213 protein-coding genes, 1 tRNA gene, 1 other RNA gene and 6 pseudogenes (2 of these 221 running past the window's edge) are annotated in these 227,121 nt (G+C 67.5%); 120 read left to right on the top strand and 101 right to left on the bottom strand.

Going from position 1 to position 227,121, the window contains the following annotated elements; all coding sequences use genetic code 11:
- The 3 genes in view from benC to benA are tightly spaced (at most 11 nt apart) and all read right to left on the bottom strand, a layout consistent with a single transcriptional unit that may run on beyond the window.
- Positions 1–1,704: the 5' portion of a benzoate 1,2-dioxygenase electron transfer component BenC gene (gene benC, locus G6N49_RS16230; RefSeq protein WP_083044670.1), read on the bottom strand. Its footprint begins 942 nt before the window's first position; the window shows 1,704 of its 2,646 coding nt (coding positions 1–1,704); it begins with the start codon at positions 1,702–1,704; its stop codon lies off the left edge, out of view.
- A gap of 11 nt (positions 1,705–1,715) precedes the next feature.
- Positions 1,716–2,237, bottom strand: a complete 522-nt coding sequence (gene benB, locus G6N49_RS16225; protein WP_011855046.1) for a benzoate 1,2-dioxygenase small subunit — start codon at positions 2,235–2,237, stop codon at positions 1,716–1,718.
- Between the two features lie 2 nt (positions 2,238–2,239).
- Positions 2,240–3,628 (bottom strand): benzoate 1,2-dioxygenase large subunit, encoded by a 1,389-nt coding sequence (gene benA / locus G6N49_RS16220; protein WP_011855047.1) that lies wholly within the window; start codon positions 3,626–3,628, stop codon positions 2,240–2,242.
- 203 nt (positions 3,629–3,831) lie between these two features.
- Between benA and G6N49_RS16215 the strand changes: the two genes are divergently transcribed.
- From G6N49_RS16215 to catC, 4 genes are read left to right on the top strand one after another with little or no spacing between them, the layout of a single operon-like run.
- Entirely contained in the window at positions 3,832–4,752 is a 921-nt protein-coding gene (locus G6N49_RS16215; RefSeq protein ID WP_011768125.1) for a LysR substrate-binding domain-containing protein, read from the top strand.
- The gene (locus G6N49_RS16210; RefSeq protein WP_011855049.1) at positions 4,749–5,852 is read left to right on the top strand and encodes a mandelate racemase/muconate lactonizing enzyme family protein; all 1,104 of its coding nucleotides are present in this window, start codon (positions 4,749–4,751) and stop codon (positions 5,850–5,852) included. Before G6N49_RS16215 ends, G6N49_RS16210 begins: the two co-directional genes overlap by 4 nt.
- A gap of 30 nt (positions 5,853–5,882) precedes the next feature.
- The gene (catA, locus tag G6N49_RS16205; protein WP_011855050.1) at positions 5,883–6,746 is read left to right on the top strand and encodes a catechol 1,2-dioxygenase; all 864 of its coding nucleotides are present in this window, start codon (positions 5,883–5,885) and stop codon (positions 6,744–6,746) included.
- Entirely contained in the window at positions 6,746–7,024 is a 279-nt protein-coding gene (catC, locus tag G6N49_RS16200; protein WP_011855051.1) for a muconolactone Delta-isomerase, read from the top strand. The genes catA and catC overlap by 1 nt, the downstream gene beginning before the upstream one ends.
- Here the strand turns inward: catC and G6N49_RS16195 are convergent.
- Positions 7,017–7,535 (bottom strand): aminoacyl-tRNA deacylase, encoded by a 519-nt coding sequence (locus G6N49_RS16195; RefSeq protein WP_011855052.1) that lies wholly within the window; start codon positions 7,533–7,535, stop codon positions 7,017–7,019. The two genes, catC and G6N49_RS16195, sit on opposite strands and share 8 nt — an antisense overlap.
- A gap of 176 nt (positions 7,536–7,711) precedes the next feature.
- Between G6N49_RS16195 and G6N49_RS16190 the strand changes: the two genes are divergently transcribed.
- Positions 7,712–8,341 (top strand): sigma-70 family RNA polymerase sigma factor, encoded by a 630-nt coding sequence (locus G6N49_RS16190; protein WP_167535197.1) that lies wholly within the window; start codon positions 7,712–7,714, stop codon positions 8,339–8,341.
- The gene (rsrA, locus tag G6N49_RS16185; RefSeq protein ID WP_011855053.1) at positions 8,338–8,631 is read left to right on the top strand and encodes a mycothiol system anti-sigma-R factor; all 294 of its coding nucleotides are present in this window, start codon (positions 8,338–8,340) and stop codon (positions 8,629–8,631) included. Before G6N49_RS16190 ends, rsrA begins: the two co-directional genes overlap by 4 nt.
- 91 nt (positions 8,632–8,722) lie before the next feature.
- On the opposite strand, the gene G6N49_RS29865 is transcribed toward rsrA, so the two are convergent.
- Entirely contained in the window at positions 8,723–8,815 is a 93-nt protein-coding gene (locus tag G6N49_RS29865; protein ID WP_003882799.1) for a 50S ribosomal protein bL37, read from the bottom strand.
- A gap of 156 nt (positions 8,816–8,971) precedes the next feature.
- Between G6N49_RS29865 and G6N49_RS16180 the strand changes: the two genes are divergently transcribed.
- Complete coding sequence (locus G6N49_RS16180; protein WP_011558792.1) at positions 8,972–9,187, top strand: biotin/lipoyl-binding carrier protein; 216 nt, start codon at positions 8,972–8,974, stop codon at positions 9,185–9,187.
- A 28-nt stretch (positions 9,188–9,215) separates the two neighbouring features.
- The gene (locus G6N49_RS16175) at positions 9,216–10,706 is read left to right on the top strand and encodes a two-component system sensor histidine kinase PdtaS (protein WP_011855054.1); all 1,491 of its coding nucleotides are present in this window, start codon (positions 9,216–9,218) and stop codon (positions 10,704–10,706) included.
- 176 nt (positions 10,707–10,882) lie between these two features.
- Here the strand turns inward: G6N49_RS16175 and whiB1 are convergent, their stop codons facing one another.
- A complete protein-coding gene (whiB1, locus tag G6N49_RS16170; protein ID WP_011558794.1) occupies positions 10,883–11,137 on the bottom strand; it encodes a transcriptional regulator WhiB1 in 255 nt (84 codons plus the stop codon).
- A gap of 245 nt (positions 11,138–11,382) precedes the next feature.
- Positions 11,383–12,330, bottom strand: coding sequence for a diacylglycerol/lipid kinase family protein (locus G6N49_RS16165; protein WP_011855055.1), 948 nt, complete (start codon positions 12,328–12,330; stop codon positions 11,383–11,385).
- Between the two features lie 39 nt (positions 12,331–12,369).
- Here G6N49_RS16165 and G6N49_RS16160 point away from each other — a divergent pair, with 39 nt between their 5' ends.
- On the top strand, positions 12,370–12,792 hold the full coding sequence (locus G6N49_RS16160; protein WP_011855056.1) for a hypothetical protein: 423 nt from the start codon (positions 12,370–12,372) through the stop codon (positions 12,790–12,792).
- Here the strand turns inward: G6N49_RS16160 and G6N49_RS16155 are convergent.
- The 3 genes from G6N49_RS16155 to G6N49_RS16145 are packed head-to-tail and all read right to left on the bottom strand — an operon-like array spanning position 12,747 to position 14,928.
- A complete protein-coding gene (locus G6N49_RS16155; RefSeq protein WP_011855057.1) occupies positions 12,747–13,226 on the bottom strand; it encodes a GNAT family N-acetyltransferase in 480 nt (159 codons plus the stop codon). The genes G6N49_RS16160 and G6N49_RS16155 overlap by 46 nt on opposite strands.
- Positions 13,223–14,320 carry an isochorismate synthase gene (locus G6N49_RS16150; protein ID WP_011855058.1) on the bottom strand — a complete coding sequence of 366 codons (1,098 nt, stop codon included), beginning with the start codon at positions 14,318–14,320 and terminating at the stop codon, positions 13,223–13,225. The genes G6N49_RS16155 and G6N49_RS16150 overlap by 4 nt, the downstream gene beginning before the upstream one ends.
- The gene (locus G6N49_RS16145) at positions 14,317–14,928 is read right to left on the bottom strand and encodes an acid phosphatase (protein WP_011855059.1); all 612 of its coding nucleotides are present in this window, start codon (positions 14,926–14,928) and stop codon (positions 14,317–14,319) included. Before G6N49_RS16145 ends, G6N49_RS16150 begins: the two co-directional genes overlap by 4 nt.
- Positions 14,929–14,979: 51 nt before the next feature.
- On the opposite strand from G6N49_RS16145, the gene G6N49_RS16140 reads away from it, so the two are divergent.
- Positions 14,980–15,783 (top strand): ParA family protein, encoded by an 804-nt coding sequence (locus G6N49_RS16140; protein ID WP_179967764.1) that lies wholly within the window; start codon positions 14,980–14,982, stop codon positions 15,781–15,783.
- Here the strand turns inward: G6N49_RS16140 and G6N49_RS16135 are convergent.
- Together G6N49_RS16135 and G6N49_RS16130 are read right to left on the bottom strand one after the other, a co-directional pair.
- Positions 15,780–16,991 carry an Rv3212 family protein gene (locus G6N49_RS16135; protein WP_011855082.1) on the bottom strand — a complete coding sequence of 404 codons (1,212 nt, stop codon included), beginning with the start codon at positions 16,989–16,991 and terminating at the stop codon, positions 15,780–15,782. The two genes, G6N49_RS16140 and G6N49_RS16135, sit on opposite strands and share 4 nt — an antisense overlap.
- Before the next feature lie 20 nt (positions 16,992–17,011).
- Positions 17,012–18,535 carry a DEAD/DEAH box helicase gene (locus G6N49_RS16130; RefSeq protein WP_011855083.1) on the bottom strand — a complete coding sequence of 508 codons (1,524 nt, stop codon included), beginning with the start codon at positions 18,533–18,535 and terminating at the stop codon, positions 17,012–17,014.
- A gap of 268 nt (positions 18,536–18,803) precedes the next feature.
- Between G6N49_RS16130 and G6N49_RS16125 the strand changes: the two genes are divergently transcribed.
- The gene (locus tag G6N49_RS16125) at positions 18,804–19,508 is read left to right on the top strand and encodes a ferritin-like fold-containing protein (protein WP_011558805.1); all 705 of its coding nucleotides are present in this window, start codon (positions 18,804–18,806) and stop codon (positions 19,506–19,508) included.
- Positions 19,509–19,512: 4 nt separating this feature from the next.
- Here the strand turns inward: G6N49_RS16125 and G6N49_RS16120 are convergent, their stop codons facing one another.
- The gene (locus tag G6N49_RS16120) at positions 19,513–20,361 is read right to left on the bottom strand and encodes a hypothetical protein (RefSeq protein WP_011855084.1); all 849 of its coding nucleotides are present in this window, start codon (positions 20,359–20,361) and stop codon (positions 19,513–19,515) included.
- 265 nt (positions 20,362–20,626) lie between these two features.
- Between G6N49_RS16120 and G6N49_RS16115 the strand changes: the two genes are divergently transcribed.
- On the top strand, positions 20,627–20,881 hold the full coding sequence (locus tag G6N49_RS16115) for a DUF3107 domain-containing protein (protein WP_011558807.1): 255 nt from the start codon (positions 20,627–20,629) through the stop codon (positions 20,879–20,881).
- Here the strand turns inward: G6N49_RS16115 and G6N49_RS16110 are convergent.
- Positions 20,868–21,542: an HTH-type transcriptional activator FasR gene (locus G6N49_RS16110; protein WP_011855085.1), complete on the bottom strand. Its 675-nt coding sequence runs from the start codon at positions 21,540–21,542 to the stop codon at positions 20,868–20,870. The genes G6N49_RS16115 and G6N49_RS16110 overlap by 14 nt on opposite strands.
- Before the next feature lie 199 nt (positions 21,543–21,741).
- On the opposite strand from G6N49_RS16110, the gene G6N49_RS16105 reads away from it, so the two are divergent.
- From G6N49_RS16105 to G6N49_RS16095, 3 genes are all read left to right on the top strand, one after another.
- Entirely contained in the window at positions 21,742–22,791 is a 1,050-nt protein-coding gene (locus G6N49_RS16105; RefSeq protein ID WP_011855086.1) for a DUF3152 domain-containing protein, read from the top strand.
- Between the two features lie 139 nt (positions 22,792–22,930).
- Positions 22,931–24,097, top strand: coding sequence for an adenylyltransferase/sulfurtransferase MoeZ (moeZ, locus tag G6N49_RS16100; RefSeq protein WP_179967847.1), 1,167 nt, complete (start codon positions 22,931–22,933; stop codon positions 24,095–24,097).
- A gap of 88 nt (positions 24,098–24,185) precedes the next feature.
- Positions 24,186–25,040: a TIGR02569 family protein gene (locus G6N49_RS16095; RefSeq protein WP_011558811.1), complete on the top strand. Its 855-nt coding sequence runs from the start codon at positions 24,186–24,188 to the stop codon at positions 25,038–25,040.
- Here the strand turns inward: G6N49_RS16095 and G6N49_RS16090 are convergent.
- Positions 25,037–25,336: an MGMT family protein gene (locus tag G6N49_RS16090; RefSeq protein ID WP_011855088.1), complete on the bottom strand. Its 300-nt coding sequence runs from the start codon at positions 25,334–25,336 to the stop codon at positions 25,037–25,039. The genes G6N49_RS16095 and G6N49_RS16090 overlap by 4 nt on opposite strands.
- Before the next feature lie 2 nt (positions 25,337–25,338).
- The gene (locus G6N49_RS16085) at positions 25,339–26,178 is read right to left on the bottom strand and encodes an alpha/beta fold hydrolase (protein ID WP_083044669.1); all 840 of its coding nucleotides are present in this window, start codon (positions 26,176–26,178) and stop codon (positions 25,339–25,341) included.
- A 6-nt stretch (positions 26,179–26,184) separates the two neighbouring features.
- Here G6N49_RS16085 and G6N49_RS16080 point away from each other — a divergent pair, with 6 nt between their 5' ends.
- Positions 26,185–29,340, top strand: coding sequence for an ATP-dependent helicase (locus G6N49_RS16080; protein ID WP_083044668.1), 3,156 nt, complete (start codon positions 26,185–26,187; stop codon positions 29,338–29,340).
- On the top strand, positions 29,337–32,612 hold the full coding sequence (locus G6N49_RS16075) for an ATP-dependent helicase (protein WP_011855091.1): 3,276 nt from the start codon (positions 29,337–29,339) through the stop codon (positions 32,610–32,612). The genes G6N49_RS16080 and G6N49_RS16075 overlap by 4 nt, the downstream gene beginning before the upstream one ends.
- On the opposite strand, the gene G6N49_RS16070 is transcribed toward G6N49_RS16075, so the two are convergent.
- Complete coding sequence (locus tag G6N49_RS16070) at positions 32,597–32,992, bottom strand: DoxX family protein (RefSeq protein ID WP_011855092.1); 396 nt, start codon at positions 32,990–32,992, stop codon at positions 32,597–32,599. The genes G6N49_RS16075 and G6N49_RS16070 overlap by 16 nt on opposite strands.
- A gap of 46 nt (positions 32,993–33,038) precedes the next feature.
- Here G6N49_RS16070 and G6N49_RS16065 point away from each other — a divergent pair, with 46 nt between their 5' ends.
- The gene (locus G6N49_RS16065) at positions 33,039–34,118 is read left to right on the top strand and encodes a potassium channel family protein (protein ID WP_011855093.1); all 1,080 of its coding nucleotides are present in this window, start codon (positions 33,039–33,041) and stop codon (positions 34,116–34,118) included.
- Entirely contained in the window at positions 34,115–35,050 is a 936-nt protein-coding gene (gene nudC / locus G6N49_RS16060; RefSeq protein ID WP_011558818.1) for an NAD(+) diphosphatase, read from the top strand. The genes G6N49_RS16065 and nudC overlap by 4 nt, the downstream gene beginning before the upstream one ends.
- Positions 35,051–35,060: 10 nt before the next feature.
- On the opposite strand, the gene G6N49_RS16055 is transcribed toward nudC, so the two are convergent.
- On the bottom strand, positions 35,061–35,309 hold the full coding sequence (locus G6N49_RS16055; protein ID WP_011558819.1) for a mycoredoxin: 249 nt from the start codon (positions 35,307–35,309) through the stop codon (positions 35,061–35,063).
- Positions 35,310–35,382: 73 nt separating this feature from the next.
- On the opposite strand from G6N49_RS16055, the gene G6N49_RS16050 reads away from it, so the two are divergent.
- Positions 35,383–37,506, top strand: a complete 2,124-nt coding sequence (locus G6N49_RS16050; RefSeq protein WP_011855094.1) for an ATP-dependent DNA helicase UvrD2 — start codon at positions 35,383–35,385, stop codon at positions 37,504–37,506.
- A gap of 501 nt (positions 37,507–38,007) precedes the next feature.
- Entirely contained in the window at positions 38,008–38,286 is a 279-nt protein-coding gene (locus G6N49_RS16045) for a WhiB family transcriptional regulator (protein ID WP_011558821.1), read from the top strand.
- Between the two features lie 12 nt (positions 38,287–38,298).
- On the opposite strand, the gene G6N49_RS16040 is transcribed toward G6N49_RS16045, so the two are convergent.
- The 3 genes from G6N49_RS16040 to G6N49_RS16030 form a co-directional block, all read right to left on the bottom strand.
- Complete coding sequence (locus G6N49_RS16040; protein WP_011855095.1) at positions 38,299–39,636, bottom strand: macrolide-binding ATPase MABP-1; 1,338 nt, start codon at positions 39,634–39,636, stop codon at positions 38,299–38,301.
- Positions 39,637–39,680: 44 nt separating this feature from the next.
- Positions 39,681–40,523: a bacteriocin biosynthesis cyclodehydratase domain-containing protein gene (locus G6N49_RS16035; RefSeq protein ID WP_011855096.1), complete on the bottom strand. Its 843-nt coding sequence runs from the start codon at positions 40,521–40,523 to the stop codon at positions 39,681–39,683.
- Positions 40,524–40,584: 61 nt separating this feature from the next.
- Positions 40,585–41,976 carry a zinc-dependent metalloprotease gene (locus G6N49_RS16030; protein ID WP_011855097.1) on the bottom strand — a complete coding sequence of 464 codons (1,392 nt, stop codon included), beginning with the start codon at positions 41,974–41,976 and terminating at the stop codon, positions 40,585–40,587.
- A 91-nt stretch (positions 41,977–42,067) separates the two neighbouring features.
- On the opposite strand from G6N49_RS16030, the gene G6N49_RS16025 reads away from it, so the two are divergent.
- From G6N49_RS16025 to G6N49_RS16005, 5 genes are all read left to right on the top strand, one after another.
- Positions 42,068–43,096: a YlbL family protein gene (locus G6N49_RS16025; RefSeq protein ID WP_011768129.1), complete on the top strand. Its 1,029-nt coding sequence runs from the start codon at positions 42,068–42,070 to the stop codon at positions 43,094–43,096.
- 84 nt (positions 43,097–43,180) lie between these two features.
- Positions 43,181–46,192, top strand: a complete 3,012-nt coding sequence (locus G6N49_RS16020) for a UPF0182 family protein (RefSeq protein ID WP_041924997.1) — start codon at positions 43,181–43,183, stop codon at positions 46,190–46,192.
- Between the two features lie 31 nt (positions 46,193–46,223).
- Complete coding sequence (locus G6N49_RS16015; RefSeq protein WP_456320105.1) at positions 46,224–49,661, top strand: ATP-binding protein; 3,438 nt, start codon at positions 46,224–46,226, stop codon at positions 49,659–49,661.
- A gap of 102 nt (positions 49,662–49,763) precedes the next feature.
- Positions 49,764–51,152, top strand: coding sequence for an FAD-binding oxidoreductase (locus G6N49_RS16010; protein ID WP_011855100.1), 1,389 nt, complete (start codon positions 49,764–49,766; stop codon positions 51,150–51,152).
- 125 nt (positions 51,153–51,277) lie between these two features.
- Positions 51,278–51,354, top strand: a tRNA-Met gene (locus G6N49_RS16005).
- A gap of 44 nt (positions 51,355–51,398) precedes the next feature.
- Here the strand turns inward: G6N49_RS16005 and G6N49_RS16000 are convergent.
- Positions 51,399–52,307 carry a LysR family transcriptional regulator gene (locus tag G6N49_RS16000; RefSeq protein WP_011558882.1) on the bottom strand — a complete coding sequence of 303 codons (909 nt, stop codon included), beginning with the start codon at positions 52,305–52,307 and terminating at the stop codon, positions 51,399–51,401.
- Between the two features lie 190 nt (positions 52,308–52,497).
- Between G6N49_RS16000 and G6N49_RS15995 the strand changes: the two genes are divergently transcribed.
- The 4 genes and pseudogenes from G6N49_RS15995 to G6N49_RS15980 all read left to right on the top strand — a co-directional run bounded on the left by G6N49_RS15995 (position 52,498) and on the right by G6N49_RS15980 (position 56,176).
- The gene (locus G6N49_RS15995) at positions 52,498–53,247 is read left to right on the top strand and encodes an SDR family NAD(P)-dependent oxidoreductase (protein ID WP_011855101.1); all 750 of its coding nucleotides are present in this window, start codon (positions 52,498–52,500) and stop codon (positions 53,245–53,247) included.
- 606 nt (positions 53,248–53,853) lie between these two features.
- Positions 53,854–54,372 carry a DUF732 domain-containing protein gene (locus G6N49_RS15990; RefSeq protein WP_011558884.1) on the top strand — a complete coding sequence of 173 codons (519 nt, stop codon included), beginning with the start codon at positions 53,854–53,856 and terminating at the stop codon, positions 54,370–54,372.
- Between the two features lie 330 nt (positions 54,373–54,702).
- Positions 54,703–55,482: a maleylpyruvate isomerase family mycothiol-dependent enzyme gene (locus G6N49_RS15985; protein WP_120314232.1), complete on the top strand. Its 780-nt coding sequence runs from the start codon at positions 54,703–54,705 to the stop codon at positions 55,480–55,482.
- Positions 55,479–56,176, top strand: a pseudogene (locus tag G6N49_RS15980) (mycothiol-dependent nitroreductase Rv2466c family protein). The gene G6N49_RS15985 and the pseudogene G6N49_RS15980 overlap by 4 nt, the downstream one beginning before the upstream one ends.
- 180 nt (positions 56,177–56,356) lie before the next feature.
- Here the strand turns inward: G6N49_RS15980 and G6N49_RS15975 are convergent.
- Positions 56,357–57,073, bottom strand: coding sequence for a TetR/AcrR family transcriptional regulator (locus G6N49_RS15975; RefSeq protein ID WP_234786793.1), 717 nt, complete (start codon positions 57,071–57,073; stop codon positions 56,357–56,359).
- Positions 57,074–57,212: 139 nt separating this feature from the next.
- Between G6N49_RS15975 and G6N49_RS15970 the strand changes: the two genes are divergently transcribed.
- Positions 57,213–58,091, top strand: coding sequence for a lysophospholipid acyltransferase family protein (locus G6N49_RS15970; protein WP_083044667.1), 879 nt, complete (start codon positions 57,213–57,215; stop codon positions 58,089–58,091).
- Positions 58,092–58,127: 36 nt separating this feature from the next.
- Here G6N49_RS15970 and G6N49_RS15965 read toward each other — a convergent pair whose 3' ends face one another.
- The 3 genes from G6N49_RS15965 to G6N49_RS29205 all read right to left on the bottom strand — a co-directional run bounded on the left by G6N49_RS15965 (position 58,128) and on the right by G6N49_RS29205 (position 61,967).
- Positions 58,128–59,150, bottom strand: coding sequence for a zinc-dependent alcohol dehydrogenase (locus G6N49_RS15965; protein WP_083044666.1), 1,023 nt, complete (start codon positions 59,148–59,150; stop codon positions 58,128–58,130).
- A gap of 75 nt (positions 59,151–59,225) precedes the next feature.
- Entirely contained in the window at positions 59,226–61,721 is a 2,496-nt protein-coding gene (ponA2, locus tag G6N49_RS15960) for a transglycosylase/D,D-transpeptidase PonA2 (protein WP_083044665.1), read from the bottom strand.
- 87 nt (positions 61,722–61,808) lie between these two features.
- Positions 61,809–61,967, bottom strand: coding sequence for a hypothetical protein (locus G6N49_RS29205; RefSeq protein ID WP_165607520.1), 159 nt, complete (start codon positions 61,965–61,967; stop codon positions 61,809–61,811).
- 502 nt (positions 61,968–62,469) lie between these two features.
- On the opposite strand from G6N49_RS29205, the gene G6N49_RS15955 reads away from it, so the two are divergent.
- The 3 genes from G6N49_RS15955 to G6N49_RS15945 all read left to right on the top strand — a co-directional run bounded on the left by G6N49_RS15955 (position 62,470) and on the right by G6N49_RS15945 (position 65,462).
- Entirely contained in the window at positions 62,470–63,360 is an 891-nt protein-coding gene (locus G6N49_RS15955) for an SPFH domain-containing protein (protein WP_083044664.1), read from the top strand.
- 238 nt (positions 63,361–63,598) lie between these two features.
- On the top strand, positions 63,599–64,852 hold the full coding sequence (locus G6N49_RS15950) for a cytochrome P450 (RefSeq protein WP_083044663.1): 1,254 nt from the start codon (positions 63,599–63,601) through the stop codon (positions 64,850–64,852).
- Entirely contained in the window at positions 64,845–65,462 is a 618-nt protein-coding gene (locus G6N49_RS15945) for a TetR/AcrR family transcriptional regulator (protein ID WP_064917477.1), read from the top strand. The genes G6N49_RS15950 and G6N49_RS15945 overlap by 8 nt, the downstream gene beginning before the upstream one ends.
- Before the next feature lie 93 nt (positions 65,463–65,555).
- Here G6N49_RS15945 and G6N49_RS15940 read toward each other — a convergent pair whose 3' ends face one another.
- From G6N49_RS15940 to G6N49_RS15930, 3 genes are all read right to left on the bottom strand, one after another.
- Positions 65,556–65,921: a SpoIIAA family protein gene (locus G6N49_RS15940; protein ID WP_064917476.1), complete on the bottom strand. Its 366-nt coding sequence runs from the start codon at positions 65,919–65,921 to the stop codon at positions 65,556–65,558.
- A gap of 95 nt (positions 65,922–66,016) precedes the next feature.
- A complete protein-coding gene (locus G6N49_RS15935) occupies positions 66,017–66,622 on the bottom strand; it encodes a TetR/AcrR family transcriptional regulator (protein ID WP_083044662.1) in 606 nt (201 codons plus the stop codon).
- A complete protein-coding gene (locus G6N49_RS15930; RefSeq protein ID WP_083044661.1) occupies positions 66,619–68,118 on the bottom strand; it encodes an FAD-dependent oxidoreductase in 1,500 nt (499 codons plus the stop codon). Before G6N49_RS15930 ends, G6N49_RS15935 begins: the two co-directional genes overlap by 4 nt.
- A gap of 90 nt (positions 68,119–68,208) precedes the next feature.
- On the opposite strand from G6N49_RS15930, the gene G6N49_RS15925 reads away from it, so the two are divergent.
- Together G6N49_RS15925 and G6N49_RS15920 are read left to right on the top strand one after the other, a co-directional pair.
- Positions 68,209–68,625, top strand: coding sequence for an ArsR/SmtB family transcription factor (locus G6N49_RS15925; protein ID WP_064872435.1), 417 nt, complete (start codon positions 68,209–68,211; stop codon positions 68,623–68,625).
- Positions 68,622–69,644, top strand: a complete 1,023-nt coding sequence (locus G6N49_RS15920; protein WP_011768138.1) for a cation diffusion facilitator family transporter — start codon at positions 68,622–68,624, stop codon at positions 69,642–69,644. Before G6N49_RS15925 ends, G6N49_RS15920 begins: the two co-directional genes overlap by 4 nt.
- Here the strand turns inward: G6N49_RS15920 and G6N49_RS15915 are convergent.
- Positions 69,641–70,273, bottom strand: coding sequence for a TetR/AcrR family transcriptional regulator (locus G6N49_RS15915; protein ID WP_011558897.1), 633 nt, complete (start codon positions 70,271–70,273; stop codon positions 69,641–69,643). The genes G6N49_RS15920 and G6N49_RS15915 overlap by 4 nt on opposite strands.
- A 159-nt stretch (positions 70,274–70,432) precedes the next feature.
- On the opposite strand from G6N49_RS15915, the gene G6N49_RS15910 reads away from it, so the two are divergent.
- Both G6N49_RS15910 and G6N49_RS15905 read left to right on the top strand, forming a co-directional pair.
- Positions 70,433–71,350, top strand: a complete 918-nt coding sequence (locus G6N49_RS15910) for an AurF N-oxygenase family protein (RefSeq protein ID WP_011558898.1) — start codon at positions 70,433–70,435, stop codon at positions 71,348–71,350.
- A complete protein-coding gene (locus G6N49_RS15905; RefSeq protein ID WP_234786792.1) occupies positions 71,347–71,634 on the top strand; it encodes a DUF4873 domain-containing protein in 288 nt (95 codons plus the stop codon). Before G6N49_RS15910 ends, G6N49_RS15905 begins: the two co-directional genes overlap by 4 nt.
- Positions 71,635–71,649: 15 nt before the next feature.
- Here G6N49_RS15905 and G6N49_RS15900 read toward each other — a convergent pair whose 3' ends face one another.
- Complete coding sequence (locus tag G6N49_RS15900) at positions 71,650–72,183, bottom strand: DoxX family protein (protein ID WP_011558900.1); 534 nt, start codon at positions 72,181–72,183, stop codon at positions 71,650–71,652.
- A 167-nt stretch (positions 72,184–72,350) separates the two neighbouring features.
- Between G6N49_RS15900 and G6N49_RS15895 the strand changes: the two genes are divergently transcribed.
- Positions 72,351–73,988, top strand: coding sequence for a peptide chain release factor 3 (locus G6N49_RS15895; RefSeq protein ID WP_083044660.1), 1,638 nt, complete (start codon positions 72,351–72,353; stop codon positions 73,986–73,988).
- A gap of 2 nt (positions 73,989–73,990) precedes the next feature.
- On the opposite strand, the gene G6N49_RS15890 is transcribed toward G6N49_RS15895, so the two are convergent.
- From G6N49_RS15890 to G6N49_RS15875, 4 genes are all read right to left on the bottom strand, one after another.
- The gene (locus G6N49_RS15890; protein WP_064872432.1) at positions 73,991–74,428 is read right to left on the bottom strand and encodes a hypothetical protein; all 438 of its coding nucleotides are present in this window, start codon (positions 74,426–74,428) and stop codon (positions 73,991–73,993) included.
- Positions 74,425–74,856: a hypothetical protein gene (locus G6N49_RS15885; RefSeq protein ID WP_011558903.1), complete on the bottom strand. Its 432-nt coding sequence runs from the start codon at positions 74,854–74,856 to the stop codon at positions 74,425–74,427. Before G6N49_RS15885 ends, G6N49_RS15890 begins: the two co-directional genes overlap by 4 nt.
- A gap of 96 nt (positions 74,857–74,952) precedes the next feature.
- Positions 74,953–75,132 (bottom strand): DUF6131 family protein, encoded by a 180-nt coding sequence (locus G6N49_RS15880; RefSeq protein WP_011768139.1) that lies wholly within the window; start codon positions 75,130–75,132, stop codon positions 74,953–74,955.
- Positions 75,133–75,194: 62 nt separating this feature from the next.
- Positions 75,195–75,623: a hypothetical protein gene (locus tag G6N49_RS15875; RefSeq protein WP_083044659.1), complete on the bottom strand. Its 429-nt coding sequence runs from the start codon at positions 75,621–75,623 to the stop codon at positions 75,195–75,197.
- A 126-nt stretch (positions 75,624–75,749) separates the two neighbouring features.
- On the opposite strand from G6N49_RS15875, the gene G6N49_RS15870 reads away from it, so the two are divergent.
- The 9 genes from G6N49_RS15870 (at position 75,750) to G6N49_RS15830 (ending at position 84,277) form a co-directional block, all read left to right on the top strand.
- Positions 75,750–76,484, top strand: a complete 735-nt coding sequence (locus tag G6N49_RS15870) for a TetR/AcrR family transcriptional regulator C-terminal domain-containing protein (RefSeq protein WP_011558905.1) — start codon at positions 75,750–75,752, stop codon at positions 76,482–76,484.
- Positions 76,485–76,597: 113 nt separating this feature from the next.
- Positions 76,598–77,425 carry an SDR family NAD(P)-dependent oxidoreductase gene (locus G6N49_RS15865; RefSeq protein ID WP_011558906.1) on the top strand — a complete coding sequence of 276 codons (828 nt, stop codon included), beginning with the start codon at positions 76,598–76,600 and terminating at the stop codon, positions 77,423–77,425.
- A 6-nt stretch (positions 77,426–77,431) separates the two neighbouring features.
- Positions 77,432–78,289, top strand: a complete 858-nt coding sequence (locus G6N49_RS15860) for a crotonase/enoyl-CoA hydratase family protein (RefSeq protein WP_011558907.1) — start codon at positions 77,432–77,434, stop codon at positions 78,287–78,289.
- Between the two features lie 24 nt (positions 78,290–78,313).
- Positions 78,314–79,303 (top strand): DUF7064 domain-containing protein, encoded by a 990-nt coding sequence (locus G6N49_RS15855; protein WP_083044658.1) that lies wholly within the window; start codon positions 78,314–78,316, stop codon positions 79,301–79,303.
- Positions 79,304–79,314: 11 nt separating this feature from the next.
- A complete protein-coding gene (locus G6N49_RS15850; protein WP_011558909.1) occupies positions 79,315–80,862 on the top strand; it encodes an AMP-binding protein in 1,548 nt (515 codons plus the stop codon).
- On the top strand, positions 80,855–81,994 hold the full coding sequence (locus G6N49_RS15845; protein ID WP_011558910.1) for an acyl-CoA dehydrogenase family protein: 1,140 nt from the start codon (positions 80,855–80,857) through the stop codon (positions 81,992–81,994). Before G6N49_RS15850 ends, G6N49_RS15845 begins: the two co-directional genes overlap by 8 nt.
- On the top strand, positions 81,994–82,770 hold the full coding sequence (locus G6N49_RS15840) for an SDR family NAD(P)-dependent oxidoreductase (RefSeq protein ID WP_083044657.1): 777 nt from the start codon (positions 81,994–81,996) through the stop codon (positions 82,768–82,770). Before G6N49_RS15845 ends, G6N49_RS15840 begins: the two co-directional genes overlap by 1 nt.
- Positions 82,771–82,799: 29 nt before the next feature.
- Positions 82,800–83,876, top strand: coding sequence for a phosphotransferase family protein (locus tag G6N49_RS15835; protein WP_083044656.1), 1,077 nt, complete (start codon positions 82,800–82,802; stop codon positions 83,874–83,876).
- On the top strand, positions 83,876–84,277 hold the full coding sequence (locus G6N49_RS15830) for a hypothetical protein (RefSeq protein ID WP_064917593.1): 402 nt from the start codon (positions 83,876–83,878) through the stop codon (positions 84,275–84,277). The genes G6N49_RS15835 and G6N49_RS15830 overlap by 1 nt, the downstream gene beginning before the upstream one ends.
- Here the strand turns inward: G6N49_RS15830 and G6N49_RS15825 are convergent, their stop codons facing one another.
- Positions 84,278–85,516 (bottom strand): TetR/AcrR family transcriptional regulator, encoded by a 1,239-nt coding sequence (locus G6N49_RS15825; RefSeq protein ID WP_064917471.1) that lies wholly within the window; start codon positions 85,514–85,516, stop codon positions 84,278–84,280.
- Positions 85,517–85,746: 230 nt separating this feature from the next.
- Here G6N49_RS15825 and G6N49_RS15820 point away from each other — a divergent pair, with 230 nt between their 5' ends.
- Entirely contained in the window at positions 85,747–87,594 is a 1,848-nt protein-coding gene (locus G6N49_RS15820) for an acyl-CoA dehydrogenase (RefSeq protein WP_083044655.1), read from the top strand.
- A 96-nt stretch (positions 87,595–87,690) separates the two neighbouring features.
- Here G6N49_RS15820 and G6N49_RS15815 read toward each other — a convergent pair whose 3' ends face one another.
- On the bottom strand, positions 87,691–89,802 hold the full coding sequence (locus tag G6N49_RS15815; protein WP_083044654.1) for an acetate--CoA ligase family protein: 2,112 nt from the start codon (positions 89,800–89,802) through the stop codon (positions 87,691–87,693).
- 131 nt (positions 89,803–89,933) lie between these two features.
- Here G6N49_RS15815 and G6N49_RS15810 point away from each other — a divergent pair, with 131 nt between their 5' ends.
- Entirely contained in the window at positions 89,934–90,830 is an 897-nt protein-coding gene (locus G6N49_RS15810; RefSeq protein WP_064872173.1) for an alpha/beta hydrolase, read from the top strand.
- A gap of 213 nt (positions 90,831–91,043) precedes the next feature.
- On the opposite strand, the gene G6N49_RS15805 is transcribed toward G6N49_RS15810, so the two are convergent.
- Positions 91,044–92,243: an acyl-CoA dehydrogenase family protein gene (locus tag G6N49_RS15805; RefSeq protein WP_083044653.1), complete on the bottom strand. Its 1,200-nt coding sequence runs from the start codon at positions 92,241–92,243 to the stop codon at positions 91,044–91,046.
- Positions 92,244–92,408: 165 nt separating this feature from the next.
- On the opposite strand from G6N49_RS15805, the gene G6N49_RS15800 reads away from it, so the two are divergent.
- Positions 92,409–93,956 carry an acyl-CoA synthetase gene (locus G6N49_RS15800; RefSeq protein WP_083044652.1) on the top strand — a complete coding sequence of 516 codons (1,548 nt, stop codon included), beginning with the start codon at positions 92,409–92,411 and terminating at the stop codon, positions 93,954–93,956.
- Positions 93,957–94,011: 55 nt separating this feature from the next.
- Here G6N49_RS15800 and G6N49_RS15795 read toward each other — a convergent pair whose 3' ends face one another.
- The 6 genes from G6N49_RS15795 to G6N49_RS15770 form a co-directional block, all read right to left on the bottom strand.
- Complete coding sequence (locus tag G6N49_RS15795) at positions 94,012–96,162, bottom strand: 3-hydroxyacyl-CoA dehydrogenase NAD-binding domain-containing protein (RefSeq protein ID WP_083044651.1); 2,151 nt, start codon at positions 96,160–96,162, stop codon at positions 94,012–94,014.
- Between the two features lie 12 nt (positions 96,163–96,174).
- Positions 96,175–97,386 carry an acetyl-CoA C-acetyltransferase gene (locus G6N49_RS15790; protein WP_011558924.1) on the bottom strand — a complete coding sequence of 404 codons (1,212 nt, stop codon included), beginning with the start codon at positions 97,384–97,386 and terminating at the stop codon, positions 96,175–96,177.
- The gene (locus G6N49_RS15785) at positions 97,379–99,307 is read right to left on the bottom strand and encodes a flavin-containing monooxygenase (RefSeq protein WP_083044650.1); all 1,929 of its coding nucleotides are present in this window, start codon (positions 99,305–99,307) and stop codon (positions 97,379–97,381) included. Before G6N49_RS15785 ends, G6N49_RS15790 begins: the two co-directional genes overlap by 8 nt.
- Positions 99,307–100,356 (bottom strand): LLM class F420-dependent oxidoreductase, encoded by a 1,050-nt coding sequence (locus G6N49_RS15780; RefSeq protein ID WP_083044649.1) that lies wholly within the window; start codon positions 100,354–100,356, stop codon positions 99,307–99,309. Before G6N49_RS15780 ends, G6N49_RS15785 begins: the two co-directional genes overlap by 1 nt.
- Positions 100,357–100,580: 224 nt before the next feature.
- The gene (locus tag G6N49_RS15775) at positions 100,581–101,582 is read right to left on the bottom strand and encodes a PDR/VanB family oxidoreductase (RefSeq protein ID WP_064876364.1); all 1,002 of its coding nucleotides are present in this window, start codon (positions 101,580–101,582) and stop codon (positions 100,581–100,583) included.
- A gap of 5 nt (positions 101,583–101,587) precedes the next feature.
- Positions 101,588–102,811: a cytochrome P450 gene (locus G6N49_RS15770; RefSeq protein WP_064876366.1), complete on the bottom strand. Its 1,224-nt coding sequence runs from the start codon at positions 102,809–102,811 to the stop codon at positions 101,588–101,590.
- Positions 102,812–103,686: 875 nt separating this feature from the next.
- On the opposite strand from G6N49_RS15770, the pseudogene G6N49_RS15765 reads away from it, so the two are divergent.
- From G6N49_RS15765 to G6N49_RS15710, 12 genes and pseudogenes are all read left to right on the top strand, one after another.
- Positions 103,687–104,450, top strand: a pseudogene (locus G6N49_RS15765) (MlaE family ABC transporter permease).
- Complete coding sequence (locus G6N49_RS15760) at positions 104,447–105,301, top strand: ABC transporter permease (RefSeq protein ID WP_083044648.1); 855 nt, start codon at positions 104,447–104,449, stop codon at positions 105,299–105,301. The pseudogene G6N49_RS15765 and the gene G6N49_RS15760 overlap by 4 nt, the downstream one beginning before the upstream one ends.
- Before the next feature lie 4 nt (positions 105,302–105,305).
- A complete protein-coding gene (locus G6N49_RS15755) occupies positions 105,306–106,733 on the top strand; it encodes an MCE family protein (protein ID WP_083044647.1) in 1,428 nt (475 codons plus the stop codon).
- Between the two features lie 15 nt (positions 106,734–106,748).
- Positions 106,749–107,777 (top strand): MCE family protein, encoded by a 1,029-nt coding sequence (locus G6N49_RS15750; RefSeq protein ID WP_064876372.1) that lies wholly within the window; start codon positions 106,749–106,751, stop codon positions 107,775–107,777.
- A complete protein-coding gene (locus G6N49_RS15745; RefSeq protein WP_064915886.1) occupies positions 107,774–109,090 on the top strand; it encodes an MCE family protein in 1,317 nt (438 codons plus the stop codon). The genes G6N49_RS15750 and G6N49_RS15745 overlap by 4 nt, the downstream gene beginning before the upstream one ends.
- Positions 109,090–110,364, top strand: coding sequence for an MCE family protein (locus G6N49_RS15740; RefSeq protein WP_064876463.1), 1,275 nt, complete (start codon positions 109,090–109,092; stop codon positions 110,362–110,364). Before G6N49_RS15745 ends, G6N49_RS15740 begins: the two co-directional genes overlap by 1 nt.
- Positions 110,361–111,509: an MCE family protein gene (locus G6N49_RS15735; protein WP_083044646.1), complete on the top strand. Its 1,149-nt coding sequence runs from the start codon at positions 110,361–110,363 to the stop codon at positions 111,507–111,509. Before G6N49_RS15740 ends, G6N49_RS15735 begins: the two co-directional genes overlap by 4 nt.
- Before the next feature lies 1 nt (position 111,510).
- Entirely contained in the window at positions 111,511–112,950 is a 1,440-nt protein-coding gene (locus G6N49_RS15730; protein ID WP_083044645.1) for an MCE family protein, read from the top strand.
- A complete protein-coding gene (locus tag G6N49_RS15725) occupies positions 112,914–113,462 on the top strand; it encodes an Rv1363c family protein (protein WP_179967763.1) in 549 nt (182 codons plus the stop codon). Before G6N49_RS15730 ends, G6N49_RS15725 begins: the two co-directional genes overlap by 37 nt.
- A complete protein-coding gene (locus G6N49_RS15720; protein ID WP_083044643.1) occupies positions 113,459–114,076 on the top strand; it encodes an Rv1363c family protein in 618 nt (205 codons plus the stop codon). Before G6N49_RS15725 ends, G6N49_RS15720 begins: the two co-directional genes overlap by 4 nt.
- Positions 114,073–114,417, top strand: a complete 345-nt coding sequence (locus G6N49_RS15715) for a DUF732 domain-containing protein (protein ID WP_064915896.1) — start codon at positions 114,073–114,075, stop codon at positions 114,415–114,417. Before G6N49_RS15720 ends, G6N49_RS15715 begins: the two co-directional genes overlap by 4 nt.
- A gap of 19 nt (positions 114,418–114,436) precedes the next feature.
- Complete coding sequence (locus G6N49_RS15710; RefSeq protein WP_064876381.1) at positions 114,437–114,925, top strand: CAP domain-containing protein; 489 nt, start codon at positions 114,437–114,439, stop codon at positions 114,923–114,925.
- A gap of 66 nt (positions 114,926–114,991) precedes the next feature.
- Here the strand turns inward: G6N49_RS15710 and G6N49_RS15705 are convergent, their stop codons facing one another.
- Positions 114,992–115,819 carry an SDR family NAD(P)-dependent oxidoreductase gene (locus G6N49_RS15705; RefSeq protein ID WP_064876383.1) on the bottom strand — a complete coding sequence of 276 codons (828 nt, stop codon included), beginning with the start codon at positions 115,817–115,819 and terminating at the stop codon, positions 114,992–114,994.
- Positions 115,820–115,999: 180 nt separating this feature from the next.
- On the opposite strand from G6N49_RS15705, the gene G6N49_RS15700 reads away from it, so the two are divergent.
- From G6N49_RS15700 to G6N49_RS15690, 3 genes are read left to right on the top strand one after another with little or no spacing between them, the layout of a single operon-like run.
- On the top strand, positions 116,000–116,941 hold the full coding sequence (locus tag G6N49_RS15700; RefSeq protein WP_225892013.1) for an alpha/beta hydrolase: 942 nt from the start codon (positions 116,000–116,002) through the stop codon (positions 116,939–116,941).
- A gap of 1 nt (position 116,942) precedes the next feature.
- Positions 116,943–117,434, top strand: a complete 492-nt coding sequence (locus tag G6N49_RS15695) for a flavin reductase family protein (protein ID WP_064915881.1) — start codon at positions 116,943–116,945, stop codon at positions 117,432–117,434.
- Between the two features lie 11 nt (positions 117,435–117,445).
- Positions 117,446–118,036, top strand: coding sequence for a 3,4-dihydroxy-2-butanone-4-phosphate synthase (locus tag G6N49_RS15690; protein ID WP_064876389.1), 591 nt, complete (start codon positions 117,446–117,448; stop codon positions 118,034–118,036).
- On the opposite strand, the gene G6N49_RS15685 is transcribed toward G6N49_RS15690, so the two are convergent.
- From G6N49_RS15685 to G6N49_RS15650, 8 genes are all read right to left on the bottom strand, one after another.
- The gene (locus G6N49_RS15685) at positions 118,033–119,217 is read right to left on the bottom strand and encodes a TetR/AcrR family transcriptional regulator (RefSeq protein WP_064876391.1); all 1,185 of its coding nucleotides are present in this window, start codon (positions 119,215–119,217) and stop codon (positions 118,033–118,035) included. The two genes, G6N49_RS15690 and G6N49_RS15685, sit on opposite strands and share 4 nt — an antisense overlap.
- A 120-nt stretch (positions 119,218–119,337) precedes the next feature.
- Entirely contained in the window at positions 119,338–119,754 is a 417-nt protein-coding gene (locus tag G6N49_RS15680) for a MaoC/PaaZ C-terminal domain-containing protein (protein WP_011558946.1), read from the bottom strand.
- On the bottom strand, positions 119,751–120,203 hold the full coding sequence (locus G6N49_RS15675) for a MaoC family dehydratase N-terminal domain-containing protein (RefSeq protein ID WP_064876393.1): 453 nt from the start codon (positions 120,201–120,203) through the stop codon (positions 119,751–119,753). The genes G6N49_RS15680 and G6N49_RS15675 overlap by 4 nt, the downstream gene beginning before the upstream one ends.
- Positions 120,200–121,387 carry a lipid-transfer protein gene (locus tag G6N49_RS15670; protein ID WP_083044701.1) on the bottom strand — a complete coding sequence of 396 codons (1,188 nt, stop codon included), beginning with the start codon at positions 121,385–121,387 and terminating at the stop codon, positions 120,200–120,202. The genes G6N49_RS15675 and G6N49_RS15670 overlap by 4 nt, the downstream gene beginning before the upstream one ends.
- Before the next feature lie 218 nt (positions 121,388–121,605).
- A complete protein-coding gene (locus G6N49_RS15665; protein WP_083044642.1) occupies positions 121,606–122,376 on the bottom strand; it encodes an SDR family NAD(P)-dependent oxidoreductase in 771 nt (256 codons plus the stop codon).
- Between the two features lie 147 nt (positions 122,377–122,523).
- Entirely contained in the window at positions 122,524–123,363 is an 840-nt protein-coding gene (locus tag G6N49_RS15660) for an adenylate/guanylate cyclase domain-containing protein (RefSeq protein ID WP_083044641.1), read from the bottom strand.
- An 18-nt stretch (positions 123,364–123,381) separates the two neighbouring features.
- Positions 123,382–124,818 carry an FAD-dependent oxidoreductase gene (locus G6N49_RS15655; RefSeq protein WP_011558951.1) on the bottom strand — a complete coding sequence of 479 codons (1,437 nt, stop codon included), beginning with the start codon at positions 124,816–124,818 and terminating at the stop codon, positions 123,382–123,384.
- Positions 124,815–125,219: a hypothetical protein gene (locus tag G6N49_RS15650; RefSeq protein WP_011558952.1), complete on the bottom strand. Its 405-nt coding sequence runs from the start codon at positions 125,217–125,219 to the stop codon at positions 124,815–124,817. The genes G6N49_RS15655 and G6N49_RS15650 overlap by 4 nt, the downstream gene beginning before the upstream one ends.
- Positions 125,220–125,390: 171 nt before the next feature.
- Between G6N49_RS15650 and G6N49_RS15645 the strand changes: the two genes are divergently transcribed.
- Positions 125,391–126,374, top strand: a complete 984-nt coding sequence (locus G6N49_RS15645; RefSeq protein WP_011558953.1) for a methylenetetrahydrofolate reductase C-terminal domain-containing protein — start codon at positions 125,391–125,393, stop codon at positions 126,372–126,374.
- Positions 126,371–127,126, top strand: coding sequence for a class I SAM-dependent methyltransferase (locus tag G6N49_RS15640; RefSeq protein ID WP_011558954.1), 756 nt, complete (start codon positions 126,371–126,373; stop codon positions 127,124–127,126). The genes G6N49_RS15645 and G6N49_RS15640 overlap by 4 nt, the downstream gene beginning before the upstream one ends.
- A gap of 3 nt (positions 127,127–127,129) precedes the next feature.
- On the opposite strand, the gene G6N49_RS15635 is transcribed toward G6N49_RS15640, so the two are convergent.
- Both G6N49_RS15635 and G6N49_RS15630 read right to left on the bottom strand, forming a co-directional pair.
- Positions 127,130–128,707 carry a GTPase gene (locus tag G6N49_RS15635; protein ID WP_011558955.1) on the bottom strand — a complete coding sequence of 526 codons (1,578 nt, stop codon included), beginning with the start codon at positions 128,705–128,707 and terminating at the stop codon, positions 127,130–127,132.
- A complete protein-coding gene (locus G6N49_RS15630) occupies positions 128,704–130,371 on the bottom strand; it encodes a GTPase family protein (RefSeq protein ID WP_234789174.1) in 1,668 nt (555 codons plus the stop codon). Before G6N49_RS15630 ends, G6N49_RS15635 begins: the two co-directional genes overlap by 4 nt.
- Here G6N49_RS15630 and G6N49_RS15625 point away from each other — a divergent pair.
- Positions 130,312–131,106 (top strand): DUF4396 domain-containing protein, encoded by a 795-nt coding sequence (locus G6N49_RS15625; protein ID WP_235679526.1) that lies wholly within the window; start codon positions 130,312–130,314, stop codon positions 131,104–131,106. The two genes, G6N49_RS15630 and G6N49_RS15625, sit on opposite strands and share 60 nt — an antisense overlap.
- Here the strand turns inward: G6N49_RS15625 and G6N49_RS15620 are convergent.
- Complete coding sequence (locus G6N49_RS15620) at positions 131,081–131,617, bottom strand: TetR/AcrR family transcriptional regulator (RefSeq protein WP_083044639.1); 537 nt, start codon at positions 131,615–131,617, stop codon at positions 131,081–131,083. The two genes, G6N49_RS15625 and G6N49_RS15620, sit on opposite strands and share 26 nt — an antisense overlap.
- Positions 131,618–131,709: 92 nt before the next feature.
- Here G6N49_RS15620 and G6N49_RS15615 point away from each other — a divergent pair, with 92 nt between their 5' ends.
- Together G6N49_RS15615 and G6N49_RS15610 are read left to right on the top strand one after the other, a co-directional pair.
- Positions 131,710–132,450, top strand: a complete 741-nt coding sequence (locus tag G6N49_RS15615) for an SDR family oxidoreductase (protein ID WP_064876410.1) — start codon at positions 131,710–131,712, stop codon at positions 132,448–132,450.
- A 140-nt stretch (positions 132,451–132,590) separates the two neighbouring features.
- Positions 132,591–133,058 (top strand): hypothetical protein, encoded by a 468-nt coding sequence (locus G6N49_RS15610; protein ID WP_011558960.1) that lies wholly within the window; start codon positions 132,591–132,593, stop codon positions 133,056–133,058.
- A gap of 4 nt (positions 133,059–133,062) precedes the next feature.
- On the opposite strand, the gene G6N49_RS15605 is transcribed toward G6N49_RS15610, so the two are convergent.
- Complete coding sequence (locus tag G6N49_RS15605) at positions 133,063–134,034, bottom strand: NADPH:quinone oxidoreductase family protein (RefSeq protein ID WP_064876471.1); 972 nt, start codon at positions 134,032–134,034, stop codon at positions 133,063–133,065.
- A 315-nt stretch (positions 134,035–134,349) separates the two neighbouring features.
- Between G6N49_RS15605 and G6N49_RS15600 the strand changes: the two genes are divergently transcribed.
- Positions 134,350–135,318, top strand: coding sequence for an alpha/beta fold hydrolase (locus G6N49_RS15600; protein WP_221222519.1), 969 nt, complete (start codon positions 134,350–134,352; stop codon positions 135,316–135,318).
- Between the two features lie 10 nt (positions 135,319–135,328).
- On the opposite strand, the gene G6N49_RS15595 is transcribed toward G6N49_RS15600, so the two are convergent.
- Positions 135,329–136,681 (bottom strand): flavin monoamine oxidase family protein, encoded by a 1,353-nt coding sequence (locus G6N49_RS15595; protein ID WP_083044638.1) that lies wholly within the window; start codon positions 136,679–136,681, stop codon positions 135,329–135,331.
- Positions 136,682–136,709: 28 nt separating this feature from the next.
- On the opposite strand from G6N49_RS15595, the gene G6N49_RS15590 reads away from it, so the two are divergent.
- On the top strand, positions 136,710–137,693 hold the full coding sequence (locus tag G6N49_RS15590; protein ID WP_064915893.1) for a TIGR03617 family F420-dependent LLM class oxidoreductase: 984 nt from the start codon (positions 136,710–136,712) through the stop codon (positions 137,691–137,693).
- Positions 137,694–137,738: 45 nt separating this feature from the next.
- Complete coding sequence (locus G6N49_RS15585) at positions 137,739–139,223, top strand: flavin-containing monooxygenase (protein WP_011558965.1); 1,485 nt, start codon at positions 137,739–137,741, stop codon at positions 139,221–139,223.
- Positions 139,224–139,266: 43 nt separating this feature from the next.
- Here the strand turns inward: G6N49_RS15585 and G6N49_RS15580 are convergent, their stop codons facing one another.
- Together G6N49_RS15580 and G6N49_RS15575 are read right to left on the bottom strand one after the other, a co-directional pair.
- Entirely contained in the window at positions 139,267–140,406 is a 1,140-nt protein-coding gene (locus G6N49_RS15580) for an Rv3169 family protein (protein ID WP_011558966.1), read from the bottom strand.
- The gene (locus tag G6N49_RS15575; protein ID WP_083044637.1) at positions 140,406–141,527 is read right to left on the bottom strand and encodes a phosphotransferase family protein; all 1,122 of its coding nucleotides are present in this window, start codon (positions 141,525–141,527) and stop codon (positions 140,406–140,408) included. Before G6N49_RS15575 ends, G6N49_RS15580 begins: the two co-directional genes overlap by 1 nt.
- A gap of 44 nt (positions 141,528–141,571) precedes the next feature.
- Here G6N49_RS15575 and G6N49_RS15570 point away from each other — a divergent pair, with 44 nt between their 5' ends.
- Both G6N49_RS15570 and G6N49_RS15565 read left to right on the top strand, forming a co-directional pair.
- Positions 141,572–142,174, top strand: coding sequence for a TetR/AcrR family transcriptional regulator (locus G6N49_RS15570; protein WP_011558968.1), 603 nt, complete (start codon positions 141,572–141,574; stop codon positions 142,172–142,174).
- Between the two features lie 60 nt (positions 142,175–142,234).
- Positions 142,235–143,014, top strand: coding sequence for an ABC transporter ATP-binding protein (locus G6N49_RS15565; RefSeq protein WP_083044636.1), 780 nt, complete (start codon positions 142,235–142,237; stop codon positions 143,012–143,014).
- A gap of 80 nt (positions 143,015–143,094) precedes the next feature.
- On the opposite strand, the gene G6N49_RS15560 is transcribed toward G6N49_RS15565, so the two are convergent.
- From G6N49_RS15560 to G6N49_RS15465, 20 genes are all read right to left on the bottom strand, one after another.
- Positions 143,095–143,868 carry an enoyl-CoA hydratase gene (locus G6N49_RS15560; protein ID WP_011558970.1) on the bottom strand — a complete coding sequence of 258 codons (774 nt, stop codon included), beginning with the start codon at positions 143,866–143,868 and terminating at the stop codon, positions 143,095–143,097.
- A gap of 9 nt (positions 143,869–143,877) precedes the next feature.
- Positions 143,878–145,452, bottom strand: a complete 1,575-nt coding sequence (nuoN, locus tag G6N49_RS15555) for an NADH-quinone oxidoreductase subunit NuoN (RefSeq protein ID WP_083044635.1) — start codon at positions 145,450–145,452, stop codon at positions 143,878–143,880.
- Positions 145,449–147,005: an NADH-quinone oxidoreductase subunit M gene (locus tag G6N49_RS15550; RefSeq protein WP_011768144.1), complete on the bottom strand. Its 1,557-nt coding sequence runs from the start codon at positions 147,003–147,005 to the stop codon at positions 145,449–145,451. Before G6N49_RS15550 ends, nuoN begins: the two co-directional genes overlap by 4 nt.
- The gene (nuoL, locus tag G6N49_RS15545; RefSeq protein WP_064915872.1) at positions 146,999–148,927 is read right to left on the bottom strand and encodes an NADH-quinone oxidoreductase subunit L; all 1,929 of its coding nucleotides are present in this window, start codon (positions 148,925–148,927) and stop codon (positions 146,999–147,001) included. The genes G6N49_RS15550 and nuoL overlap by 7 nt, the downstream gene beginning before the upstream one ends.
- Complete coding sequence (locus G6N49_RS15540) at positions 148,924–149,679, bottom strand: slipin family protein (RefSeq protein ID WP_011558974.1); 756 nt, start codon at positions 149,677–149,679, stop codon at positions 148,924–148,926. Before G6N49_RS15540 ends, nuoL begins: the two co-directional genes overlap by 4 nt.
- Complete coding sequence (locus G6N49_RS15535; protein ID WP_064876424.1) at positions 149,676–150,305, bottom strand: hypothetical protein; 630 nt, start codon at positions 150,303–150,305, stop codon at positions 149,676–149,678. The genes G6N49_RS15540 and G6N49_RS15535 overlap by 4 nt, the downstream gene beginning before the upstream one ends.
- Positions 150,302–152,653: a nitric-oxide reductase large subunit gene (locus G6N49_RS15530; protein ID WP_083044700.1), complete on the bottom strand. Its 2,352-nt coding sequence runs from the start codon at positions 152,651–152,653 to the stop codon at positions 150,302–150,304. The genes G6N49_RS15535 and G6N49_RS15530 overlap by 4 nt, the downstream gene beginning before the upstream one ends.
- A gap of 34 nt (positions 152,654–152,687) precedes the next feature.
- Positions 152,688–152,987 (bottom strand): NADH-quinone oxidoreductase subunit NuoK, encoded by a 300-nt coding sequence (nuoK, locus tag G6N49_RS15525; protein ID WP_011855160.1) that lies wholly within the window; start codon positions 152,985–152,987, stop codon positions 152,688–152,690.
- Complete coding sequence (locus G6N49_RS15520; protein ID WP_011558978.1) at positions 152,984–153,733, bottom strand: NADH-quinone oxidoreductase subunit J; 750 nt, start codon at positions 153,731–153,733, stop codon at positions 152,984–152,986. The genes nuoK and G6N49_RS15520 overlap by 4 nt, the downstream gene beginning before the upstream one ends.
- 11 nt (positions 153,734–153,744) lie before the next feature.
- Complete coding sequence (gene nuoI / locus G6N49_RS15515; RefSeq protein ID WP_011558979.1) at positions 153,745–154,269, bottom strand: NADH-quinone oxidoreductase subunit NuoI; 525 nt, start codon at positions 154,267–154,269, stop codon at positions 153,745–153,747.
- Positions 154,262–155,512, bottom strand: coding sequence for an NADH-quinone oxidoreductase subunit NuoH (gene nuoH / locus G6N49_RS15510; RefSeq protein WP_011558980.1), 1,251 nt, complete (start codon positions 155,510–155,512; stop codon positions 154,262–154,264). The genes nuoI and nuoH overlap by 8 nt, the downstream gene beginning before the upstream one ends.
- Positions 155,509–157,914, bottom strand: coding sequence for an NADH-quinone oxidoreductase subunit G (locus tag G6N49_RS15505; RefSeq protein ID WP_064876427.1), 2,406 nt, complete (start codon positions 157,912–157,914; stop codon positions 155,509–155,511). Before G6N49_RS15505 ends, nuoH begins: the two co-directional genes overlap by 4 nt.
- 106 nt (positions 157,915–158,020) lie before the next feature.
- The gene (gene nuoF, locus G6N49_RS15500; RefSeq protein ID WP_064876429.1) at positions 158,021–159,337 is read right to left on the bottom strand and encodes an NADH-quinone oxidoreductase subunit NuoF; all 1,317 of its coding nucleotides are present in this window, start codon (positions 159,335–159,337) and stop codon (positions 158,021–158,023) included.
- The gene (gene nuoE / locus G6N49_RS15495; protein WP_235679525.1) at positions 159,334–160,197 is read right to left on the bottom strand and encodes an NADH-quinone oxidoreductase subunit NuoE; all 864 of its coding nucleotides are present in this window, start codon (positions 160,195–160,197) and stop codon (positions 159,334–159,336) included. Before nuoE ends, nuoF begins: the two co-directional genes overlap by 4 nt.
- Before the next feature lie 28 nt (positions 160,198–160,225).
- The gene (gene nuoD / locus G6N49_RS15490; RefSeq protein ID WP_064915870.1) at positions 160,226–161,566 is read right to left on the bottom strand and encodes an NADH dehydrogenase (quinone) subunit D; all 1,341 of its coding nucleotides are present in this window, start codon (positions 161,564–161,566) and stop codon (positions 160,226–160,228) included.
- The gene (locus tag G6N49_RS15485; protein WP_083044633.1) at positions 161,566–162,261 is read right to left on the bottom strand and encodes an NADH-quinone oxidoreductase subunit C; all 696 of its coding nucleotides are present in this window, start codon (positions 162,259–162,261) and stop codon (positions 161,566–161,568) included. The genes nuoD and G6N49_RS15485 overlap by 1 nt, the downstream gene beginning before the upstream one ends.
- Positions 162,258–162,812 carry a NuoB/complex I 20 kDa subunit family protein gene (locus G6N49_RS15480; RefSeq protein WP_011558986.1) on the bottom strand — a complete coding sequence of 185 codons (555 nt, stop codon included), beginning with the start codon at positions 162,810–162,812 and terminating at the stop codon, positions 162,258–162,260. The genes G6N49_RS15485 and G6N49_RS15480 overlap by 4 nt, the downstream gene beginning before the upstream one ends.
- Positions 162,803–163,186, bottom strand: a complete 384-nt coding sequence (locus G6N49_RS15475; protein WP_011558987.1) for an NADH-quinone oxidoreductase subunit A — start codon at positions 163,184–163,186, stop codon at positions 162,803–162,805. The genes G6N49_RS15480 and G6N49_RS15475 overlap by 10 nt, the downstream gene beginning before the upstream one ends.
- 167 nt (positions 163,187–163,353) lie before the next feature.
- Positions 163,354–163,758, bottom strand: coding sequence for an Rv3143 family two-component system response regulator (locus tag G6N49_RS15470; protein ID WP_083044632.1), 405 nt, complete (start codon positions 163,756–163,758; stop codon positions 163,354–163,356).
- 66 nt (positions 163,759–163,824) lie between these two features.
- A complete protein-coding gene (locus G6N49_RS15465; protein ID WP_083044631.1) occupies positions 163,825–164,226 on the bottom strand; it encodes a nuclear transport factor 2 family protein in 402 nt (133 codons plus the stop codon).
- Between the two features lie 52 nt (positions 164,227–164,278).
- On the opposite strand from G6N49_RS15465, the gene G6N49_RS15460 reads away from it, so the two are divergent.
- Positions 164,279–164,911, top strand: a complete 633-nt coding sequence (locus tag G6N49_RS15460) for a class I SAM-dependent methyltransferase (protein WP_011768145.1) — start codon at positions 164,279–164,281, stop codon at positions 164,909–164,911.
- Positions 164,912–164,918: 7 nt separating this feature from the next.
- On the opposite strand, the gene G6N49_RS15455 is transcribed toward G6N49_RS15460, so the two are convergent.
- From G6N49_RS15455 to G6N49_RS15420, 8 genes are all read right to left on the bottom strand, one after another.
- The gene (locus G6N49_RS15455; protein WP_179967762.1) at positions 164,919–165,308 is read right to left on the bottom strand and encodes a DUF6285 domain-containing protein; all 390 of its coding nucleotides are present in this window, start codon (positions 165,306–165,308) and stop codon (positions 164,919–164,921) included.
- Positions 165,266–166,225: a phosphotransferase family protein gene (locus G6N49_RS15450; RefSeq protein ID WP_064915868.1), complete on the bottom strand. Its 960-nt coding sequence runs from the start codon at positions 166,223–166,225 to the stop codon at positions 165,266–165,268. The genes G6N49_RS15455 and G6N49_RS15450 overlap by 43 nt, the downstream gene beginning before the upstream one ends.
- Positions 166,222–167,460: an acyl-CoA dehydrogenase family protein gene (locus G6N49_RS15445; protein WP_064915867.1), complete on the bottom strand. Its 1,239-nt coding sequence runs from the start codon at positions 167,458–167,460 to the stop codon at positions 166,222–166,224. The genes G6N49_RS15450 and G6N49_RS15445 overlap by 4 nt, the downstream gene beginning before the upstream one ends.
- Before the next feature lie 88 nt (positions 167,461–167,548).
- Positions 167,549–168,166, bottom strand: coding sequence for a TetR/AcrR family transcriptional regulator (locus tag G6N49_RS15440; RefSeq protein ID WP_011558994.1), 618 nt, complete (start codon positions 168,164–168,166; stop codon positions 167,549–167,551).
- A gap of 8 nt (positions 168,167–168,174) precedes the next feature.
- Positions 168,175–169,080 carry a hydroxymethylglutaryl-CoA lyase gene (locus G6N49_RS15435; RefSeq protein ID WP_064915866.1) on the bottom strand — a complete coding sequence of 302 codons (906 nt, stop codon included), beginning with the start codon at positions 169,078–169,080 and terminating at the stop codon, positions 168,175–168,177.
- Positions 169,077–170,276: a CaiB/BaiF CoA transferase family protein gene (locus G6N49_RS15430; protein WP_064915865.1), complete on the bottom strand. Its 1,200-nt coding sequence runs from the start codon at positions 170,274–170,276 to the stop codon at positions 169,077–169,079. The genes G6N49_RS15435 and G6N49_RS15430 overlap by 4 nt, the downstream gene beginning before the upstream one ends.
- On the bottom strand, positions 170,276–171,466 hold the full coding sequence (locus tag G6N49_RS15425; protein ID WP_064915864.1) for an alpha/beta hydrolase family protein: 1,191 nt from the start codon (positions 171,464–171,466) through the stop codon (positions 170,276–170,278). Before G6N49_RS15425 ends, G6N49_RS15430 begins: the two co-directional genes overlap by 1 nt.
- Complete coding sequence (locus G6N49_RS15420) at positions 171,463–172,569, bottom strand: homogentisate 1,2-dioxygenase (RefSeq protein ID WP_064915863.1); 1,107 nt, start codon at positions 172,567–172,569, stop codon at positions 171,463–171,465. Before G6N49_RS15420 ends, G6N49_RS15425 begins: the two co-directional genes overlap by 4 nt.
- Positions 172,570–172,750: 181 nt before the next feature.
- On the opposite strand from G6N49_RS15420, the gene G6N49_RS15415 reads away from it, so the two are divergent.
- The gene (locus tag G6N49_RS15415; RefSeq protein ID WP_011855171.1) at positions 172,751–173,245 is read left to right on the top strand and encodes an SRPBCC family protein; all 495 of its coding nucleotides are present in this window, start codon (positions 172,751–172,753) and stop codon (positions 173,243–173,245) included.
- Here the strand turns inward: G6N49_RS15415 and G6N49_RS15410 are convergent.
- The 3 genes and pseudogenes from G6N49_RS15410 to G6N49_RS15400 form a co-directional block, all read right to left on the bottom strand.
- A complete protein-coding gene (locus G6N49_RS15410; RefSeq protein WP_083044629.1) occupies positions 173,217–173,603 on the bottom strand; it encodes a nitroreductase/quinone reductase family protein in 387 nt (128 codons plus the stop codon). The two genes, G6N49_RS15415 and G6N49_RS15410, sit on opposite strands and share 29 nt — an antisense overlap.
- A gap of 6 nt (positions 173,604–173,609) precedes the next feature.
- Positions 173,610–174,771 (bottom strand): annotated as a pseudogene (locus tag G6N49_RS15405) (acyl-CoA dehydrogenase).
- 40 nt (positions 174,772–174,811) lie between these two features.
- Complete coding sequence (locus tag G6N49_RS15400; protein ID WP_049771536.1) at positions 174,812–175,390, bottom strand: TetR/AcrR family transcriptional regulator; 579 nt, start codon at positions 175,388–175,390, stop codon at positions 174,812–174,814.
- Between the two features lie 292 nt (positions 175,391–175,682).
- Between G6N49_RS15400 and G6N49_RS15395 the strand changes: the two genes are divergently transcribed.
- Complete coding sequence (locus G6N49_RS15395) at positions 175,683–176,657, top strand: esterase family protein (protein WP_041309526.1); 975 nt, start codon at positions 175,683–175,685, stop codon at positions 176,655–176,657.
- A gap of 19 nt (positions 176,658–176,676) precedes the next feature.
- Here G6N49_RS15395 and G6N49_RS15390 read toward each other — a convergent pair whose 3' ends face one another.
- Entirely contained in the window at positions 176,677–177,675 is a 999-nt protein-coding gene (locus G6N49_RS15390; protein WP_083044628.1) for an acrylyl-CoA reductase family protein, read from the bottom strand.
- 73 nt (positions 177,676–177,748) lie between these two features.
- Between G6N49_RS15390 and G6N49_RS15385 the strand changes: the two genes are divergently transcribed.
- The 6 genes from G6N49_RS15385 (at position 177,749) to G6N49_RS15360 (ending at position 182,362) form a co-directional block, all read left to right on the top strand.
- Entirely contained in the window at positions 177,749–177,976 is a 228-nt protein-coding gene (locus tag G6N49_RS15385; RefSeq protein ID WP_131811353.1) for a hypothetical protein, read from the top strand.
- Positions 177,977–178,048: 72 nt separating this feature from the next.
- Positions 178,049–178,615, top strand: coding sequence for a dihydrofolate reductase family protein (locus G6N49_RS15380; RefSeq protein ID WP_011855176.1), 567 nt, complete (start codon positions 178,049–178,051; stop codon positions 178,613–178,615).
- 39 nt (positions 178,616–178,654) lie between these two features.
- Positions 178,655–179,188 (top strand): hypothetical protein, encoded by a 534-nt coding sequence (locus G6N49_RS15375; RefSeq protein WP_234789172.1) that lies wholly within the window; start codon positions 178,655–178,657, stop codon positions 179,186–179,188.
- A gap of 123 nt (positions 179,189–179,311) precedes the next feature.
- Complete coding sequence (locus tag G6N49_RS15370) at positions 179,312–180,706, top strand: PepSY-associated TM helix domain-containing protein (protein WP_011855178.1); 1,395 nt, start codon at positions 179,312–179,314, stop codon at positions 180,704–180,706.
- Complete coding sequence (locus G6N49_RS15365; protein WP_011855179.1) at positions 180,703–181,185, top strand: copper chaperone PCu(A)C; 483 nt, start codon at positions 180,703–180,705, stop codon at positions 181,183–181,185. Before G6N49_RS15370 ends, G6N49_RS15365 begins: the two co-directional genes overlap by 4 nt.
- The gene (locus G6N49_RS15360; protein WP_083044699.1) at positions 181,178–182,362 is read left to right on the top strand and encodes a Dyp-type peroxidase; all 1,185 of its coding nucleotides are present in this window, start codon (positions 181,178–181,180) and stop codon (positions 182,360–182,362) included. Before G6N49_RS15365 ends, G6N49_RS15360 begins: the two co-directional genes overlap by 8 nt.
- 4 nt (positions 182,363–182,366) lie before the next feature.
- Here the strand turns inward: G6N49_RS15360 and G6N49_RS15355 are convergent, their stop codons facing one another.
- The 3 genes from G6N49_RS15355 to hisN all read right to left on the bottom strand — a co-directional run bounded on the left by G6N49_RS15355 (position 182,367) and on the right by hisN (position 185,960).
- Positions 182,367–183,581 carry an acyl-CoA dehydrogenase family protein gene (locus G6N49_RS15355; RefSeq protein ID WP_011559010.1) on the bottom strand — a complete coding sequence of 405 codons (1,215 nt, stop codon included), beginning with the start codon at positions 183,579–183,581 and terminating at the stop codon, positions 182,367–182,369.
- Between the two features lie 19 nt (positions 183,582–183,600).
- Positions 183,601–185,016, bottom strand: a complete 1,416-nt coding sequence (locus G6N49_RS15350; protein WP_064876454.1) for an acyl-CoA dehydrogenase family protein — start codon at positions 185,014–185,016, stop codon at positions 183,601–183,603.
- Between the two features lie 146 nt (positions 185,017–185,162).
- Positions 185,163–185,960 (bottom strand): histidinol-phosphatase, encoded by a 798-nt coding sequence (hisN, locus tag G6N49_RS15345; protein WP_083044627.1) that lies wholly within the window; start codon positions 185,958–185,960, stop codon positions 185,163–185,165.
- Between the two features lie 24 nt (positions 185,961–185,984).
- Between hisN and G6N49_RS15340 the strand changes: the two genes are divergently transcribed.
- Together G6N49_RS15340 and G6N49_RS15335 are read left to right on the top strand one after the other, a co-directional pair.
- Positions 185,985–186,341 carry a hypothetical protein gene (locus tag G6N49_RS15340; protein WP_041925007.1) on the top strand — a complete coding sequence of 119 codons (357 nt, stop codon included), beginning with the start codon at positions 185,985–185,987 and terminating at the stop codon, positions 186,339–186,341.
- A gap of 27 nt (positions 186,342–186,368) precedes the next feature.
- Positions 186,369–186,563: a hypothetical protein gene (locus tag G6N49_RS15335; RefSeq protein ID WP_011855184.1), complete on the top strand. Its 195-nt coding sequence runs from the start codon at positions 186,369–186,371 to the stop codon at positions 186,561–186,563.
- Between the two features lie 6 nt (positions 186,564–186,569).
- Here G6N49_RS15335 and G6N49_RS15330 read toward each other — a convergent pair whose 3' ends face one another.
- The gene (locus tag G6N49_RS15330) at positions 186,570–187,946 is read right to left on the bottom strand and encodes an FAD-dependent oxidoreductase (protein WP_083044626.1); all 1,377 of its coding nucleotides are present in this window, start codon (positions 187,944–187,946) and stop codon (positions 186,570–186,572) included.
- Between the two features lie 183 nt (positions 187,947–188,129).
- Between G6N49_RS15330 and prfB the strand changes: the two genes are divergently transcribed.
- The 11 genes from prfB (at position 188,130) to G6N49_RS29860 (ending at position 198,830) form a co-directional block, all read left to right on the top strand.
- A complete protein-coding gene (gene prfB, locus G6N49_RS15325) occupies positions 188,130–189,245 on the top strand; it encodes a peptide chain release factor 2 (protein ID WP_011559015.1) in 1,116 nt (371 codons plus the stop codon).
- Positions 189,235–190,194, top strand: a complete 960-nt coding sequence (locus G6N49_RS15320; RefSeq protein ID WP_011559016.1) for a mechanosensitive ion channel family protein — start codon at positions 189,235–189,237, stop codon at positions 190,192–190,194. The genes prfB and G6N49_RS15320 overlap by 11 nt, the downstream gene beginning before the upstream one ends.
- Complete coding sequence (locus tag G6N49_RS15315) at positions 190,191–190,676, top strand: Rv3103c family proline-rich protein (RefSeq protein WP_011559017.1); 486 nt, start codon at positions 190,191–190,193, stop codon at positions 190,674–190,676. The genes G6N49_RS15320 and G6N49_RS15315 overlap by 4 nt, the downstream gene beginning before the upstream one ends.
- Before the next feature lie 40 nt (positions 190,677–190,716).
- Positions 190,717–191,406, top strand: coding sequence for a cell division ATP-binding protein FtsE (ftsE, locus tag G6N49_RS15310; RefSeq protein ID WP_011559018.1), 690 nt, complete (start codon positions 190,717–190,719; stop codon positions 191,404–191,406).
- On the top strand, positions 191,407–192,300 hold the full coding sequence (ftsX, locus tag G6N49_RS15305) for a permease-like cell division protein FtsX (RefSeq protein ID WP_011559019.1): 894 nt from the start codon (positions 191,407–191,409) through the stop codon (positions 192,298–192,300). It abuts the gene before it with no gap.
- Positions 192,301–192,303: 3 nt separating this feature from the next.
- Positions 192,304–192,810 (top strand): SsrA-binding protein SmpB, encoded by a 507-nt coding sequence (gene smpB / locus G6N49_RS15300; RefSeq protein ID WP_011559020.1) that lies wholly within the window; start codon positions 192,304–192,306, stop codon positions 192,808–192,810.
- Positions 192,807–193,652: a DMT family transporter gene (locus G6N49_RS15295; RefSeq protein WP_083044625.1), complete on the top strand. Its 846-nt coding sequence runs from the start codon at positions 192,807–192,809 to the stop codon at positions 193,650–193,652. The genes smpB and G6N49_RS15295 overlap by 4 nt, the downstream gene beginning before the upstream one ends.
- 57 nt (positions 193,653–193,709) lie before the next feature.
- Positions 193,710–196,055 (top strand): putative bifunctional diguanylate cyclase/phosphodiesterase, encoded by a 2,346-nt coding sequence (locus G6N49_RS15290; protein WP_011559022.1) that lies wholly within the window; start codon positions 193,710–193,712, stop codon positions 196,053–196,055.
- Between the two features lie 80 nt (positions 196,056–196,135).
- Positions 196,136–196,503: a transfer-messenger RNA gene (gene ssrA / locus G6N49_RS15285) on the top strand.
- Between the two features lie 103 nt (positions 196,504–196,606).
- Positions 196,607–197,557 carry a tyrosine-type recombinase/integrase gene (locus G6N49_RS15280; RefSeq protein WP_011559023.1) on the top strand — a complete coding sequence of 317 codons (951 nt, stop codon included), beginning with the start codon at positions 196,607–196,609 and terminating at the stop codon, positions 197,555–197,557.
- Between the two features lie 430 nt (positions 197,558–197,987).
- Positions 197,988–198,830 carry a PAS domain-containing protein gene (locus G6N49_RS29860; protein WP_407665040.1) on the top strand — a complete coding sequence of 281 codons (843 nt, stop codon included), beginning with the start codon at positions 197,988–197,990 and terminating at the stop codon, positions 198,828–198,830.
- On the opposite strand, the gene G6N49_RS15265 is transcribed toward G6N49_RS29860, so the two are convergent.
- A protein-coding gene (locus G6N49_RS15265; protein WP_085975375.1) for an IS3 family transposase occupies positions 198,792–199,930 on the bottom strand; the annotation gives its coding sequence in 2 pieces (ribosomal slippage) (positions 198,792–199,660 and positions 199,660–199,930; 1,140 coding nt in all). The genes G6N49_RS29860 and G6N49_RS15265 overlap by 39 nt on opposite strands.
- Before the next feature lie 215 nt (positions 199,931–200,145).
- Here G6N49_RS15265 and G6N49_RS15255 point away from each other — a divergent pair.
- Positions 200,146–200,757, top strand: coding sequence for a response regulator (locus G6N49_RS15255; protein ID WP_041309529.1), 612 nt, complete (start codon positions 200,146–200,148; stop codon positions 200,755–200,757).
- A gap of 955 nt (positions 200,758–201,712) precedes the next feature.
- On the opposite strand, the gene G6N49_RS15250 is transcribed toward G6N49_RS15255, so the two are convergent.
- Together G6N49_RS15250 and G6N49_RS15245 are read right to left on the bottom strand one after the other, a co-directional pair.
- On the bottom strand, positions 201,713–202,216 hold the full coding sequence (locus G6N49_RS15250; protein ID WP_011559027.1) for a hypothetical protein: 504 nt from the start codon (positions 202,214–202,216) through the stop codon (positions 201,713–201,715).
- On the bottom strand, positions 202,213–203,016 hold the full coding sequence (locus G6N49_RS15245; protein WP_041309531.1) for an IclR family transcriptional regulator: 804 nt from the start codon (positions 203,014–203,016) through the stop codon (positions 202,213–202,215). Before G6N49_RS15245 ends, G6N49_RS15250 begins: the two co-directional genes overlap by 4 nt.
- Before the next feature lie 557 nt (positions 203,017–203,573).
- Between G6N49_RS15245 and G6N49_RS15240 the strand changes: the two genes are divergently transcribed.
- From G6N49_RS15240 to G6N49_RS15185, 11 genes are all read left to right on the top strand, one after another.
- A complete protein-coding gene (locus G6N49_RS15240; protein ID WP_011855191.1) occupies positions 203,574–205,025 on the top strand; it encodes an aromatic ring-hydroxylating dioxygenase subunit alpha in 1,452 nt (483 codons plus the stop codon).
- Positions 205,022–205,621, top strand: coding sequence for a 3-phenylpropionate/cinnamic acid dioxygenase subunit beta (locus G6N49_RS15235; protein ID WP_011855192.1), 600 nt, complete (start codon positions 205,022–205,024; stop codon positions 205,619–205,621). Before G6N49_RS15240 ends, G6N49_RS15235 begins: the two co-directional genes overlap by 4 nt.
- Entirely contained in the window at positions 205,618–205,923 is a 306-nt protein-coding gene (locus G6N49_RS15230; protein ID WP_011855193.1) for a hypothetical protein, read from the top strand. The genes G6N49_RS15235 and G6N49_RS15230 overlap by 4 nt, the downstream gene beginning before the upstream one ends.
- Positions 205,920–206,723 (top strand): 3-(cis-5,6-dihydroxycyclohexa-1,3-dien-1-yl)propanoate dehydrogenase, encoded by an 804-nt coding sequence (gene hcaB, locus G6N49_RS15225; RefSeq protein WP_011855194.1) that lies wholly within the window; start codon positions 205,920–205,922, stop codon positions 206,721–206,723. Before G6N49_RS15230 ends, hcaB begins: the two co-directional genes overlap by 4 nt.
- A gap of 28 nt (positions 206,724–206,751) precedes the next feature.
- Positions 206,752–206,952 carry a ferredoxin gene (locus G6N49_RS15220; protein WP_041925008.1) on the top strand — a complete coding sequence of 67 codons (201 nt, stop codon included), beginning with the start codon at positions 206,752–206,754 and terminating at the stop codon, positions 206,950–206,952.
- Entirely contained in the window at positions 206,949–208,190 is a 1,242-nt protein-coding gene (locus G6N49_RS15215) for an NAD(P)/FAD-dependent oxidoreductase (RefSeq protein WP_041925009.1), read from the top strand. Before G6N49_RS15220 ends, G6N49_RS15215 begins: the two co-directional genes overlap by 4 nt.
- Positions 208,191–208,767: 577 nt before the next feature.
- Positions 208,768–209,853, top strand: a complete 1,086-nt coding sequence (locus G6N49_RS15205; RefSeq protein ID WP_083045647.1) for a cupin domain-containing protein — start codon at positions 208,768–208,770, stop codon at positions 209,851–209,853.
- Positions 209,854–209,877: 24 nt separating this feature from the next.
- Positions 209,878–210,876: a dihydrodipicolinate synthase family protein gene (locus G6N49_RS15200; protein ID WP_011559036.1), complete on the top strand. Its 999-nt coding sequence runs from the start codon at positions 209,878–209,880 to the stop codon at positions 210,874–210,876.
- 18 nt (positions 210,877–210,894) lie between these two features.
- The gene (locus G6N49_RS15195) at positions 210,895–211,785 is read left to right on the top strand and encodes a VOC family protein (RefSeq protein WP_011559037.1); all 891 of its coding nucleotides are present in this window, start codon (positions 210,895–210,897) and stop codon (positions 211,783–211,785) included.
- A gap of 45 nt (positions 211,786–211,830) precedes the next feature.
- Complete coding sequence (locus G6N49_RS15190; RefSeq protein ID WP_011559038.1) at positions 211,831–212,217, top strand: SCP2 sterol-binding domain-containing protein; 387 nt, start codon at positions 211,831–211,833, stop codon at positions 212,215–212,217.
- Positions 212,218–212,385: 168 nt separating this feature from the next.
- A complete protein-coding gene (locus G6N49_RS15185; protein WP_041309534.1) occupies positions 212,386–213,411 on the top strand; it encodes a dihydrodipicolinate synthase family protein in 1,026 nt (341 codons plus the stop codon).
- An 800-nt stretch (positions 213,412–214,211) separates the two neighbouring features.
- Here the strand turns inward: G6N49_RS15185 and G6N49_RS15180 are convergent.
- A pseudogene (locus G6N49_RS15180) lies at positions 214,212–215,538 on the bottom strand (IS256 family transposase).
- Positions 215,539–215,840: 302 nt separating this feature from the next.
- Between G6N49_RS15180 and G6N49_RS15175 the strand changes: the two are divergent.
- The 5 genes and pseudogenes from G6N49_RS15175 to G6N49_RS15155 form a co-directional block, all read left to right on the top strand.
- Entirely contained in the window at positions 215,841–216,350 is a 510-nt protein-coding gene (locus G6N49_RS15175; protein ID WP_011777800.1) for an aromatic-ring-hydroxylating dioxygenase subunit beta, read from the top strand.
- A gap of 122 nt (positions 216,351–216,472) precedes the next feature.
- Positions 216,473–218,245 (top strand): FAD-binding protein, encoded by a 1,773-nt coding sequence (locus tag G6N49_RS15170; protein ID WP_011559041.1) that lies wholly within the window; start codon positions 216,473–216,475, stop codon positions 218,243–218,245.
- Positions 218,242–218,532, top strand: coding sequence for a 4Fe-4S dicluster domain-containing protein (locus G6N49_RS15165; RefSeq protein ID WP_011559042.1), 291 nt, complete (start codon positions 218,242–218,244; stop codon positions 218,530–218,532). The genes G6N49_RS15170 and G6N49_RS15165 overlap by 4 nt, the downstream gene beginning before the upstream one ends.
- Before the next feature lie 195 nt (positions 218,533–218,727).
- Positions 218,728–220,188 carry an aldehyde dehydrogenase family protein gene (locus G6N49_RS15160; RefSeq protein ID WP_011559043.1) on the top strand — a complete coding sequence of 487 codons (1,461 nt, stop codon included), beginning with the start codon at positions 218,728–218,730 and terminating at the stop codon, positions 220,186–220,188.
- Between the two features lie 270 nt (positions 220,189–220,458).
- Positions 220,459–220,803: pseudogene (locus tag G6N49_RS15155) on the top strand (transposase); the annotation flags it as partial.
- 39 nt (positions 220,804–220,842) lie between these two features.
- Here G6N49_RS15155 and G6N49_RS15150 read toward each other — a convergent pair.
- Positions 220,843–222,123, bottom strand: a pseudogene (locus tag G6N49_RS15150) (IS3 family transposase).
- 192 nt (positions 222,124–222,315) lie between these two features.
- Between G6N49_RS15150 and G6N49_RS15145 the strand changes: the two are divergent.
- The 5 genes in view from G6N49_RS15145 to G6N49_RS15125 are tightly spaced (at most 60 nt apart) and all read left to right on the top strand, a layout consistent with a single transcriptional unit that may run on beyond the window.
- Complete coding sequence (locus tag G6N49_RS15145; protein ID WP_011559047.1) at positions 222,316–222,825, top strand: aromatic-ring-hydroxylating dioxygenase subunit beta; 510 nt, start codon at positions 222,316–222,318, stop codon at positions 222,823–222,825.
- Positions 222,826–222,885: 60 nt separating this feature from the next.
- Complete coding sequence (locus tag G6N49_RS15140) at positions 222,886–224,253, top strand: aromatic ring-hydroxylating dioxygenase subunit alpha (protein ID WP_011559048.1); 1,368 nt, start codon at positions 222,886–222,888, stop codon at positions 224,251–224,253.
- Between the two features lie 19 nt (positions 224,254–224,272).
- A complete protein-coding gene (locus G6N49_RS15135) occupies positions 224,273–225,100 on the top strand; it encodes an SDR family NAD(P)-dependent oxidoreductase (protein ID WP_011767831.1) in 828 nt (275 codons plus the stop codon).
- 57 nt (positions 225,101–225,157) lie between these two features.
- On the top strand, positions 225,158–226,183 hold the full coding sequence (locus tag G6N49_RS15130; RefSeq protein WP_011559050.1) for a 2,3-butanediol dehydrogenase: 1,026 nt from the start codon (positions 225,158–225,160) through the stop codon (positions 226,181–226,183).
- Between the two features lie 14 nt (positions 226,184–226,197).
- Positions 226,198–227,121 carry the 5' portion of a beta propeller repeat protein gene (locus G6N49_RS15125; RefSeq protein ID WP_011855460.1) on the top strand. It continues 162 nt past the right edge of the window, so only the first 924 of its 1,086 coding nucleotides appear in the window; it begins with the start codon at positions 226,198–226,200; its stop codon lies beyond the right edge, outside the window.

The raw sequence follows: 227,121 nt of genomic DNA, 5'->3' as shown, positions 1-227,121 counted from the left end.
GTGACACCAGGTGGCGTTGCGTAGCACATCGCTCATCCGGGCCTTCACACCCAACGCCTGGTAGGCCTGCAGGAGGTGGTCGTTGCCGGTGAGGGTGAACAGGTGGTCGTGGAACGCGGCATTGGTCTCGGTGTACTGGGCCGCGTCGACGAATCGGTCGCCGTCGACGTAGGCCAGCGTGGATTCGGCGAGCAGCCGGTACCCGGTCAGCTGCGACGGGCTCAATCGACCGATCGTCAGCTCGAGGGCACCCAGTTCCAGTGCCTCGCGGGCCTGGAAGATCGCGTCGGATTCGTGGAGTTCGGGATGCTCCTCCCCGATCTGGTAGCCGTCCGGGGCGACCTCGGGCGGTGCGGGTGCGGTCTGGGCGGGAAAGAGGTGCTGGCCGGCCACGGCCCGGTCCGCACCGTCGATCAGGGCGGTGTCGTCGTCGAGCGGTGTCGCCGGTGCGGTTCCGCCGCCGGAGACGCCGATCAGCTGGCCGGCGATCCGACGGGCGGTGTCCCCGTCATCGGCTGCGGTGACGTTTCCGGGCGCCGGTCCGATCGAGGTGTCGCGGAACACGGTTCGGCCCGCGACCGAACGAGCGTCCGGGGCGAACCTCAACGCCTCCCGCGGTGCGGGGGCGACCGACGCGGGCGCAGCGGCCGCCGACGTTTCCGCAGCGGGTGCGGCCAGCGCGAACTTCTCGTAGTAGAAGCCGAACGGTTCGATCCCTTCGGCGGCGACGTGCTTGCGCACCGATTCGACCATCGGCGGCGGTCCGCACAGGTAGACGGCCACGTCGCCGTCGTAGAGGTGTTCGGGCCGGATCAGGCTGGTGACGTAGGCCCGCTCAGGGCCCTTGTTCGCGGCGGTGCTCGCGGGGTCGGCCACACAGTGGTCCCAGGTGAAGCCGGGCAGGTCCGCGGCCACCGCACGCAGGGTGTCGAGTTCGACGAGGTCGGCGTCCGAGCTCACCCCGTAGACGAGGTGCGCCTTTCGCGGGCTGCGCGCCGCGCGCAGCGTGCGCAGCATCGACAGGACGGGCGCGAGACCGGTGCCACCGGCCAGCAGCAGGACCGGTCGCTCGGTCTCGCGCAGGAAGAAGGAGCCGTGAGGGCCGGTGAAGGTGATCGCGTCACCGACCGCGGCCCGCTCGGCGAGATAGGTGGACATGGCGCCCCCCGGGGTCAGCTTCACCAGGAAGGTGAGCCGCTGCTCGTGCGGGGCGTTGCTGAACGAGTACGACCGCGCCACGTCCGTCCCGGGCACCGCGACGTTGACGTACTGGCCGGGCAGGAAGGCGAGGTCCTCGCGGTTGGGGATCTCGACACCGAAGGCCACGGTCGTCGGCGACAGCCGATGCAGTTCGACGAGCGTGCCCTCGAACGTGGCGGCCGCCGTTTTCGCCACCTTTGAGCTGCTGGCGATCTGCAGCACCAGATCCGACCGGGGACGCATGCTGCAGGGCAGCACGTAGCCGGCGGCCGCCTCGTCGGCGGGCAGGGCGTCGTCGATGTAGGTGCCGCCGTCGTATGTGCCGGATTCGCAGAGCGCCTTGCAGGTTCCGCAGGCGCCGTCACGGCAGTCCAGCGGGATGTTGATGCGCTGACGGTAGGACGCGTCGGCGACGGTCTGGTCGTCGCGGCAGCTGATGAACCGGGTGACGCCGTCCTCGAAGGACAGGGCGACCTGGTGGGTGCGGGACTCGGTGGATGTCATGGCGTGGCCTTCTAGAAGTGGTAGATGTCCACGACGTGGTGGATGTAGTCGTTCTTGAGCACCACGGTCTTTCGACGGATCAGCGGATGATCACCGGAGAAGTCGATGGTGTAGAAGGAGGTGCCGTAATACGGGTCGACCGTCTTGTACCGGAAATACATGGTGTGCCAGTTGAACCGGACGTCCACCAGGTCGCCGCGGCGTTCGATGACCTCGACGTTGCTGATGTTGTGGCTGGTGCGTGGTTCGGGAAGTGACGTGGCCGAGGAGCGTTCGGTGCGGATTCGGAAGACGCGGTCTTCGAGGCCACCCTTGTTCGCGTAGTAGACCAGCGAGATGTCCCGCTGCGGATCCTCCACCAGCGTGTCGTCGTCGGCCCACGACGGCATCCAGTAGACGACGTCGTCGGCGTAGCAGCCCAGCCACTTCTCGAACTCGCGGTCGTCGAGGTAGCGCGCCTCGCGGTAGAGGAACTGCTCGATCATGTTCTGGCTGATGAGTGTGGCTGGTGCTGAGGTGGTTTGGCTGGCCATGGTCACTTCTCCGATCCGGTCTCGTTGTGGGCCAGCGCCGCACGCATGGTCTGCAGCCAGTAGCCGTGCTGGACGGGGTAGAGGCCCTCGTCCTCGTTGCGCACGCCCGCGGAGATGACGCCGTGCATCCCCAGTGATTCGGCGACCTCGTCGGGTCCGGACAGCCAGTGCTGCGCACCGCGGCTCATGTCGTTCCACGGGGCGGCGGTGGCCTGGTAGGTCAGCTGGCAGGAGCGGAACTCCTCGAGGTCGTCCGGGGTGGCCATGCCCGAGGCGTTGAAGAAATCCTCGTACTGGCGGATGCGCCTGGCGCGGGCATCGGCGTTCTCACCCTTGGGGGCGATGCAGTAGATGGTGACCTCGGTCTTGTCCGGCGCGATCGGCCGGAAGTGGCGGATCTGCGTCGAGAATTGGTCCATCAGATACACATTCGGGTACAGGCACAGGTTGCGTGAACCCTTCACCATGAACTCGCCCTTGGCCGCGCCGTGGACGCTCTTGAGGTCGTCGAGCCGGTCCCACAGCGGGCGGTCCTCGGGGTTGGCCGCCCATGTCCACAGGCAGAGGTGGCCGTTCGGGTAGGACCAGTAGCCGCCGCCGGACTTCCCCCAGCTGCCGGCGTCGAGCGCCTTGGTGTCGTTGGCGGACTCGCCCGTGTTGCGCCGTGAGGTGGTCGCGGCGTAGTTCCAGTGCGTCGCGGTGACGTGATAACCGTCGGCGCCGTTCTCCGCCTGTACTTTCCAGTTGCCGTCGTAGGTGTAGGTCGACGATCCGCGCAACACTTCCAGGCCGTCGGGGGACTGGTCGACGAGCATGTCAATGACCTTGGTGGTGTCACCGAGGTGCTCGAGGAGCGGGACGACGTCCGGGTTGAGGCTGCCGAACAGGAATCCGCGGTAGCTGTCGAACCGGGCCACCTTGGTCATGTTGTGCGAGCCGTCGACGTCGAACGTCGCCGGGTAGCCGGCCCCCTCGGGATCCTTGACCTTGAGCAAGGTCCCGTCGTTGCGGAAGGTCCACCCGTGAAAGGGACAGGTGAGCGTCATCCGGTTGTCGGTCTTGCGTCGGCACACCATTGCCCCGCGGTGTGCGCAGGCATTGACCAGGCAGTTGAGGCCCCCATTCTTGTCGCGGGTGATGACGACGGGCTGGCGGCCCATGTACGTGGTGAAGTAGTCGACCGGTTCGGCGACCTGACTTTCGTGGGCGAGGTAGATCCAGTTGCCCTCGAAGATGTGCTTCATCTCGAGTTCGAAGATGTCCTCGTCGGTGAAGATCCGCCGGTTGGTGCGGTAGATCCCGGCCGCGTGGTCGTCGATCACCGCATCGGCCAGGACGGTCTCGAGGTGACTGCGGGGTTCGGCTGTCGGTGCGCTCATCGGTGCCTCCATGTGACGTGTTCCCTGCACACTGGCACTACGTGTCTGTCGTCACACCAGGGTGATGCCTAGTCCTGTCCCAGGGCTTGATTGATCGACTCGATGGATCAATAGGCCGAAAACAAGTCCTTGTCCGGTATGGATCGCGGCCATACTCTGGGCCGTGGCGCCGGTCACATCCGCCCGGAGCTGTGACTTTCAGAATCGAGACACTCATGGAGCTGCGTCATCTGCGGTATTTCGCCGCCGTCGCCGACACGTGCCACTTCGGCCGGGCCGCGGATCAGCTGCATGTGGCTCAGCCGGCGCTGTCGTACGCGATCCGGCAACTCGAGGACGAGCTGGGCGTCACCCTTTTCAACAGGACCACGCGGCAGGTGTCGCTGACCGCGGCGGGGGAGTTCCTGCAGGGTGAGGCGGCCCGAATACTGACCGGGGTCGACGATGCCGTTCGAGGGGTACGACGCATCGCGGCCGGACGCAGCGGGTTGGTCCGGTTGGGGGTCACCGGCACCGCGGCCTTCTCGCATCTGCCGCGCATCGCGCGGGTGGTCAGGCGTGAGTTGCCCGATGTCGCCCTCCAGATCCGGGCGGATCTTCTCACGCCCGATCAGTGCGACGGGTTACGCAGTGGTGCAATAGATCTCGGCGTGCTTCGCCCGCCGGCGGTGGGGCAGGGCATCGAGTTGCGCACCATCGACGTCGAACCGCTCGTGCTCGCCGTCTCGGTGGACCACCGGCTCGCCGTCGAACCGGTCGTCTCACTGGCGGACCTGCGCAGCGAGCCGTTCATCGCCTACGCCAGCCGCCACTCGGCGGTCAACGACGCCGTCGTCCGCAGCTGCCGGCAGGCCGGTTTCGTTCCGCACCGCGAGCACGAGGCGCCCGGTACCGCGGTCCTGCTCTCGCTCGTCGCCGCGGGTCTCGGAGTGGCCGTCGTCCCGGGGTCGGTTCGGGCACTTCCCCTGGAGGGGCTCGTGTTCCGCGACCTGCTGGACGCCCAGACCATCGAGTTGGCGCTGGCCTGGCGCAGCGGTGAGGACGACCCTCTGGTCGAGGCCGTGGTCGGCGTGCTCGCCGCCGCCTTCTCCGTCCACGCGATCGCCGATTCGATGCCAACCGGAAGGCCGCTGTGAAGATCACCCGGGTGGACGCGATCCCGTTCGCCATTCCCTACACCAAACCCCTGAAGTTCGCCTCGGGCGAGGTCACCGACGCCGAACACGTTCTGGTGCGGGTGCACACCGACGACGGGGTCGTCGGCGTCGCCGAGGCCCCACCGCGGCCGTTCACCTACGGCGAGACCCAGGCGGGCATCGTCGCGGTCATCGAGCGGATCTTCGCTCCGCAGGTGGTCGGTCTCACCCTGACCGAACGCGAGGTCGTCGGCGCGCGCCTGAGCCGCACCGTCGGCAACCCCACCGCCAAATCCGCAGTGGACATGGCGATCTGGGATGCCCTGGGCCGCACCCTCGGGCTGCCGGTCAGCGATCTGCTCGGCGGGTTCACCGACCGTATGCGCGTGAGCCACATGCTCGGATTCGACAGCCCGGCAGCGATGGTGGCCGAGGCCGAGCGCATGCGCGACACATTCGGCATCCGCACCTTCAAGGTCAAGGTCGGCCGCCGTCCGGTCTCGCTCGACACCGCCGTCGTGCGGGCGCTGCGTGAGCATTTCGGCGACGGCGTCGAACTCTACGTCGACGGTAACCGCGGCTGGAGCGCGTCGGAGTCCCTACGGGCGATGAAGCAGATGGCCGACCTCGACCTGCTGTTCGCCGAGGAGTTGTGTCCCGCCGACGACGTCCTCGGCCGGCGGCGCCTCGTCGGACAGATCGACATACCGTTCATCGCCGACGAATCCGTGCCGACCCCCGCCGACGTGACCCGCGAACTGCTCGGCGGGTCGGCCACGGCGATCAGCATCAAGACCGCGCGTACCGGCTTCACCCAGTCCCAGCGGGTGCACCACCTCGCCGAGGGACTCGGCGTCGAGATGGTGATCGGCAACCAGATCGACGGCCAGATCGGCACGGCCTGCGCGGTCGCCTTCGGCTCCGCGTTCGCCGCCACCGCCCGCCACGCCGGTGAGCTGTCGAACTTCCTCGACATGAGCGACGACCTGCTCACCGAGGGACTGCACATCCGCGACGGCGTCCTGCGGCGTCCCGCGGGCAACGGCCTGGGCATCGAGGTCGACCCGGACAAACTCGCCCGCTACCGCACCGACCACTGACATCAGCAACCACCACCAAGGAGTACGACGATGACCACCTTCGACACCCCGGTTCCCACCGCCACCGCCGCGGCGTCCGGCGCCTCGGCCACCGACCGCTTCCGCGCCGACAAGTCGCCCTACGACGCGGTCCGCGACACCCCGCGTGAGCGGGTCGACCTGCTGGCCCGTGAAGTGCTTACGGCCGTGCACGAGACGGTCCGCAGGCACAAGGTCACCTACGACGAGTACAACGCGCTCAAGGCGTGGCTGATCGGCGTCGGTGAGGACGGCGAATGGCCGCTGTTCCTCGACGCCTGGGTCGAGCATGCGGTCGAGGACGTGGCCACCTCCCACCGCAGCGGCAACCGCGGCAGCATCGAGGGCCCCTACTACGTGCCGAACTCGCCCGATCTCGGCGCGGACGGTGAGATGCCGATGCGCCCCGACGAGCAGGGCACCCCGCTGGTGTGGAACGGCACGATCACCTCCACCGACGGCACACCACTGAACGGCAAGGTCGAGCTGTGGCACGCCGATGCGGACGGCTTCTATTCGCAGTTCGCCCCTGGCCTTCCGCAATGGAACCTGCGGGGCAGCTTCACGACCGGACCCGACGGCGCTTTCCGCATCCGCACCATCCGTCCTGCGCCGTACCAGATCCCGACCGACGGTTCGTGCGGCAAGCTGATCGCCGCCGCGGGATGGCATGCCTGGCGACCGGCCCATCTGCACGTCAAGGTGTCCGCGCCCGGACACGAATTGCTCACCGCCCAGTTGTACTTCCCCGGGGATCCGCACAACGACGACGACATCGCCACCGCCGTCAAACCGGAACTCGTGTTGGCGCCGGTGCCACAGCCCGACGGCAGCGAGGCAGTCGTCTACGACTTCGTCCTCGATCCGGTGCGCTGATGCTGTTCCACGTACGAATGGATGTGCGGATCCCGCACGACCTCGATCCGCAGGCGCGCATCGACCTGGTCTCCCGCGAGAAGGCCTATTCCCAGGAGTTGCAGCGAGCCGGGAAGTGGCCGCAGATCTGGCGTATCGCCGGTGAGTACTCGAACTTCTCGGTCTTCGACGTCGAGTCGAACGATGAACTGCACGAGCTGATCTCGGCCCTGCCGTTGTTCCCCTACATGGACATCCACGTCACGCCGCTGGCCCGGCACCCCTCCGACGTCAAATGACGGCGATGTCCGCGGTCACCGCGTCGGTCAGCCGGACGAGATCGTTTGGCGCCACGGCGATTTCGAGTCCCCGCTTACCGGCGCTGCACAACACCCGGTCCCACTGGAGCGCCGACGAATCGATCACCGTCGGCAGCCGTTTACGCTGACCGAGCGGGGAGATGCCGCCGAGGACGTAACCCGTCGACCGTTCCGCGGCGGCCCGCTCGGCCATCGCCGCCTTCGGCACACCGAGCGCCGCGGCCGCCGCCTTGAGCGAGAGCTTGGCGGGCACCGGCAGCACCGCCACCGCCAGGCCCTTCGGGACCGCGATCACCAGTGTCTTGAACACCTGCTGGGCGTCGATGCCCGTTTCGGCGAGTTCCGCGACGGCCTCGTCCCCGTACGAGCCGGCGCGCGGGTCGTGCCGGTACTGCAGGACCTCATGCGGCGCTCCGTCGGAGACCAGAGCGGCGATCGCCGGTGTAGCTGCGCGCACGCCGGTCAGCTTAGAGGTGGCTGGGAACAACATCGCGCGGTCCTGCTGTTGTTGGGAAAGACTTCGGGTGCGCACGCAGCCGAGAACGTGTCGGTCACAACCTCTAGGATCAAGGGAGGACTCTGGTGCCAACGGCCTGCCTGGATCGTCCGGTGGATCTGCCGGGCCTGTTCGACGGCGCCGCGACAGAAGGGACGGTGTCGACCACGATGACCGACATCGACGGTGCGGCGGCCGAACGACAGGAAACCGACGCCGAACTGACGGCGCGTTTCGAGCGCGATGCGATACCGCTGCTCGACCAGCTCTACGGCGGCGCGCTGCGCATGACGCGCAATCCCGCCGACGCCGAGGATCTGCTGCAGGAGACGATGGTCAAGGCCTATGCCGGGTTCCGGTCGTTTCGTGAGGGCACCAACCTCAAGGCGTGGCTGTACCGCATCCTGACCAACACCTACATCAACAGCTACCGCAAGAAGCAGCGCCAGCCGTCGGAGTACCCCACCGAGGAGATCACGGACTGGCAGCTCGCCGCGAACGCCGAGCATTCGTCGACGGGGCTGCGGTCTGCCGAGGTCGAGGCGCTCGAATCGCTGCCCGACACGGAGATCAAGGCGGCGTTGCAGGCGCTACCGGAGGATTTCCGGATGGCGGTCTACTACGCCGACGTCGAAGGATTCCCGTACAAGGAGATCGCGGAGATCATGGATACGCCCATCGGGACCGTGATGTCCCGGTTGCATCGTGGCCGCAAGCAGCTTCGTGAGCTGCTCGCCGATGTCGCCCGAGACCGCGGGTTCCTCCGCGGTGCGCAAGCGCCCGAGGAGGTGTCGTCGTGAGTGACGAAGAGCGGTGGACCCCGCCGGTCGGCCCGGTCGACCCGGAGCATCCCGAATGCGCCGCCGTCATCGCGGAGGTGTGGACGCTGCTCGACGGCGAGTGCACCCCGGAGACGCGTGACAAGCTCAAGCACCATCTCGAGGAATGCCCGGCGTGCCTGCGTCATTACGGCGTGGAGGAACGGGTCAAGCGCCTCATCGCCGTCAAGTGCGGTGGGGAGAAGGCGCCGGACCGGTTACGTGAGCGGCTGCGCATCGAGATCAGCCGCACCACGATCTACCGCAGCTGAACCCAGGTACGACGAAACTACGGTTGTTGACGGATTTCTCTCGAGATCCGTCAACAACCGTAGTTTCGTACTACCCGCAGTGCGGTGAGGGTCAGCGCACCGACTTCGAACCGGCGTTGGGTCGCTTGCCGTGGTTCGCCTTCGAGTGCTTGCGGTCGCGCTTCTTGCGGCCTCGCTTGGCCATGGGGGTCCTCCATGTGGTCTCGGAAATGGTCGGGATATCTCCGACCCGCGGCACGCGGGCGGTTGCATGTCATTGTCTCACGGCCCCGTGGATGCTCCGACGACGCGGGGTTGTGGTTCGATAGAGCGGCAACAGCAGCAGATGAGTGGGGTGAAGATGGCCGAGGATGTTCGCGCGGAGATCGTGGCCAGTGTGCTCGAGGTCGTGGTCCACGAAGGCGATCAGATCGGCGAGGGTGACACCGTCGTGCTGCTCGAATCCATGAAGATGGAGATTCCGGTGCTCGCCGAGGTGGCCGGCACGGTGACGAAGGTCAACGTGTCCGAGGGTGACGTCATCCAGGCCGGACACCTCATCGCGGTGATCAGCTAGCGCATTCAGCGCCCCCCGGTAGAGCGACATGTCCACCCTCGGTGACCTGCTCGCCGAGCACACCGTGCTGCCCGGCAACGCCGTCGACCATCTGCATGCGGTGGTCGGGGAGTGGCAACTGCTGGCCGACCTGTCCTTCGCCGATTACCTGATGTGGGTGCGCCGCGACGACGGGGTGCTGGTCTGTGTGGCGCAGGTCAGGCCCAACACCGCCGCCACCGTCCTGTTGGCCGACGCGGTGGGGACCACTGCGATCCCCGAGACCATGCCGTTGGTCACGGCCACCTTCGAGTCGGGCATCATCGGCCGGGAAGGTCCTGCCGCGCAGAACGACGCGCCCGGCCTGAACGTCGAGGCAGTGCCGGTGCGCTACCGCGAAGACGTCGTCGCGGTGCTGACCCATCAGACCGCCCTGGCGGCTCGGCGGACCGCGAGTCCGCTGGAGGTCGCCTATCTGGACTGCGCCGGCGATCTGCTGATCATGCTCTCCGAGGGGACCTTCCCCAACGTCGGTGACCTGGCCATGTCACGTTCAAGTCCGCGGGTGGGGGACGGCTTCATCCGGTTGGACGGCGCGGGCAACGTGGTGTTCGCCAGCCCCAACGCGATCTCGGCGTATCACCGGATGGGGCTGACCGCCGACCTCGAGGGCCACAACCTGGTGGCGGTCACGCGTCCGCTCATCTCCGACCCGTTCGAGGCGCAGGAACTGGCCAACCATGTGCGGGATTCGCTCGCCGGCGGTTCCAGCATGCGGATGGAGGTCGATGCCGGCGGTGCGGCGGTGCTGCTGCGCACGATGCCGCTCGTGGTGCACGGCGCGGCGGTGGGCGCGGCCGTGCTGATCCGCGACGTGACCGAGGTGAAGCGGCGCGACCGTGCGCTGCTGTCGAAGGACGCGACGATCCGTGAGATCCACCACCGGGTCAAGAACAATCTGCAGACGGTGGCCGCACTGCTGCGTCTGCAGGCCCGTCGCACGAACAACGCCGAGGGGCGCGAGGCGTTGATGGAGTCCGTGCGGCGGGTTTCGTCGATCGCCCAGGTGCACGACGCGCTGTCGATGTCGGTGGACGAGGAGGTCAACCTCGACGAGGTCGTCGACCGCATCCTGCCGATCATGAACGATGTCGCCAGCGTCGGCCCGCCGATCCGGATCAAGCGCGAAGGTGACCTCGGCGTGCTCGACGCCGATCGGGCGACGGCGCTGATCATGGTGATCACAGAGGTGGTGCAGAACGCCATCGAGCACGCCTTCGATGCCAGCACCGCGCAGGGCAGCGTCACGATCCGCGCCGAGCGCTCGGCGCGGTGGCTCGACGTGGTGGTGCACGACGACGGGCGCGGTCTCCCGGCCGGCTTCAGCCTGGAGAAGTCCGACCGGCTGGGGTTGCAGATCGTGCGGACGCTGGTGTCGGCGGAGTTGGACGGATCGCTCGGGATGCATGACGTGCCGAGTGGGGGGACGGATGTGGTGCTGCGGGTCCCGATCGGTCGCCGCGGCCGAGCCGCGCAGTAGGTGGGGCGGCCGAGCCGCGCAGTAGGTGGGGCGGCCGAGCCGCGCAGTAGGCGGGGGCGGCCGAGCCGCGCAGTAATCCGGATTCACAGAAATGGCTGCGCGGGAATTGAATTGTGGTTCCGGACACAGTGAAGGCCCCGACTTTCGCCGGGGCCTTCACTGATGCTGCGGAGCGGTCAGACTCCGCTGCGGGCCTTGGTGCGGGCATTGCGACGCTTGAGGGCGCGACGCTCGTCCTCGCTCATGCCACCCCACACACCGGCGTCCTGACCGGACTCCAATGCCCAGCTCAGGCACTCGGTGGTGACGGGGCAACGGTTGCATACGAGCTTCGCGTCGGCGATCTGGGCGAGCGCGGGCCCGCTGTTCCCCACCGGGAAGAACAGCTCCGGATCCTCGTCGCGACAGACGGCCTTGTGACGCCAATCCATTGTTTAACTCCTCACTATGTGCGCAGCAGGGCGCACGAGCTTTTCTTCGGCTGTTAACGCGTGCACACGAATTGTTTCTGCACTGTTGCATCCGATGTTTTCACAGGCTCGACGGATGTCAAGAGATGCGCGTTAACACGTGGGCAATGTCACTGGGGAGCCGCGTTAGAGGTCCACTTACCCGTTCGTACTACACTCAACACACTTACGCCCTAAATTTTTGCCGTGAGTCCACCACGCGCAGCTCAGGGCGTTTTTGCCGCCGGCGCGACCACGCCGAGAGCGTCGGGTACCGAGGTGAACGTCATCGTTTCGCGCGGGCCGATGTAATCCCCGTCGATCTGGCAGGCCACCGGCACATCCGAGGTGATCCGGATCCACGCGACGTCGTCGTCGCGGATGAGGTGACGCGCCACCGGGTCGGGTACGCGGGCGAACATCTGCCTGGCCAGCCGCAGATTCGCCCAGGCGTTCATGCTGGTGGTGGCGAACACCCCCAACCCCGTCTCGAAGGTCGTACCCGGGTTGGTCCAGATCGGCCTCGCGTTGGCGTAGGTCCATGGGCTCGAGTTCGACACGAACGCGAAGTGCACACCGCCGACCGGTTCGTGGTCGGGCATGTGCAGCGTCAGCGTCGGCTCCTTGCGCACGCTGGCCAGCACTTCGCGCACTGCGACGCGGATGTAGCGCGACGCCGACACCTTGCGGCCCTTGGCCCGCTGCGCCTCGACCGCGGCCACCACGTCGCCGTCGACCCCCATGCCCGCGGTGAACACCGCCCAGCGCTCCCCGCAGTCCATCAGCCCGATGCGCCGCCACACCCCGGTGCGCCGGTACTCGCCGAGCAGGTCGACGAGCTGGTTGGTCGCCTCGATCGGGTCGGGGCTGATACCGAGCGCGCGGGCGAAGACGTTGGCCGATCCGCCGGGGACGACACCGACGGCCGGTGCGCCTGCTTCGCGGCCGCGTTTGACACCGTTGACGACCTCGTTCACCGTGCCGTCCCCGCCGTGCACGATGAGCACGTCGACCCCGTCGGCGGCCGCATCCTGGGCGATCTCGATGGCGTGGCCGCGGTGGTCGGTGTGGACGACCGAGAGCTCGGTGCGGCTTTCCAGCGCGTGGGCGAGCAGGTCGCGCCCTGCCGCGGTGGTCGACGTCGCGTTCGGGTTGACGATCAGCACGGCACGCACGAGGCATGAGCCTAACCGCGAACATCTAGGCTCGACGTCGTGCCTGTTCCCGCCCCGTCAACCGTGCGTCAGGCCGCCGTGCTGGTGGCCCTCGAGGGTGCCACCGGTGTGGTGGCCGCCCTGGTCTATCTCATCAGCGGCTTCTCCCGCGCCGAGGAGGCCGGACTCAACAAGTTCGGCACGGCGGCGTGGTTCGCGATCGTCGGCAGTGGCGTGCTGGCCGCCGGGTGGGCGCTGTGGACCGGGCGGCGGTGGGGTCGCGGGATCGCGGTGTTCGCCCAGCTGCTGCTGCTGCCGGTGACGTGGTACGTCGCGGTGGGGTCGCACCAGTGGTTCTATGGAATCCCGGTCGCCGTGGTCGCGCTGACCGCGCTGCTGCTGTTGTTCAGTCCGTCGGCGCTGCAGTGGCTGGGCGCTCAGGATCCCGCGAGCGCCGACAATTCGGGACCCGACACCCGGTAGGTGATCCACTCGGTCTGCGGTTTGCCTCCGACGGCGTCGTAGAGCGCGATCGCGTTCTCGTTCCAGTCGAGCACCGCCCAGGTCAGCCGGCTGTAGCCCTTGGTGACGCATTCGCGCGCGAGCGTCGACAGCAGGGTGCGGGCCAGTCCCCGGCGGCGGTACTGCGGCCGGACGAAGAGGTCCTCGAGGTAGATGCCGGCCACGCCGTCCCAGGTCGAGAAGTTGTAGAACCACAGGGCGCCGGCGGCGGCCTCACCGTCAACCTCGACGAGGTGACCGTAGACACGCGGCTCGACCCCGAAAAGCGCGTCGTACATCTGCTTTTCGGTCACGGTGCACTCGTCGGACGCGCGTTCGAACGCGGCCAGCTCGTGCACCATCGCGGTGAGCGCCACCTCGTCACCGGGTTCGACCCGGCGGACGGACACGGTCATTGCGTTACCCCCAGTGCGGACAGGATGGTCGTGAATTTCGTTGTGGTCTCTGCGACTTCGTCGTCCGGATCGGATTCGGCGACGATGCCGCCCCCGGAGTGGGCGGTGGCGGCGAGCCGATCGGCGGCCAGTTGGGCGCACCGGATGGACACCACCCAGCGGCCGTCACCCGTCGCGTCGCACCAGCCGACGGCGCCGGCGTAGAAGCCGCGGTCGCCCTCGAGGCGTTTGATCAACTCCGCGGCCAGGTCGGTCGGAACGCCGCCGACGGCCGGGGTCGGGTGCAGTGCGACCGCGAGATCCAGTGCGGTAGTGGTTGTTTCGCGTAACCGTCCGGTGATCTGAGTGCTCAGGTGCCAGACGGCGGCCGTCGCGCTGAGGTGCGGTGTCGGCGCGATTTGCAGATCCACGCACAGCGGGTCGAGAGCCTTGCGCACCTCGTCGATCACGATGGCGTGTTCGTGCCGGTTCTTGGCGGAGTCGGCGAGGGCGGCGCCGCTGGCCCGGTCCGCCGCGGGGTCGGCGAACCGCGGCGCCGAACCGGCGAAGGGTTGGCACGTCACCACCTCACCGCGCCGGGCCACCAGCAGTTCCGGGCTGGCGCCGATCAGGGCCGCACCGCGGTAGTGGGCTCCGGCTGCGGTGAGATCGGCCAGATACGCGTTGGCGCTCGCATCGTCGGCGAGCAGGCGCCGCAGCACGGTTCGCGCGTCTAGTGGTCCGTCGGCGGTCAGGTGCAGCGCCCGCGCGAGGACGACTTTGTGCAGTCCGGTGGCGGGGTCGTTCAGCGCGCGCACCGCCGACGCGACGCGTGCGCGGTGCTCCTGGGGTGCGGGCCGGAACTCGGCGATCCGTACACGTGGCAGGTCGACGGCCGACCAGTCCGGCAGCGCATCGAGGAAGCGTACGTGCTGCGGGCGGAACAGTGCCGTCGGCGCGGTCAGGTCGAAAGGCAAGGCGCCCAGGATCATTGGGGCATCGCCTGCGCCCAGCGCGGTGCGCGCGTCGCCCAGCGCGGGGTACGGCGTGTGGACGCCGTCGGCCAGGACGACACCGTCGTCGCCGGTGAGGACGAAGCTCGGCTCGACGGTCACGTCGGCAGGCACGGATGCGGATAACCGGTCAGCGCCAACGCGCTGATCTGGCGCACCCCGTGCTCCCAACCACACACCGCGATCGACGCCGCGACCATCGCGAACCGGATGCCGTCGGCCAGCGGCAACTCCGCCCACCGGGTGATCACCGCCCGGGAGAAGTGACCGTGCCCGACGAAGATGACGTCACGCGACTCGAGGTGGCCCAGCGCGACCTCCACCGCACGGTCGGCGCGCTCATTGACCGCCTCGACGCTCTCCCCGCCCGGGCAGCCGTGGGTCCACACCAGCCACTCGGGATCGGATTCACGGATCTCGGCGGTCGTGCGGCCTTCGTAGTCGCCGTAATCCCATTCCACGAGGAGGTCGGACACCTCGTCCACGGCCAGCCCGGCCAGTTTCGCCGTGTCGAGTGCCCGCAGCCGCGGGCTGCTGATCACCAGCGGGTTGTCCAGCGTGAGCCGGTCGAGCGCCGCGGCGGTCTGAGTCGCCTGGTCACGGCCCGTTTCGGTGAGCCCGAGGTCGGTGCGGCTGGTGTGCCGTCCCGAACGCGACCACTCCGTCTCGCCGTGGCGGATGAGCAGAAGTCGATGGTCGGTCAGGCCCACACCGGTCGATTCTGCCGCACGTCCGTGTGTCAGGGCCGTGCGCGTGTCAGGATGGCACGCGTGACGCGGGTACTTGCGGTCGCCAATCAAAAGGGTGGGGTCGCCAAAACAACGACGGTTGCATCGTTGGGCGCAGCGATGGCGGAAAGTGGCAAGCGGGTGTTGCTCGTCGACCTGGACCCCCAGGGGTCGTTGACGTTCTCGCTGGGCCACGACCCCGACAAGTTGCCGGTCTCGGTGCATGAGGTGCTGCTGGGGGAGGTGGAACCGGATGCGGCGCTGGTGGACACACCGGAAGGGATGACGTTGCTACCGGCGAATATCGACCTCGCCGGAGCGGAGGCGATGCTGCTCATGCGCGCCGGTCGTGAGCATGCGCTCAAACGTGCGATGGCCAAGCTGACCGGCACGTATGACGTGGTGCTGATCGACTGTCCGCCGTCTCTGGGCGTGCTCACGCTCAACGGGTTGACCGCCGCCCACGAGGTGATCGTGCCCCTGCAGTGCGAAACGCTGGCGCACCGCGGGGTCGGCCAGTTCCTGCGGACGGTGTCCGACGTCCAGGCGATCACCAACCCGGATCTGAAGATGCTCGGGGCGCTCCCGACGCTGTACGACTCCAGGACCACCCACAGTCGCGACGTGCTGTTCGACGTCGTCGACCGCTACGAGTTGCCGGTGCTGGCGCCGCCGATCCCGCGCACGGTGCGGTTCGCCGAGGCCAGCGCGTCGGGATCGTCGGTGATCGCGGGCCGCAAGAACAAGGGGTCGGTGGCCTACCGGGCACTGGCGGCGGCGCTGCTCAAGCACTGGAAGAACGGTAAGGACATGCCGACCTACACCCCCGAGGTCTAACCCAGCCCGACCAGTTCGCCGCCGCGCAGTTCGACCACGCGGTCACCGACCACCGCCGGGATGACCGCACCGTCGACGGGGGGACGCGCGAGCGGGATGTGCCGTTCGCCGGTGCCCGAACCGGGCTCGAACACGTCGTAACCGTCGGTGACGGGCACCAGCAACCGATCGGCCATTTCGGCGGCCGGCCCGAGCGGCAGGCTCGGTCCCGACGGCGTGACCGTGTACTTGTACCGGAGCCCGGAGCCGTCGAAGACCATCACAGAGTCACCGGTCCACCACGTGATCAGGTCGCCTGCCCGCGACGCGACGGCGTCCGGGGATGCGGGTGAGGTCATCAAGGTGCTGGCGACCGTCGTCCCGGTTTCGTCGATGACGTTGACGGTGGGCTGCGGCGTCGGCAGGTAGACGGCCGTCGTGGTCTCGGACACGGCGATGACACGGGCGTCGGAATCAGCGAGTACGTCGGCCAGCTCGACGTACTTGATGTCCGGCACGTCCTCTTCGTCCGAGGGCCGCAGAAGCGTCAACCGCAGATCGGGTTCTTTCGGGCAGGCTTCCAGAACCGAGACCGCCGAGGAACTGGCCGCCGCGGACGTCAGGCGGCACAGTGGCGCCGCGGGTACGTCGGGTTTGACCCGCGCATCGAGCGCGCCGTAGCTGAGCATGCGGACCATGTCCGAACGCCACAGCTCGAGTCGGCTCTCACCGGCCGACAGCACGGTGGTGCCGTCGGTGCTCAACGTCACTGCGGGGTCGGCGAATCCGGTGCGCGCGTTGCCGCGCTTACCCGTTCTGCCGTTGATCGTGGTGACCTGGCCGCAGCCCCGCGAGTCCGGGTACACGGCCACCGCGTAGTGGTAGACCGACGTGACACCGCACAGGTCGACGTCACGGGAGTAGCTCCACACCGTGTCCCCGGTGGCGGGGTCACGGCCCGCGACCGTCGAACCGTCGCCGGTCACGACGCTGCCCCCGACGACGACCGGCAGCCGCGTCTTCGGGCTGGCCGCGCTCCAGAGTTCCCGCAGGGCCGACGGGACGTCGGCTGCGGGCTCGGGATCGGGTACCGCCTGCTCGGCGGGCTGACTGATGGTGGCTCTGGCGTCGCTGGTCCACCAGACCAGGGCCGCGGTCACCGCGATCACCGCTGCGATCGCGACGGCGGCCATCACGTCACCGCGGGTGCGGCGCTCGGGTTTGACCACTGAAGGAGCTGACCGTCGGGTCAGCTGGTCGCGGGCGCGGCCTTGCGCGGACGCCGACGGCGGCGCCGACGTCCGGCCTGGCCGGACTCGCCACCGGCCTCGGTGTCCCCGTCACCGTTGCCGTCGGCGGCCTCGACCACCGGCTGCTCGGCCGACCCCTCGACGTGACCGGTGACGGGCTTGCCCGCGCGGGTGCGCCGACGGTTGCGCGACCGGCTGCGGGCGGGCTTGTCGTCCCCGTCGCGATCGCCGTCCCGCTCACCGCGGGCGGGGCGCTCGGAACGCTTCGCGGCCGCGCGGGCCTTGGGCTCACCCACCGAACCGCCTGCCTCGGTCGGAATGCCCAGCTCTTCGTAGAGGTGGGGTGAGCTGGAGTAGGTCTCGGCGGGGTCGGGCGTGTTCAGACCCAGCGCCTTGTCGATCATCGACCACCGGGGGAGTTCGTCCCAGTCGACCAGCGTGACCGCGACACCGGTCTTGCCCGCACGCCCGGTGCGGCCGATGCGGTGCACGTAGGCCTGCTCGTCCTCGGGGATCTGGAAGTTGATGACGTGGGTGATGTCGTCGATGTCGATGCCGCGCGCGGCGACGTCGGTGGCGACCAGCACGTCGACCTCACCGGTGCGGAAGCTCTTGAGCGCCTTCTCGCGTGCGCCCTGCCCCAGGTCACCGTGCACGGCGCCGACCTTGAACCCGCGCTCGGCGAGTTCGTCGGCGACTTTCTGCGCGGTGCGCTTGGTGCGGGTGAAGATCATCGTCGCGCCACGGCCATCGGCCTGCAGGATCCGGCTGACCATCTCGACCTTGTCCAGCGCGTGGGCGCGGTAGGCGAACTGCGCGGTGGTGTCGTGGGTGGCCGACGACTGCGGCGACTCGGCGCGAATGTGGGTGGGCTGGTTCATGAACGTGCGGGCCAGCGTGATGATCGGATCCGGCATCGTGGCGGAGAACAGCATCGCCTGGCGGGTGTCGGGGGTCTGCCGCAGGATGCGCTCGATATCGGGCAGGAAGCCCAGGTCGAGCATCTCGTCGGCCTCGTCGAGCACCAGCACCGACAGGCCGCCCAGCTGCAGGTGACCCTGCTGGGCGAGGTCGAGCAGCCGGCCGGGGGTGCCGACCACGACGTCGGCGCCCTTGCGCAGCGACTCGATCTGCGGCTCGTAGGGGCGGCCACCGTAGATCGACACGACGGAGAGCTTGCGGTCGCCGGCGGTCAGGTACTTGGCGGCCAGCGACAGGTCGCTGTGGACCTGCAGGCACAGCTCGCGGGTGGGCACGACGATCAGGGCGCGGGGGATCCCGCTCAGTTCCTTCTCGGTGTCGGTGGTGACGCGCTGCAGCAGCGGCACACCGAAGGCATAGGTCTTGCCCATCCCGGTGCGCGCCTGACCGATCAGGTCATCGCCGGCCAACGCCATGGGCAGCGTCAGTTCCTGGATGGCGAAGGGTTGGTGGATACCCTCCTCGGCGAGTGCGCGGCAGATCTCGTCGCGCACGCCAAGGCTGGCGAATGTCATGTCAACAGGTGTTGTCAAAGGAGTCATGCTTGGTGAACGTGGCCTTTCATAGTCGACCCTCGTGGCCGGCTTCGTGGTTTTCCACGCGCACACGAGTTTGACGATGAAGCGGCCTCGTCGCCCCGTCACGGGCGGTGCCGATCCGCTGAGCCCTGCACTTTCGGAAGCGGGCCAACGCGTGTACGCACATTTCTTCGGGAGCGGCTCGTCTCGAATGAGTCGCTGCCTGCGGACATCATACCCCGGATGGCTTTGCCGGGATGGATCGGCGCTCGCCGGCGATTACAGTTGGGCCATGAATTCGACGCAACCTGCAGCATCGGGAGAGCAGACGGTCACCCCGGCAACGGCAGGTGTGTCGGCCGACCATCCCGGCGTCGACGAACTGTTCGCGCTGCTCGCCTACGGTGAGGTGGCGGCGTTCTACCGGTTGACCGAGGAAGCGCGCATGGCGCCCAACCTGCGCGGACGCATCAACATGGCGAGTATGGCGGCCGCCGAGATGAACCACTACGAGTTGCTGCGCGACGCCATGGAGCGCCGCGGCGTCGACGTGGTCCCGGCGATGACGAAGTACGCCTCGGCGCTGGAGAACTACCACCGGTTGACGACGCCGAGCACGTGGCTCGAGGCACTGGTCAAGACCTATGTCGGTGATGCCCTGGCCGCCGATTTCTACAACGAGATCGCCGGTGCCCTGCCCGATCAGGTGGCCGCGGTGGTGCGCGGTGTGCTCTCCGAGACCGGACACTCTCAGTTCGTGGTCGCCGAGGTTCGTGCCGCGGTCACCGCCAGCGATCGGCAGAGGCACCGGTTGGCGCTGTGGTCGCGGCGACTGCTCGGTGAGGCGATCACCCAGGCGCAGTACGTCCTGGCCGACCACGACGAACTGGTCGACCTCGTGATGTCCGGCGGGGAAGGACTGCCCCAGATGGCGGAGTTCTTCGACCGGTTGCAGCAGACACACCACGCCCGGATGCAGGAACTCGGCCTGGCCTGAACCGCTACTGCGTGCAGGTGGCGATCATCGAATTGTTGTTCTGGGTCACCAGCGCCGCGCCTGCGGCGTCGGTGATCGCGCAGTTGAGTTGACCTCCGACGCTGGTCGCGGTGACCGATTTGAGCTCCACGCCCGGGTCGAGCACGACGGTCTTCGACCACGGCAGCGACACGTTGACCTCGGTCTGCAGCGCGCCCTGCTGGTCGGTGTAGATGACGGTCACGAAGTCGATGAGCTGGCGGTTGCCGGTGACCGTGTAGGTGATCGCGCGCGGGGTGGCCGCGGCGGGGGGCGGCGGAGCGACGGCACTCGGCGCCGGATCGGGGGTGGCGCTCGCCGACGGCGACGGGGGTGCGGTCGGGGTCACGGTCGTGATGGTCTCGGGGGCGAGTGACGCGGTCGGAGGCGGTAGCGCCGCCGACGTGTCGTGCGGTGCGGTCGCGGTGGCCGGTGGACGGCTCTGTGCCGACGTGCCGACCGTCGCCGACACCGATCCGCTGTCGCCGCCGCCGAGGATCACCAGCGTGCAGATCACCGCGACCAGGAGGACGGCGCCCGCGACGCCGGCGATCCACTTCCAGCGGCTGTCGATGGTAGCGGCGTACGCGTCGTAGTCCTCGTAGTCCTCGTAGTCGGGATCCTCGACGTCCGTGGCGGCGTACCGCCCGGAGTCCCAGCTCTGTCCGTAGTCGGAGTGGCCGTCGGCGTAGTGCCGGTATCCCGGGTGGTCGGCGCCGGAGTAGGGCGCGTAGCTCGGACGGTCGTCGTAGCCCGGCTGGTCGGCCCGCGGACGGTCCAAGCGTTCGGTTCGCGCGGACGTGTACGGCGAATGCGGCGAATAATGCCTGGTCATGATGGCTTTCCGGTAGCTTTCAGCGGCTCTGCGTCCGATGCTAGCGGGGCGAAAGTGACAGATGAGGTCGTGCAGCACCCGATTCGGTCACGGTCCGGCGTCGGTTCGGTCGCCGGTCGAGACCCTCGCCCGCGAAACGCCGACGCTCGGCCGCGACGGCTTCGCGCAGCGCGTAATCACCAGGGCGGCGCCGGGTCGGCGGCGTCCACTAGCCTTTCCGATTAGCGACAGGGAGTCAGCGACGGCACGACGAAAGGGTTCAAGCGTGGAGGTCAAGATCGGTGTTTCGGACAGCCCACGCGAGCTCGTCCTCAACAGCGCGCAGACGCCCAGTGAGGTCGAGAAGCTGGTGACCGACGCGCTCGCCGAGGGTGCGGGCGGCGTTCTCGCGCTGTCGGACGAGAAGGGGCGCCGCTACCTGGTGCAGACGAGCCGAATCGCCTATGTGGAGATCGGTGCCGCCGACGTGCGGCGCGTGGGCTTCGGTGTGGTCGGCGCGGAGGCCATCAAGAACGGGTGAGCGGCACGTGGGACAACCCGCCCCAGGCGAAGTGCACCGTGCCGTCGACCGCATCGTCCTTCGAGATCGGCCGCTCGGCATCGAGCCAGTAGCGGGCGCAGTCCACGCTGATGGCCACGAGGCCCACCGCGATCATCCTGGCCCGGTGGGCCTCCAGGCCGGAATCCCGGCTGATCAGGTCGAACACCGCATCGGTGCAGGCTTCGGTCGCCACCTTCACCTGCGCGGCCACCTGCGGTTCGCTGGTGTAGTCGTTCTCGAAGATCAGCCGGTAGCCCTGGCTGTCGTGTTCGATGAAGTCGAAGAACGCCTGAACGGCAGCGCGCAGCCGTTGCCGGTTGTCGGTGGTGGTGCGCAGCGCCTGACGCACTCCGGAGACCATGTTGTCGACGTGGCGTTGCAGCACCGCGAGATACAGCTCGAGCTTCGACGAGAAGTGTTGGTAGAGAACCGGTTTGCTGACACCGGCGCGGTCGGCGATCTCGTCCATGCCGGCGGCGTGATAACCGCGGTCGACGAAAACCTCACTGGCGGCGATCAGTAACTGCCCGCGACGCTCGTCGCGGGGAAGTCGATTACCGCGCCGGTTGTTCTTCGGCAGCCCGGTGCTGTTGGCAGGCTTGTCGCCACTCCTCTCAGCGGTGTTGGCGAGATCGCTCATGAAGTCCTCAATCTGGATTCGGCTGGCGCGCTCGGCGGTGCTGGGCCAAGGCGCTCATCGCTCCGACACTACTACCGGTGGGGTGTCACACGCGTCGCGACACCTGCCGCGGCGGGCGGTGGCGCGCCGGAAACCCAAGTCCACAGGTCTGTGCCATCCTGTTTTGGTGACCTACGACTCCCGCACGCGTGGAGGACACATGGGTCCAGAGCGTCGCGGGGACGGTCGGGTCCCGGCCGTTCGCAGCGAGTGGCAGGAGCCGCTGCGCGCCCACCGCGATCCGCTTCGTGCGCAGCGGGACCCGTTGGCGGCCGACAGCGGACGTGCCCGGTCCAATCGAGATGACCGGCGGCAGTGGCGCAAACAGACCTGGCTCGGCCGCTTCGTGTCGACCTACGGCTGGCGCGCGTATGCGCTGCCGATACTCGCCGTGCTCACCGTCGTCGTCATTTACCAGACCGTGACCGGCACCAGCGCGCCCGAACAGGTTGCCGACGAAGAAGGACCGGTCCAGGGCCCGCCCACGATCGGCGTCGCCAGCACCCAGATCGTCGGCGCACCGCCCAAGGGGCTCACCCAGTTCGACGCCAACCTGCCGACCGGCATCCTGCCCGCGGGCGGACCCTTCACCGAGGCCGGCGCGAGGACCTGGCACGTCGTTCCCGGCACCACACCGCAGGTCGGCCAGGGGACGACCAAGAACTTCACCTATACCGTGGAGGTCGAGGACGGGCTCGACACCACCGGCTTCGGCGGCGACGAGGGCTTCGCCCGCATGGTCGACGAGACGCTGGCCAACCCGAAGAGCTGGACCCACAATCCGCAGTTCGCGTTCACCCGTATCGACCCCGGCGCCGGCGTCCCCGACTTCCGGGTGTCGCTGACCTCACCGCTGACCATTCGCGACGGCTGCGGCTACGACATCCAGCTCGAGGCGTCCTGTTACAACCCGGCCTATCTCGGTGACCAGCCGCGGGTGTTCATCAACGAGGCGCGCTGGGTGCGCGGCGCCGTGCCGTTCCAGGGCGACATCGGGTCCTACCGGCAGTACGTCGTCAACCACGAGGTGGGCCACGCGATCGGTTATCAACGTCACGAATCCTGCATCGAGAACGGGGCGCTCGCGCCGATCATGATGCAGCAGACGTTCTCCACCTCGAACGACGACGCCTCTCGGTTCGACCCCGAGACCGTGCGGTCCGACGGGCTGACGTGCCGCTTCAATCCCTGGCCGTATCCGATCGCCTGACGGGGAAGCCTGCGGGGCTCTGCACTGTTGTGTCAGGTGCCTATTGTGAAGGTGACTCGACCGCCCATCGCGGTCGACGCACCGCAGACTTGAGGAGATACCGGTGTCCGGGAATGTGGGAACGCTCCCTCAACAATCATTGCCTCCGCTGGTGGAGCCGGTCGGCGAACTGACCCGCGAAGAGGTCGCCCGCTACAGCCGCCACCTGATCATCCCCGACCTCGGACTCGACGGTCAGAAGCGGCTCAAGAACGCCAAGGTGCTGGTCATCGGCGCCGGCGGTCTGGGCTCGCCGACCCTGCTGTATCTCGCCGCGGCCGGAGTCGGCACCATCGGGATCGTCGAGTTCGACGTGGTCGACGAGTCCAATCTGCAGCGGCAGGTCATCCACGGCCAGTCCGACATCGGCAGGCCCAAAGCGCAGAGCGCACGTGATTCGATCCTCGAGATCAACCCGCTGGTGACCGTGCGCCTGCACGAGGAGCGCCTCGAGCCGGAGAACGCCGTCGGACGGTTCGAGCAGTACGACCTGATCCTCGACGGCACCGACAACTTCGCCACCCGCTATCTGGTCAACGACGCCGCGGTGCTCGCGCACAAGCCGTACGTGTGGGGTTCGATCTACCGCTTCGAGGGTCAGGTGTCGGTGTTCTGGGAGGACGCCCCCAACGGGCTCGGCCTCAACTATCGCGACCTCTACCCCGAACCGCCGCCCCCGGGCATGGTCCCGTCCTGCGCCGAGGGCGGGGTGCTGGGCATCCTGTGCGCGTCGATCGCGTCGGTGATGGGCACCGAGGCGATCAAGCTGATCACCGGTATCGGCGAGCCCCTGCTCGGCCGGCTGATGGTCTACGACGCACTCGACATGACCTACCGCACGATCAAGATCCGCAAGGATCCGGCGACGCCGAAGATCACCGAACTCATCGACTACGAGGCGTTCTGCGGTGTGGTCTCCGACGCCGCCGCCGACGCCGCCGCGGACTCCACGGTCACGCCACGGGAGCTGCGCGAGCTGATCGACGCGGGTAAGCCGGTGGCCCTGATCGACGTACGTGAACAGGTCGAATGGGATATCAACCGCATCGAAGGCGCCGAGCTCATCCCGAAATCGGCGATCGAGGCGGGCGACGGGCTGGCCAAGCTGCCGCACGACCGGATCCCGGTGCTGTACTGCAAGACCGGCGTTCGCTCGGCGGAGGCGCTCGCGGCGGTCAAGAAGGCCGGCTTCTCCGACGCGCTGCACCTGCAGGGCGGCATCGTGGCATGGGCGAAGCAACTCGAGCCCGACATGGTGATGTACTGACCGACCTTTGGTCTCAGCCCGGCAACGGCTCGGCGACACAGCAGGTCAGCGCGTCAATTGTCGGCACTGTCACCGGTAGCCTGACCCTGTGAGCACCGAGCGACCGCCCGATCATGTCCTGGCGGCGTTCGGGCTGGTCGGCGTACGTCCGGTCCCGCTCGGATCGAGTTGGGAGGGCGGCTGGCGCTGCGGCGAGGTCGTGCTGTCGATGGTTGCCGACCACGCCCGCGCGGCGTGGTCGGCGAAGGTCCGGGAGACGTTGTTCGTCGACGGGGTGCGGTTGGCGCGGCCCGTCCGGTCCACCGACGGGCGCTACGTCGTCGCCGGCTGGCGGGCCGACACGTTCGTTGCGGGCACCCCCGAACCCCGGCACGACGAGGTGGTGTCGGCGGCGGTCCGCCTGCACGAGGCCACCTCCAAGCTCGAGCGGCCGCGCTTCCTCACCCAGCCGCCGGTCGCACCGTGGGCCGACGTCGACGTGTTCATCGCCGCTGACCGCGCCGCCTGGGAGGAACGTCCGCTGCACTCCCTGCCGCCGGGTGCGCGCGTCGCGCCCGGTTCGGCCGACGGACAACGCTCGATCGAGTTGATCAACCAGCTCGCCACCCTGCGTCGGGCCACCAAGAGTCCGAGTCAGCTGGTACACGGCGACCTGTACGGCACCGTGCTCTTCGCGGGCGCCGCCGCCCCCGGGATCACCGACATCACGCCGTACTGGCGTCCGGCCTCGTGGGCGGCCGGGGTGGTGGTCGTCGATGCACTGTCATGGGGTGAGGCCGACGACGGGCTGATCGAACGCTGGGCGTCGTTACCGGAGTGGCCGCAGATGTTGTTGCGCGCGTTGATGTTCCGGCTCGCCGTGCACGCGCTGCATCCACGGTCGACAGCGGCGGCCTTCCCGGGGTTGGCCCGTACCGCCGCGTTGGTGCGGTTGGTGCTCTAACCGAAGGTGTGCCGGACATCCCGCAGGGGCACCCGGCCGTCGACGGCCAGAACGCCCTCTGCGCGCAGCAGTTCGAGCTGCCGGGTGGCCAGATGCGGTGCGGGCCTGCCGGATGCGCCGATCACGCGGTGCCACGGTAGATCCGACGAGTCGGTGCGCATGATCCAGCCGACGATCCGGGGGCTGGACAACCCTGCCGCATCGGCGATGTCACCATAGGTGGCGACCCGGGCCGGGGGAATCTGCGCCACCAGTGCGCGCACGGCCTCCACCTGCTCGTCGGTGATGGCCGCCACTGTCAGCTCCGTTCGAGGTGTTCGCGGATGACCGCAGCCGTCTCCGCCGGCTTCGCCTGACCCACCATGTGGTCGCAATCCCACTGCAGCACAGTCAGATCCGACCCGAGGGCGGCGTCGAGCGTCGCGAGCAGCTCGTCGGTGGCGTACGGCGGGTCGGTGCGCGACGCCCGCACCAGGGTGGTCGGCGTACCGTCTCGGGGGACCGTCACCGGCCGGGCCAGCTCACTCCAGTACGACATCATCGCCGGAATGCTGATCCGCCACCCGCTGCGGCCGTTCGGCAGGGTGACCAGATGCTCGTCGAGTTCGCGGTCCAGTTCGGCGGAATCCACCTCCCCCCATGACCCCGACACCTTCTCGGCCCGCGCCTCGGCCCGGTCGGTGTAGTCGGGGGAGGCGAACATGTCGTCGGCGATCTCGCGCATCCACTCACCGTCGAGGTCGACCGCCGGGTCGAGCAGCACCAGCCCGGACACGAGATCCGGCCGCGCCGCCGCCAGGGCCAGCGCGACCGCACCACCGAAGGAGTGTCCCACCACCACGACCGGACCGCCCCCGTCGGCGTCGAGCAGGCTGGCGAGCGCGTCGGTGTTGGCGTCCAACGTCCACGGGGCCGCCCACGAGGATCTGCCGTGACCGATCAAGTCCGGTGCGGCGACGGAGAACTCGGGCAGATACCGGGTTGCCAGCGTCTGCCAGCGCTGACCGTGGCCGGTCAACCCGTGCACAGCCAGCAGCTGGGCGGGTTCCGGCGGACCGTAGCGATGCACGTGCAGGCTCACGTCCACGATGGTGCCAGCCCGCACCGACGGCGGCTTGTCGGACCCCCGTGATCTCATGCCCTCATGACCGCACCGGACGTCGAAGCGACCACCGCCGCGCACACCGAGCCGCGCTCGCTGCTCGAGCCGGGGCGGCGCGGTGTGGTGCGTCTGTTCGGCGGTCCCGGCACCGGGAAGTCGACGCTGCTCGTCGACACCGCGGCCGCGCACATCGCCGCCGGCGTCGATCCGGAATCGGTTCTGCTCCTGACCGGTTCGGCGTCGCTCCGGTCGGCGGCCCGCGCGGCGGTCACCCGCAGACTGCTCGACGGCGGCGCCCGCCAGGTGGTGCGCGCACCACTGGTCCGCACGGTCCACTCCTATGCGTTCGCGGTGCTGCGGCTGGCCGCCCAGCGCAACGGCGACGCGCCGCCGCGGCTGATCACCAGCGCCGAACAGGACGGGATCATCCGCGAACTGCTCGCAGGCGACCTCGAGGACGGTGACCGTTCGGCCGTCGCCTGGCCGGCCGCACTGCGCCCGGCACTCACCACCGCCGGATTCGCCACCGAACTGCGCGACCTGATGGCCCGGTGCACCGAACGCGGTGTCGATCCTGTTGCGCTGCAACGCCTCGGCCGGTTGTCCCGCCGCCCGGAATGGGCCGCCGCCGGCCGGTTCGCGCAGGCCTACGAGCAGATCATGCTGCTGCGCTCGGCGGTCGGCATGGCCGCTCCCCAGGCGACGACGCCCGCACTCGGGGCGGCCGAACTCGTCGGCGCCGCACTCGAGGCGTTCGCCATGGACGCCGATCTGCTGGCGGCCGAACGCAACCGCATCGGACTACTCCTGGTCGACGACGCCCAGCACCTCGACCCGCAGGCCGCCCGGCTGGTGCGGGTACTGGCCGCCGGTGCCGATCTGACCGTATTCGCCGGTGACCCCGACCAATCGGTGTTCGGCTACCGCGGCGCGGACCCGGCACTGCTGCGCACGGAGGAGGGCAGCGCGATCGTCCTGACCCGCTCACACCGTTGCGCACCCGCGGTGGCGCGTGCGATGAGCGGAATCGCGCGGCGCCTGCCCGGGCCGCGCCCTGAATTCGTCGGCAACGAGGACGGCCGCGGTGACGGCTCGGTCGCGGTACGGGTCGCCGCGACGGCCCATGCCGAATCGGCGCTCATCGCCGATGCGCTTCGCCGCGCGCACCTCGTCGACGGGGTGCCGTGGTCCGAGATGGCCGTCATCGTGCGCTCACTGCCGCGTGCCGGGGCGCCGCTGGCCCGTGCGCTGACCGCCGCCGGGGTTCCCGTCGACCTGCCCGCGGCCGCACCGCTGGTCGAGGAGCCGGCCGCGCGCGCCCTGCTGACGGTGCTCGAGGCCACCGCCGACGGTTTGACCGGAGCCCAGGCCGAGGCGCTGCTCTCCGGCCCGGTCGGCCGGGTCGATCCGGTCACAATGCGCCAGGTGCGCCGGGCGCTGCGCCGCGCCGACGGTAGCCAGCCCCCACGTGAGTTCACCGACCTGCTCGTCGACGCGCTCACCGGCCCCTTGCCGGCGGCGTCGGACGTGTCGGCCGAACTGCAGCGGCCGCTGCGCCGCGTCCGGTCCGTGCTCGCGGCCGCGCGCCGCAGCGTCGACGACGGACTCGACCCCCGGCACACCCTCTGGCAGGCCTGGCACCGCAGCGGGCTGCAGCGGCGGTGGCTCGCGGCCAGTGAACGCGGCGGAGCCGCGGGCGCCCAGGCGGATCGCGACCTCGACGCCGTCACCGCCCTGTTCGACGTCGCCGACCAGTACGTGACCCGCACCGCGGGGGCGTCGGTGCGCGGTCTCCTCGACCATGTCGCCGCGCTCGGCCTGCCGCCCGGCCGCCGCGGTGAGCGGCGCGACCCGGAGGCCGTCGCGGTGCTCAGCGCCCATGCCGCGTTGGCGGGCGAATGGGACCTCGTCGTGGTCGCCGGGCTGCAGGAAGGCCTGTGGCCGAACACGATCCCGCGCGGCGGGGTCCTGGGCACCCAACGCCTGGTCGACGTGCTCGACGGCGTGACCGATTCCGCGTCCGACGCGGTGTCGACGCGCGCACCGCTGCTCGCCGAGGAACGCCGGCTGCTGATCGCCGCGCTCGGCCGCGCCCGGCGCCGGGTCCTGGTGACCGCCGTCGACAGCGACTCGGGCGCCGAAGCGATGTTGCCGTCGCCGTTCTGCCAGGAACTGACCGCACTGGCCACCGATCCGGGTGACGGTCCGCCCGCCCCCGTGCGGGCGCCGCGCGTGCTGGCGCCGTCGGCGCTGGTCGGCCGGCTGCGGGCGGTGGTGTGCGCCCCCGACGGCGCCGTCGACGACGCGGCCCGCGAGTGCGCGGCCGCCCAGCTGGCGCGACTGGCCGCGGCGGGCGTCCCCGGCGCCGACCCCGGTCAGTGGCACGCCATGACGGCGCTGTCCACCGACGAGCCGTTGTGGAACGACGAGCAGCAGGTGGTCACGCTGTCGCCATCGACGCTGCAGGCCCTGACCGACTGCCCGCTGCGCTGGCTGCTCGAACGCCACGGTGGGCGTGATGGTCGTGACGTTCGTTCGGCGGTCGGATCGCTGCTGCACGCGCTGGTCTCCGAACCGGGCAGGACCGAGAGCCAGCTGCTCAACGACCTCGAGCGGGTGTGGGCGGACCTGCCGTACGAGGCGCAGTGGCACGCCGACAACGAACTCACCCGCCATCAGGCCATGCTGTCGGCGTTCGAGCAGTGGCGCGCCCAGACCCGCCGCGAGCTGACCGAGGTCGGCACCGAGATCGACGTCGACGGTGTCGTCTGCGACGCCGACGACGGCAGGCCCGCGGTCCGGGTGCGCGGCCGCCTCGACCGGCTGGAGCGCGACAGCGCCGGCCGGCTCGTCGTCGTGGACATCAAGACCGGTAAGAGCCCGGTCACCAAGGACGACGCCCAGCGGCACGCCCAGCTGGCGATGTACCAACTGGCCGTCGCGGCGGGCCTGCTCGCCGAGGGTGACGTGCCCGGCGGCGGCAAACTGGTCTACCTGGGCAAGAGCGGTGCGGCCGGGCCGACGGAACGCGAACAGGACGCGCTGACCCCCGACACCGTCGCGCAGTGGCGGCAGGACGTCGGCGAGGCCGCCGCCGCCACCCAGGGACCGGGGTTCGTCGCACGGGTCAACGACAGCTGCGCGCACTGTCCGGTGCGCAGCAGCTGCCCCGCCCAGTCCGCGGGGGAGCGCGCATGACCGCGCGGTACAGTCCCGCCGAATTGGCCTCGGCGCTGGGCCTTTTCGCCCCCACCGACGAACAGGCGGCGGTCATCGCCGCGCCGCCGGGCCCGGTCGTCGTGATCGCCGGGGCGGGTGCGGGCAAAACCGAGACCATGGCCGCTCGGGTGGTGTGGCTGGTCGCCAACGGCTATGCCACACCGGGGCAGGTGCTCGGGCTGACCTTCACCCGTAAGGCGGCCGGTCAGTTGTTGCGCCGGGTACGCACCCGGCTGGCGCGGTTGTCCGGTGCCGGGTTGGTGCCCGGCATCGGCCCGGGACTCGGAGCCACCGACGACCCGCCGACGGTCAGCACCTACCACGCGTTCGCCGGCATGCTGCTGCGCGACCACGGTCTGCTGCTGCCGATCGAGCCGGAGACCCGGTTGCTCGGTGAGACCGAACTGTGGCAGTTGGCCCATCGCGTGGTGTGCGAACATCCCGGCCCGCTCGAGATCGACAAGACGCCGGCGGCGGTCACCGACATGGTGCTGCGCCTCGCCGGCCAACTCGCCGAGCATCTGGTCGACACCGACGAGTTGCGCGACACCCACGTCGAGCTCGAGCGGCTGGTGCACACCCTGCCCGCCGGGCCCTATCAGCGTGACCGCGGGCCGAGCCAGTGGCTGCTGCGGATGCTGGCGACACAGACCGAGCGCACCGAGCTCATCCCGTTGGTCGACGCCCTGCACCGGCGGATGCAGTCCGAGAAGGTGATGGACTTCGGGATGCAGATGGCCGCCGCCGCCCGGCTCGCCGCCGCCCACCCGCAGGTCGGCGCCGAGCTGCGGGCCCGCTACCGCGTGGTGTTGCTCGACGAGTACCAGGACACCGGACACGCCCAGCGGGTGGCGCTGTCGGCGCTGTTCGGGGGCGGTGTGGACGACGGTCTGGCGTTGACCGCGGTCGGCGACCCGATCCAGTCGATCTACGGCTGGCGCGGTGCGTCGGCGACCAACCTGCCCCGCTTCGCCACCGACTTCCCCCTCTCCGACTGCACTCCCGCCCGCGTCCTGGAGCTGCGCACCAGTTGGCGCAATCCGCCGAGCACACTGCATCTGGCCAACGCGGTGTCCGCTGAAGCGCGGCAGCGTTCGGTGGCGGTGCGGTCGCTGCGGCCGCGGCCGGGCGCGGAGCCCGGCACCATCCGGCTCGCACTGCTCGACAACGTTGCCGCAGAACGTGACTGGTTGGCCGACGAGGTGGCCCGTCGCTACGACGCCGCCCGTGCCGAGGACGAGGCCCCGCCCACGGCGGCGGTGCTGCTGCGCCGCAACGCGGACGCGGCACCGATGGCCGAGGCGCTCACAGCGCGGGGTGTGCCCGTGGAGGTGGTGGGTTTGGCCGGTCTGCTCGGGGTCGCCGAGGTCGCCGACGTGGTGGCGATGTTGCGTCTGGTGGCCGATCCCACCGCGGGTGCGGCGGCGATGCGCACCGTGACCGGTCCGCGGTGGCGACTCGGCGGACGCGACATCGCGGCGCTGTGGCGGCGGGCTGTCGAACTCGACGACGGTGGACCGGGTCCGGAGGCGACGGCGGCAGAGATCGTCGCCCGGGCCGCACCGGACGCCGATGCGGCCTGTCTGGCCGACGCGATCTGTGATCCGGGTCCCGCCGAGCGGTACTCACCGGAGGGCTACCGCCGCATCGTCGCGCTCGGACGCGAATTGACCTCGCTGCGTGGGCACCTCGGCATCGCGCTACCCGACCTCGTCACCGAGGTGCGCCGGGTGCTCGGCGTCGACGTCGAGGCCCGCGCAGCCATGCCGGTGCCTGCGGGTTGGTCGGGGACCGAACACCTCGACGCCTTCGTCGACGTCGTCGCCGACTACGCGGGCCGGCCCGGCGCCACGATCAGCGGGCTGCTCGCCTATCTCGACGCGGCGATGGAGCGCGAGAACGGTCTGGCGCCCGCGGATCTCGCCGTCTCCACCGAGCGGGTGCAGATCCTGACGGTGCACGCCGCCAAGGGGTTGGAATGGCAGGTGGTGGCGGTGCCGCATCTGAGCGGACGGATCTTCCCGTCGACCGCGCAGGCCCGCACGTGGCTGACCGATCCGGCGGATCTGCCCCCGCTGCTGCGCGGCGACCGGGCGACCACCACCGACCATGGCGTGCCGGTGCTCGACACCTCCGACGTCAACGATCGAAAGATCCTGTCGGACAGGATCAACGACCACAAACGCCACCTCGAGCAGCGTCGCGTCGACGAGGAGCGGCGGCTGCTGTACGTCGCGCTCACCCGCGCCGAGGACACACTGCTGCTCTCCGGACACCACTGGGGTGCGACGGAGGCGAAACCGCGGGGCCCGTCGGAGTTCCTGGAGGAGCTCAAGGACATCATCGACCGCGCTGAGCAGGCCGGGCAGCCCTGCGGAGTGGTCGACCAGTGGGCGCCGGCGCCGGCCGAGGGTGAGAAGAACCCGTTGCGCGACAACGTCAAAGAGGTGCTCTGGCCCGCCGACCCGGCCGGCGGCCGACGCGCCGCGGTCGACCGCGGCGCGCAGTTGGTGGCCCGGGCTATGGCCGGTGCGGTGGAGACGGTTCAGGATGTCGACGGCTGGGCGGCCGACGTGGACGCGCTGCTCGCCGAACGTGAACGGGCCGCGCAGAAGCCACCGCTGACACTGCCGGCCGAGGTCTCGGTGAGCACGCTGGTGAACCTCAGCAACGACCCGGACGCGGTGCTGTCCCGACTCAACCGCCGGGTGCCCACCCGACCCGACCCGAATGCCTCGCTGGGCACGGCTTTTCACGACTGGGTGCAGCGCTACTTCGGGGCCGAGCGGTTGTTCGACCTCGACGATCTGCCCGGGGCCGTCGACAGCGACTTCAGGCGCACCGAAGCCGAACAGCTCACCGAACTGCAGACGTCGTTCATGTTGTCCCCGTGGGCCGCCCGCACACCGATCGACGTCGAGGTGCCGTTCGACATGGTTATCGGGGAGACGATGGTGCGGGGCCGCATCGACGCGGTGTTCGCCGATGACGACGGCGGCGCCACCATCGTCGACTGGAAGACCGGGGCGGCGCCGGACACACCCTCGGCCGCTGAGCACGCCGCGATCCAGCTCGCCGTCTACCGGCTGGCGTGGGCGCAACTGAGCGGATGCCCGGTGGAGCGGGTGCGGGCGGCGTTCCACTACGTCCGCCCGAACCAGACGCTTCGCCCGGCCGGCCTACCGGATGTGGAGGATCTCGCGGCGCTGCTGGCGGCGGCGCGGGAACCGGCGGGTCAGGAGGTGCGGTAGATCTTGAGCGCCTGGGTGATCATCGGGATCTGCAGCGGCAACCGGGCGATCGCGGCGATGCGCATCGGCCACGGCTTGTCCCACCACAGCCGCACCATGTTGACGTTGCCGGGAAAGACCGCCACGTACAGCGCGACCGCGGCGAGGGCACCCGCCTTGCGGGTCTGCGGCGCCGCCAACGCGGCGGCGACTCCGAGTTCGGCCACCCCCGAGGCATAGGTGTAAAACCGCGGGCTCCCGGGCAACTCCGCCGGGATGATGCCGTCGAACGGCTTCGGGGCGACGAAGTGCAGGATGCCGATACCGGCCAGCATCGCCGCCATCCGGTTGGCCAGTTTGGACCCGGCGTTGCGCTGCAAGACGGCTGAGGGAGAGGTCATGATTACATTGTGCTGGTGCGACAGTCCCACTCGATGACGGACCCTCGTGGCTAAAGGCCGTCTCCGGCGTCGGCTCGGACGAATCAACCAGTCGCTGGCCGACCAGCCCGTCCACTCGCTCGTCGACCGGGTCACGATCCCGCAGGACGTGCCCAGCCCGTGGGTGCGGATCACCAAGCGAATCGTCATCGCGTTCGCGGTGCTCTGCGCGGTCGTGCTCATCGTCTACATCGACCGTGACGGGTACCGGGACACCCAGACCGACGGGCTGTCTCTGCTCGATTGCTTCTACTACGCGACCGTCTCGCTGTCGACGACGGGCTACGGCGACATCACCCCGGTCACCGAGGGCGCCCGCTTCGTCAACATCGTCGTGATCACACCCCTGCGGGTGGCGTTCCTGATCGTGCTGATCGGCACCACGGTCGAGACCCTGACGACCGAGTCGCGTCAGGCGTTCAAAATTCAGCAGTGGAGGAACAAGGTGCGCAACCACACTGTCGTCATCGGATACGGCACCAAAGGCCGGACGGCGGTGGCCGCCATGATCGGTGACGAGGTCGCACCGGCCGACATCGTCGTGGTCGACGAGAACCCGGCGGCCCTCGAACGCGCCCGGAACGCCGGTCTGGTGACGGTACGCGGCAGCGCCACCGATTCCGAGGTCCTCCGGCTGGCCAGCGCGCAGCACGCCAAGTCGATCATCGTCGCCACCAACCGCGACGACACCGCGGTCCTGGTCACCCTCACCGCGCGGGAACTGGCACCGAAGGCGAAGATCATCGCCGCGGTCCGGGAGGCGGAGAATCAGCACCTCCTGGAGCAGTCCGGTGCGGATTCGACAGTGGTGACCTCCGAGACCGCCGGTCGCCTGCTCGGCATCGCCACGCAGACCCCGAGCGTGGTGGAGATGATGGAGGATCTGCTCACCCCCGACGCGGGCTTCGCGATCGCCGAACGCGAGGTCACCCCGAAGGAGGCGGGCGGGTCGCCGCGCCACCTGCACGACATCGTCCTCGGTGTCGTGCGCGACGGGGCACTGGTACGCGTCGACGCCCCCGAGGTCGACGCGCTGGAACTGGGTGACCGGCTGCTCTACATCCGCAGCGCGGACGCCGAACGGTGAGCGCCTTCCAGTCCCTGCGTAACACCCCGCTGCTCTCCCGCGTCGGCGCCGACCGCGCCGACGCGTTGCGCACCGACATCGACGCGGCCACCGCGGGCTGGGCCGACGCGCTGCTGTTGCGGGTGGACCGGCGCAACCAGGTGCTGATCGCGGGCGGACAGGCGGTGCTGGGGCGGGCGAGCGCACTGGCCGACGCACCTCCCGAACACGCCGTCTTCCTCGGACGGCTGCGCGACGGCCGCCACGTCTGGGGCGTGCGGGCCGCGTTGGAGGCGCCCGAGGACGGCACCGACGCCGAGGTGCTCGACCTGCGGCGGGCCGGCCAGATCTTCGACGACACCAGCGCCCAGCTCGTGGCCACCGCCACCGCGCTGCTCAACTGGCACGACCACGCCCGGTTCAGCCCGGTCGACGGCGCACCCACCAAACCGGTCAAGGCCGGCTGGTCGAGGGTGAACCCGGTCAACGGGCACGAGGAGTTCCCGCGCATCGACCCCGCGGTGATCTGCCTGGTGCACGACGGACACGACCGCGCGGTGCTGGCCCGCCAGACGCTGTGGCCGGAGCGGTTGTTCTCGATCCTCGCCGGCTTCGTGGAGGCCGGTGAGTCGTTCGAATCGTGCGTGGTGCGCGAGATCGCCGAGGAGGTCGGGCTGACGGTGACCGACGTGCGCTACCTGGGCAGCCAGCCGTGGCCGTTCCCGCGCTCGCTGATGGTCGGATTCCACGCCGTCGCTGATCCCGAGCAGCCGTTCGCGTTCAACGACGGTGAGATCGCCGAGGCTGGGTGGTTCACCCGCGCCGAGGTGCGCGCCGCGCTGGCCGAGGGGGACTGGAACGCCGCGGCCGGCGGATCACCGTCGCGGCTGCTGCTGCCCGGTTCGATCTCGATCGCCCGGGAGATCATCGAATCCTGGGCCGCACTGGACTGATCCGCTGGGGTCAGCGACCCAGCTTGGCCTTGACGTCCTTGATGCTCGGGTTGGTCAGCGCCGAACCGTCCGGGAACTTCACCGTCGGCACGGTCTGGTTGCCCCCGTTGACCGACATGACGAACTCCGCGGCGGCCGGGTCGCGTTCGATGTCGACCTCGGTCCACGCGATGCCCTCGACCTGCAAAGCCTTCTTGAGCCGGACGCAGTAGCCGCACCACGTGGTGGTGTACATCGTCAGGGTGTCAGCAGCACTCATAAGGCATGCAACGTTACCGACCGCCCCGACATGCCCGACACGGGCCGGGCGGTTGTCGGTCCGCCCTGCCAAGATGGGTCGCATGCCAGTCGAGGTCCCCACCTCGTCGCGGGAGCGGCTGCTTGCCGACCTCGACGAGGAACAGCGTGAGGCCGTCCTGGCGCCTCGGGGGCCGGTCTGCGTGCTGGCCGGCGCCGGCACCGGCAAGACCCGCACCATCACCCGCCGGATCGCCCACCTCGTCGCGGCGGGCCACGTCGCACCCGGGCAGGTGCTGGCCGTGACGTTCACCTCCCGCGCCGCGGGGGAGATGCGGGCCCGGCTGCGGGCGCTCGACCAGGAGGCCGGCGGCGTCGGCACCGGGTCCGTACAGGCGATGACGTTCCACGCCGCCGCCCGCCGCCAGCTGCGGTACTTCTGGCCCCGCGTAGTCGGCGACACCTCCTGGCAGCTGCTCGACAGCAAGTTCTCCGTCGTGGCGCAGGCCGCCAACCGGGCCCGCGTGCAGGCCGCCACCGACGACGTCCGCGACCTGGCCGGTGAGATCGAGTGGGCGAAGGCGTCGCTGATCAGCCCGGAGGCCTATCCCGGCGCCGTCGCGCAGGCCGGCCGCGACATCCCGATGGACGCCGCGAAGGTGGCCGCCGTCTACGCCGGTTACGAGGCGCTGAAGGCCCGCCACGACGGCACCGCGCTGCTCGACTTCGACGATCTGCTGCTGCACACCGCGGCGGCGATCGAGAACGACGCGGCGGTGGCCGCGGAGTTCCGTGACCGCTACCGCTGTTTCGTCGTCGATGAGTACCAGGACGTGACACCCCTGCAGCAGCGCGTGCTCGACGCGTGGCTCGGCCCCCGTGACGACCTGACCGTCGTCGGGGACGCCAACCAGACCATCTACTCGTTCACCGGGGCCACGCCGCGCTACCTGCTGGACTTCTCCCGCCGGTTCCCCGACGCCGCGGTGATCCGGCTCGAACGTGACTACCGCTCCACCCCGCAGGTGGTGTCGCTGGCCAACCGGGTGATCGCCGCCGCGCGCGGCCGCATGGCCGGCAGCAAGCTGCACCTGGTCGGCCAGCGCCCGCCGGGGCCCACACCGGCGTTCGCCGAGCACCCCGACGAGGTGGCCGAGGCCGCCGCCGTCGCCAAGGACATCCGCAGGCTGCTCGACGCCGGCACCCCGGCGGCGGAGATCGCGGTGCTGTACCGCATCAACGCGCAGTCGGAGGTCTACGAGGAGGCGCTCACCGAGGCCGGCATCGCGTTCCAGGTGCGCGGCGGTGAGGGCTTCTTCAGCCGTCAGGAGATCCGCCAGGCGCTCGTGGCCCTGCAGCGGGCCGCCGAACGCGACGTCGACGGTGAGGTGGCCGACGTCGTGCGGGCCGTGCTCGAACCGCTCGGGCTCACCGCGGAGCCGCCGGCGGGCACCCGCGCCAGGGAACGCTGGGAGGCGCTCAGCGCGCTCGCCGAACTCGTCGACGAAGAGGTCGTGCTGCGCCCGGGTCTTGACCTGCGCGGTCTGGTCACCGAACTGCGCCAACGCGCCGACGCCCGGCACCCACCCGTGGTCCAGGGCGTCACGCTCGCGTCGCTGCATGCTGCGAAGGGGTTGGAGTGGGATGCGGTCTATCTCGTCGGGCTCGCCGACGGCACCCTGCCGATCTCGCACGCGCTGACTCACGGCCCCGACAGTGAGCCGGTCGAGGAGGAGCGCCGGTTGCTCTATGTCGGAATTACAAGGGCGCGAGTGCATCTCACATTGAGTTGGGCGCTGGCCCGGGCACCGGGGGGCCGCCAGGGCCGACGGCCGTCGCGGTTCCTCAACGGTGTGGCGCCGCACTCGGCACCCGAGGCGTCGGTGAACAAACCGCGTCGCGCGCGGGGCGCGACGCCGCGCTGCCGGGTCTGCAACCAGGTGTTGACCACCCCCGCGGCAATCATGTTGCGCCGCTGCGAGACCTGCTCGTCCGACATCGACGAACAACTGCTCGCCGCGCTCAAGGAGTGGCGGCTGCGGACCTCCAAGGAGCTCGGCGTCCCGGCCTTCGTGGTGTTCACCGACAACACGCTGATCGCGATCGCCGAATCGCTGCCCACCGACGAGGCGGCGCTGGTCGCCATCCCCGGAATCGGCGCCCGCAAGCTCGAGCAGTACGGCGCCGACGTCCTCGCCTTGGTCAACGCACGCGGCTGAGGACTGCCAACCACCGCAAAGATCGCGCCAAAACCGCTGCTAGAAAATGGGTTGTGCGGTTCCGCTGCTAGGCTCTAGCCTCAAGATCACACGTTGGGCGGAGAGACGAAAGGAGGGTGCCCGGATCATGGACAGCAATTTCGTGTTCACCGGCGTAGCCGTTGCCGGCATCGCGCGCACCCTTCGGACGGTCGCTCCGATCTCCGTTGCAGCACCGCATCCCGCCTGCGCGGCACCGGCCGGCATTCCGGCCCGTGTTGCGGCCATGCACGCTGCCGTTCCCGTGCAGCGCAAGCGCCGTACCGCTACCGCCGCGACCCGCAGTCCGTGGAATGGGGCTCCACCCAGGTAAGCCCCCCACCAAGCCGAATGGCCACGGACCCGCAGTCGCCGGATCCGTGGCCACAGTCTTTTTCAGGGGAAGCCCTCCACGAAGACCTGGTCCCGGATCCAGCCAAAGACAGATGGCCGAGGAAACAACGACCAGGAAGCAGGAAGTTCATGTCTGTGGAGACATGCCTCGAGAGGGTGTTACCGGAATTGCCGTGCCACGTCGGCGATCCCGACCTGTGGTTCGCCGAGAGTCCCGGGGACCTCGAACGCGCCAAGACGCTGTGTGCGGAGTGCCCGGTGCGCCGGGAGTGCCTCGCCGCGGCACTGGAGCGTCAGGAGCCGTGGGGTGTGTGGGGCGGCGAGATCTTCGAACGAGGCACCATCGTCGCGCGTAAGCGTCCGCGGGGACGCCCGCGCAAGACCGAGCGGGACCCGGCGGCTGCCTAGCCGCCGGGCCGCTCAGGCCGCGTCCTCCCGGAAGCCCGGAATCAGTTCGGTCGCAATGGCTTTCACCGGGACGTGGGCGTCGAGCTGGCACGAGATCGCCACCACCGAGGCGATGACCCGCATCGGGATCGCCAGCTTCGGCGGGATGTCCATCTGGCGGGCGGTCTTGATCTGGGCCACCGAACGGTCCATGTTCACCGCGGTCATCCGCTGCAGCCACTTGCGGGTGTAGTGGAACACCTCGACCTCGATGGGCTCGACGTACTGGCGCAGCATCTCGTCGATCTCCTCGGCCGGAACCTGTTCGCCGCGCTGGATGAAGCCGACCCGCGCCATGGTGGCCAGCAGGTTGTCGTAGTCCTTGGCGGCTGCGTAGCGCAACGTCTGGCCCAACTCGACCGGAAGCCCGCCGGGCAGCGGCGCCACCGCACCGAAGTCGATGACACCCATCCGCCCGTCGGGCAGCAGCATGAAATTGCCGGGGTGCGCATCGCCGTGCATCATCTCCAGCCGCGCCGGGGCGTCGTGGGTGAGCTCGAAGAGCCGGGTGCCCATCAGGTCGCGCTGCTCGGTGGTGCCCTCGCGGATGATCACCGACATCGGGATGCCGGAGATCCACTCCGCGATCACGACCTTCGGGGCGCTGGCGACGACGGCGGGAACGGCGAAGTGCGGATGGTCGCGGTAGGCCTTCGCGAACGCCCGCTGGTTGTCGGCTTCCAGCCGGTAGTCGAGCTCCATCTCGGTGCGCTCGATGAGCTCGCCGACCACGCCCTCGACATCGGCGCCCGGGGAGAGCTGCTTGAGCACGCCGACCATGCGCTGCATGGTCTTCAGGTCGGCGCGCAGGGCTTCGTCGGCGCCGGGGTACTGGATCTTGACCGCGACGTCGCGGCCGTCGGCCCACACCGCCTTGTGCACCTGCCCGATGCTGGCCGAGGCGATCGGTTTGTCGTCGAAGGAGGTGAAGCGCTCCCGCCACTTGGTGCCCAGCTGGGCATCGAGCACCCGGTGCACCTTGGCGGCGGGCAGCGGTGGGGCGTCTTTCTGCAGTTTGGTCAGCGCCTCGCGGTACGGCTTGCCGTACTGCTCGGGGATGGCGGCCTCCATCACCGACAGGGCCTGCCCGACCTTCATCGCGCCGCCCTTGAGTTCACCGAGCACGGTGAACAGTTGCTGAGCCGCCTTGTCCATCAATTCGGCGTTGACCTCGTCGCGGGATTTTCCGGTCAGCCGTTTGCCGAATCCCAACGCCGCGCGCCCGGCCATACCGACCGGCAGGCTCGCCAGCTTCGCGTTGCGGGCGGCACGCCCGCGTCTGATGTCATCAGCCACCAGACCATCATCCATGACGCCGCACCTCGGGCCGACAACGAACGTCGCGCGACGGGCGCTCAGCAGGTGCAGCGCGGGTGCCGGGACCAACGCCGCACGACGGTGGTGCGGGTGCCGACGTCGAACTCCCACGTGGTGTCCGTGGCGGCCGGGTCGGCGGCGGCCGCGGGGTCCCCGGTGTCGCGGACTGCGCGCAGCACCCGGTGGATGCGGTCGAGTGCGACGGCCGCGGTGGCCAGGACGGTCGGCCGGTCGGCACTGCCCACGGTCCCGCGTAGCTGGGCGGCCAGGGTCGGCCACGCCGCGTCGCGATCGCTGCGGTGCAGATCGGCGCAGGACAGGCAGCTCGTGCGGCCCGGGAACACCAGCGGCCCGATCAGCCCGCAGCCGTCGCGCACCCGGACCGGTAGGTGGGCGACGTGCGCGTCGTGCAGATCGCGCACCACGCGCGGTTCGGCCACCAGGTAGTCGGCCAAGACCACCAGGTCGGTGGCCTCCGGCGGGGCGGGCGGTTTGGGGGAGCGGGTGTGTCCGACGCGGGCGCCCGAACACCGCAGGCCCGCGACGAGCAGATCGGACAGAGGTCCGCGGCCGTGGATGCGGACGCTCGGGGTGCGGCCGTGGCGAGCCGGGTCGACGGTCAGCACGCCGGCACCGGCGAGGGCGGACACGATCTCGGTGAGCTCGGCCGGGTCGGCGGTGCCGCGCTCGCGCGCCGCGGCGTACAGGTCGGCCGTCGTCATCCCCGACTGGAGGGTGCGCAGCAGATCTGCCAGCGCCGATGCGGTCAGCCCGGCCGGTGGGCGAACCAGCATCGCGCGGCGCGGATCCCACCCGATCTGGACCGCGCCGTCCGGGCGCAGCAGCACGGGCAGCGTCTCCCTGAGCCGGTAGGCGGACATGGAAGGACTCTGCCACGCAACGACGGCGTCACCCCGCACTCATCCACAGGCCTGTGGACAACTAGCGCTGATCATCCTCGGGGCGGTCGTCCGAGCCCTTTTCGAGGTCGGTGAACGCCTCCTCGATGGCGCTGTCCATCCCGCTGGTGTCGCCGCCGACCATCCGGTCGATGAACGCGGCGGGTTCGTCGAGGTCCTCCGACGACGGCAGCAGATCCGGGTGCTGCCACACACCGTCGCGGGCGTCGGCGCCGACCGCCTCGGTGAGCCGCTCCCACAGTGCCGCGGCCTCGCGCATCTTGCGCGGCCGCAGTTCGAGCCCGACCAGGGTGGCGAACGTCTGCTCGGCCGGCCCGCCGGTGGCCCGGCGCCGCCGCAGCGTCTCCGACAGGGCGCCGGTGCCGGGGATGCGGTCGCCGAGCGCGGCGGTGACCACGGTCTGGACCCAACCCTCGATGAGCGCGAGCAGGGTCTCGAGCCGTTCGAGTGCCGCGACCTGCTCCGGGGTGGCCTTGGGCTCGAAGATGCCCTGGTTGAGCAGCTGCTCCATCTGCGACGGGTCGGTCAGCGCGGCCGGGTTGATGCCCTGGGCCAGATCCTCGATACCGCTCATGTCGACCTTCATGCCGCGTGCGAACGCCTCGACCGCGGACATCAACTGGCTCGACAGCCACGGCACATGGCTGAACAGCCGATGGTGCGCCGCTTCCCGCGCGGCGAGGAACGTCAGCACCTCGCTGCGCGGCTGCTCGAGACCCTCCGAGAACGTCTCGACCGCCTCGGGCAGCAGCGCGGCGACACCCTTTGGGCCCAGCGGCAGGCCGATGTCGGTGGAGGTCAACACCTCCTTGGACAGCTTGCCCAGCGCCTGGCCGAGTTGGGAACCGAACGCCATGCCGCCCATCTGCGACATCATCGCCATCAGCGGACCGGCCATCGCGCGGGCCTCCTCCGGCAGCGCCGAGGCCCACACCGTCGAGATCTGCTCGGCGACCGGATCGCACAGCCGCTTCCAGGTGTCCAGCGTGTGGTCGATCCATTCGCTCGGCGTCCAGGCGACCGCGCGGGTGGTGCCCGCCGGCAGCGGGGTGACACCGTCGAGCCAGGTTTCGGCGAGGTGCACCGCGTCGGCGATCGCCGACTTGGTCTGGTCGGGCACCGGTGCGACGAACCCGATCGCGCTCGACGCCAGCTGCCGGGCAAGGTCGTAGTTGACCGGTCCGGACTGGGCTCCGCCGGCGGCCATATTGCCTGCGCCGCTGAACATCTCACCGAGTTTGGTGAAGATCTGGCCGAGGTCGGACATGTCGAAGCCGGCGCCGCCCTGCCCGAACATCGAGCCGAACGGATCCGACGGCGAACCGCCCGGACCGGACCCCCCGTCGGGATCCTTCTTGCTCTTGTCTCGCTCCGGGTCGTCACCCGAGGAGAAGCCGAAAGGCAGGTCAGCCATGCCGTCAACGGTACTCACCGGCGCCGGGTGGTGCGGTGTGCCCGGTCACGCTGTCAGTGAACGGGCGCGGTGCTCCCTTACTGTGGGCGGCGTGAACAGGCGGATTCTGACGCTGCTGATCGCGCTCGTCCCGGTCGTGGCGTTCGGCGTGCTGCTCTCTGCGGTGACGGTCCCGTTCGTGTCGCTGGGCCCCGGACCCACGTTCGACACGCTCGGCGAGGTGGACGGCAAAGAGGTCGTCGACATCACCGGCACCGAGGTGAAGCCGACGTCGGGGCACCTGAACATGACGACGGTGTCGCAGCGCGACGGGCTGACCCTGGCCCAGGCCCTGACCCTGTGGATGTCGGGCCGCGAGCAGTTGGTGCCCCGCGAACTGGTCTACCCGCCCGATAAGAGCAAGGACGAGATCGACGAGGCCAACACCGCCGATTTCCGCAACTCGGAGGCCAACGCCGAGTACGCCGCGCTGTCGTACCTGAAATATCCGCGCGCGGTCACCGTCGAGAGCGTGACCGATCCCGGTCCGTCGGCGGGCAAGCTCAAGGAGGGCGACGCGATCGACGCGGTCAACGGCAAGCCGGTGGCCACCGTCGACGAGTTCCAGGCTTTGTTGAAGACCACCAAACCCGGTGACGAACTGGTCCTCGACTTCCGGCGCAAGGACGAGAACGATCCGCTCGGGACCACCACCGTCGAACTCGGCACGAACCCCGACCGCGACTACGGGTACCTCGGCATCGGCGTCATCGACGCACCCTGGGCGTCGTTCAAGATCGACTTCAACCTGGCCAACATCGGCGGGCCGTCGGCGGGCCTGATGTTCAGCCTCGCGGTGGTCGACAAACTCACCTCGGGTGACCTCAACGACGGCAAGTTCGTCGCGGGCACCGGCACCATCACCGGCGACGGGGAGGTCGGGTCGATCGGCGGCATCACGCACAAGATGGTCGGCGCGCGCGACGCCGGGGCCACCGTGTTCCTCGTGCCCGCCGACAACTGCGCCGAGGCCAAGTCCGATCCGCAGGACGGGCTGGAACTGGTCAAGGTCGGCACACTGACCGAAGCCGTCGACGCGCTCAACGCGATTTCCGCTGGTGGCGAACCGCCACGGTGCTGACCGAGGCGTGGGCGGTCAATGCGTAGAGTTGGGGCACGTCGGACACGACGTCCCCTTTCCCGTGAGTGAAACTGGAGACACCAAGTGGGTATGCGGCCCCCCGCGAGGATGCCGAAGCTGACGCGACGAAGCCGGGTGCTGATCGGTGTCGCCCTCGCCGCGGTGGTGCTGCTGTTGATCGGGCCACGGTTCATCGACACCTACGTGAACTGGCTGTGGTTCGGTGAACTCGGTTACCGGTCGGTGTTCACCACGGTGCTGTTCACCCGCGTCGTCGTGTTCCTGGTCGTCTCCCTGCTGATCGGCGCGATCGTCTTCGCCGGCCTTGCGTTGGCCTACCGGACGCGGCCGGTGTTCGTCCCGACCGCCGGCCCCAACGATCCGATCGCCCGCTACCGCACGACGGTGATGGCGCGGCTGCGCCTGTTCGGCTTCGGCGTCCCGGCGTTCATCGGCATCCTGTCCGGCATCGTCGCGCAGAGCTACTGGGTGCGCATCCAGCTGTACCTGCACGGTGGCGAATTCGGCGTCACCGACCCGCAATTCGGCCTCGACCTCGGGTTCTACGCCTTCGACCTGCCGTTCTACCGGCTGGTGCTGAGCTATCTGTTCGTCGCGACGTTCCTCGCCTTCATCGCGAACCTGTTGGGCCACTACCTGTTCGGCGGGATCCGGCTGACCGGGCGCAACGGGGCGCTGACCCGCTCGGCGCGGATCCAGCTCGTCACCCTGGTCGGCATCCTGATCCTGCTCAAGGCGTTCGCCTACTGGCTCGACCGCTACGAGCTGCTCAGCCACACCCGCGGCGGCAAGCCGTTCACCGGCGCCGGCTACACCGACATCAACGCCGTGCTGCCCGCCAAGCTGATCCTGCTGGCGATCGCGGTGATCTGCGCGGTGGCGGTGTTCTCCGCGATCGTGCTGCGCGACCTGCGCATCCCCGCCATCGGTGTGGTGCTGCTGCTGCTCTCGTCGCTGGTCGTCGGCGCCGGCTGGCCGCTGGTGGTCGAGCAGTTCAGCGTCAAGCCCAACGCCGCGCAGAAGGAAAGCGAATACATCTCGCGCAGCATCGCCGCGACCAGGCAGGCCTACGGTCTGACCGACGAGGTGGTCACCTACCGCGACTACCCGGGCAACGCGCCGGCCACCGCCCAGCAGGTGGCCGCCGACCGGTCCACCACGTCGAACATCCGCGTGCTCGACCCGAACATCGTCAGCCCGGCGTTCACCCAGTTCCAGCAGGGCAAGAACTTCTACTTCTTCCCCGAACAGCTGGCGATGGACCGCTACCGCGACGCCGACGGCAACCTGCGCGACTACGTGGTCGCCGCCCGCGAGCTCAACCCGGACCGGTTGATCGACAACCAGCGCGACTGGATCAACCGGCACACCGTCTACACCCACGGCAACGGGTTCATCGCCTCACCGGCGAACACGGTCCGGGGGATCGCCAACGACCCCAACCAGAACGGCGGCTACCCGGAGTTCCTCGCCAGCGTGGTGGGGGCCAACGGCAACGTCGTCTCGCCGGGGCCGGCGCCGCTGGATCAGCCGCGCATCTACTTCGGCCCGGTCATCGCCAACACCGCGTCGGATTACGCGATCGTCGGGGAGAACGGCACCCCGCGCGAATACGACTACGAGAACAACGTCGAGACCCGCAACTACACCTACACCGGCTCCGGCGGTGTGCCGATCGGCAACTGGCTGACGCGAAGCTTGTTCGCGGCGAAGTTCGCCGAGCGCAACTTCCTGTTCTCCAACGTCATCGGTGAGAACAGCAAGATCCTGTTCAACCGTGACCCCGCCGACCGGGTCGAGGCCGTCGCGCCGTGGCTGACCACCGACACCACGGTGTACCCGGCGATCGTCAACAAGAAGATCGTGTGGATCGTCGACGGCTATACGACGCTCGACAACTACCCCTATTCGGAGTTGACGTCGCTTTCGTCGGCGACCGCGGACTCCAACGAGGTGGCCGTCAACCGGTTGGCGCTCAACAAGCAGGTGTCCTACATCCGCAACTCGGTGAAGGCCACCGTCGACGCCTACGACGGCACGGTGACGTTGTACGCCCAGGACGAGACCGACCCGGTGCTGCAGGCGTGGATGAAGGTGTTCCCCGACACCATCAAGCCGAAGAGCGAGATCAGCCCCGAGTTGCAGCAGCACCTGCGCTATCCCGAGGACCTGTTCAAGGTGCAGCGCGCTCTGCTGGCCAAGTATCACGTCGACGACCCGGTGACGTTCTTCTCGACGTCGGACTTCTGGGACGTCCCGCTGGACCCGAACCCCACCGCCAGCAGCTTCCAGCCGCCGTACTACATCGTGGCCAAGGACCTCGCGGAGAACAACAACTCGGCGGCGTTCCAGCTGACCAGCGCGATGAACCGGTTCCGTCGTGACTTCCTCGCCGCGTACATGAGCGCGAGTTCGGATCCGGAGACCTACGGAAAGATCACGGTGCTGACCATCCCGGGTCAGGTCAACGGGCCCAAGCTGGCGTTCAACGCGATCAGCACCGACACCGCGGTCAGCCAGGATCTCGGCGTCATCGGCCGCGACAATCAGAACCGGATCCGGTGGGGCAACCTGTTGACCCTGCCGGTGGGCCCGGGCGGCCTGCTGTACGTGGCGCCGGTGTACGCCTCACCGGGTACCAGCGATGCGGCATCGACCTACCCGCGCCTGATCCGTGTGGCGATGTTCTACAACGATCAGGTCGGATACGGCCCGACGGTGCGCGACGCGCTGACCGACCTGTTCGGTGCGGGTGCCGACGCCACCGCCACCGGACCCGCGCCGGCCAACCTGCCCGACGGTCAGCCGGCGGCCCAGCCGCCGAACGGTCAGCAGCCCGCCGCGCAGACCCCCGGCAACCAGGCGGGTCGGGCGTCGACGCCCCCTCCGGCCGCCATCCCGTCGGGGCCGTCGGGTCCCCAGCAGTTGTCCGAGGCGAAAGCCGCGGCGCTGCAGGAGGTCCAGGAGGCGATGAGCGGTCTGCAGGACGCGCAGCGCAGCGGCAACTTCGCCGAATACGGTGAGGCGCTGCAGCGTCTGGACGACGCGATGAACAGGTACTCCGAGGCGCGCTGAGCCGACGCGGAACTGCCCTTAAGCTCTTCGGGTGCAGTTTCGTTTGCTGGGACCGCTGCAGGTGACGCATGCGGACTGCCCGGTCGACATCGGGCCGCCGAAGCAGCGCGCGGTGCTCGCCGTGCTCCTGCTCGCCGCGGGCCGGGTCGTATCGGTGGACCGGCTGATCGACGCGGTCTGGGGTGACGATGCCCCGGGCAGCGCGACGGCCAGCCTGCAGGCCTACATCTCCAATCTGCGCCGGGCCCTGCGCGACGCGGGTCAGTCGCAGGTCGCCTCGCCGATCGTGCGGCAACCGCCGGGGTATTTCCTCAACGTCGAACCCGGCCAGGTCGATCTGGCGGTGTTCGCCTCCGGCTGCGCCAGGGCGGTGGCCGCCGTGGACAGCGGGGACTGGGACGCGGCGCTGGCCGCCGCCGACGAGGCCCTGGCGTGGTGGCGTGGGCCGCTGCTGGCCGACCTGTCCGACGAACCGTGGGTGGCCGACGAGGCGGCCCGCGCCGAGCACCTGCGCGCCGATTGTCTGGATGCGCGGATCACCGCGCTGCTGGGGCTGGGCCGGGTGCCGCAGGCGCTGGCGGCGGCGGCCGAGTTGCGCTCCGCCACACCGCTGGCCGACCGCGGCTGCTGGCTGCACATGCTCGCGCTGTACCGGGCGGGCCGGGTGACCGACGCGCTGGACGTCTACACCCGCCACGCTCGGCTGCTCGACGACGAACTCGGCGTGCAGCCGGGACGCGAGGTCCGCGAGCTGCAGACCGCGATGCTGCGGCAGGCACCCGAGTTGGCGGCGTGGCCGCGGTCCCCGGAGTGGACGGGCGCCGGTGCGGTGGCCACCCCGGCCGCGCCCACGGTCGAGCCGTCGGTGGTCCCGGCGGGCCCGAGCCGTGGCGCGCTGATCGGCCGCAGCCGCGAACTGTCCACCGCCGCCGGCGTGCTCTCCGACGTCGCGGCGGGTGCGGCGCGGTGGCTGGTGCTGTCGGGTCCGGCGGGAATCGGCAAGACCCGGCTGGCGGAGGAGGTCGCGGCCCGGGTGGTCGCCGACGGTGGGGACATGGTGTGGGTGAGCTGTCCCGACGAGCGGACGACTCCACCGTGGTGGCCGATGCGCCAGTTGGTGCGGGCGCTGGGCGCCGATCCCGACGAGGTGCTCGAGGTGCCGCCGGACGCCGATCCGGACACCGCGAGATTCCGTGTCTACGAACGCATCCAGACCCTGCTGGAGTCGGCGCCGCGCACGCTTGCGGTGGTCATCGACGACGTGCAGTGGGCGGACACCACGTCGGCGGCGTGCCTGGCGTACATCGCCGGGGCGCTGCGCGACCACCCGGTGGCGTTGATCCTGACAGCGCGCGACGGCGAACACAGCGCCGAGGTGGCCAGGCTGGTGACGACCGTGGCCCGTGGCGACCGCAACCGCCATGTGGCGGTCCCGGCGTTGTCCACCGAAGATGTTGCGGCGCTGGCGAATCAGGTGGCCGACGATCCGGTGACGGATGCGGAGGCGGCGCTGCTGGCCGACCGCACGGGCGGCAACCCGTTCTTCGTGTCCGAGTACGCCCGGCTGCCCCGCGCCGACCGGGTCGGCAGCGAGATCCCGGTCGCGGTGAAATCGGTGCTGGACCGCCGCCTGGCCGGGCTCGACCCGGCCGCCGTGCAGGTGCTCCGGACGGCCGCGATCATCGGCGACGCGCTCGATTCGGACGCCGTGCCGGTGCTGGCGCAGGCCACCGGGATGGACGTCGACACGCTGGCCGACCATCTCGACGATGCGGCCGACGAGCGCATCGTGGTCGCCGCGCACACCGGTGACGGGTACGCGTTCGCGCACGGACTCCTGCGTGACCACCTCATCGCCGGAATGCCCCCGCTGCGCCGCCAACGCCTGCACGCCACCATCGCCGACGTGCTCGACGGCAGCACCGCCGAGGGTGCGCTGACGCGCCGCGCCCAGCACCTCATCGCCGCGCAACCCCTGGTGGACGCCGGCGCGGTGGTGCAGGCGTGCCGACTGGCCGCCGAGGATGCCACGGCGCGGTGGAGTTCGGACATCGCGGCGGTGTGGTGGCAGGCCGCGCTGGACGCCTACGACCGGCTCCCGGCGGCGTCGCGCTCGGAAGAGGAGCGCGACGGGCTGACCGTGGCGATGCTCGAGGCGCATTCGCGCGCCGGGCGCGGCCGGCTGGTCCTCGACACCGTCGCCGCACAACTCGGCGATGCCGTGCGCACCGGTCGGGCCGCGACGGCAGGCCGGCTGGCCAGCGCGCTGCTGCGGGCCAGCGGCGGGTGGCCGTGGCTGGCCCCCGGCCATGATCCCGGTGGGGTGCTCGCGCTGCTGGAGGGGGCCGCGGTGCTGGCCGAGAGTGACCCCGCCGCGGGGGCGCGGGTGCTGGCCGCCCTCGCGGTCGGGCACTGCTACCACCCCGACGCCGCGGTGTCGGCCGGGCATCTCGAACGGGCCGCGCGGTTGGCCGAGGCCACCGGGGACCGCGACGTCATCGCCGACGTGTTGATGGGCCGGTTGATCACCTACTCCGGGGTGGCCGCCTACAGCCATCAGACTTTGGAGTGGGTCGCGGAACTGAACGCGCTCGGGCACAGCAGGTCCCGGGAGGACACCGTGATCGCGCACTCGGTGGCCACGATGGCGGCGGTGAACCTGACCGAGATCGACCTGGCGAAACTGCATCTGCAGGAGGGCATCTCGGGCAGTGAGGAACTGCGGCTGCCGGTGCTGCGGGCACAGCTGCGTTGGATGGAGGCCGTGCTGGCGGTGTGGCGGGGGGACTTCGCCGAAGCCGAACGCCACCATCGGATCGCGGCGGAGGTCCACGAGCAGACCGAATTGTACGAAGCCGGAAGCGGTTTGATCGCAACGGTGATTCTGATCCGTGAGAGGGGCGGCCCCGTCGAGCCGGGTTGGCCGGGCTCGCGTGCCGACACCGAGAGCGGGGGACAGGGCATGGTCGGCCTGGTGCACACCGCTCTGCTCACCGTGGACAGCGGCGACGAGGCGCGGGCGCAGGCGCTGATGCGACTGCGGGAGTGGGACGCCCAACCGCACCGGGCACATGTTTGGACGACGCTCGGGCACGCGACGCTGCTGGCCCATCTGGCGTGCGACCACGGATACGCCGAGTTCGCCCCCGCGCTGCTGGAGAGGCTGCTGCCGTTCGTCGACCGCATCGCGGAGATCGGTCAGGTCGGCGTGGTGGGGCCGGTCGCCCTGGCGACCGCGCGTCTGCGGGCGCTGATGGGCGACACCGACCGCGCGCTGGCCGACCTGGCCGACGCCGAGGACATCGCCGCGCGCACCGGGGGTGTTCCCGTCCTACTGCGGTGCCGGCTGCTGCGTGCGGAACTGACCCCGCCGGGTGAGCAGCGGAAGGCGGCGGCGCGGGCGCTCGCCACTGATGCCGATGCGCTGGGCATGCGCGGCGTGGCCGATTTGGCACGTCGGCTCGCGTGAGCAGGGCTTGGAGCCGCCTTGGCGTGGCCGTCCAAGCCGACGCCAAGAGCGGTGACGCACGCTGTGGGCCGAAATCGAGCACAGCGCAGTGAAAGGACTTCGATGACTCTGACCGATACCGCCCGCGACGGCATCGCCGACCAGGTGGCCGCGATCCGGGAGCACGTCTCGGCACCGGTGGCCATGCCGGGGGAGGCGGGTTACGAGCGGTGCACACCGTGGAACGTCGCCGCCGACGTGCGCCCCGCCGCGGTGGTGCTGGCCACGTCAACGCCCGATGTCGCCGACACCGTCCGGTTCGCCGCGGCCCGTGGTCTGCGGGTGACGGTGCAGGCCACCGGGCACGGCGCGACCGGGGTGGGTGCGGACACGATCCTGATCGTCACGTCGGGGATGTCCACGTGTGCCGTCGACGCGATGAACCGCATCGCGCGCGTCGGCGCGGGCGTGCGGTGGCAGCAGGTGCTCGACGCAGCGTGCCCGTACGGGCTGGCGCCGGTGGTCGGCTCGGCGCCGGGGGTGGGTGTCGTGGGCTTTCTGACCGGTGGGGGCATCGGACCGCTGGTGCGCACCCTCGGCGCATCATCGGATTACGTTCGTGCTTTCGAATTGGTCACCGGAACGGGGGAAGTGCTGCGGGTGACACCCGATGACCATGCCGACCTGTTCTGGGGTCTGCGGGGCGGTAAGGCGACGCTGGGCATCGTCACCTCGGTGGAGTTCGATCTGCTCCCGATCCCCGAATTCTACGGTGGCGCTGTCTACTTCGACGGTGCCGATGCGCCCGCGGTGGTGCGCGCGTGGGCGGACTGGTGTGGTGGCCTGCCGGAGACGGTGAACACCTCGATTGCGCTGCAACAGCTTCCGCCGCTGCCGGGCGTTCCTGAACCGCTTGCCGGTCGGTTGACGGTCGCGGTGCGCTTCGCCGCCGTCGGTGACTTCGCCGAAGCCGAACGCATCCTCGCGCCGATGCGGGCAGTGGCGGCGTCGCTGATGGACACGGTTGGGGTGCTGCCGTACGCGGCCATCGGTGCGGTGCACGCCGATCCGGTCGACCCGATGCCGGTGTACGAGGATCACACGCTGCTACACAGTTTCGACCCCGCGGCCGCCGAGGCGCTGCTGGGCGTGGCGGGGCCGGGTTCGGAGTCGGTGCAGGTGATCGTGGAGGTGCGCCATCTTGGCGGGGCGCTGGCGCGTGAGCCGCAGCACCGCAGCGCGCTGTGCCACCGCGATGCGGCGTTCGCGCTGACCACCATCGGGGCGCTGGTGCCGCCGATCGCCGAGGTGGTGCCGGTGCACGCCGCGGCGGTGATGAGCGCGCTGGGGCGCTGGTCGACCGGTGGGCAGCTGCCGAACTTCGCACCGTCGATGGATGCCGGCCGCGCCGCCCGGGTTTACACCGAGGACGCCAGGCACTGGCTGGCAGCGCTGGCCGAGCGCTATGACCCGGCCGGGGTCTTCCGGACGGGCCAGGTCGTCCGCAGCTGAGGCCTTTCGCGAGCGGCGAGTCAAGTTCGGGACGTGCTGCTCGCGGCCGGGCTTGGGAGACAAAGCGCTGGTAGACGCCCGATTTGGAATACCAAGCCGTGCTTGGGTAACCTCATGTTCACCAACGCGGGGTGGAGCAGCTCGGTAGCTCGCTGGGCTCATAACCCAGAGGTCGCAGGTTCGAATCCTGTCCCCGCTACCAGGTAAAACGGCTCCCGGAGATCACGCCGGGGGCCGTTTTCATGCTCAAGCGGTTGCGGGCTGACAGAGGAGGCCTGTGCCGCACCAGTTCTGCTGGTTGAGATGGTCGAGCATGGCCGTCTCTGCCGAGCCCGGATTGCGTCGCATCCCGACGAGGACGGGCTCGGTCAGAGCGGGCACCAGAGGGCAGGCGAGTTCTTCGAACCCCTCGGGGATGGCCGAGGCCGGGACCACGGTGACGCCCAACCCCTGAGACACGAGCCGCACCGCGGTGGAGATCTGTGACGCTCGGGCTACCGTCTGCGGGCTGAGGCCGGCGTCCGCGAGCGTGCGGGCGAGGTAGTCGTCGAGCAGGCTGGCGCGCCGGAATCGGATCCACCCCTCTGACGCCAGGTCTTCCAGGCGCAGGGCCGCGCCGTCCGAGAGGCGCGGGTGCCCTTTCGGCAGGACAGCGACATAGGCTTCCTCGCCCAGCCGGTGGGTGTCGAAGGTGCACCCGGCGGGGATGCGGTGGACGAGGACCATGTCGAGGGTGCCCTGGCGGGCCAGTCGTTCCATGTCCGCGGGATCGGGCTCCTCGTGGAGTGTGACCTGGAGCTTCGGGTGGCGGTTGCGCAGCTGCCCCAGCGCCTGGGGCAGCTGGCGCGCTCCCAAGCCCATGTGGACGGCGATGATGAGCTCGCCGGCCAGTTCCCCGTCGGCGGCGCGGGCCGCCGCGATGGCACGCCGGGATGCGGTCGTCGCGATCTTCGCCTCCGCGAGGAAGGCCCGCCCGGCCATTGTCACCGTCACCCCGCTCGGAGTGCGGGTGAACAGCTGCACCCCGAGGTGCTTCTCCAGAGCGCCGATCTGCTGCGACAGAGACGGTTGAGTGATTCGCAGACGTTCTGCTGCCGCCGTCATGGAGCCCTCCTCGGCGACGGCCAGGGCGTATTCGTACTGGCGCAGGTTCACACGGATTCACCTTCGTGCCGGGGTATAGAGAAGATCAATGCAAAGCATACTTTGGCACTATTTGCTTCTATGTCGGAGTAAGTCCTACCGTGGTGCCCACAGCCAGCACCAGACCCTGCGATGCCAGCTAAAAGCCCGTCAAGGCAAGGCAATTGGGTCCGTCAGCCGCACATCGACTCAAGGAGAAAGCATGCGTCTCGCGAACAAGGTAACCCTCGTCACCGGCGGGAGCGCGGGCCTTGGCCTGGCGATTGCCCAGAGATTCGGCAGTGAAGGCGCCCACGTCTATATCACGGGGCGACGGCGGGAGGCGCTCGAAGCCGCGAGGGCTTCCATCGAGGGACGTGTCACGGCGCTCACCGCGGACGCTACGGTCCCCGGTGATCTCGACCTTCTGATCGAGACGATCCGCCGGGAGAGCGGGCACCTCGACGTCGTCGTCGCCAACGCCGGGAGCATCGAGCGGATGAACTTCGGGGACGTGACCGAGGAACATTTCGACCGCACCTTCGACCTCAACGCCCGCGGCACACTGTTCACCGTCCAGAAGGCGCTGCCGCTTCTACGAACAGGCGGCTCGATAGTCCTGCTGGGCTCGGTCACTGCGCTCCAGGGGCACCCCGGGGCGGGGACTTACAGCGCGGCGAAGGCTGCCGTACGCTCCTACGCGCGCACGTGGTCAGCAGAGTTCGGCGACAAGGGCCTCCGGGTCAACGTGCTGAGCCCGGGGCCGATCGACACGCCCATCATCGACGGCCAGGCCGACTACTTCGGTCAAGACCCAGTAGCTCTCCGAGCCCAGATGAGCACCCTTGTCCCGATGGGCCGCCTCGGACGTCCCGAGGAGATCGCTAATGGTGCACTGTTTCTCGCCTCGGACGAGAGCAGTTTCATGACGGGGGCAGAACTTTGCATCGACGGCGGTATGGCTCGGGTATAGCCCGCTTCGGCCCGATCGCATCCTGCGGGCTGGCTCGCTCAGCAGTAAAGCGGCGACCTCAGCACTGGATGTCTGTTCATGATGGTCCGTCAACCGGGAGCAATACCGAGAATCCGGCCGCACGGCTTGCCGGAGCGACAACGGCATGATCTTCCCACACGCGCCACGGTCCGATCGGAGATCGCCCGGCCCGCTCAGCAACGAAGGTGGCCGGTGCTGACACGAAACCACCGCAACCGCAGATTGGCGGTTGGGAGGATTGCAAACCGTGCCTATGTGTGTACCGAGTGTAAGAAGTCCGCAAAGGCGGTGACCGGTGCCGGGTCAAATCCGGGTGATCCGCCTTCGATTGCGGCGACGTGTCTTGCGCCGGATGGTAGCCTCCCTCTCCGCTGTCACCGTTGAAACTGCGCTGTGTGCAGGTGGTTTGGGGCATCCTTACCGGATAGATCGACTGGGCAGTTCTTTGGGCTGTTTACCGTGCCGCGCCGCGGGCGCGATCTTTATGTGGACTGGTTCGTAGCTAGCCGATGCTGGAGTAACGCCGCCGCAGCCGATCGCGACACATAGTGTGCAAAGCACGACGGGGAACTCTCTGGGGGAAACATGAAGTTGCGGGGGATGCTCGCGGTTAAGCGAGCAGCGATTACTACAGGGGCTGCAGTTGCACTGTGCTGCGCCACTGGAGGGGTGGTGGCGCCGGTTGCCTCGGCTTCACCGACTGACGACGCTTACTTGGCGGCGATCGAAGCCAACGGCGTTCCAATACTTGGCCGGGACTATGTCATAGCCCTCGGTCACGCGATATGCGAAACGGCACGGCAGTATCCGTCGATGCCACTCGTTGACTTGGTGCTGAACGACGTGGGCAATGAGAACAAGCCGAGCCCATACAGTTTCGATCAGGGCAAGGTGATCGCCACCTCCGCGCTGGCCAACTACTGTCCTAGTGGGGCTGCTGGCAGTGAGCCGGTTGCGCCTGTCAGTGCGCCGCCGCCAGCTTCTACGCCGTACACCCCCGCGCCGAATGCCCCTAGTGTGAACGCACCCAACATCGGGTGTACATGGGTCAACGGTTATACCAAGAAGAACGGCACTCGCGTCAGAGGTCACTACAGATGCTGAGGCTCATCTATCTGATAGGGGTCACGCTGACGGCCGCCGCGTCGCAGACGGCGGTCGTCGACCTCTAAGCGCAGTCCATCGCTCGGCCGGCATCGACGAACCTGTCGAGCCGGTCGAGACGCGCGGGCGCGATCCGCGGGTCGGTGTCTGCGGCGCCGTTGGCGAAGTAGGCCGCTCGTCGTGCGCATCTCGACCAGCGACTCCACGCTGCCGGCGGACCACCGTGAGCCCGCGGCGAAGCGTGTGTGGGTCGGGATACGGCGATGTGAGTGCGGGGCCACCGTCGCCGAAAGACCAGTGCCGAGCCGCCTGCGGAGAGATGATGCGAGCGTGAAAACTCGAAGCCTCGACGAGATCCGCGGTGCGCTGGAGCACTGCTACGACGCATTCGAAGTGCTGTGCACGGACCTCAGCGATGACGAGTGGCAGGGCCAGTCACTCTGCCCGGACTGGAACGTGCGCGGCGTCGTCGACCACGTCACCAGCATCGAAGCCGTCATGGCCGGGTGGTTGCCCGACGACGACAAGACCCCACCGCCGTTCGAGCGGGCTGGGGAGTTCTTCGCCGACGAGACGCCGTACGTCGACAAGGTGCGCGGCGTCTACGACCGGCGGCGTCGTGATCTGGCCTCCCTCACCGACCAAGATCTGGCCCGCCCGTCCTGGATGCCCGTCGGCCCCGGCACGTACGGTCGCTTCCTGGCGATCCGGGTCTTCGATTTCTGGGTGCACGAGCGTGACATCACCACGCCGCTCGGCCGTGAGACCGACGACGGCGGCGTCGCGGCGGAGCTCGCGCTGGAACAGGTGGAGAACTCGATCGGCTACATCGTCGGCAAAAAGGTGGGCTTGCCCGACGGCAAGAGCCTCACGTTCGACCTCACCGGACCACTCGCCCGTCGCCTCCACGTCGCCGTCGACGGACGGGCTGCGCGGGTCGATCACGTGGATCACCCGGACGTCACAGTGACTACCGACTCCACGACGTTCATCCAGCTCGCGTGTGGACGCATCGACCCGCAGGAGCAGATCGACTCCGGCGCGATCAGCTGGACGGGCGACGACGAGCTCGGCGACCGCGCCGCCCGCAACCTGAGGTTCACGATGTGACCAATCACCCTGTCTCCGTTGACTTCCACTTCGACGTCATGTGCCCGTTCGCGTACCAGACGTCGCGCTGGATCCGCTCCGTACGCGACCAGACCGGTCTCGAGGTGAACTGGCGCTTCTTCAGTCTCGAGGAGATCAACCGGCAGGAGGGCAAGAAACACCCGTGGGAGCGGGAGTGGTCCTACGGCTGGTCGATGATGCGAATCGGCGCGTTGCTGCGCCGGCAGTCGATGGCCGACGTCGACGCCTGGTACGAACGGGCGGCACGGGCGCTGCACGTCGAGGGGCACAAGCCGCACGAGAAGACCGTCGCCCGACACCTTCTGGAGGAGTTGGGCTTCGACCCGGATTGGTCGATCAGGCGATTGCGGATCAGACGACGAGCGACGAGGTGATGGCCGACCACAAACGCGTCGTCGACGCGGGCGGCTACGGAGTCCCCACGCTGTTCTTTCCGGACGGTCAGTGCCTGTTCGGGCCGGTGCTGATCGATCCGCCGGTCGGCGAGGGCGCGTTGCGGCTGTGGGATGCGGTCGTGGCGTGGACGGAGTTCCCGCACCTGTATGAGCTGCAGCGTCCGAAAACCTCGGCCGACCAGCAGGCGATCGCTGACACGCTCCGTCCGTACCTAGAGGCCAGAGACTGGGTATCGATCAACCGCGGCAAGGTCATCAGTTTCGACGACTTTCGTTGAGAGACGAGTTGGTCATCCCAGGCGCGAGATGGTGGTCGTAACCGACTGCGCGGCAGGCTGTTTGAACAGCGGGTCGTAGATCGCCGCTTCCACGGCGGCGAAATCGAGCACCGCGGCGAAGGCGAAGGTCACTCGCACTGCGCAGCGTGTCGGTTGCCAAGAGCTACCGGGCGAACCGTCTCATCCCGGCTGCTCGATGAGTTGGAGCGCGGCGGACTGACCGTTGCGCAGGAAGCCGATGATTCCGGCCGCGGTGTTGCGAATCTGCTTCTGGCCGGCTCGCTCTGGACCGAGGAGAGCTGTGACCGCAGTGCCCAACACTCGCAAGCGATCGTCGACAGCGGTCGGCTCGGCCGACGGCCCGGCGAGCGACAATGCGACGCCGCTGATGAGGGCGTGCAGAGCGAAATTCTGGTCGGCGATGTCCCAGTCCGTCCGAGCCAGTCCGTTGCGACGCCAGAGGGGAATCATCGCTTCCAGAACGGCTCCGGGCCCCAGTGCGGTGTTGAGGGCGACGGAGCGAGGATGCTCGGCGAGCATGCCGAGCAGGTCGTCATCGTGGCGCTGCAGCGCCGCGACGAGCGGTTCACTGACGGCGATGTGAAGCATTCTCGGGCAGAAGCGCGACGGCCGGGCGAGCGCGGGGTCGTCGCCGAGTTGTTGCACCAAATCATCGAGCACATGGAGGAACCCGCGGCCGATCAGACCGATGAGGAGATCCTCCTTGGTCGGCCAGTAGAGGTAGACCGTGCCCTTCGCGACATGAGCTCGCGCAGCCACGTCGGCGACGGTGAAGCCTTTCGCGCCGCGGCCGAGCAGCAGGTCGTTGGCAGCAGTGAGAAGCCGCGCCGCTGTCGGTGAGTGGTGCTCAGGCAGGTCACCGCGCAAGGTGCTCACCGGTGGACTATATCGGCGCCCGGGGCGCACAGAGATCGACTACGCTATGTACACACTGACCAAATCGGTCATTTGGTCACCCGCCGCGCTACTATGGTGGCGAGATCTCTCAACGGTGGCGGCCGAAGGAGACGGTGAAATGCCCACGAAAGCGGACGGTCCGAGCGGCGCGGACATCGACCGTCTGGTCAACGAGCCGAATCGCGTACGGGCGATGAGGAAGGCGATCTTCGCTATCGCCGATGGTTTGGGCCCGGTCATCGATCTGTGCCGGATCTATGTGGACGGCGTCGAGAACCTTCCCCGCGACGGGCGGTTCCTGCTCGTCGGCAACCACACGATCTCCGGTTCGGCCGAGATCGTGTTGATCCCGTACTTCGTGCATCGTGAACTGGGCGTGCGTGTGCGCGGCCTCGCCAGTAGTCAGATCGCGGATGCGAACGGTGTCGTCCGTGACGTGATGGAGGCGGCCGGCGCGGTGCTCGGGCACCCCGACACCTGTGCGGAACTGATGAGAAAGGGCGAGACCCTGCTCGTCTTTCCCGGCGGTGGTCGGGACATGCTCAAGTTCAAAGGCGAGAACTATCAGTTGCAGTGGGAACGCCGAAGCGGCTTCGCTCGTCTGGCCATCGCCAACGATTATCCGATCGTGCCGGTCGGGTTGGTTGGCGGTGACGATGTCTATCTCAGTCTGATCGAACGTGACAGCGCCTGGGAGCGCGGAAGTCGTGCCATCGGCGAACGCGTGCACGGTCTTCCGGGAGTGGGCATCCCGCTCGTGCGCGGTGTGGGGCCCACCCTGATCCCTCGGCCTCAGCGCATGTACCTTCGCTTCGCTCCTCCGATCGACACCGCGAGGCCCGCCCGAGTCGACTTCGACACCTGGGTCACGACCGTCAAGGACAGAGCGCAAGGTGCGCTCGAGACCGCTCTCGCGGAGTTGCAAGAGCTGCGCGAAACCGACCCGTTCCGGAACCTGAACCCGCTTGCGTGGAGGCGAGCTGTCCGCGGAGGCTAGCTTTACCGATCACCGGCCGGACGGCTGAGAAGCCCCTCATCTGGTCACGACGATCTTCAGACCTGGATCCAGCCAGTGCTCGGCCGCGTCGTCCCAGCCGATCACCGTCGTGGGCACCGCGAGGGGATCGATCCCGCCCGCGGCCACCATCGCGAGCACATCGGGTAGGTAGCGCCGGGAGTCGGCCCGCGACGTATGCACCGTGATCCCGCGGGTGTACATCTCCAACAACGGCAGCGGCGTCTGGGCGGCGAAGTGGATCGTCACCACCGTCAGGCGTCCGTACGCCTCTGTCGAACGGATGGCGCAGTGCAAGCCCTCCACACTCAACGAGGCGCCGACGACGATCGGCGACCGCGGCAGCCGGCGCGGGAACTGTGCGCCCACATCGATCGTCTCGGCGCCCAAATCGGAGGCCACGTGGAGGCGCAGCGGATCGTTGTCGGCGTAGCGCACGGCGCCGGCTCCCAGTGCCCGCGCGCAGAGGACCGCGTACAGGCTGATCGAGGGGGCGTCCCCTCCAACGATCAGGACGTCGGCGCCGGGACGCTCGCGCAGGCCGTCGACGACCGTGCGGTACGCATCGACGACGTTGTCGGGAATCGTGGCCAGCGCGACGTCGCTGATGGCATCCGGTGCCGCCAGCAGCATGTGGTCCGCGTCGGGCACTACGAGTAGGTCAGCGATGCCGCCGCCGTGGCCTCCGCCGGCCGGACCGAAACCGAAGGCGGCGCCGGCGCGCGCGTAGCGGGGTTCACATGCGGCGTAGCGACCTCGGTCGCAGAACGCGCAGTGGCCGCATGACACCTGGAACGGTACGGCGACGCGTTGGCCAGGCCGGACGCTCTCGACACCGTCACCCACATCGGCAACTTCTCCGGCGATCTCATGGCCGACGGGGTAGGGGCCGGGGAAGATGCCGAATCCCGCCATCGCGGAGTCGAGGTCGCACCTGGCGACGGCGAGGGGATGGATGACGGCCTGCCCGGGTCCGGGTTCCGGGTCGGGCACGTCCTGCCACTCGAGCCGTCCCGGCTCGACGAAGACCAGCTGGCGCATGGTTCAGCTTGGCAGCCACGCCGGTTTCATGTTCCGGAAATGACGGCCATCGTCACCGTCTCAACGGCGCGGGCGTCACGCCGGCGGTGGTGGCGGAGGCGGAGGTGCCGGTGGTGGAGGTGGCGGTGGCGCCGGCCACGGCAGCATTATCGGCGGCAGCCCGGGGATTTCGAAGACGTTGGGTGGCGGGGGCGGCGGAGGCGGTGCCTCCACAGGAGGTGGCGCGCTCGGAGCCGATGGCGCGCTCAGGGGAGGTGGCTGGTACACCGGCGCCGGGACGTACCCGGTGCTGGTGTTGATGGTGATGATCGAACCGGGGATGGTCTTACCCCGCGGAGTCGTTCCGACGACGGTGCCCTTCGCCGACGAGCTGTTCACCGCAGTCGGCTCGGCTGCGACCTGAAAGCCGGCGTCCGCCAGCTTCTTTCGCGCCGCATCGAGCTTCAGCCCGGTCACGCTGGGTACCTCGCTACCGGGTCCGCCGTCGACGTAGCGCGGATCGGTGGGCGGCATGGCGACCGGGCCGAAGTAGTTGGCGATCGGCTTCATCGCCATGTACCAGGTCCGGGCCGGTTCCGTTCCGCCGTAGAGGTCACCGTCGCTGCATTGGCGCAGCGGGTACGAGCACAGACCTGACGGGGTGGGGGAGTCGTTGAAGATGTAGTTCGCGGCGGCGTACTGATTGGTGAAGCCGAGGAAGCCCGACGACCGGTGCGACTCGGTGGTACCGGTCTTGCCCGACATCGGAAGATCCCATCCGACCGAACCCGCAGCGCCCGTGGCGGTTCCTCCGGTGTGGTCCTTGCCCAACGCATTGGCCATCGTGTTGGCGAGCCCCTCGGGGACGACCTGCTCGCAGGGCGCCGCCGCGAGGGCCACCTCATCGCCGTTGCGGTCCAGGACCTTGTCGATCGGGCTGGGCGGGCACCACATTCCTCCGGAAGCCAATGTTGCGGCGACGTTGGACAATTCGAGCGCGTTGAGCTCCAGCGGGCCGAGTGTGAACGATCCGAGGTTCTGCCGCTTGACCCAATCGGCGATGCTCTCGTTGGACTCGGGATCGTACGCGCGGGCGGTTCCCGGCTCGGCGTAGGACCGCAGCCCGAGCCGGACCGCCATGTCCATCGCGCGCGGAACACCGATCTGGGAGATCAGCTTGGCGAACGCGGTGTTGGGCGACTTCGCGAGTGCATCGGTTACGTTCAACTGGCCGGCGAACCCGGAGACGTTTCTCACGCACCAGGTCTTCGGCGGGCACCCCGGCTCGGTGCTGTCGCCAAGTCCGGTGCCCCGAAACGTCTGGGGCACATCGAGTGTGGCGTTGATACCCATCCCCATCTCCAGCGCCGCGGCTGTGGTGAAGATCTTGAAGATCGAGCCGGCGCCGTCGCCGACGAGGGAGAAGGGCTGGGGCTGCACAGTCTGGCCGGCGTTGACGTCCAGCCCGTAGGTGCGGCTGTCGGCCATCGCGACGATGCGGTGGGCGTCCTTGCCGGGCCTGATCACGCTCATCACGCTGGCGACGCCGACGGCGGTGGGGTCGGCGACTTCGTCGATGGCGTTCTTCACGCTGTCCTGGACCTTGGGGTCGAGGGTGGTGCGGATCAGATAGCCGTTGCGGGCCACGTCCTCCTTGCTCAGACCTGCGCGGGCCAGGTACTCCATCGCGTATGCACAGAAGAACGCGCGATCGCGGGCGGCGATGCAGCCCTGCGGCAGCGGATCGGGCCGCGGCAGCACGCCCAGCGGCCGGTCCTTGGCGGCGCGGAGTTCGTCGGCCTTGTCGGGCAGGTTTTCGATGATGGTGTTGAGCACCACGTTGCGCCGTTCCAGCGTGGCATCGGGGTGGGTGTACGGGTCCAGCGAGCTGGGGGAGCGCACCATTCCGGCCAGCATTGCCGCCTGCTGCCAGTTGAGCTCGCTCGCATTGATGCCGAAGTAGGTCTTCGCGGCGTCCTGAACGCCGAACGCGCCGTTGCCGAACGACACCAGGTTCAAGTAGCGGGCCAGGATCTCCGCCTTGGGCAGCGCCGCGTCCATGGCCAGGGCCGCCCGGATCTCGCGGAGCTTGCGTGCCGGGGTGTTCTCCACCGCGGCGCGCCGGTCCGCATCGGTCTGCGCCTTCACCAGGAGGTTGAAGTTCTTGACGTACTGCTGCTCGAGCGTCGACCCGCCCCGGGTTCTTTCGGCGCCCTGCAGATAACCTGCCAGGCCGGTCAGGGTGCCCTGCCAATCGACGCCGTTGTGCTCACTGAAACGCTTGTCCTCGATCGAGATGATCGCCAGCTTCATCGTGTTGGCGATCCGGTTGCTGGGTACCTCCCAGCGGCGCTGCTCGTACAGCCATGCGATGGGGTTCCCTTCGGTGTCGACCATGGTGGACACGATCGGTACCTCACCCTCGATCAGTTGCGTGGATTCTTCAGTGGCCGAGTCGGATACGCGCATGATCGCCGACCCGGCGCCCCCGACGAACGGGAACATCAACGCCGCAGCGAGCAGCCCGGCGACGAGGCAGCAGCCCGCCAGTCTGGCGAGCGCTTGCCACTTTGCCCGACGCTTGTCGCGCATCCCGTCAGCTTAGGACGGTTCGCGGGACCTGACAGCGGATTGCGCGGGACTCGCGAAACGCCGCGGCTTCTCGCTGAGTGGGCCTCGCTATTGAGCGCCCATGCGGCGTTTGGCGTCTTTGTCGACCGCGGTGGCGATGTCGTGGACGAGCCTGGAATGCCACTGCTTGTGCGCCGCCAGGTCTGCCGTGAGCGCGTGACAGTCGGGACACTCCTGATGGGCCGGGCTCTGCTGGGTCTGCGCCATTCCAGCACCTCCTCGAACAATGCGGTTGAGTCCACGGTGGCACGAAGCAGACCTCCCGTCCAGCACGCCGGCAACGGGGTGACCTCCGTCGTGACGGGACGGCGTTGTCCGTAACGGCGGACAGGGCCGTCCGTCGAACGGCTGGCCACCTGCGCGCCATCGGCCGGGGCCGAGCCGGGGCATGACTCCGGCTGCGTAGCAACAACTCCGGGCGCTGATCGACGAGCTCGATCACGCCGTCCGCTGTGTCGGGCAGCGGGTCGCTTGGTGACGTTGAGCGCGGCACCCGCTGGTGCCACAATCGAGGTATGGACTCGGGCCCGCTGGGCCGGAGATCGGTCGGACTCCGCTCGGACTTCGACACGCTGACAGCGACGTGCCGCGTACTCGGATGGCTTCCGTCGCCCGATGAGCGACCAATCCTGACAACGAACCCGTCGTGGGGAGCTCGCGGTCGCCGATGCCATGGCGCCGAGGCGGCGTCGGGCGGAATGGAGTCATCATGATCACCCTCTACGCGGTGGCCGGCGTGGTCGCGCTGACCCTGCTCTGTCTCGTATCCAACGTGCGTGTGATCCAACAGTTCGAACGCGGCGTGGTGTACCGGTTCGGGCAGGTGCAATCCCGGGTGCGCGAGCCCGGGCTGACATTGCTGGTCCCGGTCGCTGACCGCCTGCAGAAGGTGAACATGCAGATCATCACGATGCCGGTACCCGCCCAGGACGGCATCACCCGCGACAACGTGACCGTCCGCGTGGATGCGGTCATCTACTTCAAGGTGGCCGATCCGGTGCGGGCGGCCGTCGACGTCCAGGACTACATGTCGGCCATCGGGCAGGTCGCGCAGACGTCGTTGAGGTCGATCATCGGCAAGAGCAACCTCGATGATCTGCTGTCCAACCGGGAGCACCTGAACCAGGGCCTGGAGTTGATGATCGACAGCCCGGCGCTGGGCTGGGGAATTCACATCGACCGCGTCGAGATCAAGGACGTGGTCCTGCCAGACTCCATGAAGCGGTCGATCGCCCGCCAGGCCGAGGCCGAGCGGGAGCGACGGGCCAGGGTCATCACCGCCGACGGCGAACTGCAGGCCTCGCAGAAGCTGGCCGCCGCGGCCGGCGTGATGTCCGAGCGACCCGCGGCACTGCAACTGCGGCTGTTGCAGACCGTCGTGGAGGTGGCGGCGGAGAAGAACTCGACCCTGGTGCTGCCCTTCCCCGTCGAACTGCTTCGCTTCCTGGAACGGTCGACGCCGCGGGCGCAGGGCGAGAGCGCGGCCGAGGATGACGTGTCGTGCTCGGACGCCGACGTTCAGTCCGCGCTGGCGGCGTCGCTTTCGGGCATATCGTCTGCACTGACGCAGTCTCAACGTGAGGTCAAACTGGCGACCTGACGGATCAGGCGCAAGTCCTGATGGCGCAATGGCGACCGCGCTGACTCTCGGCCAGGATGAGTCGTTCCGCGAGAGTGCCGAGTGCAAGAGACGTTATGGGCTCAAGCGTATGACCAACTGGTTGGCCAGGCGGCCTAACTCGCCTTCACTATTGACGAGCGGAATCAGTGGTCATACGCTCGGTGTCAATGTGTCCGTAGATCCACCGGTCTGAACGCCGGCGAAGGGTGAGACATCGATGACCATGACCAGCGCCGCTCCCAACGTTCTCGATGCTGACCTCCCCACTTTCAGTTACGGCCTCACCGCCACCCCGGACGACATCATCGATGATGTCCGGGCGGCGCAATCGTGCTCGCCCATCGCCATCGGTCCCCTCGGCCCGGAAATCCTGTCTTACGATCTGGCTCGTAAAATGCTGCGCGACAACAGATTCCGGCTACCGCCCGGCATCACCCTGGCGGCGCAGGGCATCACCTCGGGTCCATTGTTCGACAAGATCACGAGCAGCCTTCTGGGCCTGAACGGCGAACCCCACAGTCGCCTACGAAAACTGGTCTCCAAGGCGTTCACGCCCCGCGCGACAGCACGTCTTCAAGACACGATCCACGAGGTGGTGAATGGGCTGATCGATCGGGTGCTGGACGACGGACGGTGCGACGTCGTGACCGACATAGCGCGTCCCTACCCCACCCCGATCATCTGCGCGCTGCTCGGTGCGCCTCGCGAGGATTGGCACCTGTTCGCGGATTGGACTGAAGAAGTCTTCAAAGCCTTCAACTTCCAAACAGAACTCACCTTCGATGAGTCCGAGATCATGCGCGCGTGGGGCGAACTCGACGCCTACGTCGACGACATGGTCGCCGCCCGACGAGACAATCTGACCGATGATCTGCTCTCCGAGCTCATTCGCGCCGAGAGCGACGGCGACCGGCTCAACCTCGACGAACTCCGCATGCTGGTGGCCGGCTTCTTGATGGCGGGCACGGACACCACGCGCAACCAACTGGCCGCGTCGGTGCAGGTGCTCTGCGAGCATCCGGACCAATGGGCGAAACTGGGCGACCAACCGGAGCTTGCCATGCAGGCGGTCGAGGAAAGCATGCGCCACTCACCGGCGGCCTGTATCGTCCCGCGGGTCGCCACCGAGGACGCCGAATTCGGCGGGTACACCTTTCCGGAGGGCACCTTCGTACTCGTCAACACGTTCGCCGCCAACCGCGACCCCGCGATCTACGGCGATGCTGACCGCTTCGACATCGCGCGCGCGGACGTCCCGGCAATTCTGACCTTCGGCGGCGGCGCCCATTACTGCCTCGGGGCGAACCTCGCACGCCGAGAGTTGGCGGAAGCGCTCACAGTTCTCACCAGACGTCTCCCTGCACCGCGTCGCGTCGGTCCGGCCCCATGGAAATCCGTGCTGGGAATGACCGGTCCGACAACACTTCCGATCGAGTTCACGAGCGGAAGGGTTGTGACCGCGGATGCGTAGTCGCGGCTGGGCGGGTGTCACACCCACCTCGGACGAAGAGGCCATTGGTCGGATCCTGGATGCGGTTGACGAAGTGGTCGCCGAACACGGATCAGCGATACGTCTTGCCGACGTCGCCCGCAGGCTCGGAGTGACCCGCCAGACTGTCTACCGCTACTTCCCCAATGCCGACGCGCTGCTCATGGCCAGCGCAATGCGTGCGGTCGACGGATTCATCGACCAGGTCGTGGACTACGTCAAGGGAGTCAACGACCCGGTGACCGCGATCGTCGAAAGCGTGTCGTTCGGCATTGAAATCCTCGCTGGTGATCCGCAGTTGGAGAATCTGCTGACCCGGCGCCAAGATGGCGAAGCCCTCACCTCGTTGACCTCCGACACGGCCATCACATTCTGTTTGTCCGTCTTTCGCCGCTTCGATGTGGATTGGCGGCTTCACGGTTTCGACGACGCCGCGCTCCGTGAACTTGTGGAAATGACGCTCCGCAGCGTGCAATCGCTCCTGATCGACCATGGGCAGCCCCAGCGGAAAGGAAGCGAACTACGCCGCTTCCTTGCTCGGTGGCTCGGTCCAGCCATCCTCTACCCGCGCTTATCGTCGCTGCCGACCTAGCAACAATGCCGACGCCGCTGGACCCGGCGCGAAAGGCAAAGTGGGGGAGCGTGTTGCGCTGCCGCGTAGGCTGACCGGCGAGGCGGCTGCGGCTCAGCTCGCCGCCCACTGTTTGGCGGCGTCCAACTGGTCGAGACCGAACAGCTCCACCTCGCCGGGGATCATCCAGGCCAGCGCGTGCAGGGTGTGGGCGATCCATTCCTTGTCGGTGACCACCGCGGTGCGTTTGAACGCCCGAAGGTGCTTGACGGAGCTGAAGCCCTGCTTGACATCAGCGAGCAGACCGCCGGGGCCGAAACCCTCGTAATCAGGCCCGATGACCTCGACAAAGCGGATTTCGTCGGCGTCCAGCATCTGGTCCAGGGTGGGTGTGAACTGGTGGAAATCGTCGGCGGTGACACGACCTGACACCCGGATACCGGCTACGCCGGCGGGCATGTCCTGCAGTACCTCGATCATTGGGAACCTCCAATACCCCCGGGTCGACGTTAGGCCGAAATGGTCGTGGTGGCCAGGGCCGCGTTGGTGCGGGCCTTGACGGGCGCAGCAGCCGATCAACCAGGCAGCCGGCCGATCTGGCGGTACACCTCAGTCAGGTAGCGACGCATCTGTGCGGTATCGGGCGGATCAGGTTGCAGGACACGGTAGGTCACCGCGCCCACCATCATGTCGATGGCCACCTCGGCATCGGCGTCGGCGGCCACCGTGCCGTACTCGCGGGCCCGGTCGAGCAACCGGGCAGCCAGCTGCCGGCGCGGTTTGATGTAGCGCTCCCAATAGACCGCCATGAGCTGCGGATGGCTGACCGCAGAGCCGAACACCCTGGCCGCCAGCGCCCGATACTGCGGGGTGGTGACCGCGGCGGCGGCACTGTCGATGGCCGCTTGAACCAGCTCATAGGGGGGCTGCGTGTCGATGGCGTCCCGGTCGGCCCAGACGACTTCTTCGGCGACCAGTGTCTCCATCGCCGCGGCGATCAGTTCCTCTTTGTTCGGCCACCGCCGGTAGACGGCCGGCTTGCCCACCCCGGCTCGCTTGGCGATCTGCTCCATGCTGGTGCCCTCGACACCGCGTTCGATGAACAACTCCAGACCGGCACGCAGGATGGCCGCATCGGTGCCCGCATCCCGCGGCCGTCCCCGATTCGCAGTCTGTGTCATCGAGCGCGGCCGGTGTCCAAAGCCGCAGTGAGCCAACGGTTCAGCCCTGCGATGTCGCGGCGTCGGCCACGCCACGCCAGATGGCCATCCGGGCGGATCAGCATCACCTGCTGCCCGTCGTAGGCCAGCACGTGGACGAATTCGCCCAGCCGCCGCACCGCGCCGGCCACCTCCGAGGGTGTCTCGGCGGGAATGAGCAGCGCCCACTGTCCGCCCAGTTCGCGGTACAGACGCGAAGCCGTGCCGTCAGGTTGGCTACACGCCATGTCGTCGATTCGGTCGCCGGCGCGGGGTTTGGGCCCGCGTCCGCCGAGCGGGCCCTTGCGATAACTCACCCACAGTTGGGACGCGGAATAGGTCGTCCAGCGCTGCACCGCGCCCAGGCTGAAGATTCGTGGCGCGACGCGATCGCGCAGGAACCGGCCGATCGGATTGCTGGCGACGTTCACCCGGGTCACCGCACTGGTACCGCGCAACACCTCGGTGGCCAGCGGCCGCCGTTCGGCTTCATAGGTGTCGATGAGCGAATCCCTGGCCACGCCCCGCACCACCAGGGCGAGTTTGAACGCCAAGTTCTCGGCATCGCCGATGCCCGTCAACATGCCCTGCCCGCCGAACGGTGCATGGGCGTGGGCAGCGTCGCCGGCGAGCAGCACGCGACCGCGTCGATATGTGTCGGCGAGCCGGCGGTGCACGGTGAACAGCGACAGCCATTCCGCCTCACCGATACCGACGTCACGGCCGGTGCGCTCCGGGATGAGGCGGCGAAACCTGTCCAAAATGGCTTCGTCGTCCGGCTTTTCGCGAAACTCGGGGTCGTAGGCGAACACCCGCCACAGATCGTTTCGTCCCTCGTCATCCGGCATCGGCATCGCACCGACCACCCCACTCGGATGCACCCATCCGGTGGTGCCGCTCCGGTCGAGGTCCCAGTCAAGGCGCAGGTCGGCCAGGAGGAAACGCTCCGTGAGCTTGACTCCGGGAAACCCGATACCCACCTCGGTTCGGGTCGTGCTCGACGTGCCATCACACCCCACCAGCCACCGACTCCGAACCTCGCTTCCGTCATCGAGTTCGGCCGCGACAGCGTCGGCATCCTGATGCAATCCGGCCAGTCCGGTGCGCCACTCCGGGGTTACGCCCAGCTGGTTCAGCCGAGCGCGCAGCGCGGCCTCCACCTTCGCCTGTGAGACCACCATCGGCGGCGCAGCGGTGCGCAGTCCCGGGTCGCCGAACTCCAGCGTCATCACCGGTCGCCCACCCAAGTGGTTGGTGATCCGCATGGCGCGCAACGATTCGTCGGGTAGGGACCCCAGCGCCCCCAACCGGTCCAACACCTCCGATCCGCGGGCGTGCAGGAAGTTCGCCCGCGATGTGGTGGCCGGACCGTCGGCGCGGTCGATCACCCGCACGGACACGCCGTGCAACCGCAGGCCGCAGGCCAGCGCCAGTCCCGTGGGGCCCGCACCGACCACAACCACATCGGCGTCCAGCATGCGGTAAACCGTAACGGTACCGTTACGTATTGTAAATAGTGTCCCAGCTGTACTGATGGGTCTCGGACAGCGTCGGTCTACTATCTGCGTATGAATGCAGATAGTGCGCGATGCGGTCGGCGCCTGCCGGACGACGAGGCGAACCTCGTGGCCGAGGTCTTCCGGATGCTGGCCGACGCCACCCGGGTGCAGATCCTCTGGGCGTTGGTGAGTCACGAGAAGTCCGTCAACGACCTCGCCACCCACGTGGGGAAGCCGGCCCCGTCGGTGTCGCAGCACCTGGCGAAACTGCGCATGGCGCGCCTGGTCCGCACCCGCCGGGAGGGCACCACCATCTACTACAGCCTGGACAACAACCACGTCGCACAGTTGGTCACCGACGCGGTCTTCAACGCCGAACATGCCGGCCCGGGTGTCCCCGGTCATCACCGTGACGCGTCCGACCTCGCCGCCCTGCACGCGGACGTTCCCGCCGCCAGCCCATCGAAGAACGGACGACGCGCATGACCCACGAACCCAAGCGCGCGCACCACAGCCACGATCACCACCGCGAGCACTCTCACGAGCATCACGGGGGCAAGTTGAGTGCCGCGATTCGCGAGGTGTTCGCCCCGCACAGCCACGACGCCTCCGACAGCATCGACGATGCGCTGGAGTCCAGCGCCGCAGGGGTTCGGGCGGTGAAGATCAGCCTGCTCGCGCTCGGTGCGACAGCGGTGGCGCAGTTGGTGATCGTGCTGGTCTCCGGGTCGGTCGCGTTGCTCGCCGACACCATCCACAACTTCTCCGACGCCCTCACGGCCATCCCGCTGTGGGTCGCGTTCGTGGTCGGCACCAAGGCGGCCACCCGGCGCTACACCTACGGATTCGGTCGGGCCGAGGACATCGCCGGGCTGTTCGTCGTCGCGATGATCGCGCTGTCGGCGATCGTTGCGGGCGTGGAATCGATCCGCCGCCTCATCAACCCGGTGCCGATCGAGAACGTCGGGTGGGTGGCCGTCGCCGGTCTGGTCGGGTTCGTCGGCAACGAACTCGTTGCGCTCTACCGCATCCGGGTCGGGCGCCGCATCGGCTCGGTCGCCCTGGTCGCCGACGGACTGCATGCCCGCACTGACGGATTCACCTCGCTGGCAGTGCTTTTCGGCGCCGGCGGCGTCGCGCTGGGCTTCCCGCTCGCCGATCCCATCATCGGCCTGGTCATCACCGTTGCCATCCTCGCCGTGCTGCGCACCGCGGTACGTGACGTCTTCCGCCGCCTCATGGACGGTGTGGAACCGGAGCTGGTCGACAAAGCCGAAGCCGCACTCGCCGCCGAACCCGGCGTCACCGACGTGCGCGCCGTGCGGATGCGGTGGATCGGCCACCGGCTACACGCCGACGCCGAGCTCGACATCGACCCCGCCACCAGCCTCGCCGACGCCCACCGCATCGCCCACGAGGCGGAGCACACCCTGACCCACGCCGTTCCGAAACTGTCGTCCGCGCTGGTGCACGCCTACCCGGCGGAGCCGTCCCGGCGTCGCTAGCGGGTCAACCCCAGCAGCGGCGGGACAAGGTAGCGGCGCGCGAACGAGCGGGCGGCGTCGTCGTCACCGAGGGCGACGTTCTGTGACGGCGTCAGCACGAACGACACGATGATGCGGACGGTGACCTCGGCGACCTCGAGCAGTTCGATCTGCGTGCGGCTGTCGTCGGGTAGCGCCACCGCGAGTTGATGGGCCAGGAATGACGACGCCGTCCGCACGACGCTGTCGCCCTCGACGGTCAGGAACGGCAGCACGGTCTCGGGCTCGGTGGCGAGCAGCCGTTGCAACAGCGCATGGTCGCGCAGCGTGGTCAGGGTGAACACGAAACCCTCGACCAGCTTGTCTTCCGCCTCCGCGTAGCCGCCGGCCTCGGCGGCGAGGTCGGAGAGGAACCGCTCGAGTTCGCGCAACAGCACCGCCTCGACGATGGCGTCCTTGTTCGCGAAGTTGCGGTACAGCGTGACGCGCGCCAGCCCGGACCGGCGGGTGATGTCCTCCACGGTCGATCGGCGGATGCCCAGCAGTTCGAACTGCTTCAACGCCGCGTCGAGGATGCGCTCGGCGTTGCCTTCGGCCGTCGGTGACCCGAAGCGCTGCACCGCCTTGGCGAGCAGGCCGCTGTATTTCATCGGTGTCTCCTCGACATGGGCCCGGCAGGGGGACGATGGTGCTACGTCGCAGTGTAAAGCCCGAGCTGGACCCTATTGATACAAACGAACTAGGAATGTATCTTCTGTTCAGATGGCACTTGGTGCCTCGGGCAACCACGATCCAGCAGGAGGCGTCACATGGCCGGCACCATCGAACGGGCTTCTTCGACGGCAACCTCTCCCAGCCGCGACGAGTTCTCCGAGCGTTTGCTGAGGGGGTCGGCCAAGAAGTCGTACGCGCCAGTGGTCGACGTCGACTGGGAGACACCGGTCGTGCCCGACAAGTTCTTCCTCCCGCCCCGGGTGGTCTCGCTGTACGGCACCCGGATGTGGACGGAGATGACCCGCGAACAACAGATCGAGTTGTCGCGGCAGGAGTTCATCAACCTGCTCTCGGCCGGGGTCTGGTTCGAGAACATCCTCAATCAGGCGCTGTTGCGCGGGCTCATGCACGCCGACTGCACGTCCGCGGCGACCCACTACTCGCTGACCGAACTGGGCGACGAGACGCGACACATGGTCATGTTCGGCCGCACCATTGAGGCTGTCGGAGGTAAACCGTTCCAGCCGAAACGTTTTCAACGGATGATCATCAACGCGCTGCCGTTGTTCTTCCAGAAGTCGGTGCTGTGGATCGCCGCGCTCGTCGGTGAGGAGATCTTCGACGCGTTGCAGCGGCAGATCCTCGACGACCCGGACCTGCAACCGATCGTGCGTCGCATCATGCGCATCCACGTCACCGAGGAGGCGCGCCACATCCAGTTCGCCCGCGACGGCGCCCGGCGGGCCGTCCCCGCGATGCGGCCGGTCAACCGGTACCTGCTGGCCACGATCCACGGGGCCGGTGGGCCGTTCTACCGCTACCTGTTCACCAACCCGGCCGTGTACCGGCGCGCCGGACTCGACCCCCGGGAGGCGCGCCGGCAGGCCCGCGGCAACCCGCATTTCCACGAGGCGATGCGGACCGGATTCGCACCACTGGCCGCCTTCCTCGAGGAGGTCGGTCTGATGAGCGCGATCGGCCGGCGGATGTGGAGGCGGTGCGGCTTCCTGTGACCGACGATGTGAGCGGCGTATTCGACGGTGACGCCGAACTCGACGTGGCGGGGGTGCGGTGTCCGGTCCGGGTCCGCCTCACCGGTCACCTGAGCCCGATCGACGGTCGGTACCACTGGCAGGGCCTGGCCTACGGCGCGCCCGACGATGTCCAGGCGGGTAAGCAGGCGCAGTTGCGGATCGGAAACCGCAGCGCCGCAGTCCGACTCGTGGAGAAGATCCCGTCCGGGCAACTCATGGTCAGTGGCGTGGGGGAGCCGCCGTACGACCTCTGGCTGGTCTGAGGGTCACGTGGCCCGTCACACCACCGCTTTGAGCAGCAAGACGGCCGCTGCTGCCGCGATACCCGTCGCGATGCTCGCCGCGGCCCACCTGGCGCCCGCGCGCTGCCAAGGGCGGCCATGGTCGATGGCCATCACGCCGGCGCCGGTGCACGCGATTACCGCACCGGCGGTGGCATACAGCAGCGCCATTTGATAGCCGCCTTGGCCGAACAGCCCGCCCGACCACGTCGCGCTGGCGGCGTTGATCATCACGCCGACAACGATGGAGCAGGCCAACGGCGTGAACAATCCCAGCATCAGCAGAATCCCGCCCACAGTCTCGAGCGAACCCGCAACCGCGGCGAAGAAAACACCTGGGCTGTAACCGATCTGCTCGAACACCGTCCCGGTGTCCGTCAGCCCCGGCCCGCCGAACCAGCCGAAGAGTTTCTGGAGGCCGGCGGCAGCCAGAAGCCCGCCGAAGACCACGCGCAAGAGGAGGAGCCCCACGTCCGCTGCCCGTATGCGGCTGGGGATGTCAGTAGCGGCTTCCGAGTATGTGGTGTCCATGACCCGAGACGGTAAGACCTCAACCAAAGTTCAGGTCAAGAGCCTGGCGCACCTTGCTCCGGCCGTCTTCGACTGCTGGTGGGGAGCGCGCCGCGGTGACGGCGAATCCGGCCGACGACGGTACCGATTATCGTTTCGACTCCGTGGCCAATAGAATTGGCGGCGCAATGACCGATACCGCCTCAGGTGTGTCGACGGCCACCGAGTCGCGGCCAGACCGAGTTTCCGCCGAAGCGCAACGTCGCAGGACGTTCGCTGTGATCAGCCACCCCGACGCCGGCAAGTCCACCTTGACCGAGGCGCTGGTGCTGCACGCCAAGGCGATCACCGAGGCCGGCGCCATCCACGGTAAGGCGGGCCGCCGCGCCACGGTGTCTGACTGGATGGAGATGGAGAAGGCCCGCGGCATCTCCATCACCTCGACGGCGCTGCAGTTCCCTTACCGCACCCAGGCGGGCGACACCTGCATCATCAACCTGCTCGACACCCCGGGGCACGCCGACTTCTCCGAAGACACCTACCGGGTGCTGACCGCCGTCGATTGCGCCGTGATGCTCATCGACGCCGCGAAAGGTCTCGAACCGCAGACGCTGAAGCTCTTCCAGGTCTGCCGCCACCGCGGGATCCCCATCATCACGGTGGTCAACAAGTGGGACCGGCCGGGCCGTCACGCCCTGGAATTGATGGATGAGATCCACGACCGCATTCAACTGCAGACGACGCCGCTGACCTGGCCGGTCGGCATCGCCGGCGACTTCAAAGGAGTCCTCGACCGGCGCAGCGGCACCTTCATCCGGTTCACCCGCACCGCGGGCGGCGCCACCGCCGCACCGGAGGAGCACATCGATGCCTCCCAGGCCCACGAGGCCGCGGGTACCGACTGGGACACCGCGGTGGAAGAGTCCGAACTGCTGAGTGCCGACGGCGCCGACTTCGACCGCGACTCGTTCCTCAGGTGCACCTCGACACCGGTCCTGTTCACGTCGGCGGTGCTCAACTTCGGTGTCAACCAATTGCTCGACGTGTTGGCCCAACTCGCACCGCCGCCACGCGGTCAGCTCGACATCGACGGCAGTCGACGCGAAACCACCGCGCCGTTCAGTGCGTTCGTGTTCAAGGTCCAGGCGGGCATGGACTCCGCTCACCGGGACCGCATCGCCTACGCCCGGGTCGTTTCAGGCACCTTCGAACGCGGAGACGTCCTCACCCACGCCACCACCGGCAAGCCGTTCGTCACCAAGTACGCGCAATCGGTCTTCGGCCAGCAGCGGTCCACCCTGGACACCGCCTGGCCGGGGGATGTCATCGGACTCGCCAACGCCGCCGCGCTGCGACCGGGTGACACCCTGTACCGGGATGTCCCGGTGCAGTACCCGCCGATTCCGAGCTTCTCGCCCGAGCATTTCGCCGTCGCGCGGGGCACCGACCCCAGCAAGCACAAGCAGTTCCGTAAAGGGATCGAGCAGCTGGACCAGGAGGGCGTCATCCAGGTGCTGCGTTCGGACCGGCGAGGTGATCAGGCGCCGGTGTTCGCCGCGGTGGGTCCGATGCAGTTCGAGGTCGCCACTCATCGGATGGCCCGCGAGTTCAACGCGCCGATCGCGCTCGAGCCGCTTCCGTACACGGTGGCCCGCGTCGCCGACCCCGATGACGTCGAGATCCTGCAGAAGCAGGCCTCGGTCGAGGTCTTCACCCGCACCGACGGAGTCGTCATCGCGGTGTTCTCGAACAAATGGCGCCTCGAGAACGTCGAGCGGGAACTTCCCGACGTACGGCTGCGGTCACTGGTGGCAGCAGCAGACTAGGTCTAACGCATACCGACCGCCGCGTCATGGACGTGTGAACAGGGGCCGAGGCTGGCGTTGGCATCGGTGACCAGGGCCTGGCGACGTGATTCCTCCACCGTGAGGGCATCGCGCGCCTCGGTGGCGGAGTCCTGCGCAGCGTGGCCGTCTGCCGCTGCCGCGCAGAGCAACTCGTGGAACTCGGGAAGTCGGTTGCGCACCTCTTCGATGGTGGTGTGGGTGGCGATCAAGCGTGCCGGGTCGTCGGGTGAAACGTCGAGGCCGATCGATCGGTGCACGATGAGTGCGTCGATCTCGAATGCGGTCAACGGCCGGCAGAGCTGCATCATCACGTCGTAACGGATGCTGTCTTGTTGTGGCAGTTCGAGTTCGACGATCTTGAGGTGCCGGTCGTGCTGTTCTACGCGGGGCGCATGGGTGCTCGGGCGCGACGGGTTCATCGCGTGCCGGCTGTGGGTCGTTGCTGGTCGTTGTCCGCGTTGCGACCGCTGTTGCCGGTGTTGCGACCGTTGGGTGTCCGGGTGGCGGGATCGAGAGCGTCGGCGCGCTCGAATTGTTCGTTGAGCTCGTCGCGAGAGTTGGTGGCCTCGTGGCGATGGCCTGCGGCCTCCTGCTGCAGTCCTTTGGCCTGGGCGGTCTTGACGTCGGCTTCGGCCTGAACGGCACGGGCCTTGGCGGCGGTCTCCTCGGCGCGAGCTTCACGCTGCGCGACGCGTCGGTTCTCGTCTCTGGCTTCGCTGCGGATGGTTTCCGCTTCGTCGTGGCGACTCTGGTTGCGCTTGTTGCGGGCCGCCCAGACAAGTGCGGCCACCAGCACTAGCGCTGCCAGCGCGACGACGATGATCAGAACGATGGTGTTCGTGGACATGGTGTTTCCCTTGAATCGGTGGTGCGATGGTTCACGCGTGGTGCGTGAGAACTGGTGCCGTGCAGCATCATTCGATGCTCATCGGCCGCTGCTGACTCAGTAATAGTGGCGCCGGCCCCCGACGGCGTGCCCCATCCGTCCGGCCACCATCAGTATCAATCCGACGGCAAGAAGGATGATTCCGAGGACCAGGAGGACCTGGGCGAAGGCGAAGCCGGGGACCAAGCTGGGGAGCAGGAGACCGAGCACGATGAGGACGATTCCGAGAACGATCATGATGTTGACCTTGTTTCTGTTGTTTCCGTTGGGGTGGTGCGGTCGCCCCTGAACGGCGATCGCTACCAGCCGTGGTCGACGCGGTCCCGCGTCGCTTTGCGGTGTCGCCACCGGCCGAGTACGCCGCCTTGTGGCTGGGCGGTCACGCCGGATGTGCTTGTCGTATGGGGATTCCGATACTCGAGCACGTCGACAGGGTCGCGGTTGATGAACGCATTCTCGCGCCGCGACAGTGCGAGTTGGCGGCGGGCGTCGCGACCACGCTCGGCGGTGCGCCGGGCGCCGGCGAGCAGGACCGCCAGACCCAGCGCCGCCGCCGCTCCCACGGCGATGCCGACCAGGAACAGCGTGCCGGTGGAACCGGTGACGTGATAGCCGAAGACCGAGAAGGGCTCGGCCATCTGGTGCGTCGGGCCGGCGTTGCCCAGCAGGCCCACGGCGCCGACGATCACGGCGAGCACCAAGATGACCAAACCAACGGTGACGATCATGTGGTGCCTCAGGTTCCTTTAGACCTTCAGTAGACACCCCGCCAGACCGGGTGTCAACACTGTTGGACATCGGTGTTGGTCTATGGTGTTGTGAGACCACGACCGAGCCGGAAGGTGTAGAAACTCATGGCCAAACGGGCGGCTCGAACCGCTGACGGACAGGGCGGCGCGGAAGCCGGCCCCGACCTCGGCGACGCTCCGATCACCCGCGCCCTGATCCTTCGGACCGCGTTGGCGATCTTGGACCGCGACGGCGAGAGCGGACTGTCGATGCGTCGCCTCAGCGAGGCGCTGAAGCGGGACCCGACGGTGCTCTACCGGCATGTCCCCAACAAAGCCGCTGTGCTCGACGGTGTCGTCGAGGTCGTTCTGAGCCAGCTCGTCGTGGACAGCGCCGATCCCGACTGGGCCGACCAGCTGCGTCTGGTCGCCCACGATTTCCGCAGGCTCGCGCTGGCCCACCCGAACGTGGTCCCGCTGCTGGTGACCCGCCCGCTGGCGACGTCGCTGGGGCAGCGGCCCCCGGGGACGCTGCGGCCCCTCGAAGCGGTCCTGACGCTGCTGACGTCAGCGGGATTCGCCGGTGTGGACGCCCTGCACATCTACCGCGTCCTCTTCGCATATCTGCACGGCCACATCCTCGATGAGCTGCAGGAGATCGTGGAACGCCCCGAGGAATCCGACCATGTACTGCGACTGGGCCTACACCGGTTACCGATCACCGAGTTTCCCCGATTGCGCGAGTTGGCACCCGTACTCGCGTCCTACGACGGCGCCGCCGAACTCGACCGCGGCCTGGACCTCATCCTCAGCGGCTTGATCGCCACCTTCGGACGCCAGAGCTCTTCGATCAACTCATAGTCCCTATTTACGTTAGATCTAAAACGCCACGTCAATTGGTAGTTGACCCAGCGAAGCGCCGAAGTTAAGGTTCACAACAACACGTTGGAATGCACTTTGGAGAGGACGCTGTCGTGGCTGCTGGACATCTCGATGGAAAGGTCGCACTGGTCTCGGGATCGGGGCGTGGGATCGGCCGCGCGGTCGCCGAGAAGCTTGCCGCGGAGGGTGCCCGGGTCGTCATCAACGACCTCGACGCCGAGCCGGCCAAGGAGGTCGTCGCCGCGATCGAAGCCGCCGGGGGACAGGCCACCGCGTGCGTCGGCAGCGTGACCGATCCCGAATTCGCCGACCGCTTCGTCTCGACCGCCGTCGACAACTACGGCGGGCTGGACATCATCGTCAACAACGCCGGGTACACCTGGGACAGCGTGATCCAGAAGATGACCGATCAGCAGTGGAACGACATCATCGACGTGCACCTGACCGCACCGTTCCGGATCCTGCGCGCCGCCCAGCCGGTCATCTCGGGTCTGGCCAAGAAGGAGAAGGCCGAGAACGGCGTCGCCTCACGCCGCGCAATCGTCAACACGTCGTCGACCTCGGGGCTGCAGGGCAACCCCGGGCAGGTCAACTACTCCACCGCCAAGGCCGGCCTGATCGGTATGACCAAGACCCTGGCCAAGGAGTGGGGCCGCTACAACGTCACCGTCAATGCCATCGCCTATGGCGTGATCAACACCCGGCTCACCACGATCACCACCGAGGCGAAGACCATCGACGTCGCCGGCCGCGAGATCAAGGTCGGCGTGAACCCGGAGGTGTACGAGGCCGTGACCACCCAGATCGCACTGGGCCGTGGCGGCAGCGTCGAGGAGGCCGCGGGCGCCGTGTACCTGCTGTGCGCCCCGGAGTCCAGCTACATCACCGCGCAGACGCTGGTGTGCAGCGGCGGGGCCTGAGAGCCCATGAGCGCTCAGCAGCCGGCCCAGCCGACGTACGAAGAAGTCGACTATCGCTTCGACGACGGTGTCGCGATCATCGCGCTCAACGCCCCGCAACGCCGAAATGCGTTGCGTAACCAGATGTTGCGCGACCTGTGGGAGGCGCTCGACACCGCCGACCGGGATCCGCACGTGCGTGCCGTCGTGCTCACCGGTGCCGGAAAGCATTTCTGTGTCGGGGCGGAGCTCACCGGGCCGGACACGCTGATCGAAGCCCTCGAAGAGGATCGGGCGGGGCACACCCCGACCGGGTACCGCGAGCCGGGCGGCCGAGTCAGTGAGCGGCTCTTCGACATGCGCACCCCCGTCGTCGCGGCTGTCAACGGAGACGCCGTCGGCGGCGGGGCCTCCATCATGGCGGCCACCGACGTCCGGATCTCCGGTGAGGCATCGCGTTTCGGGTTCGTGTTCACCCGACGCGGGGTGGTTCCGGAGAGCGCGTCGTCCTGGTTCCTGCCGCGGCTGGTGGGACTGACCAGAGCTACCGACTGGGTGCTCAGCGGCCGCGTGTTCGATGCCGCGGAGGCCTACGACGCCGGTCTGCTCACGAAAGTCGTCGCACCGGATGCCGTACTCGACGAGGCCCTGGCGTACGCACGGGTGTTCGTCACCGAGACCTCACCGACGTCAGTGGCGTTGGCGCGCCGGCTGCTCGGCCGCAGCTGGGGCCACCCGACCCCGAGGTCGGCAGCCGAGGACGAATCCAGGGTGTACGCCGGACGGCTCCGGTCGGCCGACGTCCACGAAGGCGTGATGTCGTTCCTGGAGCGGCGGCCTGCGGTGTTCCCCCCGCTGGACGACCACCCAGCCGATCACTTCTGACCCCAACACATCCCGGAGGATCACGTGGACACGTCAGCCCCCTTCACCGCATGCCAGTACGGACCGGACGCCGAATTCACCCATGAGTTCGCCGGAATCGAGAAGTTCAACGAGAGCGTGTACGTCAACTTCGTCGACCCGGTGAGCGAGGTCAGCGCGTTGATGCGCATCGGCAACCGGCCCACCCTCGGGTACTCGGAGGCGACGGTGCAGCTGACACTGCCCGGCGGCAAGATCGCGCTGCGCGCCGGACGGCAGCCGAACGAGACCAACGACAAGTGGTCCACGCAGGGTCTCGAAATCGCGCCCAAGGATGCGACCCGGACGTGGGAAGTCAACTACCGCAACACTGTCGCGCTCATCAGTACGCCGTCGCTGCTGGCCGATCGCGGTCGGCAGGCGCTGAAGAACTCACCGTCGCTGGAGTGCGAGATCTCGCTGACGTTCGAGGCGTCGGTACCGATGTTCACCATCGAAGAAGGGGGCGACTGCACACCGGGCAGTTCGCAGATCGCCACCGACCACTACGAGCAGTTCGGCCACGTGAGTGGATCGGTGCGCGTCGGATCGACGACGTGGACGGTCGACCGGGCCACCTCGTTCCGCGACCATTCGTGGGGTCCGCGCGAATGGGCGTCCTACAACGGGGAATGGTTGGCCGCCTGGCTCGCCGACGGCACCGCGATCACGGCCTACGGTGAGTTCGAACCGAACGGGGAACGGGTTTCCGGTGGTGTGGTGATCACCCCGGACGGGGTGTTCCACCCGATTCGGGATTACACCGTCTACACCGACTATGCCGGTGAGGCGACGTATGACGGCCGCAACACGGCGGTCATCGCGGCCGACGGGCTGCCAACGATGGTGCTCGACGGCACGATCAACCACTTCGTCCCGGTCACGCAGCGTACCGCCGACCGCGCCGCCCGCATGGGCCAGATGTCCGTGCGTTACGCCAACGGACACGGCGGCTGGGGCATCGGAGAGTTCCTGCGTCCCATCAGCGCTCGATAGAACCCGCGACGATGTACCCCGGACGCCACGTCGACGAGCACCCCGACCGTCCCGCGCTGATCATGGCGGGCAGCCGGAAATCGTTGACCTACCGCGAGTTCGACGAGCGCGCAAACCGGGTCGCCAACTATTTCCGCGACCTCGGGCTGCGCCGCACCGACCACATCGCGATCCTCGCCGAGAACCACCTCGAGATGATCGTGACGATGTCGGCCGCCGAACGGTGCGGCCTGTACTACACCCCGGTCAACTCGTTCCTCTCCGTCGACGAGGCCGCCTACATCGTCGACGACTGCGGCGCCCGCCTGCTGGTCACCACCGCCGCCAAATACGAAGTGGCCTCGGCGCTTCCGCAGCACTGCCCCAAGGTCGAGCACTGGCTCGTCATCGACAAGGACGACGCACAGGCACCGTTCCAGGATTTCGCCCCCGTCATCGAGCAGTACCCGCCGACGCCCGGGCGGGACGAACGGCTGGGCACCCCGATGTTCTACTCGTCGGGAACCACCGGACGGCCCAAGGCGGTCAAGCGCCAGTTGCCCGATGTCGGCCCACAGGAACAACTCGGCATCGAGGAGATGGGCAAGCGCCTGTTCCGGATGCGCGAGGGCATGACGTTCCTGTCGACGGCGCCGCTGTATCACTCCGGCCCGCAGTCCAGTGTCTCCATCGGACTCCGGCTGGGCGCCACCCACATCGTGATGGAGCGCTTCGACGCCGAACAGTTCCTCGCGCTCATCGACGAGTTCGGCGTCACCCACACCATGGTGGTGCCCACCATGTTCTCGCGAATCCTCAAACTGCCGAACGAGATCCGCGACAAGTACGACCACTCCACGCTCGAGGCCGTCGTCCACGGCGCCGCGCCCTGCCCGCAACAGGTCAAGCAGCAGATGCTCGACTGGTGGGGCCCGGTGATCTACGAGTACTACGGCGGCACCGAGGCCAACGGCACCTGCGGCTGCACGCCACAAGAGTGGCTCGCGAATCCCGGCACGGTGGGCAAGGCGTTCTTCGGTGAGATCGTGATCCGCGACGACGACGGCACCGAACTCCCGCCGGGCGTGCCCGGGACGATCTGGTTCCGCGGTGGCAACAGTTCCTTCGAGTATCTCAACGATCCGGACAAGACGGCCGAAGCGCAGGATCCAAGCGGCACCATGTCGAAGATCGGCGACATCGGATACGTCAACGAGGAAGGCTATCTGTTCCTCACCGACCGGCAGGCGTTCGTGATCATCTCCGGCGGGGTCAACATCTACCCGCAGGAGATCGAGAACCTCCTGATCACCCACCCCGAGGTCATGGACGCCGCCGTATTCGGCGTTCCCGACGAGGATTTCGGCGAGGCGGTCAAGGCGGTGATCCAGCCGGTCGACCCAGGCGGCGGCACCCCGGACCTCGCACAGCGCCTCCGAGAGTTCTGCCTCGCCCATCTGGCGCGGTTCAAATGCCCGAAGTCGTTCGACTTCATCGACGAGATGCCCCGGCTGCCCACCGGCAAGCTGTACAAGCGCAAGCTGCGGGATCCGTACTGGAAGGAAGTACAGAGTGCGTAGGACGCTCTACACCGAGGAGCACGAGGCGTTCCGAAAGGCGTTCCGGGCCTTCATCGACCACGATGCCGTGCCCCACGTCGAGGCGTGGGAGAACAGCGGGACGGTGGACCGGGCATTCATCCGCGCCGCCGGTGAGAACGGATTCCTCGGATTCGAGTTCGGTTCCGAGTACGGCGGGCTGGGCATCGAGGACTTCCGCTACAACGCGGTGATGACCGAGGAGGTCGTCGCTTCGGGTATGGCGGGAGACCTGTTCTCGATGCAGAACGACATCATCGTGCCGTACTTGCGCGACCTCACCACCGCCGAGCAGCGTGACCGGTGGTTGCCCGCCTTCACCCGCGGCGAATGTGTGACCGCGCTCGGCCTGACCGAGCCCGGCGCCGGTTCAGACCTGGCCGCCATCAAGACGAGCGCCCGTCGCGACGGCGACCATCTGGTGCTCAACGGTCAGAAGACGTTCATCACCAGCGGCGCCACCTGCGATCTGGCCATCGTCCTGGTCCGCACCGGCGAGCGCGACGGCCGCGGCACCACGTTCGTCGCGGTCGAGAACGGCACCCCCGGCTTCGAGCGGGGCCGGCCGATGCACAAGATCGGCCGGCGGGCGCAGGACACCGCGGAGCTGTTCTTCGACGACTGCCGGGTCCCGGTGTCGAACATCATCGGGGAGCCGGGTCGCGGATTCGGTTGCGCGATAGCGAATCTCCCGCGCGAGCGGCTGTCGATCGCGGTGGCCGCGGTGGCCTCGGCCCGGCACGCTCTCGAACTGGGACTCGAGCACGCGCGTCAGCGCAGCGCGTTCGGCGCGCCGCTGGCACAGTTGCAGTCGGTGCGCATGCAGATCGCGGGGATGCACACCGACATCGTCGTGCTGCAGGAGTACGTCGACCGCTGCGTGGTGGCGCTCAACGACGGAGAGCTGACCGCGGCCGAGGCGGCAGGGGCGAAATACAAGGCGACAGAACTGCAGTGGGAGGTCCTCGACCGCGTGCTGCAGTTGTTCGGTGGATACGGCTACATGGAGGAGTATCCGATCGCCCGGATGTGGCGCGACGCTCGCATCCAGCGGATCTATGGCGGAGCGAACGAGGTCATGAAGGACCTCGTCGGACGAGCGGTGGTGGGTTGATGTCTGCACTCAAGGGCCGGGTGGCTCTGGTGACCGGGAGCTCCCGAGGGGTGGGCCGCGGCATCGCGCTGCGCCTGGCCGCCGACGGCGCCGCAGTGGCGGTGAACTACCGGCGCGACGCCGAGGCCGCCGACGCGGTTGTCGCCGAGATCGTTTCGGCCGGCGGCGAAGCCAAGGCGTATTCGGCGTCGATCGACGACACCGCGGCCGTCGACGCGATGGTCGACGCGGTGCGCACCGACCTGGGTCCCATCGACCTCGTGGTGAGCAATGCCGGCACGGCGAGCAAGGGACAACCGGTGGGCGACACGCCCGGCGCCGACTTCCAGTCGCTGCTCAACGTGCATGCGCTGGGACCGATCCACCTCATCCAACGGGTACTGCCGGACATGCGGGCGGCCGGGCGCGGTGACGTGATCATGATCTCGAGCAGCACAGTCGCCGAGGCCCCGGCGTTGTCCGCGCCGTACACGATGGCCAAGGCTGCCATGGAGATGTGCATCCGGACCCTCGCGCAGGAGGAGCGGGTCCACGGCATCCACGCCAACATCGTCGCCCCCGGCCTGGTGGAGACCGAGATGGGGCGTCGGCTGGTGCGGGCGGCCACCGGCGGCGGGACCATGGAGGACATCGCCGAGTCCTATCCGTTCGGTCGCATCTGTACGCCCGCCGACATCGCCGGTGCGGTCGCCTACCTGGTCTCCGCCGACGCGGATTACGTCACCGGGCAGCGGATCACCGTCGACGGCGGCGGCCGGTCGGTCAGCGTCGTCTAGTCGCCTCTGAAGGCGCGGAGAGGAATTGCATGATGACGGTGGTGGCAGAGGAGGAGACGTCGATGAGCGACAGCACATCGGAGTTCCTCACCGAACTCGCCGAGGTCCTCGGCGGACGGGTCGCCGGCGGTCGCCCGGTGGAACTCGTCGACGTGGATCAACGCAGCGAGGGCAACTCCTGGGAGACCTATCTCGTCACCGCGGCATGGGATTCCGGGAAGCACTCGGCGTCCTACGCGGTCAAGCGGCAACCGCTGAGCGGAATCGTCGGCAGCTACGACGTCGGCCGCGAAGTCGCGCTGCTGCGTGCCGCGCAGAGTATCGGCCTTCCGGTGCCCGGCGTGGTGGCACACCGCGTCGGTGAACCCGGAAATCGGGGCTTCTTCGTCATGGAACGGCTCGAGGGCGTCGTCCCGATGCCGCACAACGTGTCGCGGATGATCGCCGACGCCGACGACCGCGCCGCGCTCGGGCGGCGGGTGGCCCGGGAGATGGCCACCCTGCACGCCGCGGCGCCGGAAGCGTTGGCGCTGCCGGAACTCGATGCGCCGCCGGCGCCGGGCGACACGAGCCGTGTCGAGAACGACCAGTGGCGGCGCACCTACGACGAGGTCGCCACCGTGCGGATCCCGGTGCTCGACCTGGCGTTGGCCTGGTTGGATCACCGGTCCGACCACGTTTCCGGACGGGTATCGCTGGTGCACAACGATTTCCGAGTCGGCAACCTCGTCGTGAACCCTGGCGACGGGGGACTGGTCGGGATCCTCGACTGGGAGACCGCGCACTTCAGCGACCCGGTGGCCGATCTGGCGTGGTTCTTCCAGCGGACCTCGCGGGGGCGTTCGCCGCTGGCCTGCAAACTGCTCGGGGTGGAGGATTTCCTCGACGAGTACGCACAAGCCGCGGGGTGGCGGCCCGATGAGCGCACACTGACCTGGTGGGCGGTGCAGTCGCTGACCAAGACGGCCATCGGCTGCCTGCAGGCGGTGGCGATCTTCCAACGCGGCGATCGTCGCGACCTGCGTTACGCCAACATGGCGCACAGCGTCTACTACAGCCTCGGCTGGCTCAATCAGATGCTGCGCGACGGAGAGTGGGGATCCTGATGACCGTTTACGCACTCGATCTCGCGGCGGTGCACGCCACCATCCGCGACACACTGGTCACCCGGGTTCTGCCGGGCGTCGAATCCGGCAACGCCCGCGCCGAGTTGATGTCGGTGGTGGAGATGCTCGACAGTCTCGAGTCGCGGCTGGCCTGGGAGCCGACATCGCTGGCGGCCGCCGTGGAGCGCACGAAAGCACTGAGCGCGGTACTCGGACAGGAATCCGATGATTCCGACGACGTCGAAACCCTGCGGGCGCGGCGGCAGTCGATCGGCGAGGCGTTGGCGACGGCCTACACCGGCGGAGCCGATCCGGCAGTGGTGAAGGCGGTGGCCCGGTTCACCGCCGATGACATCGTCGCCGAGATCTCGCCGGGTCTGCGACCGGGACTGCCGGCCTGATCAGGCGGTCGTCGGGCCGGACGGCACCACGATCGCGCGCATCAGGGCAGCCAGTTCGTCGGCGATACCGGGCCGCTGGCGCAGCCGGGGGTGTTGCGAGATGTCGGTGACCACACCGATGGCGGCCTGCGCGAGCGCCCGCGCATCGGCGGACGAAAGGTCGTCGGACAACGCCTCGATGGCCTCGACCCACTCGGCCACGTACTCGCGCTGGGCGTTGCGCAGGGCGGACTGTTCCTCCTCGGGCAGATACAACAGATCCGTGGCGAGGATGTGCATGATCCGGCCGTACACGCCCAGCGCCTGGCGGACATAGGTGGTGATGAGCGCGTCGAGCGCCTGCTCCGCGGTGAACGCGTAGGCCAGGGCGTCGGAGGTCACGTAGAGCAGCCCCTCGGCGCCCCGTTCCAAGACGGCCCGCAGCACCTCGGATTTGCTGCTCACGTGCTGGTAGAGCGTCGCGGTCGACATCTCCGACGCCTTGGCGATGTCGTCGATGTGCACGTCGTAGAAACCCCGCTCGGTGAACAGTCGGGCGGCGGCGTCGATGATCCGCTCCCGCCGGCCCGCCGGTTGCCGTTGCCCGAGTTCGGGTATCGGCCCGGCGTCCTCGGCCGGAGCGGGCAAGTCGCAGTCGATGATCGCCCAGGCCGCGGCCGACTGAATCTCCTGGAGTCGTTCGGCGGACAGGTTGCCGCGGAAGTTGGGGGTGTTGGAGTACATGGCCAGCACGGCGAACCCGAGCAGCTCGGCCTTGTGCTCGCCGACTTCTGGTCTGACGGCGAGGAGCTTGGCGGTGATCCGTTCCTGATTCTCGTCGAAGTGCCGACGGAACACCTCACGCTCGGCATCCTCGAGGTGGCGCTGCTCGCGACGCCACAGGGTGGCTTCGTTCCCGTTCGCGGTGATGTCGCCCAGGCCGGCGAGCAGCAGTTGCAACTGTTCGAGGGCCGTGGTGCCCTGCTCGGCGGTGACCGTGTGAAGTTCCTCGACGAGGTGGACCTGAGTCATCAGGGCGTGCACCAGGATGTCGTGCTTGCCCTTGAAGTGCCGGTACACCGCGGGCCCGGTCAGACCGACGGCCGCGCCGATCCGATCGATGCTCACGTTCTGGTAGCCGTAGTCCTGGAACAGGTGGGCGGCGGCGCGCGCGACCTGCTCGGTGCGGTGGCGGCCACGCGCAGAGGACCGGAGAGTCGCCTTCACCGTCTCGGCGCGCGCCGCGGTCGCTCGTGGCATCTCACTCTTTCCCCGCGTCATGGATCAAGTTTCGCATCCGCATCGTGCGAACTTGATGACCATATTTTGTATTAACTATCCTCCTCAGTGTACCTGTACAGAGCATTGTTGACGTCTTCAAGCGGCGGAGTTATGGTTCACTGACTGCACTGGCGTGGGTCCTGGGGACCGTCCAGGCATCGTTTCCGGCCGCTTAAGACAGGTCGAACACACCGTGAGGGGCAGCCACCATGGGCCATTACCGAAGCAACCTGCGTGACGTCGAGTTCAACCTGTTCGAGCTACTCGAACGCGACCGCCTCTTCGGCGCGCAACCGTACGGGGACATCGACCTCGACACCGCGAAGTTCATCCTCCGTGAGGTGGACCGGCTCGCGCGCGAGGATCTCGCGGAATCGTTCGAAGAAGCTGATCGTCACCCTCCGGTCTACGATCCGTCGACCCGATCCGTCACGGTCACGCCCGAGTTCGCCGGCGCATACAAGACATGGATGGACGCCGAGTGGTGGCGCCTGCGAGTACTCCCCGAACTGGGCGGTACCGACGCCCCCAATTCGCTCAACTGGGCACTGGCGGAGTTCGTTCTCGGGGCGAATCCCGCGTTGTGGACATATGTCGGCATGCCTACCGCCGCGCGGGTGGTCTGGCACCACGGCACCGAGCGGGACCGCAAGATCGCCCAGATCGGCGTCGAGAAGCGCTGGGGCGCAACCATGGTGCTGACCGAGCCGGACGCCGGTTCTGATGTCGGAGCGGGTCGCACCCGCGCCGTCCCCAACGACGACGGCACCTGGAACATCCACGGCGTCAAGCGGTTCATCACCGCAGGAGAGCACGACCTGGCGGACAACATCCTCCACCTCGTCCTGGCCAGGCCCGTCGGTGTCGACAGCGTCGGCGGTCCCGGTACCAAGGGGCTCAGCCTCTTCCTCGTCCCGAAGTTCCACTTCGATCCGGACACCGGCGAACTCACCGGTGAGCGAAACGGCGTGTACGCCACCAACGTCGAGAAGAAGATGGGCATGAACGTGTCCACGACGTGCGAGTTGACGCTCGGCGACGACGCTCCGGCGCGAGGGTGGCTGCTGGGTGAGGTGCACGACGGGATCGCGCAGATGTTCGAGGTCATCGAGGACGCGCGGATGATGGTCGGTTGCAAGGCGATCGCCACCTTGTCGAGCGGCTACCTCAACGCCCTGGACTACGCCAAGCAGCGCGTGCAGGGGGCGGATCTCGCGCAGATGTCGGACAAGTCGGCGCCCCGCGTCACCATCACCCGCCACCCGGATGTCAGGCGTTCACTGCTCACGCAGAAGGCTTTCGCCGAGGGCATGCGGTCGTTGGTCCTCTACACCGCGTCGTGGCAGGACGAGATCGCGGTGAAGACGGCCGCGGGCGAGGACGCCGCGTTGGCCGAAGCCGTCAACGATCTGCTCCTGCCGATCGTGAAGGGTTACGGGTCGGAACGGTCGTGGGTGGTCCTGGGCACCGAATCGCTGCAGACCTTCGGCGGATCGGGCTATCTGCGCGAGTATCCCATCGAGCAGTACGTTCGTGATGCCAAGATCGACACGGTGTATGAGGGGACGACCGCGATCCAGGCCCAGGACCTGTTCTTCCGCAAGATCGTTCGCAACAGGAGCGTGGCACTGACGCACCTGTTGGACGAGGTCAAGGCCTTCGCCGCCGCATCCGACCCGGCGTCGCCGATCACCGGCGAACGTCGACTTCTGGGGGATGCGGTCTCGAACGTCGAGGCGATCGTCGCGAAGATGACCGGCGACCTCGCCGCCTCCAAGGATGAGTCCACCACCGTGTACCGGGTCGGTCTCAACGCCACGCGGTTGCTCTTCGCCCTCGGCGACGTGTTCGTCGGATGGCTGCTGCTGAGGAGTGCTCACATCGCGCTGACCGCACTTGCTGAGCCGCAGGCGCCCTCAGACATCTCCTTCTACGAGGGGAAGGTGGCCGCCGCGCAGTTCTTCGCCCGCGAGGTCCTCCCGAAGATCGCCGCCGAGCGCGAGATCGCGGAGACCGTCGGCGATTTCGTGATGGAGCTGGACGAAGCGGCCTTCTGAGGCACCGCTCCATGCCAGCGAGCAGACACAGAATCGCGTGAATCCTTACCGGATCACGCGATTCTGTGTCTGCTCGCGGAGGCTGACGCGCCCTAGTTAGTCGCCGTCCCGGACGATGCAGAGTGCGTCGACTGCGACCAGTCCGTCCGCGGTGACCAGGAGTGGATTCACGTCCAGCGACTCGATCCACTCGTGGCCCGCCGCGGCGAGCTGCCCGAAGCCGACCAGGGTGTCCGCAAGCTGGTCGAGGTGCCACGGCTCCGACCCACGGAATCCGTGTAGCAGATGGACGTCACGGAACTCCTCGATGAGGGATTCGGCATCGGCCCGCGTCAGTGGTGCCGGCCGTCCGCCGATCCGTTGCAGAACCTCGACGAAGACACCGCCCAGTCCGAGCATCACCATGGGGCCCAGTTCGCTGCGGCCGTCGATCCCGATCAGCAATTCACCGCGCGACACGGTCATCGGTTGGACGGCGACGGTCGGTGCGACGCCGTGTGCCGCTGCGATGTCACGCATCTGGGCGACGGCGCTCGGCAGTTCCGAGGGGGCGACGTTGAGGGCGACTGCACCCAGCTCGGTCCGGTGCGCCACGTCGGCGAGCTTGACGGCATAGGGGCCTGCGAAGGACGGACTGGCCACGTCGTCGCCGTCCCCGAGCACCAGGTATGGGGCCGTGGGGATCCCGAACCGCTCCAACAGCGCCATGACCTCGCCGAACGGTAGAAATCGGCTGCCGTTCGCAGCGTCAGTGACGTGTGTCGACGGACGCGGGATCGGTGCCACGACATCTATTGCGCTGGAGAGGCTCTCACGATCGTGAACGAAGGTGTTCAGGGTGTGCAGACCTCGCAGGGTGCCGCGGATTCCGTAGCCGAGCGCGACCACTCCGTCGTCGCCGATGACCTCCTTGGCGAAGGCGCCAACCGCGCCTGCCCCGGCGGCGATTGCCACGGGCTTGCCGTAGCGGCGTGCGGCCACCGCGACATCCTCGATGAGGCGGCGGTACATCGGGGTGTCGTCGCTGTCTCCCCACATGTTGACGAAAACGACGGCATCCAGCTCGTCGCACCCGCCGTAGCGGTCGACGATGTCGGTCCAGAACGTCGCGCCGAAGCCGGTTGTGTCAAGGGGATTGGGGACAGTGATTCCTGGGATGGTCGCCGCCACCCACTCGGCGAGGCTGTCGAGAGGCGGCAGCACGAGCCCCTCGGCCTCCGCGACGTCGAACGCGAGGGAGGCGAAGCCGCCCGTTCCGGCGACCACGCCGATGCGCTCGACGCCCGTCCACCGCCCGGGATCGAGCTGGCTGACGACGGCAAGTCTGTCGACGAGTTCCTCGAGGTCATAGGCGAGTTGGATGCCGACCTGACGGAAGGAGACGTCGTAGGCCCAGGCATTGCCTGCGAGGGCCCCGGTGTGTGACGCCGCCATCTGTTGCGTGCGGCTGTTGCGGGCGAGCTTGAGTGCCACGATCGGCTTTCCCGCCGCGATGCACCGCCGGGCCGCGCGGAAGAATTCGGCGGGGCGGCGAATCCCCTCCACGACAAGGCCGATGGCGCTGGTGTCGGGGTCGGTCGCCAGGAAATCGAGGTAGTCGGCCATATCGATGGTCGCCTCGTTGCCCGCCGAGATGAGCCGAGAAATCCCCACGCCTGTGCGTTGTCGCGCGGCGATCGCGATTCCGCCGATCATCGCGCCGCTGTGGGACACGACGGACACACTTCCTGCCGCGGGGTGGTAGTCGGCGGATGCGGTCAGGTGCAGGCTGCGAGGCATGCTGATGTAGCCAAGGCTGTTGGGGCCGATGACGGCCATTCCGCCGCGGTTGACCGCGTCGACAAGGCGGGCCTGGTAGTCCGCGCCCTCCGCGCCGAGTTCGGAGAAGCCGGCCGCGTAGACGACGATTCCGCCGCAGTCGAGCGCCGCGCACTCCTCGGCGAGCGCGACGGTCCGTTCGGCGGACATCACCGAGAGCACGGCGTCGACGGGGACCGGTATCTGGCTGATCGACTGGTAGACGGGCGCCCCGAGGACGGTCTGCGCGGTCGGGTGGACGAAGTAGACCTCGGCATCGCTCTCCAGTGTCGGGGCGACGAACTGGGCGACCGGTGACTTGTCGCTGAGCCCCACGATGGCGATCGTCTTGGGATTCAGCAGTCGGGCCAGCGAGTTGACTGAGGCACCGCCGTCGGAGACGAGGGTCATGGCTGACGTCCTTCGGTCGAGGTCTTGTCGTACATTTGTGAACAGCGATTATGATAGTAGGAATCGTAGAAGGTCGAAAGAGCCAGGCAAAATGCTCGAAAGTTAGCGCCAACTATGCAATGATCGCGACCATGGCGAGGACTGAGGCGCTGGCACGCGTCGAGAAGATGTATGTGGAGGGCTTTCCGGACCCGGCGACGGCCTCTGTGGAGGACTTGCGAACGGCATACGACGAGCTGTTGCTGCAGTTCGAACTGCCCGCGGGGGTCGAGCCCGTCTCCGGTGAGATCGGTGGTGTGCCGGTTCTGACCGTGACGGCCGAGGGCGCAACCCGCGACAAAGTGCTCGTGTGGTGCCACGGTGGCGGATACGTCCTCGGCAGCGCCAGGGGGTTTCAAGATCTCGGCCACACGTTGTCGCGTGCGTCCGGTGTCACCGTGGTGCTGCCGGATTATCGGCGCGCACCGGAGAACAAGTTCCCGGCCGCGGTCGACGATGGTGCCGCGGTGATCTCAGACCTGGTGTCGACCCTCGGTGCGACGAACGTAGCGGTGGGAGGCGACTCCGCCGGTGGGGGGCTGACACTGGCCGCGTTGACGGCACTGCGCGATGGGGGCACACCTCTGCCCGCGGCGGCAGTGTTCATCTCACCGCTGCTGGACTTCACGGCGAGCGGTGCGAGCGTGGATCTCTACGACGGTAAGGACGTCGCCGTCTCCCGAGGATCGATCGCGAACCTCAGGGAGGCCTACCTGCAGGGCCACGATCCGCAGGATCCGCTGGCCTCGCCGGTGTTCGCCGATCTCGGAGCGCTGCCGCCGTCGTTGTTCCTCGTCGGCTCCGGCGAGGTGCTTCTCGACGACTCCTGTCGCGCCGCGATGGCGATCACGGAACGGGGCGGCACCGCAACGGTTTCTGTCTACGACGACATGGTGCATGTATGGCCGCTCTTCTCGTCGATTCTGCCGGAGGGCGTCGATGCCGCCGACGAAGCCGGAGCGTTCATCCGCAAGAGTCTCGGACTGTGAGCCGTTCCGCTGCACCCGGGTGGTTGACCATCACACCCGGGTGCAGCGGCCGACCGCTGACCTGATCTCTCCTGTCAGGGCACCGGAGTCGGGCGGAGGCGCCGGTCGCCGAGAGCCATCTCAATGCGAAACACTTTGCGCCCAAGACAAAGCTCCACGACGACCCGCCGAAGTGGGTCGCGACGCAGGACTCGGTCCGGGTCGATCACAGGCTCAGGCTCCGGCCGCCGCATAGATCGGGAGCAGATCGGTCGCCGCATCGGCCAAGAACTTCGGGTCCACCAGCAGATGCTGGGTGGCGACCTGCATATCGCGCACGTATCGGCCCAATGTGCTTGTGCGGCCGATGCTCTGGCTGCCACTCCAGCGGTGTGCGAAGCCGACGATGGTGTCCATGGTCTCATGGCTGAAGGCCAGCTGCTGACGCATCCGGGCCATCTGCTCCGGGGTGCGGGTGTGGCCGGCGTCCACGGTGGCCTCCGTCGACTCGACGAGGTCGTAGAACGACAGGCGGACGGCGTGCAGCAGGGCCTCCATCCGGGCGAACTCGATCTTGAAGATGTCGGCCTCGCCGATCGGGCCGCCGTAGTTGGGCCGGAACTTCTTGATCGCCACCGCGGCAAGCAGTTCCAGCGCGCGGGTCGCGATACCGAGCACCACCGGGACGTGCGGCAGCGGGCCGACGAACTCGTTGGACAGCTTGTAGATCGTCTCCGAGCGGTAGGGCGTGCCACCGAAGGTGACGATGGTGTGCTCGTCGGGCGCGAACTTCTTGTCCACCCGGTAGTCGTGGCTGCCGGTGGCGCCGAGGCCCCAGACATCCCAGTTCTGCTTGAGGTCGATCTCGGCCTTGGGGAACATGGCCACCCGGGGCTGCGGCTGCCCGTCCTCACCGAGGATCGCGTTGCCGTCCTCGTCGGCGAGAAACACGCCGGCGCCGATCCAGGTGGCGTGGTCCGACCCGCTGGCGAAGGCGAAGTTGCCCTCGACGATCAGACCGCCTTCGACCTGCTTGGCCGGGTATCGGGGGAGCAGCTGACCGGCGACGCGGAAGTCCTCGTCCCGGCTCATGAGATCCTTGGCCACCTCGGGCTTGAGGTAGCCGAGCACCTCGGCGGTGGACCACGAGGTCGCCATGAACGCCCACGCGGTCGACGCGTCGGCCTTGGCCATCTCTTCGTACACCCGCAGGCCCTCACTCGGCAGCAGGCCCCCGCCCCCCAGTTCGGTCGGGACCAACATGCGGTGCAGGTCCTGCTCGGCGATCGCATCGCGGACGGCGTCGCTCAGCGTCTGAGCCCGCTCCATGCCCTCGGCTTCGGCCCGGATCAGTGGGGTGATGGCACGAACGCGCTGCAAGTACTCCGCCAGTGGGGTGCCGGTACCGGCTTCTCGGGTCAGCGTCTCGGTCATTTAGATGCCTTTCTGCAGATTTGCGGAGGGAATGCCTGTCGCTTGGGGAAGCGGCCACCAACTACCGTTGTGACTAAGGTAACGAAATTAATGCTAATGTCAAGTGTCTAGTTTGCAGGCCAGAAGCCTACGTGCTTCACACAGTGACTGAAATGAGTACTAACCATGTACCTGACGCAGGCATTGCACCGGGCGGTGCAGCAGACCCCGGACCTTCCGGCCACGGTGTTCGGTGAACGTGTTCGTACGTGGGCCCAGACTGCGGACCGGGCGGCGCGGTTGGCCAGCGCGTTCCAAGGCCTCGGCGTGCGCAGCGGTGACCGGGTGGCGCTGCTGGCGCAGAACTGCGACGCCTACCACGACTTCCTTTTCGCGGTGCCGTGGGCGGATGGGGTCGCGGTACCGGTCAACACCCGCTGGAGCGTCCACGAGATCGCGTTCTCCCTGGAGGACGCGGGCGCGCTGGTGCTGGTGGTCGACGATGTGTTCCTCGACATGGTCGAGGAGCTGCGGGAACTTGCGCCGACGGTGCAGGCCTACATCCATGTCGGAGATCGGGCACGGCCCGAGGGCGTGCTGGACTTCGAGGACATCATCACCGCGCACGACCCGATCGAGGATGCCCGTCGCGGTGGTGATGCGCTGGCGGCGATCTACTACACCGGCGGCACGACCGGTACGCCCAAGGGGGTCATGCTCAGTCACGCCAACCTGATGGCGGCCGCGCTGGGTGCCCTGTCGACCGGACAGTTCCTGGAGCCGCGCGGTCGGCTGTTGCACAGCGCCCCGATGTTCCACCTGGCCGACGGGTCGGGATGGTTGGCCCGCAACCTGGTCGGCGGCACCCATGTGATCCTGCCGGGCTTCACCCCGGACGCCGTCGCCGTCGCGGTCGAGCGCTACCAGATTACCGATATGTTCCTGGCCCCGACCATGATCCAGATGTTCGTCGATTCGCCGGCGGCGGCCCAGCATGACCTGTCCAGCCTCAAGCATCTGATCTACGGTGCCTCGCCGATCTCGCAGGCGGTTCTGGAGCGGGCGATGCGACTGCTGCCGCAGGTCAAACTGCTGCAGGCCTACGGCATGACGGAATTGTCGCCGACCACAACGGTTCTGACAGGTGAAGAGCACCTGGATCCGGCGCTGCTGAGATCGGCGGGCCGTGCCGTGCCGATCGCCGAGGTGAAGATCGTCGACGAGGACGACAACGAGGTCCCCCGCGGCACCGTAGGCGAAGTCGCCGCGCGCGGACCGCACGTGATGCTCGGCTACTGGAACCGGCCCGAGGAGACCGCGCAGGCGCTGCGCGGCGGCTGGATGCACACCGGCGACGGCGGTTACCTGGACGACAATGGGTATCTGTTCATCGTCGACCGGATCAAGGACATGATCGTCACCGGCGGGGAGAACGTGTACTCCGCCGAGGTGGAGAACGCCCTGGCGCAGCATGCCAGCGTGGCGACCTGCGCGGTGATCGGGGTTCCCGACGCCGACTGGGGTGAACGCGTGCACGCCGTGGTCGTGCTGCAGGAGGGGATGACGGCGACCGCCCAGGAACTGCGGGACCACTGCGGGAGCCTGATTGCGCGGTACAAGGCGCCGCGGACGGTGGATTTCGTCGACTCGCTGCCGCTGACCGCGGCGGCGAAGGTGTCGAAAGTGGATCTGCGGCAGCGGTATTGGAAGGACGCGTCGCGGTCGGTGAACTGAGATCGCGAGCAACGCAAATGCCCCCGGCATCGCCGGGGGCATTTGACGGTGTCCGCTAGCTTTCCAGCGAGGCGGGTGGATTGAAGCGGTCGCCGTAGCGGGCGGCCAGTTCCTTGGCCCGGGCCACGAACGCGGCCTTGCCGATGCCGTGAGGGCCCTCGTAACCCACGATGTACTGCGCGGAACCACCGGTCCAGGCCGGGTAGCCGATGCCCAGGATGGATCCGACGTTGGCGTCGGCGCTGGTTTTCAGCACGCCCTCGTCGAAGCACTTCTGGGTCTCCAGCGCCTCGGAGAACAGCAGGCGGTCGATGGCGTCCTGCAGCGGGATCTCCGTCGAGCCCGAGTTGAAGGTCTCCTTCAGGCCCGGCCACAACCCGGCGCGCTTGCCGTCGACGTAGGAGTAGAAGCCCGCACCCTTCAGGCGCGACGGCCGGCCGAGTTCGATCATCTTCTCGACCACGAGTTCACCCGGGTGCGCGACGTAGGTGGTTCCCTCATCCTTGGCCGCGGCCTCGGAGGCGATCGAGATCTTCTGCAGCAGTTCCAGGTTCAGCTCATCGAGAAGCTGCAGCGGAGGTGCCGGGTAGCCCGCCTGGCCGCCGGCCTGCTCGATGGTGGTGGGGGCGATACCTTCGCCCAGCATCGCCATGGCCTCGTTGACGAAGGTCCGGATCACGCGGCTCGTGAAGAAGCCGCGGCTGTCGTTGACCACGATCGGGGTCTTCTTGATCGCCTGCGTGTAGTCGAACACGCGGGCCAGCGCCTCGTCGGAGGTCTTCTCGCCCTTGATGATCTCCACCAGCGGCATCTTGTCCACGGGGGAGAAGAAGTGGATGCCGATGAAGTCCTCCTGACGCTTCACGCCGGCGGCCAGACCGGTGATCGGCAGCGTGGAGGTGTTGGAGCCGAGGATGGCGTTGGGCTCGACGATGTCCTCGATCTCGCCGAACACCTTGTGCTTGAGTTCCTGGTCCTCGAAGACCGCCTCGATGACGAAGTCGACACCGGCGAGGTCGGCCGCGTCGGCGGTCGGGGTGATCTTGGAAAGCAACGCGGCGGACTTCTCTTCGGTGGTCTGCCCGCGGCTGACGGCCTTGGCCTCGATCTTCTCCGAGTAGGCCTTGCCCTTCTGCGCAGCCTCGATCGTGACGTCCTTGAGCACGACGTCGTAGCCGGCCTTGGCCGACACGTAGGCGATACCGGCGCCCATCATGCCCGCGCCCAGCACGCCGATCTTGGTGATCGGGGTCGTGCCGATGCCCTCCGGGCGGGAGGCGCCGCCGCTGATGGACTGCTGATCGAGGAAGAACGCCTGGATCATGTTCTTCGCGGTCTGGCCGGTGACCAGCTTCACGAAGTAGCGGCTCTCGATGCGCGATGCGGTGTCGAAGTCGACCTGCGCACCCTCGACGGCGGCGTCCAGGATGGCCCGCGGTGCGGGGACCGGCGCGCCCTTGAGCTGTTTCTTCAACGTCGCGGGGAAGGACGGCAGGATGGCCGCCAGCCCCGGCGAGGCGGGGGTGCCACCGGGCAACTTGTAGCCCTTGGCATCCCAGGGTTGCACGCCGGCCTCGGGGTTCTCCTTGATCCACTTCTTCGCGGCGGGGATGAGCTCGTCGACGGACTGGACGAGCTGATCCACCAGACCGATGTCGAGGGCCTTGGGGGGGCTGAACCGCGCTCCGGTGGACAGGATCTCGGCGAAGGCCTTCTGCACACCGAACATGCGCACGGTGCGGGCGACGCCGCCACCGCCGGGCAGCAGGCCCAGGGTGACCTCGGGCAGGCCGATCACCACACCGCGCACATCGGCGGCGATGCGGTGATGGGTGGCCAGCGCGATCTCCAGCCCGCCTCCGAGGGCGGCACCGTTGATCGCGGCGACCACCGGGATTCCGAGGGTCTCCAGCCGGCGCAGATCGGCCTTGGTGGACTCGGCGAGATCGAACGCCTCGGCCGCGTCGTCGGGTCCGAGCTTGATCAGGCCCTTGAGGTCGCCGCCGGCGAAGAAGGTCTTCTTCGCACTCGCCAGCACCACACCCGTGACCGAATCCTTCTCGGCCTCCAGCCGATTCACCGCGTTGTGCATCGACTCGCGGTAATGGTCGTTCATCACGTTGGCCGAACCGGTCGGGTCGTCGAGTGTCAGCGTGACGATGCCGTCGGCATCCTCATCCCACGCAATGGTGTTCTCTGTGCTCATTTTCACGTACTCCTAGACGCGCTCGATGATGGTGGCCACGCCCATGCCGCCGCCGATGCACAGCGTGATCAGCGCGCGTTTGGCGCCGCGACGCTCGAGCTCGTCGACCATGGTTCCGGTGATCATGGCGCCGGTGGCGCCCAGGGGGTGGCCCATCGCGATGGCGCCACCGTTGACGTTCAATTTCTCGTCGGGGATGCCCAGGTCCTTCTGGAACTTGAGCACCACCGAGGCGAAGGCCTCGTTCAGTTCGAACAGGTCGATGTCGTCGACGGTCAGACCGGCCCGGTCGAGCACCTTGCGGGTGGCCGGGGTCGGCCCCGTCAGCATGATCGTGCCGTCGGCGCCGCTGGTGGCCGTCGCCACGATGCGCGCCCGCGGCGTCAGCCCCTGCGAGACACCGGCGTTCTCGCTCCCGATCAGCACCAGGGCGGCGCCGTCGACGATGCCCGAACTGTTACCACCGTGGTGGACGTGGTTGATCTTCTCCACCGTGTGGTACTTCTGCAGCGCGACCTCGTTGAAGCCGCCCATCGCGCCGATATCGGTGAACGCGGGCTTGAGCTTGCTCAGGCTCTCCAGGGTGGTGTTCGGGCGCATGTGCTCGTCGTGATCCAGGATGACCAAGCCGTTCTGATCCTTGACCGGCACAACCGATTTGGCGAAGTAGCCGCCGGACCATGCTGCCGCGGCACGCTGCTGGCTGCGCACCGCGTAGGCGTCGACATCCTCGCGCGAGAAGCCCTCCATGGTGGCGATCAGGTCGGCGCCGATGCCCTGCGGGACAAAGGACACCGCGTAGTTGGTCTCCGGGTCGTTGGCCCAGGCGCCGCCGTCGGAGCCCATCGGCACGCGGCTCATCGACTCCACGCCACCGGCCAGCACCAGGTCGTCCCAGCCCGAGCGCACCTTCTGCGCGGCGGTGTTCACGGCCTCCAGGCCCGATCCGCAGAACCGGTTGAGCTGCACGCCGCCGGTGGTATCGGGCAACTTGGCCGCCAGCACCGCGGTGCGGGCAAGCACAGCGCCCTGATCGCCCAGTGGGGACACCACACCCAGGATCAGGTCGGAGATCAGGGACTCATCCAAATCGGGGAATCGCGAGCGGATCTCGTCAACCAGACCGACAACCAGACTGATCGGCTTGACCTCGTGCAGAGCGCCACCGCGCTGCTTACCGCGCGGCGTGCGGATCGCTTCGTAGATGAAGGCTTCTTCAGGCATCTGTGTTTCCTCGGGTGATGGTGTAGTCCGCCATATTCGGTTGGGACGTGCGGGCAAAGTAGTCGGGAACGGCCCACGGCGAGTTGGTGACGACGCGGCCCTTGCTGTTGCGGTAGTAGTTCTGCACGCCGTCCATCGCGTACACCATGGCGTTGTTGGTCTCGTCGAGTTCGGTGTTGTACTCCTCGAACGGCTCTGGGCGGCATTCGACGGCGGCGACGTCGTCGCGGACCATCCGGGTCAGCATGTCCACGACGTAGCGGACCTGGGCCTCGGCGATCGTCAACCAGCTTCCGCCCGGCGGGTTCGTGTTGGGGCCGTAGAGGAAGAACAGATTCGGGAAGCCGGGCGCGGTCATCCCGAGGTAGGCCCGGGCGTTGTCGTCGCTCCACGAGTCGCGCAGCTCGACACCGTCACGCCCGCGCAACTCCATCGGGTACAGGTACCGCTGCTGCTGGAATCCGGTGCACAGGATGAGCATGTCGACCTCGTGTGCCTCGCCGGACGCCGTCACCAGGCCGCGCTCGGTCAGATGGTCGATGCCCTCGGCCACCAGCTCCACGTTGGGGCGGCGAAGCGTGGCGAACCAGCCGTTGTCCATCAGTAGGCGCTTGCCGAACGGGGGATAGGTGGGTGTGCACTTCTCGATGAGGTCGTCGCGACCGTCGAGCTGGGAGCGCAGGTAGGCGATGAAATTCCGCCGGTACGCGTCGTTGAGCGAGCTGACCAGCTTGCCCTTCTCGGCGGCCTTGGGGTCGACCCGGAGCGCGGGGTAGTTGCGCTCGGTGTAGATCCAGTAGAGCCGGAACCGGAACCACGCGCGGTAGAAGGGGACGTGGCGGAACAACCAGTGCCTGCTTGCCGGTTGCTTGCGGAAGTACTGCTCGTTGGGGGTGATCCAGTGCGGTTCGGGTTGGACGACGACCATGTGCTCGACGTCCTCGGCGATCTTGCAGACCACCTGCATCGCGCTGGCGCCCGCGCCGACGACCGCGACCTTCTTGCCCCGGTAGTCCGCGTCGGGGGTCCAGCGGGCCGAATGGACCACCTGACCGCCGAACTCGTCGAGGCCGGGGAAGTTCGGGATGTTCGGTGTGTTGTGCAGCCCGGCCGCGGTGATCACCGCGGAGGCGCGCAGCGTCTCGGTGCCGTTGGCCGAGGTCGCCGTCACCACCCACTCATTGGCGTCGGCGTCCCATTCGGCGCTGTCGACGCTGGTCTCGGTCTCGATGTGGGGGGCCAGCTCGAAGTGGGCGACGACGTTGTCGATGTACTGCGTGATCTCGTCGCGCTGCGCGAAGTTCTCGCTCCAGTCGTGGTGGAAGAACGAGTAGGAGTACAGGTTGTTCGGAACGTCCACCCGGGCACCGGGATACCGGGCCTCGTACCACGTTCCGCCGACATGGTCGTTGCGCTCGAGCACCCGGAACGGGATTCCCGCCCGCTTCAGGTGGACCGCGGCCGCCAGCCCGGAGAAGCCGGCACCGACGATGATGACGGAGAACCCGGTTCGCGCACAGTGATCGGCGACGTCGTCGGCGACGAACGGGTTGAGTCCCAGCTGTTCTGCCGCCAATGCGGTGTACCGATCGGAGACCGGCTCGCCCATCACCGCCGACATCAGCGTGGTCAGTTGCTCACCGCTGGGGGAGGGGTGGGCGATCGGCGTTCCTGCCGTCCAGTTCATGACGGCTTCGTATGCGGCATCGCGGATCTCGGCGACCGTGTCGGGCGCGAGCCCGCCGTCGTCCAGGTCCTCGAAGGCGACGGTGGGGGCGATGCGGTAGGGCTCGCCCAGCCACCGCGGATCGCCGGTCAGCTGGTAGAGGACGCCGATCAGACAGGGCACGTTGGCGGTGGCCAACGCGTCCCGCAGTTCGTCCGCGTCGATGGTGGCGGTGGGTTCGAGGAGTTGACTCATCATACTTCCTTGCTCAGTGCGACAACAGTTTTCACGGCGTCGAGGCGTTGGTTGGGATCGGTTGCCATGGGGGTGACATTGACCAACGTCACGCCGGCTTCGTGCAGCACGGTGAGGCGCTGCCGGATGTGGTCGGCATCGCCGATGAGGGCGGTCGCGTGCACGAGTTCGTCGGGGACGGCCGCGGCGGCCTCTTTGGCGCGGCCGGCCAGGAAGTGGTCCTGGATGACGGCGGCTTCCTCGGCGAATCCGTACGACGCGACGAGCTGGTTGTAGAAGTTCTTCTCCCGCGAACCCATGCCCCCGACGTACAGGGCCAACTGCGGCTTCGCGGCGTCGACCCACGCCGACGAATCGCCGTCGGTGACCGCGAGAGGAGCACGCGCGATGATCTCCAGCGGCCCGAGATCCGGTTGGCGCTTGGCGGTGCCTCTGGCCAGCGCCTCCCCCCAGACGTCCTGGAGCTTCTCGGGGTAGAAGAAGATCGGTTCCCACGCGTCGGCCAGTTCCGCGGTGAGTTCGACCATCCGGGGTCCGAGTGATGCGATCGAGATCGGAATTCGTTCGCGTACAGGGTGGTTGATGAGTTTCAGCGGCTTGCCGAGCCCGGTTCCTCGGCTGGGGTCCAGCGGGACCCGGTAGTGCCGACCCTCGTGGACGAGCGTCTCCCGGCGCCAGACCGACCGGCAGATCTCGATGGTCTCCCGGGTCTTTCCGAGCGTGTCCGCGAACAGAATGCCGTGGAAGCCCTCGACGACCTGTGGTCCCGACGGTCCCAGACCCAGGCGGGCACGGCCGGCCGACACATAGTCCAGTCCGGCTGCCGTCGTCGCGATGAGTGTCGGCGTGCGGGTGTCGAGTGGAAGTACACCCGTCGCCAGCTCGAGGGACTTCGTCCTGGCCGCCAGGTACGCGAGTTGGGTTGGGGCGTCGAAGGAATACGCCTCCCCGAGAGTGACCGAGGAGAGCCCGGCCGCTTCCCAGGCGGCGATCTCGTCGCCCACGTCGGACATCGGTCGCCCGAAGTCCAGGACGGTTCCGATCCGCATCTGCGATCCCTTTCCGAGCCCGGACGCGACTGGTAAACGGTCGCGGCGTGATGCCCGCCTGTGAGGCTCTACTTCACTTCGAGTCAATGCTTGATAAGGAATATACAGCTAAGTACGCCACGTTTGTTAGTCTTGATTCTGTGAGACGCGCAACTTGGCGAGGTGCAGAAAGGGCGACGCCGACAGCCCCGGGGGAGGGGTCTGCCGGCGTCGGTGGGGACAGATCAGATGTCGAGGACGAGCTTGTCGCCGCGGCTGCGCGACACGCAGATCATCATGCAGTCGTTGCGCTCTCGCTCCTCGTAGGTCAGGACGTCGTCCCGATGTTCGGGAACACCACTGAGAACCGGTGTTTCGCAGGTTCCGCACATGCCGGACTGGCATGAGGACATCACGTCGACACCGTGCGCCACGATCGCCTCGAGCACGCTCTGGTCCGCGGGCACGGTCAACGTCACACCCTGCTGGGCCAGTTCGACCTCGATCGGGGTGTTGACCCACTCGGTCTCGACAGTGCTGGAGCTGAAGCGTTCCAGCCGCAGCGCGCCGGCAGGCCAGGACGTGCAGCGTTCTTCGACTGCGGTGAGCAGACCCTGCGGGCCGCAGCAGTACACCAAGGTGTCAGCCTGCGGGGCGCCCAGGATGTACTCCAGGTCCAGCAGCCCACGCTGATCCTGCGGCCAGAACTCGACCCGGTCACCGTATGGGGCCAGTTCGTCGAGGAAGGCCATGGATTCGGTGCTGCGGCCGCCGTAGAACAGCTTCCAGTTCGCGCCCGCCGCCTCGGCCTCGGCCAGCATCGCCCGGATCGGCGTGATACCGATGCCGCCGGCGATGAACAGGTAATTCGGTGACGGCGCGAGCTGGAAATGGTTGCGAGGACCGCGAATACGGATCTCGGCGCCATGTTCAAGGCTGTCGTGCACGTAGACCGAGCCGCCGCGGGAACGCTCATCGGGTTCGCGGAGCACTGCGATGCGCCAGGTGCCCCGGTCGGCGGGGTCACCGCACAGCGAGTACTGGCGTACCAGGCCGGAGGACATGATGAGGTCGATGTGTGATCCGGGTGTCCACTCCGGGAGCGGATGGCCCCCAACCTCTTTCAAGGTCAGTGCGGCGATGCCGTCGGCGATGACATCCTTGCCGGCGACGACGACGTCGGCCTCGTACTCCCGCATGACCAGACGCACGGTGCTTGCCTGTTCCCGGCAGTCAACGTTGGTCATGCGGTCTACCAGGTGACGGGCAGCGACTTCAGCCCGAAGATCTTGGCTTCGGTCTTCACCTGGATCTCGTCGGAGGGGACTGCCACCTTGAGTGTCGGAATCCGGCTGAACAGCGTGCTGATCACCGACTGCAGTTCCACCCGGGCGAGCGGCGCGCCGAGGCACACGTGGATGCCGTGCCCGAAGGCGACGTGGCCTTTGGCGTCCGTGCGCAGGATATTCAGCGTGTCCGGATCCTCGAATTGTTTGGGGTCGCGGTTGGCCTTGTCCATGGCCACCATGACGATGTCGCCGGCCGGGATGGTCTGACCCGCGAGTTCGATGTCTTCGGTCAGGTAGCGCGGCAGATTTCCGATGATGTCGAGGAAGCGCAGCAGTTCCTCCACCGCAGCCGGCACCCGGGACGGGTCCTGGCGCAGCAGTTCGAGTTGATCGGGATGCTCCAGGAGGGCGTACACGCCCAATGAGATCATGTTGCCGGTCGTCTCGTGCCCGGCCATCAGCAGGAACGCGGCCATGCCGGCCACTTCGGGGATGGTCGGGTCGCCGCTGCGAACGTGGTTGAGCAGCAAGCTGATCAGATCGTCGCCGGGATCATCCATCTTGGAGACGGTGAGTTCTCCGAGATACCCCATGACCGAAGCGACCGTCTGGGCCGCCTCTTCCGGTGAGGTATCGAGGCGCAGGAACTTCACGGTCTCTTCCTGGAACCAGTCGTGCCGGTCGTAGGGGATGCCCAACAATTCGCAGATCACCAATGACGGCAACGGGAGCGCCAGGGCCTGGACCAGGTCGACCGGCCCGTCCTGCTCGAGAATCTGATCGATCAGCTTGTTCGTGATCCGCTCCACCGCGGGCCGCATGGCTTCCATGCGGCGCGGGGTGAATTCGCGGGAGAGCATCTTGCGCAGCCGGGTCTGGTCCGGCGGATCCATCGCGACGAAGAAGCCGGGCAGTGGCTCGCCGCCCTCGTCGCCCCGGGATGGGTCGGGGATGTTCCGGACGCTGGAGCGCCGGTCGGCGAGCACGGCCTTGACGTCGCTGTAGTCGGTCACCAGCCAAGCCGGCACGAGGCTCTTGAACGACACCTTGCGGATGGAGCCACCGTCGGCGTAGTCATCCGCGGGCGCGAAGGGGCACTGCCGTTTGAACGGGAACACCGGTAGCTCTTGCGAATTCGCGTCCTGGGCACCGGAATCGACATTCGCCGTCTGCTCGCTGGTCGTCATTCGGGAGGCCTCCTGGGATGTCGCGTCACACGGTCCGGAATCGGATGATCTCAGTCACATCAGTGACTCGTCATAGCATCACATACAAGCTCAACGACCGTCAAGGAGGGGGAGTCCAAGGGCGCTGCCCTCGCCTCGTGCATGATTGCTGGGAGTCGAAGTATATGGTGTGAACTGGTAATACATTCAGTCATTGGATAGCTGTGAGGCGACGCGCGGTGACGCGTGCGCCGGAGAAGCATTCTTGCAAGGTGAATACAGATTCTGATTGTGGGCGCGCGGTGAGCGTGCGGAAGGGGGTGTCGGTCGCCTCGTCCCGGCGCGGGGGCTGGGATAGGCCCGCATGTCAGCCTTTGGGCGCAGCGGCCGTGGCGACAAACGCAAGCGGTCCTAACCCCCGCCGGGCTGTGAGCGCGAGAGGTTCGGGCCGTGTCACGCTGCAGAAGCCCCGTGCTGGCGGACCAAAGCTAGAAGCAAAATTCACAACGACCGCCATGAACCAGCTCGCCCCATCTCGTCGGATTGTGAGATTGGCAATGCTTTCGCCGACGCGAAAACACTGTACAGCGGCCTGAATGCCCTCCCGTACAGGCAAGGTGCGCGGGAGCGCGCCGCTGGTCCACCCGCATGCTCCTTGACGGCCGAAACGGCCATATGCGATGCTATCGCCGATCACATGTGTGATGGACGCCACCTTCGATACCGATCGTGACGGCATCGTTCATGAGCCCAGGAAGGTTGCAGGTTGACCGAACGCGCACAGAACTGCCCTTCACTAGCCGGCTGGCCGGGGCCCGAGTGCGCGCGACAAGACCGAGGACGACATGACCACCACTGAATCTCGTGCCGGCAAGGGGATGGCGGCCATAGAGTCGATGTCATCGGCCAAGGCCGCCAAGCCGATTCGCGCTCTCGGGGGGTTCTTCGCGATGGCGTTGGACACGTTGGTCACCATCCCGCGCAGGCCGTTCGCGTGGCGTGAGTTCCTGGAGCAGTCGTGGTTCGTCGCACGAGTGTCGTTGGTGCCCACGCTGATGCTCGCGATCCCCTTCACCGTCCTGCTGATCTTCACCTTCAACATCCTGCTGCTCGAATTCGGGGCGGCGGATTTCGCAGGCACCGGAGCCGCCTACGGAACGGTGACGCAGATCGGACCGGTGGTGACCGTGTTGGTCGTGGCGGGGCGGGCGCCACCGCGATGTGCGCTGATCTCGGTGCGCGGACCATCCGTGACGAACTCGACGCGTTGAGGGTGATGGGCGTCGATCCGATCCAGACGTTGGTGGTGCCACGAGTGTTGGCGGCGACGGTGGTGGCGACACTGTTGTCCTCGGTGGTGATTCTCGTCGGCCTGGTCGGAGGATTCGCCTTCTCGGTCTTCGTGCAACATGTGACGCCCGGCGCGTTCATCAGCGGGTTGACCGTGATCACCAGTGCCGCCGACGTCGTGATCTCGTTGATCAAGGCGGCGCTCTTCGGCCTCGCGGCCGGTCTGATCGCCTGTTACAAAGGCATCTCCGTGGGTGGCGGCCCCGCGGGTGTGGGTAACGCGGTCAACGAAACGGTCGTCTTCACCTTCGTCGCGCTGTTCGCGATCAACATCATCGCGTCCGCCGTCGGGATCAAGGCGACCCTGTGACCGCCGGTTCGCCGAGCAGGTTCCGGCCCCGAGTGCAGCGCAGGGTCGCGGGCTGGGTGGACGGCCTCAGCCGGATCGGCACACAGGCGCAGTTCTACTTCCAGACACTGGGTTCGACCAAGGACGTCGTAATCCATTACAAGGTCGAGTTGTTCCGGCTGGTAGCCCAGATGAGCCTGGGCGTCGGGGCGTTGGCGGTGGTCGGCGGGACGGTCGTCATCGTCGGGTTCCTCACGCTGTCCACCGGTGCGCTGGTGGCCGTGCAGGGGTACAACCAATTCGCCGACGTCGGCGTCGAGGCGCTCACCGGTTTCGCGTCGGCGTACTTCAACGTGCGGCTGATCGGACCGGTCATCGCAGGGATCGGCCTGGCAGCGACCATCGGTGCGGGCGCGACGGCACAACTCGGCGCCATGCGCATCAACGAGGAGATCGACGCGCTCGAGGTCATGGGGGTGCGCTCGGTGGCCTACCTCGCGTCCAGCCGAGTGCTGGCGGGCGTGATCGTGGTGATACCGCTGTACTGTGTCGCGGTCCTATCTGCCTTCTGGGCAGCGCGTTTCGGCACGATCGCGATCTACGGTCAGTCCTCGGGCGTGTACGACCACTACTTCACCACTTTCCTCAACTCCACCGACATCATCTGGTCGTTCTTGCAGGCCATCGCGATGGCGATCGTCATCATGCTGGTTCACACGTACTACGGCTTCACCGCCACGGGCGGCCCCGCCGGGGTCGGGGAGGCGGTCGGTCGCGCCGTGCGCACCTCACTGATCGCCGCTGTGCTCGTCGTCCTGTTCCTCTCGCTGGCCATCTATGGCCAGTCGGGCAACTTCCACCTGGCCGGTTGAGCCGATGGAAACCCTGAGTGTTCGCCACCGCGTCCACCCCCTGTGGTGGACCGCGGCACTGTTCGGCACGGTCATCGGCCTGGTCGTGGTGTGTTCGCTGACCTTCGCCGGCGCTTTCCGCCGAGACGTCCCGGTCATGTTGACCTCGGACCGGTCCGGACTCGTGATGGAGTCTGGCGCGAAGGTCAAGATGCGGGGAGTGGAGGTCGGCCGGGTGGCCGGCATCGCGGGCGGCGGCCGCACCGTCGGTCTGAAACTGGAACTCTTCCCCGATCAGATCAGCCGCATCCCCGCCAACGTCGAGGCCGAGATCTCCTCCACCACAGCATTCGGCGCGAAGTACGTCGACCTCATCTACCCGGATCATCCGAGCCCGCAACGCCTCAACGCCGGGGCGGTGCTGAAGTCACGCAACGTCTCGACCGAGGTGAACACCGTGTTCGACAACCTCGTCGGGTTGTTGGAACAGATCGACGTGTCCAAGTTGAGCGCCGTGCTCACCGCGGTTGCCGACGGTGTGCGCGGCCAGGGCGAGCGCATGGGTCAAGCCACCACGGATGCGAATCAGGTTCTGCTCGCGGTCAATCCGAGGATGGACGAGGTCGGCGCGAACTGGGTGTCGTTCAGGAAGTTCAGTGACGCCTACAGCTCCGCCGCACAGGACATCCTCGCCACGCTGGACGCGGCGAGCGTGACCAGCGGTACGGTCACCGGCCACGCGAAGGATCTCGACGCGCTGTTGTTGAGCTCGATCGGGTTCACCAACAGCGGGATCGAACTGATCGCACCCAACCGGGACAATCTCGTCAACGGCATCAACATCCTCGAGCCGACGACCAGTCTGCTGCTCAAATACGACCCCATCTACACCTGCCTGCTGCAGGGTGCGAAGTTCGCACTCGACAACGGGGCCTACGAGAGCATCGGCGGAAACGGCCGTTCGGTGGTGCAGGACGTCGGGCTGCTCCTCGGCGACGATCCGTATCGCTATCCGCAGAACCTGCCGGTGGTGGCCGCCAAGGGCGGCCCGGGAGGTAAGCCGAGTTGCGGCTCGCTGCCCGACGTGAGCAAGAACTTCCCGGTTCGCTACCTGGTCACCGACACGGGCTTCGGCACCGGGCTGGACATCAGGCCGAACCCGGGGATCGGGTTCCCGGGCTGGGCCAACTACTTCCCCGTCACCAAGGCGGTGCCCGAACCCCCGCGGGTTCGCCATCCCGGCGGTCTTGCGCCGGGGCCGGCACCGGCCTACCCGGGCGGGGCGCCCTACGGCGCACCGCTGTACGGGCCGGGTGGAACCCCCCTGTGGCCCGGTGTGCCGCCCGCGCCTGCTCCCGCTCCCGCGCCGGCACCGAGCGGGCCGCTACCCGCTGAAGCTCCTGTGCCCCCGTCGGACTCGGATCCGACCACGCAGACGGCGCCGTCACCATGAGTACGAGGACCGGTAGTGAGAAGTAACTTGCGGCGCGTGATCGTCAACCTGACCGTCTTCGTCGTGGTCTGCGTCGTCGCGGCGTTCGGGTTGCTGGCGGTGTTCTCGAACCTGCGATTCTCTGGTGAAGAGCTCTACCGGGCTGAGTTCACCGATGTCAGCGGCCTCGAGGTGAACGACTTCGTCCGCATCGCGGGCGTCGAAGTCGGTCAGGTGAAGAGGATCTCGGTCACCCGTGCCTCCCTGGCAGTCGTCGAGTTCTCCGCCGAACCCGGGGTGGTGCTCACCGAGGCCACCAAGGCGCAGATCCGGTGGGCCAACCCGATCGGCGACCGATACATGGCGCTTCTGGACGGGCCCGGGTCGGCGAAACGGCTCACCACCGATGTCGCTATTCCGGTCGCGCGCACTGAACCGGCTCTCGATCTGGACACGCTGCTCGGTGGATTCCGTCCACTGTTCCGGGCTTTGGACCCCGAACAGGTCAACACCCTGTCGAGCGCCCTGATCCAGGCGTTTCAGGGCGAAGGCGTCACCATCGGTTCGTTCCTGAGGCAGGCGTCGCTGGTCACCAACACGCTGGCCGACCGTGACGAGCTCATCGGACAGGTGATCGGCAACCTCAATGCAGTTCTGGACACCTTCGGCGGCCGAACCGACCAGTTCGGCAAGGCGGTCGACTCGCTGTCGCAGTTGGTCGCGGCACTCGAGGCGAGAAAGACCGACGTCACGAATGCGGTCGCCTACACCAACGCCGCCTCTGCGACGGTCGCGGATCTGCTGACCCAGGCCCGACAGCCCTTCAAAGAGGCGGTCGCGCAATCAGATCGGGTGACGTCTTTGGTGCTCGCCGACCATGAGTACTTCGACGATCTGCTCAATACACTGCCGGATGCGTACAAGAAGCTGGCCCGGCTCGGCAGCCGCGGCGACTTCATTCCCGAGTACCTGTGCTCGCTGTCCCTCAAGGTCAACGGTAAAGGCGGACAACCGGTCTACGTCAAAATCGCCGAACAGACCACAGGACGGTGCGCACCGAAATGAAACCCTTCGCCGAACGCAATCCGTTCGTCATCGGCCTGGCGGGCATCACGGTGACGGCCGGTATCGCGGTGATCGCGCTGCAGTACGACAAACTGCCGTTCAGCACGTCCGACAACGACTACTCGGCATACTTCGCGGAAGCCGGTGGTCTGCAGGCCGGGGCGCCCGTGCAGGTCGCCGGTTTTCGCGTGGGCCAGGTGTCAGCGGTCGAACTCGACGGCACCCGGGTGCTGGTCGACTTCGACGTCGACGAGAACGTGCATCTCGGTGAGCTGACCGAAGCGCACATCAGGACGAAGAGCCTGCTCGGTTCCAAGGTCCTCGAGGTCACGCCGCGCGGAGACGGCGACCTCAACGCGACCATCCCCCTGGAGCGGACGCGGTCGCCCTACCAGCTCCCCGATGCGCTGGGCGACCTGTCGACGACCATCAGCGGCCTGAACACCGACACGGTCTCCGCCGCTCTGGCGACACTGGCCGACACCTTCCAGAACACGCCGCCCGACCTCCGGGCGGCGGTCGAGGGCGTCGGCAGGTTCTCTCAGACTCTCGGCGAACGCGACGCCGAGCTGCGAAACCTGTTGAGCAACGCCAGTAAAGCCACGGGGGTGCTGTCCCAGCGCGCCGACGAGGTCGCCAAGCTGGTCGCGGACAGCAATGCCCTGCTGGCGGCACTGCGAGAGCAGAGCACCGCGCTGGAGCAGATCTCCCGCAACCTCTCCGCATTCGCGACCCAGCTCGGTGCCTTCATCGACGAGAACCGAGAGCAGATGCGTCCCGCGCTGGACAAACTGAACGGTGTTCTGACGATCGTCGACAACCGCAAGGAACGCATCATGTTGGCGATCAAGTACCTCAACCAGTACACGATGGGGCTGGGGGAGACGGTCGGCTCCGGTCCGTTCTTCAAGGCGTACCTGGCGAATCTGCCCGGCCAGCTGGTCCAGCCCTTCATCGACGCGGCCTTCTCCGACCTCGGTCTCGACCCGAATGTGCTGCCCCCGTCGCAACTGTCCGATCCGCAGACCGGGCAGCCTGCGACACCGGCGCTGCCCGTTCCGTTCCCGCGCACCGGCCAGGGGGGCGAACCACGTCTCACCCTTCCCGATGCGATCACCGGTAACCCGGGCGATCCGCGCTACCCCTACCGGGAACCGCTGCCCGCACCGCCTCCTGGCGGGCCGCCACCTGGACCGCCAGCCCCGTGGCCGACAGGTCAACAGCCCACGGCTCAACCGACCCCGTCGCCGGTGTTCGAGCCGGCTCCAGGCGAACCCACGGCCGCGCCCGAACCCGTGAACGGAGGGCAGTGATGCGTAATCGCACTCTGCGGATCGGTCTGGCGATTGCACTCGTGCTCGTGGCGCTCGCCGGTGGTGTGGTCGCGTTGCGTTCGATGGACCAGGCGGGCAGAACCACCATCACCGCGTACTTCGACAACAGCAACGGTCTGTTCACCGGGGATGAAGTGCGTATCCTCGGCGTGCCGGTGGGTGCCGTGGAGACGATCGAACCGCAACCGGAGCGGGTCAAGATCACGTTCTGGGTCGACGACAAGTACCAGGTGCCCGCGGATGCGAAAGCCGTCATCGTGTCGCCCCAGTTGGTCACAGCGCGGGCCGTTCAGCTGACGCCGGCCTACTCGTCGGGTCCGGCGATGGCCGACGGGGCGGTCATTCCCGAGGACCGTACCGCTGTTCCGCTCGAATGGGACGATCTGCGAACGCAATTGGAGAAGCTCACCAATGCACTGCAACCCACGCAGCCCGGCGGGGTCAGCACCCTCGGACAGTTCGTCAACACCGCCGCGGACAATCTCCGCGGTCAGGGGGCCAACATCCGCGAGACCGTCACCGCCATGGCCAAGGCACTGTCCGCGCTGGGTGACCACAGCGGTGACACCTTTTCGACCCTGAAGAATCTCTCCGTGGTGGTGTCCGCCCTTGAGGACAGTTCCGAACTGCTCGGCCAACTCAACCGCAACCTGGCCACGGTCACGGGGTTGCTGGCCGACGATCCAGACGCCGTGGGGACCGCCATCAACGATCTCAACGCCGTGGTGGCGCAAGCCACGCAGTTCCTCCGGGACAACCGCGAAGCAGCGGGAATCGCCACCGACAGGCTGGCGTCCATCACCACCGCGGTCAACGGCGGTCTCGACGACATCAAGCAAGCGTTGCACGCCTTCCCCAATGCGGCACAGAACTTCGCGAACGTCTACCAACCGTCCCAGGCCGCGCTCACCGGCATGCTCGCCGTGAACAACCTCGCCGACCCGATCCAATTCATCTGCGGTTCCATCGAGGCCGCGTCACGGGTCAACGCCGTGTATTCGTCGAAGCTGTGCGCTCAGTACCTGGCTCCCATCGTCAAGAACCGGCAGATGAACTTCCCCCCGCTGGGGGAGAACCTGTTCGTCGGGCAGCAGGCCCGTCCGAACGAGATCACCTACAGTGAGGACCGATTGCGGCCCGACTTCGTTCCGCCAGCGGCGCCTACCGAACCTGCCGCCGCTGAGGAGCCTGTGGCCACCGATCCGTCCGCCGGGCTTCCGGGCCTGATGGTGCCCGCCGGAGGGGGATCATGAGGACGGCAGGTCGAAAGGCATTGTGCTACCGGGGTTTCAGCCTGGTACTGGCCGTCGCCGTCGCTCTTCTGACCGGGTGTCAGTGGCGCGGGTTGAACTCGCTGCCGATGCCAGGCACCCAGGGTGGCGATGCCCGGTCCTACGTGGTGCAGGCGCAACTCCCCGACGTCGGGACCATCGAACCGAACTCACGAGTGCGCGTGGGAGACGTCAACGTCGGCACCGTCACCAAGATCGAACGGCAGGGCTGGCATGCGCTGATCACCATGCGGCTCAACGGCGATGTCGAGTTGCCCGCCAACACGACTGCCACCGTGGGCCAGACGAGCCTGCTCGGCTCATTGCATGTCGAGTTGAATCCGCCAATCGACGCGCCGGCGCGGGGGAAGCTCGGTGCGGGCTCGTTGATTCCGCTGGCGGCTGGGGCGTCCTACCCGACCACCGACCAGACATTGGCGGCCTTGTCGCTGTTGCTCAACTGTGGCGGAGTCGGCCAGCTCCAGGACATCACGGCGGCTTTCGCAACCGCATTCGCCGGCCGTGAAAGTGACCTCCGCAGCCTCATCGAGCAACTGGACCAGTTCGTCGGACGGCTCAACACCCAGACCGGTGACATCGTCGCCGCGACCGAGAGCTTCAACGGTCTCGTGAGTCAGTTGGCCGAGCAGAAGCCCGTCCTGGACAACGCGATGCGGACCATTCCCGATGCGCTCCGAGTACTCAGCGAACAGCGGGAGAACGTGACCGGCGCGGTGGACGGTTTCGGTAAGTTCAGCGCGCTGACCACCGACGCGGTCAACCAGACCAAGCAGAACCTCGTCGCCGAACTCCAAGCGGTCGGACCGGTACTGAAGTCGTTGGCCGACGCGGGACCGGATATGACGCGGTCGCTGAGCCTGCTGTCCACGCTGCCGTGGCCGAAGGAGAACATCGACAAGATCGTGCGCGGGGACTACCTCAACACCGACGTGATCTTCGACCTCACGTTGAGCAGGTTGGGTGACGGGTTGCTCAACGGCACGCGCTTCGAAGGCGATCTCACCGAGCTGGAGATGCAATGGGGCCGCACGATAGGACAGCTCCCCAGTCCGTACACCGCGCGCAACCCACTCGTCGCGCCGTACCAGGTGAATCAGGGGCCGTGACATGCTGACCAGGCGAGTCAAACTACAGCTGGCAGTGTTCGCGCTCGTCGCGCTGATCGCCGGTGGGATCATGGCCTTCGGATACGTCCGCGTGCCCGCGATGCTCGGAATCGGCCAGTACACGGTCACAGTCGAGCTTCCTCAGGCCGGTGGCCTCTACCAGACCGGCAACGTCACCTACCGGGGCACCAAGGTCGGTCGGGTCAGCGACGTCCGCCTGACCGACAACGGTGGTGTCGAGGCGGTGCTGTCGATGGACAGCTCCGTCGCCATCCCCTCGGACCTCGATGCGGAGGTGCACAGCACCTCCGCCATCGGCGAGCAGTACGTCGCGCTGGTACCGCGGAGTGACGACGCGCCGCCGTTGAAGAACGGTGACGTCATCCCCGTCGACCGAGCCTCCGTGCCACCCTCCATCAACACCCTCCTCGACGCAGCCAACAGCGGCATCCAGGCGATCCCACGCGACAACGTCAAGACGGTGATAGACGAGAGCTACACGGCGGTCGGACGATTGGGTCCGGAGCTGTCGCGCATCGTGCAGGGGTCCACCCGGTTGGCCGGCGACGCGCGCGCGAACCTCGACCCCATCCTCGCGCTGATCGACAAGGCGAAGCCCGTCATGGACTCGCAGGCCGAGACCGCCGATTCGATCAACGCCTGGGCCTCTCACCTGGCGAACCTGACCGATCAGGTGCGCGACGCCGACCCGGGCGTGGCAGGTCTGCTCGAACGCGGCGCAGATGCGGCCGAGGAGGCGCGGCAGCTTTTCGACACGGTCAAGCCGACCCTGCCGGTGCTGCTGGCCAACCTGGTCAGTGTCGGTGAGGTCGCCGTGGTGTACCAGCCGGCCATCGAACAGGTGCTCGTGCTCGAACCGCAGCTGGTGGCGAGCCTGCAGGGCGCTCTGCTCGCCAACAAGGACTCCCAGCGGTTCTCACCCGGCCTGTACGTGAGCTTCAACCTCAACCTGAACCTGCCGCCGCCATGTACGACCGGGTTCCTGCCGGTCGACCAGCAACTCGCCCCCAATGTCGAGACCCCCGCCGATCCGGTAGCGGGCGATCTGTACTGCCGGATACCGAAGGACTCCTTCAACGTGGTGCGCGGCAACAGGAACTACCCGTGCCTGAACCGGCCGGGCAAGCGGGCGCCGACGGCGAAGATGTGCGAGAGCAACGAGGAGTACGTACCGCTCAACGACGGGATGAACTGGAAGGGTGACCCGAACGCGACCCTGTCCGGACAGGACATCCCGCAGTTGGCCCCGTCTCCCGATCCGGCGCCGGCCGCGCCGCCGCCGATAGCGGTCGCCGAGTACGACCCGGCCACAGGGGAGTACCTCGGCCCTGACGGCAAGATCTACACCCAGGCGGACCTGGGTTCCAGGACGGAAGGTAGGACATGGCAGAGCATGCTGATACCGCCGACGGCAGGTTGACCGAGTCGGATATGGCTGCGCCGCAGCGGCACAACGGGATACGGCTGGCCGTGGCGTTCAGCGTGGTGGCGATCGTGGGGCTGGGCGGCGTGGCCGGGTGGTTGGGTTACCGCATCGTCGACGACCGGCGCGCGCAGGCCGAACAGAACGAGTTCGTCGAGGCCGCGCGGCAGGGTGCGATCAACCTGACCACGATCGACCACACCTCCGTCGACGCCGACATCAAGCGGATTCTCGACAGTTCGACCGGCACCTTCCGCGACGATTTCGAGAAGCGGTCGCAGACCTTCGCCGAAGTGGTCAAGCAGGCGCAGTCGAAGTCCGAGGGGTCGGTCACCTCCGCGGGACTGGAGTCGCGCGAAGGCGACACCGCTCAGGTCCTGGTCGTCATGTCGGTCAACATGTCGAACGCCGGTGCGGCGGAACAGAGCCCGCGCTCATGGCGGATGCGCGTGGGTGTCAAACAGACCGGCGACGTCGCCAAGGTCTCCGACGTTCAGTTCGTGTCATGACGCTCAACATCGAAAACGACATCGACAACGACATCGAAGACCACACCGAAGTCGACACCGAGGACGTCGACGTCGCCCAGGACGAAGCGCCGGCCAAGACCTCCGGGGAGGCCACTCCGGTCCAAGCCGGCCGCAACATCGGCCGCATCGTCGCGTACGTGGTGCTCCCCGTGGTCGTCCTCGCGATGGCGTGCGGTGTCGGGTTCCTCAAGTGGCAGGCGAATTCGATCGGTGCGTCGCAGGCCACGGCGGCGAAGTCGGTTTCGGCGGCCACCGAGATCGCCACCGCGATGCTGTCCTACCGCGCCGATCAGGTCGAGCAGGATCTCACCGCGGCCAGTGACCGGATGACCGGGGAGTTCCGCAACGAGTACACCACCCTCATCAACGACGTCGTGATCCCCGGGGCCAAGGAGAAGCGCGTATCGGCTGAGGCCACCGTGCCCGCCGCCGCCCTGGTGTCCTCATCGGCGGATCGGGCCGAGGTCCTCGTCTACATCGACCAGACCACCACCGTGGGCGACGATCCACCGTCGGCCACCACCTCCAGCGCCCGTGTTTCACTCGAAAAGGTAGGCGACCGTTGGCTTCTCGCAGGTTTCGAACCGGTCTGATCGGCGCCGCCGCCGCGGTCGCACTCGGGGGATGGGCGGTGGTCGCCGAACCGCCGAAGGCGCATGCGGACGCGGTGGCCTACCTGGTCAACGTGACGGTGCGGCCCGGCTACAACTTCGCCAACGCCGATGCGGCGCTGTCCTACGGTCACGGGATCTGCCGCAAGATCGCCGACGGCCGTGCCTACGGCGACCTCATCGCCGATGTCAAAGCCGACTTCCGAACAACCGAGGAGTATCAGGCCTCCTACCTGATCACCCAGGCGGCCAACGAACTCTGCCCGGCCATGATCTGGCAGTTGCGCAACTCCGCCGCCGGCTACCGCTCACCCACCGGGTGACCGATCACGAGGACGACCGATGACCCGAGCTCTCACCCGCACCGCAATCCTGTTGGCCGCCTCGGCCGGTTTGGCCGCGGCGGCAGTGCAACCAGTCGCCCAGGCCGACAACCGGCGGTTCAACTCCAGCGTGGTGCAGAACGTCTACGTCGTGCAGCGCCAAGCCGGCTGCACGAACGACCTGAATGTCAGCCCGCAACTCCTGCTCGCCGCCGAATGGCACGCCAAGGACCTCATGGGCAACCGGAGTCTGGGCGGCGACATCGGCTCGGACGGGTCGACACCGCAGCAGCGCGCCGAGGCCGCCGGTTTCCGGGGCGGTGTCGCCGAGACCGTCGCCATCCATCCGGCGCTCGCGATCAGCGGTATCGAGCTGATCAACCTCTGGTATCACAACCCGGCTTATCACGCGATCATGTCCGACTGCGGTTTCACGAAGATGGGGGTCTGGTCGGAGAACAGCCTGGACCGCACGGTCGTCGTCGCGGTGTACGGCCGCCCGGACTGAGTCACGCGCTCGAAAACAATTGGCGCACCGACAGCTGACTGCCGGTGCGCCAATCGGGTGACTGCGCTACTGGGACGTGGCCGTCGCGGCGCCCAGTGAGTCCATGTCCGGGACGAAGGGCTGGTGGGCCAGCAGTCCGCCGTCGACCCGGATGGTCTCGCCGTTGATCCCGCGAGAGTCATCGGACGCCAGGAAGGCATACACCTTGGCCAGGTCGGCGGGGCCGTTGAGGTCGGGTGCGGGCGTATGGCGGCGGTAGATGTCCTTGACGGCCTCCGGCAACTGCTGGGCCGGTGGTGTCGTGGTGGTGCCCGGGCAGATGGCGTTGCAGCGCACCCGTTCCCGCCCGTACTGGGTGGCGGTGTACTTGGTCAGGGCCAGCAGAGCCGCCTTCGTCGCCCCGTACCCGGTCAGGCTGGTGTCGCCGGCGAACGCGTGGGTGGACGCGGTGTTCACGATCGACCCGCCCTCGACGCGAAGATGCGGCAGAGCGTGTTTGGTGGTGAGCATGGCGCTGCGCACGTTGACCGCCATCACGTCGTCCCAGACCTCGATCGGCATGGTGGCGACGTCACCGTCACCGGCGGGGAAGACGCCGGCGATGTTGAACAGCACATCGAGTTTGCCGAAGGTGGAGACCGTGGTGGCCACGAGCCGTTGAATCGCATCCTCGTCGCGGAGGTCGGTGTGGACCGCGATCGCGACGTCCGGGCCGTACTTCTGGTTGAGTTGCTCGGCGAGAGCCGAAGCGCCCTCGATGTTGATGTCGGCGAGCACCACGCGGGCGCCTTCGGCCACCACCTCGGTGGCTGCGGCACCGCCGATGTTGAGGCCGCCGGGTTCCACGGTGGTCGCACCCGTGACGAGGGCGACCCTGTTCGATAGACGTGGCATCTCGTTCCTCACTGTTGGTCGTCGGAGCTCCGCGTCGGACTGTAGTGCAGCCCACACTGTGAAGGCTAACTTCATCAAAACTGTGGGTCAACAATGCTCTGACAACTTTGAATAGAGCACTAGTTAGTCAGCGTTCTTGTGGGTTATTGTGATGGAGAGATGTGGGAGGTGGTGGCTCAGATGGGTTCGTCCCTGATCGAGGAGCACTTGTCGGATGCCGATCGCGAGGCCCTGGCCCGAGCCGAAGGTGACCTCGGCAGAGTCTTCGGCGACGGGCGGGTATCGGTCCCCGAACTGCGCGCCCGACTCGACGAGATGATGCTCGCCCCGGGTCTGCCCGACGGCACGGCCGTCACCGAATTCGATGCGGGTGGCGTACCCGCGCTCCGGGTCGAGACCGGGTCCGTCGACGACAGCGCCGCGATCGTCTGGCTCCACGGCGGCGGGTATCTGATCGGTTCGGCGCACGGTTACCGCGCCATGGCGGCGGCGGTGTCGGCTGCGAGCGGACATCCGGTGGTGGTGCCCGACTACCGACGGGCCCCGGAGAATCCGTACCCGGCCGCTCTTCAGGACGCGCAGGCGGTGATGAACTGGGCGGCGCAGACCTATGGCGACAGATGGGTGCTGGCCGGCGATTCGGCGGGTGGCGGGCTCACCATGGCCTCGCTCATCCGGGCCCGCGATGCCGCGACGCCGATGCCTGCGGGCGCCGTCCTCGTGTCACCGTTGGCGGATCTCACCGCCTCGGGCGCCAGCTTCGACACCTATGCCGCCGAGGACATGGCGATTTCCCGCCGTTCGGTCAAACACCTCGCGTACGCCTACCTCAACGGGCACGACCCGGGCGATCCGCACGTATCACCGGTATTCGGCACCTTCGATCGGATGCCACCGACACTGATCATGGCCAGCGATCGGGAGGTGCTGCTCGACGACGCCAGAACGCTGCATGCCGCCATGCAGCGCGACGGGTCGCCATCCACCCTCAGCGTCTACGCGGGCGTCTGCCATGCGTGGACGATGTTCGCGTCGTACATGCCGCGCGCCCGCCGCGCAGTCGACGAGATCTCCGTATTCGCCCGCGCCGCGATCGACGCGGCACGCACGGAAGGGCGCTGACATGGCGCAGGCACAACTGGGTTCCCTCACGGACGCCTTCCGGGATGCGATGGCATCGGTGTGTACGCCGGTCGCCGTCATCACCGCCATGGATGACACGAGGCCGCACGGCACCACGGTGAGCGCCTTCGCCTCGCTGTCGATGTCTCCACCGTCGCTGTTGGTGAGCCTCGACCAGGGTTCTGACCTGCTCTCACTGATCCGGCGGACGAGTGCCTTCGGAGTCAACATCCTCGGCAGCGGTCAGTCGAGCCTGGCCTCCTGCTTCGCGAAGAAGGGTCGGGACAAGTTCACCGACGTGGATTGGTCACTGGCCGACGGCCTTCCGCGTCTGGCCGGCGTCCCGGGATGGTTCGCCTGCGACGTCATCCAGCTCGTCGAGGCCGCCGACCACGTCGTCGTGATCGGCGCGGTGCGGTCGGTGGAGAGTCGTGACACGCCACCGTTGACCTATCACGGCCGCGAGTTTGGTACCCATCGAGTTCTCGACTGAGGAGGCCGGCGATGCGCGACGACATGGTGGTTGCCGAAATCAGCTGCGGCAGAGCCGCTGTCATTCCGGACGGTGAGCGTGGCGCGTTGTTGTTCTTCGCCGCCGAAGCGGCGTCCGCGCAGCTTCTGAACTTCGCGATCAGATACTCCTCGGGTCTCATCCACGCCGCGATGCGCTCGGACCGACTGGACCGACTGCGCATCCACGACCAGCCGGTGCTGCCCTCGGAGGACCGCGCCCTCGGCTTCACGGTCTCGGTCGACGCGGTGGGCACGGGCACCGGTATCTCCGGACAGGCTCGGGCGCAGACGCTGCGCGCGCTCGGATCACCGCAGACGACGCCGGGCGATCTGGTCCGGCCCGGCCATGTGTTGCCGGTCCGGTGTCCCCACGTCCCGCGCAACGCACCGGATCTGGTGTGGGACAGGATGGTGCGAATAGTCGAGCGGGCCGGGTGCACACCGGTGGCGGCGGCGTGCCGGCTGGTGCACGACTCGGGCGACGTACTCGACGACGCGGCGGCCGAGGATTTCGCGGCCACCTTCGGGTTGGCGCTGGTGTCGGCGCCACAACCGGTCCGGGTGCTGGCCGCAGGAGCCTAAGCGGCGAGCACCGCCGACACGAGGCGGTGCAACTCGCCTGCGATGCCGGGCCGGTTGCGCATGCTCTGGGTTTGGGTGATGTCGGTGACCAGACCGATCGACGCCCGGGCGAGCAGCCGGGCATGGTGGGCCGACAACTCTGGCCGGACACCGGTGATGGCCACCACCCATTCGTCGATGTACTCGCGCTGGCTCGTCCGGATCGCTTCCTGGGCCTTCTCCGGTAGATAGATCAGATCGGCGGCGAGAATCGCCAGAATCGGTTGGTGCGGACCCAGTGCCAGCTCGATGAGGGTGCAGGCGATAATGTCGACGGCCTCTTGCGGTGTGCTCGCCGTCGGCAGCCGGTGATTGGTCACATAGTGCAGACCTTCGGCACCCCGATTCAGCACCGCCTGCAGGAGCTCGGCCTTACCGGTGAAGTACTGGTAGAACGTCGCGATAGCGGTATCGGACTCCGCGGCGATCTCCTCGATTCCCACCGAGTGGTAGCTCTGGGCGTGAAACAGGCGAGTGGCCGTGCTGAGGATGCGCTCACGCCGGCCCGGAGGGCGCCGCGGTGGAGCGAGGGGAGGCCTGGATGTCGTTGCCGCTGCGTCCAGTTCGCAGTTCAGCACACCATCAGCCATCGACTGCAGTATTCGCTTGGCTGAAGCGTCGTCCATGCCCCTGCGGGCGGGGGAGACGCTCGAGTAGACGGCCAGCACGCTCCACGCCCGCAATTCGGCGTCGCTGGTCGGCTCGCCGTCGTCGCCGAGTCCGAGCGCCTGCACCGTCAGCCACAGGACGTCGTTGAGCTTCGACCGGAACTCGTCCTGCTCACTTTCGGACAACTCGCGGCGCTCGCGCTTCCACAGCAGCACCTCTTCGCGTTCGAGCACCAGATCGGCGAGCTCGGAGAGGAACATCGCCGAGCGCTCGGGCGGTGCCAGATCCGCCTCGACGGCCCGCACCGCGACGGCTTCGACCGATGCCAGCTGCTCGGAGATCGCCTGGGCGAGAATGTCGTGCTTCTTGCGGAAGTGCCGGTACAGGGCCGGTCCGGTCAGCCCGACGGCCGACGCCACATCGTCCATGCTGACGTTGTGGTAGCCGCGTTCGGTGAACAGGCGTGCGGCAGCCTGGGACAACTGCAGCTTGCGCACCGAACTCCGCGCGTGCTGGCGAACGGCTTGCGCCACGTCGGCGATCCTCTCCCTACTGCCGCGAGGCGGTTCCGATTTACGGTTCGTGAACCACGATTATAGTTCACTCATCTACGAAACCGCGCGGGATGAACGCCGCCGCGTCGTGATCAGACTTCAGCGCACCGCCACCACGGCCTCGCCGCGAAGGGTGACCGTCCCATCCTCGAGCGTGATCTGCACGTCGAGGGTGGCGCGCCGTTCACCGTCGACCTCGTCGACGCTCGTCACGGTGCCGGTGCACGTGGGTCGCGCGTGCACCGGGGTGATGGCGCTGAATCGCGTGCTCAGGGAGCGGAGCTGGGACTGCGGAACCCATGAGGTGATCAACCGGCCGAGGTAGGCCATCGACAGCATGCCGTGCGCGAACACGTCGTCGAATCCGGCTTCCTTGGCGGCGTCCAGATCGATGTGGATTGGATTGTGGTCACCCGAGGCGCCGGCGAACAGCGCCAGGGTCGTGCGGGTGATCGGTTGCACCGCAAGGGCAGGCACTTCCGTCCCGACCTGGATGTCGGCGATGTCGGTGGTCACGATGGCGCTCCATTCCGGATCACGGATACGCTCTCCATCTCGGCGACGAGCTCGCCGGCAGAGGTCAATTGCGAACGGCGGACGAGGAATTCGAGGGCTCCGCCGCGCTTGGCGTAGTAGTCGGTGAACTCAGCCTGCAGGGTGAGGCTGTCACCGGCGTGGACCTCGCGGTGGTAGGTGAAGCGCTGTTCGCCGTGCAGCACCGCCGACAGGTTCACCCCGTGAGCCTCGAGCACCCCCAGCGTGTCGGAGTGCTCGAGATCCAGGCCGAACACGAAAGTGGGCGGTGCCAGCAGGTCGGGATGTCCGGCGGCCCGTGCGGCCTCGACATCGAAGTAGACCGGGTCGGTCTCACCGATGGCCTTGGCGAACATCGCGACACGACCGCGTTCGACGTCGACGGTGCTCTCCGGCCACGTGTAGCCCTTGAGTGATGCGGTGCTCATCATGCGCTCTTCTCGTAGAGGGTGACCACACAGGCGCCACCGAGTCCGAGGTTGTGCTGCAGTCCCAGTCGAGCCCCCTCGACCTGCCGGTCGCCGGCCTCGCCACGCAACTGCCAGACCAGTTCGGCGCATTGCGCCAGTCCGGTGGCGCCGAGCGGATGCCCCTTGGACAACAGGCCACCCGACGGATTGGTCACCACCCGTCCGCCGTAGGTGTTGTCACCGTCGAGGATGAACTTCTCCGCGGTGCCCTCGGGAGTCAGTCCGAGCCCCTCATAGGTGATCAGCTCGTTGGTCGTGAAGCAGTCGTGCAGTTCGACCACGGGGATGTCCTCGGGTCCCACGCCGGCCGCTTCGTACACGTCGGCCGCGGCCTTCGCCGTCATGTCGTAACCCACGACGCGGCGCATGTCTTCGCCGTCGAACGCGCCCGGCAGATCGGTGACCAGCGACTGTGCCCTGATGCCCACAGCTCCGTCGATGCCGTGCGCGGCAGCGAACTCGGTGCTGCACACCACCGCCGCAGCCGCCCCGCAGGTGGGAGGGCAGCACTGCAGTCGGGTCAACGGTCCCCAGATCGTCGGAGAGGCCATCACCTCGTCGAGTGTCACCGGATCGCGAAAGACCGCGAACGGGTTACGCGCAGCATGCTGGCGCGCCTTGACCGAAATTCGGCCGAACGTCTCGGGTTTGGTTCCGAAGCGCTCCATGTGCGCCACTCCCGCACCGCCGAAGAGCTGTGCGGCCATCGGGGCCTTGGGATCTGCGCCCGGTCGGCCCAGGGCGATCTCCTCGAACTTCCCGGTCGAGCTCGGCCGGTCGTCCCATACGGCGGCCAGTGCGCCCGGACGCATCTGCTCGAAGCCAAGCGCCAGCACGCAATCCGCGACGCCCGACGCGACCGCCTGTCGCGCGAGCCACAGTGCGGAGGATCCGGTCGAACAGTTGTTGTTGACGTTGACCACCGGGATACCCGAGAGACCGAGGTGGTACAGCGTCGCCTGGCCCGACGTGGAGTCGCCGTAGACGTAGCCCGCGTAGGCCTGCTCGACCTTGGCGTAGTCCAGCCCGGCGTCGGCGAGGGCCGCGCGGGCCGCCTGGGCGCCCATCTGCTGGTAATCCGCGCTCTTCCCCGGCTTGGCGAAGGGGGTCATCCCGACCCCCGCGATACAGACGGTGCTCTGCATGTCCACCTCACGCTTGAAATGACTAGAATCGAAAATAACCATATGGGCTTTGACTGCACCAGCGCAACCCTGTTGGTGGGTTCAACGCTGATATGAGTGATAACTGGCGGTTGACGGGCGGAGGCATCACATCGTCTCGATGCGCCTGGGCCGCCTCGGCGACTTCTCGGCACCCGTCGCGAGTGTCATCGAGGACACGCCGGCGTGCCCGCTTCGCGTCACCGGGTGCGGGCCTGTTCGAAGTGGGCGTGCACGTTCGGGTAGCGCATCAGATGCGCTCCGCCGTTGAGGTCGAGCACTTCGCCGGTGGTCCACTCGGCGGTGGCCAGGTACATCACCGCATCCGCGATCTCCTCCGGCGTACCGGGCCGGCCCAGCGGGATGTTCTCGACGTACTCGTCCTCCACGCCGGGCACGCCCAACGCTCCGGACGTCAACGGGGTTCGCACCAGCCCGGGCGCCACCGCGTTGACCCGGATCCGCGGGGCGAGTTCCAGTGCGGCCACCTGGGTCAGCATCGACAGCCCGGCCTTGGCGGAACTGTAGGCGCTCATGCCGACCGCGGGCTGCCGGGCGTTGAGTGAGCTCAGCGAGATGATCGTGCCGCCGTCGGCGAGGTGCCTGCCGGCATGCTGGATGACGAGGAACGCGCCGGCCAGGCACACGTCGACGACGCGGCGGAACTTGTTGACGGGCAGATCCGTGACCAGGCCGAGCGCGGTGATGCCCGCGCAGTTGACCGCGACCTCGAACCTCCCGGGCAGTGCGGCCACCGACTCGAAAAGCGTTGCCACGCCTGCTTCGTCGACGACGTCGACCTCGGCGGCGGTATGTCCACCCGCACCGAGTTGTTCGACCAGCGCGTTCGCCGCGTCGATGTTGCGATCGGCGACCACCACCGCGTAGCCGCGATCGGCCATGGCGCGGACGATGGTGGCGCCGATACCCGACGCCCCGCCGACGATGACGGCATACGACTTCTCGCTCACCGTGACTCCCTCTGACTGTTTGATGGTGCGCGGCGTGCGGTGCCCCGGGCTCGACGCGCAGGCGTCCCGGTTCCGGCGGTCAGGCCGCGATTGTTAATTACAATTCTAGTATAAGCGCGGTTCGTGGCACACCCTGGCTGGGGCGTCTCAAGAGCGCGGGATCTCCACTGCGTACACCGTCTGCGGTGCGGGAAGGCCTTTGAGCTCGACGTCACGTCTCGTACCGAAATCGATTCCCGCGTCCTCACCGACCGCCCCGCGGAGCGCTTCGCTGACCAGGATCTGACCGCCGTCGGCGAGGTCGGCGACCCGTGCGGCCGTCGCGACGTCGAGACCGAACAGGTCGTCACCGCGCCGGACCGAGGTGCCGACGTGGACGCCCGTCCGCACGCGAATTCCGTCCGTGGCATACCCGTCTTGAAGAAGCGCCTGCTGCACCGCAATACAACACCGGACGGCGCCCGCGGGCTCCGGGAAGGCGATCATGAAACCGTCACCTTGGTTTTTGACGACGAAACCCCGGTGGGCCGTGACCTGTCGCCGGATCAGCTGTTCGTGGCGCTCGAGAAGCTCCACCCAGTCGCGATCACCCAGCGTCGCGTTGCGTTGCGTCGACCCCTCGATGTCGGAGAACACCAGCACCACTCGTCCGTCGGCGGTGATGCGGGCGAGGTCCGGGCGTTCCACCCGCGCCCAGCCGGCCAGGTCTTCGATCGAGCTGCGCACCGATGCGCCGAGCTGCCGCCGGATGATCGAGTCGGCGGTCTGCACCGTGTTAGCGACGGTCTTGATGGCCAGCGGCGCAACCCCCATCGGTCGGCGGCGCCGGCGCGGCCCGTCACCGTCGCTGCGTCGCACGACCTGCTTACGTGCCGACGCCAGTCTGCGCCGGGCGACGAGGAGAAGGACGCCGAGGGTGACCAGGCCGGCGAACTCGAGCAGCACGACCACCCACAGCGCGATGTCCATGTGTGGATCATCCAGCATCGCCGGACGATCGCTGCCCTATCCGCGCACCGCTGACGATGAAGGACACGTCACCCACGGCGGATGGTCCGCCGAATCCCCGGCCCACGCGACGTAACCGTCGGGACGTATCAGCACGGCCGGACCATCGTCGGTGCGTTCGGCCTGGTGTCCGCTGAACGAGTCCACGACGGCGGCGCCGCGTTCACGGATCAGTACGAAACCCGGCGTGCGGAGCAGTTCGGAAAGTCGCCCCTCGGTCAACGGGATCTGGGTGGCGCGGGTTCCGACGAGGCCGGCGCCCGGATAGCGAAGGCCGGTCCCCGCGAAGCTGCCCGCCACGCCGTCGCGGATCATCGGTACCTGAAGTAGCCTCGGCGCCAGCCTGTTTCGCACCCACCGCGCCACCCGCGGGCGAAGCGTGATGCCTCGTGCCATCAGCCCGGACTGCCGCAGCACCCGCCGTCCGATCGGATGACGCTCGCAGTGGTAGGTGTCGAGGAGGGCGTCGTCGGCCCCGGCCAGCACAGCGTCGAGTTTCCAAGCGAGGTTGGCCGCGTCCTGGATGCCGGTGTTCATCCCCTGCCCACCCATGGGGGAGTGCACGTGCGCGGCGTCGCCGGCGAGGAACACGCGGCCGTGCCGGTACTGCGCGACCTGCCTTTCGTCGCAATGGAATCGCGACGTCCAGTCGACGTTCACCAGACCGGGGTCGGTGTCGAAGGCCCGCGCGAGGACCCCGCTGATCTCGGTGCGGTCGGCAGGCACGTGGTCGGGAACCTGGTGGTGGCGGTCCCACAACATCGCGCGATACCAGGATCCGTCGGCATCGTGGCGGTCATAGGGCGCCAGAAATCCGAACACGTCGCGGGTGCTGCCGACGGTCAGACCTCCGCCGGCGGGGCCGTCGGACAGCTTGACGTCGGCCAGGACGAGCGAGGACAGGATCGTCCTACCCGGGAAGTCGATGCGCAGCAATTCGCGCACCGTGCTGTGCGCCCCGTCCGCGCCGACGACATAGTCTGCCCGCCAGGCGATGTCACGCGACGAGTCCTGGGACCTGGCCGTGACCGTCACACCGTCGGCGTCCTGGTCGATCCCCACGACTGCCACGCCGCGTCTGATGTCGGCGCCGTACCGCTGGGCGTAGTCCAGAAGGGTGCGGTCGACGTTGGTCTGCGGGGTGACCAACACGAACGGGTACGGCGAGTCGAGGTGGCTGAGATCGATCTGCGCGCCGGCGAAGAGCGACACCCCCGGCGCGCGGTGCCCCTGCGCGATCAGGTCGCCGGCGAGGCCGCGCGCGTCGAGGACCTCGAGCGTGCGTGCCATCGTGGCGAACGCGCGGCTCGACGGATTCGGCGTCGACCGTTTCTCGAACACCACGACGGTGCGACCGGCGCGGGCCAGGTCACCAGCGGCGGTCAGACCGGTCGGCCCGGCGCCGACGATCACGACGTCGACCGCGGTGGTCATCGGTGCGCCTCCGGGTCGGGGTACCAACGGCGGATGTCGTCGGGGGTGGCCTTGGCCTCGCGGTTGAACACGAAGCGGCAGGCCGGTTGGCTGACATGAGCGGCGTTGACGATCGCCTCGAACAGCCACGTGTTGCGCGCGACCATGCGCACCCCGGCCCCGATCAGCACCGCGTCGTAGCGCTTGGCGCTCAACCACTCTCGTGCCTTCGCGGCGCCCGCCTCACCGAAGTCGATCAGGCAGTTGTCGACGTGGTAGCCGGCGGCCCGTAACTCGTCGACGTTCCTGTCGTTGGCGGCTCGCAACGTCTCCCTCGACAGGTTCGCGAACTGGGCGAAGTCCGGCGAGGAGTAGTCGATGACCTCGGGGGCGAGGCCGATCTGGATGGCGGTGACGGTCATGGGAACACTCCGTTCAAGCAAGTCAACAGTCGTTGACTACGACGGTAGGCCTGCTGCGTGAGGGTGTCAACAGTTGTTGACTACGTGGTGGTGTGCGACTTCGCTTGGGAATCGGGTCCGCCGGGTACATGCCTGCGAACAAGTGACGGTGTGGAGGGGTGGCCTGGCGGGATGACGTCGACTGACCTGCAATGTCCCAAGCGGATGCAGTTCGGCCCCTGCGGCGGTGTCCGACCCGACGGGCAGTGCGAAATGCGCACAGGACCCTGCGCCTTCCCCGACGTGGTGCCGTGGTCGGGAGTGGAACCGGCGTCACGGCCGGCGCAGGCGCCGCTCGTGCTGACCGACTTCAGTTGCGCACCGTTCGACGAGGACGACGTCGCCGCGACCGCCCGCATCCTCGGCCGGTCGTGTGACGCCGTCCTGGTGGGCGAGCACCAGAACCGGCCGGATTTTCCGCCCACGCTGATGGGCCGTCTGCTGCTCGAGGCCGGGGTGACCCCGTGGATCACGCTGTCGTGCCGCGACCGCAACCGCATCGTCCTCGAGCAGGAGTTGCGCGGGCTGCGCAGCCTCGGTGTCGGGACCGTGCTCTGCGTGACCGGCGACGGCCGCGGGTACGACGTGCGCCCGGACGTCACCCAGACCTTCGACCTCGACGGTCCGCGCCTGGTCTCACTGGCCGCGTCGGTCGGCATGGTGCCCGCCGTGCCGGAGACGCCCACCGCACCGCCGGTGCACGCCCGGCCCGCGCGGCTGGTCGAGAAGCAGCGCGCCGGCGCGAGCCTCGCCGTGCTCAACCACGTGCCGTACCCGGACACGATCACCGACTTCATGGCCACCGCGCGTACAGCCGGTCTGTCGATGCCGGTGGTGGCCGCGGTCGCGGTGTTCACCGACGTGGTGTCCGCCGCCGTCCTGCAGGGGCTCCCGGGACTCGAACTCGACCAGTCGGTGGTGGACGAGGTCCTCGGGGCCGCGGACCCGGTGTCGGCCGGTATCGCGGCCGCCGTCGCGGAGGCGCGGGCGCTGCTGGCGATCGACGGCGTCGACGGCGTCAACGTCTCGGGACTGGCATCGGCCTCCGGCACCCGGGTGGGCGCCGAGATCAAGGCCGAGGTCGGCCGACTCGTCAAAGCGGAGGTGGGGGCATGACGGAGGCGATGGACGCCGAGTTCGACACCGTGGCCGAGTGGACGGCGCAGGTGGCCGCCGATCTCGGCCCGGACTTCTACATCCCCGCAGGCTGCCGGGGCAGCGGGAGCCCAGCCGCCCTGGACTGGCTGATCGAGCAGTTGGCGTTGACGGCGGAGGACTCGTTACTCGACTGCGGGGCCGGGGTCGGGGGGCCGGCCGCCTACGCCGCGAAAGCCGTTGCGCTGCAGCCACTGCTCGTCGAACCCGAAGCGGGTGCCTGCCGCGCCGCCCGCACCCTGTTCGGGTTCCCCGTCGTACAGGCGGTCGGATCGGCGCTGCCGTTGGCCGACGCGAGCGTCGACGCCGCCTGGTCGCTTGGCGTCCTGTGCACGACGCCTCACCAGCTGGAACTGCTCAGCGAGATGCGCCGTACGGTGCGGCCGCCGGGTCGCATCGCGCTGCTCGCCTTCGTCTCCCGTGAGCCGTTGCTGACCAAACAGCCCGAGGGCAACCACTTCCCGGCGCGCGGTGAACTCATCGAGTTGATCGCCGACGCGGGCCTGCGAATCGAGAAGTGGCGCAGCACGGCCGATCTGCCGGCCATCCCGCAGGAGTGGACCGACCGGGTCGACGCCGTCACGAACGCTCTCGCCGAACGGCACGGCGCATCGCGGGCGTGGCAGTTGGCCGAACGGCAGAGCGGTCGGATCGCCGATCTGCTGGCCGAAGGCGCCGTCACCGGCGAGATGCTGGTGCTGCGGCACGCGTGAGCGTCAGCGACTGAGCCCGTGCACCGCCGCTGAGAGCTGCCCGTAGCGGGTGAGCTCGTTTCTCAAGGGCGCCAACACGAATTCGTCGGCGACCCCGTCGACCCGCCGGTGCAACTCGGAGGCCACTTTCCGCCGTCGCCGCGCCGCGCCCACCGCCACGAACGGGCGCACGACGATCCGCAGGAGCAGGCCCAGCGCCAGCCCGCCGAGGAGCAGGACCGTCGGCAGCGCGAACGGGCCGAGCGACGGCGCGTCGAGGTCGATCTGCAGATACGCCAACACCGCGAGCGCGCCCAACCACACGCCGCCGGCCACCGCAACGGCGATCAGCAGCCACTGCAGCGCGCCGAAGAACCGCCACCACCGCGGTGACCGCGACATCCCCAGGTCGGCCCCGCCGACCGCCCGGTCCAGGGCGTCGGGCACCGCGTCGGCCCGAGACCTCGCCGCCTCCCGCATGATTCGTGGCCACGGCGCGGGCAGCCCGTCGGATGCGGTGTCGGCGAGCGTGCGCACCGCGCTGTCGACTCCGGCGCGCGCCGCGGCCGAGCCCGAGGGCATCGACGTCCGCCGCAGGATCTCGCCCTGGGTGTCGGGGGCGTCCAGGCCCAGGCGCCGCAACGGATCCGGGCGGATCTTCGGTATCCAGCGGACCGGCGGCCACCCGGTCGCGGCCAGTCCGCGGCGGGTGTAGGCCCGACCGACGGCATCGACCACCGTCGGAACGGCGGCCGCCCCGGCGAGGGCGCCACGCAGCTGCCGCTCGGCGTCGCGGAGCGCGGGCTCCGACCGCGCGGGCGCCAGCGGGTCGAGCCGGGCGGCCATCGCGTCGAGATCGGCGCTGACCCGCGCCGTTCGCGCCCGGTGGTCGGCCACGGTCGAGACGAGGAACTCGTGCAATTCCGAAGCGCCGTCCGGCTTCACGGCGGAGGTGGCCAGCACCGGCACACCCGCCAGACCGTCCTCGGCGATGAGCCGGTGCAGATCGTGCATGCACGATGCCAGGTCGGGCAGGGGGAGCCGGTCGGCCTGGTTGAGGACGACGACCATCACCTCACGGTGCGGCGCCAGCGGGCGCAGGTACTCCTCGTGCAGCATGGCGTCGGCGTACTTCTGCGGGTCGAGCACCCAGACGAAGGCGTCGACCAGCCGGATCAGCCGGTCGACCTCGGCGCGGTGCGCCACCTCGACGGAGTCGTGGTCGGGCAGGTCGAGCAACACCAGCCCGGACAGCTGCGGGGTGGCCGACGCGTCCCCGGCCTGACGGTTGCCGATCTCCAGCCAGTCGAGGAGTTCGGCGGCGGGGGACGGTCCGAACACGACGGCCTGGGTCGCCGACGTGGTCGGCCGCCGGATGCCGACCTGCGCCAGCGGCGCGCCCGCGATCGCGTTGAACAGGGAGGATTTACCGCTTCCGGTCGCTCCGGCCAACGCCACGACGGTGTGCTCGCCCGAGAGTCGCAGCCGGGTTCCGGCGCGTGCGTCGAGGCTGTGGACCTCGGCGAGGACGTCCTCGGGCAGCCGTCCGGCGCCCAGACTCGCCACCGCCGACAATGCGGCCAGCCGTTGGACGAGGTTCATTGCAGCACCGCGGCAATACGATTGGCGGCCCTGCGCAGGTCGTCACCGCTCACCGGCGATGCCGCCGATTCCAGGATCCGGTGGTACCGGCCGGAATCCTCGGTCAGCAGCTGGCCGACGCGAGCGAGGAGCTCGTCGCGCGCCTGGCGGGCCAGGCCGCGCACGGCCTGTTCGCCGAAGATCGCCTCCAGCACCTTCTGGCCGGCCACGGTCGTCCCGCCGGCGACCGCGATCTCGGCTCCGGTCAGACCGGCCGTCTGGCTGAACACGGCGAGCATGACGACCAGCCCGGCGCCGTTGACCCCGTAGGACGCCAACCGCGCCCCGGAGCGCTTCGATGCGCCCTCGGTGCGGACGAGTTCGAGCACGAACCCCTCCCAGTCGCGGACCAGCCGTTCCACGGCCTCGGGCAATCCCGGTGCGGGCCTGGCCAATTCATCGGTCAGCAGCAGTGCGCCGGCCTGGTGGCGGGCCCAGCACCCGTAGGCCGCCTCGGCGGCGTCCTCGACCGCCGCGCGCACCACCGTGGCGATGCCACTTTCCAGCGCCGACCCCAGTTCCTCGACCGGGGTCGAACGCCCGCTCACCGCCGAGACCATGCGGTCGCGGATGCGCCCGACTCGAGATTCCAACCGGCGCAGGAACTCGCCGGTGCCGACCACGTCCTGCCAGCGCGCCAGTACCTCGCCGCGCAGCATCGCACCGTCGCGGATCGCTTCGTCGACGCGCGCGAGTGCGGTGTCGTAGGACGACCGCACGCACGATTCCAGTTGCGCGCGGACGTCGGCCTGTTCGTCCGCCGCACCGGCCAGGGCGTACGTGCGTGGCGGAAGGCTGCGCAAGGCACCGTCGAGCGTGTACCGCACCACCGAGGCCCGCTGTTCGGCGTCCGCGGTGAGCCCGCCCAGCCAGGCGCGGATCGGTGCGATCGCTTTCTCCTTCAGGCGTCCGTTGCGCAGTGACTGCTCGGCGATGACGAACAGCGGGGCGCCGTTGAGGCCGCCGGCGGCGAGCATGTCCTGCAGGTGTCCCGCCACGTCGTGCACGGCCTCCGGTGGGCAGCGGTCCAGGACGACGGCGATGGCGGTGCCGCGGTCACGGGCGGTGTGCAGCATGTTCCAGGGCACCGCGTCGGCGTAGCGGGCCGCGGTCGTGAGGAAGATCCACAGGTCCGCGGCGGCCAGCAGCGTGGCGGCGAGTTCGCGGTTGCTGCTCACCACGCTGTCGATGTCGGGGGCGTCGAGCAGCGCCAGTCCGGGCCCGATGCCCGGATGGGGCGCCAGCCGCAGTCCGTCGGGGCCGGCCGAGCGTGGCAGCTGCGGCAGGATGCGGTCGTCGGTGAACCACTGCAGATCCGCGGGATGGCAGACGATCACCGGGCCGCGGGTGGTCGGACGCAGGACGCCCGACTGGCTGACGTCGTCGCCGACCAGCGAGTTGATCAACGTCGATTTGCCCGCACCGGTCGAACCGCCGACCACGGCCAGCAGGGGCGCGTCGATGCTTCGCAGCCGCGGGATCAGGTAGTCGGCGAGTTGACCGGTCAGTTCGCGCCGGTCGCGCTCGGCGGGCCAGGCCGACGGCGCAGGCAGCGGGAAGGTGGTGTGCCAGAGCACCGCGCCGAGATCGGCCACCGCATCGAGGAGATCCGTGGCCGCCGTCATCTCCCCAGCGTGCCTCACAGAACCGTCGCGGCGGGCGGCTTTGATCGACCCGCACCCTTGCCGGACATACCCCCAGGGGGTATGGTCCAGCATGTGCATGAGCATCACCACACAGCCAGCGCCGGTGTCAACACCATGGCGCTCAGCGCGACGTTGCACTGTCTGACCGGATGCGCCATCGGCGAGATCGCCGGGCTGATCATCGGTACCGCGTTGGGACTGGGCAATCTGGCCACGATCGGCCTCGCCGTCGCGTTGGCGTTCCTGTTCGGCTACGCGCTCTCCACGCTGCCGTTGCTGAAGGCCGGTCTCGCCCTGGGTACCGCACTGAGCGTGGTGCTGGCGGCCGACACCCTGTCGATCCTGACCATGGAGGTCGTCGACAACCTCGTCATGGCCGTCATCCCCGGCGCGATGAATGCCGGTTTGGTCAACCCGGTCTTCTGGCTGGGGATGATGATCGCTCTTGCCGCTGCCTTTCTCGCCGCCTACCCGGTCAACCGCCATCTACTCCGCCGAGGCAAGGGCCACGCCCTGACTCACGAATACCACCACGGGGCAACGGATCCCAGCGGAGTGCGACGGTTCATTCCGTCGCTAGGCGCGGGCGCCCTGGCTGCGACGATCATCGCGTTCATGCTCGGCGGCCTGGTGGTGTCGATCGCTGCCGAACTGGGGGAGTCCGACATCGGTTCGCATGCGCAGGCGGTCAGCGGCGCAGTCCCGCAAGGATGATCGTGAGTATGCGCTGCGCGCGGACATTCCATTCGGCGTCGTCGAGGCGCGTGAGGTAACCGAGGAGCAGGATCACGTCGCGGGCGTCGACGTCGTCGCGGATCTGACCGGCCGCTTTACCGGCCTCCAGCAGTGTGGTCACCGCTCCGCCGATCGGTCCTGCGCTGTGGCCGGCCAGCTCAGTGCGCGCGGAATCCGTTGCGGCGGCGAAGACTCCGCGTTTGACCCGGGCGTAGTCGGCGACCCGGTCGAACCACAACGCCAGGGCGTCGAACGGGGGGTGCCGTTCGAGCAGTTCTGAGGCGGATACCACGAGCGCATCGACGTCGTCGCGGTACAGCTCGGCGAGCAGGGCCTCTCGAGTGGGGAAGTGCCGGTAGAGCGTCCCCTGGCCGACGCCGGCCGCCTTGGCGATCTCGTTCATCTTCACATCGTCTGATGCGACGATGCGCGCCCGCGCGGCCGCGAGGATCCGGGCACGGTTCTGCTCGGCGTCGCTGCGCCGCTTCACCGGCCACCTCCACTGCTAAACGGACATGTGTCCGCTACTGTCGAGCGGTAAGGGGACACGTGTCCACTTTAATCGACCGAAAGGAGCCGGCCATGTCATCCACGATGTCCAGGGTCGTCGCGATCACCGGTGCCAGCAGCGGGATCGGTGAGGCGACGGCCCGGGAACTGGCCCGCCGCGGGGCCGCTGTCGTGCTGGGCGCCCGCCGCGCCGACCACCTCGACCGCGTCGCCGCCGAGATCCGGGAAGCGGGCGGCGCCGCCGTGGTGTGCACGGCCGACGTCACCCGCCTCGACGATGTCCGGCGCCTGGCCGACCGGGCGGTCGACGAGTTCGGACGGCTCGACGTCATGGTCAACAACGCCGGAATCGGCAGAATCGGCCCGATCTCCGACCTCGACGTCGACGGTTGGTCGGCCATGATCGACGTGAACCTGCGCGGCGTCCTGCACGGCATTGCCGCCGCTCTGCCGATCTTTCGCAGGCAGGGCCACGGCCACTTCGTGACCACCGTGTCGACCGCTGGATTGAAGATCGTTCCCGACCAGGGCGTGTACGCCGCGACGAAAAACGCCGTCCGCACCGTGCTGGAAGCGCTGCGTCAGGAATCGACCGACGGTGTCGTCCGCACCACGGCGATCTCACCGGGTTTCGTCAACACCGAGATGGACGGCTCGATCGACGACCCGGTTCTGCGTGAGCGGATTCGACGCTCCATGGACGACGTCGGCCTGGAGCCCGAGGCTGTCGCCCAAGCGATCGCCTTCGCCATCGAGGCACCCGCCCATGTCGAGATCGGCGAGCTCACGATTCGTCCCGCCGTGCAGAACTGACGTATCCGGCCGCAGGTGATAGGGCGGTTTGTCCAGCTCAGAGGTGGTGCGGGAAGCATTTTCCGGGTCGGTGCTGTTTGCACTTGACAGCGCAGGGGTAGAAACCCCCGCAGATGCACAACTTCGTGGAGCGCAGAGGTATGAGTGGAAAACACCGGTCACCCGAACCGATGACCCAGCACCGGACGACGCAGTGGCCCGTTGTCGTGGGCGGCTCGCTGTCGTTCGCCGTGGCGTCGGCAGGCGTTCTCGCCGGTGCGATCGTGCACTTCTCGTCACCCGGACCCGCCCCTGCGGCACCCGAGGCGCCGCAGGCCACCAGCAGCGCGCCGGTCACTCAGAACGGCACCGTGATCGCCGTGACCGCCGACTCGGTCACCACTCGCAGCGACGACGGCCTCATCCAGACCTACCGGATCACCCCGGACACCCATGCCGTCACGACCGACCGCCAGCAGCCCGCCAGCCCGGTGACATCGTTCTCCGTCGACGACCGCGTGGCGGTTTTCGCGACGGTGCAGTCCGGCCAGCCGGTCGCGACCGCGGTCGCCGACCAGGCCGCCGTCGGACCCGACGGTCCCCCGATGGACTACGTCGCCGCAGGCTGAGCGCTCATCGCACCGCGATGACGACCTTTCCTTTGGCGCTGCGATTCTCCAGTGCCGCAATGGCTTCCGCCGCCCGCTCCAGCGGGAACACATCGGGTTGCGGCGCGGACACCGCGCCGGAGGCCAACAGCGGCTCGAGTTCGGCCCACTGTTCCCGCACATAGCCGGGGTGCGCGAAAGTCCAAGCGCCCCAACCGACTCCGACGACATCGACGTTGTTGAGCAGCAGCCGGTTCACCTTCACGGTGGGAATCTCGCCGCCGGTGAAACCGATCACCAACAGCCGGCCGCCGGGTGCCAGCGAGCGCAGCGAGTCGGTGAACCGGTCGCCGCCCACGGGATCGACCACGACGTCGACACCGCGCCCATCCGTCAACTCCTTGACGGCATCCTTGAACCCGTCGGCCAGCACCACCTCGTCGGCGCCGGCCGCCTGTGCCACCGGGATCTTCTCCTCGGTGCTGACCACGGCGATGGTGCGTCCCGCACCGAACGCCGGAGCCAACCGCAGTGTCGAGGTGCCGATCCCGCCGGCGGCGCCGTGGACGAGGACCGTCTCGCCCTTGGCCAACCGGCCCCGCGTGCGCAACGCGCAGTGCACGGTCAGATCGTTGAACAACAGCCCCGCGCCGGCTTCGAACGACACCGCGTCGGGCAGCGGGAACACCCGATCCGGGGCCAGCGCAACGACTTCGGCCATGCCACCGGACAGCATCGTCAGACCCGCGACCCGATCACCCGGCGACACCCCCGATCCTGCGGGGGCGCTGCGCACCACACCGGCGATCTCGGCGCCCGGGGTGAACGGCAGGTCCGGCTTGTACTGGTAGAGCCCGCGGGTGAGCAGCGCATCGGGGAACGCCACCCCGGCCGCGTGCACATCGATCAGCACCCCATCGGCGCTGTCGGGCTCGTCGACGTCGACGACCTGTACCGAGCCGGGACCGTCCAATCGGTCAATCTGAACCGCGCGCATGGTCGCCTTCCTTCCGTCGACGGGAACCATTTAACATCCCGGGGTGATCGACGCCCGTGTCGCGGTGCTGCTCGAAGCCGGCGCTGACACTCACCGCGCTGCGTCGTCGAGGGCGACAGCGAACCTCATGCGTTCATCCCGCACCTGGTCGCCTTGGCGAGGTCCGGCGAACTGTCACTGGACCGGCTGGTCACGAGGTTCCCGTTCGAGCAGTTCGATGCCGCCTGGTCGGCCGCCAAAACGGGCCGCGTAATCAAGCCGGTTCCGGTCACCGAGAGCTAGGCTGTTAACCCCGGCGACGTTGCCGGCACCGCGATGGGAGCACCCGTGAGCAGGGCACGATCCACCAGCCGATTCGCCGCCGCGAAGTCGTTGCCGCCCAGCCGGGTGGTCCCGGTGCGCTCCGTGGACGGGGTGCGGCTGCACACCGAGGTCTTCGGACCCGAGAACGCCCCACCGGTCGTGCTCGCGCACGGCATCACATGCGCGATCCGGGTGTGGGCCTACCAGATCGCCGACCTCGCCCGCGATCACCGCGTCATCGCGTTCGACCACCGCGGCCACGGGCGCAGCGGCGTACCGCCCCGGCGCGGCAACTACAGCCTCGACTATCTGGCCGCCGACCTCGACGCGGTGCTGGACGCGACCGTCGCCCCCGGCGAGCGGGCGGTCGTCGCGGGCCACTCGATGGGCGGCATCGCCATCAGCAGCTGGGCCGAACGTTTCCCCGAGCGGGTGGCGCAACGGGCCGCGGGTGTCGCGCTGATCAACACCACCACCGGGGATCTGCTGCGCGACATCCAGTTCCTCCCGGTGCCCCATCGGCTGTCGGCGACGCGCGTGCGGGCGGCAGGCACCGTGATCAAGACGTTCGGCGCCGCACCGCTGCTCGCGGCGGCGCACCGGCCGGGCCGCCGGTTCGTCTCGGAACTTGCCGTCGGCCGCGCCGCCGATCCCGAGGTGGCCGCCTTCGTGTTCGAACTGTTCGCGGGCACGCCGGCCGCGGGTCGTGGCGGCTGGGCGCGGGTCCTGGTGGAGTCGCTCGGACCGCGCCACATCGGCCTGGAGAACCTCCACGTGCCGACGCTCGTGATCGGCAGCGACAAGGACCGCCTGCTGCCGATCACCTCGGCGAAGCGGATCGCCGAGTCGGTGCCGAACCTGGCCGCCTTCCTCGAACTGTCCGGCGGGCACTGCGCCATCCTGGAACGGCCTCACGAGGTCAACGGTGCGCTGCGCAATCTGGTCGAGTCGGTGGCCACCCCGCGCCGCGCCACGTCGTGACGGCGGGGTCCTAACGCGACAAGAGGTCGTGCACCTCGGTTGCGGCCCGCTGCCCCGAGCGCACCGCGCCGTCGAGGAAGCCCGTCCATTCGTCCGCGGTTTCCGTTCCCGCCCAATGGATTCCGTGGACCGGTGTGCGCAGCCACTGACCGTAGGCCAGCCATGCGCCGGGCGGCACCGCCGCGGTCGGGCCGCCCGGTGCGAACTCGTCGGCGCCCCACAGGTGATCGACGTAGTCGATCGGTGACGATGCGGCGTCGCCGAACAGCGCGGCGAATCCGGCCAGTGCGCGGCTGCGGCGCTCGTCGGGGGAGAGCAGGTCGAACGACGCCGCGTTCGTGAACCCCAGCAGGATGCCCGGGCCCTTGTCCGACGGACTGACGTCGAAGGTGATGAACACCGGACCCTCGTCGGACAACGCCTCACCCGAGCATCCGCCGTCGCGCCAGAACGGTGTGTCGTAGGCGGCGTAGGCCTTGCTCAGCCGGCCCTGCGGCCAGTGCGCGGCCAGATCGGCGTAACCGGCGGGCAGTCGCGGTTCGAACTCGATGGTCTCGCGGTGGGCGGGTGCCACGGCGACGATCACCGCCCGCGCCGCCGTGTTGCCGCGCTCGGTGTGGACGTTCAGCGCCCCGTCGGTGTCCCGCTCGATGTGGCGTACCGGCGCACCGGTGACCACCCGGTCGCCCAGTTCGGCTGCCATCCGCACCGCGATCTGCTGGGAGCCGCCCGGGAAACGGTCCTGTTGCGCTCCGCCCTCGACGTCGAGCATGCACCCGATACCGCCCGCCGCCTTGACGTAGCGTGCGGCGTGCAGCAGCGACACCGCGTCGGGTTCGCACCCCCAGGTGACCCGGGACATGATCGCCATCAGGTCGCGCGTCGACGCGCTGGCGTGCACCGACCGCAGCCACGATTCGAGGCTGAGGTCGTCGAGTCGGTGGGCCGCGGGCGCGGTCCACGGCGCGGCGAGCGGGATCTGTTTGCACAACCGCTCGAACCGCCACTGGATGCGGCTCACGTCGAGCAGTTCGATGATCGACAGACGCGGGATGGTGCTGCGGTAGGAGCGCACCCGCCCGCGCCAGCGGATCAGGTTGTTGCCGCGGTTGTAGGTGCGGACGGTGTCGCAGCCCAGTTCGGCCGCCAGCGCGATGACCGCGTCCTGGGTCGGCCCGATGAACGAGGCACCCAGATCGACCGGGACGCCGGCGACGGTGGTGGTGTACGCCCGTCCGCCGACCCGGTCCCGTCCCTCGAACACCACCACGTCGTGGCCGCGGCGGGTGAGTTCGCGGGCCGCCGTGAGCCCGGCGAACCCGGCCCCCACCACGACGACGTCGGCGCCGGCCGGTGCTGTCATCCGACTAGGCTCTCACGTCGTGCAGGTGATGACGGCGCTGTTCGGCCCGACAGATGCGATCCGACGGGCACACGCGCTGCGCGAAGCGGGCGCCGACGGCGTGTTCACCTTCGAGGGACCGCACGACGTGTTCACCCCGCTGACGCTGGCCGCCACGGTCGGCGGGCTGGATCTGATGACCAATGTCGCGATCGCGTTCCCGCGCAATCCGATTCACCTGGCCCACCAGGCGATCGACCACCAGATCCTGTCCGGCGGGCGGTTCACGCTAGGGCTGGGCACGCAGATCCGAACCCAGATCGAGAAGCGGTTCGGTGCAGACTTCGACCGCCCCGTTGCGCGGATGACGGAGATGATCGGCGCGTTGCGGGCGATCTTCGCGACCTGGTCGACCGGGGAGCCGCTGGACTTCCGCGGTGAGTTCTACCGGCACACGCTGATGACACCGAACTTCACGCCGCGCGGCAACGACTTCGGACCGCCGCCGATCTACGTGGGTGCGCTCGGTCCCCGGCTGACCCGCGCGACCGCCGAACACGCCGACGGGCTGCTGGTGATGCCGTTCGGCACCAAACGTTTCCTGCACGAATCGACCATGACGGCGGTCGCCGAGGGGCTGGCGGCCGCCGGCCGGGACGCCGCGGAGTTCACCGTCGTCCCGGAGGTCATCGTCTCGGTCGCCTCCGAGCAGAACCCCGATCACGCCGCCACCCGCCAGTTGCTGGCGTTCTACGGTTCCACGCCGGCCTACCGTCCGGTCCTCGACCTGCACGGGTGGGGTGATCTGCAGCCGGAACTGCACGCGATGTCCAAACAGGGCCGCTGGCAGGAGATGGCCACGCTGATCCCCGACGACATGCTGCACACCATCGCCGCCTGCGGCACCCCCGCGGAGATCGCCGCGCACATCCGGGACCGGGTGGGCGGCGTCGCCGACCGCATCTGCCTGTACCAGCCCCAGCCGATCGATGTGGATTCGTTGGCCCAGATCGTCGACGCGCTGCGCGGGTGAGCCCTATGGTGGGGGTCGGTACGTAAGCGGACCAATGGAGGTTCCATGAGCGGCGTCGATGCTGATCAGACCGATGTCCTGATCATCGGTGCAGGCATCTCGGGGATAGGCGCGGCCTACCGCCTGCAGGAGAGGAACCCGCGGCTGACGTACACGATCCTCGAGCGCCGGGGGCGCATCGGTGGCACCTGGGACCTGTTCCGCTACCCGGGCATCCGCTCGGACAGCGACATCTTCACGCTGAGCTTCCCGTTCGAGCGGTGGACCAGGCCGGAGAACGTCGCCGACGGTGACGACATCCGCGAATACCTGACCCAGACCGCCCACAAGCACGGCATCGACTCCCACATCCGGTTCGACACCCACGTGTTGTCGGCGGACTGGGATTCGGCCACCGACACCTGGACCGTGCACACCCAGCAGGACGGGCAGCCGCGCACCTACCGCAGCCGGTTCCTGTTCTTCGGCACCGGCTACTACAACTACGACGAGCCCTACCGGCCCGAGTTCCCGGGCCTCGACAACTTCGCCGGCGAGGTGGTCCATCCGCAGCACTGGCCCGAATCCCTCGACTACACGGGTAAGAACGTCGTGGTGATCGGCAGCGGCGCCACCGCGATCAGCATGGTCCCCGCGCTGGCCCGGCAGGCCGGCCACGTCACGATGTTGCAGCGCTCACCGACGTATGTGCTGTCCTCACCGCGGATCAACCCGGTGGTGCAGGCCATCCGCAAGGTCTTCCCGGCGCGGATCGCCTTCCACCTCGTACGGCTGTACAACCTCGCGTTCATCGTCTCCACCTACGCGCTGTCGCGGAAGGCGCCACGCCTGGTGCGACGGTTCATCCGCAATCAGGCCGCCAAGACGCTGCCCGACGGCTATCCGGTCGACGTGCACTTCAACCCGCGGTACGACCCGTGGGATCAGCGGATGTGCCTGAGCCTCGACGACGACCTGTACTCGGCGATCGCCGACGGCCGGGCCGAGGTGGTCACCGACCACATCGACACGTTCGACGAGAAGGGCGTCGTCCTGCGTTCGGGTGAGCGCATCGACGCCGACATCATCGTGACCGCCACCGGACTGCAGCTGCAGGCACTCGGCGGCATCGCGCTGAGCATCGACGGTGCGGAGATCAAACCCCAGGACCGGTTCGTGTTCAAGGAGCACATGCTCGAGGACGTGCCGAACCTGGCGTGGTGCGTGGGCTACATCAACGCGTCGTGGACGCTGCGCGCGGACCTGACCGCGCGGGCCTTCGCCCGACTGATCGCGTTCATGGACGAACACGGTTACACGCACGCCTATCCGCACCTCGGCGACAAACCCATGGCGGAGAAGCCGGCGTGGAACATCAACGCCGGCTACGTCCAGCGGGCGCCGCACGCCCTGCCGAAATCGGGCACCCAGCGGCCGTGGAACGTGCGGCACAACTACGTCCTCGACGCCATCGACCACCGGTTCGACCGGATCGAGGAGTCGATGGTGTTCGGCCGCGTCCCGGCCTCAGAGCGGGTGATTTCGGCGTAGCTGGTCGCGCTGAGCGCGACCAGCCACGCCCAAATCGCCGCTGCTACGGGGCGAGCGTGAGCCAGTCGGCGAATCCGGACGGGTCGTGGCGACCGAGCGCGCCGTGTTCGAACAGCCCCCAGCCCTCGACGGTGCGGCCGTCCACCGAACAGGTCGCCCGGCCGACATGGTCGATGACGCCGAACATCGCGCGTCCGGACACCGACGGGTCGCTCAGGTCGTAATCGCGCCGCTCGGTGAACTTCTCGCCCTTCCACACCCCGTGCAGCCAGTCGGAATCCCCGCCGTAGCCGCCGCCGATGTGGATGGGCACCGGCAGCTTGGACTCCACCTCGAACACCACCGGTGAACCGTCCCCGGCCGTGGCTTCGATGGTGGCGCCGTAGGGGATTCGGGTCCCCGACGTGTAGTGGATCCTCACCCGCGGCCACCCCAGCTGTTCGACGCGGCCGTCGCGCCACACCCGGGTGCAGTCGTTGAGCGAGCGGAACCCGGTGGGGTCCTCCTGGATGATGAGCACGATCGCGAAGTCGTCGAATGCCATCGGGACGTAGAGCCACCACATGCCCTCGAACGGTGGATCGGCCGGACGCCCGGCGGGTTCGGCCTCACCGATCGGCCGGATCCCCCACGAGCGGTCGCGGGTGCCGATCCAGGTCTGCGGGTCGACGGCGATCTCCTGACCGTCGAGCAGGATCCGTCCGCTCCAGGCGCCGACCTGGGCGAACCGCTGCGCGTCCAGCGTGACCCGGTTGCCGGTCCGCATGACGTGCGGTTGCTCCTGGACGACGTCGAAGAGCCCCTCCCAGGTGAGATCGACTGCGACACCCTCGGTTTCGTCCATCACGATGCGTAGTTTGCGCAGCGGTTCGCTGACCTCCACGCGGTAGTTGCCGACGTGCTGGTTCAACCGGTCCTGGTCGATGCCGTCGGACAGGTGCACGGCGGTGTGGGTGTCGCCGAGCAACCCCTTCTCGCCGCCGCCGCGCCGGGACACCAGCACGAACGCATCCTTGACCCCGAGGTTCGGGTAGTACCCGATGCCGGTGATGAGGAAGATGTCGCCGCTGCGGTCGTGGGCGTTGAAGTACGAGCGGTCGTAGAAGTTCCGGTCCGAGGACCCCGGCCACGCGATGGGCTGCGGGATCTGGTGCACCGGGAATTCGTCCATGGGTCCGAGCATCACGAGTCCTCTCCGATGAGGCGGCGCAGCAGGGCGCCGTGGTAGAACAGCGATTCCACGTCCGTCGGCGGTTCGATCTCGCCGAAATGCACCCGCCGGGCGCTGGTGCGCATGAACACGCACGCCCAGATCACCGCCGAATACACGTAGAACCAGTGCAGATCGCCCAACTGGACGCCGGTGCGCTCGGCGTAGGTGGCCTTCACGTCCTCCTCGCGCATGAAATGCGGCATCCCGTCGAGCCCCGCCAGACCGGTCAGCTCCTGGAACACCATGTGCGCGAAGATCATCCACGCGACATCCATCTCGCGCGGTCCGAGGGTCGCCATCTCCCAGTCCAGCACCGCGACGGGACGGAAATCCCGGTAGAGCACGTTGCCGACCCGCGCGTCGCCCCACACCAGGACCGGGTCGCCGGCCGCGACGTCCGCAGGCCAGTGCGCGTCGAGCCAGCCCAGCGCGTCCTCGATCAGTGACGACCGCCCGATGTCGGGCACCGCGAACTCATACCATGCCTTGAGCCAGTTCAGGTTTCGCGTCAGCGCGTTGTCGCCGGGTCCGGTGGCGAGGAAGCCGAAGGTGGTCTGCGGGTCGGGAATCGAGTGCAACTTCGTCAGCACCTCGACGGTGCTGTCCTGCAGTTCGCGCTGACGCTCGACGGGTGCGTCGTAGAACCAGTTGCCGCCGAACGTGTACGGCATGACATCGGGCGGGACGACGCCGTCGACGTGGTCCATCAGGAAGAACGGGGTGCCGAGCACCTCGCCGGTGGGTTCGAGCCAGCGCACCCGCGGTACCGGCACGTCGGTCTTCTCGCCGACCAGCCGGATGACCTCGAACTGGTGGTCCAGCCGGTAGTCCGAGAACACCGGCACATCTTCGGCGGCGGGGGCGACCCGGGCGACCAACCGCTGCTCGCCGGCGTCCGAGCGGACCGTGAGAATGATGGTCTCCGAGGACATTCCGTTCGCGTCGACACCGCTCTCGACGAGCACCTCGGGCGCCTGTCCGTCGGGCAGCCTGGTGGCCAGCCACCGCGACATGATGCCGGGCAGAGTGGTGACGTCACGACTGGCGCGCTGCAGGCGGCTGACGTCTTCGACAGCCGGTTCGTGTGGCATGCGTTCTTCCTTCTGCCGGCAATTACGATACCGTGAGTAGCGTTATGAAAGCAGACCCGTCTGTCGTTGACAAGGTCCAGACCGCCGGACGTCCCCGCGATCCGCGTATCGACGCTGCCATACTGCGGGCCACCGCGGATCTGCTTGTGGAAATCGGTTATTCGAATCTGACCATGGCCGCGGTGGCGGAACGGGCGGGCACCACGAAGACGGCGCTCTACCGCCGTTGGTCGAGCAAGGCCGAACTGGTGCACGAGGCGGCGTTCCCCGCCGCGCCGACGGCACTCGACACCCCCGCCGGCGACATCGCGGCCGACGTGCGGGCGATGATCGGCGCCGCCCGCGACGTCTTCACCAGCCCGGTGGTGCGGGCCGCCTTGCCGGGACTGATCGCCGACGTGGCCGACGACGCCGATCTCAACACGCGGGTGATGGCGCGGTTCACCGACTTGTTCGCCGCCGTGCGCGTCCGCCTCGAGGACGCGATCACCCGGGGGGAGGTCCACGGCGACATCGAACCGGACCGGCTGATCGAAGTCATCGGCGGCGCCACCATGTTGCGGCTGCTCCTGCTGCCCGGCAGCGACCTCGACGAGGCGTGGGTCGACCAGACCGCGGCCATCGTCACCCGGGGTGTGATGGCATAGCGGGGTGACGCTGCAATCGTTCCCCGGTGACCGGCACACCGCACTGGTGGAGGCGAGGTCATGACGGCGGTGCTGCGCGTCGAGGACATCGGCTTCGTCCGCGGAGGCCGTCACCTGCTCGCCGACGTCTCGGTGACCATCGAGGCCGGCCAGAGCTGGGTCGTGCTCGGTCCCAACGGTGCCGGCAAGAGCACGCTGCTGAGTCTGTTCGGTGCCGTCGCCCACCCCACGAGCGGGACGGTCGACGTGCTGGGCCACCGCCTGGGCCGGGTGGACATGCGGGAACTCCGCACGCACATCGGCCACGTCAACCCGCGTCACCGGGTCGACGCACCGCTGACGGCCCGGGAGGTGGTGCTGACCGGTCTGACGAACACCCCGGATTTCGTGCCCCGATGGTCACCGACAAGCGGACAGATCCGGCGTGCCGACGAGCTGATCGGCTCCCTCGGGTTGGCCGACCGCGCCGAGTCGCAGTGGCAGGTGATGTCGCAGGGTGAGCGCGGCCGCACCCTGATCGCCCGCGCGCTGATCGGCGAACCGCATCTGTTGATCCTCGATGAGCCGGCCACCGGCCTGGATCTGGCTGCGCGCGAACAACTCCTGGCCGCCATGGACGGGTTGCGGCACTCGGATCCGCAGTTGGCGACGGTGCTCGTCACCCACCACATCGAGGAGATCCCCGCCACGACCTCACATGCGCTGCTGCTGCGCGACGGCCGAATCATCGCCCAGGGCGAGGCGGCCGACGTGTTGACCTCCGAGGCGATCAGCGCCTGCTTCGACCACCCGATCGCCCTCGCGCGCAGCAACGGACGCTGGTTCGCCCAAGCGGTGTAGCGTCAGCCGTCGAGTGTGCGGATTGATCCGCCACATGCGGCGTGTCGCGGATGAAACCGCACAATCGGGCTGGGTCGGCGTCAGTCGGTCGCGATCTGAGCGCGGTTGCGGGCGGTCACGTCGTCGAACCGGGTGGACAGGCCGGCGAAGTCGCGGGCCTGCGATCCCGCGATGTCCTGCTCTGCGGCCAGGGCGGGGGAGATGACGGCGTCGGCGCCGCGCGTGTAGATCTCCTTGAGTCCGGCCATGGTCGCCGCGGGCACCTCGGCGATCTGGGCGGCCAATTCGATGGCGCGATCGAGCAGCCGCTCGTGCGGCACCACCTCGGTCACCAGCCCGATCCGCTCGGCCCGCTCGGCATCGACGACCTCACCGGTCATCGACAGCCGTCGCGCCATCGCGGCACCGACCACCTGTGGCAGCCGCGCCGTCATCCCGCCGCCGGGCAGGATGCCGACGCGGGCGTGGGTGTCGGCGAACACCGCACGGTGCGATGCGATGAGGAAGTCGCAGCCCAGCGCCATCTCCAGCCCGCCGGTGAACACCGCCCCATTGACCGCCCCGATGACCGGTGTCCGCATCTCGGCGACCCGGGTGATGCAGCTCTGCGATTGGAACTCGGCGAAGTACTCCGTGCCCTCGCGGGCGGCCTCCTTGAGGTCCACCCCTGCGCAGAACGCGGGGTCTGCGCCGGTGAGCACCACGACGTGCACCGACGCGTCGTCGTCGGCCTCGGACAGCGACGCGTACAGCGCCCGAATAAGGTCGCGGCTGAGCGCATTTCGCGCCTCGGGCCGGTTCATGGTGAGCAGGCGGACGTGGTCGACGTCGGCCACCTGGACGAGGGAGGTCATATACGCAAGCTAACGCAGGAACAGGTCGGCGTTGTTCGCGAGGTCGAGCAGTGGCTGCGGCAGCGCCCCGAGGGCGAGCGTCACCGCGGCGGTCACCGTGATGGCCGCGGTGGTCAGCCCGCTGGGCACCACGACCGTCGGTGCGTCGGCGGGCGGATCGGTGAAGAACATCAACACGATCACCCGCACGTAGAAGTAGGCCGCGATCGCGCTGGCGATCACGCCGACCACCACCAGCGGTATCGCACCGCCCTGGCCCGCCGCCTTGAACACCGCGAACTTGCTGACGAAGCCGCTGGTCAGCGGGATCCCCGCGAACGCGAGCAGGAACAACGAGAACACCGCCCCGACAAGGGGATTGCGCCGGCCGAGGCCCGCCCAGCGGGCCATCGCCGTATCCTCCTGCCCGTTGGCGTCGCGCACCAGGCCGACCACGGCGAATGCCCCGAGCGTGGAGAACCCGTAGGCGAACAGATAGAACAGCACCGACGACAGACCCGGGCGGTTCTCGGCGATCACGCCGGTGAGGATGAACCCCGAGTGGGCGATCGCCGAGTAGGCGAGCATCCGCTTCACATCGGTCTGGGTCACAGCGGTCACGGTGCCGACGACCATGGTCAGGATCGCGACCGCCCACAGCACCGGGCGCCAGTCGTCGCGCAGCTCGGGCAGGGCCACGTAGAAGATCCGCAGCAGCGCGCCGAACGCGGCGATCTTGGTGGCGGCCGCCATGAACGCGGTGACCGGGGTCGGGGCCCCCTGGTACACGTCGGGGATCCAGGAGTGGAACGGCGCCGCGCCCACCTTGAACAACACCCCGACCAGGATCAGGCCGGTGCCGGTCAGCGCGAGCGACGTCGTACCGGTGTCCTCGGCCACGACGGCGGCGATTCCGCGCAGGTCGAGCGTTCCCGCATAGCCGTACAACATCGCGGCGCCGTAGAGGAAGAACGCCGAGGAGAACGCGCCGAGCAGGAAGTACTTGAGCGCGGCCTCCTGGGAGAGCAGGCGCCGCCGCCGGGCCAGCCCGCACAGCAGGTACAGCGGCAGCGAGAGCACCTCGAGCGCGATGAACATGGTCAGCAGGTCGTCGGAGGCGGGGAACAGCAGCATGCCCGCGACGGCGAACATGGTCAGCGGGAACACCTCGGTCTGCGCCACCCCGGCCCGGGTGGCCACCCGCTCGGCGACGCTGCCGGGCACCGCCGAGGCCTGCGGGGTGAACGCGTCGAGTCCCGCTGCGGCATCCTCGGTTTCAGTGCCGGCGGGGATCTGCCGTTCCGCGATGAGCAGGATCCCGAGGACGGCGACGAGCAGGATGGTGCCCTGCAGGAACAGCGCGGGCCGGTCGACCACCACCGATCCCATCACGGCGGACCGGCCGATCTCCCCGGACATCTGCCGGCTCACCACGACGACGGCCGCGAGTGCGGCGACCGTGGCGCCGAGCGCGAGCGTGAGCTGTGCCGCGTAACGGCTGCGCCTGGGCAGGAACGCCTCGACGAGCACACCGGCGATCGCGGCGCCCACCACGATCAGCATGGGCGAGATCAGACCGTATTCGACGGTAGGAGTGGGAATCACCGGGCGGCCCCCTCTGCGACCTTCGGCGTCGGGTCCGGCTGGTTGATGGTCGTCAGCGTGTGGCCGACCGCCGGGTCGATCACGTCGAGTGCGGGTTTCGGATACACACCCAACACCAACAGAAGCGCGATCAGCGGGGTCACGACCGCGAGCTCCCGCGGCACCAGGTCACGCAGCCGTTCGTTGCCGTCGCGCACCGGACCCGTCATCATCCGCTGGTACATCCACAGCACGTAGATCGCGGAGAGCACCAGCGCGGTGGCCGCCACCACCGCCAGCACCGGGTAGCGGGTGAAGGTGCCGATGAGCACCAGGAATTCGCTGATGAACGGGGCCAGCCCGGGTAGCGACAACGTCGCCAGACCCGCGACGAGGAAGGTGCCGGCCAGTACCGGCGCCACCTTCTGCACGCCGCCGTAGGAGGCGATGAGGCGCGAACCGCGCTGCGACACCAGGAAACCCGCGATCAGGAACAGTGCCGCGGTCGAGATGCCGTGGTTGACCATGTACAGCGCCGAGCCGGACTGCCCCTGACTCGTCATGACGAAGATGCCGAGGATGATGAAACCGAAATGCGAGATCGACGTGTAGGCGATCAACCGCATCACGTCGGTCTGGCCGATGGCGACCACCGCCCCGTAGACGATGCCGACCACCGCGAGCGTGATGATCAGCGGACGGAACAGCGTTGCGGCGTCGGGGAACAACTGCAGGCAGTAGCGCAGCATGCCGAACGTGCCGACCTTGTCCATCACCGCCATCATCAGCACCGCGCTCGCGGGGGTGGCCTCGACCGCGGCGTCGGGCAACCAGCGGTGCAGCGGCCACAGCGGCGCCTTCACCGCGAACGCGAACATGAAACCGAGGAACATCAAGTTGAGGACCGCGGGGTTCACCGCGAAGTCGCCGGCGGCGACGGCCGCGACGATGGCCCGGAAGTCGAAGGTGCCCCCCTCGAATGCGTCGCTGGCCGCCGTGGTCACGTACAGACCGATCACCGCCGCCAACATGATCAGACCGCCGAACAGGTTGTACAGCAGGAACTTTACCGCCGCCTTGGACGATGCCGCCCGGTCGGCGCCGAAGCCACCGATGAGGAAGTACATCGGGATCAGCATGGCCTCGAAGAACACGTAGAACAGCAGCACGTCGAGGGCGACCAGCGACATGAACACCATGCCCTCGACGGCCAGTGTCAGCGCGAGGTAGGTGTGCACGGACCGGCGTTGCGGTGCGCGGTCGGCGTCGTTCCACCCGGCGACGATCAGCAACGGCACCAGCACCGCGGTCAACACGATCAGCGCCAGGGCGATACCGTCGACACCGAGGATGTAGCCCGTGCCGAACGACGGTATCCATTGGCGGGATTCGACGAACTGGTACTGCTCGCCGCCGGGGTCGAAGCCGACCGCGACGACCGCGGTGACCGCCAGCGCGACCAACGACACCGCCAGCGCCACCCACTTCGCCAGAGTGCGACGGGGCACCAACATCACCACACCGGCGCCGACGATCGGCGCCGCCCACAGCACGCTCAGCCAGGGAATCACCACAGGTTCACCGCCAGGATCGCCGCCACCACGAGCGCCGCGCCGCCGAGCATGCCCAGCGCGTAGGACCGGGCGAATCCGGTTTGCAGACCGCGCAATCCGTTCGATGCGCGGGCCACCAGCGTGGCGAGGCCGGTCGCGGCGCCGTCGATCGCCCGGTCGTCGACGCTGACCATGCCCGCCGTCACTGCCTGGCCGGGCCGCATGAATACGGCCTCGTTGAGCGCATCGCCGTAGAGGTCGCGGCGCGCGGCGACGGTCAGCGCCGACCCCACCGGAACCTCGGCGGGCACCTCGCGGGTCGCGTACATGCGGTAGGCGACCGCGATACCGACGGCGACGACCGACAGGATGACGATGGTGGCCACGACGACGGGCACCGCGTGCGTCTCCTCGTGGGTGCCGACCACGGGTTCGAGCCAGTGCGACAGCGCGCCGCCGATCGCCAGCAGCCCGCCCGAGGCCACCGATCCGACGGCCAGCACGATCATCGGCACGGTCATGACGGCAGGCGCCTCGTGTGGATGTACCTCGGGCCCATCTCCCACTGCAGCCCAACGCTTCTCACCGAAGAACGTCATCAACATCACCCTCGTCATGTAGAACGCGGTGATCCCGGCGCCGAGGATCGCCGCACCGCCGAGGATCCAGCCCTTGACGCCACCGGCGCCGAGCGCGGCCTCGATGATGCCGTCCTTGGAGAAGAACCCGGCCAGCGGCGGCACCCCGATGATCGCGAGGTAGCCGAGCCCGAAGGTGGCGAACGTGATCGGCAGCGCCTTGCGCAGGCCGCCGTAGCGGCGCATGTTCACCTCGTCGTCCATGGCGTGCATGACCGATCCGGCCCCGAGGAACAAGCCGGCCTTGAAGAACCCGTGGGTCAGCAGATGCATGATCGCGAACGCGTACCCGGCCGGGCCGAGCCCGGCGGCCAGCACCATGTAACCGATCTGGCTCATGGTCGATGCCGCCAGTGCCTTCTTGATGTCGTCCTTGGCGCAGCCGATGATCGCGCCGAACAGCAGCGTGACGGTGCCGACGATGACGACGGCCAGCTGCGCGGTCGGCGCCAGGTCGAAGACCGGGCCGGAGCGCACGATCAGGTACACGCCCGCGGTGACCATCGTGGCCGCGTGGATGAGCGCCGACACCGGTGTCGGGCCCTCCATCGCGTCACCCAGCCAGGACTGCAGCGGTACCTGCGCGGATTTACCGCACGCGCCGAGCAGCAGCAGCAGCCCGATCGCGGTGAGCGTGCCCTCGCCGAGTTGCGGTGCGGCGCCGAACACCCCGGCGAACGACACCGATCCGACGGTGGCGAACATGATCATCAGCGCGATAGCCAGACCCATGTCGCCGACGCGGTTGACGACGAAGGCCTTCTTCGCCGCGGTGGCCGCCGACGGTTTGTACGACCAGAAGCCGATCAGCAGGTACGACGCCAGGCCGACACCCTCCCAGCCCACGTAGAGCCCGAGGTAGTTGTCGGCTAGGACGAGCAGCAGCATCGCGGCCAGGAACAGGTTGAGGTAGGCGAAAAAAAGTCGACGACTCGGGCCTGTGTCTGTGGGTCGCTCCGCAAGCTGCGCTCCCGGTGCCATGTACCCGATCGAGTACACGTGGATCAGCGAGCCGACCCCGGTGATCAACAGCACGAAGCACATCGACAACTGGTCGAGTTGCAGACCGAAGTCGACCTGCAGGTCACCGACCGGCACCCAGGAGAACAGGGTCTCGTGGACGGCCCGGTCCTCGGCGGGACGGCCGAGCATGCCGGCGAACAGCACCACGCCGACCACGAACGAGGCCACCGCCGCGGCGGTGCCCAGCAGGTGTCCCCACCGGTCCGACCGTCGCCCGGCCAGCAGCAGGACCACGGCACCGGCCAGCGGCAGCGCGATCAGCAGCCACACCGCTGGGCTCATGACTTGAGCCCCCGCAGGAAGGGGGTGATGATGTCCACCGGTAGCGGGAACACCACCGTGGAGTTCTGATCGGCGCCGAGCTCGAGCAGGGTCTGCAGGTAGCGCAACTGCAGCGATGCCGGGCTCTTCGAGAGCGTCTCGGCGGCCTGGCGCAGTTCGTCGGAAGCCTGTAGTTCGCCGTGGGCGTTTATCACCTTGGCTCTCCGCTCGCGTTCGGCCTCGGCTTCGCGCGCCATGGCACGCTGCATCGACTCGGGGATCTCGACGTCCTTGATCTCCACGACCGACACCTCGACGCCCCAGTCGCAAGTCTGCTTCTCGATGATGGTCCGCAGATCCTGGTTGAGGTCGTCACGATGGGCCAAGAGGGTGTCGAGATCGGCCCGGCCGAGCAGCGACCGCAGTGTGGTCTGCGCGATCTGGGACGTCGCGACCGAGTAGTTCTCGACCGCGACGATCGCGTTCAGCGGATCGGTCACCCGGAACATGACGACGGCGTTCACCCGGGCGGGCACGTTGTCCTTGGTGATCACCTCCTGCGGCGGGATGGTCAGGGTGACCACCCGCTGGTCGACCCGTATCAGTCGGTCCACCACGGGGATCAGGAACTTGACGCCCGGACCGTAGAGCGGCCGGAGGCGGCCGGCGCGAAACACCACGCCGCGTTCGTATTCGGGTATGACCTTCAGGGACAGGTACAGCACCACGACGACGACGAGCGCCGCTGCTGCCACGGGAATCAGCCACGTCATCGCGCGCCACTGTCCTTCTTCGACGGTCCGACTCCCCATCGTGTGGAGTACTTGTCGATCGCGGCGGCCACGGACTCCTCGTGCGCGGTGCGGTGAGGCAGGTGCTCGGGAGCGATCACCTGGGTCGACCACAGGTGCCGGAACAGGGGTAGGCAGGTCACCGCCACGATCAACCCGGTGGTGGCCGACACGAGCACATCGGCGGTGCTGTGTGTGATGGCGGCCTGCGCGAGCGGCATCACGAAGGCTAGACCCGCGATGGCGCAGGCGATTCCGCGGTGAAACCGGCCGGCCTCCGAGAACGGCCACGGGTCGACCTGGCGGCTGATCTCGCGGCCGTGCGGTGAGGTCGTGCAGTCGGCCTTCACCGGACAGCTGTTGCAGACGGTCGGCTTCGCCCGGTAGCGCATGACCCTGTTGTTGGGATCGAAGGACGTCGGCCACAGCCACTGGTCGGTCGGACACTTCCACGCGTCGTGATCCGGGTGGTAGACGAATCCGCCGGTGCGCCAGCCGGCGGCGCGGTGTGAGGCCCGCTTGGCCATCAGGTCGAAGCCCCACGCCACGAGGACCAGCACCAGTGCGTACCCCGCGACCAGCCACGTCGCGATGTCGGGAGGGCTCACGGTGTGGTGTCTCCGACGTTGCGGGCGCCCGCCGCCGCGGGCAGTTCGGTGTACAGCGGCTCGTCGGGAAGCTCGTCGACGTAGGCGGTGTTCCTGCCCTGCCAGAAGCTCTTGATCGCCACCCAGGCGATCCACAGCAGGGGCAGGATGCCGCCGCCGATGAACACGATGTCGCCGGGCATGCGCATCCACTCCAGCAGGACGTTGCCGGGCTGGGTGATGTAGCCCAGCGACCGTGCCTCGAAGTAGCCGTCGTTGACCGAGTGGTAGAGCTGCAGCACCCCCAGTGGCAGCAGGGTGGCGAACACCATCCAGGCCAGCCCGATGTTCAACGACCAGAAGCTGAGCCGGGCAAGCTTTTCCGGCCATTTGTCGGCGGGGATGATGTAGCGGAACGCGAACATCGCCATGCCGACGGCCAGCATCCCGTAGACGCCCATCATCGCCCCGTGGGCGTGATTGGCGGTCAGCGCGGTACCGATCTGGTAGTACGACACGATCGGCAGGTTGATGAGGAAGCCGAACACCCCGGCGCCCAGGAAGTTCCAGAAGCCGACCGCCACCAGGAACATCACCGACCAGCGGTGTGGGAACGGTTTGGTGTCACCGGTCTGCTGGCGGGACCCCAACTGCAGGAAGGTCCACGCCTCGACCGTCAGGAACGTCAGCGGGATCACCTCGGCCGCGGAGAAGAACGCGCCGAGGGCCATGTGCTCCACCGGAGTTCCGGAGAAGTACAGGTGATGCATCGTGCCGATGACGCCGCCGGCCGAGTACAGGATGATGTCGAGGAAGATGATCCCGAGCGCGATGCGTTGCCGGACCACGCCGAGCAGCACGAAGATGTAGGCGACCATCACGGTGGTGAACAGTTCGAGGAAGTCCTCGACCCACAGGTGCACCACCCAGAAGCGCCAGAAGTCGGCGACCGAGAAGTGGGTGTCACTGCCTGCCAGCAGGCCGACCGCGTAGAACGCCGGGATCGCCAGCCCGGCGAAGAAGAACATCCACGGCATGCTCGTCTTCGACGACGTCTTCAAGCTGGAACGCAGTCCGCGCCAGACGATCGCGATCCACAGGAACAGGCCGACGATCAGCAGGATCTGCCACAGCCGGGGCAGATCCAGATACTCCCACTGCTGGGACAGCAAGGTGCCCTCGGGGATGACGCCGAAGATCGACAGGGCCTCGCTGATCAGCGAGCCGAACACCACCAGGGCCACCGCGCCGAGCAGGCCGTAGGCCAACCAGTGTTGGCGCCTGGGTTCCCGGCGCGTGATGAACGGCGTGAGGAAGATGCCCCCGGCCAGAAACGCTGCCGCGGTCCAGAACAGCGACAACTGCACATGCCATGTCCTGGCCAGGTTGTAGGGCAGCCATCGCGCCAGGTCGAGGCCGAAGAACGACGACAGATCCGCCCGGTAGTGCTCGGTGAGCGCGCCGAGCAGCGCCTGCGCGAGGAAGAGCACCGACACGATGGCGAAGAACCACACGGTCGCCCGCTGCGATCGCGTCAACGTCACTTCACCCGGCTGGTGATAGGAGATGGCGGGGGCGTCCTCGGCGTGCCAGCCGATCCTCTGGCTCCACCGGCCGTAGACCGCGAACAGTATGCCGGTTCCGCCGAGTAGGGCGATCAGCGACAGCGCCGACCACACGATCAGATCCGCGGTCGGGCCGTTGTCCACCCGCGGCTCGGCGGGCCAGTTGTTGGTGTAGGTGTAGTTGTGCCCCGGCCGCTCCGCTGCGGATGCCCAGGCGCTCCAGGCGAAGAACGCGGTGAGGTCGCGGATCTCCTTCGGATCGGTGATGAGATCGGGGGACAGACCGTTCTTCCTGGCGTCTGCGCCGAAGTGTGCGACGTAGTGCTGCTGGATTCGGTCGAAGGCCGCCGCCTGGCGATCGGTGAAGACGAGCGTCTTCGTGCGGTCGTCGAAGCGGTTGGTCCGGAACTCCTCGACCACCCGGTCCTGCACCTGCGCTTCGCCGGCGCGTTCGAACTGTGCGGTGACGTCATCGGCGGCGCGGCGAAGATAGTCGGCGGTGTAGTCGGGCCCCAGGTAGGCGCCGTGCCCGTGTACGGATCCGTACTGCATCAGTCCCCGGGCCTGGAACAACTCCTGGCCGCGGGTGATGTCCGCCCCGGTGAACAACTCCTGGCCGGATTCGTCGACCACTCTGTCCGGCATGGGCATCGAGGCCGTGTAGGTGCGGTAAGCCAGGATGCCCATGATGAAGAACCCGAAGATCATCACGAGGGCGACGGCCTGCACCCACCCCTTGCCGATCGCCGGTTGCTTCTCCTCGCCGGCCGATCGGCCGACCGTGCCCGAGGTGTCGATCGCCATGTTCCGCATACCCCCTGGTGTGAACGGCAACTGATCAGTGTTTGAGTAGGTTGGCGTCGTCGACCGAGGCCGACCGGCGGGCCCGGTAGATGGTCATGATGATGGCCAGCCCGATGACCACCTCGCAGGCCGCGACCACCATCGTGAAGAACGCCACCACCTGACCGTCGAGTTGGCCGTGCATGCGCGAGAACGCGACGAACGCGAGGTTCGCCGCGTTGAGCATCAACTCCACGCACATGAAGACCACGATCACGTTGCGCCGCAACAACACCCCGGCGGCGCCGATGGTGAACAGCAGCGCCGACAGGTACAGGTAGTTGTCGGGGTTCACCGGTCGCCGTTCCTTCCGTTCTCCGGCACCTCGCGTGGCTGCAGGATCGTGCTGACCGACGTTTTCGCGCCGCTGCCGTCCGGAAGCCGACCGGGCATGTCGACGGCGTTGTGGCGGGCGTAGACACCGGGATTGGGCATCGGGGTGGCGTGACCACCGTCCTGGAAGCGTTCGATGGACAACTCGCGCTGGGTTTTACGGTGTTCGAAGCGCTCCCGGTGCGCGAGGACCATGGCGCCCAGTGCCGCGGTGATCAGCAGGGCGCCGGTGAGTTCGAACGCCCACAGGTAGCGGGTGAAGATCAGCGCGGCCAGACCCTCGACGTTGCCGCTGCTGTTGGCGTCGGGCAGGCCGGTGAACCCGCTCGTCGAGACGGTGCCGATGCCCGCGATCAGCAGCACCCCGAAACCGACGCCGACCGCGATGGCCGCAACACGTTGTCCCCGAATGGTTTCCACCAGCGACTCCGAATTGTCCACGCCGACGAGCATCAGCACGAACAGGAACAGCATCATCACGGCGCCGGTGTAGACCACGATCTGGACGACCCCCAGGAACAACGCCTCCTGGGCGATGTAGAGCACGGCCAGCGCGATCATGGTCGTCGCGAGGAAGATCGCGGAGTACACCGCCTTCGGCGCGGAGACCACACCGAGCGCCCCGATCAGCGCGATGCCGCCGAGAATCCAGAACACGACCGCCTCGCTGGTGGAGGTGCGTGCCGCACCGTCCGCGGCGAGCACCATGGCGTCCGGGCTCACCGGACGTCCTCGGTGGCCGGCCCGATTCGGCCCAGGTAGTAATCGTCGTCGGTGGCGCCGGGCGCCATCGGGTGCGGCGGCGCCAGCATCCCGTCCTGCAGCGGTGCGAGCAGCTTGTCCTTACCCCAGATCAGATCCGCCCGGTTGTCGTCGGCCATCTCGTAGTCGTTGGTCATCGTCAGCGCCCTGGTCGGACAGGCCTCGATGCACAGCCCGCATCCGATGCAGCGCAGGTAGTTGATCTGGTAGACGCGGCCGTAACGTTCACCGGGGGAATAGCGTTCGTCGGCGGTGTTGTCGTCGCCCTCGACGTAGATCGCGTCGGCCGGACAGGCCCAGGCGCACAGTTCGCAGCCGATGCACTTCTCGAGGCCGTCGGGGTACCGGTTCAGTTGGTGGCGGCCGTGATACCGGGGAGCGACCGGACCGGGTTTCTCCGGATACTCCTCGGTGATCGGTTTCTTGAACAGCGTGCCGAACGTGACGGCGAAGCCGGCGACGGCGTCCCACAGCTTAGGCATCTGTCGTCTCCCTGCTTTCGGGCGTGCGCGCGGTGCCCGCACGGCCGGGTATCGGCGGAATCGGGAACACGTCCGCGGCGGTGCGCGCGGGCACGGTCCGGTCGGCCCGGAATCGCATGGTGCGCCATAGGATCACGGCCAGCCCGAAGGTGAGCACCGTGCCTGCGATGAGCAGACCGCTCGCCCAGCCGCCGTGGCCGGTGGTGCGCAGGCTGTGGGCGGTCGCGACGATCATGATCCACGCCAGCGACACCGGGATCAGCATCTTCCACCCGATCGCCATGAACTGGTCGTAGCGCAGCCGGGGCAGCGTGCCCCGCAACCAGATGTAGACGAACAGGAACACCCACACCTTCGCGGTGAACCACAGCAGCGGCCACCACCCGCTGTTGGCGCCTTCCCACAGGCTGATCGGCCACGGCGCATGCCAGCCGCCCAGGAACATGGTGGTGGCCAGCGCCGAGACCGTCGTCATGTTGACGTACTCGGCGAGCATGAACATCGCGAACTTCAGCGACGAGTACTCGGTGTGGAAACCGCCCACCAGTTCACCCTCGGCCTCGGGGAGGTCGAACGGCGCGCGGTTGGTCTCCCCGACCATCGACGTCACGTACACCAGGAACGACGGCAGCAGCAGGAAGACGTACCAGGTGGAGGTCTGAGCGGCGACGATGCCCGACGTGGACATCGTGCCGGCGTAGAGGAAGACCGTGGCGAACGACAGCGCCATCGCGATCTCGTACGACACCACCTGCGCGCTCGAACGTAGCCCGCCCAGAAGCGGATACGTCGACCCGGACGCCCAGCCCGCGAGCACGATGCCGTACACCCCGACGGAGGTGACGGCGAGGATGTAGAGCACCGCCACCGCGAGATCGGTCAGCTGCAGCGCCGTACGGTGCCCGAACACCGACACCTCACCGCCCATGGGGATCACCGCGAACGCGAGGAACGCCGGGATCACCGAGATCACCGGGGCCAGCAGGTAGACCGGTTTGTCGACACCGGCGGGGGTGATGCCCTCCTTGAGCGCGAGCTTGATGCCGTCGGCCAGGGACTGCAACAGCCCCTTGGGGCCGACCCGGTTGGGGCCGAACCGCATCTGCATGCGGCCCAGCACCTTCCGTTCGATCAGGATCGCGGCGAGCACCGTGAGCACCAGGAACACGAAGACGCCGACGGCCTTGGCCAGGATGAGCCACCACGGGTCGTGGCCGAACAGCGTGGGGTCGGGGTGGATCACGGCGCCGTCCGCCCGCCCGACGCGGCGATCGACACGATGGCGCCGGTGCTCACACCGAGTTGGCGGTGCACCTGCGAGCCGCGGGAGTTCAGCGGTAACCAGACCACGCTGTCGGGCATGTCGGTGACGGTGAGCGGCAGCGTGACCTGACCGCGTTCGGTGCCGACGGTGACCAACTCGCCGGGCGCCGCGCCGATGGCGTCGGCGGTGGGACCGGACAGCCGGACGACGGCCGGCGGTGCGGTGCCGGCCAGATGGGGCTCACCGTCCTGCATCCGCCCGAGGTCGAGCAGCATGCGCCAGCCCGTCAGCACCGCCTGGCCGGGTCCGACATGCGGCGGTGCCGGCGCCTCGTGGGCGCAGTGCGGACGCGGACCGTCCCACCAGCCCAGCCGGCCGAGTTCCGCACCGGCGGTCTGCGCATCCGGCAGACCGAGGTCGACACCCATCTCGTCGGCGAGGAAGTTCAGCACGCGCAGATCCGGAATGGCGTTGCTGTGCAGGGCCGGTCCGAACGAGCGCAGCCTGCCCTCCCAGTCGAGGAAAGCACCGCCCTTCTCGGCCACCGGAGCCACCGGGAACACCACGTCGGCGGCGCGGGTGACCTCGCTTTCGCGCAGCTCGAGACTCACCACGAACGGTACGGCCGCCAACGCGGCGAGTGCGGCGTGCGGATCCGGCAGATCGGTGACGTCGACGCCGCCGCACACCAGTGCGCTCAGCGCCCCGGAGCGCGCGGCGTCGAGTATCTCGCCGGTGTCGCGGCCCGGACCGTCCGGGAGCGCGTCGGTATGCCACGCGGCCGCCACCTGGGCGCGGGCGGAGTCGTCGGTGACGGGACGTCCGCCCGGCAGCAGGGTGGGCAGCGCCCCGGCTTCCACGGCGCCGCGCTCACCGGCTCGGCGGGGGATCCACGCCAGCCGCGCACCGGTGGCGGCCGCCAGCCGGGCCGCCGCGGTCAGCGCCCCGGGTGCGGTGGCCAGGCGTTCCCCGACGAGGATGACGACACCGGGCAGGCGCAGCAGAGGCTCGTCGGTCAGCGCGTCGAGTGCGGCGGCCTCCCCACCCGGTGCGGCGGTGACGAGGCGGCCGGAGAGTTTGGTCAGCCCCCGGCCGGCGAACGGTGCGACCGAGAGCACCTGCAGTCCCTGTTTGCGTACGGCTTTGCGCAGCCGCAGGAACACGATCGGTGATTCGTCCTCGGGTTCGAATCCGGCGAGCAGGACCGCGGGGGCGTTCTCCAGGTCGGCGTAGGTGACCTGCATCGGCCGGCCCGCCACGTGCGCGGTGAGGAAGTCGGCCTCCTCGGCGCTGTGTGGTCGCACCCGGAAGTCGACGTCGTTGGTGCCCAACACCATTCGGGCGAACTTCGCGTAGGCATAGGCATCTTCGACGGTGGCCCGGCCACCGATCACCACACCGGCCCGTGCGTTCGCCACGGCGAGTCCGGCGGCGGCGACGGCGAGCGCCTCCGACCACGACGCCGGCTGCAACACCCCGTCGGCGTCACGGACCAGCGGTGTGGCGATGCGGTCACCGACATCGGTGTACGTGAACGCCCAGCGACCCTTGTCGCAGTTCCACTCCTCGTTGACCTGCGGATCGTCACCGGCCAGGCGGCGCAGCACCTTTCCGCGGCGGTGGTCGGTGCGCTGTGCGCACCCCGAGGCGCAGTGTTCGCACACGCTGGGCGTGGAAACCAGGTCGAAAGGCCTTGCGCGGAAACGGTATGCGGTCCCGGTCAGCGCGCCGACCGGACAGATCTGCACGGTGTTGCCCGAGAAGTAGGACTGGAACGGTTCGCCGGGGGCGATGCCAACCTGTTGCAGCGCACCGCGTTCGAGAAGTTCGATGAACGGGTCCCCGGCGATCTGCTGGGAGAACCGGGTGCACCGCGCGCACAGCACGCAGCGTTCGCGGTCGAGCAGCACCTGGGAGCTGATGTTGATCGGTTTCGGGAACGTGCGTTTGACGTCGGTGAAGCGGGTTTCGGCGCGGCCGTTGGACATCGCCTGGTTCTGCAGCGGGCATTCGCCGCCCTTGTCGCAGACCGGGCAGTCGAGGGGATGGTTGATCAGCAGCAGTTCCATCACACCGCGCTGGGCCTTGTCGGCGGCCTCGGAGCTGAACTGGGTGTGCACCACCATGTCCTGGCTGACGGTGGTGGTGCACGACGCCATCGGCTTGCGCTGGCCCTCCACCTCGACGAGGCACTGGCGACAGGCGCCCACCGGGTCGAGCAGCGGGTGGTCGCAGAACCGGGGGATCTGGATGCCGATCAGCTCGGCGGCCCGGATCACCAGGGTGCCCTTGGGCACGCTGACGGTGGCGCCGTCGATCGTGAGCTCGACCATCTCGACCGCAGGTGCGTTCGAGGTCCCGGTGTCAGCGGTCTGCGTCATCGCACCCCCCCACTTTCGTCCGCCGCGAGTGTGCGGTTTCGTACGCATAGGGCGGTGTGTCGCGGATGGAACCGCACATTCGGCGAGCGCGGTGGCGTACGTGACGTCACACCCCCACCTCCTGTCCGGCCATCAGCGTCGATGCGTGCGGATCGAACGGGCAGCCGTTACCGAGATGGGCCAGGTACTCGTCGCGGAAGTACTTGATCGACGAGATGATCGGGCTGGCCGCACCGTCACCCAACGCGCAGAACGACTTCCCGAGGATGGTGTCGGAGATGTCGAGGAGTTTGTCGACGTCGGCCTCGGTGGCCTCGCCGCTCTCGAGGCGGGCGTAGATCTGGGCGAGCCAGTAGGTGCCTTCGCGGCACGGTGTGCACTTGCCGCAGGACTCGTGGGCGTAGAACTGCGTCCAGCGGCGGACGGCGCGCACCACGCAGGTGGTCTCGTCGAAGATCTGCAGCGCCTTGGTGCCGAGCATCGAGCCGACCGAGGCCATCCCCTCGTAATCCAGTGGCACATCGAGGTGTTCGCCGGTGAGCAGCGGCGTCGACGACCCGCCCGGCGTCCAGAACTTCAGCTCGTGGCCGGCCCGGACGCCGCCGGCGTACTCCAGCAGTTCGCGCAGCGTGATGCCCAGGGGCGCCTCGTACTGTCCGGGCCGGGTGACGTGCCCGGACAGCGAATACAGCGTGAAGCCCGGCGATTTCTCCGACCCCATCGAACGGAACCAGTCGATGCCGCCCAGTAGGATCGGCGGCACGCTGGCGATGGATTCGACGTTGTTGACCACCGTCGGGCACGCGTAGAGCCCGGCGACGGCGGGGAAGGGTGGGCGCAGCCGGGGCTGGCCGCGGCGGCCTTCCAGGGAGTCGAGCAGTGCCGTCTCCTCACCGCAGATGTAGGCCCCGGCCCCGGCGTGCACGATCAGGTCGAGGTCGAAACCGGATCCGCGGATGTCGGTACCCAGGTAGCCGGCCTCGTAGGCCTCGGCGACGGCGGCCTGCAGCCGGCGCAGCACCGGCACCACCTCACCGCGCACGTAGATGAACGCGTGGTGGGCGCGGATCGCGTACGCGGCGATGATCGCGCCCTCCACGAGGAAGTGCGGCGTGGTCAGCAGCAGCGGAATGTCCTTGCACGTACCGGGTTCCGACTCATCGGCGTTGATCACCAGGTAGTGCGGTTTGGCCGCGGGCCCCTCGTCGCCCTGCGGGATGAACGACCATTTGGTGCCGGTGGGAAAGCCCGCACCGCCCCGGCCACGCAGTCCCGAATCCTTGATGGTGGTGATCACGTCGTCGGGCGCAGTCGCGAGCGCCTGTTCGAGCGCCCGGTATCCGCCGTGGCGCCGATAGGTCTCCAGCGTCCACGATTCGGGTTCGTCCCAGAACCGGCTCAGCACCGGGGTGAGCGCCGTCATGACCCCGGCTCCGAATCGTCGCCGGGACGCGGTACCGCGGCCGAGGGTCCGGGGGCGGGTTCGTCCCTGGTCGAGTCGGCCGCCTCGACGATCTCCGGATCCGGTTGTGTGCCTTCTCCTTCGGTCTCGGCCGGATCCGGGGCCGCCATCCCGTTCGCGCGCGCCACCCGCAGACCGGCCAGCGTCGCCTCACCCGTGCCCCCGGGGTTGGTGGCCGCACGCGGATCGGCGAGTCCGGCGAGTGTGCGCGCGGTCTCCCGGAAGGTGCACAGCGGTGCGCCGCGGGTGGGCGTGGCGGGCGTCCCCGCACGCAGAGAGTCGACGAGGTCGCGGGCCGAGGCGGGCGTCTGGTTGTCGAAGAACTCCCAGTTCACCATCACCACGGGTGCGTAGTCGCACGCGGCGTTGCACTCGATGTGCTCGAGGGTGACCGCGGCCAGTCCCTCGGCGGGGTCGGTGGTCCGCCCGGCGGCTACGCCGAGATGGTCCTGCAGCGCGTCGAGGATCTCGTCGCCGCCCATGATCGCGCACAGGGTGTTGGTGCAGACCCCGACCAGGTAATCGCCGGTCGGCGTGCGCCGGTACATCGAGTAGAACGTGGCCACCGCCGTCACCTCGGCGTCGGTCAACCCGAGTTGGTTGGCGCAGAACGCGATTCCGGCGGAGGTGAGGCAGCCGTCCTCGGCCTGCACCAGGTGCAGCAGCGGCAGCAGCGCCGACCGGGCCTGCGGGTAGCGCGGGACGATGCGGGCGGCGTCGGCGGTGAGGCGGGCGGCGACGTCGGCGGGGTAGGCGGTGGGGCCGCCGACCGGCGGTCCCGGTTCGTCCGGCCGCTGGCCGAGTTCCAGGAAGACGCTCACGGCCGTCTCTTCTTCGCGCAAGCGCTCATCACCTATCCACCCCGCCCATGACCGGGTCGATCGACGCGACCGCCGAGATGGCGTCGGCGACCATCCCGCCCTCGCACATCGCCGCCACCGCTTGCAGATTCGTGAACGACGGGTCGCGGTAGTGGACGCGGTAGGGCCGGGTTCCACCGTCGGAGACCATGTGCACCCCCAGTTCGCCGCGTGGCGACTCCACGGCCGTGTACACCTGTCCGGCCGGCACCCGGATACCCTCGGTCACCAGCTTGAAGTGGTGGATCAGGCCCTCCATCGACTGCCCCATGATGCGGGCGATGTGGGCGGGGGAGTTGCCGAGGCCGTCGGGTCCCAGTTCGAGGTCGGCCGGCCAGGCGAGCTTCTTGTCCGCGATCATCACCGGTCCGGGCTTCAATCGGTCCACACACTGTTCGACGATCTTGAGCGATTCACGCATCTCCTTCACCCGGATGAGGTAGCGGCCGTAGGCGTCGCAACCGTCGTCGGTGATCACGTCGAATTCGTAGTCCTCGTAACCGCAGTACGGTTGGGCCCGGCGCAGATCGTGCGGCAGCCCGGTCGAGCGCAACACCGGGCCCGTGATGCCGAGTGCCATGCAGCCGGCCAGGTCGAGGTAGCCGATGCCCTGCGTGCGGGCCTTCCAGATGTAGTTCTCGTTGAGCAGGTTCTCCAGGTCGCGCAGCCGCCCGGGGAGCAGCGCGAGCAGTTCGCGGATGCGGGGGACCGCACCGTCGGGCAGGTCGGCGGCCAGCCCGCCGGGCCGGATGTACGCGTGGTTCATCCGCAACCCGGTGATCATCTCGAACACCGACAGGATCTCCTCGCGCTCCCGGAAGCCGTAGAACATCGCGCTCATCGCCCCGAGCTCCATCCCGCCGGTCGCCAGTGCGACCAGATGCGAGGAGATCCGGTTGAGTTCCATCAACATCACCCGGATCACGTTGACGCGCTCCGGGATCGCGTCGGTGACGCCGAGCAGTTTCTCCACACCCAGGCAGTAGGCGGTCTCGTTGAAGAACGGCGACAGGTAGTCCATCCGGGTGACGAAGGTGACGCCCTGCGTCCAGTTCCGGTACTCCAGGTTCTTCTCGATGCCGGTGTGCAGATAGCCGATACCGCAACGGGCTTCGGTGATCGTCTCGCCCTCGATCTCGAGGATCAACCGCAGCACGCCGTGTGTCGAGGGGTGCTGCGGTCCCATGTTCACGACGATGCGCTCACCGGCCTGCGCCTGTTCGGCGGCGGCGACGACCTGCTCCCAGTCCTCACCGCCGACGACGATCACCGTGTCGGTGCCGGTGCGCGCGTCACCGCCCGCGTCGGGCGGGCCGGGGGGAGTGGTCATCAGTTGTAGGCCCTCCGCTCGTCGGGCGGTGGTATCCGGGCGCCGTGGTACTCGACGGGGATGCCGCCCAGCGGGTAGTCCTTGCGCTGTGGATGCCCGACCCAGTCGTCGGGCATCTCGATCCGGGTGAGCGACGGATGGCCGTCGAAGATGATCCCGAAGAAGTCGTAGGTCTCCCGCTCGTGCCAGTCGGTGGTGGGGTACACCGAGAACAGCGACGGGATGTGCGGATCGTCGTCGGGGGCGGCCACTTCCAGCCGGATCCGCCGGTTGTGGGTGATCGACATCAGCGGGTACGCGGCGTGCAGTTCGCGCCCGGCGTCGCCCGGGTAGTGCACGCCGCTGACCCCGAGGCACAGTTCGAACCGCAGGGCCGCGTCGTCACGCAGGGTCTTGGCGACGACGGGCAGTTGGGCCCGGGCGATCTCGAGCGTCAGTTCGTCGCGGTAGACGACGATGCGTTCGACCGATGCGTCGTACAGGTCTTGGCCCAGCGCGGTCGCCAGCGCGTCGACGACCTCGTCGAAGTGGCCGCCGTACGGCCGCGGTGAACCGCCGGGCAGCGCCACCGACCGGATCAGCCTGCCGTAACCCGACGTGTCGCCAGAACCCTTGGCCCCGAACATCCCTCGGCGCACGTCGATGACTTCCGGATCGCCCGCGCCGCCCCCGGTGGTGCCGTTCGCCTCCGTCACCGCAACAGACCCTTCAGTTCGATCGTGGACGGCACCGCCAACGCCGCCTGTTCGGCTTCCCGGATGGCCTCGTCGCGGTTGACCCCCAGCGGCATCTGCTGAATCTTCTCGTGCAGCTTGATGATTGCGTGAAGCAGCATCTCCGGGCGCGGCGGGCAGCCGGGCAGGTAGATGTCCACCGGGACCACGTGGTCGACACCCTGCACGATCGCGTAGTTGTTGAACATGCCGCCCGAGGATGCGCACACCCCCATCGCGAGCACCCATTTCGGTTCGGCCATCTGGTCGTAGATCTGCCGCAGCACCGGTGCCATCTTCTGGCTGACCCGGCCCGCGACGATCATCAGGTCGGCCTGCCGCGGTGTCGCCGAGAAGCGCTCCATACCGAACCGGGAGATGTCGAACCGCGGCCCGGCGGTGGACATCATCTCGATCGCGCAGCACGCCAGGCCGAACGTCGCAGGCCACAGCGAACCGGCACGGACGTAGCCGGCGACCTTCTCGACCGTGGACAGCAGGATGCCGCCCGGCAGCCGTTCCTCTAATCCCAATTGAGTCCTCCCCGCCGCCAGACATAGGCGTAGGCCACGAACACCGTGAGCATGAACAGCAGCATCTCCACCAGCGCGAAGACACCCAGGCTGTCGAACGCGACCGCCCACGGATAGAGAAAGACGATCTCGATGTCGAAGACGATGAACAGCATCGCCGTCAGGTAGTACTTGATCGGGAACCGCTGGACGTTGGTCGCGCTGCCTTGGCCGCCGGCGCCGGTACCCGACAGCGGTTCGATGCCGCATTCGTAGGCCTGCATTTTGGCCCGGTTGTAGCGGGTCGGCCCCACCACCCCGGCGATCACGACCGACACCACCGCGAACACCGCCGCAATGGCGCCGAGCACCAGGATCGGCGTGTACAGGTCCATACCGGCCAAACGCTCCCTCGGGCTGTCGATGTGAGCTGACCCACAGCCTAGCCATGTTTGGGATCTGCGCCACACCTTTTGGTTAGTATGGTTCACCAGTGCGGCGCATGTCGTCGGCAATCCTGTGCATGCGCGAATACCGCGGCGCGACAGAGGGTTTGAGAAATCTACTGCTGTGCGGACAGGCGCAGCAGCGACACGACCGCGTCGCCGAGGCGGATGGGGTCGATCGGATGCGGTACGGCGGCTTCCGCGCGGGACCAGGTGGCCAGCCAGGCGTCGTCCGGACGGCCCGTCAGCACCAGGATCGGCGGCGCATCGGCGATCTCGTCCTTGATCTGTTTCGCCACGCCCATACCGCCCGCCGGGGTGGCTTCGCCGTCCAGGATGGCCAGGTCGAAACCGCCTGCGTCGAGCTGTTTGATCACCATCGGTGCGGTTGCCACGTCGAGGTACCCGAGTTCCGGCAGGTCCGGGTGGACCCGTTTGCCCAGCGCGAGCCGCACCGCCTCCCGCGTCTGCGGGTTGTCGCTGTAGACCAGGATCCGCAGCGTACGGGGCGGTGCTGCCATGGCCCGAATGCTAGCGGCTGCGCCCGCCGCGGCGACCGAGTCAGGGAATTTCTCTGTCGCGCTGTCCTACTCGGGCGTGTCGCCCAGCAGCGGAGCCATGTCCGCGGGGTCGAAATACTCGTCGATCCGGCTGATCAGACCGTCGGCGCGCACGATGATCACGATGCACACCCGCATCGCGATGGTGTTCCCGTTCGTGCCGGTCGCGTGCAGGACGTGTTGCTGGACGAAACCGTCACCGAAAATCCGCCGGTCGAGGATCTCGTACCGTCGCTGCGTGGTGTGGTCGATGAACCAGAAGATCACGCGCAGTGCGCGGGCGCGGTCGTTGTCCCGCCGGTCGCCCGAATGCCACACCAGCACGTCGTCGGCCCACATCGCCTCCACGGCGGCGGAGTCGCCGCGCTGGATCGCGTCGAAGAGCCGATCGGCCACCTCGCCGATGCCGTCGACCGGCACGTCAGCCATGTCGTTTCCTTCCACTTGACCTGAAGTTCTGTTGAGGTACGACACTGCGGACATGCCTGAAACGACACCTCCGAAATCCCTGTTCGACGACGTGTACGCCGGTGGCGCCGCACCCTGGGTGATCGGCGAACCGCAACCGGCGGTCGTCGACCTCGAGCGGCGCGGGGCCATCAGCGGCGCGGTGCTCGACGCCGGCTGCGGGGCCGGTGAACACACCATCCTGCTCACCGGCCTGGGCTACGACGTACTGGGCGTCGACTTCTCCGCGCGAGCGGTCGAGCTGGCCAGGGCCAATGCTGCCGCCCGCGGCGTCAACGCCCGCTTCGAGGTGGCCGACGCGACCCGCCTGGACGGCGGACCGCGGTTCGACACCGTCGTCGACAGCGCGCTGTTCCACGTATTCGACGACATCGACCGGCGGCGCTATGTGGACAGCCTGGCCTCGGTGTGCCGTCCCGGCGCCGTCGTTCACATCCTGGCGCTCTCCGACGCCGGGCGGGGGTTCGGACCGCAGGTCAGCGAGGCCGACATCCGCACCGCGTTCACCGACGGCTGGCGGGTCGAATCGGTCGAGACCACCACCTACCGCGGTGTGGTCGGCCCCGCGCACGCCGATGCGCTGGGGCTGCCGGTCGGCGCGCGCGTCGACGAACCCGCCTGGCTGGCGCGCGTGCGGCGCAGCTGAGCTGCGCTCAGTCCGTCTGGTCATAACCGGGATGGGCCACCTCGAGCCGGTGTCGAACCAGCGCGCGCAGCGCCGGCAGCAGGTCGGCAGCCCGGTCGTCGAGGTCACCGGCGCGGATCGCCGCGGCCAACTGCGGCTCGTCGTCGAAGCCGAGGGCGGCCAGCGCCGCGACGGCCTCGTCCGAAGTGGCGTCCGAAAGCTGGCGTTCGACGGTGCGCAGCACGTTCGCGGCCACCCGGACGTGGAAGCTGACCTGACCGTCGGTCGCCGGACGCACCTCGTTGTCGAGGAAGTCCGCGACCGCCGCCACCAGCTCCGCCGCGGTCGGTCTGCCGTACAGCCACTGCGGCCCGCTCACCGCGGCCCTCCGCCCTCGAGTAGGTCGAGCAGATCCCATTCGGTCTCGCAGACGCGACGGCCGATCGCCGCCAGCTCCACCGACGGCGTCTGCCCGCTGAGGTGACGTTCGGCCTGGAAGCGGCAGATGACGCCCCACCGCAGCGTCGCGACCGTGAGCCACCAGCGAAACGCCGACCGGTCGAGGGCCTCCCCGCTGGCCGTCTCGTAGGCGGTGAGGAAATCCTCGACGCTGCCCAGACCGCCGGCGCCGAGCCGCTCGGACGCACCGAAGCGCCACGCCCGGATGCAGAACCAGGCGAGGTCCTCGTAGATCTCCCCGACGTGCACGAGCTCCCAGTCGAGGACCGCCACGAGCCCGGTGTCGTCGACGATCAGGTTGCCCATCCGGAAGTCGCCGTGCACCAGCCGGTGCGGTGACGGCGGCGGCCGGTGGGCGGCCAGCCACCGAAACGCCCACTCGAAAGTCGCTGTGGTGTCGCCCATCTCGTCGAGGCGTTCCCGCCATTCGGTGATCTCGTCGGATTCGGTCAGCCCGATACCGTTCGGATCGGCGCGGTGGACGGCCGCCAACGCCTCCGCGCACTGCGTGAGCAGCCGGCGGCGTCCGGCGTCGTCGAGTGACCGGTAGATGCGGCGGACGATCGTCTCCCCGCCGATCGCCTCGCAGATGAGGTACGGATTGCCCAGTGCCGCAGCATCGTTGTCGGCGGTCAGGATGTGGGGGACCGGTGCGCCGACGGCGGCCGCGCGTTGTTGGGCACGGGCCTCGAGTTCCATCCCGGCGTGCACCTCGTCGGGCGGGCCGGTGCGCAGGATGAGCGCCCGCCTCGCATCGGGGGTGACGGCGTCGAACGCCCATGTGGTCCGGCTCGCGCCACCGGTCAGCGTGGTCAGGTTCTCGACCGCCACCTCGCCCAGGATCGGGCGCAGCACCGCCTCGAGTTCCGTCCTCACCTGCGTCCGAACCCGAACAGCCGTTGAGCGACGCGCCGGATCTGGATCTCCTCGGCGCCTTCGGTGATCCGGTAGCGCCGGTGGTGGCGGTAGATGTGTTCGAACGGTTCGTGGCGGCTGTAGCCGACACCGCCGTGGACCTGCATCGCCCGGTCGGCGGCCTCGCACACCAGCCGGTTGGCGCGGTAGTTCGCCATCGACACCTTGTCGGAGACCTCCATGTGGTGGCTGCGGTCCAGTTCGGTGGCGGCGTAGTACACCAGCAGCCGCACCATCTGCGCCTCGGTCTGCAGTTCCACCAGCGGCCACTGCACCGCCTGGTTGACCGCGAGCGGCTTACCGAACACCGTGCGCTGCCCGGCGTACTCCACGGCGCGGTCGATGCAGTACTGGGCGGCACCGAGACTGCTCGCGGCCTGCCGGATCCGGTTCTCGTGCAGGAAGGTCTGACCCACCTCGAGTCCGCGGTCCACTTCACCGAGGACGGCGTCGTCGGGCACCCGCACGTCGGTGAGCACCACCTCGCCGTGGTCGGTGGGCATGTTGAACGTCCACCAGTAGTACGGCACCTCGAAACCCCGTGTGTCGGTCGGGACGAGGAAGGCGGTGATGCCGCGGGCCTGACCCGGTTCGCCGGAGGTGCGGGCGAAGATCAGATCGTGGGTCGCGCGGTGCACACCGGTGTTCCACCGCTTGGTGCCGTTGATGACCCAGCCGTCGCCGTCGCGTTCGGCACGGGTCTCCAGCCACGTCGCGTCCGAACCGTGGTTCGGTTCGGTCAGACCGAAGGCCATGGACCGCTTCCCGGTGAGCATCGCCTCGATCCACTCGGCCTTCTGCTGTTCGGTGCCGAACCGGTCCATCATGATGACCTGCGGGAAGTTGCCGACGATCGACGACTCGTCCTGCAGATCGTTGTGCAGACCGAGACCCTTGTGCGCCAGGTGTTCCCGGATCACGGCCATGTCGATGTTGGATCCGCCGCGGCCGCCGAACTGCTCGGGCAGTCCGTACCGCAGCCAGCCGGCCGCGTCGGCGCGGCGGCGCATCTCGTCGAGCAGATCCTCCCACGCACGCTGCGGGATACCGCCGTTCTCCCAGTCGGTGCGGGCGTATTCGCGGTGCCGGTCGAAGTAATGCATGTGTTCGCGTTCCAGCGGTTTGATCTCCGCCTCGATGAACGCGTCCATCTCCGCGAGCACGCCCGGAAGATGGTCCGGGAGGGTGAAATCCATCTGTATCTCCTTACGCCGAGTGCACGGTTGTTGGCAGATCTACTCGAGGTTTGCGTACAACAACCGTGCGCTCGGCAGCGGTGTCGGATCAATATCCATACAGCGTCTTCTTCCAGATCGTCGACAGCGTGGCGATCGCGTCGGCGTCGCTCATCTGCACGCCGAGCCCGGACGTGCCGACCATCACGACCGTGAAGTTCTCGAACAGCAGGGCGATCGCCGCGGCGGTGTACTCCGCGTTCAGTTCGGCGCCGTAGCCCTGGCTCTGGGCGTGACGAACCGACGCCGCGATGACGTCCATACCGAATCGGCGGAATTCGTGCTGCAGGTCGGCGAACCGTTGCTGGGCGGCGGCGAGTTGCGCGACGGCGATCATGATGCCGATGTTCTGTTTGAAGATGTTCCAGTAGCCGGTGACCACGGTGGTGAAGAACTCACGGTCGTCGGGGGAGGACGGCAGCGGCACACTGAGCCCCGACGGTGCGACGACGTCGTGCAGGAAGGACTGCGCCAACGCCGCCAGCAGATCTTCCTTGTCGTCGAAGTAGCGGTAGAACACCGCGGGCGATTTACCGGCCGCCGAGGTGATGTCGGCCAGCGTCGTACCGTGGAAGCCGCGCTCGGCGAAGAGCTTTCGGGCCGCCTGCTCGATGGCGAGGCGGGTCTGGCGACCCTTGCTGCTCAGCGTGGACGACTCCGGGGCCATACCCGCGCTCAGCCGATGATCCGGTCCCCGGCGCGCAGCAGCGCACTGGGCAGGTCGTGGCCGACGACCGTGCGGGCGACCTCGGCGGCGGCGATGGCCCCCTGCAGGTCGACGTCGCAGTCGATCCCGCTGTCGCGCAACAGGTAGACCAAGTCCTCGGTGGCGATGTTGCCGCTCGCACCCGGTGCGAAGGGGCAGCCGCCCAGCCCGCCGACCGAGGCGTCGAGCCGGGTGATCCCGGCCTGGACCGCGGCGTACGCGCTGGCCAGCCCCGCACCGCGGGTGTTGTGGAAATGGGCGCCCAGCGGCAGGTCGCCGATGCGGGGACGCACCTGCGCGACGAGGTCGCTGACCCGGCGGGGGGTGGCGGTGCCGATGGTGTCGGCGATCGCCAACCGGTCGACACCGAAATCCACTGCAGAGTCGACGATCTCGAGCACACGCTGCGGTGGCGTCGGGCCGTCGAACGGACAGTCCCACGCGGTCGCGATGATCACCTCGACGGTGGCGCCGCTGTCGTGGGCGATCGCGACGATGTCGGGGATGGCCGCGACCGACTCCATGCTGGACCGCCCGACGTTGGCGCGGCTGTGCGAGTCGGCGGCCGACACCACGTATTCGATCGAGCGCAGCCCCGCCGCGATCGCCCGCTTGGCCCCGTTCGGGCTGGCCACCAGCGCCGAGAACTCGACCTGGTCGAATCGGCCGAGTTCGGCGGCGAGTTCGGCCGCGTCGGCGAGTGCGGGCACCTTCGACGGTGAGACGAAGGCGGTGGCCTCGACCTCACGCACACCGGTGGCCACCACCGCTTCGAGCAGTTCGAGCTTGGCCGACAGGGGAATCGGCTGTTCGATCTGCAGGCCGTCGCGCAGCGAGACCTCACGGATGTCGACCTTGGCGGGCAAGTCGCTCACAGCACCCCCTCGGCCTGCAGTTGCGCGACTTCTTCGGCGGTCTTGCCGAGAAGCCCGGTGTACACCTCGATGTTGTGCTGGCCCGGATGCGCCGGCCCGGCGTTGCGGATGCTGCCCGGTGATTCCGACAGCACCGGAACGATTCCCGGTCCCAGGACCGTGCGATCGACGCGTTCGTCCCAGTGTTCGGCGAGCATGCCGCGCGCGCGCAACTGCGGATCGTCGACCACCTCGGCGACGGTGTTGATCGGCCCCGCGATCACCCCGGCCGCCGACAGGGTCTCGATGATGTCGCCGGGTTGGCGTTCGGCGGCCCAGTCGCCGATGATCTTGTCGAGTTCGTCCTGATTGCGGCCGCGCGCACGGTGATCGGCGAACCGGTCGTCGGTCGCCAGTTCGGGTTGCCCCATCGCGGCGCACAGTCGGCGGAACACGGTGTCCTGGTTGGCCGCGATGACGACCCAGCTGCCGTCGGCGGTGCGGTAGATGTTCGACGGGGCGATGCCTTCGAGCCGGGTGCCCGACGGGCCGCGCACCACGCCGCCGACGTCGTAGTCGGGAATCGTCGACTCCTGCACGGCCAGACAGGATTCGGTGAGTGCGGTGTCGACGACCTGACCCTCACCGGTGACGGTGCGGCGGTACAGCGCCGCCAGCGCGCCCTGTGCGGCGAACATGCCGGCCAGACTGTCACCCAACGACAGGGCCAGCCGTGGCGGCGGGCCGCCCGGGAAACCGTTGAGGTGGCGCAGTCCGCTGGCGGCCTCGGCGACCGAGGCGTATCCGGCGCGGTGGGCGTCCGGCCCGGTCTGGCCATATCCGGAGACCCGCACCAGGATGATGCCCTTGTTGCGCTCCCTGAGGACGTCGTAGCCGAGGTCCCAGCGTTCTAGCGTGCCTGGCCGGAAGTTCTCGACGATGACGTCGGTCTGCTCGACGAGTTCGAGGAAGATCTCGCGGCCACGCGGTGTGCGCAGATCCAGGGTGATCGCCTTCTTGTTGCGGGCGTGGACCGTCCAGAAGAAGTGGTGGCCGTCGAGTTCGGCCTGGCCCCAGGTGCGCAACGGATCCGGGGCGCCGGGGGGTTCGATCTTGAGCACCTCGGCGCCCATGTCGCCGAGCAAGCGGCCGGCGAACGGTCCCGAGATCAGGGTGCCGATCTCGATGACCCGGATACCGTCCAGTGCGCCTGCCATCAACCCTCCGAGAGTGAAAATCCGTGCCGGTGCAGCCAGTCGGTGCAGATACCGACCGCCTCCCGCAGCGTCTCACGTTGGTCGGGTCCGGAGTAGTAGTGGTTCGCACCGGCGATCTCGCGCATCTCCTTGTCGGGATGGCCGAGCGCCTCGAACAGCCGCCGGGTGTGGCTCGGGGTGCAGGCGTCGTCGGCGAGGTTGCCGATCACCAGCGCGGGCACGGCGATGTCCGGGCCGGCCTTGACCGCGTCGCCGTTGGCGTCGTCGTAGCTCCACTGCGACAGCCAGCTGCGCAGCGTGCAGAACCGCGCCAGACCCACGGGGCTCATGTTCACCACCTGCGGGTCGCCGAGGTAGCAGGTGCCGGGTGCACGGTCGTTGGGGTCGACGCTGGGGTCCAGCCAGCGCGGGTCGGCCATGGTGCCGTGTACGACGAAGGCGAATTCGTCGTCCGGGCGTCCGCTCGATCGGAGCTCGGCCAGTTTGTCCTTGACCCATGCGGTGATTCGCCGGTTGCGGGCGATCTGGGCGGCGCGGTAGCGCTCGAGGAAATCGGGTGTGTACGGCGGCTGGTTGGGGTTGTCCGGGTTGTAGAGGTCGAGTTCGGGGTCCCGCTTGGTGGGGTCGGACTCGTCGAGGATGGAGGCGTCGAGCCATTCGGTCAGGGTGCCGTGGCGGCTGATGTGGGCGGCCAGCAGCATGATGCCGTCGGCCGGGATCAGACCGAGCTTCGTCAGGTCGGGGCCGTCGCCGGAGGGGCTCGCGGTCACGGTCGGATGCTGGGCCTGCTGCTGGTAGAACACCGACAGCGACCCGCCCCCGCTCCACCCGGCGAGCACCACCTTCTCGTAGCCGAGCCGGTTCTTGGCGTCCTTGATGGCCTCGCCGAGATCCTCGACGACCTTCTCCATCAGCAGGGCCGAATCGGTCCCGCGGAATCTGCTGTTGCAGTAGATGACGTGGTGGCCCGCCTTGGCCAGCGCGTTCATCATCGGCAGGTAGGCCCCGCCGCCGATCGGGTGCATGAAGACCAGCACGGTGTCCGACGGCTTGTTGCGAGGCCGCAGCAGATGGCTCTCCAGGACGACCAGTTCGGCCACCCCGCCGTAGACATCGCGCACACCCGAAGTGTTCTGGTACGCAACGAGATACGGGATGCGGTCGTACTCGTACTTGACCGCCGTCGTCACGAGTGCTGCCCCAGGTCGTTGGCGAGTACCTCCGGTGACGGGATCAACCGCCTGCGGGTGTCGACGGCGATGACCTGCCAGTCCACCCGTTGGTACTCGTCGAACTTGCGACGCGCCCGCTCCCGCGCCTTCTCAGGCGCGCCGTGGTGGACGCCCTGCGGCGCATGCGAGATCAACCCCGGCGGCATGGGGATGCCGTACAGGGTCCCGCCGTGGAAGAACGCGATCTCGTCGTAGTCGACGTTGCGGTGGTACCAGGGGGTGCGTTCGGTGCCGGGCACCCCCTCGGCCGGTTTGGGGAGGAAGTTCATCACGTACACGCCGGTGGCCTGCATGAACAGATGCGCGGTGGCCGGCAGGTGCACGCTGTCGGAGGTGACGACGTTGTAGTCCTCGATGTTGAACGTGAATGCGAAGTTGTCGCCGCGCCACCCCTCGACGTCGAGCGGATGGTGTTGGTAGAACAGCGATGTCGGGCCGCCCTCGTGGAACAGTCGGACCTCGTACTCGCCGTCGACCTGCGGGCCGACGCCGTCGTCGATGGGCGCCGGATCGGGGATCTCGGCCTGCGACGGGTCGAACGGGAAATGCCGGCCGAGCGGGCCGGCCGGCGGCACCCGGAACTCGTCGGTGGCCTGGATCATCAGCAGCGTGGATTCGGTGTCCGGGATCTGGCGGAACGTGCATGCCTTCGGGATGTAGACCCAGTCGCCGGCGCGGTAGCGCAACGGGCCGAACTCCGTCTCGAGCAGACCGGACCCGGTGTGCACGAAGGACAGCAGATCGCCGTCGACGTATCGGGCGAAATACGGCATCTCCTCGTTGCGCCGCGATAGCAGGACCTGGCAGTCGGCGTTGGAGAACATCAGCAGCGGTGCGCCGTCGGCGTCGGTGGCGTCACCGGGTTTGAGCTGGTCGCCGAGCACGTCGATGGGGCGCAGCGGCCCGACGGTGCGGAACGCGGTCGGGTCGTTGCGGCGATACATGTTGGCCGTCCGCCCGGTGAAGCCGCCCCGGCCCAGTTCGTCGTCTTTCTGGCCGTCGAGATCGGCGTGCGGTCGCCGCGGCGTCTTGCCTTTTCGCAAGTGGACGAATGATTCCATCGATGTCTCCAGTGACAGTGCGTCGGGACGGCGGTGCAGAACTAAAACTGACGTTACTTTTATCTCCGGGTCGGCACAAGGCCCCGTCCAACTCTCCCGTCGCTTCGCTCGCCCCGAGATGACTTTCCGCTCTTCCCGTGGTCTTACCTACATCACGACACCACGAACAAGGAGTACCTGGATGCCGAACGACGTGATGACCGCGAAAACCACCGTCGACGCCGCCGCGGAGGCCGTCTTCGCGGTGCTCGCCGACCCGTCCACCCATGCGGCGATCGACGGCACCGGGTGGGTGCGCGAATCCCTCGATGGCACGCCGTTGACGGCCGAGGGGCAGCTCTTCCGGATCGCGATGTATCACGATCGGCTTCCGGACGGCCACTACGAGATGGAGAACAAGGTGGTGGCCTTCGACCCTCCCCGCGTCATCGCGTGGGAGCCGGGCCAACGCGTCAACGGTGAACTCGAATTCGGTGGCTGGACCTGGCGATACGACCTCGTCTCGCTCGGACCCGCCCGGACCGAGGTGACGCTGACCTACGACTGGTCGGCGGTGTCTGCACACCTTCGCGAGCACATCACGTTCCCGCCCTTCGGGCAGGACCATCTCGACAACTCGCTGCGCAATCTGTCGTCGCTGGCCCGCCTCAGCCGGTCAGGTCCACCCGCACGGTGAGCAGGTCGGTGCCGAACGTGCGGACGCCGAAGCTGTTGAACTGCGGGAGTTCCCGCAGCCTTGCGTGCGGGTCGTCCTCGGGCACCAGGTGGGCGACGCCGGTGTGCCAGCGGCCGCGCAGCCGCACCCGGACGTGCGGGTCGGCCTTGATGTTGCGGATGTACTGCGATCGTTCGCCGAATTCGGAGACGAACCAGAACTGATCGCCGATTCGCTTGCCGCCCAACGGCGTTCGACGCGGCTGACCGGAGTTGCGGCCCGTGGTCTCCAACAGGGTCTGGAACGGCAACCTCCGCATCACCGGGTTGGCGATGCGCTTCTGGAACGTATGGGTGACGGTGTCGCGTAAACCAGGCATATCTGATCAAACCATCGCGAACGGGGGGATCCGTGCGCCGATCGCCAGTGCCCCCGCCAGTTCGCGGCTGGTGTCGTAGTCGAAGATGACGTGACCCGCGAGCACGTCGACGTCACGTCTGGCGCGCTGCAGCGGATTCGCGACGAAGTGGGCGCTCGCACCCGAGGCCTCCATCAGCATCCCGATCACCGCGCGGGATTCGTGCACAATGTGCGCCGCGACCAGCCGGGCCTGCGCCCGCACGGTCAGCGGCACCGCATCGCGGTCGCGCACCAGCGCCTCGATGCCGCCGACGGTGTCGTCGAGAAGTCCCCTCAGCGCGCGCAACCGCACCTCGGCCTCGCCGAGCCGGGCCTGGGCGAGCGGTTTGTCCTTCTGTTTGACGCCCTCGTAGGCCAGCACGCGTTCGCCGAGGCGCTCGGCGTAGATCTCGATGACACGTTCGGCGCTGCCCAGTGCGGGCATGGCGGCCAGTAGCGCCAGGGCGGGCACCATCGGCCACCGATAGGTGGGTGCGTCGTGCAGTCGTGCGCCCGGAGCGGTTCCCGCGTAGATATCGGTCACCCGGACGAGGCGATGGTCGGGGACGAACGAGTCGGTGATGACGACGTCGTTGGAGCCGGTGGCGCGCATGCCGTCGGTGTGCCAGACGTCCTCGACGGTGACGTCGGCGATCGGCAGCAGGGCGAGCGCCGGGTAGATGCCGTCGTCGGGTCCGCAGAGCGCACCCACCATGATCCAGTTGCCGTGCATCACGCCGGTGGCCCAGGACCACCTGCCGCTCAACCGCACGCCATCGCCATCGGGGCGGCCCCGTCCGGTGGGCGCCAACGGCGCCGGCGCGAGGAACGGGCGGTCGGCGAACGCCTCGGCCTGGGCCTGTTCGCCGAACAGCGCGAGCATCCAGTTGTGCAGGATGTAGAAGCCGATGGTCCACGCGCTCGATGCACAGCCGTGTGCCATCCCGTACGGGACGCAGAATCTCGGGGTAGGGCGCCTCCTGGCCGCCGTAGCGGGCAGGCACCAGCAGATCGGTGATCTTCGACGCGATCAGATCGTCCACCGTGGCCTGGGGCAGACAGCGCAGCTGTTCGGCGTCGTACGCGCGCTCGGCCAGGCGGGTGACGAAATCTCGGCTCAGACGTGCGTCGAGGCAGGAGGCGGTCACAGGCGGGACCTTACCGTACTTTTTGGTATGGAATGCGGGCTCAGCGGCGCAGCATGAGCTCCAGGAACCGGTCGCGCCGGGAGGCCTGGCCCGCCTCAGGGGTGGGGCCGGACAGATGGATGAAGCCGACTCCCGCGGCGAAGATCGCGTTCGCCCGCAGGTCGGCGTCCTCTTCGTCGAACCCGTCATCCAGCAGCGCCCGTCGCAGCCTGCCCACCAACGCCCGGTCGGCCGCCCGCATGCTCGCCGCGACGGCCTCGTCGCTGCGCGCCCACTCCCGCATCGCGCGTTCCATCGTCCAGTGGGGCGCGCTGACCAGTTCCGACATCATCTGCGACAGGCGTTCTCGCGGCGGCAGACCGGCCATGTCGTCCAGCCGCCTGCAGTCCTCGTCGCGCAACCGCCCCCACGCGGCGACCAGAGCGGCGCGGTAGGCAGGCATATCGTCGAAATGCCAATAGAAACTGCCCTTGGTCACGCCCAGCCGGTCACAGAGACGGTCGACCTTGAGCGCCGCCAACCCCTCCTCGGCAACGATCACGTAACCCTGGTGTATCCAGTCGTCGACGGAAAGCCGCCCGCCGCCGGACGAACGAGGCCTCGGCATGGCCGTCGACATTAGCCGTATCCGCAGGTGACGCGCCGTCGACCGAGATTCTGCGGAACCCCAGTTCACCTCAGCTTTTTAGTCGCGACGGCCCTGCCTGCGCATTTATGGGGTTTTCTCAGTTAAAGGGCCATGTTTTACTCAGTGCGCAACAACTGAATTCTCTCGGTCCGCTCTCCACCGCACCGGTGAGCAGAGCGGGCGCGGACAACGCAGTGCAGAAAATCGCTGCGGTGCCAAAGGCGACTGTGTCCGCTCGGGCGGGCGTGATACGCGGTTAACCGGAAGATGGATGGATTGCTTCATGACGATCGTTGACAAGATTCGAGGCCATTGGGCACGCCGATTCGCGGTGGCCGCCGTCGTGGCGGCACTGCTTCCAGGCGTGGTAGGCCTCACCGGTGGTTCGGCACTCGCGGGAGCCTTCTCGCGGCCCGGGTTGCCGGTTGAGTACCTGATGGTCCCCTCACCGTCGATGGGACGTGACATCAAGGTCCAGTTCCAGAGCGGTGGCCCCGGATCTCCTGCGGTCTATCTGCTCGACGGGCTGCGTGCCCGTGAAGACTTCAACGGCTGGGACATCGAGACCCAGGCCTTCGAGTGGTACCTCGACTCTGGCTTGTCGATCGTGATGCCCGTCGGCGGGCAGTCCAGCTTCTACACCGACTGGTACGCGCCGGCCTGCGGTAAGGCCGGCTGCCAGACCTACAAGTGGGAGACGTTCCTGACCTCCGAGCTGCCGAACTGGCTTGCCGCGAACCGCGACGTCAAGCCCACGGGCAGCGCCGCGGTCGGTCTGTCGATGGCCGGATCGGCCTCGCTGATCCTGTCCATCTACCACCCCCAGCAGTTCATCTACGCCGGCTCCCTGTCCGGCTTCCTGAACCTGTCAGAGGGCTGGTGGCCGTTCCTGGTCGGCCTGTCGATGGGTGACGCCGGCGGCTACAAGTCCGAACCGATGTGGGGTCCGGGTGGAAGTGAGGCCTGGCTGCGCAACGACCCGATGGTCCAGATCGACAAGCTCGTCGCCAACGGCACGCGGATCTGGGTCTACTGCGGTAACGGGAAGCCCGGCGAACTGGGTGGTGGCGGACTGCCGCAGGAGTTCCTCGAGAGCCTGACAGTGCGCACCAACCGCACCTTCCAGGAGCGCTACATCGCGGCCGGCGGACAGAACGGTGTGTTCAACTTCCCGCCGTCCGGCACGCACACATGGCAGTACTGGGGCCAGCAGCTCCAGCAGATGAAGCCCGACCTGCAGCGCGTGCTGCTGGGCTGAGGCCGGTGAGGGCCGGCGGTCAGAAGCCGCCGGCCACCCGTACCACTGCCCGGCCGGAATACCGGCCGGCCCGCACCTCGTCGATCACCTCCACGACGTCCTTGACGTCGACGTCGTGGGAGAGGTCGGCGAGGTGCGGTGGTTTGAGGGAGCCGCCGAGCCTGGCCCACAGTTCGCGCCGCGGACCGATCGGGAGCAGAACCGAGTCGATGCCGAGCAGTGCGGCGCCACGCAGGATGAAGGGCATCACGGTCGTGTTGAGCGCCGGGCCTCCGGTCAACCCGCTGGCCGCCACCGCACCGCCGTAGGCGAGCGTGCTCAGCACGTCGGCGAGGGTGGCGCCGCCGACGCAGTCCACGGCACCGGCCCAGCGGGCCTTGCCCAGGGGACGGGGTTTGGCATCCGGATCCTCCGGGAGCCGGCCGATCACCTCTGCCGCGCCCAGTGCGCGGAGCAGGTCGGCCTGTTCGGGTTTCCCGGTCGAGGCAACGACGTGATAGCCGAGCGCCGACAGCAGGTCCACGCTGACCGACCCGACCCCTCCGCTGGCGCCGGTCACGACGATGGAACCGTCGTCGGGGCGGATGCCGCGCTCGGTCAGCGCCTCCACGCTCATCGCGGCGGTGAACCCGGCGGTGCCGATCGCGGCGCCCTCCCGCGGGCTCAAATCGCCGAGCGCCACGACCTGATCCGCGGGCAGCCGGGCGAACTCCGCGTAACCGCCGTGCTTTCCGGTGCCGATGTCGTAGCCGTGGGCCAGTACCAGGTCGCCCACGCCGAACTCGTCGCTCTGCGAGGCCACCACCTCACCGGTCAGATCGATGCCGGGCACGATCGGATAATCGCGGACCACACCGCCCTTGGCCGTCACCGCGAGCGCGTCCTTGAAGTTCACACTCGAGTAGTGCACCCGGATCGTCACCTCGCCCGGTGGCAGCGCGGATTCCTCCAGAGTCTCTACCGCGGTGTCGATCTGGTCGTCCGACTGCCGCGCCACCAGCGCCTGAAAACTGTTCATGGTCGTTCACGCTAGTCAGCTGCGGTGACCGGCCGGCGTAAACTGGGCAGACACCCAAGAGGAGGTGTGAGCCATGAAGAAAATCCTCATCTCGTTGGCCACGCTCGCGGTGTCGGGAGGAATCGCACTCACCGGGGCGGGAAGCGCCCAGGCCGACGATGACCCCGGACTGTGCTGGAACGGCTGGATCTGGAGCGCCTGCGTATCAGGACCCGGCTGGTATGACTGGACGCCGTGGAACCACTGGAATCCCGGACATGGGCCTGGGGATATTTATCACGGCGGTAAACACTGGAAGTAGCCAGAACGGCACCGGCTCTCCGACACTCTGATTCCGGCGCTGAGTTCTGCCCTCCGGTGCAGTCTGATCTGCATGGGCAAACTCATCTATGGCTTCAACGTGTCGGTGGACGGGTACATCGCCGATGCACAAGGCGATATCGACTGGTCCGATCCGAGCGAAGAACTGCACCAGTACTGGAACGACTTCGAGCGGGAGACCACCCTGGCGTTCTACGGGCGGCGGCTCTACGAACTGATGTCCGCGTACTGGCCGACCGCCGACAAGACCCCGGACGCCACCCCTCTGATCGTCGACTTCGCCCACATCTGGCGCGGTATGCCCAAGGTCGTGTTCTCGCGCACCCTCGAGTCCGTCGACTGGAACTCTCGCCTGGAACGCGGCGACCCGGTCGAGGTGGTGACGAGGCTGAAAGCCGAAACCGACGGCAACCTGGAAGTGGCCGGTGCGACGCTGGCCGCACCGATCGTGCAGGCCGGACTGGTGGATGAGTACCGGATCGTGCTCGCGCCCGTCGCCGTGGGCGGCGGCACCCCGTTCTTCCCGACGCTGCCCTCATGGATTTCGCTGCGACTGTTGGAGAACCGCACCTTCCCGTGCGGCACGGTCCTGCTGCGCTACGAGGCCAAACACGACTGATCGGACGGTGCGGCGAACCAGGACGGTATTGTTCGGCCGGTGAGCACGGTGACCTCCCGCGCCGGCGCCCTGTGCGGCGTGCTGGTCGGTGCGTGCTCGGGTCTTTTCGCGATGGCCGCCCACGCGTTGGCCGGCGGTGACGTGCCCACCGGCCCCACCCTGGTGCTGGTCGCACTGGTCTGCGCGGCGGTCGGGGCCTTCGCGGGTGCCAACGATCGGGCGCAGGCCGCCGGACTCATCGCCGCGGTGGGGGCGGGGCAACTGCTCACTCATATCGTGTTGGCGGTGACCGCCGGTCACCACGGCGGCGGCCACGAGGTGCTGCCGTCGGCGCCCATGATGCTCGCCCACGCGCTGGCGGCCGTCGCGCTCGGCCTGCTCATCTGTCTCGTCGGCCACCTGTACCGGGTCTGCGCATCGGTCCTGTGCTGGTTGACGCTCACCCTGGTGCACCGCGGCCGTCCGTCGGCGCCGCGCCGTCACCGCACGACATCGATTGTCGTGCAACTACTTCTGCTTCGTTCCGGGCTGGGAATGCGGGCACCGCCGTCGGCGGTGTCGTTCGGCGGCTGAGGCCGCACCGCTTCTCACACGCCTGCACCTTCTGCGGGCGCGCCCGTCAGCGCGTCGACTCGCGCTGACGTTCCGTGGCGCGACGACGTTCGTGCCACCACCTCGGACGAAAGCTCTTCACGCATGACGACCACACCCGAGGGTCGGCTCGACCCTCCTGCCCGAACGACCCACGACCCTTCCGCCGTCGCCGCGCTGCTGCGCCGACTGCACTTCTACGCCGGCGTATTCGTCGGCCCGTTCCTGTTGATCGCCGCGGTGAGTGGCGGACTGTATGCGATCGCGCCGTCGCTCGAACAGTTCGTCTATCGCGACTACCTCCACGTCGACACCGCCGGTGACCGGGTTCCGGTCGCCGAGCAGATCCGGGCCGCCCAGGCGGTGCGCCCCGATCTGACGGTCACTGCCGTCCGGCCCGCCGGGGAACCCGGTGCCACGACGCGGGTCCTGTTCGACGATCCGACACTCGGTGAATCCGAGCGCCTGGCCGTGTTCGTCGACCCCGTCACCGCCCAACCGCTCGGCGAACTCGCCGTCTACGGCAGCAGCGGCGCGCTGCCGCTCCGGACCTGGATCGACCAACTGCACCGCAGCCTGCATCTCGGCGAACCCGGGCGGGTGTACAGCGAACTGGCCGCCTCGTGGCTGTGGGTGATCACGCTGGCGGGCGTGTGTCTCTGGGGCGCGAGGGCCCGGCGGGGGAGTCGGTTGTTCACCGTCGACCCGACAGCGCGGGGCCGCGCCCGGACCCTCAATTGGCACGGCGCCGTCGGCGGGTGGATCGCCTGCGGTCTGTTGTTCCTGTCGGCGACCGGGTTGACCTGGTCGCATTATGCGGGCGACAACATCGCTGCGTTGCGGGCGGCGCTTTCCTGGACGACGCCGACCGTGTCGACGGCGGTGGACGCCTCGGGGCATGCGGACCACGGCGGCCACGTCGTGTCGACCGGCGCCGCGCCGCGGGTCGACGAGGTCGACCGGGTGCTGCGCTCGGCGCAGGACGTCGGTGTCGGAGGCCATGTGGAGGTGTCGATTCCGGCGGGCACCGACACCGCGTTCACCGTGACCCAGACCCGGCAGCCGTGGGTGATGTCGAACAACGCCGTCGCCGTCGACGGATCCACCGGTCGGGTGACCGACACCTCGTGGTTCGCGGACTGGCCACCGGCCGCGAAGCTGGCCGCCTGGGGGATCCAGCTGCACATGGGTCTGCTGTTCGGTCTGGTCAACCAGCTGGCTCTGGCGGCGTTGGCGGCGGCGCTGGTCACGGTCATCGTGCGCGGATACCTGATGTGGTGGCGCCGACGCCCCACCCGCGGCGCCGGCCCGGTCGGAGATCCGCCCGAACGTGGTGTCCTGCGCGGTATTCCACCGGCAGCGGCGGTGGTGACTTTGGGTCTGGCCGCCGCGGTCGGCTGGTTCGTCCCGCTGTTGGGGCTGAGCCTGGTCGGTTTCCTGGTCGTCGATGCAGTGATCGGGTTCGCGCGGCGGCGCAGCGGAGCGGAGGTGACCCGATGAGGGCATCGCTGACGGCGTTCGTGCTCGCGGCGGGCCTGCTCGTCGGCTGTTCGGGCGGTGGGCGACCCCCGACGGATGCGGCGGCCGTGCACGTGCACGACGCGTGGGTCAAAGCGGCCGACGGCGGGATGACGGCCGCGTTCGCGCACCTGAACAACGGCGCCGACCGGGAGGTGCGCATCACCTCGGCGACCACCCCGGCCGCCGCGCGGGTCGAATTGCACGAGGTGGTCCGAGACGGCGGAATGCCGACGATGCAGCCGAAACAGGGCGGGATCGCGCTGCCCGCCGGCGCGGACGTCGAACTGGTACCCGGTGGGGACCACCTGATGCTGATGGACCTGACGGCACCGTTGACACCCGGCTCGGACGTCGAGATCACCGCGACGTTCGACGACGGTTCGACGCTGCCAATCACCGCACAGGTGCGCGAATTCCCCGGCGCCGACGAACATTACGGCGGTGGCCACCATGGGTGAGCGGTTCAGCCGCCGCGCACTGCTCGGCGCGGGGGCCGCCGCCGCGGGGATCGCCGGGGTGGGGTTGACGGCGACGGCGGGCGCCCGCGGTCTGGGGCCCGCGGCCGTCGCCACCGAGCCCTTTCACGGCGTGCACCAGGCCGGAATCGCCACGCGCCCACAGGCATACACGACGCTGGTCGCACTGGACCTGCGTACGGGGCATACCGACCGCGCGACGCTGCGGTCGATCATGAGGTTGTGGAGCGAGGACGCAGCGCGACTGACCCAAGGGCTACCGGCGCTGGCCGACACCGAACCCGAACTCGCCGCCGATCCCGCACGGCTCACGGTCACCGTCGGCTACGGTCCGGAGCTCTTCGACGCCGTCGGGCTGACCGCCCACCGGCCCGCAACGCTGCGGCCGTTGCCGAGCTTCGCCGTGGACCGTCTCGAATCCCGTTGGTGCGGTGGGCATCTGCTGCTGCAGCTGTGCGGCGACAACCTGCTGACGCTCAGCCACGCCTACCGCGTGCTGACCAAGAACGTGCGGACGATGGCCGCAATCCGCTGGATTCAGCGTGGCTACCGCGCCCCGGCGGGTCCGTCGCCGGCAGGCACGTCGATGCGCAACGTCATGGGTCAGGTCGACGGGACGGTCAGCCTCGACGGCGCGGCACTGGACGACCACGTCTGGTGTTCGGGTTCGGACCAACCGTGGTTTGCCGGCGGCACCGTCCTGGTACTGCGACGGATCCGCGCCAAGATGGACACATGGGATCAGGTGGACCGGCACTCCAAGGAGTTGTTCGTCGGCCGCAGACTAGGCAACGGGGCGCCGCTGACCGGATCTCGCGAGCACGACGAACCCGATTTCGCCGCCGCCGTCAACGGAATCCCCGTCATCCCGGAGAACTCGCACATCGCACTCGCCCGGCATCGCTCCGACGCAGAACGGTTCCTCCGTCGGCCGTACAACTACGACGACACACCACCGGTCGGCCAGATCTCCGACAGCGGACTGCTGTTCCTCGCCTACCAGCGTGACCCGGCCAGCCAGTTCGTCCCGGCTCAGCAGCGGCTGTCCGACGCCGATGCGCTCAACCCGTGGATCACGCCCGTCGGATCGGCGGTGTTCGCGATTCCGCCTGGCGCACCCGAAGGAGGTTACCTGGGCCAGCAGCTACTCGAAATGTGAACGGCTACTTCAGTTGTGCCGACGTCAGGCCGAGCAGGCGGCGGGCCACCACGAGCTGCTGGATCTGCTGAGTGCCCTCGAAGATGTCGAGGATCTTGCTGTCGCGCGCCCACTTCTCCAGCAGGCTCTCCTCGGAATAGCCGACGGTGCCTGCCATCTCGACCACCTTCAAGGTGATGTCGCTGCCCACCCGGGCCGCCTTGGCCTTGGCCATCGACGCCTCCTTGGAGTTCGGGATGGCGTTGTCGGCCTGCCATGCCGAACGCACGGTCAGCAGATAACCTGCCTCCCAATCCGCCTCGAGCCGAAGGAATTCCGCTGCCGCGGCGCTCTGGGCGTGGGCGGGTTTGTCGTAGGAGATCTCGACGCCGGCGTCGGTCAGGATCTTGCGGAGCTCCTCGAGCGCGGCGCGCCCGATGCCGACGGCCATCCCCGCCACCACCGGCCGGGTGTTGTCGAAGGTCTCCATGACCCCGGCGAAACCCTTTTCGACGTGGATCTCCGGATCGCCGAGGAGGTTGTCCTTCGGGATGCGGGCGTTGTCGAAGCGGATCACCGCGGTGTCGGAGGCCTTGATACCCAGCTTGTCCTCGAGCCGCTCGACCGTCACGCCGGGATGGTCACGCGGGACGATGAACGATTTGATCGCCGCCCGTCCCAGCGACTTGTCCAGGGTGGCCCAGACGACGATGTGGGTGGCACGCGAACCCGCGGTGACGAAGATCTTCTCGCCGTTGATGACGTATTCGTCGCCCTCGAGCCGGGCCGTGGTCGACACCGCCGCGGAGTCCGAACCGAAACCCGGTTCGGTGATGGCCATGGCGGCCCACACACCCTTGCCGAGCCGTTCGAGCTGTTCGTCGGTCGCGACCCCGGAGATCGCCGCGTTGCCCAGGCCCTGGCGGGGCACCGACAGCATCAGCCCCACGTCACCCCAGCTGATCTCGGTGACGTTGAGGACCGCGGACATGTTGCCGCCGTTGACGTTTCCCTTGGGGCCGTCCTCGGCGTCGCGGAACGCCTCGGCGCCCGCGAACGAGATGGTGTTGGCCTCGGAGATGCCCTCGAACAGGGTGGCCAGGGTGTCCAGCTCGACCGGGTAGTCGTGCTCTCTGAGGTCGTATTTGCGCGAGATCGGCCGCAGCATCTCCGCGGCGCCCTGGTGGGCCTTCTCGATGACCGCGTGCAGCTTCTTCGGCAGTTCCAGGTTGATTGCCATGACAGGATCCGTTTCTGACTTAGAGGACCACGACGCCCTCGGCGACGCCGATCACGCGCAGATCGCGGTACCAGCGTTCGACGGGGTGTTCCTTGGTGTATCCGTGACCGCCGAGCAGCTGGACGCCGTCGAGGCCGATCTGCATGCCCTTGTCCGTGCCGAGTCGCTTGGCGAGCGCGGCCTCCCGGGCGTAGGGCAGACCCTGTTCGGCGCGCGATGCGCCCCGCCAGGTGATGAGGCGCAACCCGTCGAGTTCGATGGCGATGTTGGCGCACATGAACGCCACCGCCTGACGATGGGCGATCGGCTCGCCGAACGCGTGCCGCTCCTTGACGTAGGGGACCACGTAGTCGAGCACCGCGTGTGACGTGCCGACGGCCAGCGCCGCCCAGCCGAGCCGGGACAGGGCGATCGCCTCGCGATAGTTCCGTTCGATTTCGGGCGCGGGCGCCTCAACTTCGCCGAGCCGGTTGCCCAGCGGTACCGCCACGTTGTCGAGTTCCACCCGGCCCAGCGCGGCAGCGCGCACACCCATGCTCGGATCGGGGGTGACGGTCAGCCCCTCGGAGGCCGACTCGACGATGAACATGGCCGGTCTGCCGTCTAGCTGCGCGGCGATGATGAAGACCTCCGCGTCGGCGGCGGCGGGAACCAGCGACTTGGTTCCGGTCAGCCGGTAGCCGCCCGGAGTGCGGACGGCTGTGGTCGTGAGCGCGGTCGGGTCGAACAGCGGGCGCGGTTCGGCGATCGCCAGACAGGCCTGCGGCACGTTCTCGCCCGCGAATGCGGGCAGGTAGGTGGCCTGCTGATCGGCGCTGCCCCAGTGGGTGAGCGCTGCGGCCACGCCGCCGGGCGCGAGGATCGGCAGGGCCAGGCCCATGTCGCCGTAGGCGAGCGCCTCGGCCACCAGCGCGTTGGTGATGGTCGAACGGTGTTCGGCGATGCCCTCGAAGTCCTCGGGGATGTTCACCGCGGTGATACCCAGTTCCGCGGCCTTCGCGATCAGGTTCGGCGGGTAGGCCGCCGCTGCGTCGGCGTCATGGGCGGCCGGGCGCAGGACTTCCTCGGCGAACTCCTTGACGGTCTCGACGATCATCTTCTGGTCGTCATCGGGGGTCAGGTCGAAGTAGTCCGACCCCTTCGGCGCGCTCGCCAGGCGGGTGGGCGGCTTTCCGAGGCCCTGGATCCGCTTGAACTGCCGGGTCGAGGCGCCTGCTGCCGAGAACACCTGCTTGACGCCGTACTTGAGTCCTCGGTTGAACGGATCCCGCAGGTTGTAGCGGTCGAGGAATTCCTGGCCCACCAGCGGGGTGATCAGCGCCAGGCCGATGTCGGTCGGCGTCCGCTTGTGCCGCTGCAGGCCGACCGCGCTCTCCTTGCCGGCGCGCTTGGGACGGGCTGAGGTGCCGTTCTTGGACGGCAGGGTGTTGGTCATTCCAGCTGCCTCACTTGGTCGGGGCGATGGCCATGACCGTATCTTACTCCGGAGTAAGGTCGGCGCGGCGTGTTAGTTAGTTCACACCTGTTCACCGAAGGGCAGGGTGCTGTGGATGCAGTGGCCGAGGGCCTCGGAAAGTCCCCTCAACGCGAGAGGTGGCCCAGCGCCGCGTCGTGGAGCAGGCCGTTGGAGGCGACCACGCTGCCTCCGTGCGGACCCGCCGCGCCGTCGAGATTCGTGAACGTCCCACCGGCCTCGCGCACGAGAATGTCGATCGCGGCCAGATCCCACAGCGACACCTCGGGTTCGGCCGCGATGTCCACCGCCCCCTCGGCCAACAGGCAGTAGGAGAAGAAGTCGCCGAACCCTCGGACGCGCCAGACGGCGTCCGTGAGGTCGATGAACCGGTCTCGCAGACCGCGCTTGGCCCACCCGGACAGGCTGGAGAACGACAGGCTGGCCGAATCCAGTTCGGCCACCTTCGACACCGACAGCCGCCGCGGCGACTCGCCGGAGACCGTGACGAAGGCGCCCAGCCCGTCGGCCGCCCACCAGCGACGGTGCAGGGCGGGCGCGCTGACCACGCCGACCACCGGCACCCCGTCGTGCAGCAGCGAGATCAGCGTCGCCCAGATCGGGACGCCCCGCACGAAGTTCTTCGTCCCGTCGATCGGGTCGATCACCCACTGCCGGCCGCTGAAAACAGCTGTGCCACCGAACTCTTCACCGAGGACCGGGTCGTCGCCGCGCTCCCCGGCGAGTGCGCGCCGCAGATCGTTCTCCACGGAACGGTCGGCGTCGGTCACGGGCGTGAGATCGGGTTTGGTCTCGACGTGGAGGTCCAGTGCGCGGAACCGGTCGACGGTGACGGCGTCGGCATGGTCGGCGAGCCGCAACGCCAACGCCAGATCGTCGGCCACGCTGGAGGAACCGGTGCTCATGTCTGCAAGTCCTACCATGGCCGTGTGTGGGAATTCGCTGTGCTCCTGTTGTTGATCGGGGCGATCGCCGTGCTGGCCGCGCCGTGGATCATGCGGAGCCGGGGTCCGCGAGGCGAACTCGCTCAGGGGACTCTGCTGGTGACCGGCGTCAGCCCCCGTCCGGATGACGTGACGGGGGAGCAGTTCGTCACGATCTCCGGGGTCATCAACGGCCCGACGGTCGACGAGCACGTCGTTTATCAACGCATGGCCGTCGACGTGAACAACTGGCCGACGATGGGCGCGTTGTTCCCCGTCGTGTACTCGCCGAAGAACCCGGACAACTGGAACTTCGCACCGCCGGAGCCGACCGACGGACCACTGCCGCCGCCCCCGAACTAGGCGGCGTGGCGGAAGGCAGCCAGTTCGATGCCGATCCGCACCTCGAGGTCGGCCCTCCGCGGTCGCGCCGTCGACCTGACCACCGAGGGCGGCGCCGAGAGCATCGACGAGATCTCGCACAAGTACCTGGGCACGCCCTACCCCAACTTCACCGGCAGGCCGGAGATCCGCGTCATCGTCACGGTCGAAGCCGACCGCGTGACACCTCCGCCGGGCGAGTGACTCGGCTCAGCCGTGCCCGATGCGGAGGAGTTCGGCCACGCTCGTCAGCTTCACCCGCGGCCGTCCGGCCGTCTGCCCGGCCGACCGTTCGTGCTCGTCGATCAACTTCCAGTGGTCGTCGGTGACCAGCTTGGGTTGACGGGACACCAGCCACTCCACCAGCCGGTCGGAGTGGTCGTCACCGAAGTCGGCCAGCGAGGCGCCACGCAGGTCGCCGACGACCGTGTCGACCGTCGCCTGCGAGTCCTTCTTGTTGCTGCCGATCACCCCGGACGGTCCGCGCTTGATCCAGCCGACCACGTACTCGTTGCGCCGGCCGTCGATGCGGCCGTCGGTGTGCGGAATCGTCCCGCTGCGTTCGTCGAACGGCAGACCCGGAGTAGGCACCCCGCGGTAGCCCACCGCGCGGACCACCAACTGCGCCGGCAGTTCCTCCCGTTCGCCGGTGTCCTTGGCGACCACCCGCCCGTTGTCGTCGACGAGTTCGTTGCGTCCCAACACGATCGACTCGACGTGCTCGCGGCCCTTGATCTCGATGGGCGACGTGCGGAACCGGAACACGATCCGCCGCGTGGCGCCGCGCGGTGGACGTTCGGCGTAGCCGCGTAGGACCTTGACGTTCTGTTTGACGGTTTTGCCTGCCGCCTCGAGTTCGTCATCGGTGATGTCGGCGAGATCGGCGGGGTCGACGATGACGTCGACGTCGCCGAGCCCCTCGAGGTCGCCGAGTTCGCGGAGTTCGAGCGTGGTGAACGTGGCCTGCCGGGGTCCGCGCCTGCCGATGACGACGACCTCCTCGACGCCACGCCGGTGCAGCGATTCGAGTGCGTGGTCGGCGATGTCGGTGCGGGACAGCGCCTCGGGATCGGTGACGAGGATCCGGGCGACGTCGAGTGCGACGTTGCCGTTGCCCACCACGATCGCGCGGCCGGTCGACAGGTCGGGCCCCATCTGCTCGAAGTGCGGATGGGCGTTGTACCAGCCGACGAAGTCGACGGCCGCAACGCTGCCCGGAAGGTCCTCGCCGGGAATGTTCAGTGCGCGGTCGGACTGCGCGCCGACCGCGTACACCACCGCGTCGTAGCGCTCGGCCAACTCCTCGGGGTGCACATGCTCACCGACGGCGATGTTGCCGAAGAACCGGAAGCGCGGGTCGCCCGACGTCTTGTCGAACTGCGCGCTGATGGACTTGATCTTCGGATGGTCGGGCGCGACGCCCGAGCGCACGAGACCCCAGGGGGTCGGCAGCATCTCGAGCATGTCGACGCGGACATCGCGGTCGGCGTCGTCGCTGTCGGCGAATTTCAGCAGGGAGGATGCGGCGAAGTAGCCGGACGGGCCGGAACCGACGATCGCCACGTGATACGGGCGCTTCTGGGGCATGTGAGGGTGCCTTCTGTCGCTGCCCGACCACGCGCAAGGGGCTGTCGCGACGCGGCCGGACTGGTTACCCGTCCGACTCTAAACGCGACGGCTTCGCGCCGAGGGCAAGTCGCGACGAACTCGCCGGTGCCGCGGCGGGCGGGCCCGCGACCGGCCGTACCGCTGCCGGTACCCTGAGTCTCCGTGGATCCTGACCGTCAAGCCGATATCGCCGCCCTCGCCGCCACCCTCACGACGGTGGAGCGGGTGCTCGACGTCGACGGTTTGCGGGACCGCATCCAGAAGCTCGAACAAGAGGCCTCCGATCCGAATCTCTGGGACGACCAGAGCCGCGCCCAGAAGGTCACCAGCGAGCTCTCGCACGCCCAGAATGAGCTGCGGCGCGTCGAGGAACTGCGGCAGCGCGTCGAAGACCTCCCGGTGCTCTACGAGATGGCCGCGGAGGAAGAGGGGCAGGACGCCGAGAACGCCGGTGCCGAGGCGGACGCCGAACTGGCCAAGTTGCGCGTGGACATCGAGGCGATGGAAGTCCGCACCCTGCTCTCCGGCGAATATGACGAGCGCGAGGCCGTCGTCACCATCCGGTCCGGCGCAGGCGGTGTGGACGCCGCCGACTGGGCCGAGATGCTGATGCGGATGTACATCCGCTGGGCCGAGCAGCACGACTACCCGGTCGAGGTGTTCGACACCTCCTACGCCGAAGAGGCCGGCATCAAGAGCGCCACCTTCGCGGTGCACGCCCCGTACGCCTACGGCACCCTGTCGGTGGAGCAGGGCACCCACCGTTTGGTGCGCATCAGCCCGTTCGACAACCAGAGCCGGCGTCAAACGTCGTTCGCCGACGTCGAGGTGCTTCCGGTGGTCGAGACCACCGACCACATCGATGTCCCCGAAACCGACCTGCGCGTCGATGTGTACCGCTCCAGCGGGCCGGGCGGGCAGTCGGTGAACACCACCGACTCGGCGGTCCGGCTGACCCACATCCCGACAGGGATCGTGGTCACCTGCCAGAACGAGAAATCCCAGCTGCAGAACAAGGTCGCGGCGATGCGGGTGTTGCAGGCGAAGTTGCTGGCGCGCAAGAAGCAAGAGGAACGTGCCGAGCTCGACGCGCTCAAGGGCGACGGCGGGAGTTCGTGGGGCAACCAGATGCGGTCCTACGTGCTGCACCCCTATCAGATGGTCAAGGACCTGCGCACCGAGTACGAGGTCGGCAATCCGAGCGCGGTGCTCGACGGCGACATCGACGGCTTCCTCGAAGCGGGGATCCGCTGGCGGAACCGGCGCGATGACGACTAGCACGACGCTGGCAATCGGTTTCGCCGAAGGGTGGCACGACTTCTGGCACGGTGACATCGGCGTCTGGGTGATGACCCGGGGCCTGCAGATCGCGCTCCTGGTCATCGGCGCGCTGCTCGGCGCCCGCTTCATCAACTGGGTCGCACGGCGCGTGACGCGGCGGATCGACGCGGAGTACCAGGAGAGCGATCAGCTGGTGCGGTCCGAGAGCGCCAAACACCGGCAGGCGGTGGCCTCGGTGATCTCCTGGGTGTCGATCGCAGTCCTGTTCGTCGTCGTCGGTATGCAGATCACCGCGGTGCTCAACATCCCCGTCGGTTCGCTGGTCGCCCCCGCCGCCGTCCTCGGCGCGGCGCTCGGCTTCGGTGCGCAGAAGCTGGTCCAGGATCTGCTGGCCGGATTCTTCATCATCACCGAACGCCAGTACGGCTTCGGTGACCTCGTGCAGCTGAACATGATCGGCGCCACCGACGCCGCCGAGGGCACCGTCGAAGAGGTCACGCTGCGGGTGACCAAACTGCGCACCAGCGAAGGCGAGGTGTTCACGGTCCCGAACGGCAACATCGTCCGCTCGTTGAACATGTCCAAGGACTGGGCGCGCGCGGTCGTCGACATCCCGGTGCCCACGACAGCGGATCTCAACGACGTCAACGAACTGCTCCATCGGGTCGGTGAAGACGCGATGGATGACGTCAAGCTGAGCGCACTGCTCCTCGACACTCCGCAGTTGATGGGCGTCGAGAGCATCGAGGTCGACACCGTCAACCTGCGGATGGTCGCGCGCACCTTGCCGGGCAAGCAGTTCGAGGTCGGCCGCCGGCTCCGGATCCGGATCATCGCCGCCCTCACCAGGGCCGGCATCGCGACCAAGGACCACACCCCCAAGGTCGACACGATCGCGGGCCACGGTGAGGCCCCACCGCAGAGTCGCACGGAGTCGAGGCAGTGATCCTCCGACGGCTACTGCGCTTCATGCAGAACGACAAACGTGTGTGGCCCCGCTACATGCCGGGCGGCCGGGTGCGGACCTCCACGCTGGGTCTCATCGTGGCGTTCATCGCGCTGTTCTGGCTGTACCAGGTCTACGAGCCGCCGGTCCGGCCGGCGCAGAACCCCGCCCAGCAGGTCGTGCCACCCGGGTTCGTGCCCGATCCCGACTACACCTGGGTGCCCCGCACCCAGGTGGAGGCGCCTGTGACAACCACCTGGCGACCCCCGCGGACGTCCACGACCACCACCACCCCGACGACCACCAGCCCGACCGAGACCCCGACGACGACCACGCCGACGTCACCGACCACGACGCCCCCGTCGACCACCGTGATCGACCCGGACGGTCCCGGTTTGCTGCCGCCACGGACCATCACCGAGACACCGGCGCCAGGGGCCGGGCCGCTGCCCTCGCCCGGCCTGCCGCCCCCGCTGCCGTAACCGGGCACCGGTCGGCACCCCGCTACACTGGCGAGCCGTGATGATCACCCTCGACCACGTGACCAAGCAGTACAAGTCCTCGGCGCGACCCGCGCTGGACAACGTGTCACTCCAGATCGACAAGGGTGAGTTCGTGTTCCTCATCGGGCCGTCCGGGTCGGGCAAATCGACGTTCATGCGCCTGCTGCTGGCGGAGGACACCCCGACCTCCGGGGACATCCGGGTGTCGAAGTTCCACGTCAACAAGCTGCCCGGACGGCAGATCCCGAGCCTGCGTCAGGTGATGGGCTGCGTCTTCCAGGATTTCCGGCTGCTGCAGCAGAAGACGGTGTTCGAGAACGTCGCATTCGCGCTGGAGGTCATCGGGAAGCGAGCGGAGGTGATCAACCGGGTGGTGCCCGAGGTGCTCGAGATGGTCGGGCTGTCGGGGAAGGCCAACCGCCTGCCCGCCGAGTTGTCCGGCGGCGAGCAGCAGCGGGTGGCCATCGCCAGGGCGTTCGTGAACCGGCCTCTGGTGCTGCTGGCCGACGAGCCGACCGGGAACCTCGACCCGGAGACGAGTAAGGACATCATGGATCTGTTGGAGCGCATCAACCGCACGGGAACGACCGTGTTGATGGCGACCCACGACCATCACATCGTCGACTCGATGCGCCAACGCGTGCTCGAACTCGAGTTGGGCCGCCTGGTCCGCGACGAGCAGCGCGGTGTCTACGGAATGGATCGCTAAGTGCGCTTTGGGTTTCTGATCAATGAGGTTCTGACCGGACTTCGTCGCAACGTCACGATGACGATTGCGATGATCCTGACGACCGCAATCTCCATCGGCCTGTTCGGTGGCGGTCTGCTGGTCGTGCGGTTGGCCGACAACTCGAAGGACATCTACCTCGACCGGGTGGAGAGCCAGGTCTTCCTGACCCCGGAGGTCTCGGCGAACGATCCGACCTGCGACGAGGACCCGTGCCAGAGTCTGCGGACCCAACTGGAGGAGCGGACCGACGTCCAGTCCGTCGTGTTCCTCAACCGCGACGACGCCTACGACGACGCGATCCGAAAGTTCCCGCAGTACAAGGACGTTGCGGGCAAGGATGCGTTCCCCGCGTCGTTCGTGGTGAAGCTCGTCGATCCCGAGCAACACCAGGAATTCGACAAGGCGATGGTCGGACAACCCGGCGTCCAGGGGGTGCAGAACCAGAAGGACCTGGTCGACCGGTTGTTCGCGGTGCTCGACGGGTTGAGCAACGCCGCGTTCGCCGTGGCGCTGGTCCAGGCGATCGGTGCGGTGTTGCTGATCGCCAACATGGTGCAGGTGGCCGCCTACACGCGCCGCACGGAGGTCGGCATCATGCGATTGGTCGGCGCGAGCCGCTGGTACACCCAGCTGCCGTTCCTACTGGAGGCGATGCTCGCGGCCCTGATCGGTGTCGTCATTGCGATCGCCGGATTGGTGGTGGTCCGGGCGGCGTTCCTCGAAAACGCGCTCAACCAGTTCTATCAAGCCAACCTGATCGCCAGGATCGACTACGCGGACATCCTGTACATCTCGCCGATCCTGTTGATCGTGGGCGTCGCGATGGCCGGTGTCACCGCATACGTCACGTTGCGCCTGTACGTGCGAAGGTAGATCGTGGCAGCCAAGAAGGCCGGGAAGGCCGGGGCGACCAAGGACCGCAACAACCAGGTCGTCGCCAGTAACCGCCGGGCCCGGCACAACTACGCGATCCTCGACACCTACGAGGCCGGCATCGCCCTGATGGGAACCGAGGTCAAGAGCCTGCGCGACGGACAGGCGTCGCTGGCCGACGCCTTCGCCACCGTCGACGACGGTGAGATCTGGCTGCGCAACCTGCACATCCCGGAGTATCAGCACGGCAGCTGGACGAACCACGCGCCGCGGCGCAATCGCAAGCTGTTGCTGCATCGGCGCGAAATCGACAACCTCATCGGCAAGATCCGCGACGGCAACCTGACCCTGGTGCCGCTGTCGCTGTACTTCACCGGCGGCAAGGTCAAGGTGGAGTTGGCGCTGGCCCGCGGTAAGCAGGCCCACGACAAACGGCAGGACCTGGCGCGACGCGACGCCGAGCGCGAAGTGGTCCGTGAGCTCGGGCGCCGGGCCAAAGGCATGTCCTGACCGGGATTCTCTTCGCGCTGGCCTCCGCCGCCGGCTACGGGGTCAGCGACTTCGTCGGCGGGATCGCGTCGCGACGGGTCGCCGCGCTGCGGGTGGTGCTGATCTCCTATCCGATCGCGATGGTGTTGCTCGCGGTGTTGGCCGTGGTGGTCGGCGGCGAGATCTCGCAGGGCGCGCTCATGTGGGGTGCCCTGTGCGGGGTGTCCCAGGGCTTCGGCGTGTGGTGGTTCTACGCCGCGCTGGGCTCCGGTCCGATCTCAGTGGTGTCGCCGCTGACCGCGGTGCTGGTGGCCGGTCTGCCGGTCGCGGTCGGACTGGCGCTGGGGGAGCGGCCCGGATTGCTCGCCGCGGTGGGGATCCCCGTGGCCCTGGTGGCGGTCGTCCTGGTGAGCCGGGAGGCGACCGACGAGGACGTCCGCACCCACCGGTTCACCAAGAGGGTCGCGTGGCTGACGGTCGGTTCGGGTATCGCGTTCGGGTTGAACTTCGTGTTGATCGACCAGGCGCCGCCCGCGGCGGGGCTCTGGCCTCTGGTGTTCGCACGGGTGGCCGCGACCGCCCTGGTGGTGCTCATCGCGGCGATCAGCGGAGAGATGAAGGCGCCGACGGGGGTGCCGCTGAAGTTGGCGGTTCTGGCCGGTGTGCTCGACACGGGCGCGAACGTGGCCATGCTGCTCGCGCTGCAGGCATCGCTGCTGTCGCTGTCCGGAGTGCTGATGTCGCTCTATCCGGCGGCGACGGTGCTCTTGGCGATCGTGGTCCTGCGGGAGCGGGTGACACGCTGGCAGGGGTTGGGTATGGCGCTGGCGCTCGGTGCGGTCGCGATGATCGCCGCAGGATAGCAGTTTGCCCGGTTCGAAAGAACTTGTGACGTCCCGGAACCTTCGCGGCGGGATCGGATGTGCTGGCGTGGCATCATGGGGTGGTTGCCAGCAAACTGCGGGGGGTCTGTGTCGGTCAAGAGTGCGCAGTGGCGGCTGATGGTATTTGCTGTCGTCGCGGTCCTGGCGTGGGTGAACGCGCTGGCAATTTTCGGCGACGATGTCGCGCGGCGGGTGGCGGTGGTGCTGCAGGCGACGGCGGGCGTATCGGCGCTGGTCGCCGCGGTGCTGGTGGCGCGGAAGTCAGCCGGGGTCGCGCGGTGGTGGCGCTTGCTCGTGATCGCGGCGATGGGCAGTTGGCTGGTCGCCGAGATGGTGTGGTTCTTCGGTGGTGCCGGCCGCGGCGGTGACGAGGCTCATCCGGTAGCTGTCGTCGCCTACTTCCTGCCGCCGGTGCTGTCCCTGGCCGCGATGGTCGTTCTCGCCCGCGGCGGCGGTGGGTTGCGCGGCCGCCACAGCGGATTGCGTCATTCGCGGGTCGTCGCGGTGCTCGACGGGTTGGTGGCGGCGTCGGCCTTCTCGATCCTGGCGTTCATCGCCGGTCTCGGCGCGATGACGGGTGCCGCGCTGCCCCGTTCCCAGAGCGTGCCCGTCGTGGTCGCCTACTCGCTGCTGGAAGTGGTCGTCGTGGTGGTCGCGGCGCTGATGGCGATGGCGTACCGGCGCGACCGGCCCGATCGCGTGAACTACCTGCTCCTCTCGGGCGGGGTGCTGACGATCGCGGCGTCGGATCGGTTGATCGCCTATCTGCGCACCGTCGGTGCGGAGTCGGGCGACCTGTGGGCCGGTGTCGGCTTCACTCTGGGGCCGCTCATCATCGCGTTCGCGGTGCTGGAAGTACGACCGAAGCCAGTGACCGGCCGCGGTGAGGACGCGATGGACTGGTTGCAGGCGTTCCTGCCCTACATCGGGTTCCTGTGCATCATCGGGTTGCTGTCCTACCACCTGCTGATCGGCCGGGATATGCCCAAGCTGGTGATCGCGGTGGCGGTGGTGATGATCGCGCTCGTCACCGCGCGACAGGTGGTCGCGATGCGGGCCCAGCGACTGGTGACCAACCAGCTCTACGAGGCGCAACGCCGGCTCGCACACCAGGTGCACCACGACCCGCTCACCGGACTGCCCAACCGGGTGTTGTTCGCCAAACGGCTCGACGAGGCCATGCACGACGGGAAGTTCGTGCTGATCTTCGTCGACATCGACGACTTCAAAGAGGTCAACGACCAGTTCGGCCATGCGGCGGGCGACGATCTGCTCTGCGCGGTGGGCGAGCGGCTGCGCCGGTGCGTCGGACCGTCGGACACTCTGGCCCGCATCGGCGGCGACGAGTTCGCGATCCTGGTCGAGGGCGAACACGATGCGCCCGAGGTCGTCGCCGACAAGCTGCGGGTGGCGCTGCGGGATCCGTTCGCGGTGCACGGCTCGTCGGTGCGCGTGCGCGCGAGTATGGGACTGGTCCGGCCCTCGGTCGACGAACCGAACCCGACATCGGACGATCTGCTGCGCCAAGCCGACATCTCGATGTACGCAGGCAAGCGACTGGGCAAGGACACCGCGGTGGTCTACCGGCCGTCCTCGGGTGTCTCGGTCGACTTCCCCAGTGCGCTACGGCAGGCGGACGGCGGGGTGCCGAAGGGGTTTACCCTGGCGTATCAGCCGGTGGTCACCCTTCCGCACGCTGCGCCGGTCGCTGTCGAAGCGTTGGCGAGATGGACCGCGCCGAATGGGATGCAGATCTCGCCGGAGACCTTCGTCGCGGTAGCGGAAGGCGCCGGTCTGGGTGGGGCGCTCGACGCGATGGTGCTGGACCTGGCGTGTCGCGAGATGGAGGCGGCCGGACTCGACGTCGCCCTGCACGTCAACATCGGCGCGGCGCGGCTGGGCAACCGCGGATTCGAACAGCAGGTGGTGCGGACACTCGAGCGGCACGGCATCGAACCGGAACGGCTCGTACTCGAGATCACCGAGACCGTCCCGATCGTCGACCTGGCGAAGGGTGCGGCGGCCATCCGGCGGCTGCGCTCGTTCGGCGTGCAGGTCGCGCTGGACGATTTCGGCGCGGGCTTCAACTCGCTCAACTATTTGCACGCACTGCCGATCGACGTGGTGAAACTGGACCGCAGCCTCGTCGTCGGCGGCGAACCCGACCGCGACGTGGCGCTCTACCGGTCGGTGATCGGGCTGTGCGATGCGCTGGGACTCGACGTGATCGCCGAGGGGATCGAGTATCCCGAGCAGGCCGATACGGTGTTCGCCGCGGGATGCCGGATGGCCCAGGGGCACCTGTTCGGACGCGCGGTGCCGCTGAGCGAACTCGGCCGGGTGCTGTCCGCCGCGTGGGAAGAGGCCGTTCCCCGCCCGTGACCCGCGGAACAAAGGGGTGGAGGGCGGCGTTGCATCTCGCGTACCATTGATCTTCCTGCTGAAGGTCGGCAGGGATGCGAGGGGCTGAACGGTTTCGACTTCGCGCATCGAATCAAGGGAAGCGTGCCGGTGCAGGCAAGAGACCACCGTAAGCGTCGTTGCAACCAATTAAGCGCCGATACCAATCAGCGCGACTACGCTCTCGCTGCCTAAGCGAAGCTAGTCCGTCAGACCGGGAGCGCCCTCGGCCCGGATCCTGGCGTCAGCTAGAGGGACCCACCTTCAGGTCCGGTCGCGGGACCTGAAGGGACATCAAACAGCGACTGGGATCGTCATCCTGACTTGTTCGCGTGATCAGGAGATCCGAGTAGAGGCATAGCGGACTGCGCACGGAGAAGCCTTGAGGGAATGCCGTAGGACCCGGGTTCGATTCCCGGCAGCTCCACCGAATAGAAGCTGGTCAGAGCCCTAAAGCTCTGGCCAGTTTTCTTTTCCATCAACATCTCGTCAACATTGAGCGATATTCTGCTTCTGTGGCCTCGCTTCGGGAGATGACGCGCAAGGACGGCACCGGCTACGTCCAGGTGCTCTACCGACTCGACGGCAGACAGACTTCGATGTCTTTTGAAGACCTGAAGTCGGCGACGAAATTCAAGAAACTGGCCGATCGGTTCGGGCCGGCGAAGGCCCTCGAGGTGATCGGGACCGACCCAGAATTGTCGACGATGACGGTCGGGGAGTGGCTTGAGCACCACATCACCCATCTGACCGGAGTACGCAAGTCGACACTCTACGACTATCGGTCGTATGCCCAGAAGGACATCGGGCCGGTCCTCGGGGGCCTACCGCTTGCCGCGCTCTCCCGCGACGACGTCGCCAGCTGGATGCAGACGCTGGCGGATAAGGGCGCTTCGGGCAAGACGATCGCCAACAAACACGGGTTCCTATCGTCGGCGCTCAATGCCGCGGTGCGAGCCGGGCGCATACCGAGCAACCCCGCCTCGGGCCACCGGCTGCCGACTTCCGAGCGTAGGGAGATGGTCTGTCTGTCACGTGGGGACTCCGATATGTGGGACGACGAGGCTATCGACACCGAGCGCCAGCGAGAACAAGACCACGCGGCGTTGGCGCGGCTGCTTCAAGCGAGGGGCGAATCGCACGCGGCCGCCATCGTCGCGGTGTCGTACTACAGCGACGTATGCGTGGACAACTGGAACGGCGGCCAGTACGAGGCCTGTCTAGCCGTCCCTGCCGAGTTGTACGCTCAGGCCGGATCTGAATTCCGGGACGCGATCGACCAGCCATGCCAGGCCATTGTCGGCGAAGACTGCTACCGCAGCCTCAATATTTCCGTTCGCCGCTCCCCGGTCGAGCCGGAATGGATCGCCACCATCGTCAACGCGATTGACCGACGCTGGGTGGCGTCCGAGCGGGTCGATATCGAAGCACTTGGCCCGGCGCAGTGGCCCTCCAACTCAGTCCAACTGGTGCATAGGGGCTGAGCCACCAAGGCGAGAATAGAAGCGTGATGAACGACGAAATCCAACCGATCGAGTGGCTGCCGCGCTACTGTCGGTAGCGTTAGTCATCGAGGGACCTCCAATCGTGCCTCCACGACGTTACGTCCCAACGAGCTGCTCTCCTCGAGGCGGGTCTTCACAGCTGGCAGCGCGAACCTTCAGTCAAGAGAAAGCGCGTCGAATTACGCAACAGGACGCTTCTACCCCTCACCTTCGCGGCTCTCACGGCGTCAGCTTCTCGTACCAAGATGGACACCTGCACGCCGCCTCTGCAGCGACGCAAGCAATAGGCGGATGCTACAAGCGTCCACGGTGACTGACTTAACGGCGTGACGGCCGAATCTCGAGGAGACACTGCACGCGAGTCTCACAACGTGAGTCCACCTGATGACGACTCGGGTGGGTCGACGGCTTGCTTCTCGTCCTCAAGGGCTGCGAGATGGTCCTCGTTGGCCGCTTCCCAATGATCGTCAGCTGCCTGTTGATGGCGCCTGCTGTCGCGCACTCCGTCCATGACCGCCTGTTGGTGCAAGTTGGCGGCGTCCTCGTGGGCGCGTGCTGCCCGTTCGTGTTGTTCGGCCGCCACATGGTGGGCGTCTTGAGCCGATCGCAGCGATTCGTGGGCACGCTGCTGGGCCAGCTCCGCGCTTTCTTGGGAGGAGCCCCCACCCAAGGCGAGCGAAAGGCGGTTCCGCTGCAGTTCCGCAATTCGCCGGCGGATTGCGGCGCGACGCTTATCTCGATTCACGGTGGTCCATCACTAGGTCGGGCTGCTCCACCCTTGATGCTAACGATCGATCTTGTGAGGTGTAGCGATGCTATGGGTTCCTTCGATCAGGACGGGGCCGATTGCACAGGCATTTGCAGGAGGAAGGCCTCAACGAGTGGGTGGTGGCGCTTCTATTTCGCCGACGAGCGGTGGCAATGGTCGCCAGAAGTCGAACGAATCTACGGTTATCAGGCTCGAACGGCTCGGCCCACGACCGAGCTCGTTCTGTCACATAAGCACCCCGACGACTACGAACACGTGGCGGCGACACTCAAAGACATCCGCCGCTTGCACAATCCGTTTAGCACGCGCCACCGCATCGTCACCGTCCAAGGCGACACCCGAGACGTCATCGTGATCGGGGAACGCTTGCGCAAGAACTGCGGTAACACCATCGGTTTCTATATCGGCGTCACACTGAGGGGGACCCGTTTGGTGGTCCAGTCGTTATGCGACTTGGGGTTGATGGGTCGTGGTCCACTGTAGAGCGAACTCGGCTGGGGTGAGTTCGCCGTGGGCGGAGTGGGGTCGGTTGGCGTTGTAGTCGCGGCGCCAGTCCTCGATGATCACGCGGGCCTCCAGCAGGGAGTCGAAGCGCCACAGGTTGAGCAGTTCATCACGGAGCCTGCCGTTGAATGATTCGATCCAGGCGTTTTGCCATGGCGAGCCCGGATCTATGAAAAGTGAACCGGCACTGTTGAATCGGCACCAATCGGCCACGGCGTTCGCGACGAACTCGGGACCGTTGTCGAAGCGCACATAGTGTGGCGCCCCGTAGGTGAGGGCCAGGCGATCCAGCACGTCGACGACGCCGTCGGCGTTGATGGCGCGGTCGACCTCGATCGCGAGTGCTTCGCGAGTGAACTCGTCGATGACGTTGAGCATCTTCAGCGTGCGGCCATCGGCGGTGGTGTCGAACTGGAAGTCCATCGCCCAGATCACGTTCGGGCGGATCGGGGACATCGCACCCACGGCGACACCGATGCCGGTCAGCCGCTTCTTGCGGCGCCGCTGAGGCACCCGCAGGCCCTCCTCGCGCCACAGTCGGCGGATGCGCTTGTTGTTGGCCTTCCAGCCGGCACGGCGCGCCATCTTGGCGGCCCGGCGCCACCCCCACCGCGGGCGGTCGGTGGAAAACCGGCGCAGCCAGGCACGAAGCTCGGCCTCCTCGGTGGTGACCGGTGCCGGTGTCAGCCGCATCGTGGAACGGTGCAGACCGACGACGGTGCAGGCCCGGCGCTCAGAGACCCCGAACCGCTCACGCAGCGCTATGACCGCGCTGCGCTTGCGGTTCGGGGTTAGAAGTTTCCCGCCGAAATCTCCTTGAGCATGTCGATGTCGAGGGCCTGGTTGGCGACCAGCTTCTTGAGCCGGGCGTTCTCGGCTTCGAGTTCCTTGAGCCGTTTGGCCTCGTTGGCTTTCATGCCGCCGTACTGGGCAATCCAGCGGTGCCACGTCGACTCGGTGATCTCCAGATGCCGGCACACCTCAGCCAGTTCCTGGCCGGCACCGAGGAGCTTGTTGCCCTCGGCGAGCTTGCGGATGATCTGGTCCGGGGTGTGCCGCCGGCGCTTGTTCGTTGCCATGTCGTTGTCGATTCTTCCTTGCCCGCAAGCCGGGCGACAGAGTCGCATAACAACTGGACCACTCCGAAGGGCTCACCTCAACACCGTCACCGCAGTCCCGTGCCGCATTGGTGAGAGAAGCGGTCGCCGAATTCAAAGATCGCCGTGCTCATTGAGAAAGTCAACGGCATCTTGATGTTGGTCTACCGCATCGACGACGAGGCGATGACCAAGATCTGGTCCGCTCAGGCCTCCGGCGCATCTTAAGGCGGAAGGATGGGTTCAACATCGTCGCCGAGTGTTCCGATGGTGACGAAGTCGAAGTCGCTGTCGCGCAGCATCGTCCTGACGTCGTAGTGATGGACCTTCGGATGAAGCGCGTCGACGGGATTGAAGCGACCCGAAGACTCGCCCGTCACGAGGCGCCAACGGTTCTCGCCCTGACCACTTTCAACGAAGACAAGCTGCTGTCCGGGGCGCTGCGAGCCGGCGTGGCCGGCTTCGTGCTGAAAGATTCGTCTGCCGAGGAGTTGATCCGTGCGGTGCGGGCAGTCGCCAGAGGTGATAGCTACCTTGACCCGGCGGTAACGGCGCGAGTGCTCAACACATATCGCCGCGCGCCCGACATGCCGCGCGCACTTACATCCGTCGACCTCACCACCCGCGAACTGGACGTGCTGCGGCTGATCGGAAGAGGCTACTCCAACGCCGAAATTGCGACCGAACTCCACATTTCCGAAGTAACAGTCAAGAGTCACATCGGCCACATCTTCTTAAAGCTCGAATTGCGGGACAGGGCGGCGGCGATTGTCTATTCCTACGACCATGGCATCGTTGCGCCACAGTAGCCATTTCGTCTGAATATGCAGTCGACTGACCGAATAAGGGACGACAAACCTAGGCCCCTAGGGTTCGACTGCGATCTTGTAGGTGCTGACCGATTCGGGGCAGGTGTGAGCGCTTCCTGACCGTGTTGAAGGGCAAGGGCGCCGGTGAGCCGTTCCGGGTGCGACCGTGGCAGCTGGACATGCTTCGCCCCTTCCTGGACCCGGATCCACGTCCGGTGGCCGGCACAATCATGGGCCCGCGTGGACTGGGGCAAGGCGGGCATCTCCGCGGCGCTGGGGCCGGTTAGGACGATTACCGGTCCGGTCGGCAACGAGCCTCTATTTGTCGCGGTAGATGAGCGTGGCGGTTCTGCTGACCCCAGCAGCGCCGTGCGGTGAGGCGTTGCTTTCGCAGCAGCCATGACGGCGCGAGCTCACCAACGGTGATCGGGGCGACCGACGGGCGTATGAAATCTCCTGCTGCCTTGCGCACCTCGATTATCGCGGCGAGGTTCGTACACGACGAAAGCCGGGCGCCGGTGGCGTGTGCGATTTCGGACGCACGACCCTCTCGTATAAATATTCGGGAAAACCCTTCGAAGCTTCATAATCACGGTCGCAGCCTGTGGGTCTATCGCGAAGGGAGACCTTCGATGGCGACGGTAGGAACAGCTTCGCAGCCCGCCGCGTGGTAAATGAACGCTTGTCGGTCGGGCGCCCGTTGCAAATGGGTTGTGTCGCAACAAGTCACCACCGAACCAACAATGTCACGCAGGTAGCCAAAGGTAGTGTGAATGGCCGACGCCAGGTCTGCGCCGCCGCGCGGATGGTTCGCGCTGAGGGGGCGTGGGGTGGGGGACATCTGCGCCCTCTGCCCCCACCAGGACATAGGACATCGAACTCACTTTGGAGAAGCGTGTGCAGATCGTGCACCTCGGCGTCCGTGGCCGTCTACCGCGTTCATCGGGAGTATCGCTTACTCGTCGAACCCTTCATCTGGGATGGCAAACACCGCCCGTGCGTTTTCGTTGAGATTTGCAAATCCATCGATAATCACCCGTTTGACGCGCATCTCGTCGTCAGCGATGCGAATAAGCCACGTGCGAAAGGCCGACCCAGTGAATTCCTCGCTGACCAACGAGGGTGCTTTCCAGCGGCGAAAATAGAATTCAAGACGGGTCGTCAGCTCGACCACACCCCCGTTCACGGGAGCGTAGGAAAGTACGTGGCGCAGTTCGAGGCGTTCGTCGAAGATCCCGTCCCGTTGGTTTAGGTACATCTGTAGACCATCGCGGCCTTTCCACTGGTGACCACCCCGAAAACCGATCTGAAAGTCGTCGGTGAGGACCGCGGCGAACATCGGTTCGGATTTCCTTCGCTTCTCCAGGCGTAGGAATGCATCGATGGTCGCAATAAAGGCAGGCAGGTCCGGGGCACCGCCGGGCATCTCAGTGTCGGCTTCCGATTTTTCGGATGTCATGAGCCGAGATTGCGGGCTAGCTCGGCGGCGGCGTCTGTCAGGGCACTGCAAGCTTTGCGAACATCGGAGGGCCGGAATCGATAACTCGGCGCTGACGCGTTGAGTGCAAGCCTTATCCCGGAACCACTTTGGGGTACGGCCACGGCGACAGACGCGACGCCTTCCTCACTTTCCTGCCTGCTGATCGCGAACCCGCTTTTCCTGACCTCTGCCAATTGAGCGCGCAGTTCGGTGAGGGTGCGCACGGAGTGCTCGGTGAGTGGCTCCAAATGTGGGTCGGGGTACAACTGGTCGAGCTCGTCGTCCGATAGGCCGGCGAGCAGGACTTTACCGGTCGACGTGCAGTGTGCAGGACGCGTGCTACCCAAACGCGAGATCACCCGAACGGCAGAAGGGCTTTCGAGTGCCGCGATGAAGCGAACCAGTCTGCCGTCCAACGTTCCTACGTGCACGGTTTCTTGGAGCGTATCGACAAGCTGGCGCAGAATCGGGGCGGCCGTGCGTGGAATGTCCATCCTGGAGTGGACAGCGAACGCTACGTTTGTCAGGGACGGTCCGGGCTGGTACGCCTTGCTGGCCGGATCTTGGCGGACGAACCCGCGGTACTGAAGCATCGACAGAAGGCGATGCGCGGTCGACGAAGCGACGCGCAGGTACTCGCTAGCGTCCGTGAGCCGGATCTCAGAGCGCTCTCCTAGGAGGAGGAGTAGGCGAAGAGCGTTGTCGACAGACTCGATCGGATATTGCGGGGGCTTCCCTGTGCTGTCATGCTCCATGCCCGCGAGTGGAGGTTTCTGCATGACAGAGAGCGTACCGCGGAGAGGTCCGAATGCAGCTCGACGAATCGCGACGACTCGGGTGCCGGCGGACGAAAAGTCGCCCTCCTGCACACAAACCTGGGCCGTTTGTCTGACAGGCGGCGGCGGGTAGATAGGGACCGTCGACTTGCTTCTTGGCGCACGCGGCGGTGTCGTCGTCGACGAGCAGCACGCCTGTGGCAGTGCAGGATCGCCGATGACAGTACGTTGGGCTCGTACCTGTGGCAGTCGCTCGGATCGGACGCTTGTGCGCCCGCGGCCCGGAGGTACCGCCCCACGACGCGGCGATCCCGCCGCGAGGCAGCATCCCGTGACGACGGCAATGAGTGAGCGCTAGGCCGCGTACCGAAGAGGACCGCGACCACGTTTCATCAAGGCATCCAAGAGGGCTGCGCGGCAGTCTCGACTAGTCAACGCCCTCGTTTGACTCCACCGGTAAGGATACGGCATAATCTCTGCTAGACAGAGTCGCGTTCTACATAACAGTGAAGGCGCCTTGGTCGCGGATCGAGTCCAGTCGTTGAGTCATGGAGTTGAAGATGCAGGATCACGGTGAGGTGTTAGCGGCTGTACGCACTGGCATGATCCCGGCGCACGTGTATAACGACAAGCAAATTTTCTCGCTCGAGAAGGAGCGCCTGTTCAGTCGGGCGTGGTTGTTCGTGGCGCACGAGTCGGAGATTCCGCAGCCGGGGGACTACGTGGTCAGACAAGTGTTGCAGGATTCGTTCATCGTCGCTCGTGATTCTGCCGGCGAGATCCGGGTGATGTTCAATATGTGCCTCCATCGCGGTATGCAGGTTTGCCGGGCGGAAATGGGGAACGCGTCGAACTTCAGATGCCCGTACCACGGGTGGTCTTACCGCAATGACGGTCGCATTATTGGCCTGCCGTTTCACCAAGAGGCTTACGGAGGAGACGCCGGGTTTAACAAGACGGGGCAGACCTTGTTGCCCGCGCCGAGTGTGGCCAGCTACAACGGGTTGATCTTTCTGTCGATGGATCCTGACGCAGAATCGCTTGAAGACTATCTGGGTGATTTCAGGTTCTATCTCGATTTCTACACCAAGCAAGGCCCCAACGGTCTTGAGGTGCGAGGTCCGCAGCGTTGGCGGGTAAAAGCGAACTGGAAGATCGCAGCTGAAAATTTCGCCGGGGACATGTACCACACACCTCAGACGCACACGTCGGTGGTCGAGATCGGCCTGTTCCGAGAGCCGAAGGCTAACAAGCGCAAAGACGGCGCCACGTATTGGGCGGGTAGAGGTGGGGGCACCACATACAAGCTGCCCGAGGGGAGTTTCGAGGACCGGATGAGCTACGTGGGCTACCCGGCGGACATGATTAGTCGAGCCAAGGCCACCTGGACCGAGCAGCAGCAACAAGTCGTCGGCACCGACGGGTTCATGATCTCGGCCGCGACGTGTTTTCCCAACATCAGTTTCGTGCACAACTGGCCGAAAGTGGAGGACGGGGAGCACGTCTTGCCGTTCATTTCAATCCGGGTGTGGCAGCCAATCAGCGAGAACGAAACCGAGGTGCTGTCGTGGTTTGCGGTGGATTCTGATGCCCCGGCAGACTTTAAGGCGGACTCGTATAAGGCTTATTTGATGTGCTTCGGCTCGACGGGAATGTTCGAGCAAGACGATGTCGAGAACTGGGTGTCGCTGACCAACACGGCGGGGGGTTCCATGGCCCGCCGACTGCGGCTGAACAGCCGGATGGGGCTGCTCGCAGACGATGTACGGGTGGTCGACACCCTTAGCAGCGCTCAATTCCACGGGCCGGGATACGCTCAACTCGGTTACAACGAGAACAATCAACGGCAATTGTTGAGGCTCTGGGCCGACTACCTGGACATGCCGCCGCTTCGCGTCAACCCGGCTACGGTGCTCAGCGACAATCCGCATGGAATTGAACCAATGGTCCAGACCAACGGCGCGGCCGCCGCCGATATTGACTCGGGGTCCGCTGAGTCGGTGATGCTATGAGCGTTCACGATCACCAGCGCATTGGTCAATCCGCGGCTCCATCGGTGCTCGGGGCGCACGCGGCGCGCGCCCAACGCGTCGGCGACCCGTTACCGTTCGACGACCCTCGTCACCTCCAGGCGCATAGTTTCCTCGTCAACGAGGCGTACCTCCTCGATGCTCAAGACTACGACCGGTGGCTGGGTCTGCTCACAGAGGACATCCACTATTACATGCCGGTGCGGATCACCACCGCCGCGGGAGCCGGATTTGATAGCTCACCGGGAATGGCGCATTTCGACGAGAACAAATACTCACTTGAGCGCCGGGTTGCCCGTTTCGCCACCGAGCATGCCTGGACTGAGGATCCGCCGTCGCGTCTGCGTCACTTCATCACCAATGTGCGCACATTCCTCAGCGACGATGCCGACCACCTCGTGGTCGACAGCGCTGAGTTGCTTTTCCGCAGCCGTGGCGACGTCAACGAGTCCACGCTCATCTCATGTGGTCGTGAAGATCTTCTACGTCGCGATGGCAACGCGCTCAAACTCGCACGCCGAACAATCTGCGTCGATGAATCAGTGCTTCGAATGCAGAATCTGGCGGTCTTCCTATGAGCTCGAACGGATCCGGCGAGGGCGCGCAGTCGACCCCACAACCGGCGTGCGAGGAACTGTCGACGCTGCTGGCCGGGTCGACCGGTGATGCACTGAACATTGCCAACGAGTTCGCAGAGGTCGTCGTGCGCCGAGTGACCACTCGCAATGGAGCTCGGCTGTTGATTCAGGCGCCGAAATCGGCGCAGTGGGTCTCGCTGGATGCCTTGGAACTCGAGGCGCTGACCTGGCAGAATCCGGCCACCTTGGCGGCCATGGTGGGGAACGCAGGTGCTCCGTTGATTCTGGGCGAGGAGGTATGACTGGCTGGCTGGCGGGCAAACGCGCGTTAATCGTGGGAGCAGGTTCGGGTATCGGTCGGGCCACGGTCGACGCGTTCCTGAACGAGGATGCCCGGGTGGCCGTGCTCGAGTACGACAGCGATAAGTGCGCCACGCTGCGCCAGCAGCTGCCCGACGTTCCGGTGATCGAGGGCGATGGGACCACTCGCACCGCCAACGACGAAGCAGTGCAGGTCGCTGTCGACGCCTTCGGCGGACTCGACACATTGGTGAACTGCGTGGGGATTTTCGATTTCTACCGCCGTATTCAGGACATCCCCGCCGAGCTGATCGACCAGGCGTTCGACGAAATGTTTCGCATCAACGTCCTGAGTCATATCCACTCAGTCAAGGCAGCAGTGCCGGCGCTGATGGGCCAGGACGGCGCCTCGATCGTGCTCACCGAGTCCGCGTCATCGTTCTATCCAGGACGCGGCGGCCTGCTGTATGTGGCGTCGAAGTTCGCGGTGCGCGGCGTAGTCACTGCACTGGCTCACGAACTCGCGCCGAGGATCCGTGTGAACGGTGTCGCCCCCGGGGGGACGTTGAACACCGACCTGCGCGGACTCGACAGCCTCGACCTTGGCGCCCGCCGTCTGGATGCTGCACCAGATCGGGCCCGCGAATTGGCTGCTCGCACACCGCTGGGCGTGGCCCTATCGGGTGAAGACCACGCCTGGAGTTACGTCTTCCTCGCTTCTCACCGCTCCCGCGGGCTCACCGGCGAAACGATCCATCCCGACGGCGGTTTCAGCCTCGGACCCCCACCCCAGCGGAATTGAACCCGACGAACACAGGGAAGGAAAGCAGATGGGCGGAGTTATAAAGGCTAAGCGCGAGGTATGTCAGGGCTACGCGAACTGTGTCGTTGCGGCCCCGGATTACTTCGACATCGACGATCGGGGACTCGTGGAGGTCCGCAAGACGGAGGTTCCTTCCGCGGACAGGACCCGGGTCGAGGAGGCTGCGCGCAGCTGTCCGGTGGCCGCGCTGGAAGTCCTAGACGAATGACGTCGCGGGTCGTCATCGTCGGCAGTTCTGTCGGCGGGGTCCGCACGGCCCAGGCGCTGCGCTCGCAAGGCTACGATGGCGACGTCGTCCTGGTGGGCGAGGAAACTGCGCTGCCCTACGACAAGCCGCCATTATCCAAGGCATTGCTTGCGGGTACGAGTGACATCGCCGCTGTGACGTTACTCAGTAGAGACGCTGCCGCCGCCGACCGCATCGAGCTTCTCCTCGGCCGCCGCGCGATCGGAGTGGATGTCGCAGCGTGTCAGGTCGAGTTCGCCGATGATGAGCCCCTGCGTTATGACCACCTGGTGGTGGCCACCGGAGCCAGCGCGCGACCATCCCCGTGGGGCCACGGATCGGGCATTCATGTGCTCCGCACTCTGGAGGACTGTCTGCGGCTACGGGACGACCTTGTCGCCGGTGTCCGCCTCGTGGTGATCGGGGGAGGATTCATCGGGGCCGAAGTTGCGTCAACCGCCCGGTCAATGGGGGGGCAGGTGACCGTTGTCGACCCGGTGCCCGTTCCGATGAGCAGGGTTCTGACCGAAGAGATCGGCGAGTGGTTCATCGATTTGCACCGAAACCACGGAGTGCACACGCGCTTCGGTATCGGTGTCGAGAATATTGAGGGGGAGCGCGGCAACCTTAAGATCGGCCTCACGGACGGGACGGTCCTAGAAGCCGACACGGTGGTGGTGGGCATCGGCGCCGTTCCGAATGACGGCTGGCTGATGCCGTCGGGACTGCTAGTCGATGACGGCCTGGTCTGCGACGAGTTCTGTCGTGCAGTTACGTCACAAAACATCTACGCAGTCGGCGACGTGTCGCGTTGGTTCCATCGCGCCCGCGGCGTGACGATGCGCATCGAACACTGGACAAACGCGGTCGACCAGGCCTCTTGCGTCGCGCATAATATTTTGTATCCCGATGAATTGCGCTGCTACGAGCCCGTCGAGTACGTCTGGAGCGACCAGTACGACTGGAAGATTCAGGTCTGTGGCCAGACAACTCACCTAGGAGAGCCACTCGTCGTCGGAGATCGACTGTCCGACAATCGATTCACAGTCCTCTACCCGGATGGCGAGCAACGTCTTGGTGGCGCGGCGGTGGTGAACTGGCCTCGAGCACTGATCGAGTGCAGGCGTGCGCTGCAGGCCGGTAGCGATCTCGAAAGTGTGCGGGGAAGGCTCGAAGTGTTGACGAACCCACCCGATACCGCCGCAACGCGATCGCCATAGTCGGGCCACAAGTGGTTGCGCGCCGCATTGCAAGTGGGACTGGTTTCCCACCGAACATGCTCGCTGCGGCTTCGCCGCGTTCTTAGCTCGGAATGTCGCGGCTTTCTACCGCGCGAGGTCCTCGGTGGCCGCGGCGCGGTATTCAGGTTTCGGCCACCGCCCCGGCTCGGTGGACAGGCCGATACCGCGCCTTGGGCGCCGGCATCACGGATGAGTCGCAGCGACCGCATCGCTCCCCTAGACGGAACTCGGCTCGAAACGGAGTGGCCGATCATCGAGGTTCGGGGCTGCGCCGCTGGCGACCGACCCACATCGGTGACCTCTGGGACCCTATCGACAACACAACCTGTCGCAGCCGACACGGCGCCACGAGTCATGAAGAAGACCTCGGAGGTTGTTGAGCGTTCCTAGCTCACTTGGAGGTCTTCTTGTTCTCACCTCGCCACGCCGTCACCAACGGCGATGGTCAGTACGGTGAGGTTAGTACGCGGCACTTCCTGGTGTTGACGCAATCGGCCGGTCCCGATAATCTCTAAGTAACAGAGTAGTGTTCTGCAAAACAGAGAAGGTAGGTCTCATGTCGACCGCTGAGATTTCAGGGCTTCACGAATTCGACGCCGAGCTCGAGGCTGCCAACCTACGTGGACAATGGATCTACGACGAAATGCTGGAGAGCGTCGTCGGCGGGCCCAAGCCTGCGGGTGTTCCCTTTCTGTGGCGATGGCAGGACGTTCACGCGAAGCTTCTGAAGTCGTGCGACGTGATGCCTGAAAGTTTGACGGCGCGACGCAATCTCTCGTTCATCAACCCGGATGCCCGAGGAACCACGCACACCATCAACATGGGTATGCAGATGCTCAAGCCCGGCGAGATTGCCTATGCGCACCGCCACACCATGGCGGCGCTCCGGTTCGCTATTCAAGGCGGCCCCGGCCTGGTGACTGTGGTGGATGGCGAGCCTTGTCAAATGGATACCTACGACCTGGTTCTGACCCCTCGCTGGACGTGGCATGACCATGAGAACGCCACCTCGGAGAACGTCGTTTGGCTCGACGTGCTCGATATCGGCCTAGTGCTCGGGCTGAATGTTCCCTTCTATGAGCCCTATGGCGAGAAGCGCCAACCTCAACGCGAGGACCCGGGGGAGCATCTCGCTGACCGCGGTGGGATGCTGCGCCCGGCGTGGGAGCAGGTCAAGGCGGCGAACTTCCCGTACCGCTATCCTTGGCGTGACGTCGAGCGGCAGCTCCAGCGGATGGCGGGCCTTGCGGGCAGTCCCTACGACGGCGTAGTCCTGCGTTATGCGAACCCCGTTACCGGCGGATCGACTATGCCAACGCTGGATTGCTGGGTGCAGTTGCTGCGGCCGGGCCAGCAGACCGAGGCCCATCGCCACACGTCGAGTTCCGTGTATTTCGTCGTGCGCGGTGAGGGAACTACGGTTGTCGACGGGGTCGAACTCGACTGGGGGCCCCACGACAGCTTCGTGGTGCCCAACTGGAGCACCCATCACTTCGTCAACCGGTCGGCGGAAAATGCGTTGCTGTTCTCGGTCAACGACATCCCTACATTGAAGGCTCTCGATCTCTACTACGAAGAGCCCGAGCTGTCTTTGGGGACGCAGCCATTTCCGCCGGTCCCCGCTAACCTCCGAGCCCGCTGACGATTCACGAGAGAGGCAGTGCACGTGCGTGACACGAAGTTGACCGTCGATGACATCACCGGTGTCGTCGGCATTATCCCTACGCCCTCCATCCCGACGGCCGACCAACCGGGCACCGCGTTCTCCGTAGACCTCGATGAGGCGGCGAAGCTCGCCGACGCGATGGTCCGCGGCGGAGTGGATGTGCTCATGACCACAGGCACCTTCGGCGAGTGCGCCTCGCTGACGTGGGACGAGTTGCAGAGCTTTGTCGCCACCGTGGTCGACGCCGTCGCGGGACGTATCCCGGTTTTCGCCGGAGCGACGACGCTCAATACCCGCGATACGATCACGAGGGGTCGCCGGCTCGGCGAGCTCGGCGCCGATGGCCTGTTCGTGGGTCGTCCGATGTGGCTGCCCCTGGATGACGCCGGCATCGTGCGCTTCTACCGGGATGTGGCCGAGGCAGTGCCGAACATGGCATTGGTGGTCTACGACAACCCCGGCGCCTTCAAGGGAAAGATCGGGACGCCCGCCTACGAGGCACTCAGCCAGATACCCCAGGTCGTCGCTGCCAAGCATCTCGGGCTGCTCAGTGGCTCCGCCTTCCTTTCCGACCTCCGCGCGGTAAGCGGTCGCGTGCGGCTACTGCCGCTTGAGACTGACTGGTACTACTTTGCGCGGCTCTTCCCAGAAGAGGTCACCGCCTGCTGGTCGGGCAATGTGGCCTGCGGCCCTGCGCCAGTAACGCACTTGCGCGACCTAATCAGAGCCGGCCGCTGGGACGACTGCCAAGCGCTCACCGACGAACTGGAGGGGGCTCTTGAGACGCTGTACCCGGGCGGCAACTTCGCCGAATTCCTCAAGTACAGCATCCAGATCGACAACGCCCAATTCCAGGCGGCCGGTTTTATGCGCACGGGGCCCACCCGACCGCCGTACACCGAAGTGCCGGAGTCCTATTTGGCTGGCGGGCGCGAGGCCGGCAAGAACTGGGCCGCACTCCAGCAGCGCTATGCGTCACTTGCCGTCTCGAACCACTGAATCGCCTGAGGACAGCACATGTTGGTGAAAGCGTTGGGTTATGTGGGTGTGGAGTCTCCGGATGCGAAGGAGTGGTTGGCGTTCGGTCCGGAGGTTTTGGGGATGGAGGCGGTTGAGGCGTCCAGTGGGTCGGTCCTGTTGCGGATCGACGACGCCGATCATCGTTTGGCTGTGCATCACGGAGAGCGCAACCGGATGCTGTATGCGGGCTGGGATGTGGGCAGCGAGGAGGCGCTTGAGGCTGCCGGGGAGTTGCTGCACAAGCGGGGCATTGGGTTTGAGGTGGGAACCGAGGAGGACTGCGCGGCCCGCGGGGTGTTGGGCTTTGTGACGCTGTCGGATCCTTCGGGGTTGCGTCATGAGTTGTTTTACGGTCAGAAGGTGGTGCCGGGTTCCTTCCGGCCCGGTCGTGCGATGTCGGGGTTCGTCACCGGTGCGCAGGGGTTGGGTCATGTGGTGTTGGCGACGCCGGACCTTGCGCAGGCCGACCGGTTTTTGCGGGGGGTGTTGGGGTTTAAGAAGAGCGATGAGATTTACACCTTCATGGATCTGTGGTTCTACCACTGCAACCCGCGCCATCACAGCATCGCGTTGACTCCGATGCCGGGTGTGCGGGGACTGCACCACGTGATGGTCGAGGTGCAAAGTTTTGATGACGTGGGGATGGCTTATGACCTGTGCATGTCGCGCAACATTCCGCTGAGCATGACGTTGGGGCGCCATGTCAACGATCGGATGGTGTCGTTTTACGCGCGCACACCGAGCGGGTTTGACATCGAGTACGGCTGGGATGCGGTGACCGTCGACGAGGAAACCTGGACAGTCGCTCAGTACGACCGACCCAGTGTGTGGGGCCACCAGATGGTCGCCCAAACACCACCAGGCGCACTCGAAGCCGCAACAACATGAACGGCTCGACGGCCGAGACGACGAAAACGATCATATGGAGGTGAAATGGCGATCCAGTTCCTAACCGACGACTGGGCGACTGCGGTGACCGACGCGGCCAATGCCGACGAGAGGTTCCGCATTGCAGCGAAGGGACATGACGTGGTGCTCCGCGTATCCGTGTCGCAGAGCCCGGCCAGCGATGACTACTACATGCATTTCTCTGACGGGTCACTCATCGTCGGTATCGGATCCCCGCCACGCACGCCCGACGTGGAGGCCGAGCTCAGCTACGAAACGAACGTCGAGCTGTCTCGGGGTGCGCTCAACGGCCAGACCGCGACCATGACCGGGCAGATGAAAGCCGTCGGCAACATGATGAAGATGATGTCGATCGGAAAAGCCCAGGATCGGCTCGCAGAACTCGAGAGCGGCTTAGACATCGACTACTAGCACTTATCGCGGCGCCTAGAGTTGACTTCGCGCCGAGGGACACAATGCCACGAACGGGAGTGCATCGGCACCTACCATCGGCTCAAGTCCCACCCTGGACGGTCCCGCGCGACCATACCGCCAATAAAAGCCATTCCGAAGATCATCAAACCAGATTGGACACGGCTCATGACAACACGTAGCAGCGAACTCGTTCCCAGCGACATGAAGGGGTTGTGGGGATTCGTGCCAGCCTGCTCGACGCCGGACGCCGCCGATGTCAACGCGGTCGACACGATCGACACCGATGCGCTCGCGTCTCTGGTTGATCGACTGGTGCGTGATGGTGTCGACGGCATCGTGACGACCGGCAGCGCCGGCGAGTCGCACACCCTTTCCGACGACGAATACCGCACGCTCATCACGACAGTCGTGGAGACGGTAAACGCCCGGGTTCCGGTGTTCGTTGGTGCCAGCACGCTCAACACGCGCGACTCGATCCGACGCGCCCGCGTCATCGCCGACCTCGGGGCGGACGGCATTATGAGCGGACCGCCGATGTACTTGCCGCAGACTGCCGAGAACGCGGTCCAGTACTACAAAGACCTCGCCGAGGCCGTTCCGGAGCTGGCGATCATGATCTACCAGAACCCGCACGCGTTCCGCATCACATTGCCGCCCGGTGCATTCAGGGAGCTGGCCCAGATTCGCAATATCGTTGCGCTCAAGCAGACCTCGATGGACATCTTCAATGTGATCGGCGCCATCAAAGCGGTCAAGGAAAAGATGTCGGTCCTCGTCTTGGACCAATTGATGTACCCCGCAATGATGTTCGGTGCTGCCGGAGCGTGGAGCATCGACGTATGCATGGGCCCCTGGCCCGCGCTTTCGCTGCGCGATGCATGCCAGCGTGGCGACTGGACAGAGGCCGCGACCATCGCCGACCAGATGCAGGCGCCATTTCGAACGCTGGGCCTGACCATGGAGGAATTCCAAGCCATGCAGTCCGCCTGGTGGAAGATCGCAATCGACACTGCGGGCTATGGGCGTGCTGGGGCTGCTCGGCCGCCCTTCGTTCACATACCGCAGACCGTCGTCGACTCCGCGCACCGCTACGGTGAACGCTGGGCAGGACTTGCGGAGCGCTACCACCGGTCAAGGGAAGCCGCTGGGCTGCCGCCTGCCGCGGCGAACGTCGCCGCCGCCTCGTCATAGACGCCGGGGAAGAACCGTCAGGGCGACCTGCTGACCACTCCCCCCACCTAGGCGTCTAGGTCTGTAGCCAACGTCGCCAGCCCACTCAGCAGCGACTGAACTTCGGAAAGGACTGCCAAGCCGAGCAATGCGACGGCGGCGAGGTTGAACAATGCCGCCTGCTCGCGACCACCGATCTGATGGGCTTCTCCAAGAGCCCGTTGCGCGATGATAGGTCAGCCAGTCAGGATTGCGATCGAGAGCCGCGTCAAGATAGGAAGTCGCACCCGAGCCAACGCGTCGCCGAGCATCCAGATTGTGTGCACCACAAGCGTTTTCGCTGCCGTGGCCACGGCGAGCATGTCACAAGTCACAAGCGCCACGGGCGGTCTGCCAGGGACCATGCCGGCGATCACTTGGAGATGCCCGAACCCATAGGCGCGACAATCGTCATCGCCTGCCGACCCGGGCGATCGGGGGAGTGGAGTCGGCTAACGCCCGCCACCCGGGTGTTCGTCGGACAATAGCGGCAACGACCGCCGCGAGTGCTCTTGTTCCCGCGCCCCGCGGCCGAATGTTCATAACAGGGCACCGACAGCACGACGACATCGCCACAGACCTCGGCCATTGCGGGGCTGGCGGCCCCGGCGCAAAGGCAAGTCGGTCAAAGAGATCAACACGTCCAGTCGCGATCTTGCGTGCACTGCCGCAGCCTGCCGAACGCCTCGTAAATGCCTGATTCGCCAGGACTTAGCGTCATCTCGTCTACATAAGGTGACGCGTCAGGTCCGTCAGATTAACGGTGTAAGCGGCATCTTCGGTTAGGTGGTTTCGCTGCCCGGCATGCGGTCGGCGAAGGTGATCGCGAAGGCGTTCAGGGCTGGTTTCCAGCGTATGGTCCATCGCTTCTGTCCGGTCCCGGTCGGGTCCAGCGACCGGGTGACCAAGTATAGGCACTTCAGCGCCGCCTGCTCGGTGGGAGAATGACCGCGGGCCCGCACGGCGCGGCGGTAGCGGGCGTTCAACGATTCAGTAGCATTGGTCGAACAGATCACCTTCCTTGTCTCGGTGTCGTAGTCCAGGAACGGAATGAACTCACTCCACGCGTTGCGCCACAATCGAATCGCCGCCGGGTAGCGGTTACCCCACTCGGCTCTCGAATGCGTCCAGCGCTGCCGCTGCAGCCTCGGCGTTGACCGCGGTGTAGATCGGCCGCAACGCCTTGGCAATGGCGTCGCGGTGCTGGCGCCCGGCATAGCGGAACGTCCCACGGATCAAATGGATGACACACGTCTGGACCACAGTGTCGGGGAACACCGCGCCCACCGACTGCGGTAAGCCTTTGAGCCCGTCGCAGACCAGGAAGAAAATGTCGGCCACCCCGCGGTTCTTCAGCTCGGTGAGTACCGCCAGCCAGTATTTGGCTGACTCGCCCTCGCCCTCGCCCTCGCCGGCCCACATGCCCAGCACGTCACGATGCCCGGCCAGGTCCACCCCGATCGCGGCGTAGATGGGCCTGGGGCCGACCTGGCCGTCGCGGATCTTGACGTGCAGGGCGTCGATGAACACCGCGGCGTACACGCGTTCCAGCGGGCCGGTGTGCCACACGGTCATCTCCTCGACCACGCGGTCGGTGATCCGACTGATCGTGTCCTTGGACACCGACGCGCCGTAGATGTCGGCGAAATGGGCGCTGATCTCGCCGGTGGTCAGCCCGCGGGCATACAGCGACAACACCACCTCGTCGACATCGGTCAGGCGACGTTGGCGCTTCTGGACGATCTGGGGTTCGAAGCTGCCGGCGCGGTCGCGCGGCACCTCGATCTCGATCTGCCCGCCCGCATCGGTCAGTACGGTCTTGGCCCGGGTTCCGTTGCGGGAGTTGCCCGAGCCATACCCAGCCGGATCGTGACGGTCATAGCCCAGGTGCTCGGACAGTTCCTAATCCAGAGCGGTCTCGATGACCGTCTTGGTCATCGCCTTGAGCAACCCGCCCGGACCGGTCAGCGATACGCCGGCCTCGCGTACCAACTCCCGGGCAACCTCGAGCTCGTCGACCTCACCGCTATCCGGGACATCAATGGCCGCCACGGCGGCCTCATCATCGGGATTCTGCGATGGCTCCACAGCCACGACAGTTTCGGTCATCACGCGACCTTTCCGGCCCCGACACACCGGGGCCGATCAGGCCGTTTACACCGTTACCGCGACAGTCCCGACGCGCCAGGCGCCCGGGCATTGCGCATCCGATGGAGGCGCCACATGAGCTCGCGTCCAGATTCGGTTGTGCAGCATCATCATTAGTTGCGCGCCGTTTTGGCCGTGGTTCATTCGGAGATGTTGTCTTGACGGGCCGGTGTGACGTATCTAGCATTCTCTACAGCGGAGGACGCATCTGTTCAGCAGAATATCGAGTCAGTGTTGATGGTCTGGTCGAGGAGTTCGGTGTGATGAACGCGGTTGCGGTCGATCGAGATACCCGTGAGGCTGTCGAGGCGTTCATGTTCCGGGAGGCGGAGCTACTCGATGGGGGGCAGTTCCGAGAATGGTTGGGTCTGCTCGACCCCGACATCCGGTATGTGGTTCCGGTGCGCACCACCCGTGAGGATTCCGCGGGTTGGGTGGGCGCGATCGCGCACTGGAACGACGACTACACGGGCTTGGAGATGCGGGTCCTCCGCGGCGAGACGGATTTCTCGTGGGCCGAGTCACCTCGGTCGCGGACCCGGCACTTCGTGTCCAACATCCGCACGACTGCCGGACCGGAGGCTGATGAGTTGACCGTGCGCTCAAATCTCTTGTTCTTCCGCAGCCGCGGAGACAGCGGCCGGTGGGAGTTGCTCTCGGCCGAACGCGTCGACGTGTTGCGCCGCACCGACGATTCGCTGCGGCTCGCTCGGCGCGAGGTGTTACTCGATCACTCGACGTTGCCTATCGACAACCTGTCGGTAGTCCTGTAGGGCCAGCTCCGTTCACCACCTCCGCGTGGATATCTCCGATTCCAGAAAGGGTCCAACCATATGACCACCGAAACAACCGAGACGGACTTGATCGAGATGTTGGTGAAGGCGTGACTGGCGTTATGGGTGACCTGGATGTGTCGGTCCAAGAATGCGACGTCTTGGTAGTGGGTGGGGGAATTGGCGGAGTGCGGGCAGCACTACGGGCCGCGGAGTTGGGGTCGTCGGTGATTCTGGTGGAGAAAGCGGTGGTGTCTCGGGCAGGGCCGATGACGTATGTCCACAGCCAATACGCCCCTGATCACCGGGTGCAGGGTGAGGAGATGACGGAGTGGGCGCGCGAGTTCGTGGTGGGCAGCAATTATTTGGCCGATCAGGATTGGGTGCAGCAGTACATAGCCGAGGCCTATGACAGGGTTAACGAGCAGATCGAGTGGGGTGTGCCCTATTCCACTCATGAGGATGGGTCGCTGAAGTATGTGACGGTCCGCGGCCACAACCTTGGCACGACGCTGGGTGTGGATGGTCGCGTGTGTATGGAGATCCTCAAGGAGAGGATGAAAGCGGCGGGGGTGCGACTGTTCGAGCGGGTCGATGTGATTGATCTGCTGACCACCGACGGGTGTCGGCCCACCGCTGGTGCGGTGTGTGGTGCGGTGGGGGTAAATGTTGTCACTGGCCAGTGTCATGTCTTCACGGCGGGCAGCGTCATCCTCAACACCGGCCCTTGGTACCCCAAGCTGCATTACGCGTTCGCCGACCATTGCAGCGGGGAAGGTCATGTGGCGGCCTGGCGAGTGGGTGCTGAGTTCGCCGGCATGGAATTCGGCCAGTTCGCTGCCTGGAGTTACTTCAATCGGTCATTCTTCACACCGGGTCAAGCCAAGATTCAGGGGATCGGTGGCAAGTTCTGCAACGCGGCGGGCGAGTACTTCATGGACCGCTATGACCCGATCTGGGGCGATAAGGGCGGGTTGTTCACCATCGCGCGCGCGATCATGACCGAGATGGTCGAGGGCCGAGGGCCGTGCTATCTCGACTTGCGTCACGTACCACAGGCGGATCTAGAGGTGCTGTATGAAGTGTCTCCGACGGTGCGGCGCGCCTTTACCGAGTTTGAGGTCGATCCCTCCACTGACCTGCTGGAGGTGACCCCGTTCATCGTGCTCGGCACGAGCAGCACCAGCGGTCCCACGATCGACCTGGACGGAGCCACCACAGTGCCCGGCCTGTACGCGGCCGGGTATGGCACGGCGTGTCCGCATTTGATGTCGGGAATTTCTGGCAGCGGGATCTCGAGCTTCTCGGCTGTTGCGGGGTACCGGGCGGGCACTGCGGCGGCGGCGCGCGGCGGTCACGCGGTAGCGCGCAGTGTGTGGGAGAACCAGGCACAGGAGAGCTTCGCGGAGTATTTCGCGCCGATGCGTCGGCTGCGGCAGGTCCGGCCGGTGGATGTGTGGAAAGCCATCGGCGAGGCGACGGCCAATCCGGCATTCGCATTGTTTAAGTCGGAGGCACGGATCGATTCAGCGCTCGCTGAGCTGTACCGGATCCGGGATCGGGTACTGCGTTACGTTTTCGCGCCGGACTATCAAGAACTTAAGAAGGCGCATGAGGTGCGCGCATACCTGACGTTGGCGATCATCACCTGTGAGGCGATGAAGCGGCGCACCGAAAGTCGCGGGGAGCTGTTTCGTATCGACTACCCCTACGCGGACAACGATGAGTGGCTGAAGTGGCTGCTCGTGCGCCGGGGCAGCGGCGGTGAATTCGATCTGCAGTTCAGCGAACGCGACCTGCCGATCCAGTCGTGGCCGGTGCAGGCCCCGCCCGGCCGCCATCCAAGTCCATATACCGTGCCGCAAGGCTACCGTGAGGAGGCGGCGGTTCAGTGATCGAAAGCATCGACGAAACAACGTGCGACGGGTGCAACGTCTGCATCGACAGCTGCCCAACCGGGGTGATCCGGCTGGTGGAGGGCGACGAACCGTGGGCCACGACCAAGTGGCGAGCCAAGATCATCTACCCCAACGACTGTCATTCCTGTCGGTTGTGCGCAATCGATTGCCACGTGGACGCGATCGTTGTCAGCCACGCACTGGTGATCCCCGACCCCTTCCTCCCGGGCGTAGAGCCCCTCGACGGCAGCCGCGACGCTCCGCCCGACGAAAAGAAAACTTGATGTCCATCGGAATAGCGCGAGTCGGGCGTGTTCGGTGTCGGCAAGGTCCCGGCTGCGGGGTCAGGCGATGATGGCCGCCCGATGCGGCCGGCGCCGGATTCGGCACTTATCTGGCGGTCGCCGGGCGATCCTCCGATGACGCAGACATGGCTCCCACAAATCAACCGTTCCCCGCAGGAAAGTTAGGACTTCGGCATGATCAGCGCAAACCTCATCATCAACGGACGTGAGGAAACATCCGACCGGACGATCGACGTCGTCAGCCCGGCTGATATTCGGGTACTGCTCGGTTCGGTCCCAGACGCCGCACCCGGGCAGGTCGACGAAGCGGTCGCAGCGGCTGCAATGGCGTTCCCAGAATGGTCATCGCGGCCCCTGGAAGAACGCCAGGGAGCACTACTTGCCGCCGCAGGCACGATCCACGACATGATCGAGGAATATGCGCCGATCCTGAGCCGGGAGAACGGAAAGATCCTCGAAGAGTCGCACGTCGACCTCGAATTCGCGTCGGGCATTTGCGGCTACACCGCAGGCATTTCGGCTGAAATCCTTGCAGACCAACAGATTCGCGACACCGGGGGCACGACCCTCATCCGCCGCCGCCCAATCGGGCCGGTGGCCGCCATCACGCCGTGGAACTTCCCGGTGGTCCTGGCATTCATGAAGCTGGCGCCCGCACTCGTCGCCGGCAACACAGTCGTCTTGAAGCCGGCGGCAAACTCCCCGTTGGTTCTCGCCGAAGTCATCCGAGCCCTCCAACAGCACTTCCCTCCGGGCGTGCTCAACATGGTCACCGGAGGCGACGCGGTCGGAGAAGCACTCGTCGCTCACCCGAGAATTCGCAAGATTGGTTTCACCGGCGGCATCGATACCGGGCGCAAAGTTATGGCCGCGGCCGCGCGCGACATCAAGCGGGTGACGCTCGAGCTGGGCGGAAACGACCCCGCGATCCTCCTCGACGACGTCGACCTCTCGCCCGAGACTATGCGGCAGATCGTAAAAGGCGCGTTCGGGACCACCGGCCAGGTGTGCTTCGGTCTCAAACGTATCTACGTGCCGACCCGCATCCACGACCGCTTCGTGGAAGCGTTCTCAGCCGCCGTGGATGAAATCGTCGTCGGGCCCGGCGACGACCCCCGAGTCACCATGGGGCCGCTGAACAACGCTCAGCAGAAGAACCTCGTCGAGAAGATCGTGGACGACGCGCGCTCGAGCGGCGCGACCGTCACCACCCTCGGCCAGCGGCTCGATTCGGCGGCCTGGGACCACGGCCACTTCATGATGCCCAGCGTGGTCACTGAGGCTGATCCCCGCCTCGCAATCGTCGAAGAGGAACAGTTCGGCCCGGTAGTGCCCGTGCTGAAATACGACGAACTCGACGACGTGATCCGGCTCGTGAATCAATCGCAATACGGGCTTGCCGCCTCGATCTGGACGTCAGATGAAGAGCGGGCGTTCCTGCTCGGCCGTCGGTTCGACACCGGCTCCGTCTTCATCAACAGCCACACCTTCACCTCCCTCGACCCCCGCGCACCCTTCGGCGGGGCGAAAGCGAGCGGCTTGGGACGCGAATTCTCTCCAGCCAGCCTGGATTCCTACACCGAATTACAAACAATCAGCCGTCGCATCGGGCCGCCAGGCCCTCCGCTGTCCTGAGTCCGGCGGGGAGCCTGACCAACACATATTCGTCACGGTCGTAGATCAGCGACGACGACGCGGCGGTATCGATGCACACAGGTAACTTCGCCGACGGTGTGAAGGCGTGGCGGCGCGTGCTTCGGCAGGGATGCCCCCATTAATGATCCATTCCGGCCCAACGTTCGCGGCGATTCGACCCTCCTAACGTAGAGACCGCCAACAGTGGGACTGTCGCGGTAACGGTGTAAGGCCTGATCGGCCCCGGTGTGTCGGGGCCGGAAAGGTCGCGTGATGACCGAAACTGTCGTGGCTGTGGAGCCATCGCAGAATCCCGATGATGAGGCCGCCGTGGCGGCCATTGATGTCCCGGATAGCGGTGAGGTCGACGAGCTCGAGGTTGCCCGGGAGTTGGTACGCCAGGCCCGCGAGGCCGGCGTATCGCTGACCGGTCCGGGCGGGTTGCTCAAGGCGATGACCAAGACGGTCATCGAGACCGCTCTGGATTAGGAACTGTCCGAGCACCTGGGCTATGACCGTCACGATCCGGCTGGGTATGGCTCGGGCAACTCCCGCAACGGAACCCGGGCCAAGACCGTACTGACCGATGCGTGCGGGCAGATCGAGATCGAGGTGTGACCCCTCCCGGCGAGTCCGGAGGCTGCATTCGTTGAATCACCCTGCCTTTGGTGGGGTGAGTTTTTGATCGTAGTGGAGCTTCTCGACGGCCTCAGGGGTGAAGTCGTCGAGGTACTCATGCGGACGCTCGGTGTTGAACCACACCACCCACTCGGCGGTGGCCAGCTCGACCTGGTTGACGTCGCGCCACGGGCCTTGCCGGCGGATCACCTCGTTCTTGAACGACCCGACGGTGGTCTCGGCCAGCGCGTTGTCCAGCGCGTCACCGACCGAGCCGACCGACGGATCCACTCCCTCGTCGATGAGCCGTTGGGTGAACGCCACCGAGGTGTACTGACTGCCGGCATCCGAATGCGCGATCAGCCCGCGCAGACTGGTGCCGTCCTGGGTGCGGGTGAAGAACGCGTGCTCGATGGCGTCGAGGACCAGGTCGGTGGTCATCGACCGAGCGGCTCGCCATCCCACGATCCGGCGGCTGTAGGCGTCGATGACGAACGCCACGTACGAACCCCATCCACGTCGCCACATACGTGAAGTCAGCCACCCACAACCGATTTGGGGCCGACGCGTAGAACCGGCGGTCCACCAGATCCGGATACCGGACATGGCTGCTATCGGCGACGGTGGTCTTGTGTTTGGACCCGTACCGGGCGCCTTCCCATCCGTTCTCGCGCATGATCCGCTCCACCGTGCAGCGGGCGACGTCGTGGCCCTGGCCGCGTAGCCAGATCCACAACTTGCGTGACCCGAGCGTCTGGACGAACCGGCCCTTCCTCTTGCCTTCCCTTGCCGCGGTGATGATCTCGACCAACTCGGCATCGCGGATCTCGCGCCGGGTCGGGGTCTTGGCGATCCACTCGTAGTAGGTCGACGGGCTGATTGCGATGCCATGCTCGGAGAGCACGGCACACATGGGCTCGACACCCCAGCGCAGCCCGGCCCCGCCGTCGGGGCCGGCCACCTGATGGTCCTTGTGTTCGGCGATGAACCGGATCGCCGTCTCCCGGGCCGGTCGAGCTCGGCCCCGAAGAAAATCGCCGCTGCTTTCAAGATCTCATTGGCCCGACGTAACTCGGCGATCTCCTTACGCAGCGCCTTGTTCTCCTCGGCCATCTGCGTGGTCACCCCCGGACGCTGGCCGGTATCGACCTCCGAGCGGCGAATCCAGGTCCGCAAGGTCTCCGGGGTGCCGATCCCCAACATGCCCGCGACCGCGGTGATCGCCGCCCACTGCGACGGGTACTGCGGACGGACCTCGGCGACCATGCGCACCGCACGCTCACGCAACTCGTCGGGGTACTTGCTCGGACGTCCCATAACTCAGATCCTCCCAAGATCGGGAGCCTCCGGACTCGCCGGGAGGGGTCAGAGCCATTTTGGTCGTTGCCCATTTGGAGATGTTGTCTTGACGGGCCGTGTGACGTGACTTACATTCTCTACAGCGGAGGACACATCTGTTCAGCAGAATAGAGAGTGAGTGTTGATGGTCTGGTCGAGGAGTTCGGTGTGATGAACGCGGTTGCGGTCGATCGGGATACCCGTGAGGCTGTCGAGGCGTTCATGTTCCGGGAGGCGGAGCTACTCGATGGGGGGCAGTTCCGGGAATGGTTGGGTCTGCTCGACCCCGACATCCGGTATGTGGTTCCGGTGCGCACCACCCGTGAGGATTCCGCGGGTTGGGTGGGTGCGATCGCGCATTGGAACGACGACTACACGGGCTTGGAGATGCGGGTCCTTCGGGGCGAGACGGATTTCTCGTGGGCCGAGTCACCTCGGTCGCGGACCCGGCACTTCGTGTCCAACATTCGCACGGTTGCCGGACCGGAGGCTGATGAGTTGACCGTGCGCTCGAATCTGTTGTTCTTTCGCAGCCGCGGAGATAGCGGCCGGTGGGAGTTGCTCTCGGCCGAACGCGTCGACGTGTTGCGCCGCACCGACGATTCGCTGCGGCTCGCTCGGCGCGAGGTGTTACTCGATCACTCGACGTTGCCTATCGACAACCTGTCGGTAGTCCTGTAGGGCCAGCTCCGTTCACCACCTCCGCGTGGATATCGCCGTTTCCAGAAAGGGTCCAACCATATGACCACCGAAACAACCGGAACAGCTGACGCGACCGATCCCTACCTGCGGCGCGCGTTGCGGGAGGTAGCGGACGGGCTCAAGGTCGGGCGCTTACCGGCCCGCGTCGTCAGCGATCCCGCGCTACACACGATCGAGATGGAGCGGATCTTCGGGCGCGCCTGGGTGTTTCTCGGACACGAGTCGGAGTTGGCCAAGTCCGGCGACTTCGTCGTGCGGCACATCGGGGCCGATTCGGTGATCGTTTGCCGGGACAACTCCGGCCGCATCCAGGCGCTGTCCAATTCTTGTCGCCACCGTGGTGCGCTCGTGTGCCGGGCGGAGATGGGAAACACCGCGCACTTCCAATGCCTGTACCACGGCTGGGTGTACAGCAACACCGGAGAGCTCGTCGGCGTGCCGGCGATGACGGAGGCCTATCCCGGCGGCTTCGACAAGTCGCAGTGGGGATTACGTCACATCCCCCATGTCGACTCGTACGCCGGATTCATCTTCGGCAGCGTCGATCCGAAGGCGCCGAGCCTGACCGACTACCTCGGCGACACGACGTTCTACCTCGACCTCATTGCGAAGAAGACAGCGGGCGGTCTGGAGGTGATAGGGGCACCGCATCGATGGGTGATGTCAGCGAACTGGAAGACAGCCGCCGACAATTTTGTCGGCGACTCCTACCACACCCTCTTTGCTCACCGCTCGATGGTCGAGCTAGGCATGGCGCCCGGTGACCCAAACTTCGCGAGCGCACCAGCGGAAATCTCGCTGCAGAACGGCCACGGCGTCGGCGTACTCGGCTTTCCGCCCACGCTCGCCGATTTTCCCGAGTACGAGGGATACCCCGACGAAGTCGTCGACCAGATGGCGACGTCCTACCCGTCGCCGGTACACAAGGACCTGATGCGACGCTCATCCTTTATTCACGGCACCGTGTTCCCGAATTTGTCGTTCATCAACGTGACCCTCGCGCAGGACCACATGTCGCCCCCTACCCCCTTCATCACGTTCCGGGTATGGCATCCGCTCTCCCATGATCGGATGGAGATCCTCTCCTGGTTCCTGGTCGAACGCGATGCTCCGGAATGGTTGCGCGATGCGTCCCAGGCGTCCTACGTCAACAACTTCGGCCCAGGTGGGGTTTTCGAACAGGACGACGCCGAGGCATGGAAGGCCATCACCGAATCTGTCCAGGGCCCGTTCGCCGGTGAAGGCCTGCTGAACTACGAAATGGGCATGGACTTGACTCCGCTCACCGACTGGCCAGGGCCGGGAGAGGCCCTCCCGAGCGGGTACGCCGAGCAGAATCAGCGGCGGTTTTGGGGGAGATGGCTGGAATACATGGGTCAGCCTCCCGCATTCGGCGGGCGTGCTTGATGAAGCTTCTGCCCAGGCTATGCGCGAAGTGCGCCCGTTCACCAATCGGCGCCGCGTGAGTGCCGTGAAGGCGGGGGACCGCCGGGTCGCAATTGTCACTGCCGCCGCCGCGGGAATCGGTAAGGCGATCGCCCTGCGGTGGTGCCGCGAAGGTGGGTGCTGTGTCATGGCCGACACCGACGGCGAGGGCCTCGATGCGGCCGTGCATGAATTGGCCGAGTCCGGCGCGGCGGTTTGCGGCGTCGCCGGCGACGTTTGCCTCAGCGATGTTGCAAACAGTGTCGTCGAACGGGCGCTGACCGAGTTCGGGCGGCTCGACACACTGTTCAACGTCGTCGGCGGGAGCCTGGCTCGCAACGTGGAGGAGATCAGCGAGGAGCAGTGGCGCAGCCAGATCGACATGAACCTCGGCAGTGTCTTTCAGATGTCCAAACCCGTCATCCCACTCCTGCGCCAGGGTGGCGGCGGGTCGATCGTCAACGTCGCGTCGACGGCCGGGATCCTCGCCGAGAACAGGTGCTCCGCCTACAGCGCAAGCAAAGGCGGGGTCGTGCTACTCACGAAGAACATGGCCCTCGACTTCGCCCGCGACAACATCCGCGTGAACGCGATCGCCCCCGGGGGCACCCGCACGCCGAGGATCGAACGGTTCCTGGCCGAGCACCCCGAACACGCCTCGATGATGGTGGACCTCTGCGCGATGCAGCGTTTCGCAGGACCAGACGAGATCGCGGCGCCGGCTGTGTTTCTTGCCTCGCCCGAGGCGTCCTACATCACCGGTGCCGTACTGCCGGTCGACGGAGGCATGACCGCCGGCGTCACTTTCCGGGCGTTCGAGGCGGTATGAGCATGATCCCCAACCGCTGGAATCTACACCGGACCCACGAAAGCACCGCGAGCTGAGATGGAAGCGATCGTTCTCAACGGCACCAACGACGTCGGTCTGACGTCGGTGCCAGACCCGGCGCCGCAGGACGGTGAGGTCATCATCGAAGTGGCGGCGACAGGGCTGTGTGGAACTGACCTCCACGAGTATGTCGCGGGGCCCACCTTCTCGCAGCCGCCGGTGGTGCTCGGTCACGAGGTCTCGGGCCGGATCGTGGAGGTCGGAGCGGGCGTCGACCAATCCCGCATCGGGGAGGGCGCCGCGGTGATCCCGATGGATTTCTGCGGGAGCTGCCACTACTGCCACCGGTCGCTCTACCACTTGTGCCAGCGCCCAGGATGGATCGGCTTCACCCGAAACGGAGGCCTCGCGAACTACGTCGCAGTGCCCTCTCGGCTCGCAGTCCGAGTGCCGGACGTGGTGGACCTCGAGGAGGCGGCGCTGACCGAGCCGACGGCGGTGGCGTTCCACGCGGTGCGGCGAGCGGAACTGCTCCTCGGCGAAACGGTGATGGTCCTCGGTGCCGGGGCACTCGGGCTCACCGTGATCCAGTGCGCACGCGCGGCCGGAGCTGCGCGAATCTTCGTCACGGAACCAAGCGGCGTGCGGGCCAGCCTGGCGCGCGACCTCGGCGCCACGTTGGTGCTCGATCCGCATGACCCCGGGACCACCGCGTGCATCCTGGAGGAGACCCGCGGTGTAGGGGTGGACGTGGTCTTCCATGTGGCGGGCAGCGCGGAGGCGTTCACACAGGGCCTGGACTGCCTCCGCAAACAGGGCCGTTTCATGGAGATGTCGTCGTGGGCCGGCGCGGCCTCGCTCGATGTCAACCGCCATCTGCTCAAGGAGATTCAGCTCCGGATGGTTTTCGGTTACGACATGTTCGACGATTTCCCGGCCGTTCTCGCCCTGATCGCCGACGGAAAACTCGCGCTCGCGCCGCAAATCACCGCTCGAGTCCCGCTGGACCGCGCCGTCAAGGAGGGATTGGGCGGGCTATTGGAGGGCCGGGAGGGTCTGGTCAAGGTGCTGGTGAAGCCGTGAGTGAGGGAGACTTGATGGTCGTCGCCGCGACAAGCCGCGGTGTGTTCACCGTGTCCGGCGACGGCAAGGCCCGGGCCTGGCCCGAGTTGCCGGGGCAGGTCATGGCCATGGCTGTCCAGGACGAGCGCGTCGCCGTCGCCGTCCACAAGCACGGCGTGTTTCTCGCCACCGCGGGCGCAGACCACTGGACTGACCTCGGCGATGGCCTCGCCCACCGCGACGTGCGCGCGCTGGCGTTCGATCCGCACACGCCCAACGCGCTCTACGCCGGAACAGAACCAGCGCACTTGCTGCGGTGGCAAGACGGGATCTGGGCCGAGTGTGGAAACGTCCTCGGCGTACCCGAAGCGAAAAGGTGGAGCTTCCCCATCCGCCCGGGAATCGCGCACGTCCGTACCATCGCCGTGCACCCACTAGAAGCTGACGTCGTCTACGTCGGCATTGAAGTTGGATCCCTCCTGATCACCCGGGACCGGGGACAGACGTGGGAGGAGATCGATGGCCTCGGTCACGACATCCACCGCGTGGTCCTGCACCCGGAAGCTCCCGACCGGCTCATCGTCACCACCGGCCAAGACACCAAGCCTTACCGCGGCGGCAAGGGCATTTACCGCAGCACCGACCGCGGATCGAGCTGGGTGCAGTCCAACAACGGACTTGGCGAGCGCAACTACACCGAAGACGCGATCGTGGTGCATCCCGCCGACCCCGACGTGGTGTTCCTCGCCGCGGCCGACGGCATCCCACCGAAGTGGGCTGCAGTGCGCCGGCTGGTGATGGGCGCGATCAACGGCAACGTCTATTTCTTGTCGCCGTCCAAACTGCGCCGACGCCGCGGCGCCGACGTGGGATTCTTCCGCAGCAACGACGGTGGCGCCTCCTGGGTACGGCTGAATAGCGAGGACGACCGCGGCCTGTTCGACATGGTCTGGGCGCTG

The sequence above is a fragment of the Mycolicibacterium monacense genome (assembly GCF_010731575.1).
Lineage (GTDB): Bacteria > Actinomycetota > Actinomycetes > Mycobacteriales > Mycobacteriaceae > Mycobacterium > Mycobacterium monacense.
The sequence above is the reverse complement of the archived record's forward strand: the minus strand, read 5'-3'. Positions and strand labels throughout refer to the sequence as shown.

What these genes read in the sequence shown, in the direction of transcription:
- benB (WP_011855046.1), bottom strand. Translation starts at nt 2,237, where the DNA reads ATGGCCAGCCAAACCACCTCAGCACCAGCCACACTCATCAGCCAGAAC.
- G6N49_RS16120 (WP_011855084.1), bottom strand. Translation starts at nt 20,361, where the DNA reads ATGACCAGGCATTATTCGCCGCATTCGCCGTACACGTCCGCGCGAACC.
- nuoL (WP_064915872.1), bottom strand. Translation starts at nt 148,927, where the DNA reads ATGAGCCCAGCGGTGTGGCTGCTGATCGCGCTGCCGCTGGCCGGTGCC.
- G6N49_RS15890 (WP_064872432.1), bottom strand. Translation starts at nt 74,428, where the DNA reads ATGAACCCGTCGCGCCCGAGCACCCATGCGCCCCGCGTAGAACAGCAC.
- G6N49_RS15250 (WP_011559027.1), bottom strand. Translation starts at nt 202,216, where the DNA reads ATGACATCCGAAAAATCGGAAGCCGACACTGAGATGCCCGGCGGTGCC.
- G6N49_RS15160 (WP_011559043.1), top strand. Translation starts at nt 218,728, where the DNA reads ATGATCAGCGCAAACCTCATCATCAACGGACGTGAGGAAACATCCGAC.
- G6N49_RS15915 (WP_011558897.1), bottom strand. Translation starts at nt 70,273, where the DNA reads ATGAAATACAGCGGCCTGCTCGCCAAGGCGGTGCAGCGCTTCGGGTCA.
- G6N49_RS15705 (WP_064876383.1), bottom strand. Translation starts at nt 115,819, where the DNA reads ATGCCACGTCTATCGAACAGGGTCGCCCTCGTCACGGGTGCGACCACC.
- G6N49_RS15630 (WP_234789174.1), bottom strand. Translation starts at nt 130,371, where the DNA reads ATGACGGCGGCCACGGATCTCCTCGATGCGGTGGCCGATCTCGGCGCG.
- G6N49_RS15355 (WP_011559010.1), bottom strand. Translation starts at nt 183,581, where the DNA reads ATGGCAATCAACCTGGAACTGCCGAAGAAGCTGCACGCGGTCATCGAG.
- ponA2 (WP_083044665.1), bottom strand. Translation starts at nt 61,721, where the DNA reads ATGCGCGACAAGCGTCGGGCAAAGTGGCAAGCGCTCGCCAGACTGGCG.
- G6N49_RS15505 (WP_064876427.1), bottom strand. Translation starts at nt 157,914, where the DNA reads ATGACGCAGACCGCTGACACCGGGACCTCGAACGCACCTGCGGTCGAG.
- G6N49_RS15565 (WP_083044636.1), top strand. Translation starts at nt 142,235, where the DNA reads ATGACGGCGGTGCTGCGCGTCGAGGACATCGGCTTCGTCCGCGGAGGC.
- G6N49_RS15395 (WP_041309526.1), top strand. Translation starts at nt 175,683, where the DNA reads ATGACGATCGTTGACAAGATTCGAGGCCATTGGGCACGCCGATTCGCG.
- G6N49_RS15610 (WP_011558960.1), top strand. Translation starts at nt 132,591, where the DNA reads ATGAGTGGAAAACACCGGTCACCCGAACCGATGACCCAGCACCGGACG.
- G6N49_RS15675 (WP_064876393.1), bottom strand. Translation starts at nt 120,203, where the DNA reads ATGATGAGCACCGCATCACTCAAGGGCTACACGTGGCCGGAGAGCACC.
- G6N49_RS16140 (WP_179967764.1), top strand. Translation starts at nt 14,980, where the DNA reads ATGGCACGCGTGACGCGGGTACTTGCGGTCGCCAATCAAAAGGGTGGG.
- G6N49_RS15415 (WP_011855171.1), top strand. Translation starts at nt 172,751, where the DNA reads ATGCCGAACGACGTGATGACCGCGAAAACCACCGTCGACGCCGCCGCG.
- G6N49_RS15870 (WP_011558905.1), top strand. Translation starts at nt 75,750, where the DNA reads ATGGCCAAACGGGCGGCTCGAACCGCTGACGGACAGGGCGGCGCGGAA.
- G6N49_RS16075 (WP_011855091.1), top strand. Translation starts at nt 29,337, where the DNA reads ATGACCGCGCGGTACAGTCCCGCCGAATTGGCCTCGGCGCTGGGCCTT.
- G6N49_RS15940 (WP_064917476.1), bottom strand. Translation starts at nt 65,921, where the DNA reads ATGATCGAGGTACTGCAGGACATGCCCGCCGGCGTAGCCGGTATCCGG.
- G6N49_RS15400 (WP_049771536.1), bottom strand. Translation starts at nt 175,390, where the DNA reads ATGTCGACGGCCATGCCGAGGCCTCGTTCGTCCGGCGGCGGGCGGCTT.
- whiB1 (WP_011558794.1), bottom strand. Translation starts at nt 11,137, where the DNA reads ATGGATTGGCGTCACAAGGCCGTCTGTCGCGACGAGGATCCGGAGCTG.
- G6N49_RS15770 (WP_064876366.1), bottom strand. Translation starts at nt 102,811, where the DNA reads ATGACGACCAGCGAGCAGACGGCGAATGTCGATTCCGGTGCCCAGGAC.
- G6N49_RS15560 (WP_011558970.1), bottom strand. Translation starts at nt 143,868, where the DNA reads ATGACCTCCCTCGTCCAGGTGGCCGACGTCGACCACGTCCGCCTGCTC.
- G6N49_RS16035 (WP_011855096.1), bottom strand. Translation starts at nt 40,523, where the DNA reads ATGTCCGCCTACCGGCTCAGGGAGACGCTGCCCGTGCTGCTGCGCCCG.
- G6N49_RS15470 (WP_083044632.1), bottom strand. Translation starts at nt 163,758, where the DNA reads ATGGCAGCACCGCCCCGTACGCTGCGGATCCTGGTCTACAGCGACAAC.
- G6N49_RS15540 (WP_011558974.1), bottom strand. Translation starts at nt 149,679, where the DNA reads ATGACGTGGCTGATTCCCGTGGCAGCAGCGGCGCTCGTCGTCGTCGTG.
- G6N49_RS15735 (WP_083044646.1), top strand. Translation starts at nt 110,361, where the DNA reads ATGAGGACGGCAGGTCGAAAGGCATTGTGCTACCGGGGTTTCAGCCTG.
- G6N49_RS15190 (WP_011559038.1), top strand. Translation starts at nt 211,831, where the DNA reads ATGGCGATCCAGTTCCTAACCGACGACTGGGCGACTGCGGTGACCGAC.
- G6N49_RS15740 (WP_064876463.1), top strand. Translation starts at nt 109,090, where the DNA reads ATGCGTAATCGCACTCTGCGGATCGGTCTGGCGATTGCACTCGTGCTC.
- G6N49_RS15835 (WP_083044656.1), top strand. Translation starts at nt 82,800, where the DNA reads ATGATGACGGTGGTGGCAGAGGAGGAGACGTCGATGAGCGACAGCACA.
- G6N49_RS15710 (WP_064876381.1), top strand. Translation starts at nt 114,437, where the DNA reads ATGACCCGAGCTCTCACCCGCACCGCAATCCTGTTGGCCGCCTCGGCC.
- G6N49_RS16215 (WP_011768125.1), top strand. Translation starts at nt 3,832, where the DNA reads ATGGAGCTGCGTCATCTGCGGTATTTCGCCGCCGTCGCCGACACGTGC.
- G6N49_RS15640 (WP_011558954.1), top strand. Translation starts at nt 126,371, where the DNA reads ATGACGGAGGCGATGGACGCCGAGTTCGACACCGTGGCCGAGTGGACG.
- G6N49_RS15330 (WP_083044626.1), bottom strand. Translation starts at nt 187,946, where the DNA reads ATGCCCCAGAAGCGCCCGTATCACGTGGCGATCGTCGGTTCCGGCCCG.
- G6N49_RS16195 (WP_011855052.1), bottom strand. Translation starts at nt 7,535, where the DNA reads ATGTTGTTCCCAGCCACCTCTAAGCTGACCGGCGTGCGCGCAGCTACA.
- G6N49_RS16030 (WP_011855097.1), bottom strand. Translation starts at nt 41,976, where the DNA reads ATGGCTGACCTGCCTTTCGGCTTCTCCTCGGGTGACGACCCGGAGCGA.
- G6N49_RS16175 (WP_011855054.1), top strand. Translation starts at nt 9,216, where the DNA reads ATGTCCACCCTCGGTGACCTGCTCGCCGAGCACACCGTGCTGCCCGGC.
- G6N49_RS15215 (WP_041925009.1), top strand. Translation starts at nt 206,949, where the DNA reads ATGACGTCGCGGGTCGTCATCGTCGGCAGTTCTGTCGGCGGGGTCCGC.
- G6N49_RS15655 (WP_011558951.1), bottom strand. Translation starts at nt 124,818, where the DNA reads ATGACCACCGCGGTCGACGTCGTGATCGTCGGCGCCGGGCCGACCGGT.
- G6N49_RS15175 (WP_011777800.1), top strand. Translation starts at nt 215,841, where the DNA reads ATGAACGCGGTTGCGGTCGATCGAGATACCCGTGAGGCTGTCGAGGCG.
- G6N49_RS16110 (WP_011855085.1), bottom strand. Translation starts at nt 21,542, where the DNA reads ATGAGCGATCTCGCCAACACCGCTGAGAGGAGTGGCGACAAGCCTGCC.
- G6N49_RS15700 (WP_225892013.1), top strand. Translation starts at nt 116,000, where the DNA reads ATGGGTTCGTCCCTGATCGAGGAGCACTTGTCGGATGCCGATCGCGAG.
- G6N49_RS15205 (WP_083045647.1), top strand. Translation starts at nt 208,768, where the DNA reads ATGTCGACCGCTGAGATTTCAGGGCTTCACGAATTCGACGCCGAGCTC.
- G6N49_RS15650 (WP_011558952.1), bottom strand. Translation starts at nt 125,219, where the DNA reads ATGACCGTCACCGCCATCCAGATCGGCCTCGCCCCCGAGGTCATCGAC.
- G6N49_RS15185 (WP_041309534.1), top strand. Translation starts at nt 212,386, where the DNA reads ATGACAACACGTAGCAGCGAACTCGTTCCCAGCGACATGAAGGGGTTG.
- G6N49_RS15410 (WP_083044629.1), bottom strand. Translation starts at nt 173,603, where the DNA reads ATGCCTGGTTTACGCGACACCGTCACCCATACGTTCCAGAAGCGCATC.
- G6N49_RS16045 (WP_011558821.1), top strand. Translation starts at nt 38,008, where the DNA reads ATGTCTGTGGAGACATGCCTCGAGAGGGTGTTACCGGAATTGCCGTGC.
- G6N49_RS15965 (WP_083044666.1), bottom strand. Translation starts at nt 59,150, where the DNA reads ATGCGCCAGCTGGTCTTCGTCGAGCCGGGACGGCTCGAGTGGCAGGAC.
- G6N49_RS15245 (WP_041309531.1), bottom strand. Translation starts at nt 203,016, where the DNA reads ATGCAGAAACCTCCACTCGCGGGCATGGAGCATGACAGCACAGGGAAG.
- G6N49_RS15805 (WP_083044653.1), bottom strand. Translation starts at nt 92,243, where the DNA reads ATGACCGAGACGCTGACCCGAGAAGCCGGTACCGGCACCCCACTGGCG.
- G6N49_RS15370 (WP_011855178.1), top strand. Translation starts at nt 179,312, where the DNA reads ATGACGACCACACCCGAGGGTCGGCTCGACCCTCCTGCCCGAACGACC.
- G6N49_RS15785 (WP_083044650.1), bottom strand. Translation starts at nt 99,307, where the DNA reads ATGAGTCAACTCCTCGAACCCACCGCCACCATCGACGCGGACGAACTG.
- G6N49_RS15990 (WP_011558884.1), top strand. Translation starts at nt 53,854, where the DNA reads ATGAAGTTGCGGGGGATGCTCGCGGTTAAGCGAGCAGCGATTACTACA.
- G6N49_RS15730 (WP_083044645.1), top strand. Translation starts at nt 111,511, where the DNA reads ATGCTGACCAGGCGAGTCAAACTACAGCTGGCAGTGTTCGCGCTCGTC.
- G6N49_RS15670 (WP_083044701.1), bottom strand. Translation starts at nt 121,387, where the DNA reads ATGCAGAGCACCGTCTGTATCGCGGGGGTCGGGATGACCCCCTTCGCC.
- G6N49_RS15420 (WP_064915863.1), bottom strand. Translation starts at nt 172,569, where the DNA reads ATGGAATCATTCGTCCACTTGCGAAAAGGCAAGACGCCGCGGCGACCG.
- G6N49_RS15570 (WP_011558968.1), top strand. Translation starts at nt 141,572, where the DNA reads ATGAAAGCAGACCCGTCTGTCGTTGACAAGGTCCAGACCGCCGGACGT.
- G6N49_RS15745 (WP_064915886.1), top strand. Translation starts at nt 107,774, where the DNA reads ATGAAACCCTTCGCCGAACGCAATCCGTTCGTCATCGGCCTGGCGGGC.
- G6N49_RS16190 (WP_167535197.1), top strand. Translation starts at nt 7,712, where the DNA reads ATGACCGACATCGACGGTGCGGCGGCCGAACGACAGGAAACCGACGCC.
- catC (WP_011855051.1), top strand. Translation starts at nt 6,746, where the DNA reads ATGCTGTTCCACGTACGAATGGATGTGCGGATCCCGCACGACCTCGAT.
- G6N49_RS16010 (WP_011855100.1), top strand. Translation starts at nt 49,764, where the DNA reads ATGACTCTGACCGATACCGCCCGCGACGGCATCGCCGACCAGGTGGCC.
- G6N49_RS15170 (WP_011559041.1), top strand. Translation starts at nt 216,473, where the DNA reads ATGGGTGACCTGGATGTGTCGGTCCAAGAATGCGACGTCTTGGTAGTG.
- G6N49_RS16180 (WP_011558792.1), top strand. Translation starts at nt 8,972, where the DNA reads ATGGCCGAGGATGTTCGCGCGGAGATCGTGGCCAGTGTGCTCGAGGTC.
- G6N49_RS15195 (WP_011559037.1), top strand. Translation starts at nt 210,895, where the DNA reads ATGTTGGTGAAAGCGTTGGGTTATGTGGGTGTGGAGTCTCCGGATGCG.
- G6N49_RS15910 (WP_011558898.1), top strand. Translation starts at nt 70,433, where the DNA reads ATGGCCGGCACCATCGAACGGGCTTCTTCGACGGCAACCTCTCCCAGC.
- G6N49_RS15800 (WP_083044652.1), top strand. Translation starts at nt 92,409, where the DNA reads ATGTACCTGACGCAGGCATTGCACCGGGCGGTGCAGCAGACCCCGGAC.
- G6N49_RS16155 (WP_011855057.1), bottom strand. Translation starts at nt 13,226, where the DNA reads ATGACCGTGTCCGTCCGCCGGGTCGAACCCGGTGACGAGGTGGCGCTC.
- G6N49_RS15385 (WP_131811353.1), top strand. Translation starts at nt 177,749, where the DNA reads ATGAAGAAAATCCTCATCTCGTTGGCCACGCTCGCGGTGTCGGGAGGA.
- G6N49_RS15775 (WP_064876364.1), bottom strand. Translation starts at nt 101,582, where the DNA reads ATGACCAACGTTGACTGCCGGGAACAGGCAAGCACCGTGCGTCTGGTC.
- G6N49_RS16080 (WP_083044668.1), top strand. Translation starts at nt 26,185, where the DNA reads ATGACCGCACCGGACGTCGAAGCGACCACCGCCGCGCACACCGAGCCG.
- G6N49_RS15360 (WP_083044699.1), top strand. Translation starts at nt 181,178, where the DNA reads ATGGGTGAGCGGTTCAGCCGCCGCGCACTGCTCGGCGCGGGGGCCGCC.
- G6N49_RS15145 (WP_011559047.1), top strand. Translation starts at nt 222,316, where the DNA reads ATGAACGCGGTTGCGGTCGATCGGGATACCCGTGAGGCTGTCGAGGCG.
- catA (WP_011855050.1), top strand. Translation starts at nt 5,883, where the DNA reads ATGACCACCTTCGACACCCCGGTTCCCACCGCCACCGCCGCGGCGTCC.
- benA (WP_011855047.1), bottom strand. Translation starts at nt 3,628, where the DNA reads ATGGAGGCACCGATGAGCGCACCGACAGCCGAACCCCGCAGTCACCTC.
- G6N49_RS15860 (WP_011558907.1), top strand. Translation starts at nt 77,432, where the DNA reads ATGAGCGCTCAGCAGCCGGCCCAGCCGACGTACGAAGAAGTCGACTAT.
- G6N49_RS15695 (WP_064915881.1), top strand. Translation starts at nt 116,943, where the DNA reads ATGGCGCAGGCACAACTGGGTTCCCTCACGGACGCCTTCCGGGATGCG.
- G6N49_RS15895 (WP_083044660.1), top strand. Translation starts at nt 72,351, where the DNA reads ATGACCGATACCGCCTCAGGTGTGTCGACGGCCACCGAGTCGCGGCCA.
- G6N49_RS16040 (WP_011855095.1), bottom strand. Translation starts at nt 39,636, where the DNA reads ATGGATGATGGTCTGGTGGCTGATGACATCAGACGCGGGCGTGCCGCC.
- G6N49_RS15475 (WP_011558987.1), bottom strand. Translation starts at nt 163,186, where the DNA reads ATGGACCTGTACACGCCGATCCTGGTGCTCGGCGCCATTGCGGCGGTG.
- G6N49_RS15945 (WP_064917477.1), top strand. Translation starts at nt 64,845, where the DNA reads ATGCGTAGTCGCGGCTGGGCGGGTGTCACACCCACCTCGGACGAAGAG.
- nuoF (WP_064876429.1), bottom strand. Translation starts at nt 159,337, where the DNA reads ATGACGGCGCTCACCCCGGTGCTGAGCCGGTTCTGGGACGAACCCGAA.
- G6N49_RS15725 (WP_179967763.1), top strand. Translation starts at nt 112,914, where the DNA reads ATGGCAGAGCATGCTGATACCGCCGACGGCAGGTTGACCGAGTCGGAT.
- ftsE (WP_011559018.1), top strand. Translation starts at nt 190,717, where the DNA reads ATGATCACCCTCGACCACGTGACCAAGCAGTACAAGTCCTCGGCGCGA.
- G6N49_RS15460 (WP_011768145.1), top strand. Translation starts at nt 164,279, where the DNA reads ATGCCTGAAACGACACCTCCGAAATCCCTGTTCGACGACGTGTACGCC.
- G6N49_RS15350 (WP_064876454.1), bottom strand. Translation starts at nt 185,016, where the DNA reads ATGACCAACACCCTGCCGTCCAAGAACGGCACCTCAGCCCGTCCCAAG.
- G6N49_RS15885 (WP_011558903.1), bottom strand. Translation starts at nt 74,856, where the DNA reads ATGTCCACGAACACCATCGTTCTGATCATCGTCGTCGCGCTGGCAGCG.
- G6N49_RS15660 (WP_083044641.1), bottom strand. Translation starts at nt 123,363, where the DNA reads ATGCTGGATGATCCACACATGGACATCGCGCTGTGGGTGGTCGTGCTG.
- G6N49_RS15930 (WP_083044661.1), bottom strand. Translation starts at nt 68,118, where the DNA reads ATGCTGGACGCCGATGTGGTTGTGGTCGGTGCGGGCCCCACGGGACTG.
- G6N49_RS15995 (WP_011855101.1), top strand. Translation starts at nt 52,498, where the DNA reads ATGCGTCTCGCGAACAAGGTAACCCTCGTCACCGGCGGGAGCGCGGGC.
- G6N49_RS15365 (WP_011855179.1), top strand. Translation starts at nt 180,703, where the DNA reads ATGAGGGCATCGCTGACGGCGTTCGTGCTCGCGGCGGGCCTGCTCGTC.
- nuoI (WP_011558979.1), bottom strand. Translation starts at nt 154,269, where the DNA reads ATGCCTAAGCTGTGGGACGCCGTCGCCGGCTTCGCCGTCACGTTCGGC.
- G6N49_RS15810 (WP_064872173.1), top strand. Translation starts at nt 89,934, where the DNA reads ATGGCGAGGACTGAGGCGCTGGCACGCGTCGAGAAGATGTATGTGGAG.
- G6N49_RS15950 (WP_083044663.1), top strand. Translation starts at nt 63,599, where the DNA reads ATGACCATGACCAGCGCCGCTCCCAACGTTCTCGATGCTGACCTCCCC.
- G6N49_RS15520 (WP_011558978.1), bottom strand. Translation starts at nt 153,733, where the DNA reads ATGGTGCTCGCCGCGGACGGTGCGGCACGCACCTCCACCAGCGAGGCG.
- G6N49_RS15600 (WP_221222519.1), top strand. Translation starts at nt 134,350, where the DNA reads ATGGGAGCACCCGTGAGCAGGGCACGATCCACCAGCCGATTCGCCGCC.
- G6N49_RS15595 (WP_083044638.1), bottom strand. Translation starts at nt 136,681, where the DNA reads ATGACAGCACCGGCCGGCGCCGACGTCGTCGTGGTGGGGGCCGGGTTC.
- G6N49_RS15900 (WP_011558900.1), bottom strand. Translation starts at nt 72,183, where the DNA reads ATGGACACCACATACTCGGAAGCCGCTACTGACATCCCCAGCCGCATA.
- G6N49_RS15925 (WP_064872435.1), top strand. Translation starts at nt 68,209, where the DNA reads ATGAATGCAGATAGTGCGCGATGCGGTCGGCGCCTGCCGGACGACGAG.
- G6N49_RS15135 (WP_011767831.1), top strand. Translation starts at nt 224,273, where the DNA reads ATGCGCGAAGTGCGCCCGTTCACCAATCGGCGCCGCGTGAGTGCCGTG.
- G6N49_RS15580 (WP_011558966.1), bottom strand. Translation starts at nt 140,406, where the DNA reads ATGCTCGGACCCATGGACGAATTCCCGGTGCACCAGATCCCGCAGCCC.
- G6N49_RS15290 (WP_011559022.1), top strand. Translation starts at nt 193,710, where the DNA reads ATGTGCTGGCGTGGCATCATGGGGTGGTTGCCAGCAAACTGCGGGGGG.
- G6N49_RS16055 (WP_011558819.1), bottom strand. Translation starts at nt 35,309, where the DNA reads ATGAGTGCTGCTGACACCCTGACGATGTACACCACCACGTGGTGCGGC.
- G6N49_RS15440 (WP_011558994.1), bottom strand. Translation starts at nt 168,166, where the DNA reads ATGGCCCCGGAGTCGTCCACGCTGAGCAGCAAGGGTCGCCAGACCCGC.
- G6N49_RS15240 (WP_011855191.1), top strand. Translation starts at nt 203,574, where the DNA reads ATGCAGGATCACGGTGAGGTGTTAGCGGCTGTACGCACTGGCATGATC.
- G6N49_RS15820 (WP_083044655.1), top strand. Translation starts at nt 85,747, where the DNA reads ATGGGCCATTACCGAAGCAACCTGCGTGACGTCGAGTTCAACCTGTTC.
- G6N49_RS15795 (WP_083044651.1), bottom strand. Translation starts at nt 96,162, where the DNA reads ATGAGCACAGAGAACACCATTGCGTGGGATGAGGATGCCGACGGCATC.
- G6N49_RS15955 (WP_083044664.1), top strand. Translation starts at nt 62,470, where the DNA reads ATGATCACCCTCTACGCGGTGGCCGGCGTGGTCGCGCTGACCCTGCTC.
- G6N49_RS15390 (WP_083044628.1), bottom strand. Translation starts at nt 177,675, where the DNA reads ATGAACAGTTTTCAGGCGCTGGTGGCGCGGCAGTCGGACGACCAGATC.
- G6N49_RS15755 (WP_083044647.1), top strand. Translation starts at nt 105,306, where the DNA reads ATGGAAACCCTGAGTGTTCGCCACCGCGTCCACCCCCTGTGGTGGACC.
- G6N49_RS15850 (WP_011558909.1), top strand. Translation starts at nt 79,315, where the DNA reads ATGTACCCCGGACGCCACGTCGACGAGCACCCCGACCGTCCCGCGCTG.
- G6N49_RS29205 (WP_165607520.1), bottom strand. Translation starts at nt 61,967, where the DNA reads ATGGCGCAGACCCAGCAGAGCCCGGCCCATCAGGAGTGTCCCGACTGT.
- G6N49_RS15335 (WP_011855184.1), top strand. Translation starts at nt 186,369, where the DNA reads ATGCCGATCCGCACCTCGAGGTCGGCCCTCCGCGGTCGCGCCGTCGAC.
- G6N49_RS15380 (WP_011855176.1), top strand. Translation starts at nt 178,049, where the DNA reads ATGGGCAAACTCATCTATGGCTTCAACGTGTCGGTGGACGGGTACATC.
- G6N49_RS15235 (WP_011855192.1), top strand. Translation starts at nt 205,022, where the DNA reads ATGAGCGTTCACGATCACCAGCGCATTGGTCAATCCGCGGCTCCATCG.
- G6N49_RS16105 (WP_011855086.1), top strand. Translation starts at nt 21,742, where the DNA reads ATGGGTCCAGAGCGTCGCGGGGACGGTCGGGTCCCGGCCGTTCGCAGC.
- G6N49_RS15825 (WP_064917471.1), bottom strand. Translation starts at nt 85,516, where the DNA reads ATGCCACGAGCGACCGCGGCGCGCGCCGAGACGGTGAAGGCGACTCTC.
- hcaB (WP_011855194.1), top strand. Translation starts at nt 205,920, where the DNA reads ATGACTGGCTGGCTGGCGGGCAAACGCGCGTTAATCGTGGGAGCAGGT.
- G6N49_RS15840 (WP_083044657.1), top strand. Translation starts at nt 81,994, where the DNA reads ATGTCTGCACTCAAGGGCCGGGTGGCTCTGGTGACCGGGAGCTCCCGA.
- G6N49_RS15815 (WP_083044654.1), bottom strand. Translation starts at nt 89,802, where the DNA reads ATGACCCTCGTCTCCGACGGCGGTGCCTCAGTCAACTCGCTGGCCCGA.
- nuoD (WP_064915870.1), bottom strand. Translation starts at nt 161,566, where the DNA reads ATGACCACTCCCCCCGGCCCGCCCGACGCGGGCGGTGACGCGCGCACC.
- G6N49_RS16130 (WP_011855083.1), bottom strand. Translation starts at nt 18,535, where the DNA reads ATGACTCCTTTGACAACACCTGTTGACATGACATTCGCCAGCCTTGGC.
- G6N49_RS15790 (WP_011558924.1), bottom strand. Translation starts at nt 97,386, where the DNA reads ATGCCTGAAGAAGCCTTCATCTACGAAGCGATCCGCACGCCGCGCGGT.
- G6N49_RS15130 (WP_011559050.1), top strand. Translation starts at nt 225,158, where the DNA reads ATGGAAGCGATCGTTCTCAACGGCACCAACGACGTCGGTCTGACGTCG.
- G6N49_RS16070 (WP_011855092.1), bottom strand. Translation starts at nt 32,992, where the DNA reads ATGACCTCTCCCTCAGCCGTCTTGCAGCGCAACGCCGGGTCCAAACTG.
- G6N49_RS15590 (WP_064915893.1), top strand. Translation starts at nt 136,710, where the DNA reads ATGACGGCGCTGTTCGGCCCGACAGATGCGATCCGACGGGCACACGCG.
- G6N49_RS15875 (WP_083044659.1), bottom strand. Translation starts at nt 75,623, where the DNA reads ATGATCGTCACCGTTGGTTTGGTCATCTTGGTGCTCGCCGTGATCGTC.
- G6N49_RS15780 (WP_083044649.1), bottom strand. Translation starts at nt 100,356, where the DNA reads ATGCGGATCGGAACCGTCCTGGACTTCGGGCGACCGATGTCCGACGTG.
- G6N49_RS15575 (WP_083044637.1), bottom strand. Translation starts at nt 141,527, where the DNA reads ATGCCACACGAACCGGCTGTCGAAGACGTCAGCCGCCTGCAGCGCGCC.
- G6N49_RS15430 (WP_064915865.1), bottom strand. Translation starts at nt 170,276, where the DNA reads ATGGCAGGCGCACTGGACGGTATCCGGGTCATCGAGATCGGCACCCTG.
- hisN (WP_083044627.1), bottom strand. Translation starts at nt 185,960, where the DNA reads ATGAGCACCGGTTCCTCCAGCGTGGCCGACGATCTGGCGTTGGCGTTG.
- G6N49_RS15880 (WP_011768139.1), bottom strand. Translation starts at nt 75,132, where the DNA reads ATGATCGTTCTCGGAATCGTCCTCATCGTGCTCGGTCTCCTGCTCCCC.
- G6N49_RS15445 (WP_064915867.1), bottom strand. Translation starts at nt 167,460, where the DNA reads ATGGATTTCACCCTCCCGGACCATCTTCCGGGCGTGCTCGCGGAGATG.
- G6N49_RS15690 (WP_064876389.1), top strand. Translation starts at nt 117,446, where the DNA reads ATGCGCGACGACATGGTGGTTGCCGAAATCAGCTGCGGCAGAGCCGCT.
- G6N49_RS16085 (WP_083044669.1), bottom strand. Translation starts at nt 26,178, where the DNA reads ATGAGATCACGGGGGTCCGACAAGCCGCCGTCGGTGCGGGCTGGCACC.
- G6N49_RS15635 (WP_011558955.1), bottom strand. Translation starts at nt 128,707, where the DNA reads ATGAACCTCGTCCAACGGCTGGCCGCATTGTCGGCGGTGGCGAGTCTG.
- G6N49_RS15320 (WP_011559016.1), top strand. Translation starts at nt 189,235, where the DNA reads ATGACGACTAGCACGACGCTGGCAATCGGTTTCGCCGAAGGGTGGCAC.
- G6N49_RS15720 (WP_083044643.1), top strand. Translation starts at nt 113,459, where the DNA reads ATGACGCTCAACATCGAAAACGACATCGACAACGACATCGAAGACCAC.
- G6N49_RS15280 (WP_011559023.1), top strand. Translation starts at nt 196,607, where the DNA reads ATGACGCGCAAGGACGGCACCGGCTACGTCCAGGTGCTCTACCGACTC.
- G6N49_RS15220 (WP_041925008.1), top strand. Translation starts at nt 206,752, where the DNA reads ATGGGCGGAGTTATAAAGGCTAAGCGCGAGGTATGTCAGGGCTACGCG.
- G6N49_RS15230 (WP_011855193.1), top strand. Translation starts at nt 205,618, where the DNA reads ATGAGCTCGAACGGATCCGGCGAGGGCGCGCAGTCGACCCCACAACCG.
- G6N49_RS15920 (WP_011768138.1), top strand. Translation starts at nt 68,622, where the DNA reads ATGACCCACGAACCCAAGCGCGCGCACCACAGCCACGATCACCACCGC.
- G6N49_RS16050 (WP_011855094.1), top strand. Translation starts at nt 35,383, where the DNA reads ATGGGTCGCATGCCAGTCGAGGTCCCCACCTCGTCGCGGGAGCGGCTG.
- G6N49_RS15935 (WP_083044662.1), bottom strand. Translation starts at nt 66,622, where the DNA reads ATGACACAGACTGCGAATCGGGGACGGCCGCGGGATGCGGGCACCGAT.
- G6N49_RS16125 (WP_011558805.1), top strand. Translation starts at nt 18,804, where the DNA reads ATGAATTCGACGCAACCTGCAGCATCGGGAGAGCAGACGGTCACCCCG.
- G6N49_RS15970 (WP_083044667.1), top strand. Translation starts at nt 57,213, where the DNA reads ATGCCCACGAAAGCGGACGGTCCGAGCGGCGCGGACATCGACCGTCTG.
- G6N49_RS15455 (WP_179967762.1), bottom strand. Translation starts at nt 165,308, where the DNA reads ATGGGATCTGCTCGACCTACTCGAGGGCGGAGGGCCGCGGTGAGCGGG.
- G6N49_RS15645 (WP_011558953.1), top strand. Translation starts at nt 125,391, where the DNA reads ATGACGTCGACTGACCTGCAATGTCCCAAGCGGATGCAGTTCGGCCCC.
- G6N49_RS15140 (WP_011559048.1), top strand. Translation starts at nt 222,886, where the DNA reads ATGACCACCGAAACAACCGGAACAGCTGACGCGACCGATCCCTACCTG.
- G6N49_RS15465 (WP_083044631.1), bottom strand. Translation starts at nt 164,226, where the DNA reads ATGGCTGACGTGCCGGTCGACGGCATCGGCGAGGTGGCCGATCGGCTC.
- G6N49_RS15585 (WP_011558965.1), top strand. Translation starts at nt 137,739, where the DNA reads ATGAGCGGCGTCGATGCTGATCAGACCGATGTCCTGATCATCGGTGCA.
- G6N49_RS15605 (WP_064876471.1), bottom strand. Translation starts at nt 134,034, where the DNA reads ATGCGCGCGGTTCAGATTGACCGATTGGACGGTCCCGGCTCGGTACAG.
- G6N49_RS15615 (WP_064876410.1), top strand. Translation starts at nt 131,710, where the DNA reads ATGTCATCCACGATGTCCAGGGTCGTCGCGATCACCGGTGCCAGCAGC.
- G6N49_RS15830 (WP_064917593.1), top strand. Translation starts at nt 83,876, where the DNA reads ATGACCGTTTACGCACTCGATCTCGCGGCGGTGCACGCCACCATCCGC.
- G6N49_RS15530 (WP_083044700.1), bottom strand. Translation starts at nt 152,653, where the DNA reads ATGGCGATCGACACCTCGGGCACGGTCGGCCGATCGGCCGGCGAGGAG.
- G6N49_RS29865 (WP_003882799.1), bottom strand. Translation starts at nt 8,815, where the DNA reads ATGGCCAAGCGAGGCCGCAAGAAGCGCGACCGCAAGCACTCGAAGGCG.